Here is a 227,510-nt window from a genome sequence, read left to right on the forward strand (position 1 = left end):
GCGGCGTCTTCAAGAGCGCCGCCGCGCGGCCGGAACCTCACGTTGCACACTTCAGATCATGATCGTTCTCTATCCGTTCGCGCCTTGCGGGTCCGAATGCCTGATGGACATGGTGCGCTGCCTCGATCCGTCGGCATCCGACATGCATGCCGATCCGGCGCACGCGCTGGGCGTTGTGTGCGGCGCGCTGATTCACCTGACACGCTCGCGCGAGCATTCGTCATGGCGCGCGGCGATCTTCTTCGTCATCTCGCTGGTGGGCGGTTACTACCTGTCATGCCGCGCGCTGCTGGACTGGCCGCATGTCGAGCCGTGGTTCGCGGGTTTCGTGTGCAGCGCGATGCTCGTGTCCGTGGCCATGCTGTCGTTCGACTGGACCGAGCGCCGCATCGTGCCGACGCTCGACCGTATGTACAAATGGCTGGTGCGGCGCATCTGCGGATGAAATACGCGAGTGCGCCGCACGATGCCGCGCGCTTCAGATCAGGCCTTCCGCCTTCATCGCCGCCTGCACGGCGGCCCGCGCGCCGACCCGCTCCTGATACGCAACGAGCGCCGGCCACTTGCCGAGATCGAGATCCACATGCTTCGCCCAGCCGAGCACGGTGAAGAGATAGCCGTCGCCGATGCTGAAGTCGTCGCCGAGCAGGAACTGCTTGTCATCGATGTGCTGCGCGACATACGCGAGACGGCGCTCAAGCGTGGCCATGGCGATGGCCCGGGAATCGCTGCCCACGCCCGGCGTGAAGAACGGAGAGAAGTTCTTGTGCAGTTCGGTGCCGATGAACGTGAGCCAGCTCTGCAGGCGATAGCGCGCCATCGCGTCGGCAAGCGGGGCGAGATGTCTGGCCGGCGCCTGATCGGCGACGTATTGCATGATCGCCGGACCTTCGGTCAGCAGTTCGCCGCTGTCGAGCAACAGCGCGGGAACATAGCCCTTCGGGTTGATCTGGCTGAAGTCGGCGCCGCTCGCGGTGGTCTTGGTCTTGAGATCGACGGCTTCGGTGGTGTAGGCCACGCCGGACTCCTCGAGCGCGATATGCGAGGCGAGCGAGCACGCGCCCGCCTTGTAGAACAGTTTCAAAACGTTTCCTCCGGGTTGAGAGCGCACGATTATCGACGATGTCATGCGCACCCTGCACGGGAGGACGGAAGGTCAATCGAGAATGTAGTCGGGCGTGTTCGTCGCGCAGCGTGGCGCGCGCACGAAGCCGGGGTCGGCGGCCAGGTCATGCAGCGCGGTTTCGATCCCTTCGCAGATGGTGTTCAGCGCGAGATCGTTCTCTTCGTTGCCGAACGGGTCCTCGATTTGCGCCGCGATGGCTTCGAGCGCCATGAACGCATAGGCGAGCAGCAACGCGAACAAGGGCGTGAGCAGGCCGGCGCCGTCGACGAGACCGAACGGCAGGAACGCGCAGAACAGATAGATGGTGCGATGGATCATCACCGAGTACGAGAACGGCAACGGGGTCGAGGCGAGGCGTTCACAGCCGCCGATCACATCCGACAGCACGTTCAGGTTGTGCTGGAAGGCGAGCACCGCATAGCCGTCGATGCTGCCCTCGCGCTGACGCTCCGCGACCCATTCGCCGAGCCAGAGCATGATGAGCGCCGGGCGGAAGGTGGCTGCCGCGAGGCGCGCGTGCAGCTCGGGCGGCACGCGCGGGGCGAGATCGGCGAGGGCGTCGGTGCCGCGCAGCTGGTGACGCAGCGCATGCGCGAGGGCGCCGAGCGCGGCGAGGAACTGCCGTGACTGCACCGGCTCGCGCCGGGCAGCCAGCGACAGCGCCTGTTGCCCGAGCGCGCGCGAGGTGTTGAGCAGCGCGCCCCACAGCTTGCGGCCTTCCCACCAGCGCTCATAGGCCGCGCTGTTGCGGAAGCCGAGAAACACCGCGAGCGCGATGCCCACCAGCGCGAACGGCGGCGTGCCGAGTTCGACCGGATAGGTGCGCATGGTGTCGTGCATGACGATCGCCGTCACCGACAACGCGAAGATCAGCCCGAGCCGCGGCAGAAGCTGGGGCAGCACGGAGCCGCGCCAGACGAACAACAGCCGGAACCAGTTGAGCTTGGGGCGGATGATCATGGCGTGGAGCGTGTGATGGGTGTGGAGGGCGCGACACCCGATTATCGCGAATCAGCCAGGCATTGCGCAGGGACACTGCGTCGCGGCCGGGAACGAAAAAGGCCGTTCTTGCGAACGGCCTCGGAGGGTCTTCAGGGCGCTGTGAAACCTCGCGCGTTCAAAGCGCCGCGCGCGCGGCCCGTGCCGCCGCCCGCACCTGATCCGGCGCGGTGCCGCCCGCGTGGGCGCGGCTCGCGACCGAGCCTTCGAGCGTCAGATAATCGAACACGTCCTCGCCGATCAGATGCGCGACGTTCGGCAGTTCCTTGCGCATCTCGTCCAGCGACAGGTCCGCGATGTCGCATTCGCGGTCCACGCAGATGCGCACCGCATGCGCCACCGCCTCGTGCGCATCGCGGAACGGCAGGCCGCGCTTCACGAGATAGTCCGCGAGGTCGGTGGCGGTGGAGAAGCCCTGCAACGCGGCGGCGCGCATCGCCTGCGGCTTCACCGTGATGCCCGCGGCCATCTCCGCGAAAATGCGCAGCGTGTCGGCAACCGTATCGACGGTGTCGAACAGCGGCTCCTTGTCTTCCTGATTGTCCTTGTTGTAGGCGAGCGGCTGGCCTTTCATCAGCGTGAGCAGCGCCATCAGGTGGCCGTTCACGCGGCCGGTCTTGCCGCGCGCGAGTTCCGGCACGTCCGGGTTCTTCTTCTGCGGCATGATCGACGAACCGGTGCAGAAGCGGTCGGCCAGATCGATGAAGCCGACGCGCGGGCTCATCCACAGCACCAGTTCCTCGGAGAAGCGCGACACGTGCGTCATGACGAGCGCCGCGGCCGCCGTGAATTCGATCGCGAAGTCGCGGTCCGACACGGCGTCGAGCGAGTTCGCGCAGATGCCCTCGAAGTCGAGCGTCTTCGCAACCGCCTCGCGGTCGATCGGATAGCTCGTGCCGGCCAGCGCCGCCGCGCCCAGCGGCAGGCGGTTCACGCGCTTGCGGGCGTCGCGCATGCGTTCGGCGTCGCGCGAGAACATCTCGACGTAGGCGAGCAGATGGTGGCCGAAGGTCACCGGCTGCGCGACCTGCAGATGCGTGAAGCCGGGCATGATGGTGTCGGCGTGTTGCTCGGCCATGTCGATCAGCGCGCCGCGCAGATCCTTCAGCAGCTCGCCGATGCGGTCGATCTCGCCGCGCAGCCACAGGCGGATGTCGGTCGCCACCTGGTCGTTGCGCGAGCGGCCGGTGTGCAGGCGCTTGCCGGCGTCGCCGATCAGCGCGGTCAGGCGCGCCTCGATGTTCAGATGCACGTCTTCCAGGTCCAGCTTCCACTCGAACTCGCCGCGCTCGATCTCGCCCTTGATCTGCGCCATGCCGCGCTCGATGGCCGCGAGGTCGTCGGCGCCGATGATCTTCTGCGCCGCGAGCATCGAGGCATGCGCGAGCGAGCCCTGAATGTCGACGAGGGCGAGGCGCTTGTCGAAGAATACCGATGACGTATAGCGTTTGACGAGCTCCGACATCGGCTCGGAGAAGCGCGCGGACCAGGCCTCGCCTTTTTTGTGGAGTTGGGAACTCATGGTGATGTGCTGTGCTGTGGCGGTCGGAGGAAGCGGCGCGAGGAGCCGCCGGAAGACTGGGATTTTAACAAAAGGCGTCACGCTTCCCCGACGAGGATCACGAGCTTCAGATCTTCGCGATGCGCCGGCTTGAAGGTGATCTGGTTGAACACCACGCGGCCGCGCGCCGGATGATTGAACCCGCGTTCGCCGCCCTCGCGCTCGAACACGTCCTGCGACGCCCAGTAGCGCGCGAACGCGTCGCTCGCGGCGCTGAGGGTGTCGATCAGCGCGCGCGTGGGCGGATCGTTCAGATGGCGGATGGAATCCGCCCGGAACTCGGCCGCGAGCCGCCGCGCGCGCGTGTCCCAGTCGACGATCAGCTCGCGCGCCGCCGGCGACGTGAAGGTGTAGGTCAGCAGGTTGCGGTCGTGCGCGCCGTCGAGCCAGCCGACGAACAGCTCCGCCGCCGGCGCGTTCCAGCGCAGCGCGTTCCATTGCCGGTCCAGTACGTAAGCCGGCGCGCCGATCAGGCCGACCGTCTGCAGCAGCGCGGCGGGCGCGTCCTGGCTGGCGGGATCGGGCTCGGCGGGATCGCGCTGCGCGGCCAGCTCGAACAGATAGGCGCGTTCGGCGCGCGACAGCTGCAACGCGACGGCGATGCGCGCGAGCGCGTCGGCGGAGGCGGACACCGGGCGGCCCTGTTCGATCCAGGTGTACCAGGTGGGACTCACGCCGCACAGTTGCGCCACTTCCTCGCGGCGCAGGCCGGGCGTGCGGCGGCGCGGTCCGGGCGCCAGCCCGACGGCCTGCGGCGAGAGGCGTTCGCGATGCGCGCGGATGAACTCGCCGAGCGCGCGAGCGGGTGTTTCGGCGAGGATGTCGTGTTTCTCGATGGAGCTCATGCAAAGCGCTGAAAACAGGGTTCAGCGATGACAGGTGGTGGAGATACCAGAATAACTGCTTGACTTGTACCGGTACAGGGCGGGTTCTATTGTAGCGGCTTGTAGCGCCACACCTTCCCCACACCGAACCGGAGATTCGCCATGAAACACCACGATCAGGTCGCGGACGCCTTCGGCAGCACGGCTGCCGCCTATCTCACGAGCGCCGTCCACGCGAGCGGCGCGGATCTGCAGACGCTCGCCGCGACCTTCGCGGCCACCTGCGGCAACGCGACGGTGCTGGACATGGGCTGCGGCGCAGGCCACGCGAGCTTCGCAATCGCGCCGCACGTGCGCGAGGTGGTGGCGTACGACATCGCGCCGCAGATGCTGGCGACGGTCGAAGCCGCGGCGCGCGAGCGCGGGCTCACGACGATCCGCACGCAGCAGGGCGCGGCGGAAACGCTGCCGTTCGCGGATGCGTCGTTCAACTGGGCGGTGAGCCGCATGAGCGCGCATCACTGGCGCGACGTGCCGGCGGCGCTGCGGGAGGTGCATCGGGTGCTGAAGCCGGGCGGGCGGCTGCGCTTCATCGACATCGCGGGGATCGACGATCCGCTGTACGACACGCATATCCAGGCCATCGAAATACTGCGCGACGCCTCGCATATCCGCGACTATCGCGCGGACGAATGGCTCGCGATGCTGGATGCCGCCGGCTTCGAGGCGCGTGTCGGCGAACGCTGGCGCATTCCGCTCGGATTCGATGCGTGGGTAACGCGGATGCGCACGCCGCCCGAGCGCGTGACGGCCATTCGCTCGATGTGGAACAGCGCGCCCGACGAAGTGCGCCAGTATTTCAGCGTGACGGAGGATGGCTCGTTTGAACTCGATGCGATGCTGATCGAGGCGCAGAGGCGCGACTGAGGTCAGCGGCGCCGTGGTGCTGCCCGCACACGGCGCCGCCACGCATCAGCCGGTGTTGCGCAGGCCGGCCGCGATGCCGTTGATGGTCAGGTGAATGCCGCGCCGCAGCCGCACGTTTTGATCGCCCGCGCGATGCCGCTTGAGCAGCTCGACCTGAAGGTGATTGAGCGGATCGAGATACGGGAAGCGGTTCTTGATCGAACGCGCGAGCAGCGGGTTGTCGGAGAGACGTTCGCCGCGGCCGGTGATCTCCGCGAGCACGGCGCACGTGCGCTCATGCTCCGCGACGATGCGCTCGAACACGTGCTTGCGCAGCTTCTTGTCGCTGACGAGCTGCGCGTAGCGCGACGCGACCGCGAGATCGGTCTTGGCGAGCACCATGTCCATGTTCGACAGCAGGTTCTTGAAGAACGGCCAGGTCTTGCACATCTTGCGCAGCAGGGCGAGCCGCTTGCCGCGTTCTTCCTCGGAGCCGGTCTTGTCCAGATACGCGCTCACCGCGCTGCCGAACCCGTACCAGCCGGTCAGCAGCAGGCGGCACTGTCCCCACGAGAAACCCCAGGGAATTGCGCGCAGGTCCTCGATCTTGCGCTGCTTCGGATCTTGCATCTTGCGCGAGGCCGGCCGGCTGCCGATGTTCAGCTCGGCGATCTCGGCAATCGGCGTCGAGGAGAAGAAGTAGTCGGTGAAGCCCGGCGTCTCGTAGACGAGCGCGCGGTACGCGGCCATCGCCGCATCCGAGAGCGTCTGCATCACTTCTTCGAATTGCGGCAGCTGCGCGGGCGCGTTTTCATGCGGCAGCAGCGAGGCTTCCAGTGTCGCGGCGACCACCGTCTCCAGATTGCGCCGGCCGATTTCGGGATTGCCGAACTTGCTCGAAATCACTTCGCCCTGTTCGGTCAGGCGGATCTGCCCATCGACGGTGCCGGGCGGCTGCGACAGGATGGCCTGGTAGGTCGGGCCGCCGCCGCGTCCCACTGTGCCGCCCCGGCCGTGGAACAGGCGCAGCGTCGTGCCGCGTTCCTTGAACAAGGTGACCAGCGCCAGTTCCGCGCGATACAGCTCCCAGTTCGACGTGAGAAAGCCGCCGTCCTTGTTGCTGTCGGAATAGCCGAGCATCACTTCCTGCTCGTTGCCCTGGTTGCGCACCAGCGCGTCGATGCCCGGCAGCGCGAAGAACTCGCCCATGATGACCGGCGCATTGCGCAAGTCGGCGATGGTTTCGAACAGCGGAATCACCATCAGGCCGTCGCGCGCGGAATCTTCCCGGTTGCCAAGGCAGCCTTGCAGCACGCCGGTTTCCTTCTGCAGCAGCATCACTTCCAGCAGGTCGCTGACGGTTTCCGTATGCGAAATGATGTAGTTGCGCACGGCGCGCGCGCCGAACTTGCGACGGGTTTCGCGCGCCGCTTCCAGCACGCCGAGCTCGCTTTTTGCGAGATCGGAATAGTCGGCGTACGGCAGGCGCAGCGGACGCGGCTGGGCCAGTTCCTTCAGCAGCACCGCGCGCTTTTCTTCCTCGGAGAGCGCCGCGTAGTCGGCATTCACGCCGGCCCGCGCGAGCAGTTCGGCGATGACCGCCTCGTGGATGTCCGAGCTCTGCCGCAAGTCGATGCTCGCCAGATGGAAGCCGAACACTTCGGATGCGCGTACGAGCGGCGAGAGCCGCAGGATCGACATCGACGCGCCATGGTGCTCGGCGAGCGAATCGACCAGCACGTGCAGGTCGCGGGTGAATTCGGTGGCATCCGCGTAGGGCGTCGCGCGGATCTGCGGCGCGCCCGGCCCGGCGCTGCGCAGCGCCACGACGCCTTCGCCCAGCCGCACGCGCGCGCTGGCCGCGAGTCGCGTGTACATGCCGATCAGCGCGCGCCGGTACGGCTCGTCCGTGCGATGCACCGACTGGTCCGGCGAGGCGTCGGCGAGCGCCTGCAAGGCCTCGCTCGACCCGGCCAGCAGGTTCGACACCGACAGTTCCGCGCCCAGCAGATGCACCTGCTCCAGATAGTGTTCGAAGATCACCGTCGCCTGGCGGGTGATCGCGGTGTCGAGCGTTTCGCCGGTGACGAACGGATTGCCGTCGCGGTCGCCGCCGATCCAGCTGCCCATCTGGAAGAACGGCGGCAGGCGCACGGGCAGGCCGTGTTCGCCGAGCGCGGTCTCGATGTCCGCGTAGAGCGCCGGAATCTCGGCCAGGAAGGTGGCGCGGTAGTAGGACAGCGCGTTGTCGATTTCATCGGCGACCGTGAGGCGCGCGTCGCGCAGCATGCGCGTCTGCCACAGCGACGTCACGCGCGCGCGCAGCACCGCTTCGTTGCGGGCGCGTTCGCGCGCGGTCAGTTCCTGGTCGCGTTCGGCAAGCAGGCGGGCGATGTCGTGCTGCGCATCGAGGATGCTCTTGCGCGACACTTCGGTCGGATGCGCGGTGAGGACCGGCACGATCAGCGCGTCGCCGAAGAACTTGTCGAGCTGCTTGCGCGTGGCGCTGACGGTCTGCTGTTCGCGCATGCGTTCGATCGCGTAGGCAATCGTGCCGGGCTGAGAGCCGGAGCCGGCCAGCGCGTGAATGCGGCGGCGACGGTTGTGGTGACGGTCTTCGGCGATGTTGGCGAGGTGCGAAAAGTAGCTGAACGCGCGCACGACCGAGACGGTCTGTTCCGGCGACAGCGCGCGCAGCTTCTTTTCCAGCGTCTGCGAGGCCTCGACGTCGTCTTCGCGGCGGAACTTCACGGCCGTCTGGCGAATGGCTTCGACCACATCGAACACGGCGTCGCCTTCCTGCTCGCGCAGCACTTCGCCGAGCAGGCGGCCCAGGAAACGGATGTCTTCGAAGAGCGGCCGGTCCTTGTCGTCGCGCGCGCGGGTGGAGGGCTTCGACGTGGATTTCGACGCCGCGGGCGTCTTCGGCGCGGGTCTGGGGACGGACTTCAGCGCCGACTTCGAAGCGGCCTTGATGCCGGGCCGGGGTTTCGGCGCGATGGCGGCCTTCGACGCCTTGGCGACGGTGGCGGGCTGGCTGGCGCTGGCGGGTGCGGGCGTGCCAGCGGGGGAAGACTTGGGCGATGCGGCGTTGCGGCGCGCGGAGCGAGCCGATGCAGAAGACGTCACGTTGAGTTCCTCTCAGAAGCGGCAAAGCCAGGGCACATCGACTCGAAACGCCGGACCGGCGCGTTGGCCCGGCGAGAAAGCGCCGGCCGCCGAACGGCCGTGCTTCAAACTTGCGACAGCATGCCGCGCGATTCACCGCGTCGCGGCCCGCGAACCGCGGGAAGGCGGCGCGGAGCCGCCTTCCCGCTGCATCCCGACGTTCTGCGAATGCCCCGAAAGGCGCATCGGACAAGGCTTTCGCGCAATGCCGGCGGGTCGGTGAGCCGTGGCGTGCGTGCTACCATTGTTCGCTAATGTCCATTCATCAATCCCGTCATTCACTCAAGCATCAATGAATTCCGAGACGCATTCGGCGACACCGCCCGCAACCCTGACCATCGCTTCGCGGGAAAGCCGCCTTGCCCTGTGGCAAGCCGAACATGTGCGGTGTGCGCTGCACAAATTATATCCACGTTGCGACGTGAAAATCCTCGGAATGACCACGCGCGGCGATCAGATCCTCGATCGCACGCTGTCGAAGGTCGGCGGCAAGGGCCTGTTCGTGAAGGAGCTCGAAGCCGCGCTTGCCGAAGGCCGCGCCGATCTCGCGGTGCATTCGCTCAAGGACGTGCCGATGGAACTGCCCGAAGGCTTCACGCTCGGCGCCATTCTCGAACGCGACGATCCGTGCGACGCGTTCGTCTCGCCGCACTTCGAGTCGCTCGAAGCGCTGCCGGCGGGCAGCGTCGTCGGCACCTCGAGCCTGCGTCGCGAAGCCATGATCCGCGCACGTTTTCCGCTCCTCGACGTGCGCCCGCTGCGCGGCAATCTCGATACGCGTCTCGGCAAGCTGGACCGCGGCGAATATGCGGCGATCATCCTCGCGGCCGCGGGTCTCAAGCGGCTCGGTCTTGAAGCACGCATCCGCGCGCGTCTCGAACCGTCGCAGAGCCTGCCGGCGGCGGGGCAGGGCGCGCTCGGCATCGAAATCGGCGCCGACCGCGCGGAACTCGCCGCGTGGCTCGCGCCGCTGCACGACGTGCGGACCGCGCTGGCCGTCGAAGCGGAACGGGCGGTATCGCGCGCGCTCGGCGGCAGTTGTGAAGTGCCGCTCGCCGCGTACGCCGAGTGGCAGGGCGACGCGCTGCATCTGCGCGGCGCGGTATCGATGCCGGATGGCCGGCGCGTGCTGCGCGCCGAGGAATCCGTGCGCGCGCCCGACTTGGCCGCCGCGCTCGCGCTGGGCCAGCGCGTGTCGACGGATCTCGAAGCGCAAGGCGCGCTGGAGATCGTCGCCGCGCTCGCCACCTCGCGTGCCGGCGACGGTCCGAACACGGCGCCCGCGGGGCCGCGTTCCTGATGCCGGGCCCGCGCCGCGCCACCGTCATCGTCACGCGTCCGGCGGGACAGTCGTCCACGCTGCTCGCGCGTCTCGCCAGCGCCGGATTCGACACGCTGGAATTCCCGCTGATTGACATCGCCCCCGTCGCCGACGACGCCCCGCTGCGCGCCGCGCTCGATCAGCTCTATCTGCCGCCGGATGCGCCGGAGCGTTACGCGCTGGTGGTGTTCGTGTCGCCGAACGCGATCGATCACGCGTTCAGCCGGCTCGCTGCGCCGTGGCCTGCGGATCTGCCGGTGGCGGTGGTAGGACCCGGCTCGGTGGCCGCGCTCGCGCGCCAGGGCGTGCATGCGCCCGCGCAGCGGGTGATTACACCATCGGCGGAGAAAGCCGATCCCCGTTTTGATTCCGAAGCGCTGTACGCGGCTATCGAAGCCGAGTTCGGCGCCACCGGTCTCAAAGGCCGGCGCGTGCTGATCGTGCGCGGCGACGGCGGCCGCGAGTGGCTCGCCGAACGCCTGGTGGCCGCGGGCGCGCGGGTGGAGAAGGCCGCGGCGTACCGGCGCGTGCTGCCGGAGCCGTCGATGCAGAAGTGGGAGCGCGTGCACGCGCTGCTCACCGGCGAGCCGCCCATGCAGGACGTGCTGCACGCCTGGCTGCTGACCAGCTCTGAAGGCGTGCGCAATCTCAACGAACTCGCGTACGAGCATCTCACTGCCGATGAAATCGCGCGCCTGAAACGCGCGCCGCTGGTCTGCCCCCATCCGCGCATCGCCGAGGCCGCGCGGGGGGCGGGTTTTGATAGGATGACGGTGTCCGGCGCGGGTGACGACCGCATCGTCCACGCGCTGGGAACCTTGTTTCCGTCCGGCATGAGCGGCGCGGAGGCATCGGCCCAGACTCACCAGTCGCATCAAACGGCCCAGACCCACCGGCATCCGGAGGCTGACGCAGCCGCCGGTCCGGCTTCCGAATCGGCCCCGGCCCAGCAACCGGCCCCGCAACCGGCCCACCAACCGGCTCCATCACGCATGACTGATCCGAACGATTCCAAGAAAGACTCACCTCAGCCGAACGTGACACCGCCCCTGCCGCCCAACACGCCGTTCACGCCATTCGAGCAGCAGAAGCGGCGCAGCGGCGCGGGCCTCGTCCTGTTGTGGGTCGTCGTCGTCATTCTGGCGGTGGCGGCGGGCGCGGGTGCGTTCGTCCTGAACCGCAAGTTCGACCGCGCCGGCACGCAACTGTCGCAGCGGCTCGCGCAGGCGGACCAGCAGAACGCCGAGCTGCGCGCCAAGGCCGATCAGGCCGCGAGCGCCACGACCGCGCTCAACACCCAGCTCATCCAGCTGCAAGGCAAGCTCGCGGACGCCGAAGCGCACAGCCAGGCGTTGCAGCAGCAATATCAGGATCTCGCGAGCAATCGCGACGACTGGACCGTCGCCGAAGTCGAGCAGATCCTGTCGAGCGCAAGCCAGCAGCTGCAACTGACCGGCAACGTGCAACTGGCGCTGTTCGCGCTGCAAAGCGCCGACACCCGCCTCGCGGCAACCAATGGCCCACAGGTCGTGGCGATCCGCAAAGCCATCGCGCAGGACATGGACAAGCTCAAGTCCGCGCCGACCACCGACCTCACCGGTCTGGCCATCAAGCTCGATACCGCCATCGGCCAGATCGACCAGCTGCCGCTCGCCGGCGAAGCGCCGCTCGCCCGTGCGCGCGCCCAGGCCGCCGCGCCCGCCGACAGCGCCTCCATCGCCGCGGCCACCGGCGAGCCGCGCTGGAAGGTGCTGTGGCGGCAGATCACGAGCGGCATCGGCCAGCAGTTGTCGAGCCTCGTGTCGGTGCGCCGCATCGATAACGCCGACGCCATGCTCACGTCGCCGGATCAAGGCTACTTCGTGCGCGAGAACGTCAAGCTGCGGCTGCTGTCGGCGCGTTTGTCGCTGCTTTCGCGCAGTGAACCCACGCTGAAGTCGGACCTGAGCGCCGCCGATGCCGCGCTGGCCCGCTATTTCGATCCGTCGTCGAAGAAGGTGGAAGCGGTGCGCGAACTGGTGAAGCAGGTCGACCAGGCATCGCTCGCGGTATCCGTGCCCAACCTCAACGACAGCCTCGCCGCCGTCCACCAGTTCAAGCGAGGCGGATGATGACGACTCGTGGACTCATCTGGCTTGCGCTGCTGTTCGCCGTCGCGGTGATCGTCGCGACGGTCGGCGGCTTCAACGGCGGACAGATCCTGCTGGTGATGCCGCCGTATCGCGTGGACATGTCGCTGAACCTGTTCGTGGTCGCGCTGGTGGTGTTGTTCCTGGTGCTGTACGCGCTGATCCGCGCGGCGCGCGGCGTCTGGAAGATGCCGTCGCGGGTGGCGGCGTATCGCGCGCGCAGCAAGCTGGCGAAGGCGAATGCCGCGCTGCGCGACGCGGTCGGACATCTGTATGCCGGGCGTTTTTCGAAGGCCGAGAAGGCCGCGCGCGACGCGCTCGCCGTGACCGACAACAAGGGCGCGGCCGGGCTGATCGGCGCGAGTGCGGCGCACCGGCTGCATGAATATGCCCGGCGCGACGAATGGCTTGCGCAGGTGGGCGGCCCCGAATGGCAGGACGCGCGCCTGATGGCGACCGCCGACATGCGCGCCGACGGCCGCGACGCCGATGGCGCCCTTGTCGCGTTGACCGAGATGCAGGCGCAGGGCGGCCGGCGCATCCATGCGCAGCAGATCGCGTTGCGGGCGCAGCAGCAGTTGAAGAACTGGGGTGAAGTGCTGAAGCTCGTGCGCATGCTGGAGAAGCGCGAGGCGCTCCATCCGGCGGTGGCCGTGCGGCTGCGTCAGGTCGCGGCGGAAAACCTGCTGCGCGACCGGCGGCACAATCCCGATGCGCTCATCGAGTTCTGGCAGTCGCTCTCGGCTACCGAGCGTCAGTCGCCGCGTCTCGCCGATCTCGCTGCTGAATTGCTGATCGCGCTCGACCGTCGCGCGGAGGCGAAGAAGATCGTCGAGGACGCGCTCGCGCACAACTGGGATGCGCGGCTGTTGCGGCGTTATCCGGACTGTATCGTCGGCGGGGACGCCTTCCCGCTGATCCAGCGCGCCGAAGCCTGGCAGAAGGAGCGCAGCGAAGACGCCGATCTGCTCTTCACACTCGGCCGGCTGTGCCTGCACCAGCAGTTGTGGGGCAAGGCGCAGGCGTTCCTCGAATCGGCATTGAAGCTCGCCGACAACGAGCCGCTCAAGATCCGCACGCATCGCGCGCTTGCCCGTTTGCATGAGCAGCTCGGCGACACGCAGCAGGCCGCGGAACACTATCGCGCGAGCGCCATGGCGATGAACGTCGTGTGATCCGTGCCGCGCCGGGAAGCAAGGAAGCCGCATGAACGAACGTTCATGCGGCTTTTTTCTTGGTGGAGTGCCATGCCCACGCGCGCCGCGGGTACGACGAATGCACGATTGCCCTGCGGAAAACCGCATTGATCCGGCGTCCGGCCGGAAACGGAGGCGGATATGAAGCCGGTTCTGCGCAGGTTCGTGGCCGGGTGGCTGGCGATGGCCGCTCTTGGGTCCGTCGCGCCGAGGGTCTACGCCCAGGCGCAATGGACCGGCACGTGGTCCATCGCGCCCACCGTCGCGTCCGACGAGGGCTTCGACAACCAGACAATCCGGCACATCGTGCATACGAGCATCGGCGGCACGGCGGCGCGGGTGACGCTCTCGAACCTGTACGGCACGCAGCCCGTGACGATCGGCGACGTGCATCTTGCGCGGCGCGCGCGCGGAGCGGGTACGGTCGCGGGCACCGATCGCCCGGTCACGTTTGGCGGCCAGGCCTACGTCACGATTCCGGCGGGCAGTTCGGTGCAGAGCGATGCCGTCGCCTTCGACGTGCCCGCGCTCGCCGATCTCGCCGTAAGCCTGCATGTGCCCTCGAGGACGCCGCCGCACTCCACCGGCCACGATCTCGGCCTGCAGGACGTCTATATCGCGCCCGGCGACGTGAGCGGCGATGCGGCGTTTTCTGGCGGCGTCGCGAATGCGGCGGGCGGGCAATCGGTCTATTTCCTGACCGGCATCGACGTGATGAATGCCGCCGCAACGGGCGCGGTGGTCGCGTTCGGCGCGTCGATCACGGACGGGTTCGGGACCACGCCGAACACCAACCGGCGCTGGCCCAACCGGCTGGCGGTGCGGCTGGCGCGCGCGGGCATGGCGGTGGGCGTGCTGAGTGAGGCCATCAGCGGTAACGATTTCTTCACGGATCGGGCGGGTCAGGCCGGACTCACGCGCTTTGCCCGCGACGTGCTGGAGCAGGCGAACGTCAAATGGGTGATCGTCTCGGACGAAGCCGTGAACAGTCTCATTCACGCCGATCCGCCGACGGCGCAGCAACTCGAAGACGCGTACCGGCGCGTGATCGGACAAGCGCACGCCGCGCAGCTCGGCGTCATCTGCTCGACGCTGACGCCATTCCAGGGCGTCGCGGAGTGGACGCCGGCCATCGAGACCACCCGCGAGCAGATCAACGCGTTCCTGCGCGATCGCGCCGGCAGCGGCTGTGACGCCGTGCTCGATCAGGCGGGGGCAACCGGCGACGCCGGCAATCAGGCCGCGTATGCCCCGGCGTTCGACAGCGGCGACCATCTGCATCCGAACGACGCAGGCGCGCAGGCCATTGCGAACGCAGCCGATCCGGACTGGTTCGCGGCGCTGCCGCAAGTCAATGCACCGGGCGCCTGCGGCCGTCTGGCGGCAGGCGAAGGATTCGGCGTGGGTGGATCGCTGGCGGCGTGCAGCGGCGGCGTCACGCTGACGGTGCGGGACGACGGCTATCTCGTCGCGATGCAGAACGGCGCGGTCGTGTGGTCGTCGCAGAGCGCGGGCGCGCCCGGCGCCGAAGTCCGCATGCAGGACGACGGCAATCTGGCGTTATACGACAGGAACGGGACGCGGGTGTGGCAGACCGGTACGTCGGGTCATCCGGGAGCGGTGGCGCTGATCCAGAAGGACGGCCATCTGGTCATCTATGCCGCGAACGGCACGGCGCTGTGGTCGAGCGCCGGATGACGCAGGATCAGTACGTGGGCACCGCCGGATCGACCTGACGCGACCACGCGTCGATGCCGCCGTACAGGTTGAACATCTGCGTGAAGCCGCGCGATTCCAGGAACATCGCGACCTGTGCGCTGCGCGCGCCGTGATGGCAGATGCAGACGATCTGCGCGTCGTCGTCGAGTTCTTCGCTGCGGGCGGGAATGTCGCGCATCGGAATCGACACGATGTTGTCCAGCTTCGCGGTCTGGACCTCCCAGGGCTCGCGCACGTCGAGCAGGACGGGCGCGGGGCGCGAGGTATCGGCCAGCCACGCGGCAAGTTCGGGTGCGGTGAGATTTTGCATGGAGATCTTCGAAAGACGACAGCAAGGACAGCGAGGAACGGGAGCGTGCCGCCGTGACTTCACGGCGGCACGAAGCGCAATCAGAAGCGGAACAGCGACGGATGCACCGCGTTCTTGAGCGGCGCAACCAGCGTTTCGAACACGTCCGAGACGCGGAACTGCTTTTCATCGACGCGGGTGACGATCTGCGCCTTCATGACCGGCGCCACGCCGACGAACGCCGCAATGCGCCCGCCAATCTTCAACTGTTCGAGGAATTCCTGCGGCATGACCGGCAGGCCGCCGGACACGCAGATCACGTCGTAGGGCGCGCCGTCGGTCCAGCCGCGCGCGCCGTCGCCGGTGATCACTTCGGCGTTCGTCACGCCGTTCGCCGCGAGGTTCTGGCGCGCGAGGTCGGCCAGCTCCGGCGAAATCTCGACGCTCGTCACGCTGCGTCCGCGATGCGCGAGCAGGGCGGCCATGTAGCCGGAACCCGTGCCGATTTCCAGCACCGTCTCGCCCTTGTGAACCGCGAGTTCCTGCAGAATGCGCGCCTCGACGCGCGGCGCCAGCATGCGTTCGCCGCCGGGCAGCGGCACTTCGAGGTCTGCGAAGGCAATGTTGCGGTACGCGGCGGGAACGAAGTTCTCACGCTTGACGATCGAAAGCAGATTGAGGACGTCCTGGTCCAGCACTTCCCACGGACGAATCTGTTGCTCGATCATGTTGAAACGCGCTTGCTCGATGTTCATGTTCTGTGTGCGTAGTGGCGACCTAGGGCGGATACGCGCCGTGGCCGCGCTGTGGCCGGATAAGGGGCGGGAAACGAAGCGATTGTAGCAAAACGAGGGGTTTTCCCGCCTGCTTCGCGGTACGTGCCCCAAGGCGTCTAGTGCGGCAGCCGGATGTCGAGCTTGAAGGTGACGAGGCGCGCGAGCAGGATGAACGCCGTCGAGAGCAGCACGTTGTAGATCGTGTCGACGTCGAGCCGCTCCAGTCCGAGATAGATCCAGCAGCCCGCGAACGCGCACACCGCATAGGGACGCGAATCGCGCAGGATCAGCGGGACTTCGTTGCACAGCACGTCGCGCATGACGCCGCCGAACACGCCGGTGACGACGCCCATCATCGTCGCCGTGAAGGCGGGCATTTGCGCGTCCAGCGCGACGGACGTGCCCGACACGCTGAAGAGACCGAGGCCGATCGCGTCGGTCACCAGCAGCGCGCGCTGGTCGAACAGGCGCGAGGTCACGCGCAGGAACAGCGGCGCGAAGATCGCCATCGCGAAGATGAAGAGCACGTAGTCCTGATGCTCGACCCAGTAGAACGGCCGGCGCGACAGCAATACGTCGCGGACCGTGCCGCCGCCGAACGCCGTGACGAGCGCGACGAGAAACGCGCCGACCGCGTCCAGCCGGCGCTTGCGCGCCTCGATGAGCCCGGAGAAGGCGTAGGCGAAGATCGCGAGCGCCTCCATGATGCTGATGGCGAGCGTCAGTCTAGGATGCACGTTCGGACCCCGGCCTCGACTTGTCTTCGCCGCCGCGATCCTGCGGATGATGGTGCTGGCGCGACGTACCGCCCGGCTGCAGCAGCACGAGCACGGCGCCCGCGCCGCCGTCGTGCGGACGCGCCTGGCAGAACGCGATCACCTCCGACTTCTGCACCAGCCACGCGCGCACCTTGCCTTTCAGCACCGGTTCGCGGCCGATCGAGCCGAGTCCCTTGCCGTGGATCACGCGCAGGCAGCGCAGCCCGCGCTTCACGGATTCGCGGATGAACTCCGCCAGCGCCTCGCGCGCTTCTTCGCGCCGCATGCCGTGCAGGTCGAGTTGCGCCTGCACGATCCACGCGCCGCGCCGCAGTTTGCGCACCACTTCCTGACTGATGCCCGGGCGGCTGAAGGACAGCGTGTCGTCGATATCGAGCAGGCTTTCGGGATCGTATTCGTCCGACAGCGCCTCCTGCAGCACCGCTTCTTCGTCGCGACGGCTCTGCAGCGGCAGCGGCGGGGGCGGCACGCGGGTCAGCGTCGTGCGGGGCGGGGTCTTCAGCGGTTCGACGGCGCCGATCGAGTCGATGGCGCGGCGGAATTCATCGGCATCCGCGACGCTCTCGCGCTCGGCGCGCGCTGCCGCGACGCGCTGGATCTCGCGCTGCTCGGCGTCGGCCTTGAGCGCGCGCTTGAGCGTCGACAGGCCTGCGAGTCCGTCGCGCCTTACCGCGGCGGCGACATCGGCGGGCCTGGCCGGCTCGCGCGCTGGCGGTTCGGCCGATGGCGGCGCAGGCTTGCGCCGGGCTTTCGGTTCGTTTGGATGGGGGTGATTCTTCGGCATCGTTCGGCCAGTTGGAAACGTCTGGAAACTGAGTCGAGGATGGGGTGCGCGGGCGAATGCCGGAAAGCAAGCCGCCCGCCGCGCGCCTGCCGCAAAGAAAACGGGCCGGCGGCGTGAACCGTGGCCCGTTCTGCAAGCTTCCAAAGCGATGCACGAAGCGCACCGTGCGGGCTGATCACATTCTAGCGGCTCGCCGCGCGCGCGGTCCGGCGGATCAGCGATCCGCTTCGTGGCTCATCGAATGCGGCGTGGCCGTTTCATGGATGCTTTCGAGGTAGCGCTGCGCATCGAGCGCGGCCATGCAGCCCGTGCCCGCGCTGGTGATGGCCTGGCGATACACGTGATCCTGCACGTCGCCCGCCGCGAACACGCCGGGAAGGCTCGTGGAGGTGGCGTCGCCGGTCGTGCCGCCCTTCGTGATGATGTAGCCGTTCTTCATCTCGAGCTGGTTGATGAAGAGATCGGTGTTGGGCTTGTGGCCGATCGCGACGAACACGCCCTGCAGCGCGATGTCGGTCGTCTCGCCGGTCTGCGTGTGCTTGACGCGCAGACCCGTGACGCCGGACTGGTCGCCGGTGACTTCGTCGAGCACGTGGTTCCACTTGATCTCGACCACGCCTTCCTTTTCCTTCGCGAGCAGGCGGTCGATCAGGATCGGCTCGGCGCGGAACTTGTCGCGGCGATGAATCACCGTCACCTTCTTCGCGATGCCCGCCAGATACAGCGCTTCCTCGACCGCCGTGTTGCCGCCGCCGATGACCGCGACTTCACCGTTGCGATAGAAGAAACCATCGCAGGTGGCGCAGGCGGACACGCCCTTGCCCATGAACGCTTCCTCCGACGGCATGCCGAGATACTGCGCCGACGCGCCGGTCGCGATGATCAGCGAATCGCAGGTGTATTCGCCCGAGTCGCCGATGAGGCGCATCGGCTTTTCATTGAGCTTGGCGGTGTGGATGTGATCGAACACGATGTCCGTGTTGAAGGCGCGCGCGTGTTCTTCGAGACGCTGCATCAGTTCCGGGCCCTGCACGCCCGAGGGGTCGCCCGGCCAGTTTTCGACATCCGTGGTGGTCATCAGCTGGCCGCCCTGGGCGAGGCCGGTGATGAGCAGCGGCGACAGATTCGCGCGCGCCGCATAGACCGCGGCGGAGTAGCCGGCGGGGCCGGAACCGAGGATCAGCACTTTGGCGTGTTTGGGCGAAGACATGATAGTGGTCCGTTTTTGATGGTCGGCTCGAAAGCGCGCCGGATGAGCTTGCGGCAGCGTGGCCAGCGCGGCTGGGCGCTGGTGGCCATGCGCGAACCACAGCAATATCGACACCCGCCGCGCGGCTCGTGGCCGCGTGGAGGCGCCGGAGCGCTTCCGATGAACCGTATTTGAGTGCAAAACGGGGATTATAAAGGTGCCTCGAAAAGCCTTCCGAGTGAACCTTTCAATTGCGCCGATAGGCGCGGCGCGCGAGGTTTGCGCCCATGACGCCCGCGTGACGAGTGTTACAGGTTGCAAGCGCCGGGGCGTTTTTACGCCGTTCCCCGCAATGCAGCGTTTACAATAGGCCACCGTTCCAGGCGGTCCCGGCGCACCGGCCGGCGAGGCCGCAAGCAGGCGACACCAAGCATCGAATCAATGGCCAAAGCACCTTATTCCGCGAGCCCGCAGGCACTGCCGCACCGCATGTCGCGGCTCTTCACCGAGATTCGCTGGATCCTCCAGGTCGCGCTCGGACTGTTCCTCGTGATGGCGCTGCTCTCGTACAGCCGCAGGGACCCGAGCTGGACCCACGCCGTCAGCGTCGAACGCATCGCGAACTGGGCGGGCCGCGTCGGCGCTTATACGTCGGACATCCTGCTGCTCGTGTTCGGGCTGTCCTCTTACTGGCTGATCGTGCTGCTCGCGCGGCGCATCATCGCGAACTATCGCCGTATCACGCAGCCGCCGGTCGTCGATGAAGACGCGCCGAAGGACCGCACCTGGCTCGCCGAAGCCTTCGCCTTCGTGCTCGTGCTGCTTGCCTCCGACGGCATCGAGGCCTTGCGCATGTGGTCGCTCAAGGTGCAGCTGCCGCGCGCGCCCGGCGGCGTGATCGGCGACATGGTCGCGCGCCATGTGTCGCACGCGCTGGGCTTCACCGGCGCCACGCTGTTCCTGCTGATCGCGCTCGCCATCGGGCTGTCGCTGTATTTCCGCTTCTCGTGGCTCTCGGTGTGCGAGAAGGTCGGCGACGGCATTCTCAACGCGATCACCGGCGCGCAACTGCGCCGTGAGGCCGGCCGCGACCGCAAGCTCGGCGAGGCCGCAGCGGTCAAGCGCGAGGGCAAGGTCGTGCGTTCGCGCGAGAAGAACGAAGATCACGAACCGGTGATGATCGTGCCCGCCGTGCCCACGCCGGCGCGCTCGGAGCGCGCGGAAAAAGAAAAGCAGGTGCCGCTCTTCAAGGACCTGCCGGGCGACTCCACGCTGCCGCCGCTGGCGCTGCTCGACCCGCCGCCGAAGACCCAGGAAACCATCGCCGCCGATACCCTCGAATACACCTCGCGTCTCATCGAGAAGAAGCTGAAGGACTTCGGTGTGGAAGTGAGCGTGGTCGCGGCGTATCCGGGTCCGGTCGTCACGCGCTATGAAATCGAGCCCGCAACGGGCGTGAAGGGCAGCCAGATCGTCGGTCTCGCGAAGGATCTGGCGCGCTCGCTGTCGCTGGTGTCGATCCGCGTCGTCGAAACCATTCCGGGCAAGAACTACATGGCGCTCGAGCTGCCGAACCAGCGCCGCCAGACCGTCAAGCTCTCCGAGATCCTCGGCTCCGAAGTCTATGCGAACGGCGCGTCGCCGCTGACCATGGGTCTCGGCAAGGACATCGGCGGCAATCCGGTCTGCGCCGATCTCGCCAAGATGCCGCACTTGCTGGTCGCGGGTACGACGGGCTCGGGCAAGTCGGTCGGCATCAACGCGATGATCCTCTCGCTGCTTTACAAGGCGAGCGCGGATCAGGTGCGGCTGATCCTGATCGACCCGAAGATGCTCGAAATGAGCGTCTACGAAGGCATTCCGCATCTGCTGTGTCCGGTCGTCACCGACATGCGCCAGGCCGGTCACGCGCTCAACTGGGCGGTCGCCGAAATGGAGCGCCGCTACAAGCTGATGAGCAAGATGGGCGTGCGCAATCTCGCGAGCTTCAACAGCAAGATCGACGACGCGAAGAAGCGCGACGAAAAGATTCCGAATCCGTTCAGCCTGACGCCGGATGAACCGGAACCGCTCACGCGCTTGCCGAACATCGTGGTCGTGATCGACGAACTCGCCGACCTGATGATGGTGGTCGGCAAGAAGGTCGAGGAACTGATCGCGCGTATCGCGCAGAAGGCGCGCGCGGCGGGCATCCACCTGATTCTCGCGACGCAGCGGCCTTCGGTGGACGTGATCACCGGCCTCATCAAGGCCAATGTGCCGACGCGGATGGCGTTCCAGGTTTCGTCGAAGATCGACTCGCGCACGATCCTGGACCAGCAGGGCGCGGAGTCGCTGCTCGGCATGGGCGACATGCTCTATCTGCCGCCGGGCTCGGGCCTGCCGGTGCGCGTGCACGGCGCGTTCGTGTCGGACGAGGAAGTGCATCGCGTGGTGGACAAGCTGAAGGAGCAGGGCGAGCCGAATTACATCGAAGGCCTGCTCGAAGGCGGGCTTGCCGGCGAGGGCGACGAAGGCTCGGCCGGCGCGAACGGAACCGGCGGCGCGGACGGCGAGTCCGATCCGTTGTACGACCAGGCGGTCGAGGTCGTCATCAAGAATCGCCGCGCATCCATTTCACTGGTGCAGCGGCACTTGCGCATCGGCTACAACCGCGCGGCGCGGCTGCTGGAGCAGATGGAGAATTCGGGGCTGGTGTCGGCGATGTCGTCGAACGGCAACCGCGAGATCCTGACGCCGGCGCGCGACGCCGAATGACGCGCGGCGCGAATCAAAGGGAGAACATCACGATGCAACACCATACGGGGAGCCGCACGCTCAAGGTCCTGAGCGCCGCATTGTTTTCAGCGTCGATGCTGCTGGCGTCGCACGCCTTCGCGAGCGGCACCGAACAGCTGAAGGCGTTCGTGTCGCAGGTCAAGGCCGCGCGCGGCGACTTCACGCAACAGGAAATCAAGGCGCCGGGCAAGGCCAACAACGGCGCTACGTCCACGCCCGTGCCGACCAAGGGCACGACATCGAGCGGCACGTTCATGTTCGCGCGGCCGGGCAAGTTCATCTGGTCTTATCAGAAGCCGTATGCGCAGGTCCTGCAGGCGGATGGCGACAAGCTCTACGTGTACGACAAGGATCTGAACCAGGTCACCGTGCGCACGCTCGGCGGCGCGCTGGGTGCGAGCCCGGCGGCCATCCTGTTCGGCAGCAACGACCTGGACAAGAACTTCAACTTGCGCGATGCGGGCGAGAAGGGCGGCATCGACTGGCTCGAACTCACGCCGAAAGCGAAGGACACGCAGTTCGAGACGGTCGGCATCGGCTTCAAGGACGGCAACCTGCAAGCGATGGAACTGCACGACGTGTTCGGCAATGTCACGCTGCTCACGTTCTCGAACATCCAGAAGAACCCGCCCATCAAGAGCGATGCGTTCAAGTTCACCGTGCCGAAGGGCGCGGACGTGATCAACGGCTGATCATCGGCTGATCTACACGGCCCGGCGCCCGCCGGGACGCGCTTTCATCGCGGCTCAGTTGTAGCTCGTCGTCAGCAGGACGCGGGTCACGGACGCGGGCGTCTCGTCGAGCGCGCGCATCGACAGCGTGCCGCCGAGTTTGCCTACGTGGTAAGTGCCGCCTGCATCGGACGGCGTGGTGTTGCCCCGGCTGTCGGTGAAGCGGGTCGCGAGCAAACGCGCGCCGGATGCCGGGCTGTGTCCGATCACCGACATCGACACGCCAGCGCTCGGCGCATCGCTTGGCTCGGCGGAGAACATCACGTGCGCGGTGCGCCCGCTCGTCTGGTCGATCCGTATCGGGGAGGCGGTCGCAGAGGCATTCCCCGATCCAACCGATACGCCGAATGGCGAGGCCACGATCGATCCCGTGAAGTAGATGACGCCGCCGTTCGTGCCTGCGCTCGCCATCGCGCAGTAACTCATCGCGCTGGCCAGAACGAGTTGTCCGGCCCGTCGTGCCCTACCCAGCTTTGCGTCGATCATGGTTCCCTCGTCCTAAGAGAAGGTGCTGCCCGTCCGCGATGGTCAGTCAGCGCTGCAACCGAGCACGCTTCCGGTCCTTCGGACCCGTTTGTCGCGCTCAATTTTGAGATGTTCATGAATTGATATTAGGAGAAGTCGTATTGCCTGATCAATAAGATTCCGGTATTGGATTTGTAGAAAATTGTCATGCTTGTGGATGGGCCAATAACGGCTGAAAACGCCTGCCTAAAAGCAATCTCAGCCGTGCGCAGCCTGCATGTCTTCGATGAACGCTTCGACGATCTCGCGTTTCGCACCGCCCGCACGCCGCGCACGCGTGACCATCTGGAACGCGACGCGATAGCGCATCGCTTTTGGATTCAGCGGCGCGAGCAGTCCTTCCTTCACATACGGCGCGGCGAAATGCTCGGGCAGATAGCCGAGATGCTGTCCCGAGAGCACGAGCATCGCGACGGCCTCCATGTTGTCGGCGACCGCGCCGACGAGTCGCGGCGCAAGCGTCCCGGCCTCCGGCAGCGGATAGCTGCGCCATGCCCAGTCGTGCTCATTGGCCTCGCTCATGCGCACACGTCCCGCACGTGCGTACAGCGGATGCCCGCGGCCGCAATAGGCGAGCTGTTCCTCGGCAAAGATCTCGACGTAATCGAGCGACGGCACGCGATGCCAGAAATAGCCGATCGCCATCTGGATGCGTCCTGCGAGCAGCATTTCCTCGAGTTCGCCCGGCGAGCGCACGAGCACCGCGAAGCGCACGGATTCGTCGCGCTGGCGAAAGCGCGCGATGGCTTCGCTGACGCGTGCGTTCGCGCTGACCGGTGTATTGCCGATCATCCCGAGCGTGAGCGTGCCGACCAGCGTCTTGCCGACGTTGCGGGCGGTGGAGTCGAAGGTGTCGATGGCCGCGAGCAGCGTGCGGCACGCCTCGACGAACTGTTCGCCGCGCGAAGTCAGCGCAAAGCCGCCGCGCCCGCGCTCGCACAGGCGATAGCCGAGCCGGGTTTCGAGCGTCGCGAGCTGCGTGCTGATGGTGGATTGCCCGACGTTGAGCGTGGCCTGCGCCGACGACACGCCGCCCGCGTCGGCGATGGCGAGAAACACGCGGATCAGCCGGAGATCCAGGTCGGACAAGTGAGAGAACATGCGCGCCGCCGATACATCGATAAAAATCGATGTGAAGTTGTTTTTGTCGTCATTTTAACGCCGGAGCAAAGCGGCTATGAATGGCAGCATACCCATCCTGATTCATCCGACGCCATGAATACTTCCGCGCTGTTTGCCCCCGCAGAACACTTCGATTCCCACTTTCTCGACGCCCGCGCCGAACGTCCGCAGCCACTTTCCGGCAACCAGATGCCGCGCTGCGGCGGCATCACGACGATGATGCGTCTGCCGCATGTCCCGTCCGCCGCCGGGCTGAATGCTTGCTTTGTCGGCGTGCCGTTCGATCTCGGCACGTCCAACCGCACCGGCGCGCGCTTCGGCCCGCGTCAGGTGCGCAGCGAATCCGTGCTGCTGCGCCCGTACAACATGGCGACGCGCGCCGCGCCGTTCGATTCGCTGCGCGTCGCGGATATCGGCGACGTCGCGATCAATCCCTACAACCTGCTCGATTCCATCGACCGCATCGAGCGTGCGTATCGCGAGATCCTGCAGCACGACTGCACGCCGCTCACGCTCGGCGGCGATCACACCATCGCGTTGCCGATCCTGCGCGCGATCCACGCGAAGCACGGCAAGGTCGGGCTGATTCACATCGACGCCCACGCGGACGTCAACGACACCATGTTCGGCGAGAAGATCGCGCACGGCACGCCGTTTCGCCGCGCGGTGGAGGAGGGCTTGCTGGACTGCTCGCGCGTCGTGCAGATCGGCCTGCGCGGCACCGGCTACGAGGCCGGCGATTTCGACTGGTGCCGCGAGCAGGGCTTTCGCGTCGTGCAGACCGAGGAATGCTGGAACAAGTCGCTCGCGCCGCTGATGGACGAAGTGCGCGCGCAGATGGGCGACGGTCCCGTCTACATCACGTTCGATATCGATGGCATCGATCCGGCTTTCGCGCCCGGCACGGGCACGCCGGAAATCGCCGGCCTGACGGTGCCGCAGGCGCTGGAGATCGTGCGTGGCGCGCGCGGGCTGAACATCGTCGGCGCGGATCTGGTGGAAGTCGCGCCGCCCTACGATCCGTTCGGCACCACGGCGCTGCTCGGCGCCAATCTCGCCTTCGAACTGCTGTGCGTGCTGCCGGGCGTCGAATATCGCGCGGCGCGTTGAGCGACCGGCTTGCTCGCGGCCTTACGCGTACGCGCGCCGCCGTCCCGCCACGAGCAGCAGATAGCACACCGCGCCGAGCGCGAGCGCGGGCAACGTCGCGCCGAGGTTCGGCAGCCACTGGTTGATCGCGTGATAGGCGGCAATGCCGACGCCCCACGCAATGAACGCGCTCACATGCCAGCCGCCGGAATAGCCATAGCGGCCGGTGGGATCGGCGAGCACGGCGGTGTCGATGCGGCGTTTGCGCACGATGAAGTGATCCGCCAGCACCACGCCGAAGAGCGGCGCGAACACCGAACCGATCAGCAGCAGGAAGTTCTGGTACTTGCCCATCTCGACCACCAGCGCGACCAGCGTACACAGCGCCCCGAACGCGCACGACAGCAGCGGCACGCTGGCGCGCGCCCACAACGTGCCGGTTGAAACGGCGGCGGAGTGGATGTCGGCGAAGGCGTTGTCGGTTTCATCGATCAGGATCAGGAACAGCGCGAGACCGCCGCCCGCCTGCGCGAACGCGGTGGTCAGCAGCGCATCTCCGCCGCCGGCCGCGAGACCGTAGATCGCGCCGAGCGCGTAGAACCAGAGATTCGCGATGCCGTAGCCGAGCAGCGTGCCGCGGAACGTGCCGCCCGCGCTGCGGCCGAAGCGCGTGTAGTCGGCGATCAGCGGCAGCCACGACAGCGGCATCGCGACGACCAGGTCGATGCCCGCGCCGAACGCCATCTCGCCGGTGCCGGGCCGCGCCATCAGCGCGGCGAGATCGTGCTTCGCGAGCAGGTTCCAGGTCAGCCAGCCTGCGCCGCCGAGCAGCAGCCAGATGCCCCAGGTGCGCAGGAAGCGCCGCACGAAGGACAGCGGGCCGCTCACCGCGAGCAGCGTGGCGAGCACGCCGAAGATCAGCGTCCAGACGATCGGCATCGAGAAGTGGAAGGATTGCTTCGCGAGGGCATCGGCGGAATCGCGCATCACGATGATCTCGAACGAGCCCCATCCGACCAGCTGGACCGCGTTGAGCACCGCCGGCACGGAGGCGCCGCGCACGCCGAGCGTCGGCCGCAGCGAGGACATGGCGGCGAGCCCGGTGTCCGTGCCGATCACGCCCGCGAGCGCCAGCAGCACGACGCCGACCACCGTGCCGATGCCGATCGCCGCGAGCGCATGCGGCAGCGACAGTCCCGGCACCAGCAGCGCGCCCGCCTGCGCGACCAGCAGGCCGATGCCGAGCGAGAACCACAGCGCGAAGGCGTCGCTCGTCGCGAAGGCGCGCCGTTCGGGTGGCACCGGGGTGAGCGGCGCGTAGGTGGAAGTTTCGCCGTGCGCCGCAGCGTTCGTGGTGTGCTCTTGCCCCATCGGATTGCGTCCTCATATGGTCGATGCGTTGTCCGAGACGGTCACGCGCAGGCGGGTCCGATGCCCTCGCGGCCCGGCTGTCATAATGACCCGTTCCGCCACCGGCCGGCGCCTCTCTCGGGAAGCGCGAGATTATCGCCGCGATCCACCCAACCGCGTCAACCTGCATCGCACAGCACATGTTCGAAGAAAACCGTGGCACCGTTCCGCTCGCGGAGCGTCTGCGCCCCCGCACCATCGACGACGTGATCGGCCAGAAACACCTGCTTGGCCCGAGCAAACCGCTGCGCGTCGCGTTCGAATCGGGCGAAGCGCATTCGATGATCCTGTGGGGCCCGCCCGGCGTCGGCAAGACCACGCTCGCGCGCCTCATGGCCGACGCGTTCCACGCGCAGTTCATCTCGCTTTCGGCGGTGCTGTCCGGTGTCAAGGATATCCGCGAGGCGGTGGAGATGGCGCAGATTCATCGCGCGAACGGGCATCAGACGCTCGTGTTCGTGGATGAAGTGCATCGCTTCAACAAGAGCCAGCAGGACGCCTTCCTGCCGCACGTGGAGTCCGGCCTGTTCGTGTTCGTCGGCGCGACGACCGAGAATCCGTCGTTCGAGGTGAACAGCGCGCTCTTGTCGCGCGCGGCCGTCTACGTGCTGAAGAGCCTCGACGCCGACGAACTGAAGGAATTGCTCGAGCGCGCGAGCCGGGAACTGGGCGGCCTCACGTTCACGGACGAGGCCCGCGATGCGCTGGTCGGTTCGGCCGACGGCGACGGCCGCAAGCTGCTGAACAATCTCGAAATCGTCGCGCGCGCGGCGGCGCAGCAGAAGCAGGGCGAAGTCGACGGCGCCTTGCTCGGCAGCGCGCTCGCCGAGAACCTGCGCCGTTTCGACAAGGGCGGCGATGCGTTCTACGACCAGATCAGCGCGCTGCACAAGTCGGTGCGCGGCAGCAATCCGGACGGCGCGCTGTACTGGTTCTGCCGCATGCTCGACGGCGGCGCGGACCCGCGCTATCTGGCGCGGCGCATCGTGCGGATGGCGTGGGAGGACATCGGACTCGCCGATCCGCGGGGTGCGCGCATTGCGCTCGACGCCGCCGAGACCTACGAGCGCCTCGGCACGCCGGAAGGCGAACTGGCGCTCGCACAGGCGTTGATCTATCTGGCGGTCGCGCCGAAATCGAATGCCGGCTACAACGCGTACAACGAGGCGCGCCGCTTCGTCGGCCGCGATCAGTCGCGCGGCGTGCCGGTGCATCTGCGCAATGCGCCGACCAAGCTGATGAAGGAACTCGGCTACGGCCACGAATATCGCTACGCGCACGACGAACCCGACGCCTACGCCGCCGGCGAGACCTATCTGCCCGACGGCATGCGCGAGCCTTCGTGGTATCAGCCGACGCCGCGTGGGCTCGAAGGCAAGATCGGCGAGAAGCTCGCGCGCCTTAGCGATCTCGACGACGCGTGGCGGCGCGAACACCGCGACGACAAGAAGCGCTGAGGGCTGATGCCTGTCCGGCCGGCGCTGGCCGTGCGCTAGAATCGACGTTTCACGAATACTCAACCAGCAGCCCCCGCCATGCTCGATATCCAAACCCTCCGCAAAGACCTGGACGGCGTCGCGAAGCGCCTCGCCGACCGGGGCTTCACGCTCGATGCCGCCGCGTTTGCCGCGCTCGAAGCCGAGCGCCGCGAGATCCAGACGCGCACCGAAGAACTGCAGGCGCGCCGCAACAGCCTCTCGAAGCAGATCGGCGCGATGAAGGGCCGCGGCGAGGACACCTCGGCGGTGATGGCGGAAGTGGGCGGGATCGGCGACACCATGAAGGAGTCGGCGGCGAAGCTGGACGACGTGCAGAAGCGCCTGTCGGACCTGATGCTCACCGTGCCGAACCTGGCGCACGAGAGCGTGCCGGTGGGCCGCGACGAGACGCAGAACGTCGAGGTGCGGCGCTGGGGCACGCCCCGCGCGTTCGACTTCGAGATCAAGGACCATGTGGATGTCGGCGCGCCGCTCGGCCTCGACTTCGAAACCGGCGCGAAGCTGTCGGGCGCGCGGTTCACGCTGTTGCGCGGACAGATTGCGCGGCTGCATCGCGCGCTCGCGCAGTTCATGATCGACACGCACACGGAGCAGCACGGCTATACCGAGGCGTACACGCCGTACATCGTGAATCCGGAGATTCTCTACGGCACGGGCCAGTTGCCGAAGTTCGCGGACGACATGTTCCGCGTGGAGAAGGGCGGCGAGGAGAACACGGTCACGCAGTACCTCATTTCGACGTCCGAGATCTCGCTGACCAACACCGTGCGCGAGAGCATTCTCGACGCAGCCGCGCTGCCCGTGAAGCTCACCGCGCATTCGCCGTGTTTTCGGTCCGAGGCGGGCTCGTATGGACGCGACACGCGCGGCCTGATCCGGCAGCATCAGTTCGACAAGGTGGAGATGGTGCAGGTCGTGGCGCCCGAGCATTCGTACGCCGCGCTCGACGAGATGGTCGGCCAGGCCGAAGCCATCCTGCAGAAGCTGGAATTGCCGTATCGACTGATCACGCTGTGCACGGGCGACATGGGTTTTTCAGCGGCGAAGACCTTCGACCTCGAAGTCTGGCTGCCGGCGCAGAACACGTATCGCGAGATTTCGAGCTGCTCGAACACCGAGGCTTTCCAGGCGCGCCGCATGCAGGCGCGCTTCCGCAATGCCCAGGGCAAGCCGGAGTTCGTGCACACGCTGAACGGCTCGGGACTGGCGGTGGGCCGCACGCTCGTCGCGGTGCTGGAGAACTTCCAGAACGCGGATGGCTCGGTGACGATTCCCGCCGTGTTGCGGCCTTATATGCGTGGTCAGGAGCGCATCGAAGCCGCCGTGGGCGCATGACACTGGCCTCGCGCTTATTTTGCTGAAGGTTGGCAAAAGGGGCTTGGCAAGGTTCCGAGAGTTCGATATAGTTTCGTTCTTCGCCGAGCAACGACCGGCTTGACGAAGGCCCGAGAGGGTAGACGGAGAGGTGGCAGAGTGGTCGAATGTACCTGACTCGAAATCAGGCGTACGGTTTTCCCGTACCGTGGGTTCGAATCCCACCCTCTCCGCCAAGAACATAGAAAGCATCAAACAGAAAGGCCGCCCATTGGGCGGCCTTTCGTCATTTTGGCGTATGCAAGGCAATGCCGCCTATGTGGCGAACATCTCGATTTGATTTTCCTTGTTGACGGCTTCCATCAGTCATTTGGAATCACTCTCCAATATGTCCCTCACCTCTGAGCCCGATCGAAAGATTGGTGTCCCATGTGGGGGATTTCCATTTGTGGCGACCGATCCTTGCCTGACGGCAACCGACAAGCCGGAATTCTCTCCGTTAAAACTGCACCGCCCTTACGCAGACCAACTGGACCTCCTGAAATCGCGAAACTTGGCTGTTGGTGACGATGCTGCGGCTTTAGCAACGCTGCAAGGAATCGGCTATTACCGTCTGGTTGGCTACGGGTTCCCGCTTCGCGTCCCGACTCCGGGCAGCGATGTCCGCCGTAGCGACGATTCTCTCGACGGAGCGTCGTTCGAATTGGCCGAGGCAGTCTACGAGTTCGACAGGAAATTGAGATTGCTCGTCCTCGACGCCATCGAGAGAGTCGCGGTCGCGGTGCGCGTCGATATCGCGCATTTGCTTGGGCGGCGGCATCGTCGCGCCCACGAACCAACAGCTCAGTTGGACGCGAATTTCTGCCAGAAACGACAGGGCCCAAGGAGGCTCACGCGACATCAAGAGTGGCTGGAAAAATACAAAGAGGCACTGAGAAAAAGTCGCAAGGAAGATTTCGTCGCTCATCATGAGCAGAAATACGGCGCAGCGCTTCCGATCCGGGTCGCCACAGAGATTTGGGACTTCGGCTTACTGTCGAAATTTTTCGCCGGGATGAAGTGCGGCGATCAGAACAAGATCGCGAGCCGATATGGAATCAGCGGACAGCATCTGGCGTCATGGCTACGCACGATCGACTTCGTGCGAAACGTCGCTGCGCATCATTCACGGCTGTGGAATCGCAACCACCCCGAACCACCGAAACTTCCCGACACTCAACCGCATCAATACCTGCACCATTTGGCGAGAGATGAATTTGCGCGGCGGCGGACGTACGGCACGCCGTGCATCCTCGAAACCATGTTGCGAGTCATTCGCCCGGAAAGCGGATGGTCTGGCGCAGTGAAAGCGCATTGGCTTCCTTTCCCGCAGTCGGAGCTCGTGAACATTCGCGCCGCAGGTTTCCCGCCGGGCTGGGAAAGTGAGCGAATATTGATCCGCTAGCCCGTCGCACTCAGGTCGTACACCGCGCAATATCGAACCGCAGCTCCGGCTCCGGCACACCGCCATCGTCGCTGGATGACTGTTGCACCTTCACCTCCGACCCGTACACCGAAGGCGTCAAGGTCACGAGCCACGCATTCGACCCGACCATCAGCTCGGTCGAACCCTGCGCGCGCCTGGTCTGCGCGGACGGAATCATGCGTTGCAGGCAGCTGGAAATATCCGACGCGGGCCGCGCCGATGAAACATGGATCACGGGCTTCGACGCGCGCAACTCGGGACCGCTCGTCGAACTGCAGGCGGCGAGGGCAGCGGCGCTCGCGGCCATGGCAAACAAATGGGCAAATCGAGGCAAGGTAGTCACGCTCCGGCAAGTCTGAACCGGGGCCACTAAAACACAAACCCGCGTGCATCACAAGCGTGCATGTCCGCAACCGCGTCCTCACCCCTCCGGCCAAGGACCGGCGGCGCCGGAATGCTATCATCGGCCCCATTGTCCTCGTGCGCCGTCCGCCTGAAATCCGGTCGAAGGCCGCGCACGCAGGCCGCTGAACCCATCTGCATCGCCCCATGGCCATCACGCTCAAGACTCCCGCAGACATCGACAAGTTGCGCATTTCCGGCCGCCTGGCCGCCGAAGTTCTCGCGATGATCGGCGAACACGTCCGTCCCGGCGTCACCACCGACGAACTCGACGCCCTCTGCAACCGCTTTATCGTCGACGAACTGAAAGCCATTCCCGCCAACGTCGGCTACATGGGCTTTCCGAAAACCGTCTGCACCTCGGTGAATCACGTCGTCTGCCACGGCATTCCCGGGCCGAAGGAGCTGAAGGACGGCGACATCATCAACATCGATGTCGCGATCATCAAGGACGGCTACTACGGCGACACGAGCCGCATGTACTTTGCCGGCACGCCGAACGCGGAGGCGCGCCGCCTCACTGAAACCACGTACGAGGCGATGGTGGCCGGCATCCGCGAAGTGCGCCCGGGCGCGACGCTCGGCGACATCGGCGCGGCGATCCAGGGCGTCGCGCACCGGGAAGGCTTTTCCGTGGTGCGCGAATACTGCGGCCATGGCATCGGCCGCGTGTATCACGAAGATCCGCAAGTGCTGCACTACGGTCAGCGCGGCGCCGGACTGCGCCTCAAGCCGGGCCTCGTGTTCACGATCGAGCCGATGATCAACGCAGGCCGCGCCGCCACGCAGCAGTCGCGCGACGGCTGGACCGTGACGACCAAGGACCGCTCGCTGTCTGCGCAATGGGAGCACATGGTGGCCGTGACCGAGGACGGTTTCGAGTTGCTCACGCCCTGGCCGGACGGCACCGGCGCGTACGCGGCGCCCTGAATGAGCGAAGCGACCATGAGCACGGCTACGCATTGCCATGTGCGCTGTAAAGCACTTTCCCGGATTTAGGAATTGACGGGTCCGCCCGATCGGTTGAAGCTACGCCCATGGCTGAACATGCCGGACCGGCCGCACGAGCCGCACGCATGGAGCCTGAAGTCAGAGAGAAATTGCCCGCATGAGTCCCTCATTGACCGTCAGCCGCATCGCCGCGCAACAAGGTCCGGTCCTGCGCGAACTTCGCACGGCATCGCTGCGCGAGGCGCCTTACGCATTCGGCGAGACGCTTGAAGATGCGCTGCTGCTCGAACCCGCCCAATTCGACGATACCGCCGCGCTGCACGCCAGCGCCGACAAGCTCGCAACTTTCCTGCTGTACACCGAAGGCCATCCCTGCGGGCTCGTGCATGCGTACATCGAGGACGCACCGGGCGGGCGCGCCTTCGTGAACGCGCTGTGGGTCGCGCCGGCGGTGCGTCATCTGCGCGGCGGCGAACTGCTCGTGAACGTCGCATCGCAATGGCTCGCGGAGCAGGGCGCGGCCGACGTGCACGCGTGGATCGCCGATGAGAACCGCACCGCGATGCGCTTCTACGAACGTCTGGGCTTCGGCCCGACCGGCGATCGTCGCGCCATGCCCTTGCATGAGCAGGAAGCCGAATCCCTCTTTGTGCATCGGCTGCATTCCGGGCAGCCTGTCTAAGCGCGCATCGCGGTCACGTCGAGCGTGCGCGCGGCACGCATCTCTCGTCGCACTTCGCGTTTCCGATAGCTGAATTCGAGCCAAAAATTATGGCCGTGTGCGACAACGCCTGTAAAATACGCAAAATTTTTGGCCGTTCCTATGTCGCTCAACAAAACGCCCTATTTCGAACTGCGCAGCGGCTCCGTCGACACGCTTCTCTTCGTCGTCAAGACTCCCGACCTCGATGCCTTGCGCACCGAACTCACGCGGCGTTTCGAAGCGACTCCCGAATTCTTCGCAGGCGATGTCGTCGCCATCGACGTTCGACGTCTCGCTGAAGGCGAGCGCATCTCCCTCGCGGAACTCGAGAAGCTGCTTGCCGGCGTGCGCATGCGTCCCATCGGCGTGGTCGCGCTGCCCGCGCAGACGTGGGCCATCCAGTGGGCCAACGAAGGCGGCCTGCCGATCCTCGAAGCACGCGATCGCCGGGGCGCGCCGAAGCCTTCCGTCGACGAAGCCAAGCCCAACACCGAGGCCGCCGCCGTGATCGAGGCGGCCGTCGCCAACACGCCGCCGCCCGCGACGCTGCCGCAACCGGCGACCATCATCGACCGGCCGTTGCGCTCGGGCCAGCAGGTCTACGCGAAGGGCGACCTGATCGTGCTCGGGCTCGTGTCCTACGGGGCCGAGGTCATCGCGGAAGGAAACATCCATATCTATGCGCCGTTGCGGGGCCGCGCGCTCGCGGGCGTGCACGGCAACCTCGACGCGCGGATCTTCTGCACCTGTCTCGAACCGGAACTGATCTCCATCGCGGGAATCTACCGGACCACCGAGAACCCGCTGCCGGCCGACGTGCTGAGCAAGCCGGTGCAGATCTGGCTGAACGAAGAAAAACTGATGATCGAACCGCTGCGGCTGACCTGACGAGTCGCCTCCACCCGCGCGCCACCGATGCCCAGCGCGCGCTCCAGGCAACGCGAGCGGACCTATTGACGAACACAAGGTACTTGTATGGCAAAAATCATTGTGGTGACTTCGGGAAAGGGCGGCGTCGGCAAGACGACCACCAGCGCGAGCTTCGCATCGGCGCTCGCCTTGCGCGGCCACAAGACGGCCGTGATCGACTTTGACGTCGGTCTGCGCAATCTCGACCTCATCATGGGTTGCGAACGCCGCGTGGTGTACGACCTGATCAACGTCATCCAGGGCGAAGCCAATCTGAACCAGGCGCTCATCAAGGACAAGAAGTGCGAGAACCTGTTCATCCTGCCGGCTTCGCAGACCCGCGACAAGGACGCGCTCACGCTCGAAGGCGTCGAGAAGGTGATCGACGAGCTGGTCAAGATGGACTTCGAATACATCATCTGCGATTCGCCGGCGGGCATCGAATCCGGCGCGCTGATGGCCATGCACTTCGCCGATGAAGCGCTCATCGTGACGAATCCGGAAGTCTCGTCGGTGCGCGACTCGGACCGCATCCTCGGCATTCTCTCGTCGAAGACCAAGCGCGCGATGGAAGGCAAGGAGCCGATCAAGGAACACCTGCTCATCACGCGCTACAACCCGAAGCGCGTCTCCGAAGGCGAGATGCTGTCGCTGAGCGACATCCAGGAGATCTTGCGCATCGATCTGATCGGCGTGATTCCGGAGTCGGAAGCGGTGCTGCACGCATCGAACCAGGGCTTGCCCGCCGTGCATCTCGACGGCACGGATGTCGCCGAATCGTACAAGGACGTGGTGTCGCGCTTTCTCGGCGAGCAGAAGCCGCTGCGCTTCACCGATTATCAAAAGCCCGGCCTGCTGCAACGCATCTTCGGCACCAAGTAAGGGGACGCAATGTCGATTCTTTCGTTTTTGCTGGGCGAGAAGAAAAAGTCCGCTTCGGTCGCGAAGGAACGCTTGCAGTTGATCATTGCGCACGAGCGCGCAGGTGGCAAAGCCGCCGCCGATTACCTGCCGGCGTTGCAACGGGAACTCGTTGCGGTGATTTCGAAGTACGTGAAGATTTCCAACGACGACATTCGGGTCAGCCTCGAACGTCAGGACGATCTCGAAGTGCTGGAAGTGAAGATCGAAATTCCGCAGGCGTGACGTCGTGCGGCGCGTCTGCGTGCCGCACCGTTTGCTTTACAGGAAGAGCCGGAATCGCGAGATTCCGGCTCTTTTCGTTTGCGGCGCTATCGTTTGCGTGATTCTCTTGTCGTTCTTCGAGGTGGCGCGAGCAGGCGCATCGACAGTCGCTGACACTTGTCCACACATCGTTTCGAATTCGGGCCTCTGGCACGCCTGCGCCTGTCATCGCATCGGCCGGTCTACACATTGAACTGTTTCGCGGAGGTTCCTGCGCCGCGAGCTTTGCCCGCGCGCCCTGCGCGCGCGTTCGATGTTTTTCGACAAGAGGTCGTTCATGAAAGTGTCCCTTCGCCGCCTGCTCGTTCAGATCGCGATCATCGCCGCCGGCGCCGTCACGCTGTCCGGGGCGTACGCCGCCGCGGTGATCATCGCGCCGAGCGCGCCGCCCGCGCCGCGCTACGAGCGCATTCCGCCGCCGCGTGCGGGCTTCGTCTGGGAAGCCGGACACTGGGTCTGGCAGGGCCGTTACGTCTGGGCCGCCGGACGATGGGTCGAAGTGCGCGCGGGCCGGCGCTGGATCGCGGGCGTGTGGTCGCCGTATCGCGGGCAGTATCGCTATGTGCCGGGACACTGGATCTGAGTCGGGTCATTCCGCGATGCCGGGCACGCTCCGAGCGTGGGAAATCCTGAACCGACGAAGCGGGCCAGGCATGTTCGCTGCGAGTGAGCGAAGCATTGCTTGAACTACGGCATGCGCAGGGCGGAAAAAAGAACAGGCGCGAGGCTTTCGCCTGGCGCCCTTGAACGTTCCCGCGTTAGCAGGAACGGAGAGGAGAAGGGAGTCGTTCGAGCAACCCGAAAAGAACCGGTCGCCTGAACGCCATTGCCCGATGTGACAGCCTCCTGGCAACAGAGTTCAAACGGTTTGAAATTTCTTGCGAGCGGACGAGCAGGTCAGGCGGTGAGCACCTCGAACGCGACGACCGCGAGAATGGCGCCGACATTCGCAATGACCGCTTCGACGACCACGCCGCGCCAGGTTGCAGGCCGGAACTTCACGGCGAGCAGCAGGGCGCTCAGCAGCGCGATGGCGATCATTGCAACCAGATGCGAGCCTTGAAGATGAAAACGCATGGTGGCCTCCCGATTGAAGCGCGAATGAAGAATCCGCGATTGACGCTGCCGAACCGTTTTGGTTTTGTCGAGCTTGTTTCGATGCCGCTTCGAGTATAAGCACAGCAAAAATGACTGAATAGCGGGCCAAAAAGTCATTTTGCCGCCAGCTTGCCGACTGACATCGGGTGTTACTTTAAATACCGGTCGATAAAGGGAATTTCCTCTCGGGAGTCAGTACAAACCCCGTATGCGCGCGCGACGTTCCTGTCGCCGTGGAACCGCAGCCCGTGGAGCATTCACCAGATGACTTCCCCGACAACACGTTCTCTCGAAGTCGATTTCTTTCGAGGAATCGTGCTGCTGATTATCGCGGTAGACCATATAACGGGAAGTGTGCTGTCGCGCTTCACGCTGCATCAATATGCCTTTTGCGATTCCGCCGAAGTGTTCGTCTTCCTGGGCGGTTACGCGTCGGCGGCGGCTTATACGGCGCTTGCGACTCGCCGTAGCATCAAGGCCGCGCGCCGGCGTTTTTTCCGCCGCAGCTGGGAAATCTATCGCGCTTATCTGTTCACGGCCTTCCTGATGCTGATCGGCGGCGGCCTGATGATGGCGCTGAAGATCGACACGCCGATGCTCCAGTACACCGAATGGCCCAATTTCCTCGCGCGGCCACTGGGTCTGATCGGAGAAATCGTGACGCTCAGGCAGCAGCCGTATTTGTCGGCGGTATTGCCGATGTACGCCGTCTTCGCCCTCGCCGTGCCCGTGATCGTGCCGCTCGCGCAGAAGAAGCCGGTGGTCGCGATCTTCGCAAGCCTGCTGGTCTGGCTCGCGGCCGCGCCGCTCGCACGCGCGCTGCCCGGCACCTATGCGGAAGCGTGGTCGTTCAATCCCTTCGCGTGGCAGCTGATGTTCGTGACCGGCATGCTCGCGCGCGTCCAGCCGATCAGCGAAGGATTCCATGCGAGCCGCATCGCGCGCGGGCTGACCGCCGTGGCGATTGCGGTCGCGCTGGTCTTCGCGTTCTACAAGCTGTTCTTCGAAATGCAGCCGCCGCCGGGATTCATGAAACAGAATCTTGCGACCCTGCGCATCGTGAGCTTCGCCGCCATCGCGTGGATCGTCGCGCGCGCGGTGTATGCCGGTTGGATCGGACGGCTCGCGCGCAGGCTGCCGGGCATCGTGACGATCGGGCAGCAAGGGCTCGTGTGCTTCATCGCGGGGGCGTGCGTGTCGCTCGTGCTGGATTCGGCGCTGCGGGCCATGGGCGTGCTCGGACTCGGACGCTATCCGTCGCACTGGATCCTGGGATTGATCGCGGATGGCATCGCCATCGTCACGCTGCTGGCGCTCGCGCGTTTCTGGGCCGATCGCAAGGCGGCGAAGGCCGCGCGCGACAAGGAGGTCAGGCAGGCGCAGCGGCCGGCGCCGCCGCGCGTCGCGCTCGTCAACGGCCGGCCGGTGCCCGCGCAGGCAGGCAACCGGCACGACCGCTGAGCGGCGCCAAGTTTATTCGAGCGTGCTCATTCCAACGTGATATCGCGGGTCTCGCGCATGCACAGCACGGCGATGAGGCTGACCGCCGCCGCCGCCGATACATACCCACCCACCCACGTCAGGCCGCCCCGGTTCGCGAGCAATTGCGCGATATAAGGCGCCACCGACGCCCCCAGAATCCCGCCCAGGTTGTACGCGACGCCCGCGCCGGTGTAGCGCACGTTGGTCGGGAACAGCTCGGGCAACAGCGCGCCCATCGGCGCGAAGGTCACGCCCATCAGGAACAGTTCGATCGTCAGGAACAGCGCCACCTGGATCGTGTTGCCGCTGCCGAGCAGCGGCGCCATCGTGAATCCCGACAGGATCGCGAGCAGGCAGCCGACTGCCAGCACCGGCTTGCGTCCGAAGCGGTCGCTGGCGATTGCGGAAATGGGCGTGGCGAGCGCCATGAACAGCACCGCGAAGCACAGCAGGCCGAGGAAGGTCTCGCGCGCGAAATGCAGCTTGCCGACGCCGAACGACAGCGAAAACACCGTCGAGATGTAGAACAGCGTGTAGCAGACGACCATCGCGAACGCGCCGAGCAGCGTGGGCATGAGGTGACTGCCGAGCAGCGTCGCGACCGGCACCTTGACGCGCTCCTCGCGCTCGACGGCCGCGCGGAACGCAGGCGTCTCCGCGATTTTCAGGCGCACGTACAGGCCGAGCGCGACCAGTACCGCGCTGACGATGAACGGGACGCGCCAGCCCCAGCTGCGGAACTGTTCGTCGGTGAGTGACAGCGCCAGACCGAAAAACAGGCCGTTGGAGGCGAGGAAGCCGATCGACGGCCCGAGCTGCGGGAACATCCCGAACAGCCCGCGCTTACCTTTGGGCGCGTACTCGGTGGCCAGCAGCGCCGCGCCGCCCCATTCCCCGCCGAGACCGATGCCCTGGCCGAAGCGCAGCACGCACAGCAGGATCGGCGCGAGGCTGCCGATGGAATCGTAGCCGGGGACGAAACCGATCAGCGTCGTGGAGAGGCCCATGACCAGCAGCGAGGCGACGAGGGTCGACTTGCGGCCGATGCGGTCGCCGAAATGTCCGAACAGGAACGAGCCGATCGGCCGCGCGACGAACGCGATGCCGAAGGTGACGAACGCCGACAGTGCCTGCGCGGCGGGCGAGTCGTGCGGAAAGAACACGGGTCCGATGACGAGCGCGGCGGCGGTCGCATAGACATAGAAATCGTAGAACTCGATCGCGGTGCCGATGAAGCTCGCGAAAATCACGCGGGAAGCGCTTTGGGATCCGTCGCCGGGCTTGGCGGCGGAGAGCGAGGGTGAGGACATGCTGTCTCCGTTGTCTTGGCGTTGATGCGTGTTGCGTTGATTCGTGCTGCGTCGGGGCGTGGCGCCGTCGACTGTCGCCGTCGACTGTCGCGTCAGCTTCTTGTAGGGATGGTCATGCGATGACAGCGGTGACGCTGGGAGCCAGCGCCGGGCGGCATGCGCGAGTACCGCGCGTGGTCGCGGCGCAGATGGGCTGCGCCTGAGGCGCTTCGCAGGGCGCGCGGGGTGGGCGCGGGGCGAAGGCCACGCCGGAAGCAGGTCCGGCCGGGGTGCGAAAAATTATAACGAGCGTGCGTGGCGACCGCCACCGGTCGATGCTAGTCGATGGTCGTCGCCTGCGGCGAGTGCGAGGTTTGCAGCTGGAACTGGCCGTTGTCGTTGAACATCCAGCCTTCGAACAACTCCAACTGGCCATTGCCGTTCAGCAGCCGCGCCGGCGGTGCGGGCAACGGCGCCGCGCGACGCAGCGAGGCGAGCGCGGTGGCTTCGGCTTCGTCGTCGCCGTTGGTGCGGTACACGGACGAATCGACCAGCCGGCCGCCGCGATCCACCGTGAACGCGACGAGCACGAAGGAACGCAGCATCGCTTGCGGCGTGCCCTTGAGCACCAGCGACGGATTGCGCTCGAAGATGCGTTGCGCGATGCGCTGCTTGTAGTCGTCGAGGGTCGAGCCTTGCGCCGCGGGCGGCGCGGTTGTGCGCGCCGCGACGACACCGGGCGGCGGCGTGAAGGTGCATGAAGTCAGCGCGAGCACGGCGCATGCGCCGAGCAGGGCGGCTACGGCGGAACGGAGAGAGGCGGACATGGGAGGGCACCGTGGAAGACTCTGCTTCCATGGTAGTGCCTGCGGGCCGGATGGGCGACGTCGACACGATCGTGCGGGCGCGCGACTTGCTGCCTTGGCTTTCACAAGGAAAGCTTCCAAGGAGCCGATCATGAACGCAGACAATCAAGCGCCGGACAATGCCCAGCCGGCCGAGCATAGCGACAACGAAAAGAGCAAGCTGCCGGAGCGGAGCGACGAGAACCGCAAGCAAGGACCGAATGACCGGCCCGGCAAGGAATCGGGTGAGGGCGAGACGCCGGTGGGCTAAAGTACGGCGCCTTCAGCGGACAGCGGGCGTGAGTCAGTCGACGTAGGGTTTGACCAGTTCGGCGCAGCGCAGCGGCGCTGATGCTCTTACCGCGCCCGTTTCCGCCGCGCGGGTTTCGACGCAGCGGAACACGCTGTTGGTCTTCTGCAGGATGTAGGTGTCTTCAGGCAGACCGGTGCTGCGGGCGGCCACGCTCGTCACCGAGACGATGCCGTAGCCGTTCTGGATGAGTTCGAAGAAGGTGGTTTCCGAATGCCGCCATTGCGCATTCGGGTTGGGCTGGGCTTGCGCCTGCATCGGCAGGCTTGCAGCCAGCAACGCGCCGAAGAGAAAGGGCAGGATGCGGCCTGATTTCATAAGCGTCTCCGCGTAGTGATCGATGTGGGCGGTTAGATGGGCCTATGGCCTGTCTGTTCACTGCGATTGTCACGCATGACCGACAAAGCCCTGCTGATTCCTGATTTCCTTCGCATAGCGACATGCACGCGTTGGCGTGCTTTCGCGCGGAATGACTGTTTTCAAAGAATCGTCCCTTGACCCTGGAGTTCCTCCAGGGTGTTTACTCGCCCCATGGCGTTAAGGGATAGCGAAAATGAAACAGTGCTGCGCAGGACATGATTCGATCATCGAGCTTCGAAAGGAGCAGGACGTGCGTGCCGTCGGACACGCACATTGTGGCGGGCATGAACATGGTCACGATCACGACCACGGCCATGAACACGACCATGCACACGCCCACGACCACCCCGCGCTGACCCCGTCCGTTACCTTGGGTGGCTTCGTCCGCACGCAGATGCGCATCGCGCAGATGGACTGCCCAACCGAGGAAGCGCTGATCCGCAAAAAACTCGGCGCGCTGCCGGAGGTCAGCGAGATGCAGTTCAACCTGATGCAGCGCGTGCTGACGGTCGTGCATCGGCCCGATGGACTCGATGCGGTGCTCAAGGCGCTCACGTCGCTCGGCTTCGCAGCGGAACTCGCGGATCACGCACAAACCGGCGCCCGCGCCGCCTCTTCCGCGCCGTCCCGCAAGCCCATGTGGCTGCTCGGTGCGGCCTGCGTCACCGCCTTGAGCGCCGAAGCCGCGAACTGGCTGGGCGCGCCCGAATGGCTCGTCGCGGCGCTCGCGGTGCTGGCGATCGCGGGTTCGGGCGTCGGCACCTACAAGAAAGGCTGGGTCGCCATACGCAACCTGAACCTCAATATCAACGCGCTGATGAGCATCGCGGTGACCGGCGCGCTCGCGCTGCGCCAATGGCCCGAGGCCGCGATGGTGATGGTGCTGTTCACGATCGCCGAACTGATCGAGGCACGCTCGCTTGATCGCGCGCGCAATGCCATCGAAGGATTGATGAAGCTGGCGCCCGACACCGCGACCGTCAGGCAGCCGGACGGTCCGTGGCGCGACGTCGAGGCTACGGCAGTCAAACTTGGCGCCATCGCGCGCGTGCGGCCGGGCGAGCGCATCGCGCTGGACGGCAGGATCAGCGCGGGCCGCTCGACGATCGATCAGTCGCCCATCACCGGCGAGAGCCTGCCCGTCGAGAAAGGGCCCGGCGATGACGTCTTCGCCGGCACGATCAACCAGTCCGGGTCGTTCGAGTACGAGGTGACGGCTGTGGCCGGCCAGTCGACGCTCGCCCGCATCATCCATGCAGTGGAGAACGCGCAAGGCACGCGCGCGCCGACGCAGCGCTTCGTCGATCAATTCGCCCGCATCTACACGCCGAGCGTGTTCCTGGTCGCGGTGGGCGTCGCCGTGCTGCCGCCGCTGCTGTTCGCGGGCGCGTGGCTCGCGTGGCTGTACAAGGCGCTGGTGTTGCTCGTGATCGCGTGCCCGTGCGCGCTGGTGATCTCGACGCCGGTGTCCATCGTCAGCGGGCTTGCCGCGGCGGCCCGCAAGGGCATGCTCGTGAAGGGCGGGACCTTTCTGGAACAAGGCCGGAAACTGCGCTGGCTCGCCCTCGACAAGACCGGCACGCTGACTCACGGCAAGCCGGTGCAGGTGGCGTTCGAACAGATGACGAACGATCTCCCGGACGCGGAAGTGCGCGCGATCGCCGTCAGCTTGTCGAGCCGCTCCGATCATCCGGTATCGACGGCCATCGCACGCGCCGGCGCGGCGGATGCGGTCGGTTTGTTGCCCGTCGACGAGTTCGAAGCGTTGCCGGGACAAGGTATCGCGGGCCGGGTGAACGGGCGTCGCCATACGCTCGGCAATCACCGGATGGTGGAAGCGCTCGGCCTGTGTTCGACGGAGCTCGAAGCGCAACTGCAACGCCATGAGAAAAACGGCAGGACCGTCGTAATGCTCGCCGATGAAGAGCGCGTGCTGGCGCTGTTCGCCGTCGCGGACACGGTGAAGGACACGAGCCGCGCGGCCGTCGCCGAGCTGCATGCGCTGGGTGTGCGCACCGTCATGCTCACCGGCGACAACGCGCATACCGCGGCGGCGATTGCCCGCGAAGTGGGCGTCGATCGCGTCGAGGGCGATCAGTTGCCCGAGGACAAGCTGCGGGCTGTGGAGCAGCTTTCGGCGGGGGGCACGACGGTGGGCATGGTCGGCGACGGCATCAACGATGCGCCGGCGCTGGCGCGCGCGGACGTCGGCTTCGCGATGGGCGCGATGGGCACGGACACGGCCATCGAAACCGCCGATGTCGCGCTGATGGACGATGACCTCAGAAAGATTCCCGCGTTCATCCGCTTGTCGAAGGCGACGCATCGCGTGCTGGTGCAGAACATCGTGCTGGCGCTGGGGATCAAGGCGGTGTTCCTGGGGCTGACCATCGGGGGCATCGGGACCATGTGGATGGCCGTGTTCGCCGACGTCGGCGCGAGTCTGCTCGTGGTTGGGAATGGTTTGCGTCTGCTGCGCAAGTGACTTGGGAGAGATGGCATGAACTGGTTCGAGCGCGCGTTTGGCGGGCATCGTGGAGATGCGGTGCAGGGCGGGCATGGCCGTCGGCATGAAGGGAGTCATGGACATCATGGCGGACAAGGGAACGAGGGCTGGGGACGGGCGCCCGCTCCGGCGGCGCCGACGCGTCCGCCCGGCGGTGTGAGCTGCCCGCGATGCAATACGAGCCAGCAGGAAGGCGCGCGCTTCTGCTCGCAGTGCGCGACGCCGCTCGTGCCGCAGTCGTGTGGGCAATGTCGTCAGGCACTCGTGCTAGGCGCGAAGTTTTGCAGCCAGTGCGGGACGGCAGTGGGGGCTTGAAAGATGGGTTGTGCGGGAGCGGCGAGGTTCGCCTCGGCGCTCTTCGATGTCGGGCGCGGCGCAAAAAAATGTCCGGGCGGGAGTGCCCGGACCAAAGCACGACGGGCCACCAGTTCCGTCGTGCGCGTGGCCTGACGACGACCTGGACGCGGCTGGCTCGTGCAGCGCGGGGTCGTCGAGGTGAGGTGCGTCGGCGCCGTCCTGAATGTCCTGAAAGACGGCGGCGCTGCTGCGTCCGGTGGTATTCGCTAGTCCCGCGAGCGGGTGGTCCGAATCGGATCGGGCCGGTGCGGCAGCGTCAGGGATAGAGTACGAAACGGCCGCGTCGCCACGATGAGCGGGAGATGAGAAAGTGATCATGTGAAGTGGCGAGAGAACTGCGCGGAAACGACAAAGCCCCATGAGTCGGCGACTCATGGGGCTTTTGATTGGGTGCTGGCGGAGGCGGTGAGATTCGAACTCACGGAAGGATCGCTCCTTCGCCGGTTTTCAAGACCGGTGCCTTAAACCGCTCGGCCACACCTCCAGCAAGGCGCGTATTGTAGCGCAACTCTCCGGCAGGAAGCCGCATCGCTTCAAACCTTCACCCTTCCAGCGATTTCGTCGCCCGCAGTGCCGGAAACAGCCGCATCCACAGCAGCGCGACCGCGATCGTCCCGATCCCGCCGATCAGCACCGCCGGCATCGCGCCGAACAGCCCCGCCGTCATGCCCGACTCGAACTCCCCGAGCTGATTCGACGTTCCGATGAACAGCGAGTTGATCGCGCCGACTCTTCCGCGCATGTCATCGGGCGTCTGCAACTGCACGAGCGATGTGCGCACCACCACGCTGATCACATCCGATGCGCCGAGCACGGCAAGCGCGATCAGCGAGAGCACGATGTCGTGCGACAGCCCGAACAAGATCGTCGCGATGCCGAACACGATCACGCCGCCGAACAGCGCCGTGCCCGCGCGCTGCCGCAGCGGAAAGTGCGCGAGCACGATCGAGCCCGTCAGCGCGCCCACCGCCGGCGCCGCGCGCAGCACGCCGAGTCCCCACGGACCGGTATGCAGGATGTCGCGCGCATAGACGGGCAGCAGCGCCGTCGCGCCGCCGAGCAGCACGGCGAACAGATCGAGCGACAGCGCGCCGAGAATCACCGGCTTGCTGCGAATGAAGCCGATGCCCGAGAACAGCGCCTCGAACGACAAGGGCGCGCGCATTCGGACCGGTTCGTCGATGCGGATCGCCGCCACGGCCCACGCCGCCGCCAGGAACGCGATAGCCACCGCGCCATACACCGTCAACGCGCCGAAGCCATACAGCAGGCCGCCCAGCGCCGGGCCGAGAATCATCGCGGTCTGGTTCGCCGAAGTGGACCATGCGGTCGCCTGCTGCAACTGCGTGCGTGCGACGAGGTTGGGCAAGAGCGCCGCCATCGACGGCGATTCGAACGCACGCGCCGCGCCCGTGATCGTGGCGATGGCATAGATCGGGCCGACGTGATTCCAGCCGTGCCACGCGCCGAGACACAGGGCGAGCGCGCCGATCCCCTCGATTCCCTGGCAGACGTACGCGATGGTGCGCCTGTCGTAGCGGTCCGCCACGTGCCCGACGACCAGCGTCAGCACGAACATCGGCAGGAACTGCGCGAGTCCGACGAAGCCGAGCGCATAGGCGCTATGGGTGATCGAATAGACTTGCCAGCCGATCGCCACGGACATCATCTGGAACGCCACCGACGACATCACCCGCGCGCTCCAGAACAGCGCGAACGGACGATGCCGCATCACCGAGCCGGACGCCGCCGTCGACGCGCTCAATTGTGCGGATCCTTCAAGAACATCTCCTGGAGATCGTTGAGGAAGCGCTGGCCGAGCTCGGTCGGCGCGATGCGCTCCGGCGTGCGCGTGATGAGTCCGCGCTGTTCCGCGCGCTGGAGCGCCGGTTCGATCGCCGATAGCGACAAGCCGGTGCGCTCCACGAAGGCATGCACCGGGAAACCTTCCACGAGCCGCAGCGTGTTCAGCATGAACTCGAAGGGCAGATCGCGCGGACCCACTTCGCGTTCTTCCTGCACCGGGGTTTCGGTCGGCGAAAGCGCGTGATCCATGTAGCTCGCCGGATGCTTGAAACGCGCCTGCCGCAGGATCCGCGACGGAAACGACAGCTTCGTATGCGCTCCCGCGCCAATCCCCAGGTAATCGCCGAAGCGCCAGTAGTTCAGGTTGTGCCGGCTCTGCCGATGCGGCTTCGCATACGCCGATACCTCATAGCGTCCGTAGCCCGCCTCGCGCGTGCGCTCGTGAATCCACTCCTGCATGTCGGCGGAAGCATCGTCGTCGGGGAGCGCGGGCGGATACTTCGCGAAGACCGTGTTCGGCTCCATCGTCAGGTGATACAGCGAGAGATGCGGCGGCGCGAACGCCAGCGCCGTCTCGATGTCGTGCCGGCATTCGTCGAGCGACTGCTGCGGCAGCGCGAACATCAGGTCGAGGTTGAAGTTGTCGAAGTGCCGCGCCGCGATCTCCACGGCCTGGCGCGCCTGGCCTGCATCGTGGATGCGGCCGAGCGCCTTCAGATGCGCCTCGTTGAAGCTCTGGATGCCGATCGACAGCCGGTTCACGCCGCTCGCGCGGAACGACGCGAACTTCGCCGCTTCGAACGTGCCGGGGTTGGCTTCGAGCGTGATCTCGGCGTCGGCGTCGACGGGCAGCAGCGCGCGCACGTCCGAAAGCAGCCGGTCGAGACCGGGCGCCGAGAGCAGCGAAGGCGTGCCCCCGCCGATGAAGATCGTATGCACCTGCCGTCCCCACACGAGCGGCAGCGCGCTTTCGAGATCGGCGCGCAGTGCGTCGAGATAACGGTCTTCGGGAAAGCTGTCGCCCTTCCACTCGTGCGAGTTGAAATCGCAGTACGGGCACTTGCGCACGCACCACGGAAAATGCACATACAGCGCGAGCGGCGGCAACGACGTCAGGCGGATGCTGCCCGGCGACGTAAAGGTCTGCACCACGTTGATGGTCTTCGGTCCCGCGCTCACGCCAGTTCCTTCAGTCGTTGCAGCAGGTCGCGCAGCGCCAGCGCGCGGTGGCTCAGCGCGTTCTTGCGGGCGGGATCGAGTTCGGCGGCGCTGGCGTGCAGCGCGGGCAGGAAGAAGTGCGGGTCGTAGCCGAAGCCGTGCGTGCCGCGCGGTTCGTCGAGCACTTCGCCGTGCCAGCGGCCTTCCGCGATCAGCGGTTCGGGGTCTTCCGCGTGACGCACCAGCACCAGCACGCAGAAGTAATACGCGCGACGGTCCGCCACGCCGGCGAGATCCGCGACCAGCCGCGCGTTGTTCGCCGCGTCGCTTTTCTCCCCGCCGGCAAGCGACGCGTAGCGCGCCGAATACACGCCCGGCGCGCCCTGCAACGCGCGCACGCACAGGCCGGAGTCGTCGGCGAGCGCGGGCAGGCCCGTCAGCGCCGACGCATGGCGTGCCTTCGCCAGCGCATTCTCGACGAAGGTGACATGCGGCTCGGGCGCCTCGGGCACGCCGAGTTCGCCCTGCGCGATCAGTTCGATGCCCGCCGCCTCCAGCAGCGCCGCGAACTCGCGCAGCTTGCCCGCATTGTTCGAGGCGAGCACGACACGGCCCGGCGCCGCCCCGGATGCAAACGAATCAGACACTGCGAATCCCCAATGCTTCCTTCTGCTTCAGCACGAGCGCCTTGATGCCGCTGTCGGCGAGCGCGATCAGCTCGTTCATCTCTTCGCGCGAGAACGGCGCGCCTTCCGCCGTGCCCTGGACTTCGACAAATCCGCCCGAGCCCGTCATCACGACGTTCATGTCGGTATCGCACTGCGAGTCTTCGTCGTAGTCGAGATCGAGCACCGGCGAGCCTTCGAAGATGCCCACCGAGATCGCCGCGACGAAGTCCTTCACCGGCGACTTCGCGATCTTGCCCGCGGCCAGCAGCTTGCTGGTGGCGTCATAGGCCGCGACGAACGCGCCGGTGATCGACGCCGTGCGCGTGCCGCCGTCGGCCTGGATCACGTCGCAATCGAGATGCAGCGTGCGCGCGCCGAGCGCGTTCAGGTCGAACACCGAACGCAGCGCCCGGCCGATCAGACGCTGGATTTCCTGTGTGCGGCCGGTCTGCTTGCCGCGTGCGGCTTCGCGGTCGCTGCGGGTGTGCGTGGCGCGCGGCAGCATGCCGTATTCCGCGGTGAGCCAGCCCTGTTCGCGGCCGCGCAGGAATTCGGGCACGCGCTCGGCGATGCTGGCCGTGCAGATCACCTTGGTATCGCCGAATTCGACGAGCACCGAGCCTTCCGCGTGCTTCGTGTAGTTCCGCGTGATGCGCACGTCGCGCAGCTGGTTTGCGCGGCGGCCGCTCGGACGCGGGGGAGAGGGCTTCAGCAGGGGAGAGTCGGTCATGAGGATCGAGTGGTGAGAGTGAAAGCGCGCGCGTCCGGCACAGAACGCTTGCAGGACAGCCGTGGGACGCCGCGCAGCAAGGCTGGATTTTATCGCCAAACCCCGCAGGGCGTCGGGCGGGCCCGGTCCGGCCGACCCTTGGTATCGGCGGTCCGCATGGCAAAAATGGGATAATGCCGGTTCCTCGCCCGGCGGTCACACACGCGCCACTCCAAGGGGCTTTCGAAAGCGCCGGGCGCTTCGTATCGAAACGGCCTTCGCAACGAAGGTCTCAATCGCGAGACGTACCATGATCTACAGCATGACTGGCTATGCCAGCGCGACGCGCGAAGTCGTCGCGGATGGCGCGGGACCCAATGGCGCGGGCGGTTCGGGCGTCGGGGTTTCGGTGGAACTGCGCACGGTGAATTCGCGCTTTCTCGACCTCAATTTCCGCATGCCTGAAGACGTGCGCGCCACCGAGCCGCAATTGCGCGAAATGCTGATGAACAAGCTCTCGCGCGGCAAGGTCGATATCCGCATCAACCTGAATCGTGTCGAACAGACGGCCAATGCCGGCGCGCTCAACCGCGACGCGCTCAGCCAGCTCGCCACGCTCGAGCGCGCCGTGCTCGACATCTTCCCCGGCGCCGAGCGCATGCGCACCGGCGAAATCCTGCGCTGGCCCGGCGTGCTCGCGGAAAGCTCGGTGTCGCAGGACACGCTGCGCGAAGCCGTGCTCGCGTGCGGCAGGCAGGCCATCGCCGATCTCATCGAAGTGCGCGGCCGCGAAGGCGCCGCGCTCGGCAACGTGCTGCTCAACAGCGTGACGGAGATGGAAGCCATCGTCGCGCGCATCACGCCGCTCGTGCCCGAACTGATCGCGCGGCATCAGCACAAGATCGTCGAGCGCCTGCAGGATGCGCTCGGCATCGCCACCGCCGACGGCGCCTCCGCCGCCAGCGTGCCGCGCGAGGAAGTCGCCGAACGCATCCGCCAGGAAGTGACCATCTATGGCATCCGCATCGACATCGCCGAGGAATTGCAGCGTCTCAGCGCGCATCTGACCGAGACGCGCCATGTGCTGCAAAAGGGCGGCAAGGTCGGCAAGCGTCTCGACTTCATGATGCAGGAACTCAACCGCGAAGCGAACACGCTCGGCTCGAAGGCCGCCGCGAAGGAACTCGCCGACGCCTCGATGACGCTCAAGCTGCTCATCGAACAAATGCGCGAGCAAGTACAGAATCTGGAGTAACGCACCATCATGTCGAACCCCACACCGCATCGCTCGCACAGCCACTACACCGGCATCTATCCCGGCAACCTGTTCATGGTCGTCGCGCCGTCGGGCGCCGGCAAGTCCACGCTCGTGAACGCGCTGCTCGCCGAAGATCCGGCCATCCTGCTGTCGGTTTCCTACACGACGCGTGAAGCGCGTTCGAAGGAAACCAACGGCGTGCAGTATCACTTCGTGTCCGTCGATGAGTTCATGGAGCGGCGCGAGCGCGGCGAGTTTCTCGAAAGCGCCGAAGTGCATGGCAACTACTACGCCACGTCCAAGCTGTGGATTGCCGACCAGATGAAGATGGGCCACGACGTGCTGCTCGAGATCGACTGGCAGGGCGCGCAGCAGGTGAAGAAGCAGTTCCGCAATGCGGTGGAGATTTTCATCCTGCCGCCGTCGCTGGATGCGCTCGAAGACCGCCTCAAGAAACGCGGCCAGGATTCCGACAAGGTAATCGTGCGCCGTCTGCTTGCAGCCGGCAGCGAGATGGCGCATGCATCGGAAGCGGAGTACGTGGTCATCAACGAGAATTTCGATCGCGCGCTCACTGAGTTGCGCTGCCTCGTCGCCGCGACGCGCCTGCGCTTCACGTCGCAATACGCCCGCAATACGCAGCTCTTCGTGGATCTCGGCATCCATTCCACGCCGCAATCATGAGCACCGCGGTGGCCGGGTCATATCGGTCACATAAGGTAGAATAAAGTTCATATCGAGAAGGAAACCAACATGGCCCGCATCACTGTCGAAGACTGCCTGAAACAAATCCCTAACCGCTTCGAGCTCGCACTCGCTGCAACCTATCGCGCTCGCCAGCTGGCGCAAGGCCATACGCCGAAGATCGAAAGCCGCGACAAGCCCACCGTCGTCGCACTGCGTGAAATCGCATCGGGGCAAGTGGGCATCGAAATGCTGAAGAAGGTGCCCGTCTGAGGGCTTGAATCAAGCAGGGAACCGGCGCCGGTTCCCTGATCCGTTTGTAGGCTGCAACCTGCAACCCGCCGCATCACATCACCACGGAGGAGGCGATCATGAGTCAGACACCGTTGCCCGTCTCCGCCGCCGTGGATCCCGATCTCGACACCGACGCCGACTCCTTGCTCGACGCCGACAAGCCGCACGCGGCGCGCAAGTACATCGACGCCGTTCTCGAACAGTCCTTCCGCCATCTGTTCGGTCCGACCGCCACGCCCGAGCAGCCGCGCAAGCATGACGTCGTTTCCATCGCGAAACTGACGAATGCGCTCTCCGGCTACATCACGGCCGAAGAGATCAAGGAAGTCAAGGCAGCTTTCCATTTCAGCGACGAAGCGCATCTCGGGCAGTATCGCCAGAGCGGCGAGCCGTACATCACGCATCCGGTGGCGGTCGCGGAAATCTGCGCGGGATGGAAGCTGGACGCGCAATCGATCATGGCGGCGCTGCTGCACGACGTGATCGAAGATCAGGGCGTGACCAAGACGGAGATTGCGGAGCGCTTCGGCGCGAAGGTCGCGGAACTGGTGGACGGCTTGTCCAAGCTGGACAAGATGGAATTCCGCAATCGCGAAGAGGCGCAGGCGGAGAACTTCCGCAAGATGCTGCTCGCGATGGCGCGCGACGTGCGCGTGATCCTCGTGAAGCTGGCCGACCGCCTGCACAACATGCGCACGCTGGGCGCGGTGCCGCCGGAGAAACGCCGGCGCGTGGCGCGCGAGACGCTGGACATCTACGCACCGATTGCGCATCGGCTCGGTCTGAACAATACCTATCGCGAGCTGCAGGATCTCTCGTTCGCGAACTTCAATCCGACCCGTTACGCCACGCTCGAAAAAGCGGTGAAGGCGGCGCGCGGCAACCGGCGCGAAGTGGTCGGCAAGATTCTCGAAGCGGTGCAGCGCACCATCGCGGACGCCAAGATCAACGCGGAAGTCACCGGCCGCGAGAAGACGATCTACAGCATCTACAAGAAGATGCGCGACAAGCAGTTGTCGTTCTCGCAGGTGCTCGACGTGTACGGCTTTCGCGTGGTCGTCGAGAGCGCGCTCGAATGCTATACGTGCATCGGCGCGCTGCATGCGCTCTACAAGCCGGTGCCGGGCAAGTTCAAGGACTACATCGCGATTCCGAAGGTCAACGGCTATCAGTCCTTGCATACCACGCTGGTCGGTCCGTTCGGCGCGCCCATCGAGTTCCAGATCCGCACGCGCAAGATGCATGAGATCGCCGAAGCCGGCGTCGCGGCGCACTGGCTGTACAAGAACGGCGGCGCCGACCTGAACGATGTGCAAAAGCGCGCGCATCAATGGCTCAAGTCGCTGCTGGACATCCAGAGCGAAGCGGGCGATTCGAGCGAATTCCTCGAACACGTCAAGATCGACCTGTTCCCGGACGCCGTCTACGTCTTCACGCCGAAGTCGCGCATCATGCCGCTGCCGCGCGGCGCCACCGCGCTCGACTTCGCGTATTCCATTCACAGCGACCTCGGCAATCAATGCGTCGCGGTGAAGATCAACAACGAGCTCCTGCCGCTGCGCACGGAGCTGAAGAGCGGCGATATCGTCGAGGTGATCACCGCGCCTTATTCGAAGCCGAATCCGGCGTGGCTCGGCTTCGTGCGCACCGGCAAGGCGCGCTCGGCCATTCGCCACTATCTGAAGACAATGCGCCTGAACGAGTCCGTCCAGCTGGGCGAGCGTCTCGTCGATCAAAGTCTCAAGGGTTACGGCCTCGCACTGTCCGACGTCACGCCGGAAGTCTGGGAAAAGCTCGTGCTCTGGACCGGGAACAAGACGCGTCAGGAAATCTTCGCGGATATCGGCCTCGGACGCCGTGTGGCCGCGGTGATGGCGAAGCGCATCGAGGTGCTGATGAACGGTCTGGATGACGACGAGCATCCGCATCGCGACCATCACAACACCAATACCGCGCCGCCGGTGGTCATCACGGGCACGGAAGGCATGTCGGTGCAGTTGTCGCCGTGCTGCCGCCCGATTCCCGGCGACGACATCATGGGCTATATCGGCATCGGCCTCGGCATGGCGATCCACACCACCGATTGCCGTGTCGCGCAGCGCATTCACCGGCGCGATCCGGGCCGCTGGATCGACGTGGCCTGGGCGCCGCAACCGGGCCGCCTGTTCGACGTCGCCGTGAAGGTGCTGGTGAAGAATACCAAGGGCGTATTCGCGCGCGTCGCGGCGGACATTACCTCGGCGGACGCGAATATCGTGCACATCGCAATGGACGAGGACGTGTCGCAGGAAGCCAAGCTGCTGCGCTTCGTGATCCAGGTCAGCGACCGCGTGCATCTGGCGAACGTGATGCGCCGCGTGAGAACCAATCACGACGTCATGCGGATCGCGCGCGAACGTCCGAGCGACGAACCGCATCATCGCAATCAGGACGGCGGCATGCGCATCGACCGGGAACGCGCGGACTACTGATCCCGGCTCGATCCCGGCGCGGGAACGCGGCGTGCATGCTCCGTCCTCCATCGACAGGAGAGAGCGCCGCAATGAACACATCCGATCTCGAAGGCGCCACGCTCGACTACTGGGTCGCGCGCGGGCTGCACGAATTCGTTCGGGAAATCCACTTTACCGATAGCGGCGAGACGCTTTCCATCCGCGGCAACGATCGCGGACGGCCGTGGGACGGGCGCTTCCTGCCGTCTACCTCGTGGGAAGCCGCCTCCGTCGTGCTGGAGCGCGCCTGCAGGCTCGAGATGCACGATCACGGCCGCGGCGAAGTGGTCTGCAGCGTGAGCTTCGGCAAGGACGGGGAGAGCGTGGAGGGGCGCGGAGTGTCGTTGCGCATCGCGTTGCTGCGCGCGTTCGTGCGGCAGGCATTCGGCGATACCGTGGAAGACGAATTCATGCGTCGGCCGCAATCGTTGATGGGGACGCGGGCGGAGGCGATCGGGGAATCGAGCGCGGTGGTGTCGGTGGAAGACGTGCCGGCGCCGGAGAAGCATATCGGCGATATCGGTTCGATTCCGCGCGTCTGATTGCACGATTGCACGGTCCCGATGCGGCCCGGTTCGAGCGACGAAAACAAAAAGGGCCTTCCGACTGGAAGGCCCTCCTAAAATGGCGCGGCTGGCAGGATTCGAACCCACGACCCCTTGGTTCGTAGCCAAGTACTCTATCCAACTGAGCTACAGCCGCACGCAAAACGGTACTGCTTCATGTGACGTCAATGCGCTTATGGTCAAGCGCGTGATGTTTTCCTTAATTGGCGCGACCGCCAATAACGAGAACATCAGAAAAAAGTGGCGCGGCTGGCAGGATTCGAACCCACGACCCCTTGGTTCGTAGCCAAGTACTCTATCCAACTGAGCTACAGCCGCACGCAGAAGCGGAATTATAGCCAAGCTAATCCGAAAATGGAAGGCTTTTAGGGCAAATTCCCGGTTTCCTTCGTAGGAGATGCATGTTCCGCATGGTAACTTGATGTTTTGAAAGCGCGTGTCATCTCGAAACTGGATCTGGATTCGCATCATGAACAAAGCATTTGTCAAAGAGTCGGACGACAGCGACGACGATCTCGAAACCGCACACCCGGATGTCCCGGCAGGCACGAAGAACTACATCACGCCGCAAGGACATCAGCGCCTTCGTGACGAGCTCCTGCAACTGCTCGACAACGAGCGTCCCGAGGTGGTCAAGCTGGTGTCGTGGGCGGCGTCGAACGGCGATCGTTCAGAGAACGGCGACTATATCTACGGCAAGCGGCGCCTGCGCGAGATCGACCGGCGCATCCGTTTCCTGACCAAACGGCTGGACGCAGCGGAAGTGGTGGACAGCAGCAAGCAGGAGAACGTCGACCAGGTGTTCTTCGGCGCGACCGTCGATTACGCCGGCGACGACGGCGAAGTGAAGACGGTGACGATTGCCGGCGTGGACGAGGTGGATCTCGAGCGCGGCTGGGTGAGTTGGATCTCGCCAATGGCGCGTGCGCTGCTGAAGGCGAAGATCGGCGACACGGTGGCGCTGCATACGCCCGCGGGCGTGCGACAGATCGATATTCTCGACGTGCGCTATCCGCGCTGAGGCGCGTGTGCCGTCCGGTTCAGGACCGCTTGCCTGAACCCAGAACGAAAAAAAGCCGCTCCGAAGAGCGGCTTTTCTACAGCAGTATTGCCGGTGACGCTTAGAAGCGGTGACGCACGCCAACCGTTGCCGAAACCTGGTTCGACGACGACGACATACCCACGCCGTTGATCGTCGCGCCGATGGGCAGGCCATCGTCGTCGGTCATGTGCTGGTATTCGCCTTGCAGGTACACGTCCGTACGCTTCGACAGCGCGTAGGCCGTTTGCAGGCTGAACTGATGGAACTTCGGCTTTTCGCCGGCGATACGGCTGTCCGTGTACGTGTACGCGCCTGCAACCGACAGAGCCGGCGTCAGGTTGTAACGGCCGTTGACTTCGTAGTTCGTGAAGCGAACGTGGCTGTCGCCGAGGTTGATGTTGCCTGCGTTCGTTGCGACGTTGTTCAGCGACGTTGCGTTGTCCAGCATCGTCTGCGTGAACACGAAGCCGACCGTTGCCGGGCCGAACGCGTAGTTGATGCCGCCGCCGAAGATGCGTTGACGGCCAGCCGTGAACGGCGAGTTGTCGCTGCCGACTGCGCCGGCGATGTTGTTCGTCGCCGAACCGACGTTGTTCAGTTGCATGTACGCGCCAGCAACGTTCAACGGACCGTAGTTGTACGATGCGCCGACGCTGTAAGCACGGTTATCCGAGAAACCGCCCGCTTCGTTCGAGAAGCCGTACATCGCGCCCAGCTTGAAGCCGGCGTAGTTCGCGCTCGTGTACTTGATCGAGTTGTTGACGCGGAACGTGTTGTCCAGGTTGTCGTTGTCGAACGGGTGGGCGAACTGCGTGCCGCCGTATTGCGTGCCGGTCAATGCCAGCGGGCCGACGAAGTCGACGACGGAGTCATACTGACGGCCGAGCGTCACGGCGCCGAATTGCGTGCTCGACAGACCGACGAATGCCTGACGGCCGAACTCGCGACCACCTTGGCCGTTCGTGCCGTTCATGATGTTGAAGCCGTTTTCCAACGTGAAGATTGCCTTCAGGCCGCCGCCGAGGTCTTCAGCACCGCGCAGGCCCCAACGGCTGCCGTTGACCGAACCGCTCGTCGCCTTGAAGTTGCTGTGGCCCGTGCCGCCGGCCGTCGTCACATTGTTGTTCGTGTAGGTGATGCCGGCATCGATCAGGCCATACAGCGTGACGCTGCTTTGCGCATGGGCGGCAGTAGCAAAAACGCCCGTCAGGGCGGCGACCATGAGAGTCTTTTTCATCTTTGTAACTCCGAGAGCAGATTGGGCCCAGGACCCAGGCTTTGAGGAAACCTCGTACCGGCGCGCTGCGAGAGGGCGCGGCCAGAAGAGCTATGCATCGGCAGCCGACACATTTGTTTCCGGACCAGACGAAGTGTAAAGAACGGTGTCACATTGAGCATTGTTCGATTTTCGCAATAAACCATTCTCGCTCGCGCAATGATCGAAAATTCGCTTATTCCTGTTTATTTACAATGGTTTAAGGGCAAATGAAGTCGTAAGGGCTAAGGTGTCAACCGATTAGCGTTGCGCATGAACGACACAAATTGACGCGCAAAAGCAACAAGTAATTCCCGGAATGGGATTGTTGAGAAATCTGAAAGAGAAGTTTGTGATTTATGCAGGTAATTTGTGCGGGGCGCATCGCTATACTGAGTGCTCTGCTTTCCGAAGCAGACTTTTTCGTTGACGGAAAAAGATCTCCAAACTTTGTCGGCGCGACTTCCCAGTCGCGCTTTTTTTTGCGCCGGGTTTCGGTGAAGTGGTGACGCGAGGCGCCTTTGCGGAAGGCGCGGAGCCTTGCGCCGTATGGCTTGGCGGGTGTCAAGGTTGGGCACATTCAGCATTGCCCATTGCAATCGAGACAAAATTCCCTGGCTGTTCTTTTAATCCGGTCAAAGCTTCCTGTCGGCAAGGTGGTGAAAGCCGCTCGTTATCGATGCGCGTTTTTGTTGACGGCGGGCAAAACGCAGATGAAATCCTCGCGGAGAATCCGGCAAGGATTATGGTCGGTTACTCTTGAAATGTCCTTAATTGATTTTCTTGGATACGCTTAAAATTCTTTGGCATGGTTAATACTGAATAATTGAATTGGGATAACCAATGCAACTTGCGAGTGACGGATAAGGCGCTGCTCAAAGGGTATTGCTTTAGTGCTTTGGTCTGATTGAAAACTGAGCGTCGCAAAAGCAATCGAATCACGCCAGCTTGGTTCCGCGTTACCTCGCTCAAGCCAGCCGTATGAGGGCCGGCCCCTGCCGGCAGGGGCGTGCGCGCTTCGGCTTCTCCGGGCTCCCGCAGCGCTGCTCCAGCTTGAAAATACACTCGCTTGATTTCGGGTTTGCCACTATTGCAAGTTTATTTATGGAATGCTGACAGATGCCCTTTTGAGTTCTACCGCAGTATTCATCACGCACCCATTGCGTTATGGCAAAGCGTAGCAAATGCTTAATTGTCGAATGCGATCCTTGCGTGGTCAGGGCCCGCCGATCCCCTGCGTTAGAATGGGCAATTCATCCTTTACTGCGCGCCTGTCTATCTCGTCAGGCGCACCGCTTTCCGCCGTCCATGATGCACTTCGATTCATCCCGCTTCACGCTTCCGGCCGAACCCATCGTTTTCGTCGATCTCGAGACAACAGGCGGTACCTTCGGCGTCGACCGGATCACGGAGATCGGTATCGTCGAAGTCGGTCCGCAGGGCGTTTCGCAGTGGACGTCGCTGGTCAATCCGCAGCGCTCCATTCCCGCGTTCGTCCAGCAGCTGACCGGCATCAACGACGCCATGGTGCGAAACGCACCCACCTTCGACCAGCTCGCCACAAACCTGCTCGAACGGATGAGCGGGCGACTCTTCATCGCCCACAACGCCCATTTCGATCACGGTTTCCTCAAAGGCGAGTTCAAGCGCGTCGGGCTTCGGTTCGTGCCGGACGTGCTCTGCACGGTACAGCTCTCGCGGGCGGTGTACCCGTCGGAAACCCGTCACGGTCTCGACGCACTTGTGCAACGCCATGCGCTCGTGCCGTCGGCGCGCCATCGCGCACTCGCCGACGCCGATCTGCTCTGGCAATTCTGGCAACACCTGCATCGTGCGCACGCGCCGGAGGTCATGCAGGCACATCTCGAACGGGTGACGCGCCGCTTCCAGCTTGCGGCGCATATCGACGAGGACACGATCGAGCGCATTCCCGCCGGCTGCGGCGCCTATGTGTTCCATGGCGATGACGACGCACCGCTGTACGTCGGCCGAAGCGTACGGTTGCGGCAACGCGTCCGCTCGCATCTGGTCGGACCGAAGCGCTCGGCGAAGGACTTGCGGCTGGCGTCGCTCGTGCGCCGTGTCGAATACCAGGCGACGGGCGGCGAAATTGGCGCAATGCTTGCCGAAGCGCAGTTGATTGCGGCTTTGCGGCCGGCCTACAACCGGGTGCCAAAGCCGCGTTCCGGCGAAGCGCGCGGCGCACCCTGGCCGTATGCGGGCGCGATTGCCGTCGAGGAGCGCGACGCCGAGTCGGGACGACGCGTATGGCACGTCGTGAATCAATGGCAATACCTTGGCTCGGCTGACTCGCTGGACGGGGCGGCTGCGCTGTCGGCGGGTGTCACGGCGCCTGGCTTCGAATTGACGACTTACCGGATCCTGAGCGAACGCCTCGCACGCGGTCTGCCCGTGACGCCGCTCGACATCCGTCCGCTCGCCGCCGCGTTCTAGTCTTCAGTCGACCCGGCGGTCAACCCACCGCGCCCAGCCCGCCGCTTGCGCAGACATGCGACAGCGCGCGCTCGAGCGGCGCATCCATCGCGGCGTCGTAGCGCGTCAGATGCTTCCATCGCGCGACGCTCTCCGCGAGCCGAACAGGGCAATCGTCCGTGTGCCGAAGCGGTTCGATGTGCGCAAGCGCCGCAATCAGCGAGCGCGTGAGCTGATCGAGTTTCGGGCGCGTGTCCTTCGCGAGATCCGGCGGCGTGCCTTCCGGCGCGGCCTTCAGCTTGCGCCAGTTGGCGAACAGGGCGTTCTGGACGTCCTTGCTCGCCTCGATCTGATCGCGAAAGAAGGCGCGCGCGAATTCAGGATCGACTTGCGCGGCACGCGCTTTCTCTTCGACTTGCTTGAGCAGCGCTTCCTCGCGCGGCGCGTCGGTGATCGCATCGTGATGTGCCCACTTCCAGCGCGCGACCGGTTCCGCCAGCGCGAGACGCTGCGAAACCAGTGCGATGACATTGGTGAAGGCGGATTCATCGCCATCGGCGTGGGCGGATCCGGGTGCGGCAAGCGCAAGCGCGTAAGCGAAAGCGGCGGGAACGAGAAGGGAGAGGGTCGGGCGACGGCGCATCGGCATGAACGAACAAAAGCGCCAGAATAACGTACCGCCGGCCGGGATCAACAGAGAGGAAGAGGAGAAGCGTCCTGAAAGGCGAGCCGGCATGTGCGGCTCGCCCAAACATCAGCGACGTGGGGGAACCTCACGCGAGCCGCATCCGGACGCGAACGCCCGCCTGCACCGCGCGCGGCGGTCTGTCATTCCCACGACGACTGCGTGATCCAGTGCATCTGCCTATTTCGACTGCGCAGCGTTACGCTGTTCGTCGAAGAAAGCCCTGACGTGCTCAGGCAATTCGGTCGCGAGAAATTCGACGGCCACCGGATCCTGATCCGGACAAAACACCGTGTCGGGCGTCGGGATTTTCGTCGGTTTTGCGTCCATGATCTCTCTCCTCTATGACTACACTCAAATGCGCCAACCTGATTGATGCGGCTGTTGCGCCGCCGCACACAAGCAGCAGTTCAAACTCGAAATCCTCTCAAAATGCGTTATCGGATGGCTGCCGATTCAACTTGAATCCAATCGATACGGCTGAAGCACAACGCATGATCGTTCGTGTTGCAAAGGGCAATGTACCGGTAATGCATACTCGCCCTTAACATCCGGTGTCGCAAAAACTGCATTTTTCGGGATTCGTGCGAATCGGCCGTCAGCCGCATGGCGCCTTGCTTGCCGATCCTGCCCGCGTAACTCATGTCCAACTGTAGCGTTTCCTCTATGGATATAACGATACCGGGAAACCTGCGTTGACGCTCGATGGTGCAGAGCGGAAAATAGCGTGTTGTTGTACGAAGCCGCACATAAAAAGCGAATCAGACGCGCACTCGGACTGAACGTGAAATCGCAAAGGAAGATTCAGCGAAAGACGCGCACGGGCTGAAGTCGGTCGAGAGCACTCGCGAACAACTTCAGGCAATCGTGGCATAGACGTGCTGCACTTGCATCCACCCACCTGTGGGGGTGAAAAGGTGTGGAGATGCAGAAACACCGGATAAAGCAAAAAACCCGCGTCACTTGCGTGAACGCGGGTTTTTGTACTGCTGAATCTTTTTGGTGCCGGAAAGAGGAATCGAACCCCCGACCTTCGCATTACGAATGCGCTGCTCTACCGTCTGAGCTATTCCGGCATCAGAGAAACAAGATTATAGCGACCGTTTTCTCGATTTGGCAATAGCTCGAATCAAATTTTCTTTTCGTGATGGTAGCGGGTGACGCGATCCACTTCGCCCTTCGAACCGAGGAACACCGCGACACGCTGATGCAGGCTCGTCGGGACGATATCAAGAATGCGCTGTTCGCCGTTGGTCGCCGCGCCGCCGGCCTGCTCGACGATGAACGCCATCGGATTGGCTTCGTACATCAGGCGCAGCTTGCCGGGCTTGGACGGGTCGCGCTTGTCGGCGGGGTACATGAAGATGCCGCCGCGGCTCAGGATGCGATGCACGTCCGCGACCATCGAAGCGATCCAGCGCATGTTGAAATCTTCCTTGCGCGCGCCTTCCTTGCCCTCGGTCAGTTCGCCGACATAGCGCTGCACCGGCTCATACCAATGCCGGCTGTTTGACGCATTGATCGCATACTCGCGCGTCTCGACCGGAATCGTCATGTCGCGCTGCGTGAGCACCCACGAGCCGAGTTCGCGATCGAGCGTGAAGCAGTTCACGCCATGGCCGGTGGTCAGCACGAGCACGGTTTGCGGACCGTACACCGCATAGCCGGCCGCCACCTGTTGCGAGCCCGGCTGCATGAACGCCTGTTCGCTCGGTTCGACGCCGTCCGGGCAGCGCAGCACCGAAAAGATCGTGCCGATCGACACGTTCACGTCGATGTTGGACGAGCCGTCGAGCGGATCGAAGGTCAGCAGATAGTTGCCCTTCGGATAGCGATTGGGGATCGGGAAGATCTTTTCCATTTCTTCCGATGCCATCGCGGCCAGATTGCCGCCCCATTCGTTGGCTTCGAGCAGGATTTCGTTCGACAGCACGTCGAGCTTCTTCTGCACTTCGCCTTGGACGTTCTCGCTGCCGGCGGAGCCGAGCGCTTCGCCGAGGGCGCCCTTGCTCACGTGATAGCCGATCTGCTTGCAGGCCCGCGCCACGACTTCGAGCAGCAGGCGCAGGTCGGCGGGCAGATTCTGGTGTTCGCGCTGCTGCTCGATCAGATACTTTGTGAGCGTGGTACGGCTGAAATTGGAGGACATGCGAGGCTCCGTGAGCGTTAGACGAATATTTGCGATTCTAACCGCTCGACCCCGTCCCACCGTATGACAACGCCGGCGGGCGTCGGCCAGAAACAAGCAAGGCCGCCGCGCGCCAGGCGGCGCACGACGGCCTCCAGTCAGTCACCGCCCATCACCCAGCGGAAAAAAACCGTGCCGAAACAACGCTCAAGCGGCGAGCGCCTTCTCCACGACCTCGCGCACATCGCGCGATTTCGCCTGCGCCGCCACTTCGCTCAGCGCCGCATGCATCTTCTCGCGCAATTGCGGCGTGAAGCGGCGCCACAATTCCAGCCCGCGCGCCAGACGCGCGGCGACCTGCGGATTGAGCGCGTCGAGGGCGATCACCTGTTCGGCCCAGAAGGCGTAGCCGGAGCCGTCGGCGGCATGGAACTGCGCCGGATTGCCGCTGCAGAAGCTGAAGATCAGCGAACGCGCGCGGTTCGGGTTCTTGAGCGTGAACGCCTGGTGCTGCATCAGCTTGCGCACGATCTCGATCACGTTGCGGTCCGGTCCGCCACGCTGCGTCGCCTGGAGCGCGAACCACTTGTCGATGACGAGCGCCTCCTTCTCGAAGCGGCGATAGAAGTCGGCCAGCGCGGCGTCGGCGACAGTCGCGTCCGCGCCCTGCGTCGCGCTCGCGAGCAGCAGGGCGGCGAGGGCGGCGGAGCGGTCGGTCATGTTGTTGGCGCTGTCGTACTGCGCCTGTGCGAGGCGGACGGCGTCGGCGGGGTCGTCGAGCTGGCTCAGGTAGGCGAGGGCGAGGTTCCGGAGCCCGCGCTTGCCCGCGTCTTCCGGCACCGGACGATACTCGCCGGGCGTGCGGTTCGCTTCATACGTCGCGAGCCACTTGTCGCGCAGCTGCGTGGCCAGCCGCCGGCTCATGAAGACGCGCGCCGCGTGCACGGCGGCCGGATCCGACACCGCCATCTGTTCGGCCAGATAGCTTTCCGACGGCAGCATCAGCGCGAGTTCGCGGAAGGCCGGCGTGAGGGTCGTGTCGTCGAGCAGCTGGGCGAACGCTGCGATCACCGCATCGTCGATGGTCAGCGCCTCGCCCTGCGCCGCGCGCCCCGCGAGCGCCAGCAGTTCGCGCGTCGCGAGCCGCTGGCCGGCTTCCCAGCGGTTGAACGGATCGCTGTCATGCGCGAGCAGGAAGGCGAGTTCCTCGTTCGAATAGTCGTATTCCACGATCACCGGCGCCGAGAAATTGCGCAGCAACGACGGCAGCGGGGCCTCGTTCACATCGACGAACGTAAAGGACTGCTCGCGCTGGGTGAACTCGAGCACGCGCGTCGTGCCGTTCGGCTCCTTTTCGCCTTCCAGACGCAGCGGCAGATCGGCGCCGTTGCGGCCGATCAGGCCCACCGAGAACGGAATCAGCAGCGGACCCTTCTGGGTTTCGCGCGCGGCTTCGGACGCCTCGCCATAGCCTTGCTTGAGCGAAAGCGTATAGCGCTTGCCGGCGGCATCGTAATGCGCGCGCACCGAGACGCGTGGCGTGCCCGCCTGGCTGTACCAGCGCTCGAACTGGGCGAGATCGCGATGATTCGCGTCGGCCAGCGCCTGGCGGAAGTCGTCGCAGGTCACGGCCTGGCCGTCGAAACGCTTGAAATACAGGTCCATGCCGCGGCGGAAGCCGTCGCGCCCGAACAGCGTCTGGTACATCCGCACGACTTCCGAGCCTTTCTCGTAGACGGTCATCGTGTAGAAGTTGTTGATCTCGACGTAGCTCTCCGGACGCACCGGGTGGGCCATCGGGCCCGCGTCCTCGGCGAACTGCATCTGGCGCAGCACGCGCACGTCCTCGATGCGCTTGGTCGCGCGCGCCGCGGCGCTGGCTGCGCCGTCGGCGTCGCCGGCGGCCATGTCGGCGGAGAATTCCTGGTCGCGGAACACCGTCAGGCCTTCCTTCAGGCTCAACTGGAACCAGTCGCGGCAGGTCACGCGGTTGCCCGTCCAGTTGTGGAAGTATTCATGGCCGACGACGGCCTCGATGTTCGAGAAGTCGGTGTCGGTGGCGGTTTCCGGGTTGGCCAGCACGTACTTCGTGTTGAAGATGTTGAGGCCTTTGTTCTCCATCGCGCCCATGTTGAAGTCGCTCACCGCGACGATCATGAAGCGGTCCAGATCCAGTTCCAGCCCGAAGCGCTTTTCGTCCCAGCGGATCGAGTGAATCAGCGAGTCCATCGCGTGGCGGGTCTTGTCGAGATCCTGCGGTTCGACCCAGACCTGCAGCAACTTGTCCTTCCCGGAACCCGACTGGATGCGCTCCTCGATGCACACCAGCTTGCCGGCCACCAGCGCGAACAGGTAGCTTGGTTTCTTGAACGGATCTTCCCATTGCGCGAAATGGCGGCCATCCGGCAGATCGCCCTCGGCGATCAGGTTGCCGTTCGACAGCAGCACCGGATACGCGGTCTTGTCGGCGCGCAGCGTGACGGTGTAGGTGGCCATCACGTCCGGACGGTCGAGGAAGTAGGTGATGCGGCGAAAGCCCTCGGCTTCGCACTGCGTGAAGAAGTTGCCGCTGGAGACATAAAGTCCGGAGAGCGTCGTGTTCTCAGCCGGATTGCAGATGCTCTCGATGCCAAGCTCGAAAGCATCGGACGGCAGACCGCCGAGCGACAGTCCCGCCGCGTGAACGCGGGCATCCGAATGCGCCGCGCCGTTGACCGTCGCGCTGACGAATTCCAGTTGCTCGCCCATGAGTTCGAGCCGCGCGCCAGGTCCGGCGGCGGCTGCGTCAGGATTGCGACGCAGCTTCATCGTGTTCCTGACCACGGTGTGCGACGGCGCGAGATCAAACTCGAGGGCGACGGATTCGATCAGGAAGGCGGGTGGCGTATAGTCCTCGCGGCGGATCACTGCGGAAGCGGTCGTGGTAGACATGGCAGGGTCTTCATGTTTGGATTGAACGGCGGCGCCGGCGTCCCGAGTGCGAACGCTATGCGAACGCAGAACGCGGAACGCACGAAGGTCGAACGCACCAACGCGCGCGCGGCTGGTCGAACCATTGTACAAGCCGCCCGAGGATCGTGAACCGGGCGGCATGACGCGTCGCAAACCCCCACAAAACAAGGGAGGCTTCCGGGCTGGCCGGAGGCTGTAAATAAACTGGAACGGGTGCTGGAACCCAGTGAGGACGACCATGAACGCGTTTTTCAGATGGACGCTGATACTCGCGGCAACCTGGCTCGCGGGCTGCACGACCTACGTGCAGACCCAGGTGACCGCCTTCTCCGACTGGAGCGGCAACGATACGACCCGCACCTACGCGTTCGCCCGCAAGGACGAGCAGCGCAACAGCATCGAACAGACGACGTACGAGACGCTCGTTGCGATGGAGCTCTCCAAGTACAACTTCCGCCAGGTGCCCGAGGCGAGTGCGAACTATCAGGTGGCGATTGCCTACTCGGTCCGCGGCGACACGATGACCGTGCGCCAGCCGGTCTTCTACGATCCGTGGATGTACGGCGGCCCGTGGGGCGGTCCATGGGGTGGCCCGTGGGGCGGCTGGGGGCCGGGCTGGGGCGGCTATGGCCCGTGGGGTCCGACGGGCTATGTCGATCAGACCTATCCGGTGTACATCCACGCGCTGCAGATCCGCATGACCGACCGGCAGACTGGCCGCGAAGCCTACAAGGTCACGGCCGTCAACTCGACGGGCGACCCCTCGCTCTACCAGGCCATGCCTTATCTCGTGCGCAGCGCACTCGCCGATTTCCCGCTCGGCAACGGCACGGTGCGTACCGTCACGCTGCCGATGGGCAAGGACGGCATGCCGAACGAGACGGCGTCCTCGACGAGTTCGAACGAGCGCACGGTCGCGCCGCCTGCGCCCGCGCCGGCGCAGAAGACGGTCGAATGATCGCGGGTCCGAAGCAGCAGCCCGGCTGCACGGGCTGCTTTTCTGGAGCCGGAAAATTTTGCCGCATGCAACAATGCCCGGCATTGTCGAAAGTGAAAGTCGAACTTTCAGAATCGCCCGCTGGCCTTGACTAAACAGGGAGTTATCGCTGGAAACGACCCCCCGCAATATATGCAGGTTCGCCGAATTAGCGATATATTCCCGGGATGACAAAATCGTGTCCGCCCAATCCCAAAGCCGTTCCTGAGCCCGCCACCTGGGACGCACGGCTTGCCCGACGCCTCGTCACGCCGCTCGTCGGCACACCTGTCACGCCCAACCATCTGACCACGCTGCGCCTCGCGATCGGCCTGGCCGGTGCGTGGTATCTGTCGCTCGGCGAGTTCTGGTTGTGTTCGCTCGGCGCCGCGCTGATCGCGCTGTCGAATCTCGTCGATCACACCGACGGCGAACTCGCCCGCATCAGCGGACAGTCGAGCAAGATCGGCCACCTGTACGACCTCGCGTGCGACGCGCTCGTCACCGTGCTGCTGTTTCTCGGCATCGGCTTCTATGTGGCCGTGCATCATCCGTCCATGCTCGTGCCGGCCCAGTGGCTCGGCGGCCTCGCGGGCGTGGCCGTCGCGCTGATCTTCTATCTGCGCATGCGGATCGAGTCGATGATCGGCAAGGCCGGCACCAAACAGGCCTCCATGGCCGGCTTCGAGACCGAAGACGTGCTTTATCTGCTGCCCGTCATCACCCTTCTGAATGGCATGACGCCTTTCCTGATTGCCGCGGCCATCGGCGCGCCGCTGTTTGCCGTGTATGTGGCGGTGGACTATCAGCGCGTCGCCGCGAAACAGCGGCGCGCGCAGGCGTCGCCCGCCAAGGACGGCAACGACTTTCAGGCGGTGAGATGAGCGCAACGGCTTTTCCGGACAACACGGCGGCGCAGCCCGCCGCGGCGGCGACGGTGTCGCGGCGCGACATCGACGCGACGATGAAAACGCGCCTCGCCGCGCTGCCCACGCCTGCGCTGCGCGACGAGTATGGCCAGCAAGGGTCGTTTCTGTACATCGAAGACTTCCTGCCGCGCGACTTCACCGAGCGTCTGATTGCCGCCGTGCATGCGGTGACGCCGGCCGTGAACCGCAACTACCTGCCGGGGCACAAGGCGGGCGGCAGCGTGAGCCGCCATACGCTGGACCAGCTCGCGCCGTTCATCGCGGAGCTGTATCGCTCGGAAGCGCTGATCGGGTGGCTGGAGTCGATCACCGGCGACAAGCTGCAGGTCTCGCCGCCCGACGACGCCCACGCCTACGCGCTGTATTTCTACACGCGTCCGGGCGATCACATCGGCTGGCATTACGACACGTCGTATTACGAAGGCCGGCGCTACACCTTGCTGCTCGGCGTGATCGACGACTCCACCTGCGCGCTCGAATACGAACTGCACACGAAAACGCCCGGCGTGCCGGACCAGCCGGGTGCGGTGCGCTATCCGCCGGGCGCGTTCGTGTTCTTCGACGGCGACAAGCTGCGCCACCGCGTCACGCCGCTCGGCGAGAACCAGATGCGCGTGTCGCTGACCTTCGAATACGTGACGAACCCGTCGATGCGGCCGTTCCAGCGCTTCATCTCGAACATGAAGGATTCGATCGCGTACTTCGGATTCCGCCAGGTCTTCCGCCGCAAGGGCGGCAAGAACGGATCCGCATGAGTCGCGCCGGTACCTTCCTGCTGTCGGCCGGCGTGGTGTTGTTCATCGCGCTGCTCGGCTGGCAAGGCTTCGGTTCCGTGGCGGCGACGCTCGCCGCGGCCGGTTGGGGCCTGGTGGCCGTGGCCGCGTTTCACTTCATTCCGTTGTTCATCGACGCAGGCGCGATCAGCGTGCTGTTCCCGGCGCACGAGCGCAGCGTGGCGCTGCGTGAAGCGCTGCTGGCGCGCTGGGCCGGCGAATCGGTCAACAGCCTGATGCCGGCGGGCCAGATCGGCGGCCCGATGCTGATGGTCCGCTACCTCGCACAGCGCGGCATGCGCGCGCGCGACGCCGCCGCCGTCATCACCGTCAGCACGACCATGCAGACGGTCGCGCAACTGCTGTTCGCGCTGGTCGGCGTCGTGCTGCTGACCGGCTATGCGACGGGCGGATCGTCGTCGAGCGTGACGATTGCCGTGCTCGCGGTCATCGGCGTGATCGGCCTGATGATCTTCGGCTTCTATCTGGCGCAGCGGCGCGGGCTGTTCGGCCGCGCGATGCGCTTCGCCTCCGGCATCGCCGCGAAGTTCTCCGCCAAGCGCGACTGGTCGTCGCTCGTCACGCGCGCCGAAGCTGTCGATGCCGCCGTCCACGAGCTCTATCGCGAGCGCCGCAAGGTGGCGTCGAGCTTCGGGCTGAGCCTGCTCGGCTGGTTCGCCGGCACGGGCGAAGTGTGGTTCGCGCTGCATTTGCTCGGCCATCCGGTCGGCTGGGCCGAGGCGCTGATGCTCGAAAGTCTCGGCCAGGCGATCCGCGGCGCGGCCTTCGCCATTCCTGGTTCGCTCGGCGTGCAGGAGGGCGGCTATCTGCTGCTCGCGCGCCTGGTCGGCCTGCCGCCCGAGGCGGCGCTCGCGCTGTCGCTCGTCAAGCGCGCGCGGGAGTTGCTGCTCGGCGTGCCGGGCATCGTCTACTTGCATTTCGTTGAAAAAGGCTGGCAGCGCCGCCGACTCGCGCGCGTGCCGGATATCGACTGAACACCCTCGAAGGGAACAACAACCATGCGCGCAATTATTCTTGCGGCCGGGATGGGTCTGCGCCTCGTGCAGCCCGAAGGCCAGCAGAAGCCCAAGTGCTTGCTGCGTTTCGGCGACGCCTCGCTGCTCGAACGCCATCTGCATTTCCTGAAAGCCGCCGGCGTGACCGAAGTGGTCTTCGTGACCGGCTTCAAGAGCGAGCAGATCGAGGCGGAACTCGCGTCGATCGACTGGAAGCCGGCGAGCGAAGTCGTCGTCAACGATGAATTCACGCTCGGCAGCGTGCTGTCCGTGCATACCGCGCGCGAAGCCATGACGCGCGGCGGCGACGTCCTGCTGATGGACGCCGACGTGCTCTACGACGAGCGTATCTTCGCGCCGCTGGTGGCGGGCGCGAGCGTGAACCGCCTGCTGATCGACCGCGACTTCGAAGCCGGCGACGAGCCGGTGAAGCTGTGCGTCGAGAACGGCGTGCCGGTGGAATTGCGCAAGCAGGTGGCGGCGGGCTTGCAGTACGACACGATCGGCGAATCGGTCGGCTTCTTCCGCTTCGACCACGCGACGGCCACGCGCCTCGCCGAGATCTGCGCCGATTACGTCGCGACCGGCCGCGCGAAGCTGCCGCACGAGGAAGCGGTGCGCGACCTGCTGCTGGAACAGTCCCACGTGTTCGACATCGCCGACGTGACCGGCGCACCGTGGATCGAAATCGATTTTCAGAATGACGTGAAGCGCGCGGCCGACGAAGTCCTGCCGCAACTCAACGCGCTGCATCAGTTTGCCGGAGCCTCCCAACAATGAACGCACCTACCCAAATTCCCGTCGGCTATTCGCGCACGCTGCGCCTGCGCGAAATGCTGCAAAGCAACCGCCTCGAATTCCTGATGGAAGCGCACAACGGCATTTCGGCGCGCATCGCGAAGGAAGCCGGCTTCAAGGCGATCTGGGGCTCGGGCCTGTCGATCTCCGCGCAATTCGGCGTGCGCGACAACAACGAAGCGAGCTGGACCCAGGTGGTCGACAACCTCGAATTCATGGCGGACGCGAGCGATCTGCCCATCCTGCTCGACGGCGACACCGGCTACGGCAACTTCAATAACGTGCGGCGCCTGGTGAAGAAGCTGGAACAGCGCGGCATCGCGGGCGTGTGCATCGAGGACAAGCAGTTTCCGAAGACCAACAGCTTCATCAACGGCGAAGCGCAGCCGCTCGCCGACATCGATGAATTCTGCGGCAAGATCAAGGCTGGCAAGGATTCGCAAAGCGATCCGAACTTCTCGATCGTAGCGCGCGTGGAAGCGCTGATCGCGGGCTGGGGCATGGAAGAAGCGCTGAAGCGCGCCGAGGCATATCGCCAGGCGGGCGCGGATGCCATCCTGATCCACAGCAAGCTCTCGAAGCCGGACGAAATCCTCACGTTCGCGCGCGAATGGGCGGGACGCGGTCCGCTCGTCATCGTGCCGACGAAGTACTACAGCACGCCGACCGACGCGTTCCGCCAGGCTGGCATCAGCTGCGTGATCTGGGCGAACCATCTGATCCGCGGCGCCGTCTCGGCGATGCAGGCGATCGCGAAGGAAATCCACGACAGCGAGACGCTCGTCAACGTGGAAGACCGCATCGCGGCGGTCAATGAGATTTTCCGTTTGCAGGACGCGGACGAATACTCGGCTGCCGAGAACATCTACCTGAGCGCGGCGAACGAAAAGCGCAGCGCGGTGGTGCTGGCCGCAAGCCGCGGCGCAGGCCTCGAAGCGCTCACCGAAGAACGTCCCAAGGTAATGCTGCCGGTGGCGGGCAAACCGCTGCTGCGCCATCTGGTCGAAGCGTTCAAGAAGGAGCGCATCAACGACATCACCGTGGTGGGCGGTTATCGCGCCGACGCCATCGAGAAGGGCGGCGTGCGTCTGGTCGTCAACGAGCGGCATGCGTCGACGGGCGAACTCGCGTCGCTGGCGTGCGCCGCTGAGCACTTGAACGGCGACACCGTCATTTCCTACGGCGACCTGCTGTTCCGCAGCTACATCCTGCGCGATCTGGTGGAGTCGGACAGCGACTTCTGCGTGGTCGTCGATTCGTCGCAGGCGCCGCAGGCCGGTGAATCCGCCACGGACTTCGTGTATTGCTCGACCGGCGACGACCGCGCGCTGTTCGGCCAGAAGGTGTGGCTCGAAAGCGTGGTCGGCGCGGGGCAAAGCGCGCAGCCGGGCCGCGCGCCGCAAGGCCGCTGGATGGGTCTCATCAACGTGCGCGCGGGCGCACGTGAGCGCCTGCTCGCCGCGCTCGGCGAACTGCAGCAGCGTCCGGACTTCGACACCCTCGACATGGCCGCGCTGCTCAACGCGCTGCTGGCGGCGGGCCAGAAGATCGAAGTGCAATACGTGCACGGCCACTGGCGCGGCGTGAACGATCTCGACGACTTCCGTCGCGCGGGCGATTTCGCGCACGGCCAGACGCCGATCGGCACGGACGGTCTGGACAGCACGGAGCGCGCGCGTGATTGAGGCCGCCCAGTTCGTCGAGGCCGCGCGCGCACGTGGTTTCGACTGGTATGCGGGCGTGCCGTGCTCGTATCTCACGCCCTTCATCAACTACGTGCTGCAGGACGAGTCGCTGCATTACGTGTCGGCGGCGAACGAAGGCGATGCGGTCGCGCTGATCGCGGGTGTCGCGCTCGGCGGCGGCTCCGGTGAAACGAAGCGCCGCGGCATCGCGATGATGCAGAACTCCGGTCTCGGCAATGCGGTCAGCCCGCTGACGTCGCTCACCTGGACCTTCCGTCTGCCGCAGTTGCTGATCGTCACGTGGCGCGGCCAGCCCGGCGTGCACGACGAGCCGCAGCACGCGCTGATGGGCCCGATCACGCCGCAGATGCTCGACACCATGGAAATCCCATGGGAACTGTTCCCGACGGAAGCAGAGCAGATCGGCCCGGCGCTCGACCGCGCCACCGAGTACATGGACCGTACCGGCCGTCCCTATGCGCTCGTGATGCAGAAGGGCAGCGTCGCGCCTTATGAACTGAAGACGAGCGGCCTTTCAGGCCTGCGCGCCCATGACGCGCAGGCGCAGGTCGCGCGTTTCGCCGGCGAGCGCGTCACGCGCCACGCCGCGCTGCAACGGGTGATCGCGCATACGCCGAAGGACTCGACCGTCGTGCTGGCCTCGACCGGCTTCTGCGGCCGCGAACTCTACGCGATCGACGACCGCGAGAACCAACTGTATCTGGTCGGCTCGATGGGCTGTGTCACGCCGATGGCGCTCGGTCTCGCGCTGTCGCGGCCAGACCTGACCGTCGTAGCCATCGACGGCGACGGCGCCGCGCTGATGCGCATGGGCGTCTTCGCGACGCTCGGCGCCTATGGACCGAAGAACCTCGTGCACCTGCTGCTCGACAACGGCGCGCACGAATCGACCGGCGGGCAGGCTACCGTGTCGCGCGGCGTCGATTTCGCGTCGGTGGCGTGGGCATGCGGCTATGCGCTCGCGCTCGACGGCGACGACATCGGCGTGATCGACCGCCTGTTCGACGCGCAGAATGTAGACGGCGCCCGCTTCGCGCGCCTGTCGATCACCACCGGAACGCCCGCCGACCTGCCGCGTCCGAAGGTCACGCCCGAGGACGTGCGCGCCCGCTTGCAACACCACATTGGAGGCCGTTGATGCTTTTGCTGAACCCGGGTCCTGTCACGCTGAGCGAACGCGTGCGCAAGAGCCTGCTGCAAACCGACCTGTGCCATCGCGAGCCGGAATTCTTCGATCTGCAGGATGAGGCGCGCCGCCGTCTCGTCGCTGCCTACGAACTGGATCCGGCCGTATGGAGCGCCGTGCTGATGACGGGCTCGGGCACCGCGGCCGTCGAAAGCATGATCGCGGGGCTCGTGCCGGAAGGCGGGCGTCTGCTGATCGTGGAGAACGGCGTCTATGGCGAGCGCATCGCGCAGATCGCGCAGCAATACGGCATCGAGCATGAAGTCGTGAAGCACGAGTGGATGCATGCGCCGGACATCGACGCGATCATCCGCCTGCTCGACAGCAAGACCTTCACGAATCTCGCCATCATCCATCACGAGACCACGACCGGCCGTCTCAACGCGCTCGACCAGTTGTCGCGCGCATGTGCCGAGCGCGGTGTCGGCCTGTTGCTGGATGCGGTGAGCAGCTTCGGCGCCGAGGCGATCGATTTCGACGGCGGCGGCATCGCCGCGATCGCCGCGACGGCCAACAAGTGCCTGCACGGCGTGCCGGGCGCGGCGTTCGTCATCGCGCGCCGGACCGCGCTGGCGCAGGCCGCGAGCCGCACGTACTACCTCGGCATCGCGCGGCTCGCCAAGCTCCAGGATCAGCGCAACACGCCGTTCACGCCGTCGGTTCACGCGTACTACGCGTTGGTCGAGGCGCTGCGCGAGTTCGAGGAAGAGGGCGGCTGGCGCGCGCGGCATCAGCGTTACGCGAGGCTCGCGGAGCAGGTGCGCGCGGGGCTGGCGGCGCTCGGCATCGAGAGCGCGCTGGCGCCGGAAGAGTCGTCGGTGGTGTTGCGGGCGTATCGGCTGCCGCAGGGCGTCACGTACGAAACGCTGCACGACGCGCTGAAGGCCAAGGGTTTCGTGATCTATGCGGGGCAGGGCGGTTTGTCGAAGGAGCTGTTCCGCATCTCGACCATGGGCGCGCTCGATACGGCCGACATGGACCGGCTGATCTCGTCGTTCGTGGAACTGTTGCGCTGAGCGCTGCGTTCCCGGTGATTATTGCTTGCGGTTATTGCTTGCAGAAGATCGCCGTGATGAAAGGCGCGACGTGGTGCACCACTGCGTCGCTGCCTGCTTCGCGCACCTTTTGCGCGACTTCCTCGTCGCCGCCCCAGACGACCGCGCCATACGCCGCGTCGCCGATCGGCTCGCCCTTGCCCTGCTTGAAGAGCGGATCGTCCTTCTGATACGCGACCAGCGCGTAGACCTTGAAGCCATAGGCCGTCAGCGTCGCGCCCTTCACGGCGCGGAAGGCGTTGATCGAGTTCGACTCGATCCGCATCGGCTTCTTCTCCAGCAGATTGTCTTCCTGCAGCGGCGCGATGAAATCATGCGGCGTCGACTTGCAGTCGAGCTGTGCTTCGAGGGCACGCGCATGGGCGAATGCGCTGAACGAAGCCAGCGCCAGCGATAGCGCAAACGAGGTGATGCGGGCGGCGAGCTTCTTCATGGCGGCGCGGGATCGTGACAGGCTGCACTTTAACGAGAATGCAATAAAAGTGCTTGGACTGTCGAGCGCGCGCGTGACCACACGCTTTGTTCAAACGCGCAACTATTGATACGACATGGTGAACGTCGCCAGGCCGGCGACCTTTGTCATCGGATTCGCGGTGCGGATGTATCGCACGTTCAGCGGGATCGTCATCGGACCGCCGCTTGCCGTTCCGGCCGACCAGTGATTGGTGTTGCCGGCCGCACTGGAATCGGGCCCGTAGGCGATCGGCGTGGTGCCGTTGAGAATCTGCAGGCCGACACCCGATGCCGTCGATCCGCTTCCCAGGGTCAGCACATTCGAGGTGTTGGATGGCGTGGTGGCATCGGTCAGCGTGAGGTTCACCGACGTGCCGGCGGCGCAGTTCAGGCCGAGAGAGAACAAGGTGTTGCCCGCCACGGCGCCGGTGCTCGAAAGACTGGATGGCGAGACGGATGGCAGGGTGATGCCCACGGCCGGCGTGGTGACGTTGCAGCCGCGGGCGGTAATGGATGTCGCGCCGCTCGGGGAGAGGACGCGGAACGCGTAGCGTCCAGCCATGCCGACGTAAAAGTATCCGACTACGTTCTGGCTTCCGGGCCCGGTCGGATTCAACGTGAGCACGCCGCCCTTGACGGGTCCCGTCACGACGAGCTTGACGGTAACCATGACCTGCGAAGAAAAATAATTGGCGCCCGAATTATTCGGTAGCGACGCGCCGTCGATGGCGGTGTCCATCGTGGCTGTTCCGCTGAGGCCGCCGCCGGATATCGACGAGGTGTAGCCGATGCCCGGAACCGAGGTCGCGCCTATCCGATTCGGCTGAACGGGGCCGGCCGTGAGTGCCCAGAAGACGCTGCCGCCGCCATTGCCGCAGTTATCGCTGTAGGTCGCGCCGGCGGTGTTCGGGATGGGCCCGCTCACCGTGGCGATGACCGTTCCGACCGGTGCGTTGGCGGGCACGCTGATGGTGGCCGGGAAAGAGACGGATGCGTCTGGAAAGGTCGCCGTCGGCGCGCAAGCATGCGCGTATTCGGCACCGGTGAGCATGCCGGACAGCGAGATAACCGCCGCGACGACCTTGCGCGCTGTCAGTGTGTTCGATCGGGAACCGCGGGGGCGAGGCAGGATCGTCCGCACATGCAGCGTGAGCCCGGAACGGCAATGGTCGAGCCTGAGAAACAGCCTGTATAACTTTTCGGTCTCGGTAACTGAAAACATCGTGGGTCTTTCGGTGAAGCAACGCCTCGTTGTGTTCGATCAGGAAGGCGCTGCCAGGCAAGCTCGATACAGCCACCGCCCTCGATGCTTTCTGTCAGGCTTCCACGCAGCCCGAATGTTAAGAAACCGAAACGTCGTCCGCCATCGTACTAATCTGAATGATGCGGACATTGCCAGGAATGCGCGTCGTTGGCCGCCGGACGCGTGAATCGTCCGGTGGCTGCCGTTGCGGGAACGATCTGCCTGAAGCCGCTCTACGCTGCCTTGTCGAGGATGACCGTCTTGCGCCCGTCGCGCGCATGCACGCGCTTGCCGGCGGCATGCGTCTCGAACACCGCGCGGTCGTCGCCGAGCAGCGCGAACGCGAACAGCAGTTCTTCCAGCGACTCCGTGCGCGACGTGCGACGCGCGAGAAGCGGCGTCGCGTTCGGATCGAGCACGACGAAGTCCGCTTCGCTGTCGGGCGCGAGCGTGCCGATCCGGTCGTCGAGTTCCAGCGCCTGCGCCGCGCCGGTCGTCGCGAGCCAGAACATGCGCGTCGCCGTCAGATGATGGCCGGTCAGGCGCGCGATCTTGTGCGCGGCGCCCATCGTCTGGAGCATCGAGAACGACGTACCGCCGCCCACGTCCGTCGCCATCGCCACCGGCATGTTGGCCGCACCGGCTTTCTCGAAGTCGAACAGGCCGCTGCCGAGGAACAGGTTCGATGTCGGGCAGTGCGACGCCACCGCGCCGGTTTCCGCCATGCGTTCGCGGTCGCGGTCGTCGAGATGAATGCAGTGGCCATAGACCGAACGGCGGCGCAGCAGACCGTAGTGATCGTAGATGTCGAGATAGCTCCGATGCCCCGGGAACAGGCTCTCGACCCACTTGATCTCGTCGGTGTTCTCCGCCACGTGCGTCTGGATGAACACGTCCTGATGCTGCTGCGCCAGGGCGCCGCACGCTTCGAGCTGCGCTTCCGTCGAGGTCGGCGCGAAACGCGGCGTCAGCGCGTACTGCTGACGGCCGCGTCCGTGCCAGCGCGCGATCAGTTCGGCGCTGTCGTCATAGCCGGATTGCGCGGTGTCGCGCAGGAACTCGGGACAGTTGCGGTCCATCAGCACCTTGCCCGCGACCATGCGCAGGTCGCGCGACTCGCTTTCCGTGAAGAAGGCCTCGGCGGATTGCTTGTGCACCGTGCAGTACACCAGCGCCGTGGTCGTGCCGCAGGCGAGCAGTTCGTCGAGGAAGAAACTCGCCGTCTCGCGCGCGAGCGCCGGATTCTCGAAGCCGCGTTCGGTCGGGAACGTGTAGGTGTTGAGCCAGGGCAACAGGCCCGGCGCCGGCGACGCGATCATGTCCGTCTGCGGATAGTGAATGTGCGAGTCGATGAAACCCGGCACGATCAGCTTGTCGCGCATCGTGTGGACGATCGCGTCAGCGGCCAGCTGATCGCGCACCGACGCATACGCGCCTGCCGCGACCACCTTGCCGTCTTCGACGATCAACAGGCCGTCGGCCTCATACACCGCGCCGTCGGCGGCATGCGCGGGATCTTCCCGGAAAGTCAGCAACTGGGCGCGCCAGGCGGTCTGAGTCATGATGCAACGTCTCCGTTTCTGTAAAGGGACTACAACTGCGAAAGCAGGACCAAAGCAAAGGCCGCGATGATCCACATCGCCGGCTTGACCTCCCGCGCGCGGCCCGTCGCCGTCTTCAGCACGACGAACGCGAGGAAGCCGTACGCGACGCCATCCGTGATCGAATAGGTCAGCGGGATCAGGATCATCGCGAGGAACGCCGGAATGGCTTCGTCGAAACGCTGCCATTCGATCTTCGTGATCGCATCCATCATGAACACGCCGACGAGCACGAGCGCGGGCGCGGTGGCGATCGCCGGAATCAGCGACAGCAGCGGCGAGAGGAACAGGAACGGCAGGAAGCACAGCCCGGCCACGACCGCCACCAGCCCGGTGCGCCCGCCCGCCGAAATGCCCGCCGCCGATTCGATATACGCGTTCGCCGGACTGGTGCCGAGCGGCGCGGACACGAGCGCCGAGAACGAATCGACCATCATCGACTGGCGGATGTTGCGCGGATTGCCGTCCTGGTCGTAGAGCTTGCCGGCTTCGGAGATCGCCATGAAGGTGGAGAGCGCGTCGAAGAACGACGTGAACAGCATCACGAAGATGAACGGCCAGTAGATGAGCTTGAGCGATCCCATCAGGTCGAGCTGGCCGATGGCCGAGAAATCCGGCGCGGCGAACAGGCCGTTCCAGTTGACGAGCGTTTTCGTCGCGATGGCGGCGGGCCAGTAGGCGGTGCCGTCGCCCCACCAGCGGCCGATCGGCAGCGCGATGAGCGTCGTGAACACGATGCCCAGCATCAGCGCGCCCGTGACCTTGCGCGCCACCAGGATCGTGGTGGCCGCGAGCCCGATCAGGAAGGTGATGACCACCGGATTCAGCGATGCCGAATGCACGATCGTGACCGGATCGCTCACCACGAACTTGGCGTTGACGAGCCCGATCAGGCTGATGAACAGCCCGATGCCGCACGACACCGCATGCCGCAGGTTGGCCGGAATGGCATCGACGACGAGTTTGCGCGCGTTGAAGGCCGCGAGCACCGCGAAGATCACGCCGGACCAGAACACGCAGCCGAGCGCGGTCTGCCACGGCATCTTGCCGCCGTGGACCATGACGAAGGCGAACAGCGCGTTCATGCCCATGCCGGGCGCGACGAGCACCGGATTGCGCGCATACAGGCCCATCGCGCAGCTGCCGAGGAAGCTGACGATGACGGTCGCCGTGAGCGCCGCCGGAAACGGAACGCCCGCCTGCGACAGGATGCCCGGATTGACGACGATGATGTACATCGCCGTGAGGAAGGTCGTGATGCCCGCGACGACTTCGGTCTTCACGCGCGAACCCGCCGCGCGCACGCCGAAGAAGCGTTCGATGGCGGTCATGTCCCGGTTGGACGCAGCGGTCGTGTCCATGGGCTCACTGCTTCCAGTAGGCATCCAGGCGCGCGATCATGTCCGCGCGCTCCGCGTCGGTCACGAACGACGCTTCCAGGCTGTTGCGCAGCAGCGTGTAGACCTCGTGATCGTCGAGCTTCAGCGCATCGACGATCGCGAAGTAGTTCGCGTTGACGTAGCCGCCGAAGTACGCGGGATCGTCGGAATTGATCATCACGGCGACGCCCTGATCGAGCAGGTCTTTCAGCGTGTGCTTGGTCATGTCGTCGAACACGCACAGCTTGAGGTTCGACAGCGGACACACGGTCAGCGCGATGCGCGCATCCGCGAGTCGCGCAACGAGAGCCGCGTCCTCGATGCTGCGCACGCCGTGATCGACGCGATCCACCTTCAGCAGATCGAGTGCCTCGTAGACGTAGGACGGCGGACCTTCCTCGCCCGCATGCGCGACGAGTTTCAGGCCGCGCTCGCGCGCCTTCGCGAACACGCGTTCGAACTTCGACGGCGGATGGCCGCGTTCCGATGAATCGAGCCCCACGCCGATCAGCCGGTGCGCGTACCGGTCGAACAGCGGCAGCGCGCTTTCAAACGTGGCGAGCGCGTCTTCTTCGGACAGATGGCGCAGGAAACACAGGATCAGCTTCGACGTAAGGCCGCGCTTTTCGGCATCGGCGAGCGCGCGCTCGATGCCGGCCACGACCGTTTCGATCGGCACGCCGCGTTCGGTGTGCGTCTGCGGATCGAAGAAGATTTCGGTGTGCGTGACGTGATCGGCCAGCGCGCGTTCGACATAGGCGGCCGTCATGTCGTAGAAGTCCTGCTCGTGCAGCAGCACGCTCGCGCCGGCGTAGTAGATGTCGAGGAACGATTGCAGGTCGGTGAATGCGTAGGCGGCGCGCAGTGCGTCGATGGAGTCGTACGCGAGCGGCACGCCGTTGCGCTGCGCGAGCGCGAAGATCAGCTCGGGTTCGAGCGAGCCTTCGATGTGGATATGCAGCTCGGCCTTGGGCGCGTGCGCGATCTTGTCGGCGAATGTGGGATTCATGGGCTGTTATGGGTTGGGGCTTGTTTCGCGTCCGGGCTCAGACGCTCTGTTGCGACGACGCACGCGCCTGCGTGTTGGCTTCGACCGCTTGCAGCAGCTGGGCGGCTGCCGCGACCGCGATCACCTCGGGCGCCTTGTCGACGATGCCGTCGATGCCGATCGGACACACCATCCGCGCAATGCGCGCCGGGTCGATGCCGCGCGCCACGAGCCGGTGCTCGAACTGCTTCTTCTTCGTGAACGAGCCGATCATGCCGAAGAACGCGAAATCGCCGCGCCGGAGGATGCACTCCGCCAGCGCCAGATCCACCGTGTGGTTGTGCGTCATCACGAGGTAGTAGGCGTTGGGCGGCGCGCGGTCGATGGCTTCGTCGGGGGCGTCGTTCGGCTCGATCGTCACGTTGTCCGGCACGAACTGCGGCGCGGGAAACGCGGCGTCGCGCTCGTCGACCCAGGTGACGTGGCAGGGCAGCGTCGCGAGCACGCGCACGAGCGCCGCGCCCACATGCCCCGCGCCGAACAAGACGACCTGGAAGTCGCGCGGCGCGATGGTCTCGGTCAGCAGCGGTCCGCTTTCGGCGAAACCGGCGCCGTCCCATAGCAGGCAGTCGGCGTCGGCGGCGGCGGATTCGGGATCGGACAGCATGACGGCGTCGGGCTGGGGCGCGAACGAAATGCTGCGCACGGTCGACAGACCTTGCGCGGTGCGCTTCGCGAGCGTGGTCACCCAGTTCAGGTCGGCGACGTCGAGCCGCTCGAAAGCCAGCACCACGGCGCCGCCGCAGCACTGGCCGAGACTCGGGCCGAGCGCGAAGCGTTCGAGCCTGCGCATGTGCGGACGGCGCATGCCTTCCTTCAGGACTTGCCGGGCGGTCTCGATAGCCTTCCATTCGAGATGGCCGCCGCCGATGGTGTAGCGCGCATCCTCGCGCGTGACGATCATCTTCGTGCCTGGCTCGCGCGGCGCGGAGCCTTCGACACGCGCGACCGTCACGAGCACGACGGCATCGCCGTGCGCGAGCAGGTGTTGCAGGTCGTTCAGCCAAACTTGCATCGATGGAGCTCCGGGAAAGGTATCAGGGTGGCGTGAGGGTGGATCGTCGCAATCCGTAGTTTATCGGGATGGCTCGATGCGCCCACGCGCACGCGGAGACTGCCGGGTGCCGGACGTGCAAGGGCCGGGCGGATGCCGTGCGTGAGGAGACGTGACAGGGGATGCGGATGGTGTGCTTTGTCATGATCAGGAAGACATTGCGGACCCGGCGCGCGTTACGCGGGTGTCGTTCGTTTCGGGGCTGACCGAAAAAAACACGGCTTGCCTGGGCAGAACGGACTGCGCGCACGTAGATCGCCATCCAGACATGACCTTAGCATTGCAATATCAAAAAAATATTGCCGGCTCCGTATCAAGGGTATGCGGTCGGACTGATGCGTGGCGGGAAAGATGGGTGGAGCGGGGAGACGGGCGGCGCGAACGCCCCGCCCGGGACAACGAACGGCCCGGACGGCCCGGGCGGCAGGAATTACCGCGCGGTCGCGCGCAGCTTGCGCTTGAACCGCAGGCTCGCCAGCACCAGCACGAAGATGATCGCGAAGGCGATCAGCGACCATTGCGGCAGCGAGAGGCCGAGGATCGGCGGATACGGGGTCTCGCACAGGCCCGCGACCTTGAACACCTGCGGCAGCCAGCGCGCGGGCGGCAGGCTGTCGACGACCGGTTGCAGCGCGTCGAACCCGCAGCTGAAGCCCGGATGCGACTGCACATACACATGCCGCGCGGCCGTGGCGAGCCCGCCGAGCGCCGACAGCGCGACCAGCGTCTCCAGCAGCGCGATGCCGCGCCAGTTGTTGAAGCCCGCGCCGAGGAACGCGAACACCGCGATCAGCACGAAGAAATAGCGCTGGATGATGCACAGCGGGCAAGGGTCCTCGCCGTGATAGAACTGCAGATACAGCGCGCCACCGACCAGTCCGAGACAGACGAGCCCCAACAGCACCAGCAGGCGCCGCTCGCGCCGCATGACGCGGTCGCCCTGATGCATCGAGAAGTGATGTAAAGAGTTGTTCATTGTTCCGCAACGATTCGAGAAGGAAGTGCCTGAGTTGCGCCGCTTGACGGTGAATTCTAGCGCGAACGCCGCACCCGCGACGCCGCGCCGCCGCTTCAGCGCGTCGTGGCGAGTACGGCTTCGACCGCGCGCCCGATGGACAGCAACGCGTCGTCGGCGTTCGGCGCGCCGGCCAGCATCAGGCCGACGGGCGCGTCGCCGCGCGGGTGACACGGCAGCGACAGGCCGCAGGCATCGAGGAAATTGAAGGTGGTCGGATTGCGCAGGATGAGCGCGTTGGTCCGCGTGAAGAGGTCGTCGTCGGCGTCGAGGTCGGCGATGCGCGGCGGCAGCACCGGCACGGTCGGGCAGACGATCGCGTCGAAGCGCTGCCAGAGCGTCGTGCGTGCTTCCTCGATCATCGCGGCGCGGGCCTCGCACAGGTCGATGTAGTCGGCGGCGCTCGCCGCTTCGGCGCGCATCAGCCGGGCCAGCACGCGCGGATCGTAATCCGCGCCGCGTTCGGCCATCAGCTTCCGGTGCCAGGCAAAGGCTTCGATCGCGACCAGCGGATAGCGGTTGATCTCCGGCAGCCGGTCGAGCGGCGCGAAACGCACGTCTTCGACCACCGCGCCCGCCGCCGCCAGATGATCGATGGCCGCGGCGACCGCGCCGGCGACCGGCGCCTCGACGCCGTCCGTCACGTAGTTCGTCAGCACGCCGAGGCGCACGCCATCGAGCGGACGGGCGGCGGGCACGCCGGGCTCGCGGCCCGCGAGAATGCGGTCCACCAGCGCGCAGCAGGCCACCGAGACGCCGATCGGTCCGAACGAATCGAGTGTGCGGGAGAGCGGAATGCCGCCTTGCTTCGGGATGCGGCTGGCGGTGGGCTTGAAGCCGGTGATGCCGCACAGCGCCGACGGAATGCGGATCGAGCCGCCGGTGTCGGTGCCGAGCGCGACGGCGGCCATGCCGTCCGCGACCGAGGCCGCCGCCCCCGACGACGAACCGCCCGCGATGCGCGCGTCGCCCGGCACGTCGGCGCGCCACGGCGAATGCGGCGTGCCGTAGTGCGGATTGAGCCCGAGGCCCGAGAACGCGAACTCGCTCATGTTGGTGCGGCCGATCAGCACCGCGCCCGCGCGGCGCAGGCGGACGACCGCCACGGCGTCGGCGCGGGCGGGCGCGTGGTCGCTCAGCGCGGTCGAGCCGGCGCGCGTCACCTGGCCTTCGATATCGAAGAGATCCTTGATGGACACCGGAATGCCGGCCAGCGGCGACAGCACGGTGCCGGCGCGGCGCAGCGCGTCGTGGGCGTCGGCGGCGGCACGGGCCTGATCGGCATCGACGTGCAGGAAGACGGTCGAGCCCTGGCCCGCGGGATCGGCGATCCGTTCCAAGGCCGTCTCGACCAGCGCGCGGCTGGTCGTGCGGCCGGCGTGGAGATCGGCGGCGAGTTGGGCGAGCGGAGCGAACTGCGGCGAGGGGCTGGGCATGAGGTGGCGGCGGCAGGGCCGTTCGCGATGCGCCTTCGACCGTCCCGGCGCTTCGCATCGGCGTGAATGGACGGGCGCGGAGTCTTGCTTGCAGTGCCTGCGGCTCCGGCGCCCGGAGTGGCTGTCATTCTAAGCCAGCAAGGTAAGAAATACGCTTCCTGGAGCCTCGCCGATGCCCGACTTTCCTTCAGAGCGTGCGCGAGAAGCGCTGCGTGCCGGTCTGTCCCAGATAACGGTCGAACACCGACGCGACATTGCGCACCAGCATGCGTCCCGCGGGCAGTACCCGAAGCGCGTCGCGCGAGAGTTCGATGAGGCCGTCGTCGGCCATCGGCGCGAGGCGTTCGAGTTCGTCCGCGAAGACCGCCGGAAACTCGATGCCGTGCGCCTGCGCGACTTCGTCGAAACGCAGCTCGCCGCCGCACATGACGCGCATGATCAGGTCGCGGCGCAATTGATCGTCGGGCGAGAGGCGCACGCCGCGCGCGATCGCGAGCGTGCCCGCATCGATCGCTGCCGCGTAGTCGGCGAGCATGCGCGCGTTCTGCGCGTAGACGTCGCCGACCTTGCCGATCGACGAAGCGCCGATGCCGATCAGATCGCAATCCGCCTGCGTGCTGTAGCCCTGGAAGTTGCGCTGGAGCGTGCCCGCCGCGTGCGCGCGGGCGAGTTCGTCGTCCGGCAGCGCGAAGTGATCCATGCCGATGTACACATAGCCCGCCTCGCTCATACGCGCGATCACGCGTTCGAGGATCGCGAGGCGCACGGCCGGCGACGGCAGCGCGGTGGCGTCGATGCGCCGCTGCATCTTGAAGAGTTCCGGCAGGTGCGCGTAGCCGAACACGCTGACGCGATCCGGCCGCATCGCGATGAGTGCGTCGAGCGTGCGCGAAAAGCTCTCGACGCTCTGATGCGGCAGGCCGTAGATGAGATCGGCGCTGACCGAGCGGAAGCCGTGCCGGCGGGCGGCATCGAGCACGCGCTCGGTCAGCGCGCGCGGCTGGATGCGGTTGACGGCGCGCTGCACGCGTTCGTCGAAGTCCTGCACGCCGAGGCTCAGGCGGTTGAAGCCGAGTTCGCGCAGCAGCGCGACCGTATCCGCCGAGGCCTCGCGAGGATCGATTTCGATCGAAAATTCCGCGTGCTCGTCGGGCACGAGATTGAAGTGCTCGCGCGTGGCCGCCATCAGTTCAGCCATCTCGTCGTGCGCGAGGAAAGTCGGCGTGCCGCCGCCCCAGTGCAGCTGCGTGACGGGGCGCGCGGGATCGAACAATGTGGCCTGCAGCGCCAGTTCGCGCTTCAGGCGTTCGAGGTAGGGCCGGGCATGCGCGCGATTTTTCGTCGCGACCTTGTTGCAGCCGCAATAGAAACAGACGGTGTCGCAGAACGGGATGTGCAGGTACAGCGACAGCGCTTCGTGCGGCTGGCCGCGGCGGGCGGCCGCGCGATAGTGAGCGGGATCGAAGGTGTCGGTGAACTGCACGGCGGTTGGATACGACGTGTAGCGCGGCCCGCGAGCGTCGTAGCGGGCGAGCAGATCGGGGCGGAAGAACGGAGCGGCGGATGTCATGGCGGGCCTCTGGAATTCGTTCGAGTGTAGGGCGGCGTCGGGCGCCGGACGTGCGCGCCAGGGTCGCAGAACGGCATGCCCGGTTTGACGGATCGCAAGACGAGGCGTGGGACAATGCGGCTTTCGTCTTTTTGTGTTCGCGGGTTTCCTTATCGCCATGTCGATCGACTCTTCGCCTCACGCCTGCCGCGAGGGCTGCGGTGCGTGCTGCATCGCGCCTTCCATCTCCAGCCCGATTCCGGGCATGCCGCACGGCAAGCGTGCGGGCGAACGCTGCGTGCAGCTCGGCGATGATCTGCGCTGCGCGATCTTCGGCGATCCGCGCAGGCCGGCGTGCTGCAGCGGCTTGCAGCCTTCGGCGGAGATGTGCGGCGAGTCGCGCGAATTTGCGCTTCGGTGGATCGAAACGCTCGAACGGGTTACGCAGCCCCACGCGACGCAACTGTCCCGCTGATCGATGGTCCAAAAGCCGAACCGCATCGAACCGCGCCATCCGGCGCAACGCATCGAAGAACCCAGCACTGGAGGAATACGCATGACGCACACCGTCGCGCCGCTGCGGCGCCGGTTCGTGCTGGCAGCGCTGTCGCTGCCCACGCTCGCTCTCACATCGACCGCCCGCGCGGCGTCGAACTCCATCTTCCCGTTCATTCCGGATCACTACACATTTTCGACGCAGCAGGTCCAGGAAGCCGTAGCCCGCAAGTTCCCGCTGCAACGCACGGCCTCGCAGATTTTCGATGTCGTGCTGAGCAATCCGGTCGTCGGCATGGCGCCGGATCGCAATCGCGTGACGGTGCGCGTCGATGCCCGACTCGCGACGCCCTTCATGCCCAATCCCGTGGCCGGCACGTTCACGCTCTCCACGCAACTGGCCTACGATGCCCCCAGCCGTTCGGTGATTCTCGTCGCGCCATCTGTTGACGACGCGCAGTTCACCGGTGACGCCGGGCAGTACAACCAACAGATTGCATCGGTCGGTGCGCAACTCGCGGCCCAGCTGCTCGACCGCTATCCGATCCACACCTTCAAGCCCGAAGAACTCCAGTTCGCCGGGGTGTCTTACGAACCCGGTACAATCACAGTCCTTACAAACGGCATACGTGCGCAGATCGTCGAGAAGTAAGCCGACATCCGCCTGTACGGTGCTTGACAAACAACAGCTGTATCGGCGAACAAGGGTTGCGGATGGACTGGATACTGATGGTGAAGGCGCTCGTTCTGGGCGTCGTGGAAGGCTTGACCGAATTCCTGCCGGTTTCAAGCACGGGGCATCTGATCGTTGCTGGCAGTCTGCTGAATTTCACCGACGCGCAATCGAAAACCTTTGACGTCGTCATCCAGTTCGGCGCGATTCTCGCCATCTGCTGGGAATATCGCGCGAAGATCGGCTCGGTCGTGACCGGGCTGCCGAGTCGTCCCGATGCGCGGCGCTTCACGCTCAACGTCATCATCGCGACCATTCCGGCCATCGTGCTGGGCTTACTGCTGGAAAAGCACATCAAGGCGGTGCTGTTCTCGCCGGTGCCGGTGTCGGTGGCGCTGATCGTCGGCGGCATCGTGATTCTCTGGGCCGAATCGCGCCAGCGGGAACGCGCCGTGGCGCCGCGCGTGATCTCGGTCGACGAACTCGCCTATGCCGATGCCTTCAAGGTCGGTCTCGCCCAATGCTTCGCGTTGATCCCCGGCACGTCGCGTTCGGGGGCGACGATCATCGGCGGCATGCTGTTCGGGCTCGAGCGGCGCGTTGCCACGGAGTTCTCGTTCTTCCTCGCCATCCCGATCATCTTCGGCGCGACGCTCTACGAAATGGCCAAGTACTGGCGCACGCTGACCGTCGGCGATATTGGCTTGTTCGCGATCGGGCTCGTGGCGGCGTTCATCAGCGCGTTCGTGTGCGTGCGCTGGCTGCTGCGCTATGTCGCCTCGCACGACTTCACGGCGTTCGCGTGGTACCGCATCGGCTTCGGGCTGCTGATCCTGATCGTGGGCTACAGCGGCGGGCTGAGCTGGGCCGATTGAATCCCTTTGCGCGATAAAAAAGCCACGGCATGCCGTGGCTTTTTTGCGTTCAGCGACGCCGGAACATCAGGTCCCACACGCCGTGTCCGAGGCGCAGTCCGCGCCGCTCGAACTTCGTGACCGGCCGGAAGTCGGGACGCGGCGCGTAGCCGTCGGCGGTGTTCTCAAGCGCGGGTTCTGCCGAAAGGACTTCGAGCATCTGTTCCGCGTAGTTCTGCCAGTCGGTCGCGAGATGCAGATAGCCGCCCGGCTTCATGCGCGAGACGAGCAGCGCGACGAACTTCGGCTGGATCAGGCGACGCTTGTGGTGACGCGCCTTGTGCCACGGATCGGGGAAATAGATGTGCACGCCGTCGAGGCTGTCCGGCGCGATCATGTGCTCGAGCACTTCCACCGCGTCGTGCTGCAGGATGCGGATGTTGCCGAGTCCTTGCTCGCCGATCAGCTTGAGCAGCGCGCCGACGCCCGGCTCGTGCACTTCCACGCCGATGAAGTCATCGCCGGGACGCACGGTTGCGATCTCCGCTGTCGTCGCGCCCATGCCGAAGCCGATCTCCAGCACGCGCGGCGCCTCGCGGCCGAAGAGGGCATTCCAGTCCGCCGCTTGCGGCGCGTAGGGCACGACGTAGCGCGGACCGAGTTCGTCGAGCGCGCGCTGCTGTCCTATCGATACGCGGCCCGCCCGCGTGACGAAACTGCGGATGCGCCGGTGCCGCAGCGTCGAGGGATCGTCGGCGGAGGCGGGAAGGTCGGGGGCGCCGTCGGCGGCTTCGTTCTCGGGATCTTGATTCATGGCGAGGCAATGCTGGAAATCAAAAAGCCGCCCGAGTGTGACACTGGAGGCGGCTTTGCCGGGTGTTCTGATGTGGTTGGTGCTGAGAAACCTGGAGCGGGCGATGGGAATCGAACCCACGTCTGTAGCTTGGGAAGCTACGGTAATGGCCATTATACGACGCCCGCTTTGAGCCGAAGCTCGAGCACGCAATTGTAAGCGCAACGCCTTCGCAGGCGCAATTGCGTGCGCCGCTCAGATGCCGAACAGCGTCATCGATACCGCCACGCGCGTCACCACCATCAGCAGCACCTGCACGATGACGAACAGCAGGATCGGCGAGAGGTCGATGCCGCCGAGCCGTGGCAGGATGCGTCGCAGCGGGTCGAGGAACGGCGCGGTGATCTGAAAGAGCAGCGGCATGGCCGGCGACTGCGGGTTGAGCCACGACAGCAGCGCCATCAGGATCGTCATCCAGATGATGAGGTTCAGCGCCCACTTGATGACAGTCAGCACGGCGACGAGCGCGAGCATCGGCAGCATGAGCGTCGGGTCGACGCCGGCGAGCACGACCATCAGCGTGACGTAGACAGCTGCGGCGATCAGCGCCGCGAGAATGCTGGCCCAGTCGATCTTGCCGCCTGGCAGGATCTTGCGCAGCGGCAGCACGATCCAGTTGGTGGCCTGCATCACGGCATTGGAAACCGGGTTGTAGGGCGGCATGCGCACGACCTGCATCCATGCGCGCAGCAGCAGGGCCGCGCCGAACAGGGTGAAAACGGTGCTGAGCAGAAAACGGGCGATCTCGCCGAACATCTCGGGTCCTCTTGTTTGCGTGTGCAGCGTGGCGGCTGCGTCGGGTCGACTGAAAGAAGCTTGAAACGAACGATGCCAGGGACTAGCGATGGAGTCCGCATCTCCGTGCGCGGCGGGCACGGGCGCCGTCTGCGGCAGCGGGGCGCACGCTCGCGCGGCGCGATTCGGGATGCTTGACCTTGATCATTGTTCATTCTCGGGACGGGAGTGTTTTACCAGGCTGTCGCGAACCGTCACCGGCCGAAGCGGCGCGCGACGAGTCTTAATACTCGCCAGCTCTCGCGGGGCGGACCCTGAAACATCGCGACTTCCTGTTCATGGCGACTTGACTTCCCCGCCCACCGGGCCTTCTCGGTGGGGCGCCGGTCGTCACCTTAACACGGCTGCCGTCCCGATTGGGGGCGGCAAGGCGCTTGCGCCAACGACGACATTTTCATTTCCCTGGCAGTCAAATGAAAGCAAGTCGTAAATTTCAGAATCCCGGCCGATTGGAAGCCGATTTGCGGCGCATGTTGCGATTTCGACACGCGGGTCGACAGCGCGCGTCACGCAATGCTGGCAGGATAGACTGCATAAAGTGAAACGGACGCGGAGCGGTGCGTCCGATATTCGACGGCCCATCGTGCGACGCGCATTTGCGGGCCAGAACGGCATGGATTCTGCTGAATGTGGTCAAGCCCACGTGGATGCCAAGTGTTGAGTTCCCTGGCGTACGAAGTGAGCGAGGACAGCGCGAAATACTAAAGAAAAGAAGGATTCGATCGAAGAGGCAGGCGCAACCGGCCTTCAACCTCTTCCTCAGGTTTCATTCGCTACGTTCGGAGGTTGCCATGAGCATTTTTTCGTACCGGAAGCATCTGCGTTTCTTGAGCCAGACCCAGCGCCGCTGCTGGTGGGATCAGAAGAAGCGCCTGACGCCCCGTGTCGTCATCAGCGGCGCCTACGTGCCGCCCAATGTCACGCGCGAGTTTGCTTATGTGAAGGTGGGTTGAGGGCGCAACGCACGACGCTCTCACGACCGCACATCGAAGCCCCGTCGAAGACGTTCGACGGGGCTTTTTCGTTCATTTGTAATCAGACGTTACGCATTCTTTCCTTTCCATCCATGCATGTATTCACGCTGACGGCGAGAACCGCTTCGGCGGGCGATTCCACCTGATCAGCCGAATCGCGCGCGGCTTTCACTGCTGGATCAGCGTTAAGGAACTTGCAATTTGCAACAAATGGTCTCAGCGATAGATGTGCATTTTCGTTAAATTCGTTTTCGTACCGTCGCTCACGTTCCGCGCAAGCCGGAAACGATGCGAAGCGGCGAGGAGAACGAAAGTGAAAAAGCTCGGTAGTGTGTTGGTGGCCGGCGCGCTCGGCGTCGGGTTCATGAGTCCGGCTCAGGCGCATGTGTCGATTGGCGTCGGCATCGGGGTGCCGGCCTATCCGGTCTATGCTGCGCCGCCCGCGCCGGTATATGTGGCGCCGCCGCCGCCTGTCTACGTCGCGCCGCCGCCGGTGGTGTATGCGCCGCCGCCCCCGGTGGTCTATGGCGGTTACGGCTATTACGGCCGGCCGTATTACCGGCACCACGGATACTATCGGCACGGTCCGGGTTACTACCGTTATTGAGCCCAACCGACCACCAGCCTGAAAACAGGGCGATGCGTTTTAACGCGCATCGCCCTTGCTGTTTCCGGCACCCGGAGCAGGGCGGCATAAACTGGGACAATGCCACTTCCTTCCCGCTTCCTCCCAGCACAGGTTGCCGCCGATGACCTCCCTTCCCGCCCCCACCTACGATGACGTCGCCGATGCCGCCCGGCGCCTCGAAGGCTTCGCGCATCGCACGCCGGTCCTGACGTCGCGCACCGCTGACGACATCGCCGGCGCCTCGCTCTTCTTCAAGTGCGAAAACTTCCAGCGCATGGGCGCGTTCAAGTTCCGTGGCGCATGGAACGCCCTGTCGCACTTCGACGCCCGCCAGCGCGCGGCCGGCGTCATCACTTACTCATCAGGCAATCATGCGCAGGCTGTTGCGCTGTCGGCGCGGCTCGCGGGCATACGCGCGGCCATCGTCATGCCCGAGGACGCGCCGGCCGCAAAAATGGAAGCCACACGCGGCTATGGCGGCGAGGTCATCACCTACGACCGCTATACGCAGAACCGCGAGGAGATCGGCCGGCAACTCGCCGACGAGCGCGGCATGACGCTCATTCCGCCCTATGACCATCCGCACGTGATCGCGGGCCAGGGCACGGCGGCGAAAGAGCTGATCGAGGAAACCGGACCGCTCGACTATCTGTTCGTGTGTCTCGGCGGCGGCGGGCTGATCGGCGGATGCGCGCTCGCGGCGGCCGCGCTGGCGCCGGACTGCAAGGTGATAGGCGTCGAGCCGGAAGCGGGCAATGACGCGCAACAGTCGCTGGCGCGCGGCGAGATCGTGACTATCGACGTGCCGCGCACCATCGCCGATGGCGCCGCGGCCACGCATGTCGGCGCTTATAACTTTCCGATCATCCGCGAGCACGTGGAGCGCATCGTCACGGTGAGCGATGCGCAACTGATCGAGACGCTGCGCTTCTTCGCCCAGCGCATGAAGATGGTGGTCGAGCCAACGGGTTGTCTCGCGGCGGCGGCGGTCCTGCAGAAGATCGTGCCGGTCGAGGGCAAGCGCGTGGGCGTGATCGTCTCGGGCGGCAATGTCGATCTCGCGAAGCTCTCGCAGTACCTTGCCTGAAGGCGCCGAGGAAGGCAGGGTCAGCTTGCCGCGTGCACGATCAGGTCGCGGTATCCATTGACGATCACGCTATACGCGAAGTACGCGAAAAGCACCGCCGACATCACATGACACGCGCGCAGCAGCCGCGTGCCGGCGCGTTTGCGGCCGTGGCTGGCCAGCGTGCAGATGAAGAGTGTCCAGGCGAGGCCGCCGCAAAAGAAGCCCGTCAGGAACAGGGACGCGCTGACGGCGCTGGTCGCGCCCGCCTTGGCGATGAGCGCGCCGCCGACGGCCGCGAACCACAGGATCGCGCTCGGCGACGACACCGCCAGCAGGCAGCCGCGCACGAAGCTCTTCCAGTGCCGGGGACGTGGCACGGCGAGATCCGCCTCGCCTTCGACGGGCGGCGCGGAGGCCGGATCGAGCGCCTCGCGCGCCATCTTCCACGTGAGGAACAACAGCACGACGGCGCCGCCGATCCACACCACCCAGCGCACGGCAGGGAACTGCAGCAGCGCCGCCATGCCGAGCAGCGCGAGCGCCGCATAGAACAGGTCGCCGAAACAGGTGCCGAGGCCGAGCACGAACCCCGGCCTGAAGCCATGCGACAACGCCAGCGAGATGATCGCGACGTTGGCGATGCCGATATCGAGGCAGAGCGACAGCGACAGAAAAAATCCGTCCGACAACAACGACCACGCATGCATGTTCAAGCCTGATGGGAATGCAGCGTGAAGCGCACGTCGAGCTGGCCGGTCGGCACGCCCATGGTGTTGCGCACGACCGGTTGACGGAAGGCGGCGAGGGCGTCGCGCTGCTGCTGAGTGCCGATGCCGAGCTGTTCGAGCACGTGCACGACGACGGCGTTCAGCACCGCCGTATTGCCGTCCTCGACCTTGATCGCGATGCCGAGCGTGCCGTGCTCGCGCCGCACGCCGATCGCATAGCACGCATCCGCGCCGGTCTTGCCGACCAGGGTGCCGTCGAAGGCCTGCATCAGCAGCGTGCAGAAACGCCCTTCGCCCGCGACGAGTTCGGGATGCGCCGTCATCGCCCGGTGGATGCGTGCGAGCGGCGTGTCCTGCGGGGCGTCGGCGATCGTCATGAAGAGCCGCGCGAGATGCGCGAGCGGGAAGGCGGGCGTCGGCAGGTTGCAGCCGTCGATGGCCCATTGCACTGCATCGTCGGGCAAGCCGGCCGCGCGCGCCATCGTGCGTCTCACGTGCGCCTGCAGCGGATGGCCGGGCAGGTGATAGTCGGCGAGCGCGAGGCCCAGCGCGCGGGCGCCCGCGAGCATGCCGGCGTGCTTGCCCGAGCAGTTGCTGCACACGGCGGTCGGCGTGAAGCCGCGTTTGATCCAGTCGCGCTGCACGGCGTCCGAGATCGGCGGATGGCCGCCGCAGCGCAAGTCGCTCTCGCTGGACTGCGCCTTTGCGAGCATCGCACGCACGCGTTCGATATGGCGCGGCTCGCTGCTGTGCGAGGCGCACATCAGCGCGAGATCCTCCTCCGTGAAGCCGAAGCGTTCGAGCGCGCCGGTCTCGATCACGGCAAGCGCCTGCGCCGGCTTCGCCGCCGAGCGCGGCAAGGTGATGCGCTGCGGATCGCCGAACGAATGCACGAGCCGGCCATGCGTATCGACGACGGCGACGTGCGCCGCATGCGTGTTCTCGACGATCTCGCCCCGAAAGAGCATCGCTGCAAGCGCGCTCATGCGTCGAGCCCGAGTTCGGCCCACAGCCCGTCGACGCGGCGTTTCACCGCCTCGTCCATCACGATGGGACGGCCCCATTCGCGGTTCGTCTCGCCGGCCCACTTGTTGGTGGCGTCGAGGCCCATTTTCGAGCCGAGGCCCGCCACCGGCGACGCGAAATCGAGGTAGTCGATCGGCGTGTTGTCGACCATGACGGTGTCGCGCGTGGGATCGACGCGCGTCGTGATCGCCCAGATCACTTCCTTCCAGTCGCGCACGTTGACGTCCTCGTCCACCACGACGATGAACTTCGTGTACATGAACTGGCGCAGGAAGCTCCACACGCCGAACATCACGCGCTTGGCGTGTCCCGGATAGCTCTTCTTCATCTGCACGATCGCCATGCGATAGCTGCAGCCCTCAGGCGGCAGATAGAAGTCGGTGATCTCGGTGAACTGCTTCTGCAGCAGCGGCACGAAGACTTCGTTCAGCGCGACGCCGAGCACCGCCGGTTCGTCGGGCGGCTTGCCGGTATAGGTGGAATGGAACAGCGCGTCGCGCCGCATCGTGATCTTCTCGACCGTGAAGACCGGGAACCACTCCTGTTCGTTGTAGTACCCGGTGTGATCGCCGTACGGACCTTCGAGCGCGTGTTCGTAGCGGGCGGCGGCGCCTGTCGAGGGACGCGGCGGCGCGCCGGCGGGCGCGGCCGGCAGGTTGCCGTCGTGTGGATAGATGAAGCCTTCGAGCACGATCTCCGCGCGCGCCGGCACCTGCAACGAGTCGACGCCTGGCGTCAGGCACTTCGCCAGCTCGGTGCGCGAGCCGCGCAGGAGCCCCGCGAACTGATATTCGGACAACGAGTCCGGCACCGGCGTGACGGCGCCGAGAATGGTTGCCGGATCCGCGCCGAGCACGACGGCGACCGGATACGGCTTGCCCGGGTTCGCCAGCGCGAACTCACGGAAATCGAGCGCGCCGCCGCGATGCGCGAGCCAGCGCATGATGAGCTTGTTGCGCCCGAGCAGTTGCTGCCGGTAGATGCCGAGATTCTGGCGCGGCTTGTTCGGTCCGCGCGTGACCGTGAGGCCCCAGGTGAGCAGCGGTCCGGCGTCGCCGGGCCAGCAGGTCTGGATCGGCAGGCGATAGAGGTCCACGTCCTGGCCTTCCCACACGACTTCCTGGCACGGCGGCGCGCTCACCGATTTCGGCGCCATGTCCCATACCGCCTTGGCAAGCGACAGCAATTTGCCGGCGTCCTTCAAGCCCTTCGGCGGCTCGGGTTCCTTCAGCGCCGACAACAGCCGGCCGACGTCGCGCAGCGAACCCAGCGCGGCGACGTCGCCGCCGAGGCTCGTGTCCGCACTGCCGGGCGCGTCCGTTTCGATGCCCATGCCCAGCGCGACTCGCCGCGTGGTGCCGAACAGGTTGGCCAGCACGGGCATGGTGTGGCCGGTGGGCGCTTCGAACAGCAGCGCGGGACCGCCTGCGCGCAGCACGCGATCCGAGATTTCGGTGATTTCGAGAACGGGGGAGACAGACTGCCGGATGCGGCGCAATTCACCGAGCGCTTCGAGGCGGGCGGTGAAGTCGCGCAAGTCTTTATATTTCATCGATGCTCGCAGGTGAACTCGGGACGCCCGCGGGGCAGCTCTGCACAGGGCGGGACGGCTGCGCGCCACGGCGATTGTCGATTTTACCTGTGCTCGCGTCGGTGCGTTGGGGGACATTCAGCGAAAAGCAGTGCCGACGGAAGCGAAAACGTACCTTTCGGGCGCTGAACACTGTTCAATATAACCGTAAGTAATTGAAACCGAAGTCTATAGCATTGACGGATCATTAAACCCTGCTAGAATCGCTTGGCATCCAAAGCAGGTTTTGAAACTTTTTACCGCTGCCTCAGGTCTTTACAGACGCACATGCGTCGCCTGCGCCGAACCTGCCCGGCGACTCATGGCTGTTGGTTGTCACTGCCGGCGTTTCTCACGCCGGTTTTTCGCGTCGAAGGTCACCTGCGCACTCAGGGCATGCAGTACGTGCCGCGCAACCCGGTGTTCATGCCGGATCGGCCTTCCAGACGGCGCATGCCGTATCCCCGATGCCGCTTACGCTTGCCAAGAGCGAGCGGTGTCTGATTTGCGCTTTTGATATGGGCTTTATTCGTATTCATCTGCGCTAATCATGCAACATTGGGAGTATCGATGAACGCTTGGTTATCGTGGGGTTCCGACACCCGCGCCGCGCAACTGGTGCGCATCGCGCTGCGTCGTGGACGCCGTTTGAGTCACCATCTCTTCAGCCTGGTCGGCGGCGTTGCCGTGATCACGGCGTTGTCGCTGTGGCTGCTGCCTTCGTGGCGCACCACGCTCGCCGCAAAGGTCATGCCTTTCGTGTCCGCCGCCGTGCAGGCCGGTCCGGCTCGCCTGCTCGCGGGGCAGCCGCTGCCGCCGTTCTCGGCGGTGCATCGCCCGGCGAACGACGCCATGCTGCCGGTGAACCTGGCCGTGAACCACGCCAGCGCCGCTGACGCGCCCGCCGCGAACGGCAACGCGCCCGCCGCGGTCACGCCCTCGCTCGGTGCGGCTGCCAGCGACGACGACAGCACCCGCCAGCTGACCGGCGGCATCAGTCTCGCCGTTTCGCCGAACGGTCTCGATCCGCGCACGATGCCGTCCGTCGGCATGCTGGCGAGTCTGATCCCGGCGCAACGCGTCGTCGCCGATGCGCGCGACGACCGCGTGCTGGTTTCCACGCGTGAGCAGAAACTGGTCGCGAACTTCATCGCGCGGCGCTATCGCGTGGCGGAAGAGCCGGTCACCGAGCTCGTGCGCGCAGCGTTCGACACGGGCCGCGAAGTCGGGCTCGATCCGCTGTTGCTGCTCTCCGTAATGGCGATCGAATCGGGCTTCAATCCGTATGCCGAAAGCGGCGTCGGCGCGCAGGGTCTGATGCAGGTGATGTCGAAGGTGCACTCGGACAAGTTCCAGTACTTCGGCGGCTCGCACGCGGCGCTTGATCCGCTCGCGAACATCAAGGTCGGCGCGCTCGTGCTGAAGGATTGCATCGCGCGCGGAGGCTCGGTAGCGGGCGGCCTGCGCTTCTACGTCGGCTCGACGACGCAGGACGACGGCGGCTACGGCGCCAAGGTGCTGGCCGAGCGTTCCCGTCTGCGCGACGTCGCACGCGGCCGCAATGTGCCGATCAATGCCCCGCAGGCGCCGGTTCAACCCGCGCCCAAGCAGGTGCTGGCGTCCGCCACGCCCGAAAAGCGCGTTCACGTGACGATCGATACGTCGAAGAAGCAGGGCGCGCAGGACGATGGCGACACGGAAACGAAGCACGTTGCTTCGGCGGAATTCGGCGCCTGAATACTGTCGCAAGCGTCTGACCAATGAAAAATGGGCACCCGAGGGTGCCCATTTTTCATTCGGCCAAGCTGGAGTGTTCAGCGGCTGAACAAGGACCCCAGCCGAGCCACCGCCTCTTCGAGCTTCGCATGAGCGGTCGCATATGAAAGACGCAAATAGCGCTGCGGCGCATGAAACCCGAAGTCCGTGCCCGGCACGAGCACCACGCCCGCGTCATGCAGCATCGCGTGCGTGAGCGCGTCGCTGTTGCCGGCGGCGGGATGGTGCACCGTGGCGGTATCCGCGTAGACATAGAAGGCGCCGTCCGGCACCACCGGCACGCCGAAACCGAGCGAACGCAGCGCGGGCACGATGTAGTCGCGCCGCCGTTTGAATTCGCCCCGGCGAGCCTCGTAGATCGCGAGCGTCTCGGGCTCGAAGCAGGCGAGCGCCGCATGTTGCGCAAGCGCCGACGCGCAGATGAACAGGTTCTGGGACAGTTTTTCGAGCGCGCCGACCATCGCGTGCGGCACGACGAGCCAGCCGAGCCGCCAGCCGGTCATGTTGAAGTACTTCGAGAAGCTGTTGACCGTGACGACGTCGTCGCCGAAGGAGAGGGCGGACACGGGTTTCGCGTCGTAGCTCAGCCCCTGGTAGATCTCGTCGACGATGGTGAAGCCGCCGCGCGCACGCACCGCGCCGATGATCCGCCGCAGTTCATCCGGCTCGATCGACGTGCCCGTCGGGTTCGACGGCGACGCGAGCAGCACGCCGCGTGTCTTGTCGGTCCAGTATTCCTCGACATGCCCGGCTGTCAGCTGGAAGCGTTCCGCCGGACCGCTCGGAATCAGCACCGGCTTGCCGTCCGCGGCCGACACGAAGTGCCGGTTGCACGGATAGCAGGGGTCGGGCATCAGGACTTCGTCGCCGTGATCGACCAGCGCCATGCACGCGAGCAGCAGCGCCGCCGACGCGCCCGCCGTCACGACGATGCGCGCCGGATCGATGTCGAGGCCGAACGTATCGCGGTAATGCTGCGCAATCGCTTCGCGCAGCGCGTGGATGCCGAGCGCGTTGGTGTACTGCGTGACGCCGCGCGTGAGGGCGTTGGCGGCGGCGCGGGTGACGGGCTCGGGCGCGGTGAAATCCGGTTCGCCGATGCTCATGTGGATGATGTCGCGGCCGGCGCGTTCGAGCACCTGGGCCTGCTTCATCAGTTCCATCACGTAGAACGGCTCGATGGCGCCAACCCGCGACGCCAGTCTCACCAGCGGCTCCGCTGCGTGGTTCATCTACTACGCTCCGCGTCCACGCGCCTGCGCCTCGGTGGGACGCAGGGCGACAGCGAGCTTGTCGAGCACGCCATTGACGTACTTGTAGCCGTCCGAGCCGCCGAAGGTCTTCGTCAGTTCCACCGCTTCATTGATGACGACGCGATACGGCACGTCGATGTGATGCTTGAACTCGAAGGCCGCAACCAGCAGCACCGCGCGTTCGACCGGCGACAACTGATCGATCGGCCGGTCCAGACACGGCTGCAGCTGCTCGGACAACGTGTCCGCTTCCTTGATCACGCCGTGCAGGATGGCGTCCAGGTGTTCCTGGTCGGCCTTGTCGAAACCTTGCGTGGAACGCAGCTGCGCGTCGATTTCACCGGCGGGCGCACCGGACAGCAGCCATTGATAAAGCCCTTGCGTCGCGAGCTCGCGCGAACGGCGTCGTGCGCTCTTCATGCGCGGTCCTCGTCTTCTTCGTCTTCGTCTTCTTCATCGCCGCCGAGCTGCTCGAGCGCGACGGACAGATTCGCCATTTCAACCGCGACGCGCGCGGCATCGCGGCCCTTTTCGGTCATGCGCGCGACGGCCTGCTCGTCGTTCTCGGTCGTGAGCACGGCGTTCGCCACCGGAATGCCGAAGTCGAGCGCAATGCGCGAAATGCCCGCGCCGTTCTCGTTCGACACCAGTTCGAAGTGATAGGTCTCGCCGCGCACGACGCAGCCGACCGCGATCAGCGCGTCGAACTGGCCGGACTCAGCCAGCTTTTGCAGCGCGAGCGGAATTTCCAGCGCGCCGGGGACGGTGACGAGCAACACGTCTTCGCCGATCACGCCGAGACGCTCCAGTTCCTCGATGCACGCGTCGGCGAGGCCGTTGCACACCGGTTCGTTGAAGCGCGACTGTACGATGCCGATGCGCAGGCCGTCGCCGTCGAGGTTCGGCTGATATTGTCCGATTTCCATGAATTGAATCCGTTGGTTCTGTTGGAGAGGGGCGTCGGGTCCGGTCCGGTGTCAGGCCGAGCGCAGCTGGGCGACGGACGGCTCGACGGGCGCGGCGGTCGCGGGGCAGCCGGGCATCGGGATGAAGCCGGTGACTTCGAGCCCATAGCCCGACATGCTGCCGAGCTTGCGCGGATTCGAGAGCACCTGCATCTTGCCGACGCCGATGTCGCGCAGGATTTGCGCGCCGATGCCATAAGTCTTGAAGTCGATCGGCCGGCGTTGCAGTTCCTTGGCCTTTTCCTGCTGGTCGAACGCTTCGAACACGGCCACGAGGTGTTCCTTCGTGTCGCCGCAATTGAGCATGACGATGGCGCCGAGGTCGCGCGCGGCGATTTCCTTCATCGCGGCGTCGATGGTCCACGAGTGCATGGAGGCATCGATTTCGAGCAGGTCGAGCACCGAAAGCGGTTCGTGCACGCGCACCGGCGTTTCCTGCTCGGGACGCGGCGTGCCGCGCACCAGCGCGATGTGCGGCGAATGCGTGGGTTCGTCGCGGTACAGGATGGCGCGGAACGAGCCGTGCGCGGTCTGCATGGTGCGCTCGGAGACCTTCTCGATGATCGATTCGGTGCGGCTGCGATAGTGGATCAGGTCGGCGATCGAGCCGATCTTGATGCCGTGCTGCTCGCCGAACTCGATGAGATCCGGCAGGCGAGCCATTTCGCCGTCGTCCTTGATGACTTCGCAGATCACGGCGGCGGGTGTGAGGCCGGCGAGCGCGGTGAGGTCGCAGCCTGCTTCCGTGTGGCCGGCGCGGACCAGCACGCCGCCGGGCTGCGCCATGATCGGAAACACGTGGCCGGGCTGAACGATGTGTTCGGCGCGCGCGTCCGGCGCGACCGCCGCCTGGATGGTCCGGGCGCGGTCCGAGGCCGAAATGCCGGTGGTGACGCCCTCGGCGGCCTCGATGCTGACCGTGAACGCGGTGCCGTACTGCGTGCCGTTGCGCTGCGTCATCAGGGGCAGGTTGAGCTGCTGGCAGCGCTCCTGGGTGAGCGTCAGGCAGATCAGGCCGCGGCCGTATTTCGCCATGAAGTTGATGGCTTCAGGGGTGACGAATTCGGCGGCGAGAATCAGATCGCCTTCATTCTCGCGATCTTCTTCGTCGACGAGGATCACCATCCGGCCGGCTTTCAGTTCAGCGATGATCTCAGGAGTGGAGGCGAGCGACATGATGACGTCCCGTAAGGGTCCGGTTCGGGGAAAGGGCGTATTTTACGCCACGGCCGCCACGCGGGCGGCGAAATCCACGGAACGGCGGACGGGAAATTTCCTAGGCCATTCGGACGAATGGTGCGCGCGCGCCGGGCCTGAGAGACTGGCTGGACCTCAACTCTCACGGCGTGACAACCATGATCAGCATGAAGCACAGAAACGGATCACAGGCGCTGACCGCTGCGGATCCGGCACTTTCCCCGGATCGCGCGGCGGTGCGCATCACGGACTATTTCGAGGCGCGGCTGCTCGAAATCGAGCGGCAGTGGATCGAGGCGGGTAATGCAGAGGCGTTCGACCTTCTGATCGAACGCCTGGATACGGAAGTGCTTCCCCAGCTCAGGACGGCGCCGCGCATGGGGCGCGATGTTTCCGGGCAGATTCCGGAGCAGTTCGAAGCGGCGCTCTGTGTGGGCTATCTCGTCGAGATGCTGGAGCGGGCGAGGGCGGCGGGCGGCGAACTGTACGTGCACGAGTTCGGCGACGCGCCGTCCGGAGAATATGCGCTGCTCTACCTGCTCGCGCAGGAGACGCTGTACCTGGTGTCGATCCGCGAGACCGGCGCCGGCGCCGTCACGACGCGCTCATCATCCGTTCCACATAGCGCGCAATCAGATCGATCTCCAGATTCACCCGGCTGCCCGCCTTGAGCGCGCTCAGCGTCGTGACTTCGACGGTATGCGGGATCAGGTTGATCGAAAACTCGCTGCCATCGGGGCGGTCGGTGACGGCGTTGACGGTGAGGCTCACGCCGTTCACCGTGACCGAACCCTTGTAGGCGAGATACTTGCCGATCTCCTTCGGCGCGACGATGCGCAGTTCGTGCGACTCGCCCACCGGCTCGAATTTCGATACGACGCCGAGGCCGTCCACATGTCCTGAAACGAGATGGCCGCCCAGGCGGTCGTGCGCGCGCAAGGCCTTTTCCAGATTCACGCCGGTGCCGGCCTCGCCGAGGCCCACCGTCTTGTTCAGGCTTTCGCGCGACACATCGACATCGAAGGACTCGGGCGTCTTCTGGATCACCGTCATGCAGGCGCCCTGAATGGCAATGCTGTCGCCGAGTTCCACGTCGCTCAGGTCGAGCCCGCCGGCCGTGATGGTCAGGCGAACGCCCGCGTCCTGGGCGCCAAGCGGCGTGACTTTTTCGATGCGGCCCATCGCCGCGACAATACCTGTGAACATCTGGAGCGTTCCTTTTGAATCAGAAAATGACGGATCGAAATGCCGTCAGCTAGCCACGTTGGCTTCGGCGAAGCGCGCCAGAATGCGCAAATCGTCGCCCAAGCGGTCGATGCGATGAAATTTCAGATGCGGGCGCGCGTCGAGCGTGGCCGGCGGCGCGAAGTCGAACATGCCGGGCGCGCTGCCGAGCAGGCTCGGCGCCAGATAGACCAGCAATTCGTCGACGCAGCCTTCGCGCAGCAGCGAGCCGTTCAGCTTGTGGCCCGCTTCCACGTGCAGTTCGTTGATGCCGCGATCCGCGAGCGCCGTGAGCATGGCGGGCAGATCCACCTTGCCCTGCTCGTTCGAGATCTCGATCAGGTCCACGCCCTTGTCGCGCAGCGCGGCGGCGCGCGCGGGCTCGGCGTCGGCGGCATGGAAGATCCATGGCGGCGCGCCTTCGAGAATGCGGGCGGCAGGCGGCACGTCCAGACGGCTGTCGATCAGCACGCGCTGCGGCTGGCGCGGTGTATCCACCGCGCGCACCGTCAGTTGCGGATCATCCTCGCGCACGGTGCCGATGCCGGTGAGGATGGCGCAGGCGCGGGCGCGCCACGCGTGGCCGTCGGCGCGGGCGTCCTCGCCGGTGATCCACTGGCTGTCGCCGGACGGCAGCGCGGTGCGGCCGTCGAGCGTGGCCGCAACCTTCATGCGCACCCAAGGCCGGCGCCGCGTCATGCGCGACACGAAGCCGATGTTCAGCTCATGCGCTTCGTTCGCGAGCAGTCCGCAGCGCACGTCGATGCCCGCATCGCGCAACATGGTGAGACCTCGTCCGGACACCGCCGGATTCGGATCTTCCATCGCCGCGATCACCTTCTCGACGCGCGCGTCGATGAGCGCGTGCGCGCACGGCGGCGTGCGCCCGAAATGACTGCACGGTTCGAGCGTCACATAGGCCGTGGCGCCGCGCGGATCCTTGCCGCGCGAGCGCGCGTCCTTCAGCGCGCGAACCTCGGCGTGATCCTGACCGGCCGGCTGCGTGAAACCCATGCCGATCACTTCGCCGTTCTTGACGAGCACGCAGCCCACACGCGGGTTCGGCGTCGTCGTGTACATGCCTTTCGAAGCGAGCGCGAGCGCGCGCTCCATGTGCGTGAAATCGGTTTGCGAGAACATCGGCGCGGCCCGGCAGCGTCAGGCCGACAGCGACGCGAACACGCCGCGCGCCGCGTCGAGCGTCGCGCCGATCACGGCGTCGTCGTGCGCGCTCGACACGAAGCCCGCTTCGAACGCCGACGGCGCGAAGTACACGCCCGCGTCGAGCATCGCATGGAAGAAGGCGTTGAAGCGCAGCGTGTTGCCTTGCTGGATCTGCGCAAAACTCGCCGGCACCTGTTCGGAGAAATACAGGCCGAACATGCCGCCGATCGAGTCGGCGCAGAACGGAATCCGGGCCTCGCGCGCGGCGGCCGTCAAGCCGTCGACGAGCTTGCGGGTCTGTTTCGCGAGGTCGTCGTAGAAGCCGGGGCGCTGGATCAGGCGCAGGGTCGCGAGACCGGCGGCCACCGCAATCGGATTGCCGGAGAGCGTGCCCGCCTGATAGACGCCGCCCAGCGGCGCCAGGTGGGCCATGATGTCGCGCCGCCCGCCGAAGGCCGCCGCCGGCATGCCGCCGCCGATCACCTTGCCGAGACACGTGAGGTCGGGCTTGATGCCGTAGACCTCCTGCGCGCCGCCGAGCGCCACGCGGAAGCCGCACATGACTTCGTCGAAGATCAGGACCGTGCCGTATTCGGTGCAGCGCTCGCGCAGCGCGTTCAGGAATTCAGGCGTCGCGCGCACGAGATTCATGTTGCCGGCCACCGGCTCGACGATCACCGACGCCACTTCCGCGCCGAAGGCCTTGAACGCCTCGTTCAATTGCTCGACGTTGTTGTATTCGAGCACCGTGGTGTGCTTTGCGATGTCGGCCGGCACGCCCGCCGAAGTCGGATTGCCGAACGTGAGCAGGCCGGAACCGGCCTTGACGAGCAGGCTGTCGGCGTGGCCGTGATAGCAGCCTTCGAACTTGATGATGCGGCTGCGGCCCGTGAAACCGCGCGCCAGACGCAGCGCGCTCATGGTGGCTTCCGTGCCGGACGACACCATGCGCACCTGTTCGATCGACGGCACGAGCTTGCAGATTTCCTCGGCAATCTCGATCTCGGCTTCGGTCGGCGCGCCGAACGAGAAACCCTGCGCCAGCACGCGCTGGACGGCGGCCAGCACGTCCGGGTGGACGTGGCCGAGAATCATGGGACCCCACGAGCCGATGTAGTCGATATAGCGCTTGCCGTCCGCATCCCAGAAATACGGGCCTTGTGCGCGCTCGATGAAACGCGGCGTGCCGCCTACCGAGCGGAACGCCCGCACCGGCGAGTTCACGCCGCCCGGAATGGTTCGCTGTGCGCGTTCGAAGAGTGCTTGATTCTTGGACATGGATGGAAGCCTGCGCTGAAGGTGAATGCGGGAGCCGCGCCGGAGCGGCCGCGCGCCGGGTGGGCGCTGGCCCGCGGAACGCGCGATCCGACGCGAAAAACGGTGCTGAAATTGTACCGGAGTCGTTGCGACCAGGCCGGGTCGGGGCCTGGCCGTTGACGGGCGTCAAGCGGGCTTGCGGGGCGTGCGGGCGCGTGTCCGGCGCGCGGTGGGCGCAGGTTCGGGAGCAGGAGCGGGAGCGGCTTGCGTCATGGGCGGCGGTACAGGAGGCCGCGAGCGCCGCCCGGTGCGCTCGGTCCAGCGCTTCTCCAGCGCGCCTTCGGCCATTGGCTTGATGAGCGTGCCGGACATCTGCGCGTCCCAGGTCTGCACCGAGAAGGGATGGGCCCGCAGTTCGTCGCGCGTGACAACTACCTGCTCGTGCGCATCGACAAGCCAGTCATAGACGAAGTCGATGCACAGCCGGTAGCCCCGCTTGCTGCCGGCGTCCGGCACCTCGTAGGGCGCGCGCGTCACGTATCCCGACGCGAACACGCCCTTTGGCTCCTGCGCCACCCGGTGCACGAACACGCGGTCGCCCGGCAGCAGGCCGCGTGCCGTGCCGCAGCCCCAGACATCGGCGACGGCTTCCCCCGCGCTCACCCGGCGCGCCAGGTCAGGCAGTTCGGGCCATGGCCACTTCTTGGGGCTCCAGATCAGCAGGAAGGCGGTCATCGGGGCGGTGCGTCGAGTGAATGAAAGAAGCGTCGAGCTTAGCGCACGGCGCGGTTCAGGGCCGGATCATGACAAAGCGTCGCGTACAATGACCGTTCTCTCGCGCGGCCGAACGCCGCACCGCCTCCACCTTTCCCGTCCTGCGAACCTCATGTCCGACACCTCCCGGCGCCGGCCCGACGGCCGTTTGATTCTGCTGCTCGGCGCGCTCGCCGCCTGCGGCCCGCTGTCGATCGACATGTATCTGCCGAGCCTGCCCGCGCTGGCGGCGTCCTTCGGCACGAGCCCGGCCGCCGCGCAAAGCACGCTGACCAGCTTCATGTTCGGCTTCTCGTTCGGCATGCTGCTCTATGGCCCGATGTCCGACGCCTACGGCCGCCGGCCCGTCCTGCTCGGCGGGATTGCGCTGTATGCGCTGGCGAGCATCGCGTGCGCGGCGGCGTTTTCCATCGACGCCCTCGTGCTCGTGCGCTTCCTGCAGGCGCTGGGCGCGGGCGCGGCCTCGGTGCTGGCGCGCGCCATCGCCCGCGACGCGCACGCACCGGCCGACGCCGCCCGCGTGCTGTCGATGCTGTCCATCGTCACGTCGATGGGCCCGCTGCTCGCGCCGCTGATCGGCGGGCAGTTGATCCTGCTGGGCGGCTGGCGCGTCGTGTTCATCGCGCTGACGCTGTTCGGGCTGACCTGCGCCGTCACCGCGTTCCTGCGCGTGCCGGAAACCTGGCCGAAGGAGAAGCGCGCGAGTTCGGCGTTGGCCAAGTCGTTCGCCGCCTACCGGCACCTGCTCACCGATCCGGTCACCTGGGGCCACATGATCTGCGGCGGCATGGCCTTCGCGTCGATGTTCGCATACATCACGGCAACGCCGTTCGTCTACATCGACTACTTCCATGTGAAGCCGCAGTTCTACGGCTTCCTGTTCGGGCTCAATATCGTGGGCATCATCGCGGGCAATGTGCTCAACACGAAGTGGGTCGGCCGGGTGGGCGCGATGAAGATGATCTCGGCGGCGTCATTCGTGAGCGTGGCCGCGGCGCTCGCGGTCGCGCTGGTGTCGCTGACGGGGTGGGGCGGCCTGTGGTCGATCGTCGTGTGCCTGTTCTTCGTGGTCGGCGTGGTCGGGCTGCTCTCGGCCAATTGCACGACCGAACTGATGCACCGCTATCCGCACAACGCAGGCGCGGCCGCCGCCGTGTTCGGCGCGATGCAACTCGCGCTCGGCGCGCTGTCGAGTCTCGCGGTGGGTCTGTTTCACGATGTCTCGCCGCACGGCATGGGCATCGTGATTGGCGTGAGCGGGGTGCTGACCTTCGCCGGGCGCACGCTGGTGCTGCGTTCGCACGCTGCGCCGGTGAAGGTGTGAGCCGCGAACTCCCGTTCAGGTCAACAGACCCACTCGCGCCGCGAGAAACGTGAAAGCGGCGGCTTCCGTCCGCGCCACGGCGTCCGGCTCCACGCCCGCGCCGTGACCGCCTTCGCCGGTTTCCGCGTACCACACGTCCGGATGTCCTTGCGCCTGCATCTTCGCCACCATCTTGCGGCCGTGCGACGGATGCACGCGGTCGTCCATCGTCGATGAAGTGAACAGCGCCGGCGGATAGGCAGTCTGCGCCGCCACCTTCTGATAAGGCGAATAGGTCATCAGGAAGCGCAGGTCGTCGGGGTTGTCGGGATCGCCGTATTCGTCGATCCACGACGCGCCTTGCAACAACTGATGAAAGCGCGCCATGTCGAGCAGCGGCACTTCCGACAGCACGGCGCCGAACAGATCCGGCCGCTGCACCATGCATGCGCCCACGAGCAGGCCGCCATTGCTGCCGCCGCGGATGGCCAGTTGCCGGCTGGACGTGACGCCCGAATCGATGAGCGCCTGTGCGACCGCAATGAAATCGTCGAAGGCGATCTGCCGTTTCTCGCGCAACGCCGCCTGATGCCACGCCGGTCCGAATTCACCGCCGCCGCGAATGTTCGCCATCGCATACAGCCCGCCGCGTTCGAGCCAGGCGATGCCGGTCGTCGCGTCGTAAGCCGGATCCAGCGCGACTTCGAAACCGCCATAGCCGTACAGCACGCAAGGGCGCGCAGCGGTGTTCGTCTCGACGTCACGCCCGATCAGCCAATACGGAATGCGCTCCCCGTCCGGCGCGATGGCGTGCCGGCGCACGGCGGACATGCCGCCGGCGTCGAACTGCGCGGGCAGGCGGGCGAGCAACTGCCAGGGCGCGTCGCTTGCGAGATCCGCGTAATACAGCGACGGCGGCACCAGGAAATGTTCGGCATCGATGAGCACGGTGTCGTCGTGTTCGCTGTCGATCGCGGACACGTACGCATGACTTGCCTTCGGCAACTCGAATGCACGGGTCTGCCAGGCTTGCGCGTCGTCCGCGGGCGGTCGCATCAGCGTGACGCGCGGCTCACCATCGTCCATTGCCGAGACGATCAGCCAATTTTTCGTGAAGTCGATTCCGGCGAGCACCCGACGCTCGGCCGGCGTGTACAGCACGGTGAATTGCCGCGAACCCGCGAGGAATGCGTCGCGGCGGATGACGGTGAGCGTGCCGGGCGCATGGCGGCGGCCACCCGCGTTCCAGTACTTGCGCGGCGTGACGAAGAGCCAGCCGTGCCAGTGGGTCATCTCCGCGTGCGCGGGCAACTCGTACTGGCGCCACTCGCCGGAGGTTTCGTCCAGCCAGTAGTTCAGCGTGTCGAAGAAACTGGTCGAGCGGGATGCAACATGCAGCTTTTCGATCGGGAGATAGTCCACGCCCGCCGAAACGTCACGCCGTTCGCCTTCGAACACGACGGGCGCATCGGCGAGCGGCGTGCCGCGTGACCAGCGCCGCGCCTGGCGCGGAAATCCCGACGTGGTGAGCGCGGGGCGCGGGTTGGTCCGGCTGTCGTCCCAGCCGACATAGACCGTATCGCGGTCGATCCACGAGATGTCGTGCTTGCCGACTTCGGGCAGGCAGAAGCCGTCCGTGACGAAGGTCTTTGTCTCGATATCGAACTCGCGCACCACGAGCGCGTCCGAGCCGCCGGGCGAAAGGCTCACCAGCGCGCGGTCGTAGGTCGGGTAGAGCAGGTCGAAGCCGGCGAGCGCCCAGCGCGTGTCGTCGTCCTCGCGCGTGTTGACGTCGAGGGCGTCGATATCGAGCACGGTTTCCCATTCGGGCGTGCCGGCGAGCCACGCGCTCCACGGCGTGCGCCGCGTGATGCCGAGCGGATGCGCGTCGTCCTGCCAGGTGTTGTAGCCCCAGTCGTTATAACGCGTGCACACGACGATGCGGTCCTGCGACGTATACACAGCTTCCAGTCGCGCGGCGAGCGCATGCGCGTCGGGCGTGGCGCCGAAGGCGGTCTCCGTGCGGCGGTTCTGGGCTTCGACCCAGGCTTGCGCGCGCGGATCTTCGAGGGCCTCGAGGCCGATGAAGGGATCGGCGCCTTCGGACGCCGGCCAGGCGAGTTCGGGACGCGAGGAGAGAAAGGGCATGCGGGGTGCGAAGGTTCGGGTGACGAAAAAGGGATTGTGCCAGCCACGCTAGCCAGATGATGCTTCGACGAGGCGAGCGCGGGGCATGGCCGTTCTCGCTTGCTGCGACGCGGATATGTCCCGGCCGGCGCCGATGATCGCAAAGCTTCAACGCGTCGAGCATGAAAGGCAATCCGAAATATCCGGAAAATTGTTTCGACAATCGGCCGCCATTCCAGCGTCCAACCCTCAGCAGCCATTCAATCCCGAGCATCAAAAAAAACGCCACGGCGAACCGTGGCGTCCAGACTGCCTTCGAGCGCTGACTTCAAGCCAGCCGCTCCTCCGTCTGCGGATCGAACAGCACGGCCTTCGAGACATCGAACAGCAGCGTCATGTTCGACAGCGGCTGCGGATTCGACGCCGGGTGCACGCGCGACACGATGCGCTTGCTATTCACCTGGGCGAACACCAGCGTGTCCGGCCCGGTCGGTTCGATCACGTCGACGCGCACGTCCACCGGCTGCAAGCTCGTGTCGGAGACATCGTGCGCGCTGCGCGAGTCGGTGATGCGTTCCGGACGCAAGCCGAGGATCACGTCCTGACCCAGCTTGCCGCGCAGGCGGCCCGCATCGAAGGGCAGGTTCAGCACCTTCTGCGCGACGCCCGTATCCAGCTGCAAGCCGACGCCCGCGCCCGCTTCCACCAGCTTGCCGGTGATGAAGTTCATCGGCGGCGCGCCGATGAAACCCGCCACGAACAGATTCGACGGCGCGTCGTAGATTTCCTGCGGCGCGCCGAACTGCTGCACGACGCCATCCTTCATCACGGCGATGCGATCGCCCAGCGTCATCGCCTCGATCTGGTCGTGCGTCACGTACACGATCGTCGTGCCCAGGCGCTGATGCAGCAGCTTGATCTCCGAACGCATTTCGATGCGCAGCTTCGCATCGAGGTTGGAGAGCGGTTCGTCGAACAGGAACATCACGGGGTCGCGGGCCAGCGCGCGGCCCATCGCGACGCGCTGTCGCTGGCCGCCCGACAGCTGGCCCGGCTTGCGGTCCAGCAGATGACCGATCTGCAGCGTTTCCGACACGCGATCGACGATCTTCTTCTGCTCGTCCTTCGGCACCTTGCGGATGTTGAGGCCGAACGAGATGTTGTCGCGCACGCTCATCGACGGGTAGAGCGCGTAGGACTGGAACACCATCGCGATATCGCGGTCCTTCGGCGAGAGGTCGTTGACCGTCTTGCCGTCGATCATGATGTCGCCCTTGGTGACCGTCTCGAGCCCCGCGATCATGTTCAGCAAGGTCGATTTGCCGCAGCCCGAGCCGCCCACGAGAATCAGGAACTGACCGTCCTCGATGTCGATGTTGACGCCCTTGAGAACCGGCACCCCGTTCGGGTAGGTCTTGTACACGTCACGGATGGAAAGGCTTGCCATGTGAATCCTCTATGTAGTCTCTTCAACAGGGGATCGCGCGATTGCGGCGATCAACCCTTCACCGCGCCGGCCGTCAGCCCGCGCACGAAATAACGTCCTGCGATCATGTAGACCAGGATGGTCGGCAGCGCGGCGATGATCGCGCCCGCCATGTCGACGTTGTATTCCTTGACGCCCGTCGACGTGTTCACCAGGTTGTTCAGCGCCACCGTGATCGGCATGGAGTCCACACCCGAGAACACGATCCCGAACAGGAAGTCATTCCAGATCTGCGTGAACTGCCAGATCAGGCACACCATGAAGATCGGCAGCGACACCGGCAGCAGGATCTTCGTGAAGATCGTGAAGAAGCCCGCGCCGTCGATGCGCGCCGCCTTCACCAGCTCGGCCGGAATGCTCACGTAGAAGTTGCGGAAGAACATCGTCGTGAACGCGATGCCGTAGATCACGTGAACCAGCACCAGGCCCGTGGTCGTGTTCGACAGGCCGAGGAAGCCTTGCAGTCGCGCCATCGGCAGGAGAATGGCCTGGAACGGGATGAAGCAGCCGACCAGCAGCATCGTGAAGAGGCCATCCGCGCCGCGAAAGCGCCAGTGCGTGAGCACATAGCCGTTGAACGCACCGATGAACGATGAGATCAGCACGGCCGGAATCACCATGCGCACCGAGTTCATGAAGAACGGCTGCATGCCGTCGCAGCGCACGCCGGTACAGGCTTCCTGCCAGGCCTTGACCCACGGCGCGAAGGTAAAGTGCGTCGGCGGCGTCAGCAGGTTGCCCGTGCGCAACTGGTCGAGATCCTTGAAGGAGGTCGACAGCATCACGTAGATCGGGAACAGGAAGTAGAGCGCGAAGAGAATCAGCACCGCATAGATGACGGCGCGGCTCAAGGTCATCTTAGGCTGCATTGCGGGTGCTCCTCGATTCGAGATACATGAGCGGTACGAGCACCGCGACGACCGTGGCGAGCATCATCATCGACGACGCCGCGCCGACGCCGAGCTGCCCCCGGTTGAACGAGAACGTGTACATGAAGATGGCCGGCAGCGAGGACGACGTGCCCGGACCGCCCGCCGTCAGCGCGACCACCAGGTCGAAGGTCTTGATCGTGATGTGGCAGAGGATCAGCAGCACCGAGAAGAACACCGGGCGCATGCTCGGAATCACGATCTTGCGATAGATGGTGGGCAGCGTCGCGCCGTCCACTTGCGCGGCCTTGAAGATCTCGGCATCGACGCCGCGCAATCCCGCGAGGAACAGCGCCATCACGAAGCCGGTGGATTGCCACACCGCCGCGATCACGACGCAGAAGATGGCCTTGTCCGGGTCGCCCAGCCAGTTGAACGAGAAGCTCGTCCAGCCCCAGTCGTGGAACACCTTTTCGAGGCCGAGACCCGGGTTCAGGATCCACTGCCACGCGGTGCCGGTCACGATGAACGAGAGCGCCATCGGGTAGAGAAAGATGGCGCGCAGCGCGCCTTCGTTGCGGATCTTCTGGTCGAGCAGGATGGCGAGGAACAGCCCGAGGATCACGCAGATCGCGATGAACGGAATGCCGAACCAGCCGAGATTGGCGGCGGAGGTCCACCAGACATCGTTGGCGAAGAGCTGCTTGTAGCGGTCGAAGCCCGCGAAGGTATAGCGCGGCATCAGCCGCGACTCCGACAGCGAGAGATAACCCGTGATGCCGATGAAGCCGTACACGAATACGAGGGCGATCGCGACGCTGGGCGCGAGCACCAGCTTCGGGATCCAGCGATCGGCGAGCGCCGACGTGGGCGGCGCGCGACGCGGCGGGTTTTGCGGTTTCTTGTCCGCGGTAAGGGAGGCAGTCACGACTCGACTCCTGGAAAATGCGCCGACGCTCGGTGCGCTCTGTCGCACTTTTCTTCTGGCGCCTGTGGCGGAATGGCTATGCTTCGGCGGAAGCAAACGGCGCTGCTTGCAGCTGGCGTGATGCGGGTGAGGCAGATGCTTGTTCGTGGAAGCGGCGCGCCCGAATGAGCGCGCCGCTTCGGAGTGCAGCTGACTTACTTCGTCTTGGCGGCGTTCGCGAGCGCAGCCACCGCGCTCTTCGAATCCTGCGACGAATTCATGAACTTCGTCACGACGTCCGTCATGGCGCCGGCGACGGCGTCGCCCTGAGCCATGCCGTGCGCGAGCGACGGAACATAGCCGCCCGATTTGATCGCCGTCTGTTCATCAGCGTAGGACTTCTTCGCGCAGTCGTCGAATTTAGCCATCGACACGCCGAGACGGACCGGGATCGAGCCCTTGTTCAGGCTGAACTGCTCCTGGAACTCCGGCGTCATGATGGTCTTCGCGAGCGCGAGCTGGCCCGGCGTCGCGGCCTTCTGGTCCTTCTGCTGGAAGAACACGAAGGAATCGACGTTGAAGGTGTAGGCCTTGTCCGTGCCCGGCACCGGCGCGCAGATGTAGTCCGTGCCCGCCTTCTTGTTCGCGCCGGCGAATTCACCCTTCGCCCAGTCGCCCATGAACTGCATGCCCGCCTTGCCCTGGATGACCATGGCCGTCGCGAGGTTCCAGTCACGGCCGGTGCGGCCGCTGTCGAAATAGCCCTGGATCTTGCGGACGGTGTCGAACACCTGAATCATCTGCGGCGACGTCAGCGTCTTCTGGTCGAGATCGACGATCGCCTTCTTGTAGAAGTCCGCGCCCTGCGAGAGCACCACGTCTTCCCACAGCGTCAGGTCTTGCCACGGCTGGCCGCCCATCGCGATCGGCATGATGCCCGCGGCCTTCATCTTGTCGGCCACCTGGAAGAACTCGTTCCAGTTGGTCGGCACCTTGCCGCCGGCCTTGTCGAGCGCCGCCTTGTTGATGTACAGCCAGTTCACGCGGTGCACCGAGAAGGGCGCGGCGACGTAATGGCCGTCTGCGTGGATGATCTTGTCGATTTCCGGCGGCAGGTTCTTCTTCCAGTCACCCGCGACGGAGTCGATCGGCACGAGCACGCCTTGCTCGGCCCATTCCTGGATCAGCGGACCCTTGATCTGCGCGGCCGAAGGCGCATTGCCCGAGATCACCTGGGTCTTCAGCGCGGTCATCGCCGCCGCGCCCGCGCCGCCCGCCACCGCGAAGTCCTTCCACTGATAGCCCTGCTTGGTCATGTCGTCCTTGAGCACGCCGACCGCCTTCGATTCGCCGCCGGACGTCCACCAGTGCAGCACCGAGACCGCCTCGGCTGCCTGCACCGCCGACGCCGTCGCACCGCACAGAAGACCTGCGGCGCACAGTGCGCCCATGAGCTTACGGACTTTCATTGTTTATCTCCTCGACACCTGAACAAGAAACGATTGGCTCCCGAAGCCGCCAGAAGCATTGTTGGAAAAACAGTGGTCAAAAACGGCACAACGTGGGCGGCCGGGAATCGGCGGTGTCGGCGGGATGCGGCAGGCGCGGGCGCATGAAACGCCGCGTGCGTGCAGGGCCGGCAGACCGATAGCGGCCGCACGGCTCTCAAGAGATGAGTGGGTGGAATCGCAACTGCTGTCTCCTCTTTTGATTTTTGCCGGCCAAGGCGCGCGGAGTTGCGGAGCGCGCCGGGTACGGCGGCGAGGCTGAGCGCACTGGAACACTGGAGCTGAAAGGCACGCCTTGCGTGAAAAGCAAGGGTTCCGGGGCTCCGATAACATGCGCTCAGAAGGTCGGCGGGGAAACTGCGCGCTGTCCGATGACTCTCTTTGACAGTGGGTTTGCCCTGCGATGACATTTCCTCTTGATTTGAATTGTAGTTAAACTACAATTCAGTGTCAAAAAAAATTTTATCGGACTACGGCCGGTTTAGAGGAATTCTTCAGCGCATGCTTCAAAATAGCGCTGAAATCGTCCCGTAATGGCCTTGAAAGTTCGATAACGCAGCGCCACCGTTTCGACTCATCCAGCGTCAGGAACCCACGTTCAGACCCATGCAAAGCGATTCGAACTTCATCTTCGTCCTCTTCGGCGGCACCGGCGACCTCTCCATGCGCAAGATTCTTCCCGCGCTGTTCGAGGCCCATCGCGCGGGCATGCTCAACCCGGCAGGCAGGATCGTCTGTGTCGCGCGCGAATCGCTGGACCAGGCCGCGTACCGCGCATGGGTGGAAGAGCACGTGAAGCCGCATGTGTCGAAGAGCGGCGTGGACGAACCGGCCTGGCGCAGCTTTCTCGAACGCTTTGAGTACGTCGGCATCGATCTCGGGCGCGCCGAAGACTTCGTCACGTTACGTGACGTGCTCGCGCAGTACGACGGCACGCGCGTGTTCTACCTGGCAACCGGCCCGTCGCTGTTCGTGCCCATCTGCCGCGCGCTGGCGGACGTCGGCCTGAACAAGAATGCGCGCATCGTGCTGGAGAAGCCGCTCGGCTACGACCTGAAGTCGTCGAACGCGATCAATGACGCCGTCGGCGAGATCTTCGAGGAAGAGCAGATCTACCGGATCGATCACTACCTCGGCAAGGAGCCGGTGCAGAACCTGCTGGCACTGCGGTTTTCCAACGTGCTGTTCGAGCCGCTGTGGCGGCGCGAGTGGGTCGAGAGCATCCAGATCACGATCGCGGAAGAACTGGGCGTGGAAGCGCGCGGCGACTTCTACGACAATACAGGCGCGTTGCGCGACATGGTGCAGAACCACTTGTTGCAGCTGCTCTCCATCGTGACCATGGAGCCGCCGCATTCCATCGATTCAGACTCCGTGCGCGACGAAAAGCTGCGCGTGCTGCGCGCGTTGAAGCCGGTGGACGAGCGCGACATCAGCCGGGTCGCGGTGCGCGGTCAGTATCATGCGGGCGTGATCCGCGGCGCGGCGGTGCCGGCCTATGCCACCGAAAAGGGCGTGCGCCCCGACAGCAACACGGAAACCTTTGTCGCGCTGAAGGTGGAAATCGAGAACTGGCGCTGGGCGGGCGTGCCGTTCTTCCTGCGCACGGGCAAGCGGCTGGCGGACCGGGTCGCGGAGATCGTGGTGAATTTCCGCGCCGTGCCGCATTCGGCGCTGGGGGCAAATGCGTCGCGCGTGGGCGTGAACCGGCTGGTGATCCGCCTGCAGCCGAACGAGTCCATTCGGCTGTACTGCCTCGCGAAGCAGCCAGGCGAAGGCATGAATCTGGCAAGCGTGCATCTCGACCTCGCGTTCGACCAGTTCTTCAAGGAAGGACAGATGGAGGCGTATCAGCGCCTGCTGCTCGACGTGATCCATGGCCGGCTCGCGCTGTTCGTGCGGCGCGACGAGCAGGAAGCGGCGTGGCGCTGGGTCGAGCCGATCCTGAACGCGTGGGCGTCGTCGGCCAACAAGCCGAAGCCGTATGCATCGGGCACGTGGGGGCCGGCGGCATCGAGCGCGATGCTTGCGCAGCACGGCACCTGCTGGCTCGAGGAAGAAAACTGAAGACGTCACGCCGACGCCGCCCGTCAGAGGCACGCGGCGACCCCAGACCGCTTCGCCCATCATTGCGATGGCGCAGGCAGAAAGCGGATCGATAAACCAAAACAAGCAGGAGGAGCAGTGATCGAGCTTCACACTTTCGATGACCCTCGCGCCCATTCGGACGCGCTGGCGAAAGCCGTGGCGGACGCACTGAGCGCGACGCTCGCGGCGCGGGGCGCAGCCTCGGCCGACGCCGACGCCGCCGGACAGGGCGCGCACGCCACGCTCGCGGTATCGGGCGGCAGCAGCCCGAAGCCGTTCTTGCAGGCGCTCTCGCACGAGCCGCTCGACTGGGCGCATATCGACGTCACCCTGGTCGACGACCGCTGGGTGCCCGAAACCGATCCGGCGAGCAACGCGGAATTCGCGCGCAACACCGTGCTGCAGAACGCGGCGGCGGCGGCCTATTTCCTGCCGCTCGTGGACACGACGAAGCCGCTCGAAAGCCATGTCGCGGAACTGAACGCCGACCCGCGCCGCCGTCTGCCCGATGTCGCCGTGCTCGGCATGGGCGAGGACGGCCACACGGCGTCCATCTTCGCCGATGCGCCCGAGTGGGACTTCGCCATCAGCACGCCGGACCGCTTCGTCGCCGTGCATCCGGGCGCGGCGCCCCATGCGCGCGTAAGCCTGTCGATGTCGGCGCTGACGCAGGTCGGGCAACTGTATTTGTTCATCGCCGGGCAGAAGAAACTCGACGTCCTGAATGCCGCGCTCGCCGCGCCGCAGAAGAACGCCATCTCGACGCTGGCCCATGCTGAAGGAGTGAAGCTCGATGTCTACTGGTGTGCATAAGGGCGTGCATAAGGCAGCGGCTCAGCACGCCGACGGACCGAGACTCCTGGCCGATGTCGGCGGCACCAATGCGCGCTTCGCGCTGGAGACGGCGCCGGGCGAGATCGGCCAGATCCGCGTCTATCCGGGCGCGGATTATCCCGGCATCGCCGAGGTGATGCAGCAGTATCTGAAGGACACGCAGGTCAGCCGCGTGAATCACGCGGCGATCGCCATTGCCAATCCGGTCGACGGCGATCACGTCAAGATGACCAATCACGACTGGAGCTTTTCGATCGAGGCGACGCGCCGCGCGCTCGGCTTCGACACGCTCCTGGTCGTGAACGACTTCACCGCGCTGGCCATGGCCGTGCCCGGCCTGACCGACGCGCAGCGCGTCCAGGTGGGCGGCGGCGCGCGCCGGCAGAACAGCGTGATCGGGCTGCTCGGGCCGGGTACGGGTCTGGGCGTGTCGGGCCTGATTCCCGCCGATGACCGCTGGATCGCGCTCGGCAGCGAAGGCGGTCACGCCACCTTCTCGCCGTTCGACGAACGCGAAGATCTCGTCATGCGCTTCGCGCGCCGCAAGTTTCCGCACGTGTCGTTCGAGCGGGTCTGCGCGGGGCAGGGGCTGGAGCTGATCTACCGGGCGCTGGCTGAACGGGATGCCGTGAACGTCGCGGACTCCTTCAGCGCCGCCGACGTCACGCATCGCGCGCTGGACGGCGAAGCGCTCGCGCTGGAAACGGTCAACTGCTTCTGCGCCATTCTCGGCACCTTCGCGGGCAATATCGCGGTGACGCTCGGCGCGCTGGGCGGGATTTTCATCGGCGGCGGCATCGTGCTGAAGCTCGGCGAACTGTTCCACAAGTCGCCGTTCCGCGAGCGCTTCGAGGCCAAGGGACGCTTCCAGCAATATCTCGCCGGGATTCCCACCTTCATCATCACGGCCGAGTATCCGGCGTTCCTCGGCGTCTCGGCGATCCTGTCCGAGCAGTTGTCGAATCGCGCGAACAGCGGGTCATCGGCGGTGTTCGAGCGCATCCGCCAGATGCGCGATGCGCTGACGCCCGCCGAGCGGCGCGTGGCCGACCTCGCGCTGAACCATCCGCGCTCGATCATCAACGATCCGATCATCGACATCGCGCGCAAGGCCGACGTGAGCCAGCCCACCGTGATCCGCTTCTGCCGCTCGCTCGGCTGCCAGGGTCTGTCCGACTTCAAGCTGAAGCTCGCGACCGGGCTGACCGGCACGATTCCGGTGAGTCACAGCCAGGTGCATCTCGGCGACACGGCCACCGACTTCGGCGCGAAGGTGCTCGACAACACGGTGTCGGCCATCCTGCAGCTGCGCGAGCATCTGAACTTCGACAACGTCGAGCGCGCGATCGACATCCTCAACGGTGCGCGGCGCATCGAGTTCTACGGGCTGGGGAATTCGAACATCGTCGCGCAGGACGCGCACTACAAGTTCTTCCGCTTCGGCATTCCGACCATCGCGTACGGCGACCTGTACATGCAGGCCGCGTCCGCCGCGCTGCTGGGCAAGGGCGATGTGATCGTCGCGGTATCGAAGTCGGGCAGGGCGCCGGAACTGCTGCGCGTGCTGGAAGTGGCGATGCAGCAGGGCGCGACGGTCATCGCCATCACGTCGAGCAACACGCCGCTCGCCAAGCGGGCCACGGTCGCGCTGGAAACCGATCACATCGAGATCCGCGAGTCGCAGTTGTCGATGATTTCGCGCATCCTGCACCTGCTGATCATCGACATCCTTGCGGTCGGCGTGGCGATCCGTCGCGCGGCGCCGCAGCCGGGCGCCAAGCTCACCGAGACGGTCGAGAAGGCGCGCGCATCCGGCGACGATGACGCGGCCGCGGTGCTCGACTGGTTGAGTCATGGCGCGTCGGGGTCGGCGCGGGAATAACGCCGACTTTGTTTCTGACGCGAAAGCCGCCGGCCTACACCGGCGGCTTTTTCACATGAGCCGAATGGCCGTTCAGAACGAGTGCTGGATGCCGGCGTATACGCCGGTCTGGCTTTGGCCGGGCAGCGGGTTGTCCGTCGCGGCCGTGTTGCCCACGTTGTTCGCATTCAGGCCGTAGTTCGCGCTGCCGCTGTTCTGCACTGTCGCCACCTGAAAATCCAGCAGGGTGCGCTTGGACAGCTTGTAGGTGCCGCCGACGGAATACAGGGTGGCGTTGCCCGCGCCGTTGTTGCCGTTGACGTGGTACACCGCGGCGATCAGCGCGGCGGCGGGTGTTGCCTGCCAGGTCACGCCGCCCCATTCCTGATCGAGCGCGGAAGGCTGGCCGGGTTGCAAACCGGTCATGCCCGAACTGCGGATGGCCTGGTAGCCGCCCTGAAGCTTGAACGCACCCAGGAACACGTTGAGCAGCGCCGTGTATTCGCGCGAATAAGCGTAGACGCCATTGCCGCCGTTGGCGTAAGCGCCGCCGAGCGAGCCGTTAGCCGGGTTGCGGATCTCGTCGTAGATGCCGCGCACCTGGAAGAGCGGTGCGGTGTAGGTGATCTGCGCGCCGGCTTCACGGCCTTGCGGGCTCGTGCCGTTGCCATTCCAGCTGCTGGCGTTCGAGAAGGCGTACTGGCCGTAGAAGTCGAAGCCCGCGACGTTCGGCGATTGCCAGGAGACGTTGTTGCTCGACTGCGGCCAGTTGCGCCCGCGCACCAGCGACGCCGACGACCATGCCGACTGGCCGAACGGATCGAAGTCCCACAGGCCGTTCGAGATGAACAGCTCGCGCCCGATCCGCAGCGTGCCGTAGCGGTCGTTGCTCAGGCCGACCGTGGCCCAGCGGTTGAAGATGCCGTTGTTGCCCGGGCCCTGGCCGTTCATCGTGTTGAAGCTGCCTTCCAGCTGGAACACGACGTGGTTGCCGTTGCCGACATCCTCGACGCCCTTCAATCCCCACAGGCTCGTGCCCCAGTCACCGCTCTCGGCGCGAAAGCGGTGCGAGCTGCCGGTGGCCGCGCCGTTCGGCGCGACGCCGGTGGGCACGCCCGTCATGTACTCGAGGCCGGCGTCCAGGCGTCCATACAACGTGATGCTGCCTTGAGCCTGCGCGAGCGCGCTGAACGTCCATAGCGCCGCCGACGCGAGCAAAGCCTTCTTCATGGTCTCCTCCACTATCCTTGATCGACGGCGATTCGATCGGACGCGACGCGCGCCCGGATGAACCGCCGACTCGAATTTTGGAGGAGAAAAGATGCTAGTCGGCAGGATGCTTTTGTCGAATTTTGTCCGGCGGCATGGGACTGTCATGCCGGATGATGCAGACGCGGCGCTCCAATAAAAAACGGTGCGATACCCTTTCGGGCACCGCACCGATACGCGCCTCTCGCAGCAGCGTGAAAACCTGTTGAAGCTCTGCTCTTGTCCGCCTCGTGTTTTAGAACGAGTGCTGGATGCCTGCGTACACGCCGGTCTGGCTGTGGCCCGGGAACGGGTTGTCCGTCGAGGCCGCCGAACCGTAGTTGTTGGCGTTCAGACCGTAGTTGGCGGTCTTGCTGTTCTGCACGGTCGCAACCTGCAGATCGAGCAACGTGCGCTTGGACAGGTTGTACGAACCGCCGACCGTGTAGATGGTCGCGTTGCCCGCGCCGTTGTTGCCGTTCACGTGATACACCGCCGCGATCAGCGCCGCTGCCGGGGTGGCTTGCCACGTCACGCCGCCCCACTCGTGATCGAGTGCGGTCGGCTGGCCGGGCAACTGGCCGGTCATGCCGGAACTGCGGATCGCCTGATAGGCGCCCTGGACCTTGAACTGGCCGAGGAACACGTTGAACATCGCCGTGTACTCACGCGAATAGCCGTACACGCCGTTGCCGCCGGAGCCGCCGTCGATCGGGTTGTACACGCCGCCGAGCGTACCGTTGGCCGGGTTGCGCATTTCATCGTACATGCCGCGAATCTGGAACAGCGGCGAGGTGTACGTGACATACGCGCCCGCTTCGCGGCCTTGCGGCGTCGTGCCGTTACCGTTCCAGTTGGTGGCGTTCGAGAGCGAGTACTGACCGTAGAAGTCGAAGCCCGCGATTTTCGGCGACTGGTACGAAATGTTGTTGCTCGATTGCGGCCAGTTGCGGCCACGCACCAGCGAAGCGGACGACCAGTTCGACTGGCCGAACGGATCGAAGTCCCACACGCCGTTGGCGATGAAGAGCTCACGACCCAGCAACAGGGTACCGAACTGGTTGTTCGCCATACCGACCGTCGCCCAGCGATTGAAGAGACCGCCGCCGCCCGGGCCCGCGCCCGTCATGGTGTTGAAGCTGCCTTCCAACTGGAACACGGCGCGATAGCCGCCGCCCAGATCTTCGACACCCTTCATGCCCCACAAGCTCGTGCCCCAGTCGCCGCTTTCCGCCTTGAAGCGGTGCGAGCTGCCGGTGGCGGGTGCGCCGGCCGGACCGGTCGGGACACCGTTCATATATTCGAGCCCCGCGTCCAGGCGGCCATACAACGTCACGCTGCTCTGAGCGTGCGCCACCGCGCTGAACGTCAGCAGTGCTGCCGACGCGAGCAAAGCTTTCTTCATCATCTCCTCCAACCCTGTCAAGAAATAGAACCCAAGTGCTGCGGTGTGGTTCGATGCAGGCGCACCCAACCGAAAATTGTTTTTCAGAGGAAGGACACGCGGGCTTGTAGTGCTTGCAGCGATTCGCGCGGGGTGGGCGCGAATCTGACGCCGATTCGTTGATCGGTGTCGTTCCTCAGTTTCTTTTGGACTTTTTGAAGTAAAACTACTTTTTGGGTACTTCGTTTTGGTACTTTCGTTACCAATTTAACAAATTACGTTATGCGCGCCAAAGAAAAATGATGAAGGCCGTTCGTTTGTGTCAAAAACGCAATGGTGATGTGTTATGGCGATGACCCACAGCATGGGAAACACCCCGCAAAGCCTTATGCCGTCAAGGCTTCAGCGCAATGTAAGTTTCGGGGTCAGGTTTGTCTCCTATTGACGCGGGCTTGGCGTGGCGCTAGTTCGAATTGCGACGCGAAACGGTCGGACGCGACGGCGCGAAGACGCAAAAAAAGCGCCTCGCGGGCGCTCTTTCTGGAGTGGGTGGTTGCTGCCACGCAGCCGGACAAGCCGCTTACTTGAGGCTGCCCGACAGGAACTGCTTCAGGCGCTCGCTCTTCGGGTTGCCGAAGACGGCATCGGGATGACCTTCTTCCTCGATGCGCCCCTGATGCAGAAACACCACGTGGTTCGAGACATTGCGGGCGAACGCCATCTCATGGGTCACGACGATCATCGTCCGGCCTTCCTCGGCGAGCGTCTGCATCACCTTCAGGACTTCGCCGACCAGTTCCGGATCGAGTGCGGAGGTCGGTTCGTCGAACAGCATGACGTCCGGATGCATCGCGAGCGCGCGGGCGATCGCCACCCGTTGCTGCTGTCCGCCCGACAGATGCGACGGATACTGCTTCTCCAGCCGCGGTGCGAGGCCTACCTTCTCCAGATACATGCGCGCGCGGTCCTCGGCTTCCTTCTTCGGCAGCCCGAGCACGTTGATGGGCGCCTCGGTCACGTTTTCCAGCACGTTCATGTGCGACCACAGGTTGAAGTGCTGGAACACCATCGACAGCTTCGAGCGCATCTGGCGCAGCTGCTTCGGGTCGGCGACCTTGAGCGCGCCGGCCTTGTCCTTCATCGTGCGGACTTCGTCGCCATCGACGAAGATGCGCCCCTGGTTCGGCTGCTCGAGGAAGTTGATACAGCGCAGCATCGTGCTCTTGCCCGAACCCGACGAGCCGATGACGCTGATCACATCGCCGGCCTTCGCCTTGAGGGAGACGCCCTTGAGGACCTCGTTGCTGCCGTACTGCTTGTGGATGTCGTCGACGAAAAGCTTGTGCATCTGGGAGTTCATGAACGGTCCTTGACTGACTCGACTACTTATTTGCCTTGCGGCCGCAAATAAGCGAGCCAGCGATGCTCGGCACGGCGGAACAGCCACACGAGCGCGAACGAAATGCAGAGATAGAGCAGGGCAGCGATGCCGAACGCCTCGAACGACTGATAGGTCGCCGAGTTCACGTCGCGCGCGATCTTGAGGATGTCGGGCACGGTGGCGGTGAACGCCACCGTGGTGGCGTGCAGCATCAGGATCACTTCGTTGCTGTAGTAGGGCAGCGCGCGGCGCAGCGCCGACGGCAGGATCACCCGCCGATACAGCGTGAAGCCCGACATGCCGTAGGCGCGCGCCGCCTCGATCTCGCCGTAGGGCGTCGCCTTGATCGCGCCGGCGAAGATTTCGGTGGTGTACGCGCAAGTATTCAGCGTGAACGCGAGCAGTGTGCAGTTCATGCCGCTGCGGAAGAATTCGGCGAGCAGCATGTGATCGCGCACGACCTGCAGGCTGTACAGGCCTGTGTAGCACAGCAGTAGCTGCACATACAGCGGCGTGCCGCGGAACACGTAGGTGTAGAGCCAGACGGCGCGCGACAGCAGCTTGTTCTTCGAGACCCGCGCCACCGCGAGCGGCACCGAGAGACAGAAGCCCAGGCCGATGGAAATGACCAGCAGCCACATCGTGATCGCGAGACCGGTGATGCGGTAGCCGTCGGTGAAGAGGTAGTTCTTCCAGTATTCCTGGATGATTTCGATCATGATCCCAGACGCTCGTGATTAGACCAGTACCAGTATTAGAGGTCGGCGCGGCGCACGCCGATGGAATAGCGCCGCTCGAGCCAGATCAGCACCAGATTCGAGATCGTGGTGATCGCGAGATAGATCGCGCCCGCGAGAAGCGTGAAGAAGAAGAACCGCAGCGTGCCCTTGCCCGCGTCCTGCGAGGCCTTGACGACGTCGGCGAGACCGATGATCGACACCAGCGCCGTCGCCTTGACCATCACCTGCCAGTTGTTGCCGATGCCCGGCAGCGCGAAGCGCATCATCTGCGGAAACATGATGCGCGAGAAGGTCTGCCAGGGCGTCATGCCGTAGGCCGCGCCGGCTTCGAGCTGGCCGCGCGGCACCGAGAGGAACGCGCCGCGGAAGGTTTCGGTGAAGTACGCCCCGTAGATGAAGCCGAGCACGAGAATGCCGGCGAGGAACGGGTCGATGTCGATCTGGTCCCAGCCGACCAGGTCGGTCAGCTGGTTCAGCCAGATCTGGATGCTGTAGAACAGCAGGAGCATCAGCACGAGGTCGGGCACGCCGCGGATCAGCGTCGTATAGATCGTGCCGACCCCGGACGCCAGGCGGTTCTTCGACAGTTTCGCCGCCGCGCCGATGAGACCGATCACGAAGGCGAACGCTAGCGACAGCACCGCCAGCTTGACGGTTTGCCAGGTGCCCGCGAGGATCAGCGGACCGTAGCCTTGCAACATGGTGATTCCTTGGTAAGGTGCGTGACGTGCATGCAGTGGGACGAGTCCGCCGCACGACGGTTCGCGCGAGGGCTTCGGACGGCGGCGGCCGTGGATGACGGCGCCGCGCGCATGGCGAATGGTCTCATCTTTCTCCCCGGCCGCCCGCGCCTTGTCCCGCGCGTTGCAGCTGTATTTCCCTGGCCCGCCTTGTTCCGCGCTTTTCGTCTCTCAACGAACAGGCCAGCGGTCGGTATTCTAGATGGTCAAAAATGCGCATTGCCTCGGGTTGCCCTTCTCGCTAACCCTTGCCGGCCAGCAACTCTTGAGCCGCCATCGTTTATCGTTGCGTGAAACGCCCGGGCGCGGTGTCCGGTTCACCTGTCAATTCGCGCCAGAGATGTCCCGCGCCGGGTTGCAAACCCTCGCCACCCCGGAAAAGCGCGGTATTTTACCCGAACCCGGCCCGCGCGCGGCCACGAAGCCGGAAGCGTCCGATTACCTGCATCAGCGGAACGATGTAGTGCCGTTGCACGCGTTGTTCGGCGGGGGCGGCGCCCTTACATTCTCTCCATCGCAAATCAACGCCTTGGGCGGGAGCAAACATCATGTTCGAGATTCGCCGCAGCAACGAACGGGGTCACGCCAACCACGGCTGGCTCGACTCGTATCACAGCTTCTCCTTCGCCGACTACTACGACACGCAGCACATGCACTTCGGCGCACTGCGCGTGATCAACGAAGACCGCGTGGCCGGCGGCCAGGGATTCGGCGCGCATGGTCATCGCGACATGGAGATCATCAGCTATGTGCTGGACGGCGCGCTGGCGCACAAGGACAGCATGGGCAACGGTTCGACCATCCGTCCCGGCGACGTCCAGCGCATGAGCGCCGGGACCGGCGTGCGGCACAGCGAGTTCAACGGCTCGCCGACCGAGACCGCGCACTTCCTGCAGATCTGGATCATTCCGGATGCGCCGGGCGGCGCGCCGGGCTACGAGGAAAAGCGTTTCGCCGATGAGGACAAGCGCGGCCGGCTGCGCGTGATCGCGTCGCCGGAAGGCGAGGACGGCTCGGTGCGCCTCGGGGCGGACGCGCGTATCTTCGCGGGGCTGTTCGACGGCGCCGAGCGCGCGGACTTCGACGTGCCGGCGGGCCGCCGTGTCTACGTGCACGTGGCGCGCGGCGCGGTGACGGTGAACGGCGAGGCGCTCGGCGCAGGCGATGCCGCGATGATCGAGGATATCGAGAAGGTCTCGGTGGAGCAGGGCGAGAACGCGGAAGTGCTGCTGTTCGATCTCGCGTAAGTCGGGGTCCGTTCATCTCGAAAAAAAGGCCGCGGAGCGTGATGCTCCGCGGCCTTTCTGCTTCAGTGCTTCAGGACTTCAGCACTTCGGGAACACGCTTACTGCGCCGCAGGAGCCGATGCGCCGGCCGCCGCGCCCGGCGTGGGACGTGCGCCGTCCGCGCGTTCGCGGTTCTTGTTCCAGCGCTCATGCATGCGCTGCTCGTGCGCGTGCATCCGGGCGAAATGCTTCTTGAGCGCCGTGCTGACGGTGGTCTTCTGCTGGTCGTTCAGCGCGTTGTAGAAGTTCAGCCACGTGGCGGCGGTCTGCTCGCGCAGCTGCGCATTCTGTTCATCCACCTTCTGATGCGCGGCGTGCATGGCGTTCAGGTCGAGGATCGGCTGGTTTTCCATCGACTTGAACTGCTCGCCCATCTGCTTGAAGTTCGCACGCATCGCCTGATGGTTCTGCTTCATCGTGGTGAGCGCCGTTTGCCAGAGCTTCTCCTGGTCCGCGTTCAGCTTCAGCTGGCCGTGCAGTTCATCCAACTGCTTCTGCATGCGCTGTTCCATGTGATGCCCGCCATGACCGCCGGGGCCGCCAGGGCCACCCATCATCGCCGCGCCGGCCGGAGGCGGCGGGGGCGCGTCAGTCGTGGCGGCATGCGCGGCGCCGAACGTCAGCGCGATGGCTGCTGCTGCTGCGGTCAGAATGCGATATTGCTTGCTCATCTCGATACTCCCTGGATTGTTTTGAAGCCGAGGCAGCAATGCCTGCATGACACGTCGGTCAGCGGTTGCGGCGTTGCCCTTGTCGGTGAGACACAGCGTAGGGGTTGATGGCGCGGGCCGTGTTACGGCAAGGTTCAGGCTTGTTACGCAGGTTTACGCCCTGCTTTCGTGGTAACACCCCGTAACCCTTATGGCGTGCCTGTCATCGATGGCCGCCTGACTCACGCGCTAAACTTCGAGCCATGACTACGCAAATACTTGTCGTCGACGACGACGCCGAACTGCGCGACCTTCTGCGCGACTATCTGGTCCGGCAGGGCATCGAGGTATCGGTGCTGCATGATGCCGGTGGCCTCGAACGCCGTATCGAACGCGAGCGGCCCGACCTGATCGTGCTCGACCTGATGATGCCGGGCGTCGACGGCCTGACCGCGCTCAAGTCACTGCGCGCGTCCGGCGACGACATCCCGGTCATCATGCTGACCGCGCGCGCCGACGACGTGGACCGCATCGTCGGTCTGGAACTCGGCGCGGACGATTACCTCGGCAAACCGTTCAATCCGCGCGAACTGCTCGCGCGCGTGCAGGCGGTGCTGCGCCGCCGCCGCACGGTGCCCTCCGCGGCGCCGGAGCAGCGCGAGCCGTATTCGTTCGGCCGCTTCAAACTGGACTTCCAGTCGCGTACGCTGCAGCAGGACGACAAGCCGCTCACGCTGTCCGGCAGCGAATACGCGCTGCTCAAGATCTTCGTCAACAACCCGATGCGCACGCTCACCCGCGAGCGCCTGCTCGAACTGCTGCACGGACCGGAATACGACGGCACCGACCGCGGCATCGACGTGCAGGTGTGGCGCCTGCGGCGCATTCTCGAAACCGATCCGTCGGCGCCGCGCTTCATCCAGACGGTGCGCGGACGCGGCTACGTGTTCGTGCCCGACGGCGAGCAAAATGCGCCGGGCAATTGACACGCTGTTCGGACGGCTGGTCGTCATCGTCATCGGCATGCTGGTGTTGTCGCATGTCGCGTGGTTCGCGATCATCCGCTTCGAGCGCGACAACGTGCAGACGCGCTTCGCGGTCGAGGAAGCCGTGTTTCTCGTCGAGGCGGTGCGTCAGCACATCACCAACACGCCGGACCAGCCGCTGCCGCCGCGCGTGCGCGTGGTCCCGCTGGGCAATGCCGAAGTGCCGAGGCCGCCCGATGAAAACCTGCCGCCGCCTTTGCAGCGCTTCATCGAGGATCTGAGAGACCGTCTGCCGGAGGGCACCGAAGTGCGCCTGAACGAGCCCGGCGGGCCGCCGAGCGTCTGGGTACACGGCGCCAAGGATGCGGGCTGGATCGTCGTGCCGGTGCAGCCGCTGCGGCCGCCGCGCTCGCGCGACCGCATGGTCGTGTGGCTCCTGATCATTTTCTCGGCGGCGGTGCTCGCGGCCTTGTTCGGCGCATGGCAGCTGCAGCATCCGCTGCGTGGACTGGCGCAGGCCGTGCAGCGTTTCGGCCGGGGCCAGCCGACGCCGGTCGTGCCCGAGCGCGGGCCGCGTGAACTGCGCCAGCTGACGCACGGCTTCAACCAGATGGTGCGCGAGGTGTCGCAGGCCGAAAACGACCGCGCGGTGATGCTGGCAGGCGTCGCGCACGATCTCAAGACGCCGCTTGCGCGCCTGCGTCTGCGTGCCGAGATGATGGACGACGAGAAGATGCGCGACGGCGTGGTGCGCGACGTGGATTCCATGGCGCATATCGTCGACCAGTTCCTGGTGTTCGCGCACGACCGTCCGGACGGCAGCGAGCCGGTTCCGGTGGACCAGCAGTGCGAGCGCATCGTGCGGGCGTACCGCGCGGTCTCCCCGGGCGCCGAGCCGGTGCAACTGAGTCTGGTGGCGGGTCCGACCTTCGCGCTGCCGGCGGCCACGCTCGACCGGCTGCTGTCGAACCTGCTCGACAACGCTCATGCCTACGGCGCGCCGCCGGTCGTCATCGGGACGCAGCGCGGCGCGCGCGGCTGGATTCTGCAGGTCAAGGATCACGGCAAGGGCATTGCGCCCGACGATCTCATCAATGCCAGCCGGCCGTTCGTGCGGCTCGATCCGGCGCGCGGCGGCAGCGGCCATAGCGGGCTGGGATTGGCGATCGTCGAGCGGCTGGTGCGGCGCGCGGGCGGCGATTGTGAAGTCGCCAATTGCGCGGAAGGCGGCTTGCAAGTCCGGATGACGTTCCCGTTCGATCTTGCGACCCTGCCGGCCGACGAGCGCCGCACGGGTTCGCAACCGGAAGAGCGCGTGCTGTAGAAAGCGGCGGGTGCGGCGTGAGGGTCGCGCCGGCGGCGCTCAGTCGAACAGCGTTTCGAGCGCCGAGGCCGCCTCGCTGTCCACCGTGTTATAGGTCACCGTGGACGCCTCGAAGATGTAGTGCGTCGTGTACTTGCCGAGCCGCGACAGGATCTCGTCCTGGATCGCTTCCGGGGCGAGGTCGATCTTCAGGAACCAGGCCGTCGACGAGAGCCGCGTCTGATACGAACCGTATTCGGCGAGCAGGTGGTCGAACGTTTCCGCGTCCTGATCCCGGCACACGATCACCAGATTTCCCTTCATGCAATCCTCCGATTGAGGCCAGCGTCATTCGATATCGAATGTCGATGATACCTGCGCGCTGCCCGGGCGTCGCGCCGGGCGCATGACCGTGCCATGACCGGACATTACCGCGGCGCGCGGCTCACTTGCCCGCGAGCGAGTCTTCGGGATGGCGGGCGGGCGGCGCGGCGTCGGCGGGCCGCACTTCACTGCGGTCGCGGCCACGCGACTTGGCCTCGTAGAGCGCCAGGTCGGCGCGGGAGAGAATCCATTCGAGCGCGTCGTCGGGCGCCAGTTCGGTGATGCCGATGGACACCGACAGCACCGCGTCGTCCGGCAAGTGCGCGCAATGCTCGTGATGGAAGCGCTTGCGCAGCCGTTCGAGCACGGCCTGGGCGTCGGCCAGCGCGGTCTGCGGCAGCAGGATGCCGAATTCCTCGCCGCCCAGCCGTCCGATTGCGTCGCTCGGCCGCAGCTGGGTCCGGCATACCTCGACGAAATGCTCGAGCGCCCGGTCGCCGGACGCATGGCCGAAGCGGTCGTTGATCTGCTTGAAGTGATCCAGATCCGCGATCGCCACCGAGAGCGGCGTGCCGACCGAACGCGCCAGTTCCACTTCGTGCCGCAGCGTGTCGAGGAAGTAGCGCCGCGACAGCGCGCCGGTGAGCGCGTCGTGCCGCGCTTCAGCGGAGAGCAGGGTATTGGCGGCCTGCAACTGCTCGGCGAGATCGCGCGTGGCGCGGTGCAGGCGGCGCTCGCGCGAGTACGACGTGGCGATCACGATGGCGAGCGTCACCACGCCGAGCATCGTCAGGAAGACGAGAAAGCGGTCGCGGCTGTGATTGCGGCTGATTTCCGGCCAGCTCGTCAGCGGATGCACGATATGCGCCGAAAGTCCGGAGTTCAGGCCGGTGCGCTCGTCGTACAGCGAGGGCACGTTGCTGCCGTTGGCGGCATAGAAGGTCTCTGCGAGCGCGGGCGCGAGCCAGTGTTCGGAGGTGCGCATCTGCTCGCCGACGTGTGTCAGGCGCAGTTCGGCAAAGGCGTCGCGCCGGTAATGCTCGATCCGCTCGCGCGCGGTCATGCGGCTGACGGGCGCCTGGGGCATGGCTTCGTATTCGAGCCGGCCGTCGTGCGCCATCACGATGACGCCGTTTTCGTCGGTGACGAAGGTGCCCGCCCGCGACACCCAGTGGCGCAACCGGTCGATGCTCACCTTCGCGATCACCGCGCCGACCAGGATGCCGTCCTGATAGGACGGCGCCGCGATGAAGATGCCCGGCTCGCCGGACAGCCGGCCCACGCCGTACATCTCGACGAAGCCGCCGAGCAGCGCCCGCGCGACATAGCCGCGCGCGCTCATGTCGAAGCCGATGAAGCTGTTCTCGTCGCCGGCATTGCTGGAGGCGATGCAGTAGCCGTGTTCGTTGACGAGCCAGATCGTATCGAGTCCGGAGAAGCCCTGGGCGTCGTGCAGGAACAGATTGACCTTCTCGAGCCCGGGACGCGCGGCCCATTTGTTGCGCCGCTCGAGTTCCGTCTCGCCCGGGTTCGAGGCATAATTCCGCGACTCCGCCAGGGCGCGCTGGGTCAGGTCCATTTGGGCAAGGGTTGCGGGAATGGCGCGCGACAGCGCGAGATCGCTCGCGATGATCTGCGCCATGTTGTCGACGATCGACGCCGCCATGTTGCGCTCGGTGCGCACTGTCGACGTCATCTCCTGCTGTACCATGCGGTCCGACAGCAAGCCCGCGGCAATCCAGCATGCGAACGCCAGCACGGCCAGGCCGAGCGTCGCGATCACACGGTGCAGGATGAGCTTGTTCATCGAAGTGGTGCGCAAGGGTGGTTCACGCGGCCTGCATGCGTGGCGCGCCGCCCGGCCGATGCGTATCCGCCAGCCTGGAGTGCGTGCGTCCTGCAAACCGGGCGCGCGGCTTGCAAGGCGCCTCGTTCGCAGCAGCGTGAATCAGGCTCACGCCGTGACGGCGGGCAGGGGACAGGCGGGCTTCCGGCTCGGATCGGGCGTCTCGCATCGCATCGGCGCTCATTTTATTGTTTGTAACCAGCCCAGATTGGACGATGTTTTTTGCCGCCTATCAAGCGCCTCGTGACGGTCTGCGACGTGCGCCCAACACAGGCATCGCGCAGGGGTTCGCCCACTTGACCACGCCGCTCTCCGCGTGGTCCGGCGCGCCGCTCGCCGCACTGCCCGGCCGGGACGGATTGCAGCCCGTCTGAAAGGAAGCAAAAGCACGCGGGAGGCGTTCACGGAACGCCCGCCGACCCATCATTGTGCCCTTGCCGCGCCGAAGAGCAACAGAAACATCGCATGAATGACGGGTGCGGGCGTGGTTACGGTTGTGTGTGTCATGTTGCTTGGTGTAGTGTCGCTCGGTTCGGCTCGGGCGATCCTTGCAACGATGGGCAGCGCGCAGGGCGTTGATGTCGTCCATATCGCCGCGGTGTGCGTTGAGCATGGGACTGCCGGCAACCGCTTCGCCCGCCGAACGATCGATGGGCCGTCTCAAGTACTATCCCGCGCCTCGCGCGGTCGCATCACAGCCTTACGGGGAGGGCCTTGCATGGAATTTGGTTTCAATCTGAAGCGCACGGCGAATGCATCGGCCTGGCGGATCCTGCCCAACCGCTGGGATTTCGTCGCCTTCCCGATGATCATCTGCCTGATCGCGCTGGCCGCCGTCGGCTTTCACGAAACCCTGGCGCCGATCTCGACGCTGCAATCGCAGGCCATTTCGCTCGATCCCGCGAATCTCCCCGAATACGCGCTGCGCACGACCCTGCGCATGCTGATCGCGATGGTCGCCTCGCTCATCTTCACGCTGGTCTACGGCACGCTCGCGGCCAAGAGCCGGCGCGCGTCCATCGTGCTGGTGCCGATCCTCGACATTCTCCAGTCGGTGCCCGTGCTGGGCTACATCTCGTTTACGGTCACCTTCTTTCTCGCGCTGTTCCCCGGGCGCGTGATCGGCGCCGAATGCGCGGCGATCTTCGCCATCTTCACGAGCCAGGCGTGGAACATGACCTTCAGCTTCTACCAGTCGCTGCGCACGGTGCCGCGCGATCTGGACGAAGTCTCGCGCGGCTTCCATCTCACCAACTGGCAGCGCTTCTGGAAGCTCGAAGTGCCGTTCTCGATGCCCGGCCTCATCTGGAACATGATGATGTCGATGTCGGGCGGCTGGTTCTTCGTGGTGGCGTCGGAGGCGATTACCGTCGGCAACCGGACGATCGTGCTGCCGGGCATCGGCGCCTATCTGGCGGCGGCCATCGGTGAGCGCAATCTCGCCGCCATCGGCTGGGTCATCCTCGCGATGACGGTCGTGATCCTTGCCTATGATCAGCTGATGTTCCGCCCGCTTGTTGCATGGGCCGACAAGTTCCGCATGGAGAACACCAGTTCCGGCGACGAGCCCAGTTCCTGGCTGCTCGACCTGATCCGCCGCACGCGCCTGATCCACCGTCTGCTCGTGCCGGCAGGCTGGATTCTCGCCAAGGTCGCCCGGGTGCCGATCAAGCTGCCGTCGCTGCAGGGCGCGCTCGAGAACGTCGGGCTGCCGCTGCGCGCGAAGGTGCCGTCCACGCGCACGGGCGACATCGCATGGGGCGCGGCGGTGCTGCTGATCACCGTGTTCGTCGTGTGGAAGGTGGTGTCGTTCGTCTCGACGGGCGTCACCTGGGGCGAAGTGGGCCACGTGTTCGTGCTCGGCTTCATCACGCTGCTGCGTGTGGTCGTGCTGATCGCGCTGGCGTCGGTGGTGTGGGTGCCTATCGGCGTATTGATCGGCCTGCGTCCAGCGCTCGCCGAAAAGGTCCAGCCGCTCGCGCAGTTCCTCGCGGCGTTCCCGGCCAACCTGCTGTTCCCGGTGTTCGTCGTCGTGATCGTGCGCTGGCACCTGAACCCGGACATCTGGCTGTCGCCGCTGATCGTGCTCGGCACGCAGTGGTATATCCTCTTCAACGTGGTCGCGGGGGCGTCGTCCTATCCGAACGACTATCGCGAAGCCGCGACCAACTTCCAGATTCGCGGCTGGCAGTGGTGGAAGAAGTGCATGCTGCCGGGCATCTTCCCGTACTACATCACCGGCGCGATCACCGCGTCGGGCGGCGCGTGGAACGCGAGCATCGTCGCGGAAGCGGTGTCGTGGGGCAAGACCGAGGTTGTCGCGCACGGCCTGGGTGCCTATATCGCGCAGACCACCGCCGCCGGCGACTACCCGAAGATCATTCTCGGCATCGCCGTGATGTCGCTGTTCGTCACGCTGTTCAACCGCCTGTTGTGGCGCCCGCTATACGCCTACGCCGAAGCACGGCTCCGGCTGGATTAAGGACGACTTCCGATGCAGAACCCAAAAAACCCGCAGACGTCCGCTGCACCGGGCTTCCAGCGCCCGCAAGGCACGCCGCCGCGGCTCGGCGCGGAAATCATGCGCGTGCAGAACGTCAGCCGCGGCTTCAACAAGACCCAGGGCGAGCTCCTGGTGCTCGACGATGCGAACCTCGCGCTGCGGGAGGGCGAGATCGTCGGGCTGCTCGGGCGCTCGGGCTCCGGCAAGTCCACGCTGTTGCGCATCATCGCCGGGCTGATCGAGCCGACGGCCGGCGAAGTCACCTATCTGAACGAGCCGTTGCGCGGTCCGGCGAAGGGCGTTGCGATGGTGTTCCAGACCTTCGCGCTGTTCCCGTGGCTGACCGTGCTGCAGAACGTGGAAGCGGGGCTGGAGGCGCAGGGCGTCGGCGCGCGCGAGCGGCGCGAGCGCGCACTGGCCGCGATCGATCTGATCGGTCTCGACGGCTTCGAGAACGCTTATCCGCGCGAGTTGTCGGGCGGCATGCGGCAGCGGGTCGGCTTCGCGCGGGCACTGGTCGTCGACCCGACCTTGCTGCTGATGGACGAGCCGTTCTCCGCGCTCGACGTGCTCACCGCCGAGAACCTGCGTACCGACCTGCTGGACCTGTGGACGCAGGGCCGCATGCCGATCAAGTCGGTGCTGATCGTCACGCACAACATCGAGGAAGCGGTGTTCATGTGCGACCGGATCCTGGTGCTGTCCTCGAATCCGGGGCGCGTGATGGCCGAGATCAAGGTGCCGTTCAAGCATCCGCGTAACCGGCTGGATCCGGCGTTCCGGCGGCTCGTCGACGACATCTACGCGAAGATGACCGCGCGGCCGATGGACGAGGCGAAGAAGAAGGGGCTGGAGCTGGGCACCTGGCTGCCGTCGGTGTCGACCAACCTGATGGCGGGTCTCATCGAAACGCTCGCGGCCGCGCCGTATCACGGCCGCGCGGACATGCCGGAGATCGCGCGTACGCTGCATCTGGAAGTGGACGACCTGTTCCCGGTCGCGGAAGTGCTGCAGCATCTGGGGTTCGCGGACGTCCGCGAGGGCGATATTTTCCTGACGCCGCAGGCGCGCGTGTTCGCGGAATTCGGCACGCAGGAGCGCAAGATGATGTTTGCCGAGCATCTGCTGCGGCACGTGCCGCTGGCGGCGCGGATCAAGAAGGTGCTGAATGAGCGGCCGGGGCACCGGGCGCCGCGCGTGCGCTTCGAGCAGGAACTGGAGGACTTCCTCTCCGACAAGGCCGCGCAGGAATCGCTCGACGCGGTGATCGACTGGGGACGTTACGGCGAAATCTTCTCGTACAACGACCAGACCGAGATGCTGAGTCTGGAAGACGTGGAAGCCTGAACGTCTTGCTGCGCAGCGCGCGCGGCTCAGGATAAGAAAGCGCGGCGCGCCGGTGACGGCGGCCGCGCTTTTGCATGAAAAGGCCTTATTGCAGGTTGCCCCAGCGTTCCACCGCCGGTTCCGCCGACGCCCACTTCCAGCCGCTCGACTGCTGGCAGGCGGTAGCGACGAACCACTCGGCGGGCGCTTTGGCATCGTCGCCGTCGACGACCGAGAAGGCGAACTCCTTGCAGGTCGCGAGCGCGCTGCCGAATTCGCGCAGCACGCGCACTTCGCCGTGGCCGTTCTCGACCGGCAGCGTGTGCTTGACCTTCCACGGCCGCGTCTCGCCGACCGACGCCGTGCCCGCGGTCACCGCGATCATGACCTGCTGATCCTGATGCAGCGACTTCATCGTGCGCTTGACGAGCTCGTCGGTGGCGCTCTGCACCGCGACGCCCACGCCGAAGCCAATCGCCGGATTGGTCGTGAAGGCGCCCGTCGCAATGCCGGCCGCGGCGCCGGTGGCCGCGCCGATCGACGCACAGCCGTTCAGGCTCAGGCAGGCCGCGGCGCCGGCGGCGAGCAGGCCGACGCGCAAGGCAATCGGCAAGCTGATGGGACGCGTCATTGCAGCGAGCCCCAGCGCGGCGTCGCCGGTTCGGCGGACGCCCATTTCCACTTGTTGCCGTCGCGGCAGACCGAGGCGACGTAGAAGGCGCTGTCGGCGGGACGGTCTTGCGTGGCGTCGCGATCGACGGAGAACACCACTTCCTTGCACTCCAGCGCACCGCTGCTGATGATGCGGCTCACGGTGACGCGGCCTTTTTCGTCGTCCTCGATCGGCACCGAATGCACGATCTTCCACGGCGCCACCGCGCCGACGTCGAGCGGCCCGGCTACCGACGCGATCTGATCCTGGGTGTTCGTGTGCACCACGCGCTGGGTGTACTGCACGCCCGTCTTGGCCGCGGCGACCGCGCCCAGGCCAATGCCGGTGGCCACGGCCGCGTTGTTGGTCACGCTGCTGGCGATGGCCGCACCGCCGATGCCGGCGCCGGCCGTCGCGCCTTCGCTGTAGAGGGAATTGCATCCTGTCAGGCTCGCGCAGGCCATGACCCCCGTGATGAGCGCAGCCAGTGCGGCCGCGTGCCGGCTATGCCGGTCTACCCTGTTTTGCATGTTGCTTTCCTTCTTTCTCCGATGTCCGGCAAGGCTGACCGGGTGCTCGAATCAACTTGAACTTTCGCCGCCGGAGCGAGGTCCGGCAAAGCGGGGCGGCTCTCGTGAAAAGCACGACGCTAAGGTTTCACGAGCTTCGCGCATTCTGAAGCAAGCCTCTAATTACCGGGCTGTGAAAATTGCAAGCAAATGCAAACGGGCGGAACACGGTCCGCGAGGCTTCCTGCTTGCGGGCAAAAAAAAGCGAACGCTGGAGGGCATTCGCTTCGTGTCGATTGCGTCCCGGCAAGGAGGCCAAGCGCGCGTCAACCTTCGTGCTTCGAGGCGGACTCGCTGGAATCGGAGTCTTCGTTCTCGTAAGCGCCGAGCCGGTTGTACAAGGTCTTCAGGCTGACCCCGAGCGCCTTGGCCGCACGCCGCTTGTCGCCGCCGCAGTGCTTGAGCGTGCCGAGGATGATCTGCTTCTGCGCGTCGGCGAGCGGCGTTCCGACCCAGACGTTCATCGCATCGCCCTGCGTCACCGGCTTCTTCACCCGCGACGCAAGATGCGGATGCGAGATTTCCACCGTCTTCTCGGCAAGGATGAACGCGCGATATACCGTGTTCTTCAGCTCCCGCACGTTGCCGGGCCAGGAATAGGTGCGCAGGACATCGAGCGCGCGCTTGCTGAAGGCCTTGCTGGTGCCTTCCTGGGCGTTCATTTCGGCCAGGAAATGCTGGGCGAGCAATTCGCGGTCGGCGTCGCGTTCGCGCAGCGGCGGCGCGCGCAGCGGAAACACGGCGAGGCGATACATCAGGTCTTCGCGCAAGCCGTTTTCCTTGACAGCCGCGACGGGATCGCGGTTGGTCGCCGCGATTACGCGCACGTCCGAACTGATCAGGTCGTTGCCGCCGACCCGAAAGAACGTGCCGGTCTCGAGCGCACGCAACAGCTTGACTTGCCGCACGGGCGACATCTCGGTGACTTCGTCGAGGAACAGCGTGCCGCCGTTGGCGTGCTCGAAGTAACCGATGCGACCCTGAACCGCGCCGGTGAAACTGCCCTTCTCGTGACCGAACAGCTCGGCTTCGATGAGATTGTCGGGAATCGCGCCGCAGTTCACCGCGATGAACGGCGCATCCTTGCGGGCGCTGTGGTCGTGGATGGTTCGCGCGACGAGCTCCTTGCCGGTGCCCGACTCGCCGATGATGAGCGCGGTCGCGTCGGTGGCGGCGACGCGCTCGATCTGCGCATACAGCTCCTGCATCACGGGCGACGAGCCGAACATCAGTCCATAGGACTTCAGGCCGGGCACTTCTCCCGCGCTGCGCTTCTTTTGCGCTGGTGTATCGCCGACTGCAAGGGGCGGCTGATCGAGATCGGTTGACGCCATGTGTCCTGATGTGTCCTGAGTGCGTGCGAATAGGGTTGTCCGGGCGGCGTCCGGCGGCGCGCCTGCGCTGGGTCCGGAGCGGCCGGCGCGCGAGCAACGCGGGAGTGGAGTGCCGCGCGCGTCGGAAGGCGACGCGCGACGTCCGTTGCCAGATACGTCCCCGCGCTGCGCGGGCGTCGATTCTGGCCGTGCGTCGGTCGAGGAGCGTCTGTACAGCGAAGAGGCCTGGATTGCTCCAAGGCCGCCTGAACGCGGACGTTCCTGTCTCATAAACGCTATTTAACCATTCGCGACGACATTGCGGCAATGCGCGCTCGGGCCGATGCGGTGTTTTGTCCGAAGGCTTGGAGCGCGGACGCTCAATTCCGGAAAGGTTCGCCGGACGCGTCGCGAATTTACAAAGCCATGGCGTAATTGTTACCCGCTGTTGTCGCTTGCCTGTTCATGACAGCGTGGCCTGCGTACGCACGGCCTTTTGCTTTTGACGAAAACCGCTGCTGGCACGAAAGCTGCAACATCGCTATCGAACTTATTCGAAAGTGCCGCGATGACTCGATTCGGCGGCACAGATACGAGGATGGGCGAGAGAGGCAACCGCATCATGGACAACATTCAGCATTTCGACAGCATCGCGCACGAGCCCGTCCGGCCCGTGAAGATGCGCGGCACGCGCGGCAGCCGGCCGGAACTCGCGGCAAGCGAACCGATCGACATTTATCACTGGGCCGCGGTTGCGCTGGTTACCGCGCTCATGTGCGCGGTGTTAGGGTATGCGGCAGGAACGCCGGCGCTGGCGCGGGCGGCTAACGTGACGAGTTTCGTGTTCGGCACGATGGGCGGCGCGCTGGTGGCGAGCGGCCTGGTGCGGAGCCTGCGCGCGCGCGGCGCCGCCGGTCAGCGTCTCGGCGTTACCGTCGCCGAGACCCATTAGACGCCGCATCGATAAACGCAAGCACGCCCGCCCGCAGCAACGGCGATGCGTGCATGACCCCACTTGGGCCCCACTTGGGCAAGGACTTCATTCCATGAGTCAGACGACTGTCCAGCTTGCGTTGGGCAAGCAAAAGATCATCGAAGACATCAAGGTGCTGCTCAACGACTCGGAAGAGTTGTTGCGCCTTTCGGCGACGCTGCCGGGAGAAGGCGTGGACGCGCTGCGCTCGCGCTTGCGCGAGCATGTCGATTCGGCCCGCAGCGCCCTCGAGGACGCGCAGGCGAGCGCTCAGACGCGTTATCGCGCAGGCGTGGACTGCACGGAGAAATACGTGAAGGACAACCCCTGGCAGTCGCTCGGCATCGCGGCCGGCGTCGGCTTCCTGGTGGGGCTGCTCGTCTCGCGCTGACCGCTTGCGTCGAACGCCGGACGCGTGATCCCGTCAACCGTGATCCCGTCCACGATTCGGCGAATTTTCATGACATTGGGAGAGAACACTCATGGCACGTCCTTCGATCGGAATCTTCGGCGCGTTGTTCGCAGTGGGCAGCGTGCTCGCATGGAAATGGGTGCAATCGCAAGACGCCAGCAGGCGCACCGCGCGCGACGTCAGCCGCTGGGAAGACGAAGGCGGCAAGGTGCTGACGCCGGCTTCGGGCGGTGCGGTGAATGGCCACGGCGTGGTCGGCGGTACCGCTGACGCGTGGCATTTCCCGCGCAGCTAAGCCCGCGCGGACGAAGCGCGCCGCGCCCGGCGGGTTCGGCGGCGCGGAACGCACAGCCGCCTCGGTCGATGAAACGCACGTCTGATCAGCGTGCGTTTTTGACTTGATAAACGCTTATAATCAGTGAAACTCTTTCATAAGTTGCGTAAATGGAAAAACTTACGATGAGTTGATTCCAAGCGTGCTGAATATCGGAAATTATTCTACTTTTGCGGGATCACACGGAGCGCGAATCGCTTGCAGATTCGGCGCCTTTGCTCCCCGCACCGGCCCGCGCGGCGCTGTCCGCACGGAGAAGACCACGCCGCATCGAGGCGTGTGACCTGAAAACGCTTTGGAAACATTCGAGACGCAATGCCACACGTATTGATTGTCGATGACGATCCCAGTACCCGCGAGGCGCTAGCCGCGATCATCGGCGAAGACGGACTGACAACGGCCGTTGCCAGCGATTTGCGCGAGGCGCGCATCCAGCTCGTGCGTCAGACACCGGACGTCGTCTTTACGGATTTGAAGCTGCCCGACGGCACCGGTGTCGATCTCTTCGAAGATCTGGACCCGCGCTCGGGTGTCGAGGTGATCGTGATCACCGGGCATGCCACGGTCGAGTCCGCCGTCAGCGCGCTGAAGATGGGCGCCGCAGACTACCTCGTCAAGCCGATCAACATGCAGCGCGTGAAGGCGATCCTCGCGCGCCTGCCGCGTGCCGGTGACCTCAAGGCGGAAATCGGCACTTTGCGCGGCGAATTGCGCCGCATGGGCCGCTTCGGCCTGATGCTCGGCAATTCCCCGGCCATGCAGACCGTGTACGACCAGATTGGCCGCGTCGCGCCTACGGCCGCCTCGGTGCTGCTGATCGGCGAATCGGGCACGGGCAAGGAAGTGGCCGCGCAGACGCTGCACGAACTCTCGCTGCGGCGCAAGCATGCGTTCATCGCGGTGAACTGCGGCGCGATCTCGCCGAACCTGATCGAATCGGAGATGTTCGGCCACGAACGCGGCTCGTTCACCGGCGCGGACCGTCAGCACAAGGGCTATTTCGAGCGCGCGAACGGTGGCACGCTGTTCCTCGACGAAATCACCGAAATGCCCATCGAGCTCCAGGTCAAACTGCTGCGCGTGCTCGAAACCGGCATGTTCATGCGCGTGGGAACGACCAAGGAAATCGAGACGGACGTGCGCCTGATCGCCGCGACCAACCGCGATCCGGAACAGGCAGTGCTCGAAGGCAAGCTGCGCCTCGACCTCTATCACCGGCTGAACGTGTTCCCGATCAACCTGCCGCCGTTGCGCGAGCGCGGCAAGGACGTCGAGTTGCTCGGACAGGCATTCCTCGACGAGCTCAACAACCGCTACAGCACGAAGAAGGATTTCCCGGTTGCCGTGCGCGAGATGCTGGACTCGTACAACTGGCCAGGCAACGTGCGCGAGCTGAAGAACTACGTGCAGCGCGCGTACATCATGTCCTCGTCGGATTCCGACAGCACCGCCACCGTGCCGCTGCAGATTTCGCTGTCGAAGCCCTCGGCGGGGACGTCGGTGACGATTCCGTTCGGCACGTCGCTGGCGCAGGCGGACCGGCAGCTGATTCTCGCCACGCTCGAACAGTGCGGCGGCGTGAAGACCCGGGCCGCGGAGATCCTCGGCATCAGCCTCAAGACGCTCTATAACCGGCTGGTCGAGTACGGCGAGGATGCCAGCAAGGCCACGGTCGGCGAGGGTGGCGAAACCGGCGAGTCGGATAGCGAAAATCCTTGAACGTCGGCTATCTTTAGACGAATCAGACGCCTGCTGCTGTTAAAAGCGCAGGCGTTTTTCATTGGCAGGCGGCTTTTCTACGCCGATAATGAGTCACTGGAGTGCGTGAAAACAGTATCTCGAAGGGCATGGCCCTTGCTGTCTTCTGATTGACATCCGCGCGCTGCGCAAAGGCGTCGGCGCCTGGATAGGGAAGTACGATCACAAGACCGCAAGGAGCCCGTCATGTCACAGAGCGTTGCAACTCACGTCTTCCACGCTGTGGGTATCGAGGCGCAGACCCCGCAGCCGCCGGATCCGCCGGTGACGCCGCCCGATCAGCCGCCCCCGACTCCGATGCCGCCCGACACCAATCCGGATCCGACGCGCGAGCCGCCCGAGCCGCCGTCGCAGCCGATCGGCGACCCGCCGCCCGGGCCGAATGAAACGCCGCACGTGTATTGATAGCTTGAAAAGGCGGTTGGACAGTTCGCAGGACCGCCGACGTTGGACCATGCCCAGACTTCGTGCACGGTTTGAATAAGTTTCCATCCCGTACGTAGGGATTACAAGCAAAGACGCAATAATGACCGGCGATCCGCTTTTCGCCGGTCGTTTTTTCTGAAGCTGCGCTCGTCCAAGGGCGCATCGGTCCGACGCCGCCGAGGTCCTATCGCGACGGCCTTCTACTCTGGAGGCATCATGAGGCATCCCGCACTTCGACGCTCCGCGCGTCATTCATCCAAGCGCGAAGCGCGCGCCGAAGCCGCCAAGGCGGCCGGCACGCAAGCCGGCCCGGCGTCCGCGACCGAGCACGATCCCGCCAGCCAGAACCGCGCCGCGCCTGGCGTTCCGCCCGATGGCGAGCACAATCAGGGTGGCGTCCGGCGCGAGGGAATAGACTATCAACGCGACCTTGGTTCCGAGCAGGATTCGTGATTCCAGGCGAGCCGCCCCGCTCGTTCCAAGAACAAAAATTTCTACGCGGCGCGTCGTCGCCGCGTGTTTTTGTTCGTCCGTAACATCTGCCTACAAATATTTGTTCACCAATAGCAACAAAAAGGCACAGTTTTTGCATCTTCATTGATCGCCAATTCGAGCATGCAACGACAACTGAGAGGTGAAGCTGTAATGAGCAGATTGATCGTGGTATCGAATCGCGTCGCCCCGATTCAGGAAGGCAAGCCCAGCGCGGGCGGCCTCGCTATCGGCGTGCTGGATGCGCTCAAGGAGACAGGGGGCGTGTGGTTCGGCTGGAGTGGCGAGATCGTCGGAGAAGCGGCGGCGCCGGTGGTCGAGAAGGGCGGCAAGGTGACCTATGCGACCGTCGGGCTCACGCGCCGTGACTATGACCAGTACTACCGTGGCTTCTCGAACGCCACGCTGTGGCCGACGTTCCACTATCGCAATGACCTGTCGCGCTTCGACCGCGAGGAATTTGCCGGCTACATGCGCGTCAATGCAAGCCTCGCGGCCAAGCTGAAGACGATGCTGAAGCCCGACGACATCATCTGGGTGCATGACTATCACATGCTTCCCTTCGCGCAGGAGCTGCGCAAGCTGGGCGTCAACAACCCGATCGGCTTCTTCCTGCATATCCCGTTTCCGGTGCCGGAAGTGATGCGCACCATTCCGCCGCACGAGGAACTGATGGCGGCGATGTGCCAGTACGACGTCGTCGGTTTCCAGACGGATAACGACAAGCAGTCGTTCATCGATTACATCGAGCGCACCGGGCGCGGTCACTACAGCGACGACGGCATGCTGCAGGCGTTCGGCCGGATGATGAAGGTCGGCGCCTATCCGATCGGCATCTATCCGGATGCCATCGCCAAGTCTGCCGAGCAATTCGCCAATCGCAAGCAGGTGAACAGCCTGCGCGACAGCATGCGCGGCCGCAAGCTCATCATGAGCGTGGACCGGCTCGATTATTCGAAAGGGCTGGTGGAACGCTTCCAGGCCTTCGAGCGCCTGCTGCTCAATGCGCCGGGCTGGCATGGCCGCGTGTCGCTGGTGCAGATCGCGCCGCCGACCCGCTCCGACGTGCAGACCTATCAGCGCATTCGCCAGAACCTGGAAGGCGAGGCGGGCCGCATCAACGGTCGCTTTGCGCAGCTCGACTGGACGCCCATTCAGTACCTGAACCGCAAGTACGAACGCAATCTGCTGATGGCCTTGTTCCGCCTCTCGCAGGTCGGCTATGTGACGCCGTTGCGCGACGGCATGAACCTGGTCGCGAAGGAATATGTCGCGTCGCAGGATCCGGCGGATCCGGGCGCGCTGGTGCTGTCGCAATTCGCGGGCGCGGCGGATCAGTTGCCGGGCGCACTGGTCGTCAATCCGTTCGATCTGTCGCAGATGTCGGAAGCGCTTGAGCGTGCATTGTCGATGCCGCTCGCCGAACGTCAGGCGCGCCACGCCGACATGATGGCGCCGTTGCGCGAGAACAATCTGTCGGTCTGGCGCGACTCGTTCCTGTCGGACCTGCGCAGTGTGGCGACCGCCGCCTCGGTGACGGAGAAGACCGTCAAGACGGTCAAGCAGAGCGCGACGTCCGCCGCCGGTTCCGCCGGCGCGGCCGCGAAGCCCTCGGCGGCGGCGAAGGCCTGAAGCCTGAACCCTTGCCGCAGCCGTGTTGCACACAGCCCCGCGTTTCGCAAGAAGCGCGGGGTTCTTATATGGGCGCGCGGAACGGCTTTTGCGGATCTCCATGGAACACGAACAGGAACCGACCATGGAGGTCACGATGAGTGGAAGCACATTGAACCCGCCTGAAGACGACGGCGCGGAATACGGCAAGGGTCACGGCACGGGCGCGCTGGGTCCCAGCGATTCATCGGACAGCGGCTCGGATGTGCAGGGCGAAAAGCGCTATCCGGGCGAGATCGAGGACGAGCTCGATGCCCACGCGCTCGGCCAGTCCGAAGCCGAGTTGAACAGCGATACGGATCGTTACGGCACAGGAGAAGCGGCATCCGCGGACGGCGACAATCATCTGACGCCGGACGGCGACATCCTGCCCGATGAGGTAGAGGACGAAACGCGTGGCATCGCCGAGGACGAAGCCGATCCGGACGCGGAACGCCCCTGAGCGCACCCAGGCGTGCATGTAGGCAAGCGGCACATTCCAGCCGGAACGTGCCGCTTTTCCTTTGCGCCCCCGCTGTGCGCTTCGTCCGGCCGGGCTAACATCAGCGCTGGCAACCTTCGCCGCGCTCCGCTTCCTCTCGATGGATCAGAACCTTCGCCCGACCACCTCGCAAGCTCCAACCGTCGCAGCCGGCCGCACGTCGCGGGTCGGCTGGCTGTCGTGGCTGGTCGATCCGGTCTCGCAATGGGTGCAGGACCACTGCCTGATGTTCTCGGCATCAATCGCCTTCTTCGCGGCGTTCTCGATCGCGCCGACGCTGGTCATTGTCATCGCGGTAGCGAGCGTCTTCTTCGGCGCCGACGCCGTGCAGGGCCGTCTGTTCGACGAGATCAGCGGCGTCGTCGGCGCCGACGCGGCTCACGCGCTGGAGGCGATCGTCGCCAATGCGTGGCACGCGGATATCGCACGCAGCACGGCGCTGCTGTCGCTTGCGGGCGTGCTGGTCGGGGCGTCGGCCACGTTTTCGACCTTGCACAGCGCGCTCAACGTGATCTGGCCGACGCCCGCGGTCAGCGCGCGCGAGAGCATCGTCTCGCTGCTGCGCGTGCGGCTGATGTCGTTCGGGCTCGTGATCGGCGCGGGCCTGCTCGTCGCGGCGCTGCTGGTGCTGGATGCGCTCGTCGAGATTCTCGGGCACTGGGTGCTCGGCGACGGCAGTCCATTCATCGTGCTGTCAGGGCTCACCCAGCGAGCGATATCGCTGTGCGTGCTGATGCTGGCCTTCACCGTGCTGCTGAAATTCCTGCCGACGACCCGCATGCTCTGGCGCGACGCGGCGCTGGGCGCGGCTGCAGCGGCGCTCCTGTTCGAGGGCGGCAAGCGGCTGTTCGCGTTCTATCTCGCGCACGCCGGCACGGCGAACATGTTCGGCGCGGCCGGGTCGCTGGCGATCATCCTGATGTGGCTGTATTACTCGGCGGCGGTCTTCCTGCTGGGCGCCGAACTCGCGGCCACGGCGGCACGCAAGCGCACGCACCGGGCTTCCGGATGGCGCTGAACGGCCGGCGCTTAACCACGGTGCGATGACAAAAAAAGGCCGTCCGCGAACGGACGGCCTGTCGGCTACGCTCCCTGTCGCTCAGGCGCCTCGCTTGACCGGGTCGTCGCCGAGCGCTTGAGAGCGTGACAAGCAGTGTGTCCGCGCGCGTTGCCTCTATGCGCGGACGATGCACTTCACGCCTGACGGCGCAATTCTGCGGGCGGCACCTTCATCAGATGGCGATACTTCGCCACCGTGCGGCGCGCCACGATCACGCCCTGGTCCGCCAGCATCTTCGCGAGACTGACATCGGACAGCGGATCGCGCGTGTTCTCCTGCGAGATCATTTCCTTCAGCAACGCCCGCACGGCCGCGGCCGAGCAGGTGCCGCCGCTTTCCGTCGACAGCTCGCGCGGGAAGAAATGCTTGAACTCGAAAATGCCGCGCGGCGTGGACATGTACTTGTTGCCCGTGGCGCGCGAGATGGTGGACTCATGCAGGCCGAGTTCGTCGGCGACGTCGCGCAGCACCAGCGGCTTCAGTGCGATTTCGCCATAGTCGAAGAACGCCTTCTGATGCGACACGATGCATTCCGCCACGCGCTGGATGGTCGTGAAGCGCTGCTGGGCATTGCGGATCAGCCAGCGTGCTTCCTGCAACTGCTGCGCGAGCGGCGAACGGCTGGCGCCGGCCGACTGCGCGAACAGTTCGGCATACATGCGGTGGATGCGCGCGCGCGGCAACACGGCGGGATTGATCGTCACGAGCCACTGCTTTTTGACCTGACGCACGATCACGTCCGGCACGACGTAGTTGTCCTCGCTCTGGCCGTAGTTCTCGCCCGGTTTCGGATCGAGGCGGCGGATGAGCGCACAGGCGATGCGCAGTTCATCGGCGCTGCAGCCGATCTTCTTCTGCAGTTCGGCTTGCTCACGGCGTGCGAGACGTTCGAGGTGATGCGCGACGATTTCGAGCGCGACCGCGCGGCCCGGCGTCTCTTCGTCGAGTGCTTGGAGCTGCAGGGTCAGGCATTCGGACAGATTGCGCGCGCCCACGCCCGGCTTGTCGAGCGACTGGACCAGCTTGAGAGCGATCGTGAGTTCGTCTTCGCCGAGCGCCGGTTCGATCTCGACCACGTTGGCCAGATCGCTCAGTTCCTGCCGCAGGTAACCGTCGTCGTCCAGGGCTTCGATGATGAGCTGGGCAATGGCGCGATCGCGCTCGTTCAGCTGATACAGACGAAGCGAATCGTGCAGGGTTTCGTGCAGCGACGGCTCGATGCGGACCCAGTCCGCAGGGTCGGAGCCTTCGCCGTCGCCGTTATTGCGCGACGCGCTGCGCCCGAACGGGTCCGAGGAAAATTCGTTCATGGAGTCGTCGCGGCTGCCTGAATCCATGCTGGATTCGCCTTCGTTCGACGCCTCGGTGCTGCTGGGTACTTCGCTTGCGCTGTCGGTGGTGGGGGAGAGCGTCGAATCGCTCATCGAGCTGCCGTTGTCGGCACCGAGCGCGTTGTCTTCGGTCTGCGTTTCGTCGTACTCGAGAAACGGGTTGGTGTCGAGCGCATTGCGCAGTTCCTGCTGGAACTCGAGCGATGACAATTGCAAAAGGCGAACGGACTGCTGGAGACGCGGTGTAAGCGCGAGACTTTGCTTCGCGCGGAGTTCGAGTATGGGCGGCATTGCGTGCTGATCCTCGATTGTTCTAGACGTGACGGGCTGATGTGCAAGTGGATAAAAGCACAGACCGTGCCAGCGATCGTCAAGCTCGTGCTGCGACTAGCTTTTTTGCGTCAGCAGCGATTATTCGATGGGTGGCCGAGGCCACATTCACGCACTTTTTTACACGCACTCAGACAAAAGCGCCGCGCGTTTCGCCGATTCGCACGGACTCGCCGTCATGTCCGCCGGACGCGCCCGGAGAGATTCTCGTAGGGGCAACAAGCCTTTGATTCTTCACAGGGATCCCGTGTCGCGCGACGACTTGAACACGCCGGACACAAGGCTTCGGCACGCAAGTTGCGATAGGGATGGCACGTTTCGCGTGCTACGGCGCGACGTAAATCGAAGAGCGCGGCCCCTCGCCTGAAGAAGCGAGTCGGCGCGCCAGACCAAAATCGACAAAATGGGAGTATTGCCATGAAGACGACTCAAATCCTGAAGGCTGCCGGTGGTATCGCTTGTGTGATGTTCGCGCTGAACGCCAGCGCCCAGAACGCGACTGTGACGCCGGCATCGTCCACCACCGGTTCCGGCACGACGATGGGCCAGAAGGTCGATGACAGCGCGGTCACGACCAAGGTCAAGGCCGAACTGCTCGGCGCGAAGAACGTCAAGTCCACGCACATCCACGTGAAGACGCGCTCGGGCGTGGTGTCGCTGACCGGTACGGTGCCGTCGGCGGAAGACAAGACCGCCGCCGAGGAAGTCGTCTCGAACGTGTCCGGTGTTGCATCGGTGAAGAACCACCTTAAAATTGCGGCCAAGTAATGGCATAGTGCGTATGCCCGGCTTCGCCACGGCGGGCCGCGGTTGAGTGCCAGCAGCAAGGAACCCGCGCAGGGTCCGATGGTTCGCCGGAAGGCGGACGGCCGGATCGGGCGCGGGTTCTCGCATCAGGGCGTCGTGATTCGTGTCGCAACGGATCCGGCGCCGCAGTCGCAACATGGTTCCGCTTCAGCAGTGCGCATTACCTCGCAGCACTTCGAAACCTATAAACGAAGTACGGCCGTTCAGGACGTTACTTACACAGGCGGTTGACGGGCGTGCAGAACAGCGCCGTTCCGAAACCCCGGCAAAAGGAGCTCTTCATGAAGACGAAAAAGATGGCATTGATCGGCGCGCTGGCACTGGCGTTCTCCACGGGCGCCTTCGCACAGGCTGCATCGGATGCGGCGGCAACCGGCTCGCACGCTAAGAAGTCGAAGGGCACCTATCTGCATCAGCAGGACAAGGCGCACAAGCTGAAGGGCGCTTCGGCAGCCGCAGCGGCATCGTCGCTGGGCACCAACGACAAGGGCCAGCCGCAGTAAGCTGCGCTTCCTTGATCGCCATGAAAAACGGCCGCGCGAGCGGCCGTTTTTTTCGTCAGCGGACCTGACGCGTATCAGGACTTCGCAGCCGCATACTGATCGCGCAAGTCGCGAATGCGGTCGTGATTCTCCAGCACGCCTTGATATTGACGCTCGACGATCGCGCGGATATCGGCGGGCAGTTCCTTGTCCAGCGCCTCGCGATAATTCTTCTTGGCGGCATCTTCGCCACGCTCGCATTCGGCGAGGATCGCATGGTCGCTGTGACCGCTCACGGCCGACTTCACGTCCACCCAACCACGATGCAAGGCGCCGGCCACCGAGCCGCCGGTTTCCGGCTTGCCGCCGAGTCGCTGAACCACGTCCTGCAATTCGCGCGCGCCTTCGGCGCACTTCTGCGCGCGATTCTGGAACAGCAGCTTGAGGCTGGGATCGCGCGTGTCCTCGGCAGCCTTGAGGAAGCCCTTCTCACCATCCTTCGAGGTTTCGACCAGATCGTTGAGTACCGATACGACGTTCGTGCTCATGAGAGTCCTCCGTTATTGAGTTGAGACCTTGCTACGCCGCGGCCTCCCTGCGAGTTGCGGCTTGCCAGTTCATAGCGCATGCGGCGTGCCCGCAAGGCGCGGGGTTCGGGCGGGTCTCAAAGCTCGACGACGGGGAAGGGCGGCACACGCTTTGCTAACTCCACGCCACTACAAGCGCGAATCCTTCGGAGAGTCGCGCACGACGGCAACTGGAGAGAACACCATGAATTTCCTGCACCGGCTCGCCAAGCGCGAGTCCCTCGTACTTGTGGCCATCGTGGCTTCGGCGGTCACCATTCAAGTGCGACAGCATGTCAACGCTACTCAGGAAGCGGCTGCACAGGTTCAACCGTCGCAGGCCGCACCGGTTTGCGAGCCTTCGTCGATGCAGACGGATGCGCCACGCATGCAGCCGGCCGATTGCAGCATCCGCGGGCATGTGCGTCCCACACATCCAACGGGTCTCTGGGTCTGACAACGCGCAGTGACGCATGCGCGCAAACGCCCGCGTTCGCGGGCGTTTTTGCATGAGAAGCGGAGCAAACCCTCAGGCACGCGTCTCCGCGAATTCGCCTACCGGATGCGGCGGTTGCAGCGGGTCGAAGTCGCTCCAGCGGCCTTGCTTCCAGCGTCCCGACGCCCGTTCGATATCCACGCCGCCGGCCGCGCGCAACGCATCGGCGGCCTTGCCCTGGGTCTCGGGAGAGACATGCACGGCCACCACGACGCCCGCATGACGCATCGGCTCCTCGGCCTGCGCGGACGTCTTCGGCTTGCGCGTATGCGACATCGCGCCGACCAGCGATCCCACATACGCACCGACGCCCGCCGCGATCACCGACACCAGCAGCGGCGCGTGGAACACGGCGAAGATCGCCGCGCCGACCACCGCGCCCGCCACCGCGCCGATCGTCACACCCTTGCCGGCGCCCTTGGGCGCGGCGCTCGCACCGGCATCGGTGCCGACGTCGCCGCCGATCGGATGGCGCGCATGCTGCCCGCTCGGATTGACGAAGAACAGCGTCACGTCCTCTTCGACGAAACCGTTATTGAACAAGCGCTGGGCCGCCGCTTCGGCCGCGGGAAAAGTTTGAAATCGGCCCGCAATGATCAGGGACATGTTCCCTCCTTATCGACTGGGTGAATGGATTCGACGCGCGGCATGCCGGCCCGGGTCATTCCGGTTCCAGGCCCGCGACGCGGAACAGCCCGCTTCTCAGCACGACGGGCTGGCCGCCGTTGTCATCGAGTGCTTCGGCGCAGACCGCGCGGATGCGTGCGGCGCCGTTTTCAAAAGCGGCAAGCAGATCTTCTTCGCGCGGCGATGGCGCGCCGAAGTGATCTTCGAGCGCCTCTGCGGAGATCGAACAGACGACCGGCTCGCCATCCACGAGCGCCGCGAAGTGGATGGCAAGGTCGTCGCCGTCATAGACAGGGGATTCGTCGGCAAAGGTGATGTGCATGGTCGAGTCCTCATAAGCGGGACGAGGGTGGGCGACGCGCCGCATGTCGTGCGCGAGGATCATGACGCCGTGTCTCCAATATAGGCCGCGCCGAAAGCACAGCTGCGCGGATTTTCCACGGCGCTCGCCGGGAGGCGAAAGCCGCGCCCTTGCGCATGCATATGCTCGTGACGGCTGAACGGTTTCGACATCGGCATGACTCCGTGACGAGGCTTGCCGCTCAGGCCGCGCGCGACTTGCCGAGCGCGTCGATGAGCGCACGGTTGAAAGCGGGCAGGTCGTCCGGCTTGCGGCTCGTGATGAGATTGCCGTCCACCTGCACTTCCTGATCCACCCACGTGCCGCCGGCGTTGCGCACGTCGTCCTGCAAGCTCGGCCAGCTGGTCATCGTGCGGCCCGCGACGATGCCCGCCGAAATCGGCAGCCAGCCGCCGTGGCAGATCACCGCAATCGGCTTCTTCGCGCGATCGGCTTCCTTGACGAAGCTTTGCGCCTTCGCATCCAGCCGGATGGCGTCGCCGTTGACCACGCCGCCCGGCAACACCACGGCGTCGTAATCGCCGGCGTTGGCGGCATCGAGGGTGACATCGACGTCGACCTTGTCGCCCTTGTCGACATGCTTGAAACCCTGGATCTGTCCGGCCTTCTGCGAGATGACGTGCACCTGCGCACCGGCTTCCTCGAGCGCACGTTGCGGCTCGACGAGCTCGGCCTGCTCGAAGCCGTCGACGGCGAGAATGGCAACCTTGCAACCGTTGAGCGATGAGCCCATGAACACACTCCTGTTAGCGATTTTGGGGTGATTCGCATGTGCGGAATCCATGCCCGACGTTCAGCAAGGGGTGTGCCCAAAGGGCGGAGACAGACGGTGCGGGGCGCGTCCCTCAGGCCGTCTCGACGCGGCGTCCGCCGGTCAGCCGCAGCAGGCTGACGACGGCAGCCACGGCCGCGAATGCCGCGCCGAGGCCGAGCGCGAGCGTGGGGCCGTTTCTGGACGCGATGCCGAAGCACAGCGCGACGAGCGCCGCGCCGAGGGTCTGGCCGGTGAGCCGGGCGGTGCCGAGCATGCCGCTCGCGCCGCCGCTGCGATGACGCGGCGCCGCGGAGATGATCTGGCGATTGTTGGGCGACTGGAACAGGCCGAAGCCGAGGCCGCAGACGGCCAAGCGCCACGCGATGTCGAACGCATCCGGATGCGCGCCGAGCGTGGCGAGCGCGACCAGTCCGAGCGACAGGATCGCGAGTCCGATGCCGCCCAGCAAGCCTGCCGAATAACGGTCCGCGAGAATGCCCGAGAGCGGCGCGACGAACACGATGACGAGCGGCCAGGGTGTCATCAGGAAGCCGGTTTCGACCTGGCTCATGCCGAACGTGTCCTGCAGCAGGAATGGCAGCGACACGAAGGCCAGCATCTGCGCGCAGAACGAACAGACCGAGGTGCCGATCGACAGCGCGAAGACCGGAATGCGCAGCAGGTCGACCGGCAGGAGCGGCTGACTGCGGGTCAGTTGCCGCCTGACGAAGAAGTAGCCGATCACCACCACTGCCGCCAACTCGGCGATGACCCACGGCCGGTGCGCGCCGTGTCCGAAGCCGTCCACCGCGACGATCGCGAGGCCGAAGAACAGCGCGTTCATGATCGCGCTGATGTAGTCGTAGGGCTGGCGATGCCCCGGCGTGCGCGGCAGCGCGCGGATGCCGATGGCGAAGGCGGCGAGGCCGATCGGCACGTTGATCGCGAAGAGCCACGGCCAGGTGGCGACCGCGAGCACGCCCGAGGCGACGGTCGGGCCGACGACCGAGGACACGGCGACGACGGTCGTGTTGATCGCGACGCCGCGTCCGAGTTGCTGGTGCGGATAGATCATGCGCACCAGCGCCGTGTTGACGCTCATGATGCCGGCCGCGCCGAAGCCCTGCACGATGCGCGCGGCGGTCAGCCCGACGAGCGAGCCCGACAGCGCGCAGGCCAGCGACGACACCGTGAACAGCGCCAGTCCGCCGACATACACGTGCCGATAGCCGATACGGTCGCCGAGCGAGGCGAGCGGCAGCAGCGAGATGGTGATGGTCAGCTGGTAGGCGTTGACGACCCAGATGGAATCGGCGGGCGACGCGTTCAGATTGCGCGCGATGGTCGGCAGCGCGACGTTGGCGATGGCGCCGTCGAGCACGGCGAGCGTGACGCCCAGCGCAACGACGAGAATGGCCCAGTAACGTTGGGGGAGCGGCAGACCTTGATCGGAGTCCATCGATGGGCAGGGAGTGGCGGCGGCGCATTGTATGTCACGCCGTTTTCAAATGGATTGTGCGCGGGCGCTGCAAGGCGGGACGCGGACCTCGAAGGCCGCGCCCCGGTCATGCCTTCTTCACTTCAGTTCGTACAGGCCGGTGTAGGTCGCCGAATCGATTTCGTTCAGGTGCGTCATGAAACGCGCCACGGCGTTGGTGGCGTTGATGTCGAGCGGCAGGCTCTCGGCGGACAGCGCGTGGATGCGGAAGATGTAGCGATGCGGCTGGTCGCCGCGCGGCGGCGCCGCGCCGCCGAAGCCCACGGTGCCGTAGTCGTTGCGCAGTTGCAGCGCGCCGGCGGGCAGCAGGCTGCCGTCGGCCTTGCCGGCGTTGCGCGGCAGGGAGCGCGTGTCGGGCGGAATGTTGACGACGATCCAGTGCCAAAAGCCGCTGCCGGTCGGCGCATCCGGATCGTAGACGGTGAGCGCGAGACTGCGCGTCTCGGCGGGCGGGGCGTCCCACTGCAGCGCCGGGGAAACATTCTCACCCGCGCCGCCGAAGGCTTGCTGGTCGAATTCGTGGGCGCGCGCCATGAAGCCATTCGCCGGAAATTCATCCGACCAGATACGGAAGTCAGCCATGAGAGTCATGCCTCCTGGTGGTTGCGTGTCGATGAAGGCGGCATCGCGCCGTGTATCGTGCCGCGTTGTTGCGCGCGGATCAGGCGGCGTGCCGTTGACCTGCCGGAAGTGCAGCAAACGTGCCCGAGCCTGTGCCAGGAACGCGACGCCCGGGTCCATGCCTGTCAATCGAGTTTAGCATCTGCCCCCGATACACATCGGCGCCTCCTTCAAGGCAGAGCGCCGTCAGGTTCCCGCAAAATATGGCGCGCTACAATAATGAGATGATTCGGGAGCGATCCCGCATGCATCAGCCATGACCGAGAGCCGGCGCAAGCCGAAAGGAACACCATGCCAAACGACCCGCGCCGCGCTGCCGGTCAATTTACGCCGGCGAGCATGCCGGAGGACGATGCCGACATGTTCGACCTCGCGCCGGTCTCGCTCTGGCTCGAGGACTTCAGCGCGGTGCGCGATCAGTTCGAGCGCTGGCGGGCGGCGGGCGTCACGGACCTGCGGGCGTTTCTCGCCGACGAGCCCCAGCGCGTGGCGGAATGCTCGTCGCGCATCCGGGTGGTGAAGGTCAATCAGCGCACGCTGTCCCTGTTCCAGGCGAAGGACGCCGATCATCTGGTGCAGAACCTCGACCGCGTGTTCCGCGACGACATGCTGAAGACGCACGTCGACGAACTCGAGCAGCTCTGGTCCGGCAAGGCGCGTTTCGTGAGCCAGACGGTCAACTACACGCTCGACGGCAAGCGTCTCGACGTGCTGCTCAAGGCAGTCGTCCTGCCGGGACACGAGGACACGTGGAGCCGCGTGCTCGTGACGATCGAGGACATCACCGAACTCGAAGCGATGCGGCGCAGCGCCGCCGCCAGCGAACTCTATGCGCGCGGCCTGTTCGAGCATTCGCCGGTGTCGCTGTGGGTGGAGGATTTCAGCTCCGTGAAGGCGTTGCTGGACGATGTGCGCGAGCGCGGCATCGTCGATTTCCGCACCTTCACCAATGTGCATCCGGAGTTCGTCGAGCGCTGCATGCAGGAGATCCATGTCCTCGACGTGAACCAGCACACGCTGCGCATGTTCGCCGCACCCGACAAGGCGACGCTGCTGTCGCGCCTGCCCGACGTGTTTCGCGACGACATGCATGCGCACTTCCAGGAGCAGCTGGTCGAGCTGTGGGAGCACAAGCTCTTTCATCAGCGCGAGGTGGTCAACTATTCGCTGGAAGGCAACGAGGTGCATGTGCATCTGCAGTTCTCGGTGTTTCCGGGGCACGAGGCGCGCTGGGATCTGGTGCTCGTCGCGCTGACGGACATCACCGCGCGCAAGAAGGCCGAGGCCTACCTCGAATTCCTCGGCAAGCACGACGTGCTGACGAAGCTCAAGAACCGCTCGTTCTACGTCGATGAAATCAACCGGCTCGAACGCAAGGGGCCGTTCCCGGTGACGGCCATCGCGATCGACGTCAACGGCCTGAAGGCGGTGAACGATCAGCTCGGCCACGCCGCCGGCGATGCGCTGCTGCGGCGCGCGGGCGAAGTGCTCGGCAAGGCGGTGGAGAAGCCGTTCCAGGCGGCGCGCATCGGCGGCGACGAATTCATGGTGCTGCTGCCCGGCACCGACGAACGCGGCGGCGAGGCGGTGATCGACAGCATCCGGCAGTTGCTCGAAGTGAACAACCAGTTCTATTCGGGCATGCCGCTGTCGTTTGCGATGGGCGCCGCCACCGCCCAGGACGGCGAACGGCTCGAGTCGATGCTGCAGCGCGCGGATGCCGTCATGTACACGGAAAAGCGCGCGCACTACGAGGAAAGCCAGCGCAGGGACGACTGAGCGCCGTCCCGCTGCTTACTGCGGCGGCTGGGCCGTGACTTCGTCGATGCCGCGCGCAAGCGCCGGACACGCCTCGCCAATCTCTTTCTTGTATTCCGCGGGCTGACTCGCCTTGAGCCGCGCGAAACGATCGACGGTGGACTGCGCCTGAGCCAGCCCGAGCTTCCATTCGCCGTCGAAGTCGGGCGCGTCGGGATAGCTGGTATGGACCACGTCCTTGAAGCGCGCGATTTTCGCGGCATCGATATGACAGACGTCGGCGGCGCCGCGCGCGAGACTCGCGCTGGTCATCACGCCTTCGGCGGCCATCAGTTGCTTGGCATCGGGATGACCCGGCGGCAGGGCGGTCTGGGCGAAAAGATGCGTGCTTCCCATCAGGCTGCATGCGGCCAGCGCGCACGCTGTCAGCGTTTTAGAGTGCTTCATGCGTAATGATTTTCTTGATTGCATGCGGGGAAGAAAATTATAGGCGAAGCACCCGGAATGGATGGGCCCGTAAGGCAAGGATGCCTATATAGCCCGTGCTAGAATCGATTTTCCATGCCGTTCTCAGACAGAAAAATGAAAAAAGGAAGCAAGGCCGCCAGTACTGCGCCCTCGTCGACCACAGCAGAAGGACGGCGCAAGTACGACCCTGAGGAGACCAAGCGGAACATTCTCGACATCGCCACGCAGGAGTTCTCGGCGATGGGCCTCACCGGCGCACGCGTGGACGCCATCGCGGAACGCACCAACACCACCAAGCGCATGCTGTACTACTACTTCGGCAGCAAGGAAGGGCTGTATGAAGCGGTGCTGGAGCAGGTCTACGGCGACATCCGGGAGCTCGAGCAGGAACTGCAGCTCGCGGAGATGGAACCGGAAGAAGCGCTGCGGGAATTCGTCGGCTTTACCTTCGACTATCACGACAAGCATCGCGATTTCGTGCGGCTCGTGACCATCGAAAACATTCACTCGGCCAAGTACATCGAGCAGTCGAAGACCTTCAAGGCGCGCAATTCGAGCGTCGTGAAAACCATCGAGGATCTGATCGCGCGCGGAGTGGCGGCGGGCAAGTTCCGTGGCGACGTCGATCCCATCGACCTGCATCTGATGATCAGCTCGTTCTGTTTTCACCGCGTGGGCAATCGCCATACGTGGAGCGCCGCGTTCGGACGCGATCCGTCGGGCGTGCGTTCGCGGGCACGGCATCGCGAGATGATCGTCGACGCCGTGCTGTGTTTCATGCGGCGCGACGAATGACCTCAACGCATGCAACGCTGAAACGCCGAACGGCGGCTCTCTCGCGAGGCCGCCGTTTTGTTTGATGCCGGATAAACGTTCAGCCTTCCAGCAGACTCTGGAAGTGCGCGAACATGCGTTCGGCATCCGGCTCGCGGCCGGTGAAGATGCGCAGCGCATCGACTGCCTGGCACACCGCCATGCCGCCGCCGCTGACCGTGCGGCAGCCGAGCGCGCGCGCCGCCTTCAACAGTTCCGTTTGCAGCGGGAAGTACACGATCTCCGCGACCCACAGTTCCTTGTGCAGATAGTCCGCCGGCAACGGCAGGCCGGGCAGCTTGGCCATGCCGGTCGGCGTCGCGTGGATGAGCCCGCTTGCGGCGCCCAGCGTCTCGCGCAGATCGCCGCCGCTCGTGACCGTACGGTCCGCAAAACGCGCGCCGAGATCGGCCGCGAGGGCGGCGGCGCGGGTGGCATCGGAGTCGAACAGCGTCAGCGTGCGCGCACCCATCGCCAGGGCCGCGTGCGCGACGGCCGCGCCCGCGCCGCCGGCGCCAAGCTGCACGACGCGTTCGAGCGGCGCGCCCGGCAGGCCGCGCTGGAACGCGCGCGTGAAGCCGGATCCGTCCGTGTTGTAACCGATGCGCCGGCCGTCCTTCAGCACCACCGTATTGACCGCGCCCAATGCGCGGGCGTCGGGATGGAGTTCGTCGAGCAGGGGGATCACGGCCTGCTTGCACGGATAGGTGATGTTCAGGCCGTCATAGCCCATGCGCTCGGCCGCGACCAGCAAGTCCGGAAGGGCAGCCGGTTCGAGTTGCAGCGCCTGCAGATCGATGCGCCGGTATACGTAGTTGAGGCCGAGCGTGCGGCCTTCCTGTTCGTGCATGGCGGGCGTGAGCGAGCCGCCGATGCCCGAGCCGATCAGGCCGATGAGATACGAAGTCTTCTGAGTCATGCATGCGCTCCAACAAGGTGTGGCACTGCGCGAGGTTTCGATGCTGCAGTGCGAAATCGGGTACGGCGCAGTGTGAACTGCCGCACGGGACCTGTCGTTCGGTGTTTTCACGTATTTGTACGGTCTAGTTAGTTTGCTATCATGCCGCAGACTGACATGGATTGCGCATGGCGTTCTGCCGCCTTCAGCGCGAACGGGCACGAACGGCCTACACTGACACGAGACGCGCCCAGTCGATTCCGCATCCACCGAATGCATCAAGGAGGCAGCGATGCTGCGTTCAATCCGGACATCCATCGCGACCGTTTCCATCAGCGGCACGCTCGCCGAGAAACTGCAGGCCATCAAGGCGGCCGGTTTCGACGGCGTCGAGATCTTCGAGAACGATCTTCTCTACTTCGACGGCACGCCCGCCGACGTGCGCCGCATGTGCGAAGACCTGGGCCTCGCCATCTATCTGTTCCAGCCTTTCCGTGATTTCGAGGGCGTGAGCGCGGAGCGTCTCGCACGCAATGCCGAGCGCGCGAAACGCAAGTTCGAACTGATGCATGAGCTCGGCACGGATCGCATGCTGGCGTGTTCCAACGTGTCGCCCGACATGATTCGCGACGATGCGTTGATCGTCGATCAGCTTGGCGTGCTCGCGCGTCTGGCGGAGGAAGCGGGCGTGGTCGTCGCGTATGAGGCGCTGGCGTGGGGCCGGCACGTGAATTCGTACAAGCACGCGTGGCGGCTCGTCGATGCCGTGAACATCCCGAACCTCGGACTGGCGCTCGACACATTCCATACGCTGTCCATCGGCGACTCGGTGGACGAGATCGCGTCGATTCCCGGCGAGCGCATCGCGTTCGTGCAGATCGCCGATGCGCCCGTCCTCGCCATGGACGTGCTCGAATGGAGCCGCCACTATCGCTGTTTCCCGGGGCAGGGCGCATTCGATGTCGCGGGCTTCACGGCGCGCGTGCTCGAGGCGGGCTACACGGGCCCGCTGTCGCTGGAAATCTTCAACGATGGCTTCCGCGCCGCGCCCACCGCGATCACGGCGGCGGACGGCTATCGCTCGCTGCGCTTTCTCGAGGAACAGACGCGCGCGCTGATGGGCGAGAAGGCGCCGCCGGAACTGTTCGATCCGCCCGCGCCGCCGGAGCATATCGGCTTCCAGTTTCTGGAATTCGCCGTGGATCAGGCGACGCGCGAGCACCTCGCGCAATGGCTCGGCAGACTCGGTTTCAGGCTTGCGGGCCAGCATCGCTCGAAGGACGTGCAGCTGTACCGGCACGGCGCGGGTTCGATCGTGCTCAACGCCGAGGCCGATTCGTTCGCCAGCGCGTTCTTCCAGCAGCATGGCCTGTCGCTGTGCGCGTCGGCATTTCATGTCGACGATGCCCGGCTCGCGTTCGAGCGCGCCGCCGCCTATGGCTCGAAGCCGTTTTCGGGACGTATCGGGCCGAACGAACGGCATGTGCCGGGCGTGCAGTCGCCCGATGGCAGCCTCGACTACTTCGTCGACGAAGCGCCCGGCGGCCCGACGCTCTGGGAATCGGACTTCGTGCTCACGGACATCGACGGGCCGTACGAGGTGGGACCGTTGTCGCGTATCGATCACGTGTGCCTGTCGCTGCCCGCCGACGCGCTCGACACCTGGGTGCTGTTCTTCCGCAGCGCGTTCGGCTTCGAGACGGAAGCGGCCGTGCTCGTGCCCGATCCCTACGGCCTGGTGCGCAGCCGGGCCGTGCGCAGCCGCGACGGGTCGGTGCGCATTGCGTTGAATGCGTCGGTGGACCGTTATACGGCGGTATCGGAATCGCTCTCGGCGTACCGCGGCTCGGGCCTGAATCACGTGGCCTTCAGCACCCCCGACATCTTCGACGCGATTCCCCGTCTGGAGGCGGACGGCGTCAAGTTCCTGCGCATTCCGCGCAACTACTACGACGATCTGGTGGCGCGCTTCGGCTTGCCCGACGAGCAGATCGAGACGATGCACGAGCACAACATCCTCTACGATCGCGACGAACGCGGCGGCGAGTTCTTTCACGCTTATACGGAGCAGCTCGACCAGCGCTTCTTCCTGGAAGTGATCGAGCGGCGCGGCGGCTACGACGGGTATGGCGCGGCCAACGCGGCGGTGCGGCTCGCGGCGCATGCGCAGCAGCGGGCGCGCAAGGCGGGTCAGGCGGGTTAGGCGGGGATCAGCGAGGGGGCTGCTCAGGCGCTGCGCGGCTTGGCGCTGGCGGCGAGGACGGAAGCATCGGCTTCGGCGGCGCGCTCGCTTTCACGCTTGCGGACGTCGGCCTCGAAGGCGTCGATGTGCAGATACAGCCGATGCACGGTCTGAATCTGGGTATGAGAGAGATGCGACTGTCGCGTGATCGATGCGAGCCGTTCGCGCCAGTAGGCGGGCGGCAGCAACGGACCGCCGAGATCGCATGACAATGAGCGCCGCAACACCTTCTCGAGGTGCGTCAGGTCTTGGTCTGCCAGCAACGCCGAAAACGCGCCCTGCGGCTTGGAATCGGGAATGGGGTCCATTAAAGCGATGGCGGCGCGGCCTGGCGATTCTTGATAGGCATAAACCCTGATTCATCAGAATATTTCGCATCCTGGGTCGCCGCCGGATTTTTCCCGCAGTGCGCCCGATGACCGCCAATCCCGTTTGCTATACTCTGCGCTCGCTCGCCGATGCCCTCGGCGCGCGGCGGTCCGCTCCCCGTAGTTCAATGGATAGAACGAGTGCCTCCTAAGCGCTAGATGCAGGTTCGATTCCTGCCGGGGGGACCACGCCCTCTGACGCATGCCGGATGAATTCGCCATCCGCGTCGCCCATCTCCCGCCGTTCGAGCGGGACGACATTTGCCGCACTCTCCCGCGTTGTTCTCCCTTCGTTGTTGCAACGATCTCCACGCTCGTGCTCCGCGCCTGAATGATGCGAGCGTTTAAGAATCGTCCTAGGTTCATCTCAAGAAAATTCTTATAAAGTCCTACAAATTCCTGACGAACGCTGTCAGATGAATTTCAAAAACACACGTTGATCCCGGTGCCCAACGCTGGCGATCGCTTAGTCAAGATCAATCAGGACAAAGAATGAAAAAGAATGTGCTAACACTCGTCGTCATGCTGAGCGGTGCCGCTTGCGGTGCGGCTCATGCCTCCGGCGGCACGTTGACGATCAACGGCCAGCTCACGGCGAGCACCTGCCAGATCAGCGGCAACGGCGGAGCCGGTGACTTCACCGTCACACTGCCGACCATCGCGGCATCGGACTTCACCGAGGCCGGGCGTTCCGGCGGCAACACCTCGTTCAACCTCGCGTTGACCAATTGCACGCCCGACACAGGCAGCGTGCATGCCTTCTGGGAGAGCGGCGTCAACACGCTGCCCAACGGCAATCTCAAGAACACCGGAACGGCGACCAACGTCGAAGTCCAGCTGGTCGACGTCAACAACGGCACACAGGTGATCGACGTGAGCAAGACCGACGGCGCGCAGAACGCCCAGAACGTCGCGATTGCAGGCGGGCGGGCCACGCTCCGGTACGCCGCCCAGTACGTCACGCCCGCGGGCGGTGCGACGGCCGGCACGGTGAGCACGGTCGTGACGTACTCGATGTCGTATCAGTGACCGGCTCCAGCCGGGCGTCACGGAGACAAGCCAGATGACATTCCGACGACGAGCCCGCGAGCCCGCGCTCATCGGCCTGCTTCTCACGGTCGGGCTGGTGCTGACACTGGCGGCGTTTCCGGCCTGCGCGTCCGTCGTCATCGCGGGAACGCGGGTGATCTATCCGGCCGCGGAGCAGGAAGTGACGCTCAGGCTGTCGAATGTCGGCAAGTCACCGGCGCTTGCCCAGGTGTGGCTCGACGAGGGCGATCCCAAAGTCGATCCGAGCCTGCTCAATCTGCCATTCATGCTGACGCCGGCGCTTGCGCGCCTCGATCCGGGCAAGGCGCAGACGGTCCGCATCGTCTACACCGGTGAGCCGATGCCGCCGGATCGCGAGAGCCTGCTGTGGTTCAACCTGCTCGAAGTGCCGCCCAGTCCGGCCGAAGCCGTGACCGGCCCCAACTACGTGCAGCTCGCCTTCCGCACCCGGCTCAAGTTCTTCTTCCGCCCGGCCGGCCTGGCGGGCCGGGTCGAGGACGCGCCGGACACGCTCGAGTGGCGCATCGTCACGGAAGGCGGCAAGGCTGCGCTACGGGTTTCGAATCCGTCGAGCTACTACGTGACGATCATTTCGGCCCGCGTCGGCGGGAGCGATCCGGCCGCGCGCTTCGATGCCGGCGACATGGTCGCACCGGGCGGCGCGGTCTCGCTGCCGCTCTCGGCCACGCCCGCGCGGGCCGGCAACGTGTCCTTCACCACGCTCGATGACTACGGCGCGCCGGTGAAGCACGAAGCGTCGCTCAAGTAGCACGCGGCCGGCGGCGCCGCATGGCCTCCCGTCCGCCGTCGCGCCGGTCTTCGCATTACCGCATCCGGTTCCATCAACCCTCGCACCCCGATGCCGACGCGTCCCCGCGCCGGCAGGGGGCGCTTTCGCCTGTTCGCCGGGCATCCATGAAGAAGAATCGCTGCTCGAGGCCGCGTGCGTCCAACCCCGACTTCCTGTCGCTGAACCCGGCCGGCGTCGCGGTGTTGCTGGCGGTCGTCGCCACGCATGCCGATGCGGACAGCACGGCCCTCCCGTCTGCGCATCCGCGGCCGGACGCCGCTGCGCCGACCGATGCCGCCGCCACGCTCGCGCCGCCCCCTGCGACGGTGCGCTTCAACGCACGCTTTCTGAGCGGCAGCGCGGCGGCGCAACTCGATATCAGCCGCTTCGATCGCGGCAATCTCGTCGCGGCGGGCACGTATCGCGCGGAACTGAACGTGAACCAGACCTGGATCGGCACGACCGATGTCACCTTGCGCGAAGTGAACGGCCCCGGCACGGCCGCGCAGCCGCTCTTCGACCGCGCGCTGTTGACGCGTATCGGCGTGGATCTGACGAAGCTGGGCGAGGCCGCGCACGCGACGCTCGACACCGCGCAGGCCGCCGTGCTGCCCGAACTGATACCCGGCGCGAGCGCCGTGTTCGACATGGGCGAACAGCGCCTCGACGTCAGCGTTCCGCAGGCGTGGATGAGTCGCACCGCGCGCGGCTGGATCGATCCGAAGTTCTGGGACGACGGCGTCCCGGCCGCGCTCGTGCAGTACAGCGGCAATGTGTATCGCTCGAACGGCAACGGCGTGTCGAACACGCAGAGCTATCTCGGCGTGAACGCCGGTGTGAATCTGGGTGCGTGGCGCTTTCGCTATGGCGGCAACCTCACCAGTGCGACCGGCGCGGGCGTGCGCGGCCAGAGCATCCAGAGCAACGCGCAGCGCTCCATCGTGCGGCTGAAGAGTCAGTTCACGCTCGGCGACACCTACACCGACGGCTCGGTCTTCGATTCGTTCGGCCTGCGCGGCGTGCAGATCGGCACCGACGATCGCATGTATCCCGAGTCGCAGCGCGGCTATGCGCCGACCGTTCGCGGCATCGCCAACACGAACGCCCGGGTGCAGGTCACGCAGCGCGGCAACCTGATCTACGAGACCACGGTGGCGCCAGGTCCGTTCGAGATCGACGATCTCTATGCGACGGGCTACGGCGGCGATCTGCAAGTCACGGTGACCGAAGCGGACGGCAGCCGGCACACGTCGCTGCTGCCCTATGCCGCGCCCGTCAACGCGCTGCGCGAAGGACGCTGGCGCTACAGCGTTGCTGCGGGCCAGTACCGCAACCCCAGCGGGAGCAATGCGCCGTTCGTGCTGCAGGGCAATGTCCAGCACGGCCTGAATCGTTTCATGACGCTCTACGGCGGGACGATCATGTCTTCGGGCTACTGGTCGGCGGCGGCGGGCGTGGCGCTCGACACGCCGGTCGGCGCGTTCGGCTTCGACGTGACCCAGGCGAACACGTCTCTGCCGAATGTGCCGCCGCGCGGCGGCCAGAGCCTGCGCGTGTCCTATTCGCGCAGCTTCACACCGCTGCAAACCGATGTGACGCTCGCCGCGTACCGCTATTCGACGCAAGGCTTCCTGAGTTTCGCGGACGCGATGACCCTGCGCGATGCCGCGGCGTCGGGCAATGCGTCCGCGCTGACGGGCAGGCAGAAGGGACGTCTGCTGCTGACCGTGAACCAGAGCCTGTGGGACTACGGTTCGATGTACCTGTCGGGCTCGACGCAGATCTACTGGAACCGTTCCAGCCGCGACACCTCGTTCCAGGCCGGCTACAACACGTCGATCCGTCGCGTGGGGGTGAACGTCTCGGTGTCGCGGGAACTGGATTCGAACACGGCCCGCTGGGGCACGCGCTTCATGGTCAGTCTCTCCGTGCCGCTGAGTCTCGGCGCGAGCCACGCTCACTCGGTGACGAGTTTCACGCGCGATTCCCGCGACGGCAGCAGCCAGCTCCAGGCTTCGTTCACGGGCGCGGCGGGCACGAATCATCGCCTGAACTATGGCGTCACGACGGGGCGGCAGTGGCGCGGCGCGCAGACGGACGACAGCATCAACGCGAATCTCGGCTTCCTGTCGCCGGCTGCGCAGATGCAGCTGAATGCCGGTCGCGCCAACGGCTATACGCAGATGGGCGGCGGGCTGTCGGGTTCGATCGTCGCGTATGGCGACGGCGTCGTGTTTTCGCCGCAGAGCGGCGACACCTTCGCCGTGATCGAGGCTGACGACGCCACGGGCGCGAACCTGTCGGGCTCTCCGGGCGTGCGCATCGACGGAAGCGGTCATGCGCTGATCGCGGGCTTGCAGCCGTACGCGCTCAATCAGGTCGGCATCGACGTGAAGGGCCTGCCGATCGGCCTGCGCCTGAAGACCACGGAACAGCGCTTTGCGCCGACCGCAGGCTCGGTCGTGCGCGTGCAATTCGACACGGAAGATCGCGGACCGGCGCTGGTCGTGCGCCTCAGGCGCCCGGACGGGCAGCCGCTGCCGTTCGGCGCGGAAGTGCTGAATCCGCAGGGCGACGTCGTCGGCACGGTGGGTCAGGGCAGCCGCGCGCTGGTCTACGGCGGAACGGACGGCGACGAATGGACGGTGAAGTGGGGTGAGGGCGCCGGGGGACAGTGCCGGGTGCGCGTCGCATGGCCGGCTGCATCGAACGCACCGGCCCGGGCGATCGGGGCGTTTACGGAAGCGAGTTGCCGATGAGGTTGGCAGTCCCCACACGAGCAAGCAACAGGGAGATGGACATGAACACGAAGCGTTTCAGCTTCAGACCGGCTGCATGGTTACGGCTCATCGCACTGATGGCGGCGGGGATCGCCCGGACCGCGTCCGCGTGCGACCAGGACCCTTCCGCGACCTGCTACACCTGCTGGCCCCCGCAGACGCTCACGCTGCCCTCGAGCGTTTCAGTGGCGGCCGACCTGGCGCCCGGCACGCTCCTGACGCAATGGGTGACAAGCGGGCTGGTGGAGTTCGACTGCAGGCCGAAAAACAGCACGGTCGGAATCGGCATGTATCTGCGCGGCGATGCGACCACCCGCACCGGCGTCTTAGTCTTTTACAACGGCGCGAACATTCCCGTGCTGGCCACCGGCGTGCCGGGCGTGGGTATCGCCATAGCCATGCAGTTCGAATCGGCCGATGGCTCCAGGACCGCATGGCAGGGTGTACAGAGAGGCGGGCCGATGAATTACGACGCGTGGAGCCCGATGCTCGCCGGCCAGTCCGGGTCGAAGACGGTTGGCGCCCAGACGGCGATCGCCCTGGTCAAGACCGGCCCCCTCATGAGCAGCGCCTGGCTGAGGGGCAACCGGATCATGCTGTTGCAGCCGTACGTGGACGCCGTGGTCCCGCCGACCGTCGACATCTCGACGACCTCCAGCATGTTCATACCGATGACCTGCACGACGCCGGACCAGAGTGTCGACGTCGGCACGTTCATGGCCTCGGATTTCCCGGCGGTCGGCTCGCTGTCGCCGCCGCAGCCGGGCAAGGGCATGTTGAACGTGCAATTCCTCAACTGTCCCGGAGGGTCCGACGACCCGGGCACGGTGACGGGCTTGATTCACGCTGTCTCCTACACGATTTCTCCGCAATACGGCGAGGCGGCGCACAACGTCGCCGCCTTGCAACCCAACGCCGGCTCGGCGGGCGGGATCGGCGTGCAGTTGTTTGACTCGGCGGGCAAGGTCGTACGGTTGAACACGTCTCAGCGCCTTTACGGGTACAGCAGTCTCTTCGGCGGCAGCTATCAAGTGCCGCTGACTGCGCGCTTCTACCGGACAGGCCCGGTCACGCCGGGCAATGCGAGCACGATCATGACGATGACCGTGCTCTATCAATGACGGGCTCGGGCCCATAACCTTTGCGAGAAGAAGAGCGTACCGAATGCGCGGCATCCGCCTCATGACGGCAGTCTCGATGCTGCTCGGCGCCCAAGCGGCGCTCGCCAGCTCGCAGGCCACGTTCAGTTTCTACGGCACGATCCTCCCGCCGTCCTGCATCCCCAACCCTGCAACGCTGCCGCAGGTCGTCACGCTTTCCACCGTGGCTGTCACGGATTTCACGGGCGCCACGAGCGGCGCGAAGGCGTTCGTCATCGAACTGTCCGGTTGTCAGCCGCAAACGTCGTTGGCCATGTCCGTGAGCGGCACGACCGATACGCTTCCAACCGTGCTCAAGAACCTCAACGGCAGCGCCGCGCAAGTTGGCGTGCAGCTGCTGCTTGCAAGCAGGCCGGGCGCGACCACCGGCACACCCATCCCGATCAACGGCGACGCCGTAGCGCTGGGCACCAGCGGCCCGACCGGCACGATGATCATCCCGCTGGTCGCGCAGTACTACCGGCTCGGGGCGTTATCGGCGGGGACGGTCGGCGTGACCGCAACCGTGACCTTCACTTACGACTGAAGCCGCCCGACTTTTTGCGGAATCGAAACGAACGGCGCCATTTCGACCCATAATGCGCATGTTCCGGCCACGCCCATCCGGCTCAACCGCTCATGACGGAAATCCAGACCGCGGTGCTCGTCTTCGTGCTTCTGCTGGCCAGCACGGGGCTGGGCGCCATCGTGCGGCCGCTGTTGCCCGAGGAACACAAGGCGCAGGAAACGGTGCAGCTGCTCCAGTTGCTGGTCGGCATGCTGGTGACGTTCGCGGCGCTCGTGCTCGGCTTGCTGACTGCCTCGGCGAAGACCGGCTTCGACACCACCAACAACGACATGCGCACCTACGCCACCGTGCTCATCGAGCTCGACCGCACGATGCGCGACTACGGTCAGGATCTCGACGAAGCCCGCGCGCTGCTGCGCGCCTACACGGCGGCGGCGATCGCCAGCACCTGGCCCGACGAGCCGCATCCGCCGGGCGACTATCCGGCCATTGCGCCGACCCCCAAGAACGGCGATCTCGCGAGCCCCGAACTCGGCACGCTGCTGGGCCAGTCTCAGCACCGCGTGCGTCTGCTGCAGCCCGCCGACGCCTACCACCACGCGCTCGCCAACGAAAGCGCCGATCGTTTCGAGCAGCTCATTGCGCTGCGCTGGAAGCTGATCGAGGAGGCGCACGGCACGCTGTCCTATCCGTTCGACCGCATCCTGGTGGGGTGGCTGCTCATCATCTTCCTGTGCTTCGGCCTGATCGCGCCGCGCAACGCGCTTTCGCTGGTGACGATCATGCTCGGCGCGCTGTCGATCGCGTCCGCCGTGCTCGTGATCGTCGACCTCGACACGCCCTTCACCGGTCCGATCATGATCGCCAGCCAACCGTTGCGCGACGCACTCGCGTATCAAAGCACCAAGCAAAGCCACTGATGCTCTACACCGATCCGCGCCTGGTCGCGCTCTACGACATCCTCAATCCGTTCGCCGCCGATACGGCGTTCTACCTGTCACTGGCCGATGGAGCCGCGCATGTCGTGGACCTCGGCTGCGGCACCGGGCTGCTCGCCTGCGAAATGGCGAAGCGCGGTGTGCGCGTGACCGGCATCGATCCGTCGCCGGAGATGCTGCGCTTGGCGCGGGCGCGTCCGGAAGGCGACCAGGTGACGTGGATCGAAGGCGATGCCGGGGCGCTGCCGTTCGTCGGCGGGCGGGCGGACTTGCTGGTGATGACGGGGCACGTCGTGCAGGCGCTGCTCGATGACGCTGCGTTGCTCACTGCGCTGCAGGCCGCGCGGCGCGCGCTGCGTCCCGGCGGGCGCATCGCGTTCGAGAGCCGCCATCCGGCGGCGCGGGCATGGGAGGACTGGACGCCTGCGCGTTCGATGAAACGCATCGAGGCGCCCGGCGGCGGCACAGTTGAAGTCTGGCAGGAGCGGCATGCGCAACCCGATCCCGCGACGACGGGCCGCGTCGCGTTCACGACGCATTACCGGTTCCCATCGACAACGGGTGGGGCGGATGGCGCGGAAACGCTCAGCGCCGAAAGCGAGTTGCGCTTCCGGACGGCTGACGCGTTGACGGACTTGCTGAAGCGCGCGGGTTTTGCGCACGTCGACTGGTATGGCGACTGGACGCGCGCGCCGCTGGACGAGACGAGCCGCGAGTTGATCGCGGTGGCGCGCTGACGGAAAGTTCGCCGCGCAGGGTGCGCGGCGGCATCGATCAGAATTCGACGGCGACGAAATCCGCCTTGCCGACGTCGCACAGCGGGCAGCGCCAGTCGTCGGGAATGTCTTCGAAACGGGTTCCGGCCACGATGCCTTCGTCGGGCAGGCCTTCTTCCTCGTTGTAGACCCAGCCACAGATCAGGCAGACCCAGCTCTTGAATTCGATGACTTCGCTCACGGCAGACTCTTGATTCCAGAAAGAATGAACGGGCTGTGCTGTACACGCCCGGCCGCCCGGACGCTCGACTGCACACCCGTGCGGCGAGCCGCATCTTACAGGAATCCGCGCTTCGCCCGTGCGGGCGCGGCGGCTTGCCGCGGCGCTCAAGCTTTACAGCGGTGCTTCGCAGTGGTCCCGATGTGAGGCCCGGAACGCCCGGTGTATGCTGCTGCGAGTTCCGGGCGCCGAGGGCGCGCCATCGACCGGTTTACCTTGCATGGAGAAAACGATGTTGAAGAAGACACTGTTGGGTGCGGTGCTGTCGGGCGCGATGCTGATGTCCTTCACGAGCGCCGCGCAGGCGCAGGCGCGGGTCTATTTCGTCCAGCCGAAGGACGGCGCGACGGTCACGAGCCCGGTACATGTGCAATTCGGCGTCGACGGCATGTCGATCGCGCCCGCCGGCACGATGACCGAGGGCACCGGCCACCACCACGTGCTGGTCGACGGCAAGCCGCTGCCGAAAGGCACCGTGATTCCGGCGAACGATACCTCGCTGCATTACGGCAAGGGCCAGACCGAGGCCGACATCAAGCTGCCTCCCGGCGATCACACGCTGACGCTGCAGTTCGGCGACGGTGCGCATCGCTCGTACGGACCGGAAATGAGCCAGACCATCAAGATCCACGTGCAGTAACTTGCTCAACGGCCGGCCGCACCGTTGCGGTCGGCCGTTCGGCCAGCAGGAAGGCGCGCGGCCCTTGCGCCCGGCACGCCCGGTACAATGGACGCTTCCCTTGATTGTCGGGCACGCCGGCAATCCTTCGCCATTCATCCGGTTTTCCCATGTCGCTCTATTCCATTTCGGACGCGCAGCTCGCGTTCGGCCACGTTGCATTGCTGGACCACGCCGACTTCTCGCTCGAAGCGGGCGAGCGCGTCGGGCTGATCGGCCGCAATGGCGCGGGCAAGTCGTCGCTGCTCAAGATCGTCGCGGGCCTCGCCGCGCCCGATGACGGGCTCATCACGCGTCAGGGAGAGCTTTCCACGGTCTACGTGCCGCAGGAGCCCGAATTCGATCTCGAGGCCACCGTGTTCGACGTGGTGGCCTCGGGTCTCACCGAGGCGCGCGCGCTGCTGGACAAGTTCGACGCCGTCACGCACGCGCTCGCCGACACGCCCGAAGGCGCGGAGCACGACACGCTGCTGTCGCGCATGAACGTGCTGCAGGCGGCGCTCGACACGCGCGACGCCTGGAACTGGCGCACTCGCGTGGCCACCACGCTGGCGCAGATCGGCCTGGATGGCGAGGCCCGCACCGGCGCGCTGTCCGGCGGCATGAAGAAGCGCGTGGCGCTGGCGCGCGCGCTGGTGGTCCAGCCGGACGTGCTGCTGCTCGACGAACCCACCAACCACCTCGACTTCGAAGGCATCCGCTGGCTGGAGGAACTGCTCGTCACGCTGCGCTCGGGCCTGTTGTTCATCACCCACGACCGCGCGTTCCTTGACCGCGTGGCCACGCGCATCGTCGAGCTGGATCGCGGGCGCCTGCTGTCGTATCCGGGCAATTTCAGCGCGTACCAGACGCGCAAGGCGCAACAGCTCGAAGTCGAGCAGGTCGAACAGGCAAAGTTCGACAAGCTGCTCGCGCAGGAAGAAGTGTGGATCCGCAAGGGCGTCGAGGCGCGCCGCACGCGCAGCGTCGGGCGCATTGCGCGGCTGGTCGAGATGCGCAACGAGCGCGCCGAGCGCCGCAACGTGCAGGGCAACGTCAGGCTGGACGTCGGCCAGGGCGAGAAGTCAGGCAAGATCGTGGCCGAACTGACCGAGGTGACCAAGCGCTATGGCGCGCGCACCATCGTCGATCAGTTCACGGCTACCGTCATGCGTGGCGACAAGATCGGCTTCGTCGGTCCGAACGGCGCGGGCAAGACCACGCTGCTCAAGCTGATCCTGGGCGAACTGCAGCCCGACGAAGGCCGCGTGCGCACCGGCACCAACATCCAGGCGGCGTACTTCGACCAGATGCGCGCGCAGCTCGACCTCGACAAGTCGCTCGCCGACACGATCAGTCCGGGCAGCGAATGGGTCGAGGTGAACGGCGTGAAGAAGCACGTGATGAGCTATCTCGGCGACTTCCTGTTCGCGCCGGAGCGCGCGCGTTCGCCGGTGCGTTCGCTGTCGGGCGGCGAGCGCAACCGCCTGCTGCTGGCGCGGCTGTTCGCGCGGCCCGCCAACGTGCTGGTGCTCGACGAACCCACCAACGACCTCGACATCCCCACGCTCGAACTGCTCGAGGAACTGCTCGCCGACTACGACGGCACCGTCCTGCTCGTGAGCCATGACCGCGCGTTCCTCGACAACGTCGTGACCTCGGTGTTCGCGGCGGAGGGCGGCGGTTTGTGGCGCGAATACGTCGGCGGTTTTTCCGATTGGCAGGTTCAGCGCGAACGTTCGGAGCGCATCGCGGAAGAGGCGGCGCGTCAGACCGCGAAGGAAGCGCCGAAGGACGAAGCGCCGAAAGACAGCGCGGCAGGCCGCAATGCGCAGCGCACCGTGAAGCTGTCGTTCAAGGAGCAACGCGAGCTGGAAGGGCTGCCGGCGCGCATCGCCGCACTGGAAGAGGAGCAGAAGTCGATCGGCGCGCAGCTCGAGGACGGCTCGATCTTCGCGCGCGACGCGAAGGAAGGCGCGCGTTTGTCGGAGCGGCACGCGGCGATCGAAGACGAATTGCTGGTGGCGCTGGAGCGTTGGGAGGAACTGGAAGCAAAACGGAAGTAACGCGCGTGCCGGGCGTCCGCATCAGGCCTGAGCCCGTTTCACAGACCGCTTGACTGCCCCGCCAGCCGGGTGTTTTACGCTCCCGAGGTGGGCGCGGCGAGCGAAAACCGCTATTCTCCTAGCGCGGCACGGAGCGCCGGGCGGGTCGATACCCTGCCGCAGGCCGTTCCGGCCAGGCAATTTCATCAGCATTCGCCGGCATGCCGGGCGTCACGTTGCAGCAATTCCGCGCGCGCCCGAGTGCCGGATCAACGTTCAACTATGTCCACGAAAAAATCCAGCGCAATGGCGACAGGAACCGACCGAGGCAAGCGGCCTGTCATGCATGCCAAGGCAGCCGGTTACAGCGAAGCATCGATCAAGGTGCTCAAGGGCCTGGAACCGGTCAAGCAGCGGCCCGGCATGTACACGCGGACCGAGAATCCGCTGCACATCATTCAGGAAGTGATCGACAACGCCTCCGACGAGGCCTTGGGCGGCTACGGCAAGCAGATCACCGTCACCGTGCACAATGACAATTCCGTGTCCGTCGAAGACGATGGCCGCGGCATTCCATTTGGCCTGCATCCGGAAGAAGGCGTGCCGGTCGTCGAGATCGTGTTCACGCGGCTGCACGCGGGCGGCAAGTTCGACAAGGCCGCGGGAGGCGCCTATACGTTCTCGGGCGGTCTGCACGGCGTTGGCGTGTCGGTGACGAATGCGCTCGCCACGCGTCTCGAAGTCACCGTCTGGCGCGACAACAAGATCGCGCAACTGGCGTTTTCGAACGGCGACGTCGTCGAGGAACTCACGACGCGGCCGGGCGAACGCGGCGCGAAGAAGAACGGCACACGCGTGCGCGCGTGGCCGAACCCGAAATATTTCGATTCTGCGAACCTGCCGCTCGGCGAACTGCAACGTCTGCTGCGCTCGAAGGCCGTGTTGTTGCCGGGCGTCGAAGTCGTGCTCGTCATCGAGAAGACCGGCGAGCGCCAGACCTGGAAGTACGAAGACGGCCTGCGCGGCTATCTGCTCGAAGGCATGGGCGGCAGCGAACTGCTGATTCCGCTTTTTGAAGGCGAACGCTTCGCCGAAAGCTCGAAGAACACCGAGGAAACCTTCGCGGAAGGCGAGGGCGCGTCGTGGGTCGTCGCGTGGAGCGAGGAAGGGCCGCTGCTGCGCGAATCCTATGTGAATCTGATTCCGACGCCCGCCGGCGGCACGCACGAATCCGGCCTGCGCGACGGTCTCTTTCAGGCCGTGAAGAACTTCGTCGAGATCCACAACCTCCAGCCGAAGGGCGTCAAGCTGCTCGCCGAAGACGTGTTCGCGCGTGTGTCCTTCGTGCTGTCGGCCAAGGTGCTCGACCCGCAGTTTCAAGGCCAGATCAAGGAACGGCTCAACAGCCGCGATGCCGTCAAGCTCGTGTCGTCGTTCTCGCGGCCCGCGCTCGAGTTGTGGCTCAACCAGCACGTCGAATTCGGCAAGAAGCTCGCGGAACTCGTGATCCGCCAGGCGCAGGCGCGCACCCGCGCCGGCCAGAAGGTCGAGAAGAAGAAGAGCTCGGGCGTCGCGGTGCTGCCCGGCAAGCTGACCGACTGCGAGTCCACGGATATCAGCCGCAACGAGATCTTCCTGGTCGAGGGCGATTCGGCGGGCGGCTCCGCGAAGATGGGCCGCGACAAGGAATTCCAGGCCATCCTGCCGTTGCGCGGCAAGGTGCTGAACACCTGGGAAACCGAGCGCGACCGGCTCTTCGCGAACAACGAAGTGCATGACATCGCGGTGGCCATCGGCGTGGATCCGCACGGTCCGGACGAACAGGTCGACTTGTCGAATCTGCGCTACGGCAAGATCTGCATTCTGTCGGACGCGGATGTGGACGGCGCGCACATTCAGGTGCTCCTGCTCACGCTGTTCTTCAAGCATTTTCCGCAGCTGATCGAACGCGGCAATGTGTGCGTCGCGCGTCCGCCGCTGTTCCGTGTCGACGCCCCCGCGCGCGGCAAGAAGCCGGCGCAGAAGCTCTACGCGCTCGATGAAGGCGAACTCGAAGCGATTCTCGACAAGCTGCGCAAGGACGGCGTGCGCGAGACGGCGTGGACCATCAGCCGCTTCAAGGGCCTGGGCGAGATGAGCGCCGAGCAGCTCTGGGACACGACCATGAACCCCGACACGCGCCGCCTGCTGCCGATCGCGCTGGGCGATCTCGGCTTCGACCTCACGGTATCGCGCATGACGATGCTGATGGGCAAGGGCGAAGCGGCATCGCGGCGCAGCTGGCTCGAAGAGAAGGGCAACGAGGTCGAAGCGGACATCTGACTTCGACCTGAGCCTGACCTGAGCAGGACCTGAGATACGCACAACGGAAATTCGATGGGAACCACAGACGATCTCTTCGCCGCCCAGACCGCACCGGACGGCGAACAACTGATGCTCGGCGAGTACGCCGAACGCGCTTACCTCTCCTACGCGGTGAGCGTGGTGAAGGGCCGCGCGCTGCCGGACGTGTGCGACGGCCAGAAGCCCGTGCAGCGCCGCATCCTGTTCGCGATGAACGAGATGGGCTTGTCGAACAACGCGAAGCCGGTGAAGTCGGCGCGCGTGGTCGGCGACGTGCTGGGCAAGTATCATCCGCACGGCGACCAGTCGGCATACGACGCGCTGGTGCGGCTCGCGCAGGACTTCTCGATGCGCTATCCGCTCATCGACGGGCAGGGCAACTTCGGCTCGCGCGACGGCGACGGCGCCGCGGCCATGCGCTATACGGAAGCGCGCCTGACGCCCATCGCGCATTTGCTGCTCGATGAAATCGACCAGGGCACGGTCGACTTCATGCCGAACTACGACGGCTCCTTTGAAGAGCCGAAGCTGCTGCCCGCACGCCTGCCGTTCCTGTTGCTGAACGGCGCGTCGGGCATTGCGGTGGGTCTCGCGACGGAAGTGCCGTCGCACAATCTGCGCGAAGTCGCGCAGGCGGCCGTCGCGATGATCCGCGATCCGAAGATCGGTCACGCCGGCCTGATGGAAAAGCTCCCCGGACCGGACTTTCCGGGCGGCGGGCAGATCATCTCGTCGCAGGCCGAGATTTCGGCGGCCTACGAAAGCGGACGCGGCAGCCTCAAGGTGCGCGCGCGCTGGAAGATCGAGGACCTCGCGCGCGGACAGTGGCAGGTGGTGATCACCGAACTGCCGCCGGGCGTGTCGAGCCAGAAGGTGCTCGAGGAAATCGAGGAACTCACCAATCCGAAGATCAAGCTCGGCAAGAAGACCCTCACGCCCGAGCAGGCGCAGACCAAGCAGACCCTGCTCGGCCTGCTGGACGCCGTGCGCGACGAGTCCGGCAAGGACGCGCCGGTGCGGCTCGTGTTCGAACCGAAGTCGAGCCGCCTCGACCAGACCGAGTTCGTCAATTCGCTGCTCGCGCATACGAGCCTCGAATCGAATGCGTCGATCAACCTGGTGATGATCGGCGCGGACGGCCGTCCGCGGCAGAAGGGCATCGTCGAGATCCTGCACGAGTGGATCGGCTTCCGCTTCGTCACCGTGACGCGGCGCACGCAGCATCGGCTCGGCAGGGTCAATGACCGCATCCATATTCTCGAAGGACGGATGATCGTCTTCCTGAATATCGATGAAGTCATCCGCATCATTCGCGAATCCGACGAACCGAAGCAGGCGCTGATCGCGCGTTTCAATCTCTCGGAGCGCCAGGCCGAGGACATTCTCGACATCCGCCTGCGCCAGCTGGCAAGGCTGGAAGCGATCAAGATCGAACAGGAATTGAAGGACCTGGGCGAAGAGAAGGCGAAGCTCGAAGAACTGCTCAACAGCGATGCCGCGATGAAGCGTCTGCTCATCAAGGAAATCGAAGCCGACGCGAAGCAGTACGGCGACGACCGCCGCACGCTGATCCAGCAGGCCACGCGCGCGACCTTCGAGGCGCGCGTCGTCGATGAACCGGTGACGGTCGTCGTGTCGCAGAAGGGCTGGGTGCGGGCGCTGAAGGGCCATGGACTCGACCCGGCCGGCTTCACCTTCAAGCAGGGCGATGGCCTCTACGCGGCCTTCCAGGCGCGCACGCCGGATGCGCTCATAGCGTGGGGCAGCAAGGGCCGGGTGTATTCGGTGTCGGTTGCGGCGCTGCCGGGCGGACGGGGCGACGGCGTGCCGGTCACGTCGCTGATCGAACTCGAATCGGGCACGCATCTGCTGCATTACTTCGCGGCGAATGCGGAGCAGCAACTGCTGCTGGCGTCGAGCAACGGCTTCGGCTTCATCGCGAAGTTGGGCGATCTCGTGAGCCGCCAGAAGGCGGGCAAGGCGTTCATGACCATCGACGAAGGCGCCGCGCCGCTCGCGCCGATGCCGGTCATTCCGGGCGCGGCCTATGTGGCGTGTCTGTCGAGCGCGGGGCGTCTGCTGGTGTTCGGCATGGACGAGATGAAGACGCTATCCGGCGGCGGGCGCGGGGTTACGCTGATGGCGCTCGATCCGAAGGAAACGCTGCGCCAGGCGCTCGCCATCGACGCGCGCGGCGTGGTGATGATCGGCACCGGACGCGGCGGCAAGATCAGGGACGAGAAGCTGGCCGGCTCGCAACTGCAACTGCATCTCGGCAAGCGGGCGCGCAAGGGAAGGGCGCCGGATTCGTCACTGAAGGTGGCGGAATTGAGGCCGGTGTTCGAGGGATAAGCTTCAAGACCGCATCGGCATCGTCTGGAACGCCTCGTCGCGAGCTTGCGGCGAGGCGTTTTTATTTGGCCTCTTGCCGAATACACAGGAACTGGTAGGCAGCGTCCTAGTCGAACGGCCAAACTTGAATCCCCAAGCCCACGACGTCAGCCCAAAACCAAAACCACAATGAACAAAGCCATCGAAGCCGCGCTCTTCCTGCATCTCCTCGGCGTTGCCGTATGGATTGGCGGCATGATCTTCGCGCATTTCTGCCTGCGTCCCGCGCTCGGCGACCTCACGCCGCAACTGCGCCTGCCGCTGTGGGAAGCCGTATTCACGCGCTTCTTCAACTGGGTCGCGGCGTCGGTGCTTGTCATCCTGCTCTCGGGCGGCTTCCTTCTGGCCGAGTTCGGCGGCACGCACGCCGCGTTGCCGCTGCACGTGATGGCTGGGCTCGGCGTCGTGATGATGCTGATCTTCGGGCACATCCGCTTTGCGGTGTTTCCGCGCATCCGGCGCGCGGTGCAGGCGCAGAACTGGCCCGACGGCGCACGCGCCGTCGGAACCGTGCGCAGGCTCGTCGTGATCAATCTGGTGTTGGGTATCGTGACGATTGGTGCAGCGGTGTTGTCACGCGGTCTGTGAAGTGTGCTTGCGGTTGCGGCTGGGCTTGCGGTTCCAGTTGCGGACCGTCCTTCAGATAGCCTTCCTTTGAAGGATCGCGCATGCACAGCGACACCAGCCCGGCCACGGCGCACAGGGCAGTCACGTACCAATAGAACATGCTTTCGATGCCCGCCTGCTTGAGCCAGAGCGCCACGTATTCCGCGGAGCCGCCGAAGATCGCGTTCGCCAGCGCATAGGACAGGCCCACGCCGAGCGCGCGCACATGCACCGGGAACATCTCCGCCTTGATCAGGCCGCTGATCGACGTATAGAAGCTGACGATGCAAAGCGCCGTGACGATCAGCGCAAACGCCGCCAGAGGGTTGCTGACATCCTTGAGCGTGTGCATGAGCGGCACCGTGCACAGCGTGGCGAGCGAGCCGAAGCAGATCATCGACTTGCGCCGCCCGATGCGGTCGGACAGCGCGCCGAACAGCGGTTGCAGCAGCATGAACACGAACAGCGCGGCCGTCATCACGTGGCTGGCGGTCTTTGCGTCCATGCCGGCCGTGTTGACGAGATACTTCTGCATGTAGGTCGTGAAGGTGTAGAACACCAGCGACCCGCCGGCCGTGAAGCCGAGCACGGTCACGAAGGCGCCCTTGTGCCGCCAGAGCCCGCTGAACGACCCGGCCTCGCTGCTGCGGCGGGATTCGGCCGTGGTGGTTTCATCGAGCGAGCGTCGCAGCAGGAGCGCGATGACCGCCGCCGCCGCGCCCACCAGGAAGGGAATGCGCCAGCCCCAGGCCTTGAGGCTTTCGGTGCTGAGCGTCTGCTGCAGGATGACCAGCACGAGCAGTGCGCAGAGTTGCCCGCCGATCAGCGTGACATATTGAAACGACGCATAGAAGCCCCTGCGGCCCTCGACCGCGACCTCGCTCATGTAGGTGGCGCTCGTGCCGTATTCGCCGCCCACCGAGAGTCCCTGGAACAGACGCGCGATCAGCAGCAACGCGGGCGCGAGCGCGCCTATTTCGGCATAGCCGGGCAGCAGCGCGATGACGAGCGAGCCGCCGCACATCATCAATACCGACACCATCATCGACGCGCGTCGTCCGTGCTTGTCCGCGAGACGGCCGAAGAACCAGCCGCCGATGGGACGCATCAGGAAGCCCGCTGCAAACACGCCTGCGGTGTTGAGCAATTGCGTGGTGGTATTGCCTGCGGGAAAGAAGGTTGACGCGAAGTAAATGGCGCAGAACGAGTAGACATAGAAGTCGAACCATTCCACAAGGTTGCCTGACGACGCCCCGACAATCGCGACGATGCGGCGCCGTGTATCCCGTTTATCTCTCGTATTATCCGGGCCAGTCATTTGCGGTTCAGTTGATTCCTTCATTGCTGATTATCTCCATGTTTGTCATCAAGCAGGTGGATTGAAAATCGCTCTTGGAAAAGTCTTAATTGTTATGGGCCGCATTTAGGAATTGTTCTTGTATTTTTCTTAAGCCACGCTAAATAAAAGCAAAAAAATCAGTCATCCTTTATACAGGATATTAAAAAGCGATTTGTATAAAAATTCATCGCACGAGCCAAGGAAATAAGGTCGAGCATGGCATTTCGTCTTTTCCAAAAAAGACGGCCGCTCTCATCCCTCTCGATCAATTTCCTTTGCGGAGCTCGTATGATTTCAGTGTCCAGCGACTATTCGAGAAGCACTCAGACGGCGGGCGGATCCAGCGACACCTCGGATGATCCGCCGCCGGCGCAACAGCCTTCACAGGACGCGCAAGCGTCGTCTTCGCAAGGTTCGGACGGCACGTCGGCGTCGGGATCGGCGCAGACGGATTCGGCCTCCGAGACCCCGCAGAAGGCGCCGGGTTCCACGAGCCCGGAGAACACTCAGGATGGCCAGACCACTCAGAATTCGCAGGCGCCGTTGCCCACGTCGACCGGGCAAGACACCACGGGACAGCGCACATCGGGAGTAGGAACCCAGCAGCAGCTGTCGCTGGAACAGCCGTTGCCGGATGCGCAGCCCGGTGCGAACAGCGGCTCGTCGACGACGACGTCAGGCACACAGCAAACCACGACCGACAAACCGGCTGACGCGATGAATTCGCGGGATCTCGCGGGCTCGCTCATCTGGCAAAACGACCTGGCGGCGGCCGGCGATCGCTTCGATTCTGCGGTCGATGACTCCATGAAAGACGTGAAGGACGGCAAGGACACGACCGATCACGTCATCGCGGCGGGCAAGGCGCTCGATGACGTTCAGGACATCATGGGGCAAGACAAGCTGAACAGCGAGCAGCAAGACAAGTCCGACCGCCTCGCCAAAGCATTGGACAACCGGAAGGACAATGACACGCTCGAATCCCTCGGCAAGAACGCCAACGTCGATCTGAAGCCGCTGGCGAAAGACCACAATCTCGACAATTTCAACAAGTATGGGAAATACCCGAGCATCATCGCGCGTTCGACGCTCTTCGATGAAGGCCGTTTCAACAACTCCCAAGTGTTGAAAAACTGGTCCTGGCTATCGAAGTATCAGACGCCCGGGCAGAGCCGCTTCGACTGGATGGGTCCCAAGGGCCGGCTCGCGGTGCTGCTGGGTTCGCGGATGCTGGCGGCGACCAACAACTTCACGAAGGCAGGCTCGATGTTCATGTCGGGCATTCAGAAACTGAAGGACGGCAAGGATCCCACCGATGACTTCATCGGCGGCGGCGCGTCCATGGGGCAGGGCCTGAACGAGGTCACAGTGGGCGCGGGCACGGATCTCGGGAATCACGCGGCCAAGCAGTGGCAACTGAAGCAAGCGCAAGCAGCCAGGACGGAAGCCGCCTCGAACCCCAATGGCACGTCGCCCGCACAAGATGGCTCGAACAACGGCACCTCGACACAGCAGAGTGGCCCCTCAACGAGCGCGGACGATACCCGCTCGATCCAGTCGCTGAACGAGCAAGTCGACACGGATCTCGGCCGTGTGAGTGGCGATATCGACGGGCAAGTCACGGGTCGTCAGAACGAACTCCAGAAAAGTGTTTTTGACAGGCTCGAAAGCACGCATCCCGATAATCGGCGTCTGATCCTGCAGCGCGGGGTTTCGGAAGTCTTCCCCGAATACAACGGCATGGCGCAGTTGGGAGACCAGCTCAAGAAAGCCGCGAAGGAGGACGCGCAAAACGCTCACGAGAATCTCAAGAAAATAGAATCCGATTCGCAAGCCGAGATGCAGAAGCTCCACGATCTGGGCTTCGAGACCGTCGATGCAGCGCGCAAGTCGGAGAACGCCGCTGCACTGGAGTTGGTCAGCCGTCTGGACAATCTGGGCCAGCTCAAACATGACGCCTACGACCAGTTCGATCGTGCGATGAACGAGCGGGAGGCGCTGATGAAGGACGCCCCGGCCTCTTACAGGGAGCTGGGACAGGCGTTGAACAATCTGGACCCGGAGGTCCGGCAGTCCAAGCTCTCGGAGTGGATGGATAGTTACGGCAAGAAGTTCACCAACTACCAGGATACCTTTCTCGCTCATACCGATGCGTTTCCCGACTGGTTCAAGATCTCCAAGCCCTTGCGCACGCAGCTTGTGCCGTCGCTGATCGGCACCGCGTTCGGCGCGCTCGGTTTTGGCGCCTCACTCGACTCCTACCTGAAGAAACAGCAAGCGGGCACCTTGACCACCCAGGACAAGATCAATCTGGGGGCGCAGGTGTTCAATCTGGTGGGCGGCATCGTGGGCTTCGTGCCCTTCGTCGGGCCGGTTGCAAGCATCATCGCCACGGTGATCGGCGGCGTCATGGGCGGTATCGCCGATGGTTATCAGGGCTACCAGCTGAGCGAAGCTCAAAACGATCTGCTGAACAAGTACCGCGACCAATGGAACAATACCCACTCCCAGGCGGACCAGATCTGGGATGGCTTCGATGGAGGTTGATCGCTCTCGGCAACGCCGCGTTCGACGGCAGCATGGCCGCCGGCCCGTCGTTCGTGCGGGCGGCCGCCCCTAGCGTCCGCCGGGCTCGTCGGTGAGGGCGGGGCTCGACGGCTCCCGGCCGGCATCATTGCGTGAACGCGGCGCCTGTCCGCGCGGCCAGCCGCATACGCCGAAGCGGTCGAGCAGCGCCTGCACGCCGTCCGCCGGCACGGGCCGCGAGAACAGGAAGCCTTGCGCTTCCACCGGACCCAGCGCCGCGAGCCACGCGATCTGCTCGTCGCGTTCGGTGCCTTCCACCACGACCGTCAACCCAAGCGAACGCGCGAGATTGACGATGGCCGACACCATCACGCACACGCTGCGATCCTCGGGAATCGCCTGGATGAAGGAGCGGTCGACCTTGAGCGTATCGACGGAAAAGCGGTTCAGATACGACAGCGACGAATAGCCGGTGCCAAAGTCGTCCAGCGCGATGCGCACGCCCAGGCGCTTCAGCGCGACGATCTTCTCCTGAACGAGCTCCGGATATTCGACCATCACGGTTTCGGTAATTTCGAGTTCGAGCTTGTCCGGCGGAATGCCGCTCGCCTCGATCGCGCGCGCGACCGTCTCCAGCAGATCGCCGCGCCAGAACTGCACCGCCGAGATGTTCACGGCCAGCGACAGTCCCGTATAACCCTCCTGCTGCCAATGCGCGAGCTGCCTGCACGCGGTGTGGATCACGAAATCGCCGACCGCGACGATCAAGCCCGTGGATTCCGCCACCGGAATGAATTCGTTCGCCGGAATGAGCCCGTGCTGCGGATGGTTCCAGCGCACCAGCGCCTCGAAGCCGGTGATGCAGCGGCGCGTCAGGTCGATCTTCGGCTGGTAGACGAGGAACAGCTGCTCCTCGGTGAGCGCGACGCGCAGCTGCTGTTCCCACTTCATCAAATGATCCGCGCGATGCGACAACTGCGGCGAGTAGAACTGATAGCAGTTGCGGCCCGCGTCCTTGGCGCTGTACATCGCGAGGTCGGCCTTTTTCAGCAAGTCGATCTCGCTCTCGTTCGACACCGAGAACAGCGCAATGCCGATGCTCGCATGCAGCACGAACGCGCTGCCGCGTACGTCGAAAGGCGTGGCGAACATGGTGGAGATGTCGTCGGCGAGCGTGACGGCGCGCTGCTCGACTTCGTCGCCCTTCACGACCACCACGAACTCGTCGCCGCCGATGCGCGACAGCGTGCCGCTCTGACCCACCGTCTCCGCGAGCCGCGACGCCGTCATCTGCAGGACGATGTCGCCGGCATTGTGGCCGAGCGTGTCGTTGACGGTCTTGAAGTTGTCGAGGTCGATGAAGAGCAGCGCCAGTCGCCCGATGTTCTCCTGCTGCGCGACGTCCTGGCGCAGCGCGCGCAACGTGGAGTAGCGGTTGCGCAGGCCGGTGAGCAGGTCGTACTCGACCAGGTGCGTCATCTCGCGCTCGCGCCCGAGCAGCTTGCCGATCAGGCCGGTCGCGACCGCGAAGAAGCCGAGCATGGCGAGCGAGATGAAGCTCGCCATCAGCAGATAGACGTTGCGCGTGTGGTTGTAGTCGATCATCTCCTCGCGTTCGGAGAGACCGACGAGCACGCCGAGCGGATAACCGTCGATATGCCGGTACGACACGATGCGCTTCACGTGATCGATGGGATCCACGTAGATGCCCGACGCATGATCCAGCGTGGGATACACGCCGCTCGCGGTGAAGTCCGCGCGGGCGCGGCTGCTGGCGGCAGCGCTTGCATCGCCGCCGTTGCCTTGCGCGGCGGCCGTGGCGGCCGCCGCGCCATCGGCCAGGCCGCCGCCCGTGCTGCGCGCGAGCACCGAGCCGCTGTCCGACACCACGGCAATCACGCCCTCGCGGCCGATCGACGCGACGTTGTAGAAGTCGCTCGTGAAATAGGCCGGGTCTTCCGACACCACCACGACGCCGGCGAACGAGCCGTCCGGATGATTGAGCCGCCGCGTGAACTGCAGCGTCCACAGGCCGGACACGCGGCCGCGCACCGGGCGGCTGACGTAGAGGAGGTCGTCGTTGGAATGCGCGTGGACCTTGAAGTGCTCGCGGTCCGACAGGTCGATGGGTTTCGGATGCGGATCCGAGGTGTTGGCGACCAGCGTGCCGTATTCGTCGATCAGCGAGACCTGCACCAGCGTGTCGCTCTGCACGACGCCTTTCTCGACGGTGGCGATCAGGTCGAAGTTGTCAGGCGATTTCTCGTATTCGTATTTGACGAAACGGGTGATCTGGTCGACCTGATGAATGGCCTTGATGGTGTGCTGCTCGAGCGCCGCCGACAGGATGGCGGCCGAAGACATGGATTCGTGCGTGGTGGCTTCGCGCTCCACCGAAAGCCGGGCGAAGATGACCGCCCACAGCAGCACCAGCACGAAGGTGCCCAGTACCGGAATGGCCAGCAACGCCCGCCGCCGCCGCGCCGCCGGGGCGCTTGTGAGGGTGTCCGGGACGGCATGCGTGCGCGCCCGCTTCATGGCGCTCCCTGCAACGCTGGATCGCGTAGCGCCTGACGTGCTGCGAACTGCGCGAAGTGGATGAAGCGATGCATGTGCGGAGGCGTTCGGCCGAAACGAGTGACTATACCGCGCGCAGTACGCCGCGGCTGGGGGATGGACATTCTTTGGCAGATCCTGTCAGCGGCGTCATCCTTGCGGGTGGCTTTCGCTGCGCTCACTGTGCCCGGCAGCGCCGGCCGTTGCCCTGGCGCGGCGGCTTGGCGCCGCTGAAGGATTATTCGAGTCCGGATACAAACCGCGCCCCTGCCGGGTCCGTCGCATTGCCGCCGCCACGTCCGACGCTTCTTTTTATCCCCATTGGTCAGATAGTAGCGAAGGCTCCTGCTTTAAGAAAGAGCCCGCCCTTGGGGGTAAACGCGCGCCGCAGGGGATATGCGCAGGTCATTGTTTCAGCTACGGAAATTACCGTCGATCACAGTTACCGAATGGCCGCCGATCCACACGGGCGCGCCATCCGCCTGGTCGTCATAAGTGACGCTCACGCGGCCGTCGCGGCCCAACGCGGTGCCCTGACGAACCGTGTAGTGCGCGCCCGGACGCTTGCCTTGCTGCGTCAGCAGCATGGCGAGGGCGGCGTTTGCGCTGCCCGTGACCGGATCCTCGATGTTCTCCGCGCCCAGCAGAAGCGCGCGCAGTTCGAAGGTCGCGGGTCCGCCGGGCGCGTGCGGACCGTAGACCACGATGCCGTGTGTGCCCGTTTCCGCGACGATCTGCCGGACCGCTTCGCGCGACTCGCCCGCCAGCGTCAGCGCAAGACACTGCGCCGCGTCGCGCACGCGCACCACGAGCCAGGGCGCGCCGTTGTCCACCGCGGCGGGCGGCGCTTCCGGATCGAGTGTGGCGGGGGCAAGCGCCGCCGCGAGACGCGTGCTCTGCGCAGCGCTCAACGGCGTGATGCGAGCCGGCGGCGCGGCGAAGGCCCACTCGCCGCCCGCGCGTTCGGCGAGCGTCACCAGGCCGACGCCGCATTCCTGCACCAGCCGTCCGGGCGTCTTCGGCGTATAGCCGGCGTCGATGAGCGCGTGCGCGCTGCCGAGCGTCGGATGCCCGGCGAACGGCAATTCCACCGCGGTCGTGAAGATGCGCACGCGATAGTCGGCGCGTGCATCGGTCGGCGGCAGCAGGAAAGCGGTTTCGGACAGGTTGGTCCAGCGCGCGATCTCCTGCATGCGTTCGGTGGAGAGGCCGTCGGCATCGAAGATCACGGCGAGCGGGTTGCCCTTGAACGGCACGGAGGTGAAGACATCGACCTGCTTGAACTGGACGACCCGTTGGTCGGCGTGTGAGGACATGAGCGTGTGTCTCGCTGGAGCAGGGCATAAAAAAACCCGACGCGTCGCTGCGTCGGGTTTCGCGGATGAACGGCGAACGGGACGCGCGTTTCAGGCGACTTCCGCGACTTCCGCGATCAGTTCGATCTCGACGCACGCGCCGAGCGGAATCTGCGCCACGCCGAAGGCCGAGCGCGCGTGCTTGCCGGCATCGCCGAACACTTCCGCGATGAGTTCGGACGCGCCGTTCGTCACGATGTGCTGCTCCGTGAACTCGAAGGTCGAGTTGACGAGGCTCATGACCTTGACGATGCGCTTGACGCGGTTCAGGTCGCCGACGTGCGCGTGCAGCGTCGCGATCAGGTCGATGGCCACATTGCGCGCGGCCGCCTTGCCTTCTTCCGTGGAGATGTCGGCGCCGAGCTTGCCGGCGTGCACCTTGCCATCCTTCTTCGCGATATGCCCGGACAGATAGACCGTGTTGCCGCTCTGCGCGCTCATCACGTAGGCGGCGGCCGGCGCGCCCGCGGTGGGCAGGTCGATGCCGAGTTCCTTCAGCTTGTCGTACACATTCGATGCCATCGGTTGCTCCTTGACTTCAAGCGGGTGAAGGGGCGCGCGGCGCCCCGGAAATTCAGAGGCTCGCGCGGATCAGCGCGCCGAGCCGGCCGACGCCTTCGTCGATCGTCGCCGGCGGCACCGTCACGAACGACAGGCGCAGCGTGTTGTGCGCAGCTGTGTTGGCGTAGAACGGACCGCCCGGCACGAAGGCCACGTTCTGCGCGACGGACTGCTCGAGCAGCTTCATCGTGTCGATGTGCTTCGGCAGCGTCAGCCACACGAACATGCCGCCTTCAGGACGGTTCCATTCGACGCCGGCGGGCATGTGGCGTTGCAGCGCGTCGAGCATCGCCTCGCACTGGTCGCGATACAGTGTGCGGATCTTCGGCACGTGCTGGTCGAGGAAGCCGTCCTTCACCACTTCGTAGACGATGCGCTGCGTGAGGCTCGGCGTGTGCAGATCGGTGGCCTGCTTGGCCTGCACGAGTTTGTAGTGCAGCTCCTCGGGCGCGATGATGTAGCCCACGCGCAGGCCCGGCGCCAGCACCTTCGAGAACGAGCCGAGATGCACGATGTGATCCGGCGCCATCGAAAGCAGCGTGGGCAGCGGGGCGCCGGCGTAGTCGAGCGCGCCGTAGGGGTCGTCTTCGATCACCGGGAAGGCGGCGGTCTTCGCGAGGGCGGCGAGCGCCTGGCGGCGCGCGAGCGGCAGGCGGCGGCCGGTCGGGTTCTGGAAATTGGGCTGGGCGTAAAGCAGGCGCGCGCCGGCGGTGAGCGCGGCGTCGAGGCCTTCGGGAACCAGGCCGGATTCGTCGGTGGGCACCTGCACGTAGTCAGGCTCGAACAGCGAGAACGACTGGAGCGCGCCGAGGTAGGTCGGCGTTTCGACCAGTACGCGGCTGTCCGGATCCACCAGCGTCTTGCCGAGCAGGTCGAGCGCCTGTTGCGAACCGGTAGTGATGAGCACCTGCGACGGACGGATCGACGCGCCGTTCACCGAATAGCGCGCCGCCACCCATTCGCGCAGCGGCAGGTAGCCTTCGGTCGCGCTGTACTGGAGCGCCGCGGACGGCTGGTCGCGCAGGATGCGTTCCGACGCGTGCCGCATTTCCTCGACCGGAAAGGTCGCGGGCGAGGGCAGGCCGCCCGCGAAGGAAATGACCTCCGGCCGCTCCGTGACTTTCAGGATTTCGCGAATCGCCGAGCTCGTGAGCTTGCGGGCGCGTTCGGAGAGTTGCCACGGGGTGGCGCGGAGATCGGCTTGATTCATGGGGTGCCTCGGTTGGCTTTGGAGTGGTCCCGCGTTGGGTCAGAAATCGGGGTGCGCGGGCGAGCGGCGCACGCGCAATCCAGCATTATCGCGCGTGCGCGTCATCTTGCGTGCGTCGGACGGGCGGCGGGTGCCGGCACTGCCTGAGTCTGCAGCGGCGCGGGACGCACGGCGGCCCGGCGGCCCAGCACGACGGTCACGATCACGGCGGCCGCGTACAGCCACGTCGAGCCGCTCACGTGCTCGCCGAAGAACAGCGCGGAGAAGGCCATCGTGAAGAAGATCTGCAGCAGTTGCACCTGGCCCACGCGCGCGATGCCGCCCATCGCCAGTCCGGCGTACCACGCGAAGAAGCCGATGAACTGCGAGAACAGCGTGACATAGCCGAAAGCCAGCCACACCTTGAGCGAGAGCGGCCCGGGATGCGCCGTGTGATGCGCCCACGCGAGGCCGCCGACCGGCAAGAGCAGGAACGGCGCCGACAGCACGAGCGCCCAGCAGATCACCTGCCAGCCGCCCATCTGGCGGGCGAGCCGCGCGCCTTCCGCATAGCCGAGCGCGCCGATGCCGACCGCGACCAGCATCAGCAGGTCGCCCGCCTGCAGGCCGCCGCCGCCCGTCTGCACCGCGAAGGCGACGACGATCGCGCTGCCCGCGAGCGCGCTGACCCAGAACAGCTTCGACGGCCGTTCGTGCGAGAGCCACGCGGCATAAATCGCGACGCACAGCGGCTGGAGCCCGTTGACCACCGCGCCGTGCGACGCCGGCACGTATTTCATCGACCACGCCGAAAACACCGGAAACGCGATGATCACGCCCAGCGACACAACCGCCAGGCTCTTGACCTGCGGCCAGGTGGGCCACTTTTCGCGCCGCCAGGCGAGCAGCGCGGCGGCGGGCAGGGCCGCGACGAGCGCGCGGCCGAGGCCGTTGAGCAGCGGATGCACCTCCGCGACGACGATGCGCGTCATCGGCAGCGTCAGGCTGAAAATGACCACGCCGATCAGGCCGAGCAGCATGCCTTCGGTTTCGCGGGTTCTCATCGTGGGGTGTCTCCTCGGATCGGATATCAGATGTCCTGTCGGGGTGTGCCGGGCAGGTCGAGTTGCTGCGGTGCCTGCGGCTCGGTCTTTTTCGCGCGGCGGCGTCTGGCTGCCTGAAGCGCCTCTTCCTCGCGCGCCTGGGCATGTTCCGCGGATTCGCCAAGGGTGAGCGTCGAGCCGTCCGGAAGGTCGAATTCTGCCACCAGCACCGGGGCGCCGGAGGTGGCCTCGATGTGGATCAGGTGCGCCGCGCCGAGCCACGCGAGCTGTTCGGCGATGCGCGCGGCATCGGCGTGAAAGCCGCGCAAGGCGCGCAGCGCGATGCCGCTGGGCGGCAGTACGTCGCTCGGCAGCAGCGGCGTGTCCCACTGGATCAGCGACGGCAGCACGCCTTGTCCGGCGCCTTGCCACGCGGGGAACGCGCCGTCGTCGGGGACAGTCAGGCCCCACGTATTGGCGCCGCGCGACATCGCCGCGACCGGCGCGATGCGTTCGGGATACTGCTCGCGCCAGCGCGTCAGCGACTTCGGCCGCTCCACGCGCGCCACCCAGTGCACGAGCTGCGGACCGTGTTCCGCGATGCGCTGCTGCTGCGCCGGATCATCCAGCGCGAAGAGACGTGGCCGCGGCGTCTCCACGGCGGGCGCGGCGGGATCGATCGCGATCACTTCCAGGTAGGCTCCGCCCCACAGATTCAGCAGGCGATTGTGGGTGCGCATTGACGGATGCGTGCCGCCGGGCGCCGTGTCCACGCCGAACTTCGCGGCGACGAATTGCGCGCCTTCCTCGAGCGTGCGCGCGGCGATGACGAGGTGGTCGAGTTTGAGTCGGGAATCGGTCATGACAGGCGCGGTTGGACTGGATGGGCCGCCTGGCTTGACGCAACGCCCAGCATTCTCGCGACCCGAAAGGAGAATGTAGCGTCTCTCACCATAACAGTAACGGTACAATCGACCCAGCCGTGTTCGGTACAGTTTTTGACTCTTCCCGACAATTCAGCAAAAGCACCGGCAACGCATCGCCATCCGCCCGGAGGTCCGCATGTCCGTCCCGCTCGACCAGATTCCCGCCCCGCACGACGCCGCGCAACTTACCCTCGTGGACCAGCTCGTGCAATGGGGCCGCCGCCGCATCGACGAACGGGTGTTCCGGCCCGGCATGCGCATGCCGTCCATCCGCAAGCTCGCGCTCGACAAGGGCGTGTCCCGCTTCACCGTGGTCGAGGCCTATGAGCGGCTCGTCGCGCATGGCTATCTCGATTCGCGCCGCGGTTCCGGGTTCTATGTACGCGAGCGGGCCGCGCCGTCGCTCGTCGCCCGGGGCGAGGCGCCCGCCGCCGCTTCGGAGCGCGAGCCGCTGCAGAACACCATCGACGTGGTCTGGCTGCTGCGCAACATGCTGCACACGTCGAGTCCCGAAAAAGGGCCGGGCCTGGGCTATCTGCCGGGCCGCTGGCTCGACGGCGAACTGATCACCAACGCCTTGCGCGCGCTGTCCCGCCTGAGCGGCGCCCAGATGCTCGGCTTCGGCACGCCGCAAGGCTTCCTGCCGCTGCGCCAGCAATTGCAGACGCGGCTGGAGGAACTGGAAATCGGTGCGTCGGCGGCGCGGCAGATCGTGCTGACTTCCGGCATCACGCAGGCCATCGACCTGATCGCGCGGCTCTATGTGAAGCCGGGCGATGCGGTGATCGTCGGCGATCCGGCGTGGTTCCAGATGTTCGGGCGCTTCGCCTCGCAGGGCGCGCGGCTCGTCGGCATGCCGTACACGCCGGACGGCCCCGACCTCGACGCGCTCGAAACGCTCGTCGCCACCTGGCGGCCGAAGATGCTGATCATCAACTCCGTGCTGCAGAACCCGACCGGCACCTCGCTGACGGCCGCGCAGGCGTACCGGATCCTGCAACTGGCGCAGGAATACGACTTCATCGTCGTCGAGGACGATGTCTACGGCGACCTGTGCCCGACCAACTTCCCGGCCACGCGCCTGGCCTCGCTCGATCAGTTGAAGCGCGTGATCTTCCTCGGCAGCTTTTCGAAGACGCTCGCGGCGAACCTGCGGGTCGGCTATATCGCGGCCGCGCCGGACGTCGCGAAGGCGCTGGCCGATCAGAAGATGCTCGTCGGCATGACCAGTCCGGAGCTGAACGAGCGGGTCGTCTACAAGATCCTGACCGAAGGACACTACCGGCGGCACGTCGAGCGCCTGCGCACGCGGCTCGACGGCGTGCGCGACAAGACCGCGCGCATGCTCGAGAAAACCGGACTGCGGCTGTTCTCGACGCCGTCGGCGGGCATGTTCCTGTGGGCTGACGCGGGCGTCGATTCCGACGGTCTCGCCGCCGCCGGCCACGAAGCCGCCTTCCTGCTGACGCCGGGCAGCCTGTTCTCGCCGCAGCAGTCGCCGACCACCTGGATGCGCTTCAATGTCGCCAATTGCGGCGATCCGGCGTTGCCGGAACTGCTGTCGAATTATCTGGACCGTGCGTCGCGGCGCAGCGCCTGAAGTCTGAAGCGGGCGCTAACGCCTTCGTCCGGGCAGATTGCGCCGCGCCGACGGCGTCCGGATGAATTCCGCCAGCACGGTCTCGAACAGCGCGAGCGCGCCGGGCATTTGCCGGTAGCGCTGCTCGTAGAGCCGGTGCTGGCCGTCGCAGAAGCGCAGCGCGAAATAATCCGCGAGCAGGTTGCCTTGCGCTTCCATGTTGAAGTCGGCGAGACGCTTGCCGGCGGCCAGCCGGTACGCGTAGGACAGCCCGACGCGCAGCGCGCCGCGCCATCGGACCGGATAGCCGAGCTGGAATTGCCATACGTGCGTCATCTCGTGAATGAACCACATGCGATTGCCGAGGTCGCAGCACGAGAAATCATCCTGACAACAGGCGCTCGGAAAATACAGCTGGCCGTTGGGCGCCATCGCGGTGCGCGGCGGCTGCAGGCCGAACGGCAGATAGGCGCGGGCATGGACGCGGACCGCCGGATAGTCGATGGCGTCGCCGAACACGAGCCGCGCCATGCCGGTTTCGCCCGGCGTGAGCGGACGGCCTGGCGGTGCGCGGCGGAACAGGAGCGGCATGACGGTACGGGCGATGCGGCGAGGTCAAAGACGCATCATAAGACCTGGCCCCGGACGGCCCTTGAAAAACGCCGAACCGCCCCGATATCGCTCGAATTGCCGGCCCAGGCGGCGCGCAGTACCCCGCCCGGGCCGTCAGCATCACTTCAACACAGATAAATCAACACAGAGGACCCGGACATGGCGCAAGAAACCATGAGCTTTCAGGCAGAAGTGAAACAGCTTCTGCACCTGATGATTCATTCGCTGTACAGCAACAAGGAAATCTTCCTTCGCGAACTCATTTCCAATGCCTCCGACGCCGCCGACAAACTGCGTTTCGAGGCGATCGAGAACAGCGCGCTGTACGAGAACGATCCGGACCTGCGCATCCGCGTATCGTTCGACAAGGCCGCGCGCACCGTGACCATCGACGACAACGGCATCGGCATGAGCCGCGACGAAGCCATTTCGCATCTCGGCACGATCGCGCGTTCGGGCACCAAGGAATTCTTCTCGAAGCTCTCGGGCGACCAGCAGAAGGATGCGGCGCTGATCGGCCAGTTCGGTGTGGGTTTCTATTCAGGCTTCATCGTTGCGGACAAGATCACGGTCGAGACGCGCCGCGCCGGGCTGCCGGCGGAGCAGGGCGTGCGCTGGACCAGCGCGGGCGAGGGCGATTTCGAAGTCGAGGACATCGAGCGCGCGCAACGCGGCACCACCATCACGCTGCATCTGCGTGCTGACGAAGACGACCTGCTGTCGTCGCACAAGCTCAAGTCGATCATCCAGAAGTATTCGGATCACGTCGCGCTGCCCATCCTGATGAAGAAGGAAGAGTGGGACGCGGAAAAGAGCGAGATGGTCACGAAGGACGAAGACGAGACCGTCAACCAGGCGAGCGCGCTGTGGACGCGTCCGAAGAGCGACATCAGCGACGAGCAGTACACGCAGTTCTACCAGCACATCTCGCACGACCACGACGAGCCGCTCGCGTGGACGCACAACCGTGTCGAGGGGCGCAGCGAGTACACGCAACTGCTGTACGTGCCGAAACACGCACCGTTCGACCTGTGGAACCGTGAGCATCGCGGCGGCCTCAAGCTGTACGTGAAGCGCGTCTTCATCATGGACGATGCCGAGCAACTGCTGCCCGCGTATCTGCGTTTCGTGAAGGGCGTGGTGGATTCGGCGGACCTGCCGCTCAACGTCTCGCGTGAAATCCTGCAGGAAAGCCGCGATGTGAAGGCGATCCGCGAAGGCGTGACCAAGCGCGTGCTGTCGATGCTGGAAGACATCGCGAGCGCGTCGGCCGAAGCCACCGACGACGCCGGCAAGCAGAAGTACGCGAGCTTCTGGAGCGAGTTCGGCCAGGTGCTGAAGGAAGGCGTCGGCGAAGACTTCAGCAACCGGGAACGCATCGCGAAACTGGTGCGCTTTGCCTCGACGCACAGCGACAGCAGCGAGCAGACCGTTTCGCTCGCGGAGTATGTCGCGCGCATGAAGCCCGAGCAGACGAAGATCTACTACGTGACCGCCGACAGCTGGCAGGCCGCGAAGAACAGCCCGCACCTTGAGGTGTTCCGCAAGAAGGGCGTGGAAGTGCTGCTGCTGACGGATCGCGTCGACGAATGGATGCTGTCGTTCCTCAATGAGTTCGACGGCAAGCCGCTCGCAAGCGTCGCACGCGGCGACCTCGATCTCGGTGCGCTCAACGACGAAGAGAAGCAGCAGCAGGAGAAGGTCGGCGAGGACATGAAGCCGCTCGTCGAGAAGATGAAGGAAGCGCTGGAAGGCAAGGCGAAGGATGTGCGGCTCACGTTCCGTCTCACTGATTCGCCCACCTGCCTGGTGGCCGACGAAGGCGACATGAGCGGCTATCTGCAACGCATGCTGAAAGCCGCGGGCCAGCAGGCGCCGCAGATGCAGCCGATTCTGGAAGTGAATCCGGAACATCCGCTCGTGAAGGCGCTCAACGCCGACAACGCCAACTTCGCGGACTGGTGCCATCTGCTCTTCGACCAGGCCATGCTGGCCGAAGGCGGCACGCTGGAAGATCCGGCGAGCTTCGTCAAGCGGACCAACGCGCTGCTGCTCGCGCGCTGAACAGTCTGAAAGCAGTGTGATGCAGGCGCCGCCGGGAAAACCGGCGGCGCCTGTTTTCATTTGCGCTTGCGCTCCTTGTTCGACTGCGCGAGCACGGACGCGGCGAGCTTTTTGGTGTCCGGCGCGTATTTGCTGCTATGGAGCACTTCGCTGGCTTTATGCTCCATCCCGGCACCGGTTTGCTTGCGCGTATGCGACTGAGCCAAGGCGGATGCGGCAAGGCTCTTGGCCGTTGCCGACGCCTTCGGGTCATGCAGTGTTTCCGACGCCAGATGCGCAACCGGTCTGGACGTTTGTTTCTTGTTTACCGACATTCTGTTTGCCTCTCAGGATGAAACCGGCGCGGCGCGCGACCGGCATTTCAGTCTCCGCTTCTGACATGCCGCGCACCATACGAATCGTCCTAAGCTGCGGTTGTGGTAGGCACGGGTGTAAGGCGGGCGTTGGCAGGCGGCCCTTATAATCGCCGCCATGTCCATGCCGACCGATCCCACCGATGCGCACTGGCGCGTCGTCCCCTGTGCCGCTCTCTCCGATGCTCAACAAGACTGGCTGACGCGCGGCGGCTCGCTGACCGCGCATCTGCGCACGCTGGGCGCCGTGACCGTCGATGTCACGCGCGAAGCCGTCAGTCTTCCCTGGCGGGACGAAGCCCGCGCGCTCGGCATCACGCCGCGTACGCCGGTGTGGCTGCGCGAAGTGGCGTTGAAGGTCGACGGCACGCCCTTCGTCGTCGCGCACAGCATCGTTCCGCTGGCGTACAGCACGGGCATATGGCAGTCGATGCGCCGCTTGCGCACGCGTCCACTCGCGGAACTGCTATACAGCGACAGCAGCGTGTCGCGTTCGGCGCTCGCAAGCCGCCGGCTGACGGCGCGTCATCCGCTCTATCGGCTGGCCTTGCGGCAATCGCACGATGTCTCACCCACGCTCGTCGCGCGCCGTTCGGTGTTCGAGCGGCACGGCGCGCCGCTGATGGTCACCGAATGCATGCTCGATACGCTATGGACCAGGCTCGCCACGCTCCACGGTCCGCATCGGCGCGAACATGCGCGGGCGTATGGGCATCTGAGTTCGCATGCGAAGCGCGTCGTGCGCGGCGAAGCGAAATGACGCTCGCCGGATTCGAGCCGATCGGCGATCACGCCACTCACACGCTGATTCTCGGCAGCTTTCCGGGCGTCGCTTCGCTGGCGGCGGCCCAGTATTACGCGCATCCGCGCAACCAGTTCTGGCGCCTGGTGGGCGCGGCGATCGGCGAGCCGCTGCACGAGCTCGCCTACGACGACCGGCTCACGCGGCTCCTGGCGCATGGCATCGGCCTGTGGGACGTGCTGGCGGCGTGCGAGCGTGAGGGCAGTCTCGACAGCGCGATCCGCCACGCGTCGCCGAATGACTTCGCCGTGTTCCACACGCGCTTTCCGGCGTTGCGCCGCGTCTGCTTCAACGGCAAGACCTCGGGCCGGTTCGCACCGGTGATCGGCGCCGCGGGCTATGCGACGCGGGTGCTGCCGTCGTCGAGTGCGGCCAATGCTATGCTCTCGTTCGACCAAAAACTGCGTCTCTGGCGCGACCTCCTCACCCATGACGACCCTGATCAAACGCGCGTCCGCTGAAGCCCGCGCGTTCGGACGCAAGCAGGACTCGAAGCACGCCGGCAAGCAGAAGCAAAAGCAGAAGCGCGCCGCGCGCGAGCACGATGACGACGATCTCGCCCATGCGCCGCGCATCGAGGCGCCGCGCAAGCCGCGCTTCGCGCCGGTGACGTTCTCGGAAGAGGGCGGCGTGCGCTATCTGCACTTCGGCACGGAATGGGTGCAGGGCGCGATGCGTCTCCGTAAGCCCGATCACATCGAACTCGAATACGTGCAGCAGATGATGGCCTGGCTGCTGTTCATCGAGACGCCGGAGCGGATCGTGCAGCTCGGACTGGGCGCGGCCGCGCTGACCAAGTTCTGCTACCGCTTCCTGAAGCGTGCGAAGGTCGAGGCGGTGGAAGTGAATCCGGCGGTCGTGATCGCAGCCCGCGCGATGTTCGACCTGCCTTATGACGACGCGCGTCTCACCGTCACCGAGCGCGACGCGTGGGAGTTCGTCAACGATCGCGCGAATCACGGCACGACCGGCGCCATGCAGATCGACGTGTATGACGCCGCGGCACAGCGTCCGGTGCTCGACAGCGTGTCGTTCTATCGCGCCTGCCGCGCGTGCCTCACGCAGGCGGCGGGCGTCGTCACGGTGAACCTGTTCGGCGACCATCCGAGCTTCGTGCGCAACATGCGGCATCTGAACGAGGCGTTCGATCACCGCGTGATCGCGCTGCCGGAAGTGCACGACGGCAATCGCGTCGCGCTGGCCTTCGCGGGGCCCGCGCTCGACGTGCCGCTCAGTGCGCTCGAGGCGCGTGCGAAGCTGATCGAGGATCAGCTGGGATTGCCTACGCGCAAGTGGGTGAAGGGTCTTGCCGAAAGCGCGGGCCTCAAGCCGGGCGAAGCCTTTCGGATCTGACGCCCCAACGTGCGGCACCGTGCTGGGCGTGCGTTCCAGCATGGTTACAAAGTTCTTTCAAATCAGGGGAATAGTCGGGATTCCCCTTGCTTGACCGGGTTTTAAGGGTCCATATACTCCTCCTGTTATTTCGGGGCGCTTTCAACGGCCGCCAGGCCAGTCACGTGGCGTGAAAACCGATACGACAACCGGCACGTCATCCGTCCGGACCGTAGACCAAAATCAAACAAGAGGAGAGGACCGTTCATGGCTCAAGAAGCTGCGACCGGCACTGGACAACCGCGCAACAAGCACTGGCTGTGGCTTTTGATCCTTCCGTGGATCGGTGTGGTATGGGTGCCGTTTTATAACAAGATCGAGCCCGTGTTGTGGGGCTTCCCGTATTTCTACTGGTACCAGTTGTTGTGGGTGCTGATCAGCGCGGTGATTACCGCGGTCGTCTACAAGAAGACCAGGGCGCTGCCCTCGAATCGCAAGAGCGGAGGCGCGCGATGATGAATTCCACCGCAACCTTCGTCTTCGTCCTCTTCTTCGTCGGCGTCACGATTCTCGGCTTCATCGCCGCGCACTGGCGCAAGGGCGATCTCGCCCAGCTCGACGAATGGGGTCTCGGCGGCCGTCGCTTCGGCACCATCGTCACCTGGTTCCTGCTCGGCGGCGACCTCTATACGGCCTACACCTTCGTCGCGGTTCCGGCGCTCGTGTTCGGCGCGGGCGCAACCGGCTTCTTCGCGCTGCCGTACACCATCCTCATCTATCCGTTCGCGTTCGTCGTGTTTCCGAAGCTGTGGAGCATCGCGAAGCGTCACGGCTATGTGACCGCCGCCGACTTCGTGCATGCCCGCTACAACAGCCGCATGCTGGCGCTGGCCGTCGCGCTGACCGGCATCGTCGCGACCATGCCGTACATCGCGCTGCAACTGGTCGGCATCGAAGTGGTGATCGGTGCGCTCGGCTTCTCGACCCAAGGCCTCGTCGGCGATCTGCCGCTGATCATCGCCTTCGCGATTCTCGCCGCGTACACCTACACCTCGGGTCTGCGCGCACCGGCGATGATCGCCGTGGTGAAGGACGTGCTGATCTACATCACGATCATCGCCGCGATGATCGTGATTCCGGCGCAGCTCGGCGGCTTCGGCCACATCTTCGGCATCGTGCCGCCCGAGAAGATCCTGCTGAAAGCGCCCGACGCCGCGAGCCTCAACGGCTACAGCGCCTATGCGACGCTGGCGGTGGGTTCCGCGCTCGCGCTGTTCCTGTATCCGCACTCGGTCACGGCCATCCTGTCGTCCAATTCGGGCAACACGATCCGCCGCAACATGTCGCTGCTGCCCGCTTATTCGCTGGTGCTCGGCCTGCTGGCGCTGCTCGGCTACATGGCGCTCGCTTCGGGCGTGAAGGACATGCCGGAATACGCGCCGTACTTCAAGGCCTACGGCGCGAACTTCGCCGTGCCGGCGCTGTTCCTGCACTACTTCCCGTCGTGGTTCGTGGGCGTGGCGTTCGCGGCAATCGGCATCGGCGCGCTGGTGCCGGCGGCGATCATGTCGATCGCGGCCGCCAACCTGTACACGCGCAACGTGCACCGCGAATTCGTCAATACGTCGATGACGCCGGAGCAGGAGACCAACGTCGCCAAGCTGGTGTCGCTGATCGTGAAGGTGGGCGCGGTGGTGTTCATTCTCGCGCTGCCGCTGACCTATGCGATCCAGCTGCAACTGCTCGGCGGCATCTGGATCATCCAGACGCTGCCCGCGCTGGTGCTCGGCCTCTACACGCGCGTGCTCGACCATCGCGGCCTGCTGATCGGCTGGGCGGTGGGGATCGGCGTCGGTACCTGGATGGCCGTGTCGCTGCAACTGAAGGGCTCGATCTATCCGCTGCATCTGTTCGGCTATGTCGTGCCGGGCTACGCCGCCGTGTGGGCGCTGATCGCCAACCTGATCGTGTCGGTCGCCGTCAGCCTGCTCGTGCGCGTCCTGGGCCTCAAGCGCTCGGACGACCGCACGCGTCCGGAAGACTATCTGGACATCGTGGAAAGCTGATCCAGCCGCTTGTGCCGCGCCGGGCGCTGACCCGGCGCGGCTCACGAAAAGCTGGTAAAACGCCCGTAGCAGCCGCCGGCCGCTACGGGCGTCTTGTTTGTGCGACGCGCGAGCCGGCCGGACGAACGATCATGTTCATCGACGCGAGCGAACCATGTTTTCTCCGACATCGACGTCAGTCAGACACGGCCGTCTGTCGCGTCTGTTCAGCTGGATTGCATCGCCGTACTTCCGCTATCGCCACGCCAACCTGATTCACGGCGTGCGGGTCGCACTGGCCGTGGCGATGTCGATTGCCGTGACCACCGGCATCGACGTGCCGCACGGCGTCTGGGCGACGGTCTCGGTGCTGGTGGTCGTAGGCGGCTTGCAGCACTACGGCAACATCCGCAAGAAGGCCGCCGAACGCGCGATCGGCACGATGCTCGGCGCGGCGTTCGGGCTCGTGCTGATCGCGGCGCAGGCGCTGACCGGCTCGCTGATGCTGTTCTTCGTGCTGATGTGCGCGATCGCGGGCGGCTGCGCCTACTACGCGATCGGCAAGGCGGGCTACGTCGCGCTGCTCACGGCGATCACCATGGTCATTGTCTCGGGCCACGGCGACCTGCCGTTCACGACGGGCCTGTGGCGCACGGCGAACGTGATGATCGGCGTGGTGATCGCGCTCGGCTTCTCGTTTGTGCTGCCGCAATACGCGACTTATTCATGGCGCTACCGGCTCGCCGACAATCTGCGCGAAGGCGCGAAGATCTACGGCGCACTGCTCGAAGGCGTGCCGCTGCTGCCGGAAGACATGGCGAAGCGCTTCTTTCGCATGAGCCAGCGGCTGGTGCAGTCGCGCGGCCTGCTGGAATCGGTATCGAAGGAAACGAACCTGCCGATGGCGCGGCTCGAGGAAATCCAGCGGCTGCATCGCGCGATGCTCGCGGCGCTCGAAATGCTGGTCACGTCGATGCCGGAAGTGACCTCCGTAGGCGGACATCGTTTTGCGCTCGGCTGCTCGCCGGGTGAAGTCGCCGTGCGCCGTCAGTTGCTGCAGATGGCGCGCGCGCTGCGCTTCGGCCGCGTGAGCCTGCTGCATCATGCGCTGGAGACCACGGCCGTTGAATCCACGGTGTGCGCCGAGTCGCCCGGCGATCACGCCACGGAAGGCATGCACTGGCTCGCGATGCGCTTCGTCGAACAGGCGGAGCGCTTGCGGCTGCGACTCTCGGAAGTGGAACGGCAATGGAACATTGAGGGCGCTCGGCCGTTCGGCGCGTGAACCTCTCCAGGCGCATCCGCAAATAAAAAGGACCGCGCACCGGATCGGTGCCGCGGTCCTTCTTGTTCCAGGCGAGACCGGCGTTACTGCAGCGCGGCGATCAGCTTCTCGAGCTTGATGGCGTCGGCGGCGAAGGCGCGGATGCCTTCCGCGAGCTTCTCGGTGGCCATGGCGTCGTCGTTGACGGCGAAACGGAAGGTCGGCTCATCGACCGCGATTTTCTCGACGTTCTCGTTCTTGCTCGCTTCCGGAGACAGCTTGCGCTCGACGGTGTCGTTGCTGTCGGCGAGTTTCTTGAGCAGGTCGGGGCTGATGGTCAGCAGATCGCAGCCGGCGAGTTCCGTGATCTGGCTCAAGGTGCGGAAGCTCGCGCCCATCACCTCGGTCTTGTAGCCGAACTTCTTGTAGTACGCGTAGATGCGGCGCACCGACTGCACGCCCGGATCGTTCGCGCCGCCGTTCTTGACTTCGTCCCATTCGGCGCCGGCCGACTTCTTGTACCAGTCGTAGATGCGGCCGACGAACGGCGAGATCAGTTGCGCGCCCGCGTCGGCGGCGGCGACGGCCTGCGCGAGCGAGAACAGCAGCGTCATGTTGCAGTGGATGCCTTCCTTCTGCAGGACTTCGGCGGCGCGGATGCCTTCCCACGTCGAGGCCAGCTTGATGAGCACGCGCTTGCGGTCGATGCCGGCATTCTCATACAGCTTGATGATCTCGCGGCCCTTGGCGATGGAGGCCTGGGTATCGAACGACAGGCGCGCATCGACTTCGGTCGAGACGCGGCCCGGGACGATCTTGAGGATTTCGGTGCCGAAGGCGACGAGCAGATTGTCGATGATCTGCGGCATCGGCTTCTTCGCGTGCTCCTTGACGGTCTTTTCGAGCAGCGGCTTGTAGTCGTCCTTCTGGACGGCCTTCAGGATCAGCGACGGATTGGTGGTCGCATCCTGCGGCTTGAATGCGATGAATTGCTGGAAATCGCCCGTGTCGGCGACGACGGTCGTGTACTGCTTGAGCTGGTCGAGAGCGGATGTCATGTCGAGTCTGAGACGCGTGGCGCCTTGTCAAAATGCGGTAACAAACCCGCGGATTGCCCATGATTGCGACGCCGCGCGGCGATTTCGATGGCGATTGCCATCGAAATCACGATCGCGCGGCGCGCCCCTGAAAACCATTCCGTCATTCTAGTCCCGCGCGCGGGAAACGCGCTGATCGCGTGCGCGTCCGGTTCGACCGGGCGCGGGCTTTAGCGTTCCGTCTTGTTCCTTGCGCATGTCCCGTGCCGGTGCGCGGCATGTGCCAATTAGCGGACGAAAGCGGCGGACGAAAGCGGCGGACGAATCACGCGCGCCGGGCATTGAGCACCAGATGCGTCGCCAGGCCCGCCATCAGCCCCCAGAACGCCGGTCCGATCGACAGCAGTGTGAGTCCTGACGCCGTCGTCATGAACGTGACGAGCGCCGGTTCTCGCTGCCGCGGATCCTGCATCGCGTTCGTGAGACCGCTCATGATCGAGCCGAAGAGCGCCAGCGCGGCCACCGAAACGACCAGCGCCTTCGGAAACGACGCGAACAGCGCGGCGATGGTCGCACCGAACACGCCGGCGACGAGATAGAACACGCCGCACCACACCGCCGCCGTATAGCGCCGGTTGCGGTCCTCGTGGGCTTCGCGGCCGGTGCAGATGGCGGCGGTAATCGCGGCGAGATTCACGCCGTGCGAGCCGAACGGCGCGAGCAGCAGCGAAGCGAAGCCGGTGGCCGAGATGAGCGGGGCGGACGGCGTGGTGTAGCCGTCGGCGCGCAGGACGGCGATGCCGGGCACGTTCTGCGAGGCCATCGCGACGACGAACAGCGGGATGCCGATGCTGATCGCAGCCGACACGGAAAACGCGGGCATCGTGAAGACAGGATGCGCGAGCGCGACGTGAAAGCGCGAGAAATCGAGCAGCCCGAGCGCGCCTGCCATGGCGATGCCCGCGGCGAGCGTCGCGGGAATCGCATAGCGCGGCGCGAGGCGCTTGCCGGCAAGATAGGTGAAGAACATGACGAGCACGAGCGGCGTCTGCGCCTGCGCGGCGTGAAAGATCTCGATGCCGATTTCGAACAGGATGCCCGCCAGCAGTGCCGCCGCGATGCCGCTGGGAATGCGCTTCATCAGCGTGTCGAACCAGCCGGTCAGGCCGACGGCGGTCAGCAGCGCCGCGCACACGACGAACGCGCCGATCGCTTCCGCGTACGGGACGTTCGGCAGCGAGGAGACGAGCAGCGCGGCGCCCGGCGTGGACCAGGCGATGACGATCGGCGCGCGGTAACGCAGCGACAGTCCGATGGTGCACACCGCCATGCCAATGGAAAGCGCCCAGATCCACGACGAGATCTGCGCATCGCTGAGATGCGCGGCCTGGCCGGCCTGGAACATCAGCACGAGCGAACTGGTGTAGCCCGTCATCATCGCAACGAAGCCGGCGACGACAGTGGACAGGGACGAGTCGAACAACGGGCGCAGCGCGACGGGCGCCGCAGACGGGACTTTCATGGTGGTTCTGCTTCTTGGCTTGTATGGATTTATTTCGACAGCGCGCGCATCGCGCTTTCGAGGCCGGACATCGTGAGGCCATACATGCGGTTGCCGAGGATCTGGCGGATCGCACCGATCGACTGGCGGTATTCCCACAGACGCTCCGGCTCCGGGTTGAGCCACGCGTGATGCGGGAACTGGTCGGCGAGCCTGCGCAGCCACACGGCGCCCGCTTCGGCGTTGTTGTATTCGACCGAGCCGCCCGGCTGCAACACCTCGTAGGGGCTCATGGTGGCATCGCCGACGAAGATCAGCTTGTAGTCCGGCGTGAACTTGTGCATGACGTCGAGCGTCGGCGTGCGTTCCTGATGACGGCGCCGGTTGTGCTTCCACAGATAGTCATACACGCAGTTGTGGAAGTAATAGAACTCGAGATGCTTGAACTCGGCCTTGGCGGCGGAGAACAGCTCCTCGACGCGCTTGATGTGGTCGTCCATCGAGCCGCCGACATCGAGCAGCATCAGCACCTTCACGTTGTTGTGGCGCTCGGGCACCATCTTGATGTCGAGCCAGCCGGCGTTGGCGGCGGTGCTGCGGATGGTGTCGGGGAGATCCAGTTCTTCGGCCGCGCCTTCGCGCGCGAAGCGCCGCAGCCGCCGCAGCGCGACCTTGATGTTGCGCGTGCCGATCTCGACCTGGTCGTCGTAGTCCTGATAGGCGCGCTGGTCCCACACCTTCACCGCAGTGCGGTTCCCCGACGATTCCCCGCCGATGCGGATGCCTTCCGGGTTGTAGCCGCCATGTCCGAACGGCGACGTGCCGCCGGTGCCGATCCACTTGCTGCCGCCTTCGTGACGTTCCTTCTGTTCGTCGAGCAGCGCCTTGAGGCGCTCCATCAGCTTGTCGAGACCGCCGAGCGCCTCGATGCGCTTCTTTTCCTCGGCGGTGAACTCGCGATCGAGACGCTTCTTGAGCCAGTCGAGCGGAATGTCGAAGGCTTCGTCGGGCAGTTGCGCGAGCCCGTGGAAGTAGGCGCCGAACGCGCGATCGAACTTGTCGAAGTACTTTTCGTCCTTCACGAGCGTCATGCGCGCGAGGAAGTAGAACTCGTCGAGCGACGGCGCGATCACCTGCGCCTTCAGCGCCTCGAGCAGCGTCAGGTATTCCTTCACCGAGACGGGCAGCTTCGCGTCGCGCAGCGAGTAGAAGAAGTCGATCAGCATGGCGCGCTCACCATCGGCTCAACGATGATTGCGGTTCATGAACAGGAGCCGCTCGAACAGCGCGACATCCTGCTCGTTCTTGAGCAAGGCGCCGTGCAGCGGCGGCACGATTTGCTTGTCGTCGGCCGAGCGCAGCGCCTCGGGCGCGATGTCTTCGGCGAGCAGGAGACGCAGCCAGTCGAGCAGTTCGGACGTGGACGGCTTCTTCTTCAAGCCGGACACCTGGCGCAGTTCGAAGAAGCTCTGCATCGCCGCGGCGAGCAGGTCCTGGCGGATGTTCGGAAAGTGCACCTCGACGATGGCCTTCATCGTTTCGGCATCGGGGAAGCGGATGTAGTGGAAGAAGCAGCGGCGCAGGAACGCGTCGGGCAGTTCCTTCTCGTTGTTCGACGTGATGATGACGAGCGGGCGCTGCTTTGCCTTGATCAGCTCGCGCGTCTCGTAGACGTAGAACTCCATGCGGTCGAGTTCGCGCAGCAGATCGTTCGGGAATTCGATGTCGGCCTTGTCGATTTCATCGATCAGCAACACGCTCGGCTGGTCGGATTCGAAGGCCTGCCACAGCACGCCCTTGACGATGTAGTTGCGGATGTCCTTCACGCGTTCGTCGCCGAGTTGCGAGTCGCGCAGGCGCGAGACGGCGTCGTATTCGTACAGACCTTGCTGGGCCTTCGTCGTGGACTTGATGTGCCATTGCAGGAGCGGCATGCCGAGCGCGCCGGCCACTTCCTCGGCAAGCATGGTCTTGCCGGTGCCGGGTTCGCCCTTGATCAGCAGCGGCCGTTGCAGCGTCATCGCGGCGTTCACCGCGAGCTTGAGATCGTCGGTTGCGACGTACTGCGATGAGCCCTCGAAACGCATGACGAAGATCCGGTCAGAGAAAAAAATCCCAGTATAAGTCAGAAGCCCTTTCGGCATCGGGGGCCGCCGGGTATCGTGTGAGCCGCTTCACGCGCAGCTTCGGCGCTTCGTCGCGGTGGGGCGGGAGCGAGCGCGCAGGCGGGCTCGTTGCTTGTACAGGGACGAATTGTCGCAGCGAAGCGCAGTCCTTTTCAGGCGATTCCCCTTGCCAGCAAGGCTGCGAGAGGGTGCGCGTGTGGACGGAGGGTAGGTCGCGCGGTACAATTAGCGCGATTTTTTTGGCCTGCGTGGCGCCAGACCCTGCAGCAGCAAACAGTCCCGAGAAGGTTGTATGCGCTCGGCGCGGGCCGCGGCCTTGTGAGCGCCGGATTTCCCCTCAAGCCAGGTTAGAAGAGCTATGAACAATTTTGTCGGCAAATGTGCCGTGATTGCAGCGCTGTCCGGTCTCGCCGGCTTCGCGACCCAGGCGTCGGCCGACGTCGTCGGTAACGCGAAGGCCGCAGAGGGCAAGGTTGCGATGTGCATCGGCTGCCACGGCATCCCCGGCTATCGCACCGCGTATCCCGAAGTCTACGAAGTGCCGATGCTGGGCGGCCAGAACGCGCAGTACATTGCCAACGCGCTGCATGCCTACAAGAAGGGCGACCGTCATTTCGACACGATGCGCGCCATCGCGACCACGCTGTCGGATCAGGATATCGCCGATATCGCCGCGTACTATGCCGCGCAGACTCCCCAATCAAAGAACAATCCCGACAAGTAATCCGCGCGTGACACCGCAAAGCGACAACGGGAAGGAGAATTCATGAAGCCCTCGAAGGCACTTCGCAGCATCAAGGCAGCATGCGCGGCGGCGCTGATCGGCATGACGGCGTTCGGCACGGCGCACGCGGCCGACATCGGCAACGGCAAGGCGCTGTCCGACAGCCACAACTGCGCGGCCTGCCACGGCCCCGGTCTCAACAAGCCGGTGAGCGGAGAGTATCCGCGTCTCGCGGGCCAGCACGCCACGTATATCTACTGGGCGCTGCGTCAGTATCAGATCGGCGGCAACAATCCGAACTTCGGCCGCAACAACGCCATCATGTCGGCGCAGGTGCAGAGCCTTTCGCCGAGCGATTTGAAGGATCTCGCGGCTTACATCGAGTCCCTCGACGGCAATCTCGTGCTGAAGAAGTAAGGGCCGAAGCCCTGGCAGTTCGATCGACACCCCGCGCATGCGGGGTGTTTCATTTGGTGCGGCTGCGTTGCCGGATCACGTGTCAGTCGCGCGAGGCGCGCCGTTCGATCAGCGCGAGATAGGCGTCGGTATCGGGCGGCGTGTTCGAGCGCTGCGCTTCCCAGATGACCTGGCCGAGACACTCCATGATCGCGTGCTGCGCGTCATGCGGCGAACCGAGGCGTGCGACCAGTTTGTCGTGTGCGCGCCGGATGCCCGGCGGCTGGTCGATGGACAACTGTTCGCTGATGGCGAGGTGCATCGACAGATGCAGGAACGGATTGGTCTGGCCGCGATCGGGCGAATAATCGGCTTCACGCGCTTCGGGATGGGCCAGTGCGTCCTGATATTCCGGATGCTCGCTGATCCAGTCGGCGGCCATGCTTTCGAGCGGCGTCAGAATCTCGCCGGCGCGCTCCTTGCGCCAGGCGTCGGTGAAGAACTGGCGAACTTCGTCGCGGCTGGGATTGAACATAAGGTGTTGATTCGATTGCGGGATTGCGGGTTTTCGTAGCCCGGTATTGTACGCCCGCATGGCTTTTCGCCGCTCAAACCCGGCTTACTCCACCGGCGCGGGCGTCTTCGGCCGGTACTCGCACAGCGGCTCGATGACGCAATGCCAGCACTCGGGCACGCGCGCCTTGCAGACGTAGCGGCCGTGCAGGATCAGCCAGTGATGCGCGTCGTGCAGGAATTCCTTCGGCGTGAACTTTTCGAGCGCGCTTTCCACTGCGCGCACGTCCTTGCCGGGCGCAAGACCGGTGCGATTGGCGACGCGGAAGATATGGGTATCGACGGCGATGGTCGGTTGCCCGAACGCGATGTTCAGCACGACATTGGCCGTCTTCCTGCCGACGCCCGGCAGCGCTTCGAGCGCCTCGCGGTTGTCGGGCACCTCGCCGCCGTATTGGTCGATCAGAATGCGGCACGTCGCGATCACGTTCTTCGCTTTGGTGCGATAAAGCCCGATCGTGCGGATATGCTCGGTCACGCCTTCCTCGCCGAGCGCCAGCACGGCCGCCGGCGTGTTCGCGAGCGGAAACATCTTGCGCATCGCCTTGTTGACGGAGACATCGGTGGCCTGCGCGGAGAGCATCACGGCGATCAGCAGCTCGAAGGGCGTCGTGTATTCCAGTTCGGTGACCGGATGCGGGTTCAGGCTCTGCAGCGTTTCGAAGATCGCGTGGCGTTTCCTGGCGTTCATGGGTCGAGGTCCGTGTTCACGCGGGTTTATCGGGATCCTGCGGCGCGGGGTTGTCTTCTTTCAGGCCGAGACGGCGGCGGCGCGCGTCGGCTGCGTCGATCTGCGCCTGCACCGCGGGGCTCACGTGCTCCGTATTCTTCGGTCCCGCCCCCAGCTTCGCCATCTCTTCCTTCTTCTTGCGCGCGCGGTCCAGCGCGGCCTGGATGATCGCGCGTTTCTTCGCTTCGGGATCGTCTGCCGGGGCGGGCTGCGCGAGCGACGGAGACTGTGGCGCGGAGGTCGCCGCGCTTGTCTCCGCCGCCTGCGCGGTGCGCGATGCCTGGCGCGCGTTCGCCTTCGCTTCGGCGGCCGCGCGCTCGCGCTCGAGACGCGCCGTGCGGCGGTCGTGACGCGTGCGGGCGGCGTCGGCTTCGGGCTGACTCCAGGCATCCCATCCGGTGCGCGTGCCGGTGACGGGAATCATCGCGATGCAATCCACCGGGCAGGGCGGCACGCACAGGTCGCAGCCCGTACACAGTTCCGTGATGACCGTATGCATCTGTTTCGCCGCGCCGACGATGGCATCGACCGGACAGGCCTGCATGCACAACGTGCAGCCGATGCACACGCTTTCGTCGATGACGGCTACCGGCCGCGGCCGTTCGATGCCATGCGTCGTGTCGAGCGGGATCACCGGCTTGCCGAGCAGCGCCGCAATGCGCGCGATGCCTTCGGCGCCGCCCGGCGGGCACTGATTATGGTTGGCCTCGCCGGCGGCGATGGCTTCGGCATAAGGCCGGCACGCCGGGTAGCCGCACTTGGTGCATTGTGTCTGCGGCAGCAGGTCTTCGATGCGCTCGGCGAGCGTCCTGGAAACGGTTGCGGTCACGGGGAAGTGCTTTGATGCCGGGAAATTGACGCAGCGTGGATGCGGGCGTTGCCGCGTTGGCCGGACGCTTCGAAGGCGCCGGAAGCGCTGCGGGTTCGAAGCAGCTCTCACACTGCCTGGTCCAGGCCTGTTGCATGTGGGGCAGGTCACGCGTTCCGTCAGCGGGCGCGTGCCCGGTTTGTCCGTCATTATCGCCGAAGTCGGCAGGGGCGTGACGGCCAGCTTTCAATCCCAATTGCCAACGTTCTTCGATATGCGCATAATCAAATCGCTTTCGTTGGACTGCAGGACGGTGTTCCCCAATCACCTTGGCGCGCCCGTTCACGTCATGTCTCCCGTCCCGGGCTGCGTGGCGCTCATCCGGCAACGCGGCTCTCGAATCATGCCACCATGAATCAGCCGAAAATCAAAAGAGATCCTGAAGGCACCCGGCGTCGTATCCTGCTTGCCGCCGCGGAGGAGTTTGCAGCCGGTGGCCTGTTCGGCGCCCGCGTCGACCAGATCGCGCGCCGGGCCGAAACCAATGAACGCATGCTCTATTACTACTTCGGCAGCAAGGAGCAGCTGTTCACGGCGGTACTGGAGCATGCGCTGTCCGCGCTCGTCGAAGCGGAGCGCACGCTCGAACTGGATGGCGTCGCGCCCATCGAAGCCATGACGCGTCTCGCGCATTTCGTCTGGGATTACTACCGCGATCATCCGGAACTGCTGCGTCTCATCAACAACGAGAACCTGCATGAGGCGCGCTACATCAAGGGATCGAACCGGATCCGCGAGTTGATCTCGCCCATCGTCACAACGCTGACCGCCATTCTCGAGCGCGGCCAGAAAGCCGGCTTGTTCCGCAATGACGTCGAACCGCTCAGGTTCTACGTCACGCTCTCGGGTCTCGGTTATTACATCGTGTCAAACCGCTTCACGCTGGAAGCGACCTTCGGGCTCGACTTCAACGAAGCCCATCAGCGCGAGCAGATCGTGCGCATGAATACCGAACTGTTATTGGCCTATCTGACGCGGCGCTGAAGGCCGTGTGGGTCGCAGAAAACAAAACGTCGCGCCTGGAAGCAGGCGCGACGTTTTTGTTGATGCTGCGCTGAAAGCGGACCTCAGGCGGGCACGGCCTCGCTCTTCGGCTGCTTGTCGTGTTCGAGGATGAACTCGCGCAGTTGCGGATACACCATCGTGCGCCAGCGGCGGCCCGAGAAGATGCCATAGTGGCCGGCCTTCTCTGCCGTGAAGTGGCGCTTGTTCTTCGCAGGCAGGCCGGTGCACAGGTCATGCGCGGCGCGCGTCTGGCCGCTGCCGGAGATGTCGTCCAGCTCGCCTTCGATCGTGAACAGCGCCGTGTGCTTGATGTCCTGCGGACGCACCATCTCGCCATTCACTTCCCACGTGCCTTCCGCGAGCCGGAACTCCTGGAACACGATGCGGATGGTCTCGAGGTAATACTCGGCGGCCATGTCCAGCACGGCGTTGTATTCATCGTAGAAGCGGCGATGTTGCTCGGCGTCGTCGTCGTCGCCGCGCAGCAGGTTCTGATAGAAGTCCCAATGCGCGGTCAGATGGCGCTCCGGATTCATCGCGACGAAGCCCGCGTGCTGCAGGAAGCCCGGATAGACCTTGCGGCCGACGCCCGGATAGTTCGCCGGCACCGTGTAGATGACGTTGTTCTCGAACCATTCGTAGGAATGCTCGTTCGCCAGCGAGTTGACCGATGTGGGGCTGCGGCGCGCGTCGATCGGGCCGCCCATCATGGTCATCGTGCGCGGCGTGTCTTCGCCGCGGCTCGCCATCAGCGAAATGGCGGCGAGCACGGGCACGGTCGGCTGGCACACCGAGATCACGTGCAGGTCCTTCGCGCCGATGTGACGGATGAACTCCTGGATGTACTCGACGTAGTCGTCCAGATGGAACGGACCGTTTTCGATCGGCACCATGCGGGCGTCGAGCCAGTCGGTGATGTAGACCTTGTGATCCTGCAGAAGGGTTTTCACCGTGTCGCGCAGCAACGTGGAGTGATGGCCGGACAGCGGCGCGCATACCAGCACGATGGGTTCGTTCTTCAGCTTGGTGACGGTGGCGCTGTCATCGGCGAAGCGCTTGAAGCGGAGCAGCCGGCAGAAGGGCTTCTCGATGACCGTCTGCTCGACGATAGGAATGTTGTGACCGTCCTTGACGATCTGATGCAGTTCGAACTCCGGCTTTTCGTAATCCTTGCCCAGCCGGTAGAGCAGTTCGTAGGCCGCGGCGAAGCGCGTGGAGCCGGGCACGTAGGCGAGGGGGCTGGCCGGGTTGACGAAGGACTTCGATGCGGCCTGAGCCCATGCTGTGAGGGGAGACAGCACCGCTCGCTGGAATTCGTGGATTTGATAGAGCATGGTTGCCCCGGTAACTCCGGTCGGAACCGGTACCCCGTTGATGCCTGCGACCCGAAAAAAGACGGCCCGGCGACGACGTTCAACGGTACTGGATGATCCCCGGCTGCGCGGCGGGCTGACGCCGCACGGCCGAGGCACTGTCTTTCTGCGATCACTGCCGCTTCACAGGAAGCGATGCTCTTTGAACACAAACGGAACTTGACGACCGCAGCTTCTTCGATCTTGAGTGCAATATTTTCCGGGTAATGTGCGTTCGATTCAATTGGTCGGTCGAAACTGCCGGTTTTTACACAACACTTCAGATGCTACTTAAAAACAGGATAATTTTTGTGCGTTGCACCAATATTACCGTCCGAGCATTATTCCCGCCAGCAAAAACAAGCATTTAGGACTGTCCCGAGGCCGCGTCGATCTCCGCCTGCGCCGCGTCTTCCGCGTGCCCTTCGGCGCCGGAGGGCTGCCCGGTCGCCTTCGCCATCTCTTCTTCGTGACGCATCAGGTTCATCCCGGTGTGCACCAGCGCCACGTGCGTGAAGGCTTGCGGGAAATTCCCCACCATGCGCTTCGCCACCGTGTCGTACTCCTCTGCCAGCAGGCCGACATCGTTCGCCAGGCCCACGAGCCGCTCGAACATCGCGTGCGCCTCGTCGATCCGGCCCTGCAACGCCAGGTTGTCCACCAGCCAGAAACTGCAAGCCAGAAATGTGCCTTCCCCCGGCGGCAAGCCATCCTCGACTTCGGTCGTGTGATAGCGCTTGACGAGACCATCGTGCGTCAAAGTGGTCTCGATCGCATGTACGGTGCCGATTACTCGCGGATCTTTTGGCGGCAGGAAACCCAGCAACGGGATCAGCAGCAGGTTCGCATCGAGCGCTTCGCTGCCGTAGGCCTGCGTGAACGAGTTGAGCTTCGGGTTCCAGCTCTTCTTCAGCACCTCGGTGCGGATGCGCGAGCGCATGTCGCGCCAGTGGTCGATCGGGCCCGGCAGTTCGAAGGTCTCCGCCGACTTGATCGCGCGATCGTACGCTACCCACGCCATCACCTTCGAAAAGGTGAAGTGCTGTCGGCCGCCGCGCACTTCCCAGATGCCTTCGTCGGGTTCCTGCCAGACGGTGTCGAGATGCTGGAGCATCGCGCACTGGATCGACCAGGCGGTTTCGTCGCTCTGCAGGCCGCCCACGCGCGCAAGGTGCAGCGCGTTCATCACTTCGCCGTAGACATCGAGCTGCAACTGGTTGACCGCCCCGTTGCCGATGCGCACCGGCGCCGCGCCCTCGTAGCCCGGCAGCCAGGGGACCTCCCATTCGGGCAGGCGGCGCTCGCCCGCGATGCCGTACATGATCTGGATCTGCGCCGGCGAGCCGGCCATCACGCGGCCCAGCCAGGCGCGCCAGGCGCGGGCTTCGTCGTAGTAGCCGCCGCGCATCATCGCGAGCAGGGTGATGGTCGCGTCGCGCAACCAGCAGTAGCGATAGTCCCAGTTGCGCGTGCCGCCCAGCTGTTCCGGCAGCGAGGTCGTCGGCGCGGCGACGATGCCGCCCGTCGGCTCGTAGGCCAGCGCCTTGAGCGTGATGAGCGAGCGGCGGATGGCCGGCGCCCACTGGCCGGTGAGTTCGCTCTGGCTGGACCATTCGCTCCAGTGGTTTTCGGTGCGGGCGAGCTGGGTGTGAGGATCGTGTGCGGGCGGCAGGCGCAAATGCGATTGCGAATAGCACAGCGAGAAAGGCACGCGTTCGCCCGGGCTGATATCGAAGCAGGCGGTCGTGCGCATGTTCTCGCCGACGAGATCCACCGGCGTGCGCAGCACGGCGAGATCCGGACCGGCGATCGCGCGGATGCCACTGTCGTCGGGAAGACGGCTGACCCATGGCACGGCCGAGCCATAGTCGAAGCGCAACACCAGCTCCATCTTCATGCGCACCGTGCCGCGTCGTCCGACGACGATGCGCACGAGTTCCGAATGGCCGTTGCGCAAGGGCATGAAGTCGATGATCGTCACCGCGCCCTGGGGCGTCTCGAAGTCGGTTTCGAGCACGAGCGTGTCGCCGCGATAGCGCCGCGTGATGACGGGCGCTTCCCCATCGGGCATCTCGGGGGCGAGCAGCCAGCGGCCATGCTCGGGCGTGCCGAGCAGCGCGGCGAAACAGGCGGCGGAGTCGAAGCGCGGCCAGCAGAGCCAGTCGACCGAACCGTTGCGGGAAATCAGGGCGGCCGTGTGGCCGTCGCCGACCATGGCGTAGTCTTCAATCAAAGCGGGCATAAGCGAACATCTTCCTGCTTGCGGCGTGCGTCATGCGTCGACACGCGCCGTGGGTTAAGCAAAGGATCCGGGACGCTGCGCACATCCTGGGCGAAGCGCGACGCCATCGGACGAAGGGTTCTGGATCGCGCCGCGTGCATGCCTTCTGGCCGCATTCTGCCGCAATCGTTCGATATGGGCAGGGAATCGCGCCATCTGGCAGCACATAGCACCACCTCGGGCATGCGACTGCATGCCACGCCGGTATGGCGGAAAAAGACGGATCTTGCGCCGTTCCAGCCATTGATCCGCCATTCGGCTGATGTTTAGAATGAAGCTTCGTGAAAGGTAGTAGCGCTAATTCAGAGGCGCGGCGCGTCAGCCTGCTTTCACCGGTCTTTCTGTTTTGTTTCATCCGTCCTGTTTGGTCGTCCTGTTTGGTCGTCCTGTTTGGTCGTCCTGCTCATTGTCGCCAAGCCTGCGCAGTGGGTCCCGCCTTCAACGTAGCGTTTTCGAGGAACGGAATTCCATGCTCTATCCGTCGAAAGCCGATTGCATCGCCATCCTTTCCGCCGCCAGCGACATGCCGGACACGCAAGCGCTGCTCACGCTCGATCATCGGCATCTGGGCCTGTCGCGTAATGCCATGGAAACCGCCGCCGCCTTTCTCACCGAGCGCGGCTGCTTCAGCCGCTACACCTTCGGCGTGAGCGGTGTGGCGGTGGGTGCGCTGTCGCTGCAAGGGCGGCTGCGGCTGGACCGGCTCGCCAACGGCTGAGCCGCCGTTCCTGGCACGTTTGCGCCGGGCTTTTCCCACTGCGAACACCTCTGACGCGGATGCGCGGCGCGAGCCGTGCATTCGCGTTCGCGCGTTCGTCGCAGGGGGAAAGGCGTGCGCGCCGCGGTGCTCAGAAATGCATCGAGCCCATGCCGAACAGGCCGATCAGCCCGATGACGATCAGATAAATCGCGACAATGAAATTCAGCAGTCGCGGCATGATGAGAATCAGGATCCCGGCGATCAGCGAAACCAGCGGTCCCAGTGCGAGATGAACGGTCATGGCGGCAACTCCTGTTGTTGGTTCGAATCGGTTGGCCCGTCGTGCGTGGTGTATCTTGGACTCGACACTGTCTTCATGAAGTCCCGAACCCGTCATGCGCCTTGCGTGCCTTCGGTGCCTTCGGCGAGCTTTGGAGCAGAACTTGCTCCCGCACGTCGTCGGCCACGCGAGGCCCGCGCAGGCGACGGTCGCGCATCGCCCCTGAACAACACGCAGCAAAAAGACGATGAGGAGGTTTCATGCATTCGAGCCCATTCGGCGGCGTCACCACGTTCCCCCGCACCTTGCAAGACGCGCGCCTGACGCGCCGGAAGCCGGTGGCCTGGGTGCGCGGGATCGCGCTGATGCTGTCGCTGGCGGCAGCGCAGAGCTTCGCGCAAACGTCCGCCGCGCCGGCCTCGACGAGCAGTGCGGCGGACGGCGCCGCGGGCAATGCGGCCGGCTCGCAGGTCTTCGATCTGCTCATCGGCACCTATACGGCCGGCGGCAAGAGCGAGGGCATCTACGTCTACCGTTTCGACACGGCCAACGGCGAGCTGTCGCGCATTGCGTCGGCGCAGACGGTAAATCCGTCGTATCTCGTCGTGAGCCGCGACCGGAATTACGTGTACGCCGTGAACGAATTGCCCGGCGACAACGGCCCCGCCTCGCAGCGCGGCGGCATCAGCGCGTTTCGCTTCGATCGCGCGAGCGGACAGTTGAGCTTTCTCAACCGGGTCTCGTCGGAAGGCAACGATCCCTGCTATCTCGCGATCTCGCCCGACGGCAAGTATCTGCTGACCGCCAACTACTCGGTCGCGTCGAATCCGGGCGGCAGCTTCGCGGTGTTCCCGCTGGCCGCCGACGGCCGCGTCGGCACGTCCGTCCTGACCGTGCATCACGAGGGCGCCGGTCCGGTGAAGGGTCGTCAGGACAACTCGCACGTCCACTCGACGGTGTTCTCGCCTGACGGCAAGTATCTGTTCACGCAGGATCTGGGCGTCGACAAGGTGTTTTCCTACCGCTACACGCCGGACCCGGCCGCGAGCAGCCGCGGCCTGTTCGGCCCGACCGAGGCGCGCTACACGCCGATCACGCCAGGCTCCGGCCCGCGCCATCTGGTGTTCGACGCCAGCGGCCGGCACGGCTATCTGACGACGGAGCTGAGCGCGTCCGTGCTGGTGTTCGATTACCGCGACGGCAAGCTCACGCAGACGCAAAGCGTGCCGATGTTCGCGTCGGGCTTCCGGGGCAAGATTGGCGGCGGGGCGCTGCATCTCTCGCCGGACGGACGCTTCCTGTACGCGACCAACCGCGGCGACGCGAACGAACTGGTCGCATTCTCGGTCGATCCGTCGAACGGCCAGCTGAAGCTGCTGCACCGTTATCCGACGCTCGGCAAGACGCCGCGCGAATTCGCGATCGATCCGACCGGGCGCTGGCTCGTCGTCGGCAATCAGGAAAGCGACAGCGTCTACTTTTACCGGCGCGATCCGCAGACGGGTGAGCTTGCATCGGATCCGAAGCAGCTGTCGATCGGCTCACCGGTCGACTTCAAGTTCGTTTCGCCTTCCTGAACGCGGGTGGTCAACGGGCCGCCGTTGCTACGACGATGAAGCGAAGCCTCCTCATGCTGTTCACGGCGCTTGCGCTGAGCGCGCCGCTCGGGGCGCATGCGGCCGATGGCCAGTGCGACTACCAGCGCGACTGGATGGCGTCGGCGTGCGAGCGGGTGACGCGCGTCGCGCGCGACGGCACCTGGGATCTCTACGTGACGGGCTATGGCTGGCACATCGACGGCTTCGACAACCGCAAGGAACTGAATCCGTGGTCGTACGGCGGCGGCCTGGGCAAGCACTGGACCGGCGCCGACGGCAACGAGGACATCCTGTTCGCCTTCGCGTTCTCGGATTCGCATCACAACGTCGAGCCTATCGGCGGTTACGCGCGCCAGTGGTACACGAAGCCGGTGCTGGGCGGTCTGCAGGCGGGCGGGGGATTCTTCGTCGGCGTGACGGCGCGCAGCGACGTGGCGCACTACGCGCCACTGCCGCTCGCCTTGCCGGTGGGTTCGGTGCGTTACCGGCGCGCGTCCGTCATGGCGACGATCATCCCGCGCATCCCGGGCCTCAACGACGGCGACGTCGCGTTCTTCTGGGGACGCTACGAGTTCTAGTACGATGCGACGCACCGCCGTTCTTCGGCTCTTATGCAGCGAAAGCCTCGGTTGATGCAGACGCAAGGCAACAGCAGGGAAAGCACTTTGAATACGACCAGACCGATCGAAGCGCGCGAACGCGCGACGGACTCTCACCACCCCGGCGATAAACGCGACGTCTCGGCGCCGCCGGGTTTCATCACGGCATTTCGCTTTACCGGCGGCCAGGCGCTGCGGCTGACCTGGGACGAGGCGCGTGCGTCGATCGTCGGCGAGAACATGACGTGGCTGCATCTGTCCGCCAACGACGACACGGTCGAAGGCTGGCTCGAAGGCGTCGCGTCGATGCCGGATGTGGCGCGGGAATTCCTGAACGGCGAGGACAAGCGTCCGCGCGTGCATATCGGCACGAACTTCATGTATGGGGTCGTGGCGGATCTCGAACTCGTCGCGAAGACGGCCAATGCAGCCGCGCCCGACGCGCGCGAAGCGAACCGCGCGACCGGCGCGCTGCGTTTCTATGTCGACCGGCACCGGATGATCACGGTGCGCGCGCGGCCGCTGCAATCCACCGACCGCCTGCGTCACGCGCTGCTCGAAGGCACGACCTTCCGCGATCCGGTGGATCTCTTCGCGGGCCTGATTCGCGCGCTGAACGACACCTTCGCGGATCGCATCGACGAACTCGGCGACTGTCTCGACGATGTCGAGGAAACCGTGCTCGAAGGCGGGCATTCACGCTGCCGCGCGCTGCTGGGCGATGTACGGCGCCGCATCGTGGAGGTGAAGCGCTTCATCGATCCGGAGCGCAATGCGCTGACCCAGCTCGTGCTGCGCCGGCTCGAATGGGCCGAGCCGCGTTCGATGGAAGCGCTGGTGCAGGCAATCCAGGTGCTCAATGGTCTGGGCGGCGGGCTCGAAGGACTTTACGAGCGCGCCAAGCTGCTGCAGGACGAGATCGCGGCGGCGCTCTCCGAGGACATCAACCGCAAGCTGCTGTGGCTGGCGATCATGTCGGCCTTGCTGTTGCCGGCGACGCTCGTGACCGGCATCTTCGGCATGAACGTGGCGGGGCTGCCGGGCACGAAGGACCCGGCGTCGTTCTGGGTGGTCGTGGGCGTGATGACGGCGTGCGCCGCCGTCACGATCTTCCTGCTGCGCCGCCTGCGGCTCTGGTGAGGTCCGGGCTTGCGCCCGGACGCCGGCCTTACTCGCCCGGTCCGGGCGGCGCGAGCACTTCGCGGTTGCCGTTGCTGCCCATCGGCGAGACCAGGCCGGCGCTTTCCATCTGCTCGACCAGCCGCGCCGCGCGGTTATAGCCGATGCGCAACTGCCGCTGCACCGACGAGATCGACGCGCGCCGCGTCCGCACGACGAAAGCCACGGCTTCGTCGTAGAGCGGATCGGCTTCGGCGTCCGGCGTGTCGCCGAACAGGTCCTGGGTGCCGCCTTCCGCTGCCGGACCCGACAGGATGCCTTCCTCGTATTCCGGCTCGCCGAACTGCTTCAGATGCTCGACCACGCGATGCACCTCGTCGTCGGCGACGAACGCGCCGTGCACGCGCTGCGGATAGCCGGTGCCGGGCGGCAGGAACAGCATGTCGCCGGCGCCCAGCAGCGATTCCGCGCCCATCTGGTCGAGAATCGTGCGCGAATCGATCTTCGATGACACCTGGAACGCCACGCGCGTCGGGATGTTTGCCTTGATGAGGCCCGTGATGACGTCGACGGACGGACGCTGGGTGGCGAGAATCAGGTGGATGCCGGCCGCGCGCGCCTTCTGCGCGAGCCGCGCGATCAGCTGCTCGATCTGCTTGCCGGCGACCATCATCAGGTCGGCCAGCTCGTCGATGATGACGACGATGAGCGGCAGCGTCGAGAGCGGCTCGGGCGCGTCGGGCGTGAGCGAGAACGGGTTCGAGAGCTTCTTGCCGGCAGCTTCGGTGTTGCGGATCTTCTGGTTGAAGCCCTGCAAATTGCGCACGCCGACCGCCGACATCAGGCGATAGCGCTTCTCCATCTCGCCGACACACCAGTTGAGCGCGTTCGACGCGAGCTTCATGTCGGTCACGACAGGCGCGAGCAGATGCGGAATGCCTTCGTAGACCGAGAGCTCGAGCATCTTCGGGTCGATCATGATGAGGCGCACGTCCTCGGGCTTCGCCTTGTAGAGCAGCGAGAGGATCATCGCGTTGACCGCGACCGACTTGCCCGAGCCGGTCGTGCCCGCGACCAGCATGTGCGGCGCCTTCGCGAGATCCGTGACCACCGGATTGCCGACGATGTCCTTGCCCATCGCGATGGTCAGATTCGACTTCGACGTGCGATAGACGTCGTCGCGCAGGATCTCCGAGAGGCGGATCATCTGGCGCTTCGGATTGGGCAATTCGAGGCCCATGCAGGTCTTGCCCGGAATCGTCTCGACGACGCGGATCGACGTGAGGCCGAGGCCGCGCGACAGATCCTTCATCAGGCCGACGATCTGGCTGCCGCGCACGCCGAGCGCCGGCTCGACCTCGAAGCGCGTGATCACCGGTCCGGCCGATGCGCCGACCACCGTCACCGGCACCTTGAACTCCTGCAGGCGTTGCTCGATCAACTGGCCGGTGTCGAGCAGACGCTCCTCGGACACGGGCTCGCTTTCGTCGGCGGCGGGCTCGAGCAGGTCGAGACCGGGCAATTCGACGGGCGACGCATGAGGTGCGTGGAATTCGAACTCGGTCGAGGTGAAGCCGCGCACGGGCGCGCGGGGTTCGGCGGGGGAGGGCGGTACAGCCGGCGTCGGGGCCGGTGTGGCTGTTGTCGTGATCGGAAAGCGCACGACGTTCGAGCGCGACGCCCATTCGTCGCCGGCCACCTGGCGTCGATCCGCGTCTTGCTCGTCTTCCAGCGCTTCCTCAGCGGGTGCTTCGAGCATGTGCAAGCGCGGCGGCGCGGGCGGCTCGACGCTGTCGGCCACGGTTTCGGGCAGGTCCAGCCACGGCGGCGTCTGGTCGGCGTCGCGCAGGGCTTCGTCGAGCGGCGTCACGGCAGGAGACGGCTCGCTGATTTCAGGCAGCGGCGGTTCAGGCGGGAGGGCGGCTTCCGGCGCGGGCTCCATGGCAGGTGCGTCGATTTCGGGGTCGGGCGGCGCGGGCGGCATGACGGGCAGCGCCGACGCCAACGGCTCAGGCACGCGCATCTCGAACCAGGGCGCAGGCTCGACGAGCGCGGGGGCGATCAGGTGCGCGTCGATCAGCGGCGTGTCGGCGAAATCGTGGCTTTCGCGATGGATGTGCGGCTCGGCGATCGCTGTCTGCTCGACATCAGGCTTGCTCGACTCGTGCGGCGCCGGCTCGGTCTGCGCGGGCAAGGTTTCTTCACTCGCCGGCTGGCTCGATCTCGCCATGGCCACGTGTCCGCGCGCGAGGCTCGCGCCGGCCAGCGAGGTCCACAAGGCCGTTTTCTCCTCGATGGAACGCAGCGTCGCCTGAATCGATTCGGGCGCGGGCGGAGGACCGGCCGGTGCGGGTGGCGTCGGCGGGCGGGAAAAGGCGGGCGCGGCCAGCGGGGCAGGTGTGAATTCGCGCGCGACGGGTGCCGCGCCTGGATTCAACGGAGCGCGTCTGACGCCGGGGGATGCAGGCTGCGAACCCGTGACCGGGCCGCGTGCAGCGATGCGCGAGCCTGCAGCGGCGGGCGCGTGCGCTGTGGCGAATGCGCTCACCGAACTCACCGAGCTCGCCGCAGCCGAAGTGCGCGGTGCAGGCATCGACGTGGGGGCTCCGCGCGGGCGGTTCAGGCCCGGATTCACGCCCGGGTTGATGGGAGCGGGCTTCGGGCTGGCGGGCGCGTCGGCGGCGATGGATGCCCGCAGGCCCGAACCCGATGCCGCGAACGCCGAAGCCTGCCGCGCCGGATAAGGCGAATGGCCGTCGCGGGCGGCGACGGACGACGGCGCACCGGGCTTCAGCCAGCCCGCGGGCGCGACAGGTTCGCTCGGTTGCGGACGGAGCGCGGCGTCGGCGGTGTCGAGGCCTGCGCGCGGCGTGCGGGCTTCCGCTGCGCCGTTCGGGTGCCGCGTGGCGCTTTTGCCCACGGCGGGCGGGCGCCATGGCGTCGGCCGCTGGTAGCGGCTGCCGCGTCTGGCCGTAGGCAGGCCGAGCGTCGGTTCGTCGGGCGCGACGCGCGAGGTGGGCGCGTCGGAGCGCTCGGCACGGACGCTGCGCTCCTGGACCTCGCGCGGGGCGCGCGCGGCGCGGGCCTGTGCACGGCGCTCGAACCAGCCGGCCGACTTGTCGCGGGCCGATTGCGTCGATTGACCGCGACTTTCCCGGAGCCGCGCCTCGGCCGGACGCTCGCGGGGCGTGAGCCAGCTTTGCGGCAGGCCGAAGCCGAAGGCCTCGTCGGCCCAGGCGAGCACGCTACGCCAGTTGAACTCGACCAGCCACGGCAGGAAGATGGCGAGGACCAGCGCGGCCAGCGCGCCCGTGCCGGACGGATGCGCCAGGTCGCTCAGGGCCGATGCGAGCGCGCGCCCGCATCGATTGATGTTCAACTGCGTCTCGAGCGAACGAGCCAGCGTTCCTTCGAGGATGCTGCTTGAAAGCAGTACGGCGATGAAGCCGAGCCAGAGGCGGATCGTGCCGGGGCCGCGGCGCGCGGCGCCGCCTGGCAACGCCAGCCTGACGAGGCGCCAGAGCAGGAAGCCGAACCAGATGACCGATGCACCGAACCAGCCGAGAACTACCATGTGCATGCCTGAGATTGAACCGATGTTGAATGAGACAGGGGGTGCTGCCCGGCCGGGTGTGTTGCACGAGGAGGCCGGGCGGTTGGAGCGAGCAGTTTAACGGGTGGCGCGTCTGTCCATGTGCCTGCAAGTGCGCCTGCCGCGAGCACGCAACACATGCGCTCATGGGCTCGCCATGTTCGCTGTGCGCATGCCGGATTCATTTGGCGCGCGGCGCGAAGACGAGCACCTGTCCGTCCTCCAGCGTGAGTTGCAGCGACTGCGGCGGATTCATCTGCACGCCGCTTTTCGCGACATGCGCGAGGCCGTCCAGATAGGGCTGCTCGAGCGCGGCGCCCGTGCCGCCCGGGCAGGCCATGCGTGTGCCCGCCAGCGGACCGAAGCTGAGCTTGCCGTCCTTCAGATCGTACGTGCCGGCAAAGCGGTTGCAGCCCGCGAAGCCGCTCGCGCGCCTGCGGCCGCTGGCGGTCGAGAAGTCGAGCGTGAGGGGCTGGCCGGAACTGGCACTGGCGGCATCCGTTTGGGCGGTTCCCTGGGCCTCGCCCGGGACCGCGCGGGTCTGGCCGTTCGCATCGGTCCAGCGGGTCAGTTGCCATTGGGTGTCATCGAGCAACTGCGTTGCGGCGGGATTGTACGGGTCCGTGGGCGGTGCGCTCGCGTCCGAATGTTTCGGGATCGCGCAGCCGGCAACCAGGCTCGCGACGACCAACGCGGCGCCCGCTCCGGCGGCCGTGCGCGTGATCCGCGAGAGAAAACGGGACGATGGGCGCGCAGTGGACGCGCGAAAGAGGGACGTGGGCATCGATGATCCTGGAGCGGGCGAAACCGTAAGCGTATCGCACTCGTCCTACGATTTGTCCAGCGACAAAGCGCAACAAGCGGCAACAAGCAGCAAGTGAATTGTCGCCGCAATGATTGCGACGGTCAGGGAATTCAATCGTGCCGATGCAGGTCAACAGGCGAAATGCCGAGATCGCCGGCGAACTTTCGGTTCTGTCCGCTGGCCAAACGGACGAGTCTCGCGGCGCGGACGCTGCGTGTTAACATCGCGCCCAATCAGATCCGGCCCATTCCGCGGATCCCGCCGCCGCAGCACGTTCAGCATTCAACACTTCACGTTTCATTCCGGAGCACGTCATGTCCATCGTTTCACCCCGCACAGCCGCGAGCGGCCCGCAAGCAGCCAACACGGGCGCAGCGCGCATCGGCACGCCGCTTTCGGCGCATGCCACGCGCGTCATGCTGCTGGGCGCGGGCGAGCTCGGCAAGGAAGTGATCATTGCGTTGCAGCGGCTGGGCGTGGAGGTGATCGCCGTGGACCGTTATGCGAACGCGCCGGGTCATCAGGTCGCGCATCGCGCCCATGTGATCGACATGACCGATGCCGCCGCGCTGCAAGCGCTGATCGAGCAGGAACAGCCGCATCTGATCGTGCCGGAGATCGAGGCCATTGCCACGGACGCGCTCGCGGCCATCGAGGCGGCGGGCCAGGTCACGGTGATCCCGACCGCGCGCGCCACGCAGCTCACGATGAATCGCGAGGGGATTCGCCGGCTCGCCGCCGAAACGCTCGGCCTGCCCACTTCGCCCTACGCGTTCGCCAACTCGCTCGACGAACTGAAGGCCGCGATCGGCCGGATCGGTTTTCCGTGCGTGGTGAAGCCGGTGATGTCGTCGTCGGGCAAGGGGCAGTCGGTGCTCAGGAGCGAGGCCGACGTCCAGCCCGCATGGCAGTACGCGCTGGCGGGCGGGCGCGTGAATCACGGGCGCGTGATCGTCGAGGGTTTCGTCGATTTTGAATACGAGATCACGCTGCTGACGGTGCGCGCGGCGGACCCTGCCAGCGGCGCCACGCAGACGTATTTCTGCGAGCCGGTCGGTCACGTGCAGGTGGCGGGCGACTATGTCGAGTCCTGGCAGCCGCAGGCCATGAGCCCGGTCGCGCTGGAACGCGCGCGCGAGGTGGCGGCGCAGGTGACGACGGCGCTCGGCGGGCGCGGGCTGTTCGGCGTCGAGCTGTTCGTGCGCGGCGACGACGTGTGGTTCTCGGAAGTCAGCCCGCGGCCGCACGACACGGGGCTCGTGACGCTGGCCACGCAACGCTTTTCGGAGTTCGAACTGCACGCGCGGGCCATCCTCGGCTTGCCCGTCGATACGGCTCTGCGCACGCCCGGCGCGTCGGCTGTGATCTATGGCGGGCTGGACGAGGCGGGCATCGCGTTCGAGGGCGTCGCCGAGGCGCTCGCGGTGCCGGGTGCGGACCTGCGCCTGTTCGGCAAGCCGGAGAGCTTCGTGAAGCGCCGCATGGGCGTCGCGCTGGCGACGGGCGCTGACACCACCGAAGCGCGCGCACGCGCGCGCGAGGCGGCGTCGAAGGTGCGGCCGGTGAAGGTTGAATGAATGCGCGGCTGATCGGGCCGGCGGGAGCAGACAAGTGAAAGCAAGCATGCTGGCCGCGCTGATCGCGGCCACCCTGGGTCTCTCGGGATGCGGACTGGCGGCCGCGCCGTGCCGGATCGCCTCGGCGGGACTGAAGATCGTGCCGGTGGTGGGGCATGTCGCGGCGGCGCCCACCGACGCCTGCGCCGACGTCATCGATCCCTGACGGCGGGCATCTGCCGGATGCACACGGAAGCCACTGCGCCGACTTGAAAACGAACCCGAAACGAACCATGAAGACACTTCCCGCATTCGCCATTGCCATGGTGCTCGGAGCGCTGGGCGCCCAGGCCGCGCAGGCCATGCCGCTGACCGTGCCGCAGATTCAGACGGCAACGACGCAAAACGCGCGCTATGACTGCAAGGACGGCAAGACCGTTTCCGTGCAGTACACCAACGCGCGGAACCATCAGAGCTTCGCGGCGCTGACCGTCGACGGGCGCAAGCTGCTGTTCGTCGGTGTCGTCGCGGGATCGGGCGCGAAGTACGTCGCTGACCAGTATACGTGGTGGACCAAGGGTCCCCAGGCCAACCTCTACGACGAGCTGGCCGCGAAAGACTCGCCGCCGCTGCTGGCCGATTGCGTCGAGCGCAAGTAGTCAGGGCGGGAACCATCGCATCGGAACCTGCCCGGGCGCAAGGCAGGCTGCGCACCGCTGCGGGCGGCCCCGCCGATGCGGCCGGAGCGCTTGTGCAGGCGGTGCTACAATGTGCGGCTTTACGGCCTCGGTAAGCGCGCGGTCGGTTAGTCCCGGTGTGGCGGCGCCGCTTGCGGCCACGCCCTCGAAGGCAGGCGCCGGCAGCCAACCGAGCGTGGCCATAGTCCACCGCTGAAATGAAATGGCTGGCCGGCCTGCAGCGGAACGGCACATTCACCCGCTGCACGGCGTCCGGCAGGCCGGCAACGCTTCTCCGTCCGGCGGCGACGCTGCCATGGAAACGTCACGGAAAGCGTGTTCCATCGACGCAAGTCTGCAAGCCGCAGATTCGCAATTGAACAGGGCGACCCGGGCTCGCTCACGAACGCAGTGCCCGGCATCACGCGCCCGCGCGCGTCCGACGCGCCGCGAACGCACCGAAACACATCCGCGCAGGAAACCGACTGGACCGAATGCCACCGAAGCCAACGGTCGCGCCAGATCGACCGGTTCCTTGCGCCTTCCGCATCGAGCGGATTTTTAGCGATAGCCAATATAGTCACCATGTCCGATTCCGTCGCCACGAACCCGTCCACCGCCGAGGCCGCCGCGCCTTCGTTCGACCAGTTCGGTTTGTCCGCCGACATCCTGAAAGCGGTGCGCGAGTCCGGCTACACCACGCCGACGCCCATCCAGGCCCAGGCCATCCCGGTCGTGCTCGCCGGCCGCGACGTCATGGGCGCCGCCCAGACCGGCACCGGCAAGACCGCCAGCTTTTCGCTGCCCATCATTCAACGGCTGTTGCCGAACGCCAATACCAGCGCGTCGCCGGCGCGCCATCCCGTGCGCGCGCTGATGCTCACGCCGACGCGCGAACTCGCCGACCAGGTCGCCGCCAACGTGCAGACCTACTCGAAGCACACGCCGTTGCGCAGCACGGTGGTGTTCGGCGGCGTCGACATGAATCCGCAGTCGGACGCGCTGCGCCGCGGCGTCGAGATCCTGATCGCAACGCCGGGGCGTCTGCTCGATCACGTCCAGCAGAAGACGGTGAATCTCGGCCAGGTGCAGATGCTCGTGCTCGACGAAGCCGACCGCATGCTCGACATGGGCTTCCTGCCGGACCTGCAGCGCATCCTGAACCTGCTGCCGAAGGAGCGCCAGACCTTGCTGTTCTCGGCCACCTTCTCGGGTGAGATCAAGAAGCTGGCGTCGACCTATCTGCGCAACCCGCAGACCATCGAGGTCGCGCGCAGCAACTCGACGAACGCGAACGTGCGGCAGATCGTCTACGAGGTCCACGAGAGCGACAAGTCGAGCGCGGTCGCGCAACTGATCCGCGAACGGGAACTCAAGCAGGTCATCGTGTTCTGCAACAGCAAGATCGGCGCGAGCCGTCTGGCTCGCGTGCTGGAACGCGACGGCATTGTCGCCACGGCGATTCACGGCGACCGCTCGCAGAGCGAGCGCATGCAGGCGCTCGACGCGTTCAAGCGCGGCGAAGTCGAGGCGCTGGTCGCGACCGACGTGGCCGCGCGCGGGCTCGACATCGCCGAGCTGCCCGCCGTCATCAATTTCGACCTGCCGTTCAATGCGGAAGACTATGTGCACCGCATCGGCCGAACGGGGCGCGCGGGTGCATCGGGCGACGCGCTTTCGCTGTGCAGCGCCAACGAGCGCAAGCAACTGGCGGACATCGAGAAGCTGATCAAGCGTCCGCTCGAAGTCGAGCCGCTGGAAGTGAAGATGCCCGCACGTCGTGACGGGTCGGGTTCGTCTTCGCCGCGTCGTGAAGAGCGCTTCGGCCGTGCGGAACGGGGCGAGCGCAGCGAGCATCGGCACGCGCCGCGCGAAGAGGGTGCGCGCCGTCGCGGGCCGGCCGGGCATGATCGTCCGCGCGGCCGCCAGCAGCCGGTCGACGAGTTCTTCCTGAAGCCTTACGAGCCGTCGCCGTCGGCGATCAAACGTCAGGACGAAACGGTCGAGCCCGAGCGCAAGAGCGCACCGAAGCAGCCGCTCGCGGCCTTGCTCGGCGGGCTGGGGATGCCGCGCAAGACGTCGTGATGTCCTGATTGCATTGCTGACTGAATGAACAAGGCAGCCCGCGCGGCTGCCTTTTTCTATTGCGCGTCGGGCCCGTAGCGTTTCGCCCATGCGCTGGTCGCCGCGCTGTAGAAGGCGTCGAGCGTGTCCGCCGACACCTCGATGCCCAGATGCCGCGCGGCCTCGATCAGCGCGCCGAGCGGCGCATGGTGATCGAGCGGCGCCGCGCCCGTCTGCTTGCTGAGCTTTTCGCCGCTCGCGCTGTTGACCGCCGGCACATGCAGATAGTCCGGAGTCGGCACGCCGAGACACCGTTGCAGATAGATCTGCCGCGCGGTGGAGTCGAGCAGATCGGCGCCGCGCACGACATGCGTGATGCGGGCCTCGGCATCGTCGATGACGACCGCCAGCTGATACGCCCACAGTCCGTCCGCGCGCCGCAACGCGAAATCGCCGACTTCGGTCGCGAGATCCTGGGTCTGCGGACCCTGCCAGCGATCAACGAAACGGATGCGCGCCGCATCGCCGTCCGGCACGCGCAGGCGCCATGCGCGCGCGGGCTTGCCATGCAGACCGTCGCGGCACGTGCCGGGATAGGCGAGCGTCGCGTGGCGTTCATGAGCCTGCACGAGCGAATCCGCGATTTCGCGCCGCGTGCAGCCGCACGGATAGACGAGCCCGGTTGCCTGCAAGCGCTCGAAGGCAGCCTGATACGCGGCGTCGCGTGTGCTTTGCCAGACCGGCGGCGCGTCCGAATTCATGCCGAAATGCGCGAGCGTCGCGAGAATCTCGTCGGCGGCGCCGGCGACGGTGCGCGGGGCATCGACGTCCTCGATCCGCACGATCCAGCTGCCGCCGTGCGCGCGCGCATCCAGGAAGCTCGCAAGCGCGCTCACGAGCGAGCCGGCATGCAGCGGACCGGTCGGCGAAGGCGCGAAGCGGCCGCGGTAGGTCATCGGGCCGCTCAGGCTGCCTGACTGTTACCGGTCTTTGCGTCCGGATGACACGCGGGACAGGTCTTGCCCGGCGTGTAGTACGGCGACTTCTGCGCCTCCGCCGGCACCACCGCGCGGCAGCCGAAGCACTGCGCGGTGGCGGTCGGCTCGAGATCGGGATTGAGCGCGGTGCGGTAGTCGAACACGAAGCACTCGCCCGTGTAGTGCGCGCCGCCGACTTCCTCGAAGTATTTGAGAATGCCGCCTTCGAGCTGATACACGTGATCGATGCCCACTTCCTTCATGTGGATCGCGGCCTTCTCGCAGCGAATGCCGCCGGTGCAGAAGGACACGACCGTCTTGCCTTCGAGATCCGCGCGATTCTGCTCGATGACTTCCGGAAACTCGCTGAATTTCGTGATGCGGTAATCGAGCGCGTGCTCGAAGGTGCCGACATCGACCTCGAACGCATTGCGCGTGTCGAGCATCACGACCGGGCGGCCCGTGTCGTCGTGACCGCGGTCGAGCCAGACTTTCAGCGTGGGGGCATCGACGGAAGGCGCGCGGCCGAGTTCCGGCCTGATGGCGGGCTTCTTCATCGTGATGATTTCACGCTTGAGCTTGACCAGCATGCGGCGGAACGGCTGCTTTTCCGAGAGACTTTCCTTGAACTGCAGGTCGGCGAAACGGCCGCCGAAGAGCGCGTCGCCGCGCAGGTAATCGATGAAGGCGCGGACCTCGGCAACCGGCCCGGCAATGAAAAGATTGATGCCCTCCGGCGCCAGCAGGATCGTGCCCTTGAGCCCGAGCGCGTTGCAGCGTTCGGTGACGAGCGGCCGCCAGGCCGGGCCGTCTTCGATGGTGACGAATTTATAGGCGGAGAGGTTCAGGATGCTCATGATCAGACGACGCGCGAAACGGCTGTAACGGGTAAAAAGTGCGGCCGGAAGCAGCCGCGCAAAGGCCGTATTATCTCGCAAACGGCGCGCGTGTTCGTCGCGCGCCGAAAGGCCCGTCCGGCCGTTCCGCCAAGGCTTGCGATTGCGCAAGCTGGCCGCGTGGCCAGGGCCTTGTCCGTTCGGCCAGCGCGCCCGCCCGCCGGTTCGCGCGAACGACCCGCATGTACAATACCGCCATGTCAGATCCCCGCTTCGTTCATCTCCGCGTCCACTCCGAATTCTCGATTGCCGACGGCATCGTGCGGCTGGACGACGTCGTCAAAGCTGCCGCAAATGACGGTCAGGGCGCGCTCGCGCTGACCGACCTCGGCAACGCCTTCGGGCTCGTGCGTTTCTACAAGGAAGCGCGTGGCAAGGGTGTCAAGCCCATCGCCGGTTGCGACGTCTGGATCACCAATCCCGCCGACCGCGACAAGCCAGCGCGCCTGCTCCTGCTCGTGCGCGACAAGCAGGGCTATCTCAACCTGTGCGAGCTGTTGAGCCGCGCATGGCTGACGAACCAGTATCGCGGCCGCGCCGAGGTGCTGACCGAGTGGCTCGAAGAGGGGCTCGCCGAAGGTCTGCTGGCGCTGTCCGGCGCGCAGACGGGCGATATCGGCATGGCGTTCGCGGCCGGCAATGCGGCCAGCGCGCAACGTCACGCGGAACGCTGGGCGAAACTGTTCCCGGATGCGTTCTATATCGAATTGCAGCGCGCCGGCCAGCCGGGCGAGCAGGCGTATATCCAGGAAGCGGTCAGGCTCGCGGCCAAGCTGCGCCTGCCGGTGGTCGCCACGCATCCGATGCAGTTCATGACGCCCGACGACTTCACCGCGCACGAAGCGCGCGTGTGCATTTCGGAAGGCGACATCCTGGCCAATCCGCGCCGGCAAAAGCGCTTCACGCAGGACCAGTTTTTCCGCACGCAGGACGAGATGTGCGCGCTGTTCGCGGACATTCCTTCCGCGCTCGCGAATACGGTCGAGATCGCGCGGCGCTGCAATCTCACGCTCGAACTCGGCAAGCCGAAGCTGCCGCTGTTCCCGACGCCGGACGGCATGTCGCTGGACGACTACCTCGTGCAGTTGTCGAAGGAGGGGCTCGAAGTCCGTCTGGAACAGCTGTATCCGGATACCGCCGAACGCGACGCGCAGCGCGAGACCTATTACGCGCGGCTCGACTTCGAATGCGGCACGATCATCAAGATGGGCTTTCCGGGCTACTTCCTGATCGTCGCCGACTTCATCATGTGGGCCAAGAACAATGGCGTGCCGGTCGGTCCGGGCCGCGGTTCGGGCGCCGGCTCGCTGGTCGCGTATGCACTCGGCATCACGGACCTGGACCCGCTGCGCTACAACCTGCTGTTCGAGCGCTTCCTGAATCCGGAACGCGTGTCGATGCCCGACTTCGACATCGACTTCTGCCAGGAAGGCCGCGACCGCGTCATCCAGTACGTGAAGGGCAAGTACGGCGCGGATGCCGTCTCGCAGATCGCCACCTTCGGCACCATGGCCGCGAAGGCCGCGGTGCGCGACATCGGCCGGGTGCTCGATCTCGGCTACATGTTCACCGACGGCGTCGCGAAGCTGATCCCGTTCAAGCCGGGCAAGCACGTGACCATCGCAGACGCGATGAAGGAAGAGCCCACGCTCCAGGAACGCTTCGACGCCGAAGACGAAGTGCACCAGCTGCTCGAACTCGCGCAGCGCGTGGAAGGGCTGACGCGCAACGTCGGCATGCACGCGGGCGGCGTGCTGATCGCGCCGGGCAAGCTTACCGACTTCTGCCCGCTCTATACGCAGGGCGAGGACGGCGGCGTCGTCAGCCAGTATGACAAGGACGACGTGGAAGCAGTCGGCCTCGTCAAGTTCGACTTTCTGGGCCTGACCACGCTCACCATCCTGGACTGGGCCGAGCGCTACATCCGCCGTCTGGATCCTTCGAAGCAGGACTGGAATCTCGCGCAGGTGCCGCTCGACGATCCCGCTTCGTTCTCCGTCCTGAAGAAGGCCAACACGGTCGCCGTGTTCCAGCTGGAAAGCCGCGGCATGCAGGGCATGCTGAAGGACGCGCAGCCGGACCGCTTTGAGGACATCATCGCGCTGGTGGCGCTGTACCGTCCGGGCCCGATGGACCTGATCCCCAGCTTCTGCGCGCGCAAACACGGGCGCGAGATCGTCGAGTATCCGGACCCGCGCGTCGAGCCTGTCCTGAAAGAGACCTACGGCATCATGGTCTACCAGGAGCAGGTGATGCAGATGGCGCAGATCATCGGCGGCTACTCGCTCGGCGGCGCGGACTTGCTGCGTCGCGCGATGGGCAAGAAGAAGGCCGAGGAGATGGCGCAGCATCGCGAGATCTTCGCGGAAGGCGCGGCCAAGAACGGCCTCGCGCGCGCCAAGTCCGACGAGATCTTCGACCTGATGGAGAAGTTCGCGGGCTACGGCTTCAACAAGTCGCACGCGGCGGCCTATGCGCTGCTCGCCTATTACACGGCGTGGCTCAAGGCGCATCATCCGGCGGAATTCATGGCGGCCAACATGTCGCTCGCCATGGACGACACCGACAAGGTCAAGATCCTCTTCGAGGACTGCGCGACCAACGGCCTCAAGGTGCTGCCGCCGGACATCAACCAGTCGGCGTACCGCTTCGAGCCGGTCGCGGAAGCCAATGGCGCGCGCTCGAAGACCATCCGCTATGGTCTCGGCGCGATCAAGGGCAGCGGGCAGAACGCCATCGAGGAAATCCTGCGTGCGCGCGCGGACGGGCCGTTCACCGACCTGTTCGACTTCTGCGAGCGCGTCGACCGCCGCGTGGTGAACCGCCGCACGGTGGAAGCGCTGATCCGTTCGGGCGCGTTCGACACCATGCACGCGAACCGCGCGCAACTGCTCGCCTCCGTGCCGATGGCAATGGAAGCCGCGGATCAGGCGGCCGCCAATGCCATGCAAGCCGGACTCTTCGACATGGGCGACGCGCCGCTCGCGAAGCACGAGTATGTCGAGGAAGCGGAGTGGTCGGACAAGAAGCGCCTGCAGGAAGAAAAGACCGCGCTCGGCTTCTATCTGTCGGGTCACCTGTTCGACGCCTACAAGGGCGAAGTGCGGCGCTTCGTGCGCCAGAAGGTCGGCGAGTTGAAGGAAGGCCGCGACAAGCTGATCGCAGGCGTGATCTCGTCGATGCGCACGCAGATGACCCAGCGCGGCAAGATGCTGATCGTCAACCTCGACGACGGCAGCGGCCAGTGCGAAGTCACCGTCTTCAACGAACAGTTCGAGGCGAACAAGGCGCTGTTCAAGGAAGACGAGTTGCTCGTCGTGCAGGGCATGGCGCGCAACGACGCCTTTACGGGCGGCATCCGCTTCACCGTCGATACCGCGATGGATCTGGAGCGCGCGCGCAGCCGCTATGCGCAGTCCGTGAAGGTCGAGATGAACGGCAACGCGGATTCGTTGCGCCTGCGCCGCGTGCTCGAAGCGCATGCGGCGGGCGCGCAGAGCGAGGCGCCGCCTGTGCGCGAGAACGGCCGTGAGAATGGCCGCGACGGCGGGCGCTCGCGGCAGCCTGCACCGATACCGAACGGTCTGAACGTGAGCGTCGTGTATCGCAGCGAACATGCGGAAGGCGAAGTGCGTCTGGGCGACGCCTGGCGCGTCAAGCCTACCGACGAGCTGATCCTGGCGCTGCGCGGCGAGTTCGCGGGCAGCGCGATCGAGATCGTCTACTGATGCGGCTCGGCATTTCGGCGAATGCGCTGAAGCATTCAGGCGGTCTCGAACGCTACGCGATGGACCTCGTGCGCGGCCTCGCCGCCGCTGGCTTCGACGGCCGCGACAAGCCTGCCTTCTTCGCACGCAAGATCGACACTGCGCTGCCGGAGAGCAAGCTGGTCGAGGCGCATCGCATCAAGGTGTCGTTCCTGCCGGGCAAGCTGCGCGACGCGTATTTCTCGTGGGCATTGAAGCGCGCCCGCAAGAAAGCAAAGGTGGACGTGCTGATCGGCTGCAATCGCGTCGAGGGATCGGAGATCGCGATTTGCGGCGGCACGCATATCGGCTTCCTGCGCGCCACCGGGCGGCGCGAGAAAGCGTCGGACACGCGGCAGATCGCGCTGGAACGCCGGCAATACGCGCAGGCCGAGGTGATCGTGGCCCATTCGGACATGATGGCCGACGAACTGCGCACGCTCTATCACATCGATTCCGCGAAGATCCGCGTGCTGTATCCGCCGGTGGATCGCGCGCGTTTCGCACCGGTGGATGCCGCCACGCGCGCGCGTCTGCGCGAACAGTTCGGCTTCAAGGAAGGCGAGACGGTGCTGCTGTTTCCGTCGAGCAGTCACGAGCGCAAGGGCCTGCCGCTGATCGAACAGGCGCTGGCCGGCATGAACGTCGTGGTGGCCGTCGCGGGCCGCGCGCCGGACTCGCCCGCCGCGAATGTGCGCTATATCGGGTACGTGAAGAACATCGAGGATGCCTACCGCGCCGCGGATTTCACCATCCTCGCGTCGAGCTATGAGCCGTTCGGGCTGGTCGGCATCGAATCGGTCATGTGCGGGACGCCGGTGATCTTCCCGGCGTGCATCGGCTGCTGCGACGCCATCGCGGACCACGCCAGGCACGTGTTCCAGTCCGGCGACGCGGACGATCTGCGCCGCACGGTTCAAACCGCTCTCGCGTCACGCCGCCCCGGCGAACGCGTGGGCGTCGACGCCGTGCGCTACGACGCCGAAGTGGCCTCGCATGTCGGCGCGCTGGTCGAGCTGGCGCGCGGCATCGCCGGGAAACGGCGCTGAACCTGACGCCGGGCTTCAGCGGAACTCGTTCATGTGCGCGAGCTTCAGGAACCGGTAATACACCGTCTGCGCATTGAAGAGCGCGATCATGAAGCCCGTGCGGCCGTCGAGAAAACCGCGCCGCAGTACATAGGTCCGCACGAACGCCCACGCCCCGCGCGCCAGCGCAACGCCGAAGCTGCCGCGTTTGCCGGCCGCGTGGCGCTGCTCGGCGCCGGCGGTCGAATACGCGTCGAGCTTGCGCAGCACCGCTTCGAAATCTTCGTAGGAGTAGTGCATCAACCGGCCGGAGAGGCGCACCACGGGCTTGCTCGTCGAGAGCACGAGCCGTTCGTGGACCAGGTCCGGCGAAAAGCGCGCGGTGCCGCGCCGGAACAGCCGCGGGATCCAGTCCGGATACCAGCCACTGTGCTTCACCCACACGCCGCAGAAACTCGACAGCCGGTCCACCGCGTAGACATCCGCCTGCGGATCCGTGATGGCCGCGCGAACCGCGGCGGCGAGTTCGGGCGTCACGATCTCGTCGGCGTCGATGGACAGCACCCAGTCTGTTGCGAGGGCATCAAGCGCGCGGTTTTTCTGTGGGCCGAAGCCGGGCCAGTCGCGCGCGACGATCACGCGCGCCCGATGCGCCTCGGCGATGCCCACGGTGGCGTCGCTGCTGCCGCCGTCCACGACGACGATCTCGTCGGCGAAGGAGACGGCCTGCAGGCACTGAGCGAGCCGGGCGGCGGCATTGTGCGTGATGATGGCGATGCCGAGCGTCGGAGGGTTCATGGGGCTATAAAGGGGCGGCGCGCGCCGGGAGAAGCGGTTGAGAGGACCCGCGCGATTATCCGCGCAAGTGCCACTTCAGGAAGAAGAATGGCGAGAACAGCCACGGACAGGTCGCGTAGACGAACATCCTGACGCGAAAGCCGAAGCTGACCTCCGTGGCGCGCGCGAGCAGCGCCAGCTTGCTGCGCACCGAACCCGTGCCGAACATCGCGCTCACGTAGGACTCGCGCGCGGATTTGGTCGCGAGCAACGCGCGCATCTGGGCGCCGACGCCCACCTTGTCGGCGTCGCTCAGCAACTGGCGGGTCTCGCCCGAGCCGTTCAGGTTTGCCAGCCGGATGCGCGCGACGAAATCCGCCGGCGTCCGGAAGCGCCGCTTGCTGGAGAGCCCGCCGCGCCGGTACAGCACGAGCGGCTCGTGCAGCGTGTGCGCGCCCTGGCTCATGATGGCGCGGAACGCCATGATCTGATCTTCGCCGTAGATGCCGGGCGCGATCGGACCGAACGCGTCGAACAGCCGCCGCGCCCAGGCGTGCGCCGCGCCGACCAGATGCGGCCGCTTGCCCGACCACGCCTCGAAGCTGCGATAGCCGTCGAGGTCGGTGACGCGCAGCACGTCGTGGGTCTGGCCTGCGGCGTCGAGGTCCTGCAGGTCGGTGGCGATCAGGTCGTAGCGCCGGCCGCTGTCGAGCCATACGCGCATCACGCGTTCGACCCGTTCGGGCCGCGAGATGTCGTCGCCGGCCGCGATGAACAGCATCTCGCCCGAGGCGCGCGCAGCCAGTGCGCTCAAATGCGCGCTGATGCCGAGATTTTTCTCGTTGCGATACAGCCGCACGACGTGCGGGCCGCGATAATCGCGCACGCATTGCTCGGCGGCAGCGAAGGTGGCGTCGCTGGAGGCGTCGTCGGAGATGAGGATTTCGAGCGGCGACCAGGTCTGCGCGAGGGCGCCGCGGATCGCATCGGCGACGGTATTTTGCTGATTGAAGGTGATGAGCAGGAAACTTGCGAGCGGCGCGCCCGGAGTGTCTTGAGGTGTCGCTGGCATTTCAGTTTCACAACGCGTGGATGGCTGGAGCGCCTTGCCGGCTATGGCTTCAAAGTTCCTCGAGCAGCTTCTGAGCGAAGAGCGTGCCAGGCGCCAGCGGCTATAATAACGCGGGTTTTTGGGATGCGCGACCGCCGCCGGCCGGTCCACCCCTGTCAGGTTCACGATTTGGAAAAAAATCTTCGTTACGTCATTGCCAGCATGGTATTGCTGGCGCCCGCGAGCACGCTCGTCGTACGGGGTGGAACCGGTTATTGCTTTTTCGTGCTGCTTGCCATCGCGCTCTTCGCGGGCTTCAGCCGGGCCTTCCGGCTCAAGGGCAGCCTGCTCGTCAGGGCCTATCCCTGGTACACCGTGGCCATGCTGGGCTTCATGGTCTACCTGCCGCTGCAACAGGCGACAGACGGCTACTTCCTGCCGCGCGAATTCGACGGCATGTCGCGCTTCACGCTGAGCCTGCCCATCTTTCTCCTGCTCGTGAACCTGCCCATCCGGCATCTGAAGGCGTTCGGCTGGGGCTGCGCGCTCGGTGCGATCGGCGCGGGCGCGTGGGCCGTGGACAGCAGCATCCACATGACGGTCAACGACATCAACCGGCTCGGCAACACCTTCACCAATCCGATTCCCTACGGCAACACCGC

General features: G+C 65.4%; 205 protein-coding genes, 7 tRNA genes and 1 pseudogene (1 of these 213 cut by a window edge). 107 read left to right on the forward strand and 106 right to left on the reverse strand.

Annotated elements, in window-relative coordinates; all coding sequences use genetic code 11:
- Positions 1-445, forward strand: a 445-nt coding sequence (locus QCE62_RS03535; protein ID WP_309914375.1) for a hypothetical protein, incomplete at its 5' end; no start/stop codon positions are given.
- A gap of 33 nt (positions 446-478) precedes the next feature.
- Here QCE62_RS03535 and gstA read toward each other — a convergent pair.
- From gstA to QCE62_RS03555, 4 genes are all read right to left on the reverse strand, one after another.
- Positions 479-1,084: a glutathione transferase GstA gene (gene gstA, locus QCE62_RS03540; RefSeq protein WP_309914378.1), complete on the reverse strand. Its 606-nt coding sequence runs from the start codon at positions 1,082-1,084 to the stop codon at positions 479-481.
- Positions 1,085-1,156: 72 nt separating this feature from the next.
- Positions 1,157-2,086 carry a bestrophin family ion channel gene (locus QCE62_RS03545; RefSeq protein ID WP_309914381.1) on the reverse strand — a complete coding sequence of 310 codons (930 nt, stop codon included), beginning with the start codon at positions 2,084-2,086 and terminating at the stop codon, positions 1,157-1,159.
- Between the two features lie 157 nt (positions 2,087-2,243).
- The gene (gene argH / locus QCE62_RS03550; protein WP_309914384.1) at positions 2,244-3,647 is read right to left on the reverse strand and encodes an argininosuccinate lyase; all 1,404 of its coding nucleotides are present in this window, start codon (positions 3,645-3,647) and stop codon (positions 2,244-2,246) included.
- 77 nt (positions 3,648-3,724) lie between these two features.
- A complete protein-coding gene (locus QCE62_RS03555) occupies positions 3,725-4,531 on the reverse strand; it encodes a helix-turn-helix transcriptional regulator (protein ID WP_309914387.1) in 807 nt (268 codons plus the stop codon).
- A gap of 141 nt (positions 4,532-4,672) precedes the next feature.
- Here QCE62_RS03555 and QCE62_RS03560 point away from each other — a divergent pair, with 141 nt between their 5' ends.
- Entirely contained in the window at positions 4,673-5,437 is a 765-nt protein-coding gene (locus QCE62_RS03560) for a class I SAM-dependent methyltransferase (protein WP_309914390.1), read from the forward strand.
- 45 nt (positions 5,438-5,482) lie between these two features.
- Here QCE62_RS03560 and ppc read toward each other — a convergent pair whose 3' ends face one another.
- Positions 5,483-8,545, reverse strand: coding sequence for a phosphoenolpyruvate carboxylase (gene ppc, locus QCE62_RS03565; RefSeq protein ID WP_309914393.1), 3,063 nt, complete (start codon positions 8,543-8,545; stop codon positions 5,483-5,485).
- A gap of 331 nt (positions 8,546-8,876) precedes the next feature.
- Here ppc and hemC point away from each other — a divergent pair, with 331 nt between their 5' ends.
- The 4 genes from hemC to QCE62_RS03585 all read left to right on the forward strand — a co-directional run bounded on the left by hemC (position 8,877) and on the right by QCE62_RS03585 (position 14,928).
- The gene (hemC, locus tag QCE62_RS03570) at positions 8,877-9,884 is read left to right on the forward strand and encodes a hydroxymethylbilane synthase (protein ID WP_309914396.1); all 1,008 of its coding nucleotides are present in this window, start codon (positions 8,877-8,879) and stop codon (positions 9,882-9,884) included.
- Positions 9,884-12,016, forward strand: a complete 2,133-nt coding sequence (gene hemDX / locus QCE62_RS03575) for a fused uroporphyrinogen-III synthase HemD/membrane protein HemX (RefSeq protein WP_309914399.1) — start codon at positions 9,884-9,886, stop codon at positions 12,014-12,016. Before hemC ends, hemDX begins: the two co-directional genes overlap by 1 nt.
- A complete protein-coding gene (locus QCE62_RS03580; RefSeq protein ID WP_309811419.1) occupies positions 12,016-13,209 on the forward strand; it encodes a heme biosynthesis protein HemY in 1,194 nt (397 codons plus the stop codon). Before hemDX ends, QCE62_RS03580 begins: the two co-directional genes overlap by 1 nt.
- 162 nt (positions 13,210-13,371) lie before the next feature.
- Positions 13,372-14,928: a GDSL-type esterase/lipase family protein gene (locus QCE62_RS03585; protein WP_309914402.1), complete on the forward strand. Its 1,557-nt coding sequence runs from the start codon at positions 13,372-13,374 to the stop codon at positions 14,926-14,928.
- A 7-nt stretch (positions 14,929-14,935) separates the two neighbouring features.
- Here the strand turns inward: QCE62_RS03585 and QCE62_RS03590 are convergent, their stop codons facing one another.
- The 5 genes from QCE62_RS03590 to trxB all read right to left on the reverse strand — a co-directional run bounded on the left by QCE62_RS03590 (position 14,936) and on the right by trxB (position 18,787).
- On the reverse strand, positions 14,936-15,259 hold the full coding sequence (locus QCE62_RS03590; protein WP_309914404.1) for a rhodanese-like domain-containing protein: 324 nt from the start codon (positions 15,257-15,259) through the stop codon (positions 14,936-14,938).
- A gap of 80 nt (positions 15,260-15,339) precedes the next feature.
- Positions 15,340-15,993, reverse strand: coding sequence for a protein-L-isoaspartate O-methyltransferase (locus QCE62_RS03595; RefSeq protein WP_309807553.1), 654 nt, complete (start codon positions 15,991-15,993; stop codon positions 15,340-15,342).
- Positions 15,994-16,130: 137 nt separating this feature from the next.
- On the reverse strand, positions 16,131-16,751 hold the full coding sequence (locus QCE62_RS03600; protein WP_309914409.1) for a trimeric intracellular cation channel family protein: 621 nt from the start codon (positions 16,749-16,751) through the stop codon (positions 16,131-16,133).
- A complete protein-coding gene (locus QCE62_RS03605) occupies positions 16,741-17,577 on the reverse strand; it encodes a Smr/MutS family protein (protein WP_309914412.1) in 837 nt (278 codons plus the stop codon). The genes QCE62_RS03600 and QCE62_RS03605 overlap by 11 nt, the downstream gene beginning before the upstream one ends.
- A 214-nt stretch (positions 17,578-17,791) precedes the next feature.
- Complete coding sequence (gene trxB, locus QCE62_RS03610) at positions 17,792-18,787, reverse strand: thioredoxin-disulfide reductase (RefSeq protein ID WP_309914414.1); 996 nt, start codon at positions 18,785-18,787, stop codon at positions 17,792-17,794.
- Between the two features lie 420 nt (positions 18,788-19,207).
- Here trxB and QCE62_RS03615 point away from each other — a divergent pair, with 420 nt between their 5' ends.
- Both QCE62_RS03615 and lolA read left to right on the forward strand, forming a co-directional pair.
- A complete protein-coding gene (locus QCE62_RS03615; protein WP_309914417.1) occupies positions 19,208-21,523 on the forward strand; it encodes a DNA translocase FtsK 4TM domain-containing protein in 2,316 nt (771 codons plus the stop codon).
- A gap of 32 nt (positions 21,524-21,555) precedes the next feature.
- Positions 21,556-22,236: an outer membrane lipoprotein chaperone LolA gene (gene lolA / locus QCE62_RS03620; protein WP_309914419.1), complete on the forward strand. Its 681-nt coding sequence runs from the start codon at positions 21,556-21,558 to the stop codon at positions 22,234-22,236.
- Positions 22,237-22,290: 54 nt separating this feature from the next.
- Here lolA and QCE62_RS03625 read toward each other — a convergent pair whose 3' ends face one another.
- Together QCE62_RS03625 and QCE62_RS03630 are read right to left on the reverse strand one after the other, a co-directional pair.
- A complete protein-coding gene (locus QCE62_RS03625; protein WP_309914422.1) occupies positions 22,291-22,761 on the reverse strand; it encodes a hypothetical protein in 471 nt (156 codons plus the stop codon).
- Between the two features lie 237 nt (positions 22,762-22,998).
- Positions 22,999-23,901, reverse strand: coding sequence for a LysR family transcriptional regulator (locus QCE62_RS03630; protein ID WP_309914425.1), 903 nt, complete (start codon positions 23,899-23,901; stop codon positions 22,999-23,001).
- A gap of 114 nt (positions 23,902-24,015) precedes the next feature.
- Here QCE62_RS03630 and speB point away from each other — a divergent pair, with 114 nt between their 5' ends.
- On the forward strand, positions 24,016-25,032 hold the full coding sequence (speB, locus tag QCE62_RS03635; RefSeq protein WP_309914428.1) for an agmatinase: 1,017 nt from the start codon (positions 24,016-24,018) through the stop codon (positions 25,030-25,032).
- 21 nt (positions 25,033-25,053) lie between these two features.
- Here speB and cytX read toward each other — a convergent pair whose 3' ends face one another.
- Positions 25,054-26,382 (reverse strand): putative hydroxymethylpyrimidine transporter CytX, encoded by a 1,329-nt coding sequence (gene cytX, locus QCE62_RS03640; protein WP_309914430.1) that lies wholly within the window; start codon positions 26,380-26,382, stop codon positions 25,054-25,056.
- Positions 26,383-26,561: 179 nt separating this feature from the next.
- Here cytX and QCE62_RS03645 point away from each other — a divergent pair, with 179 nt between their 5' ends.
- The 4 genes from QCE62_RS03645 (at position 26,562) to QCE62_RS03660 (ending at position 30,678) form a co-directional block, all read left to right on the forward strand.
- Positions 26,562-27,878, forward strand: coding sequence for a replication-associated recombination protein A (locus QCE62_RS03645; protein ID WP_309914432.1), 1,317 nt, complete (start codon positions 26,562-26,564; stop codon positions 27,876-27,878).
- Positions 27,879-27,956: 78 nt separating this feature from the next.
- Complete coding sequence (gene serS / locus QCE62_RS03650; protein WP_309914435.1) at positions 27,957-29,255, forward strand: serine--tRNA ligase; 1,299 nt, start codon at positions 27,957-27,959, stop codon at positions 29,253-29,255.
- Between the two features lie 124 nt (positions 29,256-29,379).
- Positions 29,380-29,470: transfer RNA gene (locus tag QCE62_RS03655), tRNA-Ser, on the forward strand.
- Positions 29,471-29,682: 212 nt separating this feature from the next.
- Positions 29,683-30,678 carry an Abi family protein gene (locus QCE62_RS03660; protein ID WP_309914438.1) on the forward strand — a complete coding sequence of 332 codons (996 nt, stop codon included), beginning with the start codon at positions 29,683-29,685 and terminating at the stop codon, positions 30,676-30,678.
- Positions 30,679-30,688: 10 nt separating this feature from the next.
- Here the strand turns inward: QCE62_RS03660 and QCE62_RS03665 are convergent, their stop codons facing one another.
- A complete protein-coding gene (locus QCE62_RS03665) occupies positions 30,689-31,042 on the reverse strand; it encodes a hypothetical protein (protein WP_409017781.1) in 354 nt (117 codons plus the stop codon).
- Positions 31,043-31,248: 206 nt separating this feature from the next.
- On the opposite strand from QCE62_RS03665, the gene map reads away from it, so the two are divergent.
- The 6 genes from map (at position 31,249) to QCE62_RS03695 (ending at position 35,432) form a co-directional block, all read left to right on the forward strand.
- Positions 31,249-32,031 (forward strand): type I methionyl aminopeptidase, encoded by a 783-nt coding sequence (gene map / locus QCE62_RS03670; protein WP_309914444.1) that lies wholly within the window; start codon positions 31,249-31,251, stop codon positions 32,029-32,031.
- 178 nt (positions 32,032-32,209) lie between these two features.
- A complete protein-coding gene (locus QCE62_RS03675; RefSeq protein WP_309914448.1) occupies positions 32,210-32,734 on the forward strand; it encodes a GNAT family N-acetyltransferase in 525 nt (174 codons plus the stop codon).
- Positions 32,735-32,875: 141 nt separating this feature from the next.
- Positions 32,876-33,643, forward strand: coding sequence for a septum site-determining protein MinC (minC, locus tag QCE62_RS03680; protein WP_309831050.1), 768 nt, complete (start codon positions 32,876-32,878; stop codon positions 33,641-33,643).
- Positions 33,644-33,730: 87 nt separating this feature from the next.
- Positions 33,731-34,546, forward strand: coding sequence for a septum site-determining protein MinD (minD, locus tag QCE62_RS03685; protein ID WP_309914450.1), 816 nt, complete (start codon positions 33,731-33,733; stop codon positions 34,544-34,546).
- 9 nt (positions 34,547-34,555) lie between these two features.
- Complete coding sequence (gene minE, locus QCE62_RS03690; protein ID WP_035926261.1) at positions 34,556-34,810, forward strand: cell division topological specificity factor MinE; 255 nt, start codon at positions 34,556-34,558, stop codon at positions 34,808-34,810.
- 316 nt (positions 34,811-35,126) lie between these two features.
- Positions 35,127-35,432 (forward strand): hypothetical protein, encoded by a 306-nt coding sequence (locus QCE62_RS03695; protein WP_309914453.1) that lies wholly within the window; start codon positions 35,127-35,129, stop codon positions 35,430-35,432.
- A 314-nt stretch (positions 35,433-35,746) separates the two neighbouring features.
- Here QCE62_RS03695 and QCE62_RS03700 read toward each other — a convergent pair whose 3' ends face one another.
- Positions 35,747-35,926 carry a hypothetical protein gene (locus tag QCE62_RS03700; protein WP_309914456.1) on the reverse strand — a complete coding sequence of 60 codons (180 nt, stop codon included), beginning with the start codon at positions 35,924-35,926 and terminating at the stop codon, positions 35,747-35,749.
- 285 nt (positions 35,927-36,211) lie between these two features.
- On the opposite strand from QCE62_RS03700, the gene opgC reads away from it, so the two are divergent.
- On the forward strand, positions 36,212-37,408 hold the full coding sequence (gene opgC, locus QCE62_RS03705; RefSeq protein ID WP_309914459.1) for an OpgC domain-containing protein: 1,197 nt from the start codon (positions 36,212-36,214) through the stop codon (positions 37,406-37,408).
- A gap of 26 nt (positions 37,409-37,434) precedes the next feature.
- Here the strand turns inward: opgC and QCE62_RS03710 are convergent, their stop codons facing one another.
- Complete coding sequence (locus tag QCE62_RS03710) at positions 37,435-38,739, reverse strand: MFS transporter (protein ID WP_309914461.1); 1,305 nt, start codon at positions 38,737-38,739, stop codon at positions 37,435-37,437.
- 317 nt (positions 38,740-39,056) lie between these two features.
- Positions 39,057-39,545 (reverse strand): TonB family protein, encoded by a 489-nt coding sequence (locus tag QCE62_RS03715; protein ID WP_309914463.1) that lies wholly within the window; start codon positions 39,543-39,545, stop codon positions 39,057-39,059.
- Positions 39,546-39,675: 130 nt separating this feature from the next.
- Between QCE62_RS03715 and QCE62_RS03720 the strand changes: the two genes are divergently transcribed.
- Positions 39,676-39,834: a hypothetical protein gene (locus QCE62_RS03720; RefSeq protein WP_309807578.1), complete on the forward strand. Its 159-nt coding sequence runs from the start codon at positions 39,676-39,678 to the stop codon at positions 39,832-39,834.
- A gap of 33 nt (positions 39,835-39,867) precedes the next feature.
- Here the strand turns inward: QCE62_RS03720 and QCE62_RS03725 are convergent, their stop codons facing one another.
- The gene (locus QCE62_RS03725) at positions 39,868-40,191 is read right to left on the reverse strand and encodes a hypothetical protein (protein ID WP_309914467.1); all 324 of its coding nucleotides are present in this window, start codon (positions 40,189-40,191) and stop codon (positions 39,868-39,870) included.
- Positions 40,192-40,642: 451 nt separating this feature from the next.
- On the opposite strand from QCE62_RS03725, the gene QCE62_RS03730 reads away from it, so the two are divergent.
- On the forward strand, positions 40,643-42,718 hold the full coding sequence (locus tag QCE62_RS03730; protein WP_309914469.1) for a heavy metal translocating P-type ATPase: 2,076 nt from the start codon (positions 40,643-40,645) through the stop codon (positions 42,716-42,718).
- 15 nt (positions 42,719-42,733) lie between these two features.
- Positions 42,734-43,054, forward strand: a complete 321-nt coding sequence (locus tag QCE62_RS35245) for a zinc-ribbon domain-containing protein (RefSeq protein WP_404987271.1) — start codon at positions 42,734-42,736, stop codon at positions 43,052-43,054.
- A gap of 436 nt (positions 43,055-43,490) precedes the next feature.
- Here QCE62_RS35245 and QCE62_RS03735 read toward each other — a convergent pair.
- From QCE62_RS03735 to rph, 5 genes are all read right to left on the reverse strand, one after another.
- Positions 43,491-43,580, reverse strand: a tRNA-Ser gene (locus QCE62_RS03735).
- Positions 43,581-43,637: 57 nt separating this feature from the next.
- Positions 43,638-44,828 carry an MFS transporter gene (locus QCE62_RS03740; protein WP_309919590.1) on the reverse strand — a complete coding sequence of 397 codons (1,191 nt, stop codon included), beginning with the start codon at positions 44,826-44,828 and terminating at the stop codon, positions 43,638-43,640.
- Positions 44,829-44,857: 29 nt separating this feature from the next.
- On the reverse strand, positions 44,858-46,081 hold the full coding sequence (hemW, locus tag QCE62_RS03745) for a radical SAM family heme chaperone HemW (RefSeq protein ID WP_309914471.1): 1,224 nt from the start codon (positions 46,079-46,081) through the stop codon (positions 44,858-44,860).
- Positions 46,078-46,707: an RdgB/HAM1 family non-canonical purine NTP pyrophosphatase gene (gene rdgB / locus QCE62_RS03750; protein ID WP_309914474.1), complete on the reverse strand. Its 630-nt coding sequence runs from the start codon at positions 46,705-46,707 to the stop codon at positions 46,078-46,080. Before rdgB ends, hemW begins: the two co-directional genes overlap by 4 nt.
- Positions 46,700-47,458, reverse strand: coding sequence for a ribonuclease PH (gene rph, locus QCE62_RS03755; protein ID WP_404987274.1), 759 nt, complete (start codon positions 47,456-47,458; stop codon positions 46,700-46,702). The genes rdgB and rph overlap by 8 nt, the downstream gene beginning before the upstream one ends.
- Positions 47,459-47,747: 289 nt before the next feature.
- Between rph and QCE62_RS03760 the strand changes: the two genes are divergently transcribed.
- The 5 genes from QCE62_RS03760 to QCE62_RS03780 all read left to right on the forward strand — a co-directional run bounded on the left by QCE62_RS03760 (position 47,748) and on the right by QCE62_RS03780 (position 52,707).
- Positions 47,748-48,692 carry a YicC/YloC family endoribonuclease gene (locus QCE62_RS03760; RefSeq protein WP_309914477.1) on the forward strand — a complete coding sequence of 315 codons (945 nt, stop codon included), beginning with the start codon at positions 47,748-47,750 and terminating at the stop codon, positions 48,690-48,692.
- Positions 48,693-48,701: 9 nt separating this feature from the next.
- Complete coding sequence (gmk, locus tag QCE62_RS03765) at positions 48,702-49,379, forward strand: guanylate kinase (protein WP_309914479.1); 678 nt, start codon at positions 48,702-48,704, stop codon at positions 49,377-49,379.
- Between the two features lie 69 nt (positions 49,380-49,448).
- On the forward strand, positions 49,449-49,652 hold the full coding sequence (gene rpoZ, locus QCE62_RS03770) for a DNA-directed RNA polymerase subunit omega (RefSeq protein WP_050456014.1): 204 nt from the start codon (positions 49,449-49,451) through the stop codon (positions 49,650-49,652).
- Between the two features lie 98 nt (positions 49,653-49,750).
- A complete protein-coding gene (locus tag QCE62_RS03775) occupies positions 49,751-52,144 on the forward strand; it encodes a bifunctional (p)ppGpp synthetase/guanosine-3',5'-bis(diphosphate) 3'-pyrophosphohydrolase (RefSeq protein WP_309914483.1) in 2,394 nt (797 codons plus the stop codon).
- A gap of 71 nt (positions 52,145-52,215) precedes the next feature.
- Entirely contained in the window at positions 52,216-52,707 is a 492-nt protein-coding gene (locus QCE62_RS03780; RefSeq protein ID WP_309914486.1) for a phage protein NinX family protein, read from the forward strand.
- Positions 52,708-52,790: 83 nt separating this feature from the next.
- On the opposite strand, the gene QCE62_RS03785 is transcribed toward QCE62_RS03780, so the two are convergent.
- Both QCE62_RS03785 and QCE62_RS03790 read right to left on the reverse strand, forming a co-directional pair.
- Positions 52,791-52,867 (reverse strand) — tRNA-Arg (locus tag QCE62_RS03785).
- A 105-nt stretch (positions 52,868-52,972) separates the two neighbouring features.
- Positions 52,973-53,049 (reverse strand) — tRNA-Arg (locus QCE62_RS03790).
- 151 nt (positions 53,050-53,200) lie between these two features.
- Here QCE62_RS03790 and greB point away from each other — a divergent pair.
- A complete protein-coding gene (greB, locus tag QCE62_RS03795) occupies positions 53,201-53,752 on the forward strand; it encodes a transcription elongation factor GreB (protein ID WP_309914489.1) in 552 nt (183 codons plus the stop codon).
- 100 nt (positions 53,753-53,852) lie between these two features.
- Here greB and QCE62_RS03800 read toward each other — a convergent pair whose 3' ends face one another.
- Positions 53,853-55,010 (reverse strand): porin, encoded by a 1,158-nt coding sequence (locus tag QCE62_RS03800; RefSeq protein WP_309914492.1) that lies wholly within the window; start codon positions 55,008-55,010, stop codon positions 53,853-53,855.
- A gap of 1,329 nt (positions 55,011-56,339) precedes the next feature.
- On the opposite strand from QCE62_RS03800, the gene QCE62_RS03805 reads away from it, so the two are divergent.
- Positions 56,340-57,482, forward strand: a complete 1,143-nt coding sequence (locus tag QCE62_RS03805; RefSeq protein WP_404987278.1) for an exonuclease domain-containing protein — start codon at positions 56,340-56,342, stop codon at positions 57,480-57,482.
- 19 nt (positions 57,483-57,501) lie between these two features.
- On the opposite strand, the gene QCE62_RS03810 is transcribed toward QCE62_RS03805, so the two are convergent.
- The 5 genes from QCE62_RS03810 to pepN all read right to left on the reverse strand — a co-directional run bounded on the left by QCE62_RS03810 (position 57,502) and on the right by pepN (position 63,205).
- On the reverse strand, positions 57,502-58,104 hold the full coding sequence (locus QCE62_RS03810) for a chorismate mutase (RefSeq protein ID WP_309919598.1): 603 nt from the start codon (positions 58,102-58,104) through the stop codon (positions 57,502-57,504).
- 222 nt (positions 58,105-58,326) lie between these two features.
- A complete protein-coding gene (locus QCE62_RS03815; protein ID WP_309914495.1) occupies positions 58,327-58,476 on the reverse strand; it encodes a hypothetical protein in 150 nt (49 codons plus the stop codon).
- 670 nt (positions 58,477-59,146) lie between these two features.
- A tRNA-Thr gene (locus tag QCE62_RS03820) sits at positions 59,147-59,222 on the reverse strand.
- A 53-nt stretch (positions 59,223-59,275) separates the two neighbouring features.
- Positions 59,276-60,295, reverse strand: coding sequence for a class 1 fructose-bisphosphatase (locus tag QCE62_RS03825; protein ID WP_309914498.1), 1,020 nt, complete (start codon positions 60,293-60,295; stop codon positions 59,276-59,278).
- A gap of 186 nt (positions 60,296-60,481) precedes the next feature.
- Entirely contained in the window at positions 60,482-63,205 is a 2,724-nt protein-coding gene (gene pepN / locus QCE62_RS03830) for an aminopeptidase N (RefSeq protein ID WP_309914501.1), read from the reverse strand.
- Between the two features lie 259 nt (positions 63,206-63,464).
- Between pepN and QCE62_RS03835 the strand changes: the two genes are divergently transcribed.
- The 8 genes from QCE62_RS03835 to QCE62_RS03870 all read left to right on the forward strand — a co-directional run bounded on the left by QCE62_RS03835 (position 63,465) and on the right by QCE62_RS03870 (position 71,626).
- Positions 63,465-64,184: a DUF4136 domain-containing protein gene (locus QCE62_RS03835; RefSeq protein ID WP_309914505.1), complete on the forward strand. Its 720-nt coding sequence runs from the start codon at positions 63,465-63,467 to the stop codon at positions 64,182-64,184.
- A 206-nt stretch (positions 64,185-64,390) separates the two neighbouring features.
- Positions 64,391-65,086: a CDP-alcohol phosphatidyltransferase family protein gene (locus QCE62_RS03840; protein WP_309914508.1), complete on the forward strand. Its 696-nt coding sequence runs from the start codon at positions 64,391-64,393 to the stop codon at positions 65,084-65,086.
- Positions 65,083-65,886: a 2OG-Fe(II) oxygenase gene (locus tag QCE62_RS03845; RefSeq protein WP_309914511.1), complete on the forward strand. Its 804-nt coding sequence runs from the start codon at positions 65,083-65,085 to the stop codon at positions 65,884-65,886. The genes QCE62_RS03840 and QCE62_RS03845 overlap by 4 nt, the downstream gene beginning before the upstream one ends.
- Positions 65,883-66,899, forward strand: a complete 1,017-nt coding sequence (locus QCE62_RS03850) for a flippase-like domain-containing protein (protein ID WP_309914514.1) — start codon at positions 65,883-65,885, stop codon at positions 66,897-66,899. The genes QCE62_RS03845 and QCE62_RS03850 overlap by 4 nt, the downstream gene beginning before the upstream one ends.
- Before the next feature lie 24 nt (positions 66,900-66,923).
- A complete protein-coding gene (locus QCE62_RS03855) occupies positions 66,924-67,700 on the forward strand; it encodes a phosphocholine cytidylyltransferase family protein (RefSeq protein WP_309807604.1) in 777 nt (258 codons plus the stop codon).
- The gene (gene aepX, locus QCE62_RS03860; RefSeq protein WP_309914519.1) at positions 67,697-69,403 is read left to right on the forward strand and encodes a phosphoenolpyruvate mutase; all 1,707 of its coding nucleotides are present in this window, start codon (positions 67,697-67,699) and stop codon (positions 69,401-69,403) included. Before QCE62_RS03855 ends, aepX begins: the two co-directional genes overlap by 4 nt.
- Entirely contained in the window at positions 69,396-70,562 is a 1,167-nt protein-coding gene (gene aepY / locus QCE62_RS03865; protein WP_309914521.1) for a phosphonopyruvate decarboxylase, read from the forward strand. The genes aepX and aepY overlap by 8 nt, the downstream gene beginning before the upstream one ends.
- Complete coding sequence (locus QCE62_RS03870; RefSeq protein ID WP_309914524.1) at positions 70,562-71,626, forward strand: 2-aminoethylphosphonate aminotransferase; 1,065 nt, start codon at positions 70,562-70,564, stop codon at positions 71,624-71,626. Before aepY ends, QCE62_RS03870 begins: the two co-directional genes overlap by 1 nt.
- 31 nt (positions 71,627-71,657) lie before the next feature.
- On the opposite strand, the gene QCE62_RS03875 is transcribed toward QCE62_RS03870, so the two are convergent.
- From QCE62_RS03875 to hemN, 9 genes are all read right to left on the reverse strand, one after another.
- Complete coding sequence (locus tag QCE62_RS03875; protein WP_309914526.1) at positions 71,658-72,098, reverse strand: hypothetical protein; 441 nt, start codon at positions 72,096-72,098, stop codon at positions 71,658-71,660.
- Positions 72,099-72,200: 102 nt separating this feature from the next.
- A complete protein-coding gene (locus QCE62_RS03880) occupies positions 72,201-73,340 on the reverse strand; it encodes a fimbrial protein (protein WP_309914529.1) in 1,140 nt (379 codons plus the stop codon).
- Between the two features lie 254 nt (positions 73,341-73,594).
- Positions 73,595-74,923, reverse strand: coding sequence for a guanine deaminase (gene guaD, locus QCE62_RS03885; protein ID WP_309914532.1), 1,329 nt, complete (start codon positions 74,921-74,923; stop codon positions 73,595-73,597).
- A 29-nt stretch (positions 74,924-74,952) separates the two neighbouring features.
- Complete coding sequence (locus QCE62_RS03890) at positions 74,953-76,323, reverse strand: NCS2 family permease (RefSeq protein ID WP_309914535.1); 1,371 nt, start codon at positions 76,321-76,323, stop codon at positions 74,953-74,955.
- A 4-nt stretch (positions 76,324-76,327) separates the two neighbouring features.
- Entirely contained in the window at positions 76,328-77,350 is a 1,023-nt protein-coding gene (locus QCE62_RS03895) for an adenosine deaminase (protein ID WP_309914538.1), read from the reverse strand.
- A 37-nt stretch (positions 77,351-77,387) separates the two neighbouring features.
- Positions 77,388-78,404, reverse strand: coding sequence for a xanthine dehydrogenase accessory protein XdhC (gene xdhC, locus QCE62_RS03900; protein ID WP_309914541.1), 1,017 nt, complete (start codon positions 78,402-78,404; stop codon positions 77,388-77,390).
- A 469-nt stretch (positions 78,405-78,873) separates the two neighbouring features.
- A complete protein-coding gene (locus QCE62_RS03905; RefSeq protein ID WP_309919601.1) occupies positions 78,874-79,392 on the reverse strand; it encodes a disulfide bond formation protein B in 519 nt (172 codons plus the stop codon).
- A gap of 122 nt (positions 79,393-79,514) precedes the next feature.
- Entirely contained in the window at positions 79,515-80,894 is a 1,380-nt protein-coding gene (locus QCE62_RS03910; protein ID WP_309914544.1) for an amidase, read from the reverse strand.
- 187 nt (positions 80,895-81,081) lie between these two features.
- Positions 81,082-82,464, reverse strand: coding sequence for an oxygen-independent coproporphyrinogen III oxidase (hemN, locus tag QCE62_RS03915; RefSeq protein WP_309914547.1), 1,383 nt, complete (start codon positions 82,462-82,464; stop codon positions 81,082-81,084).
- Between the two features lie 157 nt (positions 82,465-82,621).
- Here hemN and QCE62_RS03920 point away from each other — a divergent pair, with 157 nt between their 5' ends.
- The 3 genes from QCE62_RS03920 to QCE62_RS03930 all read left to right on the forward strand — a co-directional run bounded on the left by QCE62_RS03920 (position 82,622) and on the right by QCE62_RS03930 (position 84,486).
- The gene (locus tag QCE62_RS03920; RefSeq protein ID WP_309914549.1) at positions 82,622-82,918 is read left to right on the forward strand and encodes a YkgJ family cysteine cluster protein; all 297 of its coding nucleotides are present in this window, start codon (positions 82,622-82,624) and stop codon (positions 82,916-82,918) included.
- An 81-nt stretch (positions 82,919-82,999) separates the two neighbouring features.
- Positions 83,000-83,590, forward strand: a complete 591-nt coding sequence (locus QCE62_RS03925; RefSeq protein WP_309807619.1) for a DUF1439 domain-containing protein — start codon at positions 83,000-83,002, stop codon at positions 83,588-83,590.
- A 62-nt stretch (positions 83,591-83,652) separates the two neighbouring features.
- Positions 83,653-84,486: an undecaprenyl-diphosphate phosphatase gene (locus tag QCE62_RS03930; protein WP_309914552.1), complete on the forward strand. Its 834-nt coding sequence runs from the start codon at positions 83,653-83,655 to the stop codon at positions 84,484-84,486.
- A gap of 49 nt (positions 84,487-84,535) precedes the next feature.
- Here the strand turns inward: QCE62_RS03930 and trmB are convergent, their stop codons facing one another.
- From trmB to QCE62_RS03945, 3 genes are all read right to left on the reverse strand, one after another.
- Positions 84,536-85,279, reverse strand: coding sequence for a tRNA (guanosine(46)-N7)-methyltransferase TrmB (gene trmB / locus QCE62_RS03935; protein ID WP_309914555.1), 744 nt, complete (start codon positions 85,277-85,279; stop codon positions 84,536-84,538).
- 92 nt (positions 85,280-85,371) lie between these two features.
- Positions 85,372-85,446: transfer RNA gene (locus tag QCE62_RS03940), tRNA-Gly, on the reverse strand.
- Positions 85,447-85,513: 67 nt separating this feature from the next.
- A complete protein-coding gene (locus tag QCE62_RS03945; protein WP_309914558.1) occupies positions 85,514-86,074 on the reverse strand; it encodes a YggT family protein in 561 nt (186 codons plus the stop codon).
- 830 nt (positions 86,075-86,904) lie between these two features.
- On the opposite strand from QCE62_RS03945, the gene QCE62_RS03950 reads away from it, so the two are divergent.
- The 3 genes from QCE62_RS03950 (at position 86,905) to QCE62_RS03960 (ending at position 88,802) form a co-directional block, all read left to right on the forward strand.
- Positions 86,905-87,066 (forward strand): hypothetical protein, encoded by a 162-nt coding sequence (locus tag QCE62_RS03950; RefSeq protein WP_309807623.1) that lies wholly within the window; start codon positions 86,905-86,907, stop codon positions 87,064-87,066.
- 334 nt (positions 87,067-87,400) lie between these two features.
- Complete coding sequence (locus QCE62_RS03955) at positions 87,401-87,694, forward strand: hypothetical protein (RefSeq protein WP_309914561.1); 294 nt, start codon at positions 87,401-87,403, stop codon at positions 87,692-87,694.
- A 142-nt stretch (positions 87,695-87,836) separates the two neighbouring features.
- Entirely contained in the window at positions 87,837-88,802 is a 966-nt protein-coding gene (locus QCE62_RS03960) for a threo-3-hydroxy-L-aspartate ammonia-lyase (RefSeq protein WP_309914563.1), read from the forward strand.
- A 20-nt stretch (positions 88,803-88,822) separates the two neighbouring features.
- Here the strand turns inward: QCE62_RS03960 and QCE62_RS03965 are convergent, their stop codons facing one another.
- Genes QCE62_RS03965 through QCE62_RS03975 form a run of 3 tightly spaced genes read right to left on the reverse strand, consistent with a single transcriptional unit; the run spans position 88,823 to position 92,090 of the window.
- Positions 88,823-89,491: a LysE family transporter gene (locus tag QCE62_RS03965; protein WP_309914565.1), complete on the reverse strand. Its 669-nt coding sequence runs from the start codon at positions 89,489-89,491 to the stop codon at positions 88,823-88,825.
- Between the two features lie 2 nt (positions 89,492-89,493).
- On the reverse strand, positions 89,494-90,498 hold the full coding sequence (locus QCE62_RS03970) for an asparaginase (RefSeq protein WP_309914568.1): 1,005 nt from the start codon (positions 90,496-90,498) through the stop codon (positions 89,494-89,496).
- Entirely contained in the window at positions 90,495-92,090 is a 1,596-nt protein-coding gene (locus tag QCE62_RS03975) for a UbiD family decarboxylase (RefSeq protein ID WP_309914571.1), read from the reverse strand. The genes QCE62_RS03970 and QCE62_RS03975 overlap by 4 nt, the downstream gene beginning before the upstream one ends.
- A gap of 588 nt (positions 92,091-92,678) precedes the next feature.
- On the opposite strand from QCE62_RS03975, the gene QCE62_RS03980 reads away from it, so the two are divergent.
- A complete protein-coding gene (locus QCE62_RS03980) occupies positions 92,679-93,845 on the forward strand; it encodes a transglycosylase SLT domain-containing protein (protein ID WP_309914573.1) in 1,167 nt (388 codons plus the stop codon).
- Positions 93,846-93,922: 77 nt separating this feature from the next.
- Here QCE62_RS03980 and QCE62_RS03985 read toward each other — a convergent pair whose 3' ends face one another.
- From QCE62_RS03985 to ribBA, 4 genes are read right to left on the reverse strand one after another with little or no spacing between them, the layout of a single operon-like run.
- A complete protein-coding gene (locus tag QCE62_RS03985; protein WP_309914577.1) occupies positions 93,923-95,116 on the reverse strand; it encodes a pyridoxal phosphate-dependent aminotransferase in 1,194 nt (397 codons plus the stop codon).
- A gap of 3 nt (positions 95,117-95,119) precedes the next feature.
- Positions 95,120-95,557: a transcription antitermination factor NusB gene (nusB, locus tag QCE62_RS03990; protein ID WP_309914580.1), complete on the reverse strand. Its 438-nt coding sequence runs from the start codon at positions 95,555-95,557 to the stop codon at positions 95,120-95,122.
- Positions 95,554-96,063 carry a 6,7-dimethyl-8-ribityllumazine synthase gene (gene ribH / locus QCE62_RS03995; RefSeq protein WP_309807635.1) on the reverse strand — a complete coding sequence of 170 codons (510 nt, stop codon included), beginning with the start codon at positions 96,061-96,063 and terminating at the stop codon, positions 95,554-95,556. Before ribH ends, nusB begins: the two co-directional genes overlap by 4 nt.
- 51 nt (positions 96,064-96,114) lie before the next feature.
- Positions 96,115-97,278, reverse strand: a complete 1,164-nt coding sequence (ribBA, locus tag QCE62_RS04000) for a bifunctional 3,4-dihydroxy-2-butanone-4-phosphate synthase/GTP cyclohydrolase II (RefSeq protein ID WP_309914583.1) — start codon at positions 97,276-97,278, stop codon at positions 96,115-96,117.
- 179 nt (positions 97,279-97,457) lie between these two features.
- Between ribBA and QCE62_RS04005 the strand changes: the two genes are divergently transcribed.
- The gene (locus QCE62_RS04005) at positions 97,458-97,970 is read left to right on the forward strand and encodes a hypothetical protein (protein ID WP_309914585.1); all 513 of its coding nucleotides are present in this window, start codon (positions 97,458-97,460) and stop codon (positions 97,968-97,970) included.
- Here the strand turns inward: QCE62_RS04005 and QCE62_RS04010 are convergent.
- The 4 genes from QCE62_RS04010 to QCE62_RS04025 all read right to left on the reverse strand — a co-directional run bounded on the left by QCE62_RS04010 (position 97,894) and on the right by QCE62_RS04025 (position 101,679).
- Entirely contained in the window at positions 97,894-98,505 is a 612-nt protein-coding gene (locus QCE62_RS04010) for a riboflavin synthase (RefSeq protein ID WP_309914589.1), read from the reverse strand. The genes QCE62_RS04005 and QCE62_RS04010 overlap by 77 nt on opposite strands.
- A gap of 45 nt (positions 98,506-98,550) precedes the next feature.
- Complete coding sequence (gene ribD / locus QCE62_RS04015; RefSeq protein ID WP_309914592.1) at positions 98,551-99,663, reverse strand: bifunctional diaminohydroxyphosphoribosylaminopyrimidine deaminase/5-amino-6-(5-phosphoribosylamino)uracil reductase RibD; 1,113 nt, start codon at positions 99,661-99,663, stop codon at positions 98,551-98,553.
- Between the two features lie 18 nt (positions 99,664-99,681).
- Positions 99,682-100,965, reverse strand: a complete 1,284-nt coding sequence (gene hemL, locus QCE62_RS04020) for a glutamate-1-semialdehyde 2,1-aminomutase (protein ID WP_309914595.1) — start codon at positions 100,963-100,965, stop codon at positions 99,682-99,684.
- 165 nt (positions 100,966-101,130) lie between these two features.
- Entirely contained in the window at positions 101,131-101,679 is a 549-nt protein-coding gene (locus QCE62_RS04025) for a hypothetical protein (protein ID WP_309914598.1), read from the reverse strand.
- Positions 101,680-101,830: 151 nt separating this feature from the next.
- Between QCE62_RS04025 and QCE62_RS04030 the strand changes: the two genes are divergently transcribed.
- Positions 101,831-103,042, forward strand: coding sequence for a Bcr/CflA family multidrug efflux MFS transporter (locus QCE62_RS04030; protein ID WP_309914600.1), 1,212 nt, complete (start codon positions 101,831-101,833; stop codon positions 103,040-103,042).
- A gap of 15 nt (positions 103,043-103,057) precedes the next feature.
- Here the strand turns inward: QCE62_RS04030 and QCE62_RS04035 are convergent, their stop codons facing one another.
- Complete coding sequence (locus QCE62_RS04035) at positions 103,058-105,169, reverse strand: prolyl oligopeptidase family serine peptidase (protein WP_309914605.1); 2,112 nt, start codon at positions 105,167-105,169, stop codon at positions 103,058-103,060.
- 161 nt (positions 105,170-105,330) lie between these two features.
- Here QCE62_RS04035 and QCE62_RS04040 point away from each other — a divergent pair, with 161 nt between their 5' ends.
- A complete protein-coding gene (locus QCE62_RS04040) occupies positions 105,331-105,474 on the forward strand; it encodes a hypothetical protein (protein WP_309914608.1) in 144 nt (47 codons plus the stop codon).
- A gap of 2 nt (positions 105,475-105,476) precedes the next feature.
- On the opposite strand, the gene QCE62_RS04045 is transcribed toward QCE62_RS04040, so the two are convergent.
- From QCE62_RS04045 to QCE62_RS04060, 4 genes are all read right to left on the reverse strand, one after another.
- On the reverse strand, positions 105,477-106,595 hold the full coding sequence (locus QCE62_RS04045) for a sn-glycerol-3-phosphate ABC transporter ATP-binding protein UgpC (protein ID WP_309914610.1): 1,119 nt from the start codon (positions 106,593-106,595) through the stop codon (positions 105,477-105,479).
- A gap of 50 nt (positions 106,596-106,645) precedes the next feature.
- Complete coding sequence (locus QCE62_RS04050) at positions 106,646-107,503, reverse strand: carbohydrate ABC transporter permease (protein ID WP_309807645.1); 858 nt, start codon at positions 107,501-107,503, stop codon at positions 106,646-106,648.
- Positions 107,493-108,431 carry a sugar ABC transporter permease gene (locus tag QCE62_RS04055; protein ID WP_309914612.1) on the reverse strand — a complete coding sequence of 313 codons (939 nt, stop codon included), beginning with the start codon at positions 108,429-108,431 and terminating at the stop codon, positions 107,493-107,495. Before QCE62_RS04055 ends, QCE62_RS04050 begins: the two co-directional genes overlap by 11 nt.
- A 194-nt stretch (positions 108,432-108,625) precedes the next feature.
- Positions 108,626-109,879, reverse strand: coding sequence for an ABC transporter substrate-binding protein (locus tag QCE62_RS04060; RefSeq protein WP_309807647.1), 1,254 nt, complete (start codon positions 109,877-109,879; stop codon positions 108,626-108,628).
- Positions 109,880-110,524: 645 nt separating this feature from the next.
- Here QCE62_RS04060 and zwf point away from each other — a divergent pair.
- The 3 genes from zwf (at position 110,525) to QCE62_RS04075 (ending at position 114,722) form a co-directional block, all read left to right on the forward strand.
- Complete coding sequence (gene zwf, locus QCE62_RS04065; RefSeq protein WP_309914615.1) at positions 110,525-111,985, forward strand: glucose-6-phosphate dehydrogenase; 1,461 nt, start codon at positions 110,525-110,527, stop codon at positions 111,983-111,985.
- A gap of 117 nt (positions 111,986-112,102) precedes the next feature.
- Positions 112,103-112,819, forward strand: coding sequence for a 6-phosphogluconolactonase (gene pgl, locus QCE62_RS04070; RefSeq protein WP_309914619.1), 717 nt, complete (start codon positions 112,103-112,105; stop codon positions 112,817-112,819).
- The gene (locus tag QCE62_RS04075) at positions 112,800-114,722 is read left to right on the forward strand and encodes a bifunctional transcriptional regulator/glucokinase (protein ID WP_309914622.1); all 1,923 of its coding nucleotides are present in this window, start codon (positions 112,800-112,802) and stop codon (positions 114,720-114,722) included. The genes pgl and QCE62_RS04075 overlap by 20 nt, the downstream gene beginning before the upstream one ends.
- 72 nt (positions 114,723-114,794) lie before the next feature.
- Here QCE62_RS04075 and QCE62_RS04080 read toward each other — a convergent pair whose 3' ends face one another.
- The 5 genes from QCE62_RS04080 to QCE62_RS04100 all read right to left on the reverse strand — a co-directional run bounded on the left by QCE62_RS04080 (position 114,795) and on the right by QCE62_RS04100 (position 120,155).
- Positions 114,795-115,931, reverse strand: a complete 1,137-nt coding sequence (locus QCE62_RS04080) for a porin (protein ID WP_309914625.1) — start codon at positions 115,929-115,931, stop codon at positions 114,795-114,797.
- A 274-nt stretch (positions 115,932-116,205) separates the two neighbouring features.
- Entirely contained in the window at positions 116,206-117,354 is a 1,149-nt protein-coding gene (locus QCE62_RS04085; RefSeq protein WP_309914628.1) for a porin, read from the reverse strand.
- 559 nt (positions 117,355-117,913) lie between these two features.
- Positions 117,914-118,693, reverse strand: a complete 780-nt coding sequence (locus tag QCE62_RS04090; protein WP_309914630.1) for an ABC transporter ATP-binding protein — start codon at positions 118,691-118,693, stop codon at positions 117,914-117,916.
- Between the two features lie 26 nt (positions 118,694-118,719).
- A complete protein-coding gene (locus QCE62_RS04095; protein ID WP_309807656.1) occupies positions 118,720-119,433 on the reverse strand; it encodes an ABC transporter permease in 714 nt (237 codons plus the stop codon).
- 35 nt (positions 119,434-119,468) lie between these two features.
- Positions 119,469-120,155: a histidine ABC transporter permease HisQ gene (locus QCE62_RS04100; protein ID WP_309914633.1), complete on the reverse strand. Its 687-nt coding sequence runs from the start codon at positions 120,153-120,155 to the stop codon at positions 119,469-119,471.
- A 587-nt stretch (positions 120,156-120,742) separates the two neighbouring features.
- On the opposite strand from QCE62_RS04100, the gene QCE62_RS04105 reads away from it, so the two are divergent.
- Positions 120,743-121,441: a pirin family protein gene (locus tag QCE62_RS04105; RefSeq protein WP_309914635.1), complete on the forward strand. Its 699-nt coding sequence runs from the start codon at positions 120,743-120,745 to the stop codon at positions 121,439-121,441.
- Positions 121,442-121,539: 98 nt separating this feature from the next.
- On the opposite strand, the gene QCE62_RS04110 is transcribed toward QCE62_RS04105, so the two are convergent.
- Positions 121,540-122,151: a periplasmic heavy metal sensor gene (locus tag QCE62_RS04110; RefSeq protein WP_309914637.1), complete on the reverse strand. Its 612-nt coding sequence runs from the start codon at positions 122,149-122,151 to the stop codon at positions 121,540-121,542.
- A 242-nt stretch (positions 122,152-122,393) separates the two neighbouring features.
- Here QCE62_RS04110 and QCE62_RS04115 point away from each other — a divergent pair, with 242 nt between their 5' ends.
- Positions 122,394-123,116 carry a response regulator gene (locus tag QCE62_RS04115; RefSeq protein ID WP_309914640.1) on the forward strand — a complete coding sequence of 241 codons (723 nt, stop codon included), beginning with the start codon at positions 122,394-122,396 and terminating at the stop codon, positions 123,114-123,116.
- Positions 123,100-124,440, forward strand: a complete 1,341-nt coding sequence (locus tag QCE62_RS04120) for an ATP-binding protein (RefSeq protein ID WP_309914644.1) — start codon at positions 123,100-123,102, stop codon at positions 124,438-124,440. Before QCE62_RS04115 ends, QCE62_RS04120 begins: the two co-directional genes overlap by 17 nt.
- A 39-nt stretch (positions 124,441-124,479) precedes the next feature.
- Here QCE62_RS04120 and QCE62_RS04125 read toward each other — a convergent pair whose 3' ends face one another.
- Together QCE62_RS04125 and QCE62_RS04130 are read right to left on the reverse strand one after the other, a co-directional pair.
- Positions 124,480-124,743 carry a hypothetical protein gene (locus tag QCE62_RS04125; RefSeq protein ID WP_309807664.1) on the reverse strand — a complete coding sequence of 88 codons (264 nt, stop codon included), beginning with the start codon at positions 124,741-124,743 and terminating at the stop codon, positions 124,480-124,482.
- Positions 124,744-124,864: 121 nt separating this feature from the next.
- Positions 124,865-126,550 (reverse strand): diguanylate cyclase, encoded by a 1,686-nt coding sequence (locus tag QCE62_RS04130; protein ID WP_309914646.1) that lies wholly within the window; start codon positions 126,548-126,550, stop codon positions 124,865-124,867.
- Positions 126,551-127,307: 757 nt separating this feature from the next.
- Between QCE62_RS04130 and QCE62_RS04135 the strand changes: the two genes are divergently transcribed.
- Together QCE62_RS04135 and QCE62_RS04140 are read left to right on the forward strand one after the other, a co-directional pair.
- The gene (locus QCE62_RS04135; protein WP_309914649.1) at positions 127,308-129,071 is read left to right on the forward strand and encodes an ABC transporter permease subunit; all 1,764 of its coding nucleotides are present in this window, start codon (positions 127,308-127,310) and stop codon (positions 129,069-129,071) included.
- A 12-nt stretch (positions 129,072-129,083) separates the two neighbouring features.
- Positions 129,084-130,439 (forward strand): AAA-associated domain-containing protein, encoded by a 1,356-nt coding sequence (locus QCE62_RS04140; RefSeq protein ID WP_404987289.1) that lies wholly within the window; start codon positions 129,084-129,086, stop codon positions 130,437-130,439.
- Positions 130,440-130,524: 85 nt separating this feature from the next.
- On the opposite strand, the gene QCE62_RS04145 is transcribed toward QCE62_RS04140, so the two are convergent.
- From QCE62_RS04145 to QCE62_RS04155, 3 genes are all read right to left on the reverse strand, one after another.
- Complete coding sequence (locus QCE62_RS04145) at positions 130,525-131,049, reverse strand: hypothetical protein (RefSeq protein ID WP_309914653.1); 525 nt, start codon at positions 131,047-131,049, stop codon at positions 130,525-130,527.
- Positions 131,046-131,600, reverse strand: a complete 555-nt coding sequence (locus tag QCE62_RS04150) for a hypothetical protein (protein WP_309914655.1) — start codon at positions 131,598-131,600, stop codon at positions 131,046-131,048. The genes QCE62_RS04145 and QCE62_RS04150 overlap by 4 nt, the downstream gene beginning before the upstream one ends.
- A gap of 305 nt (positions 131,601-131,905) precedes the next feature.
- Positions 131,906-132,973, reverse strand: a complete 1,068-nt coding sequence (locus QCE62_RS04155) for a sigma-54 dependent transcriptional regulator (RefSeq protein WP_309914658.1) — start codon at positions 132,971-132,973, stop codon at positions 131,906-131,908.
- 601 nt (positions 132,974-133,574) lie between these two features.
- Here QCE62_RS04155 and QCE62_RS04160 point away from each other — a divergent pair.
- From QCE62_RS04160 to QCE62_RS04200, 9 genes are all read left to right on the forward strand, one after another.
- Complete coding sequence (locus tag QCE62_RS04160; RefSeq protein WP_309914661.1) at positions 133,575-133,904, forward strand: hypothetical protein; 330 nt, start codon at positions 133,575-133,577, stop codon at positions 133,902-133,904.
- Positions 133,905-133,998: 94 nt separating this feature from the next.
- Positions 133,999-134,316: a DUF883 family protein gene (locus QCE62_RS04165; protein WP_309807673.1), complete on the forward strand. Its 318-nt coding sequence runs from the start codon at positions 133,999-134,001 to the stop codon at positions 134,314-134,316.
- 91 nt (positions 134,317-134,407) lie between these two features.
- The gene (locus QCE62_RS04170) at positions 134,408-134,632 is read left to right on the forward strand and encodes a hypothetical protein (protein WP_309831260.1); all 225 of its coding nucleotides are present in this window, start codon (positions 134,408-134,410) and stop codon (positions 134,630-134,632) included.
- 354 nt (positions 134,633-134,986) lie between these two features.
- Complete coding sequence (locus QCE62_RS04175) at positions 134,987-136,390, forward strand: sigma-54 dependent transcriptional regulator (protein WP_309914664.1); 1,404 nt, start codon at positions 134,987-134,989, stop codon at positions 136,388-136,390.
- A 225-nt stretch (positions 136,391-136,615) separates the two neighbouring features.
- A complete protein-coding gene (locus QCE62_RS04180) occupies positions 136,616-136,834 on the forward strand; it encodes a hypothetical protein (RefSeq protein WP_309914666.1) in 219 nt (72 codons plus the stop codon).
- Between the two features lie 237 nt (positions 136,835-137,071).
- Positions 137,072-137,308 carry a hypothetical protein gene (locus tag QCE62_RS04185; RefSeq protein WP_309811440.1) on the forward strand — a complete coding sequence of 79 codons (237 nt, stop codon included), beginning with the start codon at positions 137,072-137,074 and terminating at the stop codon, positions 137,306-137,308.
- Positions 137,309-137,500: 192 nt separating this feature from the next.
- On the forward strand, positions 137,501-138,979 hold the full coding sequence (otsA, locus tag QCE62_RS04190; RefSeq protein ID WP_309914669.1) for an alpha,alpha-trehalose-phosphate synthase (UDP-forming): 1,479 nt from the start codon (positions 137,501-137,503) through the stop codon (positions 138,977-138,979).
- 136 nt (positions 138,980-139,115) lie between these two features.
- Positions 139,116-139,460, forward strand: a complete 345-nt coding sequence (locus tag QCE62_RS04195; protein WP_309807681.1) for a chemotaxis protein — start codon at positions 139,116-139,118, stop codon at positions 139,458-139,460.
- 139 nt (positions 139,461-139,599) lie between these two features.
- Positions 139,600-140,517 carry a YihY/virulence factor BrkB family protein gene (locus QCE62_RS04200; protein WP_309914671.1) on the forward strand — a complete coding sequence of 306 codons (918 nt, stop codon included), beginning with the start codon at positions 139,600-139,602 and terminating at the stop codon, positions 140,515-140,517.
- A 176-nt stretch (positions 140,518-140,693) separates the two neighbouring features.
- Here the strand turns inward: QCE62_RS04200 and QCE62_RS04205 are convergent, their stop codons facing one another.
- Positions 140,694-142,181, reverse strand: a complete 1,488-nt coding sequence (locus tag QCE62_RS04205; protein WP_309914673.1) for an RNA polymerase factor sigma-54 — start codon at positions 142,179-142,181, stop codon at positions 140,694-140,696.
- A gap of 456 nt (positions 142,182-142,637) precedes the next feature.
- Here QCE62_RS04205 and QCE62_RS04210 point away from each other — a divergent pair, with 456 nt between their 5' ends.
- Positions 142,638-142,988, forward strand: coding sequence for a BON domain-containing protein (locus QCE62_RS04210; RefSeq protein ID WP_309914674.1), 351 nt, complete (start codon positions 142,638-142,640; stop codon positions 142,986-142,988).
- A gap of 320 nt (positions 142,989-143,308) precedes the next feature.
- Positions 143,309-143,530 (forward strand): hypothetical protein, encoded by a 222-nt coding sequence (locus QCE62_RS04215; RefSeq protein WP_309807685.1) that lies wholly within the window; start codon positions 143,309-143,311, stop codon positions 143,528-143,530.
- 74 nt (positions 143,531-143,604) lie between these two features.
- Here the strand turns inward: QCE62_RS04215 and QCE62_RS04220 are convergent, their stop codons facing one another.
- On the reverse strand, positions 143,605-144,057 hold the full coding sequence (locus QCE62_RS04220; protein ID WP_309914677.1) for a PA2169 family four-helix-bundle protein: 453 nt from the start codon (positions 144,055-144,057) through the stop codon (positions 143,605-143,607).
- A 223-nt stretch (positions 144,058-144,280) separates the two neighbouring features.
- On the opposite strand from QCE62_RS04220, the gene QCE62_RS04225 reads away from it, so the two are divergent.
- Positions 144,281-144,532, forward strand: a complete 252-nt coding sequence (locus QCE62_RS04225; protein WP_309914680.1) for a hypothetical protein — start codon at positions 144,281-144,283, stop codon at positions 144,530-144,532.
- Between the two features lie 72 nt (positions 144,533-144,604).
- Here the strand turns inward: QCE62_RS04225 and QCE62_RS04230 are convergent, their stop codons facing one another.
- From QCE62_RS04230 to QCE62_RS04250, 5 genes are all read right to left on the reverse strand, one after another.
- A complete protein-coding gene (locus QCE62_RS04230; protein WP_309914683.1) occupies positions 144,605-145,177 on the reverse strand; it encodes a glycine zipper domain-containing protein in 573 nt (190 codons plus the stop codon).
- Positions 145,178-145,232: 55 nt separating this feature from the next.
- A complete protein-coding gene (locus tag QCE62_RS04235) occupies positions 145,233-145,583 on the reverse strand; it encodes a DUF1488 domain-containing protein (RefSeq protein ID WP_309914686.1) in 351 nt (116 codons plus the stop codon).
- A gap of 157 nt (positions 145,584-145,740) precedes the next feature.
- The gene (locus QCE62_RS04240) at positions 145,741-146,292 is read right to left on the reverse strand and encodes a type 1 glutamine amidotransferase domain-containing protein (protein ID WP_309914689.1); all 552 of its coding nucleotides are present in this window, start codon (positions 146,290-146,292) and stop codon (positions 145,741-145,743) included.
- A gap of 112 nt (positions 146,293-146,404) precedes the next feature.
- Entirely contained in the window at positions 146,405-147,772 is a 1,368-nt protein-coding gene (locus tag QCE62_RS04245; RefSeq protein ID WP_309914691.1) for an MFS transporter, read from the reverse strand.
- Between the two features lie 117 nt (positions 147,773-147,889).
- The gene (locus QCE62_RS04250) at positions 147,890-148,393 is read right to left on the reverse strand and encodes a YbhB/YbcL family Raf kinase inhibitor-like protein (protein WP_309914692.1); all 504 of its coding nucleotides are present in this window, start codon (positions 148,391-148,393) and stop codon (positions 147,890-147,892) included.
- A 330-nt stretch (positions 148,394-148,723) separates the two neighbouring features.
- Here QCE62_RS04250 and QCE62_RS04255 point away from each other — a divergent pair, with 330 nt between their 5' ends.
- A complete protein-coding gene (locus QCE62_RS04255; RefSeq protein ID WP_309914694.1) occupies positions 148,724-150,211 on the forward strand; it encodes a sensor domain-containing diguanylate cyclase in 1,488 nt (495 codons plus the stop codon).
- A gap of 15 nt (positions 150,212-150,226) precedes the next feature.
- On the opposite strand, the gene QCE62_RS04260 is transcribed toward QCE62_RS04255, so the two are convergent.
- Positions 150,227-150,637 carry a hypothetical protein gene (locus QCE62_RS04260; protein ID WP_309914696.1) on the reverse strand — a complete coding sequence of 137 codons (411 nt, stop codon included), beginning with the start codon at positions 150,635-150,637 and terminating at the stop codon, positions 150,227-150,229.
- Positions 150,638-150,772: 135 nt separating this feature from the next.
- Between QCE62_RS04260 and QCE62_RS04265 the strand changes: the two genes are divergently transcribed.
- Positions 150,773-151,453, forward strand: coding sequence for a TetR/AcrR family transcriptional regulator (locus QCE62_RS04265; protein ID WP_309914698.1), 681 nt, complete (start codon positions 150,773-150,775; stop codon positions 151,451-151,453).
- Positions 151,454-151,532: 79 nt separating this feature from the next.
- Here QCE62_RS04265 and QCE62_RS04270 read toward each other — a convergent pair whose 3' ends face one another.
- The gene (locus QCE62_RS04270) at positions 151,533-152,390 is read right to left on the reverse strand and encodes a shikimate dehydrogenase (protein ID WP_309914700.1); all 858 of its coding nucleotides are present in this window, start codon (positions 152,388-152,390) and stop codon (positions 151,533-151,535) included.
- A 283-nt stretch (positions 152,391-152,673) separates the two neighbouring features.
- On the opposite strand from QCE62_RS04270, the gene QCE62_RS04275 reads away from it, so the two are divergent.
- On the forward strand, positions 152,674-154,572 hold the full coding sequence (locus QCE62_RS04275) for a TIM barrel protein (RefSeq protein ID WP_309919604.1): 1,899 nt from the start codon (positions 152,674-152,676) through the stop codon (positions 154,570-154,572).
- Positions 154,573-154,595: 23 nt separating this feature from the next.
- On the opposite strand, the gene QCE62_RS04280 is transcribed toward QCE62_RS04275, so the two are convergent.
- Entirely contained in the window at positions 154,596-154,919 is a 324-nt protein-coding gene (locus tag QCE62_RS04280) for a hypothetical protein (protein WP_309914702.1), read from the reverse strand.
- Positions 154,920-155,093: 174 nt separating this feature from the next.
- On the opposite strand from QCE62_RS04280, the gene QCE62_RS04285 reads away from it, so the two are divergent.
- The 8 genes from QCE62_RS04285 to QCE62_RS04320 all read left to right on the forward strand — a co-directional run bounded on the left by QCE62_RS04285 (position 155,094) and on the right by QCE62_RS04320 (position 162,942).
- Positions 155,094-155,168, forward strand: a tRNA-Arg gene (locus tag QCE62_RS04285).
- Between the two features lie 303 nt (positions 155,169-155,471).
- A complete protein-coding gene (locus QCE62_RS04290) occupies positions 155,472-156,008 on the forward strand; it encodes a fimbrial protein (protein ID WP_309914705.1) in 537 nt (178 codons plus the stop codon).
- Positions 156,009-156,042: 34 nt separating this feature from the next.
- Positions 156,043-156,798, forward strand: coding sequence for a fimbria/pilus periplasmic chaperone (locus tag QCE62_RS04295; protein WP_309914708.1), 756 nt, complete (start codon positions 156,043-156,045; stop codon positions 156,796-156,798).
- A gap of 146 nt (positions 156,799-156,944) precedes the next feature.
- Positions 156,945-159,578 carry a fimbria/pilus outer membrane usher protein gene (locus QCE62_RS04300; RefSeq protein ID WP_309914713.1) on the forward strand — a complete coding sequence of 878 codons (2,634 nt, stop codon included), beginning with the start codon at positions 156,945-156,947 and terminating at the stop codon, positions 159,576-159,578.
- A 41-nt stretch (positions 159,579-159,619) separates the two neighbouring features.
- Positions 159,620-160,720 (forward strand): fimbrial protein, encoded by a 1,101-nt coding sequence (locus tag QCE62_RS04305; RefSeq protein ID WP_309914716.1) that lies wholly within the window; start codon positions 159,620-159,622, stop codon positions 160,718-160,720.
- Positions 160,721-160,781: 61 nt separating this feature from the next.
- Positions 160,782-161,285: a fimbrial protein gene (locus tag QCE62_RS04310; protein WP_309914719.1), complete on the forward strand. Its 504-nt coding sequence runs from the start codon at positions 160,782-160,784 to the stop codon at positions 161,283-161,285.
- A 92-nt stretch (positions 161,286-161,377) separates the two neighbouring features.
- Positions 161,378-162,187: a hypothetical protein gene (locus QCE62_RS04315; protein WP_309914723.1), complete on the forward strand. Its 810-nt coding sequence runs from the start codon at positions 161,378-161,380 to the stop codon at positions 162,185-162,187.
- Complete coding sequence (locus tag QCE62_RS04320) at positions 162,187-162,942, forward strand: class I SAM-dependent methyltransferase (RefSeq protein ID WP_309914726.1); 756 nt, start codon at positions 162,187-162,189, stop codon at positions 162,940-162,942. The genes QCE62_RS04315 and QCE62_RS04320 overlap by 1 nt, the downstream gene beginning before the upstream one ends.
- A gap of 37 nt (positions 162,943-162,979) precedes the next feature.
- On the opposite strand, the gene QCE62_RS04325 is transcribed toward QCE62_RS04320, so the two are convergent.
- A complete protein-coding gene (locus QCE62_RS04325; RefSeq protein ID WP_309914728.1) occupies positions 162,980-163,162 on the reverse strand; it encodes a rubredoxin in 183 nt (60 codons plus the stop codon).
- 271 nt (positions 163,163-163,433) lie between these two features.
- Between QCE62_RS04325 and QCE62_RS04330 the strand changes: the two genes are divergently transcribed.
- The 5 genes from QCE62_RS04330 to QCE62_RS04350 all read left to right on the forward strand — a co-directional run bounded on the left by QCE62_RS04330 (position 163,434) and on the right by QCE62_RS04350 (position 171,226).
- Positions 163,434-163,841 carry a DUF4399 domain-containing protein gene (locus tag QCE62_RS04330; RefSeq protein ID WP_309807774.1) on the forward strand — a complete coding sequence of 136 codons (408 nt, stop codon included), beginning with the start codon at positions 163,434-163,436 and terminating at the stop codon, positions 163,839-163,841.
- A 149-nt stretch (positions 163,842-163,990) separates the two neighbouring features.
- Entirely contained in the window at positions 163,991-165,925 is a 1,935-nt protein-coding gene (locus tag QCE62_RS04335) for an ATP-binding cassette domain-containing protein (protein ID WP_309914731.1), read from the forward strand.
- A gap of 321 nt (positions 165,926-166,246) precedes the next feature.
- Positions 166,247-168,226, forward strand: coding sequence for a DNA topoisomerase IV subunit B (locus QCE62_RS04340; RefSeq protein ID WP_309914735.1), 1,980 nt, complete (start codon positions 166,247-166,249; stop codon positions 168,224-168,226).
- 54 nt (positions 168,227-168,280) lie between these two features.
- Positions 168,281-170,599: a DNA topoisomerase IV subunit A gene (gene parC / locus QCE62_RS04345; protein WP_309914737.1), complete on the forward strand. Its 2,319-nt coding sequence runs from the start codon at positions 168,281-168,283 to the stop codon at positions 170,597-170,599.
- 168 nt (positions 170,600-170,767) lie between these two features.
- Positions 170,768-171,226 carry a CopD family protein gene (locus tag QCE62_RS04350; RefSeq protein ID WP_309807778.1) on the forward strand — a complete coding sequence of 153 codons (459 nt, stop codon included), beginning with the start codon at positions 170,768-170,770 and terminating at the stop codon, positions 171,224-171,226.
- Between the two features lie 40 nt (positions 171,227-171,266).
- Here QCE62_RS04350 and QCE62_RS04355 read toward each other — a convergent pair.
- Positions 171,267-172,562, reverse strand: a pseudogene (locus QCE62_RS04355) (MFS family transporter); the annotation flags it as partial.
- 309 nt (positions 172,563-172,871) lie between these two features.
- Here QCE62_RS04355 and QCE62_RS04360 point away from each other — a divergent pair.
- The gene (locus QCE62_RS04360; RefSeq protein ID WP_309914740.1) at positions 172,872-175,130 is read left to right on the forward strand and encodes a hypothetical protein; all 2,259 of its coding nucleotides are present in this window, start codon (positions 172,872-172,874) and stop codon (positions 175,128-175,130) included.
- A gap of 69 nt (positions 175,131-175,199) precedes the next feature.
- Here QCE62_RS04360 and QCE62_RS04365 read toward each other — a convergent pair whose 3' ends face one another.
- The 6 genes from QCE62_RS04365 to QCE62_RS04390 all read right to left on the reverse strand — a co-directional run bounded on the left by QCE62_RS04365 (position 175,200) and on the right by QCE62_RS04390 (position 182,676).
- Positions 175,200-177,647, reverse strand: coding sequence for an EAL domain-containing protein (locus QCE62_RS04365; protein WP_309914742.1), 2,448 nt, complete (start codon positions 177,645-177,647; stop codon positions 175,200-175,202).
- A 431-nt stretch (positions 177,648-178,078) separates the two neighbouring features.
- A complete protein-coding gene (locus QCE62_RS04370; protein WP_309914745.1) occupies positions 178,079-178,981 on the reverse strand; it encodes a PhzF family phenazine biosynthesis protein in 903 nt (300 codons plus the stop codon).
- 90 nt (positions 178,982-179,071) lie between these two features.
- Complete coding sequence (locus tag QCE62_RS04375; RefSeq protein WP_309914748.1) at positions 179,072-179,542, reverse strand: RidA family protein; 471 nt, start codon at positions 179,540-179,542, stop codon at positions 179,072-179,074.
- A 52-nt stretch (positions 179,543-179,594) separates the two neighbouring features.
- Positions 179,595-180,791: a PLP-dependent aminotransferase family protein gene (locus tag QCE62_RS04380; RefSeq protein ID WP_309914750.1), complete on the reverse strand. Its 1,197-nt coding sequence runs from the start codon at positions 180,789-180,791 to the stop codon at positions 179,595-179,597.
- Positions 180,792-180,892: 101 nt separating this feature from the next.
- A complete protein-coding gene (locus QCE62_RS04385) occupies positions 180,893-181,834 on the reverse strand; it encodes a DMT family transporter (protein ID WP_309914753.1) in 942 nt (313 codons plus the stop codon).
- Between the two features lie 26 nt (positions 181,835-181,860).
- On the reverse strand, positions 181,861-182,676 hold the full coding sequence (locus tag QCE62_RS04390) for a VOC family protein (RefSeq protein WP_309914757.1): 816 nt from the start codon (positions 182,674-182,676) through the stop codon (positions 181,861-181,863).
- A 199-nt stretch (positions 182,677-182,875) separates the two neighbouring features.
- Here QCE62_RS04390 and QCE62_RS04395 point away from each other — a divergent pair, with 199 nt between their 5' ends.
- On the forward strand, positions 182,876-184,339 hold the full coding sequence (locus QCE62_RS04395; protein ID WP_309914759.1) for a PLP-dependent aminotransferase family protein: 1,464 nt from the start codon (positions 182,876-182,878) through the stop codon (positions 184,337-184,339).
- A gap of 15 nt (positions 184,340-184,354) precedes the next feature.
- Here QCE62_RS04395 and QCE62_RS04400 read toward each other — a convergent pair whose 3' ends face one another.
- A complete protein-coding gene (locus QCE62_RS04400) occupies positions 184,355-184,909 on the reverse strand; it encodes a Rhs element Vgr protein (protein ID WP_309914761.1) in 555 nt (184 codons plus the stop codon).
- A gap of 180 nt (positions 184,910-185,089) precedes the next feature.
- Between QCE62_RS04400 and htpG the strand changes: the two genes are divergently transcribed.
- The gene (gene htpG, locus QCE62_RS04405) at positions 185,090-186,994 is read left to right on the forward strand and encodes a molecular chaperone HtpG (RefSeq protein WP_309914764.1); all 1,905 of its coding nucleotides are present in this window, start codon (positions 185,090-185,092) and stop codon (positions 186,992-186,994) included.
- Positions 186,995-187,050: 56 nt separating this feature from the next.
- On the opposite strand, the gene QCE62_RS04410 is transcribed toward htpG, so the two are convergent.
- Entirely contained in the window at positions 187,051-187,308 is a 258-nt protein-coding gene (locus QCE62_RS04410; RefSeq protein WP_309914767.1) for a hypothetical protein, read from the reverse strand.
- A gap of 157 nt (positions 187,309-187,465) precedes the next feature.
- Here QCE62_RS04410 and QCE62_RS04415 point away from each other — a divergent pair, with 157 nt between their 5' ends.
- The 6 genes from QCE62_RS04415 (at position 187,466) to QCE62_RS04440 (ending at position 192,811) form a co-directional block, all read left to right on the forward strand.
- Positions 187,466-188,107 carry a chorismate lyase gene (locus QCE62_RS04415; protein ID WP_309914769.1) on the forward strand — a complete coding sequence of 214 codons (642 nt, stop codon included), beginning with the start codon at positions 187,466-187,468 and terminating at the stop codon, positions 188,105-188,107.
- On the forward strand, positions 188,104-188,610 hold the full coding sequence (locus QCE62_RS04420) for a DNA-deoxyinosine glycosylase (RefSeq protein ID WP_309914772.1): 507 nt from the start codon (positions 188,104-188,106) through the stop codon (positions 188,608-188,610). Before QCE62_RS04415 ends, QCE62_RS04420 begins: the two co-directional genes overlap by 4 nt.
- The gene (locus QCE62_RS04425) at positions 188,579-189,502 is read left to right on the forward strand and encodes a spermidine synthase (RefSeq protein WP_309914775.1); all 924 of its coding nucleotides are present in this window, start codon (positions 188,579-188,581) and stop codon (positions 189,500-189,502) included. Before QCE62_RS04420 ends, QCE62_RS04425 begins: the two co-directional genes overlap by 32 nt.
- Positions 189,503-189,748: 246 nt before the next feature.
- The gene (locus QCE62_RS04430; protein WP_309914778.1) at positions 189,749-189,997 is read left to right on the forward strand and encodes a DUF3311 domain-containing protein; all 249 of its coding nucleotides are present in this window, start codon (positions 189,749-189,751) and stop codon (positions 189,995-189,997) included.
- Positions 189,997-191,547, forward strand: coding sequence for a monocarboxylate uptake permease MctP (gene mctP, locus QCE62_RS04435; RefSeq protein WP_309919607.1), 1,551 nt, complete (start codon positions 189,997-189,999; stop codon positions 191,545-191,547). The genes QCE62_RS04430 and mctP overlap by 1 nt, the downstream gene beginning before the upstream one ends.
- 154 nt (positions 191,548-191,701) lie before the next feature.
- Positions 191,702-192,811, forward strand: a complete 1,110-nt coding sequence (locus tag QCE62_RS04440; protein WP_309914779.1) for an FUSC family protein — start codon at positions 191,702-191,704, stop codon at positions 192,809-192,811.
- A gap of 83 nt (positions 192,812-192,894) precedes the next feature.
- Here the strand turns inward: QCE62_RS04440 and tal are convergent, their stop codons facing one another.
- The 4 genes from tal to QCE62_RS04460 form a co-directional block, all read right to left on the reverse strand.
- The gene (tal, locus tag QCE62_RS04445) at positions 192,895-193,848 is read right to left on the reverse strand and encodes a transaldolase (RefSeq protein WP_309914782.1); all 954 of its coding nucleotides are present in this window, start codon (positions 193,846-193,848) and stop codon (positions 192,895-192,897) included.
- A 304-nt stretch (positions 193,849-194,152) separates the two neighbouring features.
- Entirely contained in the window at positions 194,153-195,349 is a 1,197-nt protein-coding gene (locus QCE62_RS04450) for a benzoate/H(+) symporter BenE family transporter (protein WP_309914785.1), read from the reverse strand.
- A gap of 29 nt (positions 195,350-195,378) precedes the next feature.
- Positions 195,379-196,554: a VWA domain-containing protein gene (locus tag QCE62_RS04455; RefSeq protein WP_309914789.1), complete on the reverse strand. Its 1,176-nt coding sequence runs from the start codon at positions 196,552-196,554 to the stop codon at positions 195,379-195,381.
- Positions 196,555-196,572: 18 nt separating this feature from the next.
- On the reverse strand, positions 196,573-197,415 hold the full coding sequence (locus QCE62_RS04460) for a MoxR family ATPase (protein WP_309807801.1): 843 nt from the start codon (positions 197,413-197,415) through the stop codon (positions 196,573-196,575).
- Between the two features lie 397 nt (positions 197,416-197,812).
- On the opposite strand from QCE62_RS04460, the gene QCE62_RS04465 reads away from it, so the two are divergent.
- Both QCE62_RS04465 and QCE62_RS04470 read left to right on the forward strand, forming a co-directional pair.
- On the forward strand, positions 197,813-198,178 hold the full coding sequence (locus tag QCE62_RS04465) for a c-type cytochrome (protein ID WP_061121774.1): 366 nt from the start codon (positions 197,813-197,815) through the stop codon (positions 198,176-198,178).
- Between the two features lie 42 nt (positions 198,179-198,220).
- The gene (locus QCE62_RS04470) at positions 198,221-198,595 is read left to right on the forward strand and encodes a c-type cytochrome (RefSeq protein ID WP_409017784.1); all 375 of its coding nucleotides are present in this window, start codon (positions 198,221-198,223) and stop codon (positions 198,593-198,595) included.
- 82 nt (positions 198,596-198,677) lie between these two features.
- Here QCE62_RS04470 and QCE62_RS04475 read toward each other — a convergent pair whose 3' ends face one another.
- The 3 genes from QCE62_RS04475 to rsxB all read right to left on the reverse strand — a co-directional run bounded on the left by QCE62_RS04475 (position 198,678) and on the right by rsxB (position 200,706).
- Positions 198,678-199,109 (reverse strand): DUF1841 family protein, encoded by a 432-nt coding sequence (locus tag QCE62_RS04475; RefSeq protein WP_309914792.1) that lies wholly within the window; start codon positions 199,107-199,109, stop codon positions 198,678-198,680.
- 84 nt (positions 199,110-199,193) lie between these two features.
- Entirely contained in the window at positions 199,194-199,838 is a 645-nt protein-coding gene (gene nth / locus QCE62_RS04480; protein ID WP_309807804.1) for an endonuclease III, read from the reverse strand.
- Between the two features lie 16 nt (positions 199,839-199,854).
- On the reverse strand, positions 199,855-200,706 hold the full coding sequence (gene rsxB, locus QCE62_RS04485) for an electron transport complex subunit RsxB (protein ID WP_309914795.1): 852 nt from the start codon (positions 200,704-200,706) through the stop codon (positions 199,855-199,857).
- Between the two features lie 390 nt (positions 200,707-201,096).
- Between rsxB and QCE62_RS04490 the strand changes: the two genes are divergently transcribed.
- On the forward strand, positions 201,097-201,729 hold the full coding sequence (locus tag QCE62_RS04490) for a TetR family transcriptional regulator (RefSeq protein WP_309914797.1): 633 nt from the start codon (positions 201,097-201,099) through the stop codon (positions 201,727-201,729).
- A gap of 83 nt (positions 201,730-201,812) precedes the next feature.
- Here the strand turns inward: QCE62_RS04490 and QCE62_RS04495 are convergent, their stop codons facing one another.
- Both QCE62_RS04495 and QCE62_RS04500 read right to left on the reverse strand, forming a co-directional pair.
- On the reverse strand, positions 201,813-203,084 hold the full coding sequence (locus QCE62_RS04495) for a polyhydroxyalkanoate depolymerase (protein ID WP_309807809.1): 1,272 nt from the start codon (positions 203,082-203,084) through the stop codon (positions 201,813-201,815).
- 385 nt (positions 203,085-203,469) lie between these two features.
- A complete protein-coding gene (locus QCE62_RS04500; protein ID WP_309914799.1) occupies positions 203,470-205,344 on the reverse strand; it encodes a glycoside hydrolase family 15 protein in 1,875 nt (624 codons plus the stop codon).
- Positions 205,345-205,852: 508 nt separating this feature from the next.
- On the opposite strand from QCE62_RS04500, the gene QCE62_RS04505 reads away from it, so the two are divergent.
- Positions 205,853-206,101, forward strand: coding sequence for a hypothetical protein (locus tag QCE62_RS04505; RefSeq protein ID WP_309914802.1), 249 nt, complete (start codon positions 205,853-205,855; stop codon positions 206,099-206,101).
- A gap of 130 nt (positions 206,102-206,231) precedes the next feature.
- On the opposite strand, the gene QCE62_RS04510 is transcribed toward QCE62_RS04505, so the two are convergent.
- Entirely contained in the window at positions 206,232-206,384 is a 153-nt protein-coding gene (locus QCE62_RS04510; protein WP_309914805.1) for a DUF3096 domain-containing protein, read from the reverse strand.
- A gap of 239 nt (positions 206,385-206,623) precedes the next feature.
- Between QCE62_RS04510 and QCE62_RS04515 the strand changes: the two genes are divergently transcribed.
- The 3 genes from QCE62_RS04515 (at position 206,624) to QCE62_RS04525 (ending at position 209,700) form a co-directional block, all read left to right on the forward strand.
- Positions 206,624-207,940 carry a lactonase family protein gene (locus QCE62_RS04515; RefSeq protein ID WP_309914807.1) on the forward strand — a complete coding sequence of 439 codons (1,317 nt, stop codon included), beginning with the start codon at positions 206,624-206,626 and terminating at the stop codon, positions 207,938-207,940.
- A 35-nt stretch (positions 207,941-207,975) separates the two neighbouring features.
- Positions 207,976-208,539: an antimicrobial peptide resistance and lipid A acylation PagP gene (locus tag QCE62_RS04520; protein WP_309914809.1), complete on the forward strand. Its 564-nt coding sequence runs from the start codon at positions 207,976-207,978 to the stop codon at positions 208,537-208,539.
- Between the two features lie 87 nt (positions 208,540-208,626).
- Entirely contained in the window at positions 208,627-209,700 is a 1,074-nt protein-coding gene (locus QCE62_RS04525; protein WP_309914812.1) for a transporter, read from the forward strand.
- Positions 209,701-209,728: 28 nt separating this feature from the next.
- Here QCE62_RS04525 and QCE62_RS04530 read toward each other — a convergent pair whose 3' ends face one another.
- Complete coding sequence (locus QCE62_RS04530; RefSeq protein WP_409017785.1) at positions 209,729-213,253, reverse strand: DNA translocase FtsK; 3,525 nt, start codon at positions 213,251-213,253, stop codon at positions 209,729-209,731.
- A gap of 199 nt (positions 213,254-213,452) precedes the next feature.
- Positions 213,453-214,055 carry an META domain-containing protein gene (locus tag QCE62_RS04535; RefSeq protein WP_309914817.1) on the reverse strand — a complete coding sequence of 201 codons (603 nt, stop codon included), beginning with the start codon at positions 214,053-214,055 and terminating at the stop codon, positions 213,453-213,455.
- Between the two features lie 335 nt (positions 214,056-214,390).
- Here QCE62_RS04535 and purT point away from each other — a divergent pair, with 335 nt between their 5' ends.
- From purT to QCE62_RS04555, 4 genes are all read left to right on the forward strand, one after another.
- The gene (gene purT / locus QCE62_RS04540; protein ID WP_309914820.1) at positions 214,391-215,653 is read left to right on the forward strand and encodes a formate-dependent phosphoribosylglycinamide formyltransferase; all 1,263 of its coding nucleotides are present in this window, start codon (positions 214,391-214,393) and stop codon (positions 215,651-215,653) included.
- A gap of 46 nt (positions 215,654-215,699) precedes the next feature.
- Positions 215,700-215,858 carry a DUF6726 family protein gene (locus QCE62_RS04545; protein WP_309919615.1) on the forward strand — a complete coding sequence of 53 codons (159 nt, stop codon included), beginning with the start codon at positions 215,700-215,702 and terminating at the stop codon, positions 215,856-215,858.
- Positions 215,859-215,925: 67 nt separating this feature from the next.
- The gene (locus QCE62_RS04550) at positions 215,926-216,291 is read left to right on the forward strand and encodes an MliC family protein (RefSeq protein WP_309914822.1); all 366 of its coding nucleotides are present in this window, start codon (positions 215,926-215,928) and stop codon (positions 216,289-216,291) included.
- Positions 216,292-216,894: 603 nt separating this feature from the next.
- Positions 216,895-218,394 carry a DEAD/DEAH box helicase gene (locus QCE62_RS04555; protein ID WP_309914825.1) on the forward strand — a complete coding sequence of 500 codons (1,500 nt, stop codon included), beginning with the start codon at positions 216,895-216,897 and terminating at the stop codon, positions 218,392-218,394.
- A 56-nt stretch (positions 218,395-218,450) separates the two neighbouring features.
- Here QCE62_RS04555 and gluQRS read toward each other — a convergent pair whose 3' ends face one another.
- Both gluQRS and QCE62_RS04565 read right to left on the reverse strand, forming a co-directional pair.
- The gene (gene gluQRS / locus QCE62_RS04560) at positions 218,451-219,329 is read right to left on the reverse strand and encodes a tRNA glutamyl-Q(34) synthetase GluQRS (RefSeq protein ID WP_309914828.1); all 879 of its coding nucleotides are present in this window, start codon (positions 219,327-219,329) and stop codon (positions 218,451-218,453) included.
- 8 nt (positions 219,330-219,337) lie between these two features.
- Positions 219,338-220,207: a sulfurtransferase gene (locus QCE62_RS04565; RefSeq protein ID WP_309914831.1), complete on the reverse strand. Its 870-nt coding sequence runs from the start codon at positions 220,205-220,207 to the stop codon at positions 219,338-219,340.
- A 236-nt stretch (positions 220,208-220,443) separates the two neighbouring features.
- Here QCE62_RS04565 and dnaE point away from each other — a divergent pair, with 236 nt between their 5' ends.
- Entirely contained in the window at positions 220,444-223,974 is a 3,531-nt protein-coding gene (gene dnaE / locus QCE62_RS04570) for a DNA polymerase III subunit alpha (RefSeq protein WP_309914833.1), read from the forward strand.
- Positions 223,974-225,041: a glycosyltransferase family 4 protein gene (locus tag QCE62_RS04575; protein ID WP_309914836.1), complete on the forward strand. Its 1,068-nt coding sequence runs from the start codon at positions 223,974-223,976 to the stop codon at positions 225,039-225,041. Before dnaE ends, QCE62_RS04575 begins: the two co-directional genes overlap by 1 nt.
- Positions 225,042-225,056: 15 nt before the next feature.
- Here the strand turns inward: QCE62_RS04575 and QCE62_RS04580 are convergent, their stop codons facing one another.
- Together QCE62_RS04580 and QCE62_RS04585 are read right to left on the reverse strand one after the other, a co-directional pair.
- A complete protein-coding gene (locus QCE62_RS04580) occupies positions 225,057-225,818 on the reverse strand; it encodes a glycosyltransferase family 2 protein (protein WP_309914839.1) in 762 nt (253 codons plus the stop codon).
- 55 nt (positions 225,819-225,873) lie between these two features.
- A complete protein-coding gene (locus QCE62_RS04585; protein WP_309914842.1) occupies positions 225,874-226,869 on the reverse strand; it encodes a glycosyltransferase in 996 nt (331 codons plus the stop codon).
- A gap of 168 nt (positions 226,870-227,037) precedes the next feature.
- On the opposite strand from QCE62_RS04585, the gene QCE62_RS04590 reads away from it, so the two are divergent.
- Positions 227,038-227,510, forward strand: partial view of an O-antigen ligase family protein gene (locus QCE62_RS04590; RefSeq protein WP_309914844.1) — the 5' portion only. 805 nt of this gene lie beyond the right edge of the window; 473 of the gene's 1,278 nt are visible here — the first part of the coding sequence; it begins with the start codon at positions 227,038-227,040; its stop codon lies off the right edge, out of view.

This window comes from Caballeronia sp. LZ033, assembly GCF_031451265.1.
Taxonomy (GTDB): domain Bacteria; phylum Pseudomonadota; class Gammaproteobacteria; order Burkholderiales; family Burkholderiaceae; genus Caballeronia.

Coding starts and splice junctions, on each gene's coding strand:
- QCE62_RS03545 (WP_309914381.1), bottom strand. CDS start 2,086: ATGATCATCCGCCCCAAGCTCAACTGGTTCCGGCTGTTGTTCGTCTGG.
- argH (WP_309914384.1), bottom strand. CDS start 3,647: ATGAGTTCCCAACTCCACAAAAAAGGCGAGGCCTGGTCCGCGCGCTTC.
- QCE62_RS03555 (WP_309914387.1), bottom strand. CDS start 4,531: ATGAGCTCCATCGAGAAACACGACATCCTCGCCGAAACACCCGCTCGC.
- QCE62_RS03560 (WP_309914390.1), top strand. CDS start 4,673: ATGAAACACCACGATCAGGTCGCGGACGCCTTCGGCAGCACGGCTGCC.
- hemC (WP_309914396.1), top strand. CDS start 8,877: ATGAATTCCGAGACGCATTCGGCGACACCGCCCGCAACCCTGACCATC.
- hemDX (WP_309914399.1), top strand. CDS start 9,884: ATGCCGGGCCCGCGCCGCGCCACCGTCATCGTCACGCGTCCGGCGGGA.
- QCE62_RS03580 (WP_309811419.1), top strand. CDS start 12,016: ATGACGACTCGTGGACTCATCTGGCTTGCGCTGCTGTTCGCCGTCGCG.
- QCE62_RS03585 (WP_309914402.1), top strand. CDS start 13,372: ATGAAGCCGGTTCTGCGCAGGTTCGTGGCCGGGTGGCTGGCGATGGCC.
- QCE62_RS03590 (WP_309914404.1), bottom strand. CDS start 15,259: ATGCAAAATCTCACCGCACCCGAACTTGCCGCGTGGCTGGCCGATACC.
- QCE62_RS03595 (WP_309807553.1), bottom strand. CDS start 15,993: ATGAACATCGAGCAAGCGCGTTTCAACATGATCGAGCAACAGATTCGT.
- QCE62_RS03605 (WP_309914412.1), bottom strand. CDS start 17,577: ATGCCGAAGAATCACCCCCATCCAAACGAACCGAAAGCCCGGCGCAAG.
- trxB (WP_309914414.1), bottom strand. CDS start 18,787: ATGTCTTCGCCCAAACACGCCAAAGTGCTGATCCTCGGTTCCGGCCCC.
- QCE62_RS03615 (WP_309914417.1), top strand. CDS start 19,208: ATGGCCAAAGCACCTTATTCCGCGAGCCCGCAGGCACTGCCGCACCGC.
- lolA (WP_309914419.1), top strand. CDS start 21,556: ATGCAACACCATACGGGGAGCCGCACGCTCAAGGTCCTGAGCGCCGCA.
- QCE62_RS03625 (WP_309914422.1), bottom strand. CDS start 22,761: ATGATCGACGCAAAGCTGGGTAGGGCACGACGGGCCGGACAACTCGTT.
- QCE62_RS03630 (WP_309914425.1), bottom strand. CDS start 23,901: ATGTTCTCTCACTTGTCCGACCTGGATCTCCGGCTGATCCGCGTGTTT.
- speB (WP_309914428.1), top strand. CDS start 24,016: ATGAATACTTCCGCGCTGTTTGCCCCCGCAGAACACTTCGATTCCCAC.
- cytX (WP_309914430.1), bottom strand. CDS start 26,382: ATGGGGCAAGAGCACACCACGAACGCTGCGGCGCACGGCGAAACTTCC.
- QCE62_RS03645 (WP_309914432.1), top strand. CDS start 26,562: ATGTTCGAAGAAAACCGTGGCACCGTTCCGCTCGCGGAGCGTCTGCGC.
- serS (WP_309914435.1), top strand. CDS start 27,957: ATGCTCGATATCCAAACCCTCCGCAAAGACCTGGACGGCGTCGCGAAG.
- map (WP_309914444.1), top strand. CDS start 31,249: ATGGCCATCACGCTCAAGACTCCCGCAGACATCGACAAGTTGCGCATT.
- QCE62_RS03675 (WP_309914448.1), top strand. CDS start 32,210: ATGAGTCCCTCATTGACCGTCAGCCGCATCGCCGCGCAACAAGGTCCG.
- minC (WP_309831050.1), top strand. CDS start 32,876: ATGTCGCTCAACAAAACGCCCTATTTCGAACTGCGCAGCGGCTCCGTC.
- minD (WP_309914450.1), top strand. CDS start 33,731: ATGGCAAAAATCATTGTGGTGACTTCGGGAAAGGGCGGCGTCGGCAAG.
- minE (WP_035926261.1), top strand. CDS start 34,556: ATGTCGATTCTTTCGTTTTTGCTGGGCGAGAAGAAAAAGTCCGCTTCG.
- QCE62_RS03695 (WP_309914453.1), top strand. CDS start 35,127: ATGAAAGTGTCCCTTCGCCGCCTGCTCGTTCAGATCGCGATCATCGCC.
- QCE62_RS03700 (WP_309914456.1), bottom strand. CDS start 35,926: ATGCGTTTTCATCTTCAAGGCTCGCATCTGGTTGCAATGATCGCCATC.
- opgC (WP_309914459.1), top strand. CDS start 36,212: ATGACTTCCCCGACAACACGTTCTCTCGAAGTCGATTTCTTTCGAGGA.
- QCE62_RS03710 (WP_309914461.1), bottom strand. CDS start 38,739: ATGTCCTCACCCTCGCTCTCCGCCGCCAAGCCCGGCGACGGATCCCAA.
- QCE62_RS03715 (WP_309914463.1), bottom strand. CDS start 39,545: ATGTCCGCCTCTCTCCGTTCCGCCGTAGCCGCCCTGCTCGGCGCATGC.
- QCE62_RS03720 (WP_309807578.1), top strand. CDS start 39,676: ATGAACGCAGACAATCAAGCGCCGGACAATGCCCAGCCGGCCGAGCAT.
- QCE62_RS03725 (WP_309914467.1), bottom strand. CDS start 40,191: ATGAAATCAGGCCGCATCCTGCCCTTTCTCTTCGGCGCGTTGCTGGCT.
- QCE62_RS03730 (WP_309914469.1), top strand. CDS start 40,643: ATGGACTGCCCAACCGAGGAAGCGCTGATCCGCAAAAAACTCGGCGCG.
- QCE62_RS35245 (WP_404987271.1), top strand. CDS start 42,734: ATGAACTGGTTCGAGCGCGCGTTTGGCGGGCATCGTGGAGATGCGGTG.
- QCE62_RS03740 (WP_309919590.1), bottom strand. CDS start 44,828: ATGCGGCATCGTCCGTTCGCGCTGTTCTGGAGCGCGCGGGTGATGTCG.
- rph (WP_404987274.1), bottom strand. CDS start 47,458: ATGACCGACTCTCCCCTGCTGAAGCCCTCTCCCCCGCGTCCGAGCGGC.
- QCE62_RS03760 (WP_309914477.1), top strand. CDS start 47,748: ATGATCTACAGCATGACTGGCTATGCCAGCGCGACGCGCGAAGTCGTC.
- gmk (WP_309914479.1), top strand. CDS start 48,702: ATGTCGAACCCCACACCGCATCGCTCGCACAGCCACTACACCGGCATC.
- rpoZ (WP_050456014.1), top strand. CDS start 49,449: ATGGCCCGCATCACTGTCGAAGACTGCCTGAAACAAATCCCTAACCGC.
- QCE62_RS03775 (WP_309914483.1), top strand. CDS start 49,751: ATGAGTCAGACACCGTTGCCCGTCTCCGCCGCCGTGGATCCCGATCTC.
- QCE62_RS03780 (WP_309914486.1), top strand. CDS start 52,216: ATGAACACATCCGATCTCGAAGGCGCCACGCTCGACTACTGGGTCGCG.
- greB (WP_309914489.1), top strand. CDS start 53,201: ATGAACAAAGCATTTGTCAAAGAGTCGGACGACAGCGACGACGATCTC.
- QCE62_RS03800 (WP_309914492.1), bottom strand. CDS start 55,010: ATGAAAAAGACTCTCATGGTCGCCGCCCTGACGGGCGTTTTTGCTACT.
- QCE62_RS03805 (WP_404987278.1), top strand. CDS start 56,340: ATGCACTTCGATTCATCCCGCTTCACGCTTCCGGCCGAACCCATCGTT.
- QCE62_RS03810 (WP_309919598.1), bottom strand. CDS start 58,104: ATGCGCCGTCGCCCGACCCTCTCCCTTCTCGTTCCCGCCGCTTTCGCT.
- QCE62_RS03815 (WP_309914495.1), bottom strand. CDS start 58,476: ATGGACGCAAAACCGACGAAAATCCCGACGCCCGACACGGTGTTTTGT.
- QCE62_RS03825 (WP_309914498.1), bottom strand. CDS start 60,295: ATGTCCTCCAATTTCAGCCGTACCACGCTCACAAAGTATCTGATCGAG.
- pepN (WP_309914501.1), bottom strand. CDS start 63,205: ATGTCTACCACGACCGCTTCCGCAGTGATCCGCCGCGAGGACTATACG.
- QCE62_RS03835 (WP_309914505.1), top strand. CDS start 63,465: ATGAACGCGTTTTTCAGATGGACGCTGATACTCGCGGCAACCTGGCTC.
- QCE62_RS03840 (WP_309914508.1), top strand. CDS start 64,391: ATGACAAAATCGTGTCCGCCCAATCCCAAAGCCGTTCCTGAGCCCGCC.
- QCE62_RS03845 (WP_309914511.1), top strand. CDS start 65,083: ATGAGCGCAACGGCTTTTCCGGACAACACGGCGGCGCAGCCCGCCGCG.
- QCE62_RS03850 (WP_309914514.1), top strand. CDS start 65,883: ATGAGTCGCGCCGGTACCTTCCTGCTGTCGGCCGGCGTGGTGTTGTTC.
- QCE62_RS03855 (WP_309807604.1), top strand. CDS start 66,924: ATGCGCGCAATTATTCTTGCGGCCGGGATGGGTCTGCGCCTCGTGCAG.
- aepX (WP_309914519.1), top strand. CDS start 67,697: ATGAACGCACCTACCCAAATTCCCGTCGGCTATTCGCGCACGCTGCGC.
- QCE62_RS03870 (WP_309914524.1), top strand. CDS start 70,562: ATGCTTTTGCTGAACCCGGGTCCTGTCACGCTGAGCGAACGCGTGCGC.
- QCE62_RS03875 (WP_309914526.1), bottom strand. CDS start 72,098: ATGAAGAAGCTCGCCGCCCGCATCACCTCGTTTGCGCTATCGCTGGCG.
- QCE62_RS03880 (WP_309914529.1), bottom strand. CDS start 73,340: ATGTTTTCAGTTACCGAGACCGAAAAGTTATACAGGCTGTTTCTCAGG.
- guaD (WP_309914532.1), bottom strand. CDS start 74,923: ATGACTCAGACCGCCTGGCGCGCCCAGTTGCTGACTTTCCGGGAAGAT.
- QCE62_RS03890 (WP_309914535.1), bottom strand. CDS start 76,323: ATGGACACGACCGCTGCGTCCAACCGGGACATGACCGCCATCGAACGC.
- QCE62_RS03895 (WP_309914538.1), bottom strand. CDS start 77,350: ATGAATCCCACATTCGCCGACAAGATCGCGCACGCGCCCAAGGCCGAG.
- xdhC (WP_309914541.1), bottom strand. CDS start 78,404: ATGCAAGTTTGGCTGAACGACCTGCAACACCTGCTCGCGCACGGCGAT.
- QCE62_RS03905 (WP_309919601.1), bottom strand. CDS start 79,392: ATGCATCAGGGCGACCGCGTCATGCGGCGCGAGCGGCGCCTGCTGGTG.
- QCE62_RS03910 (WP_309914544.1), bottom strand. CDS start 80,894: ATGCCCAGCCCCTCGCCGCAGTTCGCTCCGCTCGCCCAACTCGCCGCC.
- hemN (WP_309914547.1), bottom strand. CDS start 82,464: ATGACATCCGCCGCTCCGTTCTTCCGCCCCGATCTGCTCGCCCGCTAC.
- QCE62_RS03920 (WP_309914549.1), top strand. CDS start 82,622: ATGTCGATCGACTCTTCGCCTCACGCCTGCCGCGAGGGCTGCGGTGCG.
- QCE62_RS03925 (WP_309807619.1), top strand. CDS start 83,000: ATGACGCACACCGTCGCGCCGCTGCGGCGCCGGTTCGTGCTGGCAGCG.
- QCE62_RS03930 (WP_309914552.1), top strand. CDS start 83,653: ATGGACTGGATACTGATGGTGAAGGCGCTCGTTCTGGGCGTCGTGGAA.
- trmB (WP_309914555.1), bottom strand. CDS start 85,279: ATGAATCAAGATCCCGAGAACGAAGCCGCCGACGGCGCCCCCGACCTT.
- QCE62_RS03945 (WP_309914558.1), bottom strand. CDS start 86,074: ATGTTCGGCGAGATCGCCCGTTTTCTGCTCAGCACCGTTTTCACCCTG.
- QCE62_RS03950 (WP_309807623.1), top strand. CDS start 86,905: ATGAGCATTTTTTCGTACCGGAAGCATCTGCGTTTCTTGAGCCAGACC.
- QCE62_RS03960 (WP_309914563.1), top strand. CDS start 87,837: ATGACCTCCCTTCCCGCCCCCACCTACGATGACGTCGCCGATGCCGCC.
- QCE62_RS03965 (WP_309914565.1), bottom strand. CDS start 89,491: ATGCATGCGTGGTCGTTGTTGTCGGACGGATTTTTTCTGTCGCTGTCG.
- QCE62_RS03970 (WP_309914568.1), bottom strand. CDS start 90,498: ATGAGCGCGCTTGCAGCGATGCTCTTTCGGGGCGAGATCGTCGAGAAC.
- QCE62_RS03975 (WP_309914571.1), bottom strand. CDS start 92,090: ATGAAATATAAAGACTTGCGCGACTTCACCGCCCGCCTCGAAGCGCTC.
- QCE62_RS03980 (WP_309914573.1), top strand. CDS start 92,679: ATGAACGCTTGGTTATCGTGGGGTTCCGACACCCGCGCCGCGCAACTG.
- QCE62_RS03985 (WP_309914577.1), bottom strand. CDS start 95,116: ATGAACCACGCAGCGGAGCCGCTGGTGAGACTGGCGTCGCGGGTTGGC.
- nusB (WP_309914580.1), bottom strand. CDS start 95,557: ATGAAGAGCGCACGACGCCGTTCGCGCGAGCTCGCGACGCAAGGGCTT.
- ribH (WP_309807635.1), bottom strand. CDS start 96,063: ATGGAAATCGGACAATATCAGCCGAACCTCGACGGCGACGGCCTGCGC.
- ribBA (WP_309914583.1), bottom strand. CDS start 97,278: ATGTCGCTCGCCTCCACTCCTGAGATCATCGCTGAACTGAAAGCCGGC.
- QCE62_RS04005 (WP_309914585.1), top strand. CDS start 97,458: ATGATCAGCATGAAGCACAGAAACGGATCACAGGCGCTGACCGCTGCG.
- QCE62_RS04010 (WP_309914589.1), bottom strand. CDS start 98,505: ATGTTCACAGGTATTGTCGCGGCGATGGGCCGCATCGAAAAAGTCACG.
- ribD (WP_309914592.1), bottom strand. CDS start 99,663: ATGTTCTCGCAAACCGATTTCACGCACATGGAGCGCGCGCTCGCGCTC.
- hemL (WP_309914595.1), bottom strand. CDS start 100,965: ATGTCCAAGAATCAAGCACTCTTCGAACGCGCACAGCGAACCATTCCG.
- QCE62_RS04025 (WP_309914598.1), bottom strand. CDS start 101,679: ATGACCGCCTTCCTGCTGATCTGGAGCCCCAAGAAGTGGCCATGGCCC.
- QCE62_RS04030 (WP_309914600.1), top strand. CDS start 101,831: ATGTCCGACACCTCCCGGCGCCGGCCCGACGGCCGTTTGATTCTGCTG.
- QCE62_RS04035 (WP_309914605.1), bottom strand. CDS start 105,169: ATGCCCTTTCTCTCCTCGCGTCCCGAACTCGCCTGGCCGGCGTCCGAA.
- QCE62_RS04040 (WP_309914608.1), top strand. CDS start 105,331: ATGAAAGGCAATCCGAAATATCCGGAAAATTGTTTCGACAATCGGCCG.
- QCE62_RS04045 (WP_309914610.1), bottom strand. CDS start 106,595: ATGGCAAGCCTTTCCATCCGTGACGTGTACAAGACCTACCCGAACGGG.
- QCE62_RS04050 (WP_309807645.1), bottom strand. CDS start 107,503: ATGCAGCCTAAGATGACCTTGAGCCGCGCCGTCATCTATGCGGTGCTG.
- QCE62_RS04060 (WP_309807647.1), bottom strand. CDS start 109,879: ATGAAAGTCCGTAAGCTCATGGGCGCACTGTGCGCCGCAGGTCTTCTG.
- zwf (WP_309914615.1), top strand. CDS start 110,525: ATGCAAAGCGATTCGAACTTCATCTTCGTCCTCTTCGGCGGCACCGGC.
- QCE62_RS04075 (WP_309914622.1), top strand. CDS start 112,800: ATGTCTACTGGTGTGCATAAGGGCGTGCATAAGGCAGCGGCTCAGCAC.
- QCE62_RS04080 (WP_309914625.1), bottom strand. CDS start 115,931: ATGAAGAAGGCTTTGCTCGCGTCGGCGGCGCTATGGACGTTCAGCGCG.
- QCE62_RS04085 (WP_309914628.1), bottom strand. CDS start 117,354: ATGAAGAAAGCTTTGCTCGCGTCGGCAGCACTGCTGACGTTCAGCGCG.
- QCE62_RS04090 (WP_309914630.1), bottom strand. CDS start 118,693: ATGAACTCCCAGATGCACAAGCTTTTCGTCGACGACATCCACAAGCAG.
- QCE62_RS04095 (WP_309807656.1), bottom strand. CDS start 119,433: ATGATCGAAATCATCCAGGAATACTGGAAGAACTACCTCTTCACCGAC.
- QCE62_RS04100 (WP_309914633.1), bottom strand. CDS start 120,155: ATGTTGCAAGGCTACGGTCCGCTGATCCTCGCGGGCACCTGGCAAACC.
- QCE62_RS04105 (WP_309914635.1), top strand. CDS start 120,743: ATGTTCGAGATTCGCCGCAGCAACGAACGGGGTCACGCCAACCACGGC.
- QCE62_RS04110 (WP_309914637.1), bottom strand. CDS start 122,151: ATGAGCAAGCAATATCGCATTCTGACCGCAGCAGCAGCAGCCATCGCG.
- QCE62_RS04115 (WP_309914640.1), top strand. CDS start 122,394: ATGACTACGCAAATACTTGTCGTCGACGACGACGCCGAACTGCGCGAC.
- QCE62_RS04120 (WP_309914644.1), top strand. CDS start 123,100: ATGCGCCGGGCAATTGACACGCTGTTCGGACGGCTGGTCGTCATCGTC.
- QCE62_RS04125 (WP_309807664.1), bottom strand. CDS start 124,743: ATGAAGGGAAATCTGGTGATCGTGTGCCGGGATCAGGACGCGGAAACG.
- QCE62_RS04130 (WP_309914646.1), bottom strand. CDS start 126,550: ATGAACAAGCTCATCCTGCACCGTGTGATCGCGACGCTCGGCCTGGCC.
- QCE62_RS04135 (WP_309914649.1), top strand. CDS start 127,308: ATGGAATTTGGTTTCAATCTGAAGCGCACGGCGAATGCATCGGCCTGG.
- QCE62_RS04140 (WP_404987289.1), top strand. CDS start 129,084: ATGCAGAACCCAAAAAACCCGCAGACGTCCGCTGCACCGGGCTTCCAG.
- QCE62_RS04145 (WP_309914653.1), bottom strand. CDS start 131,049: ATGACGCGTCCCATCAGCTTGCCGATTGCCTTGCGCGTCGGCCTGCTC.
- QCE62_RS04150 (WP_309914655.1), bottom strand. CDS start 131,600: ATGCAAAACAGGGTAGACCGGCATAGCCGGCACGCGGCCGCACTGGCT.
- QCE62_RS04155 (WP_309914658.1), bottom strand. CDS start 132,973: ATGGCGTCAACCGATCTCGATCAGCCGCCCCTTGCAGTCGGCGATACA.
- QCE62_RS04160 (WP_309914661.1), top strand. CDS start 133,575: ATGGACAACATTCAGCATTTCGACAGCATCGCGCACGAGCCCGTCCGG.
- QCE62_RS04165 (WP_309807673.1), top strand. CDS start 133,999: ATGAGTCAGACGACTGTCCAGCTTGCGTTGGGCAAGCAAAAGATCATC.
- QCE62_RS04170 (WP_309831260.1), top strand. CDS start 134,408: ATGGCACGTCCTTCGATCGGAATCTTCGGCGCGTTGTTCGCAGTGGGC.
- QCE62_RS04175 (WP_309914664.1), top strand. CDS start 134,987: ATGCCACACGTATTGATTGTCGATGACGATCCCAGTACCCGCGAGGCG.
- QCE62_RS04180 (WP_309914666.1), top strand. CDS start 136,616: ATGTCACAGAGCGTTGCAACTCACGTCTTCCACGCTGTGGGTATCGAG.
- QCE62_RS04185 (WP_309811440.1), top strand. CDS start 137,072: ATGAGGCATCCCGCACTTCGACGCTCCGCGCGTCATTCATCCAAGCGC.
- otsA (WP_309914669.1), top strand. CDS start 137,501: ATGAGCAGATTGATCGTGGTATCGAATCGCGTCGCCCCGATTCAGGAA.
- QCE62_RS04195 (WP_309807681.1), top strand. CDS start 139,116: ATGAGTGGAAGCACATTGAACCCGCCTGAAGACGACGGCGCGGAATAC.
- QCE62_RS04200 (WP_309914671.1), top strand. CDS start 139,600: ATGGATCAGAACCTTCGCCCGACCACCTCGCAAGCTCCAACCGTCGCA.
- QCE62_RS04205 (WP_309914673.1), bottom strand. CDS start 142,181: ATGCCGCCCATACTCGAACTCCGCGCGAAGCAAAGTCTCGCGCTTACA.
- QCE62_RS04210 (WP_309914674.1), top strand. CDS start 142,638: ATGAAGACGACTCAAATCCTGAAGGCTGCCGGTGGTATCGCTTGTGTG.
- QCE62_RS04215 (WP_309807685.1), top strand. CDS start 143,309: ATGAAGACGAAAAAGATGGCATTGATCGGCGCGCTGGCACTGGCGTTC.
- QCE62_RS04220 (WP_309914677.1), bottom strand. CDS start 144,057: ATGAGCACGAACGTCGTATCGGTACTCAACGATCTGGTCGAAACCTCG.
- QCE62_RS04225 (WP_309914680.1), top strand. CDS start 144,281: ATGAATTTCCTGCACCGGCTCGCCAAGCGCGAGTCCCTCGTACTTGTG.
- QCE62_RS04230 (WP_309914683.1), bottom strand. CDS start 145,177: ATGTCCCTGATCATTGCGGGCCGATTTCAAACTTTTCCCGCGGCCGAA.
- QCE62_RS04235 (WP_309914686.1), bottom strand. CDS start 145,583: ATGATCCTCGCGCACGACATGCGGCGCGTCGCCCACCCTCGTCCCGCT.
- QCE62_RS04240 (WP_309914689.1), bottom strand. CDS start 146,292: ATGGGCTCATCGCTCAACGGTTGCAAGGTTGCCATTCTCGCCGTCGAC.
- QCE62_RS04245 (WP_309914691.1), bottom strand. CDS start 147,772: ATGGACTCCGATCAAGGTCTGCCGCTCCCCCAACGTTACTGGGCCATT.
- QCE62_RS04250 (WP_309914692.1), bottom strand. CDS start 148,393: ATGGCTGACTTCCGTATCTGGTCGGATGAATTTCCGGCGAATGGCTTC.
- QCE62_RS04255 (WP_309914694.1), top strand. CDS start 148,724: ATGCCAAACGACCCGCGCCGCGCTGCCGGTCAATTTACGCCGGCGAGC.
- QCE62_RS04260 (WP_309914696.1), bottom strand. CDS start 150,637: ATGAAGCACTCTAAAACGCTGACAGCGTGCGCGCTGGCCGCATGCAGC.
- QCE62_RS04265 (WP_309914698.1), top strand. CDS start 150,773: ATGAAAAAAGGAAGCAAGGCCGCCAGTACTGCGCCCTCGTCGACCACA.
- QCE62_RS04270 (WP_309914700.1), bottom strand. CDS start 152,390: ATGACTCAGAAGACTTCGTATCTCATCGGCCTGATCGGCTCGGGCATC.
- QCE62_RS04280 (WP_309914702.1), bottom strand. CDS start 154,919: ATGGACCCCATTCCCGATTCCAAGCCGCAGGGCGCGTTTTCGGCGTTG.
- QCE62_RS04290 (WP_309914705.1), top strand. CDS start 155,472: ATGAAAAAGAATGTGCTAACACTCGTCGTCATGCTGAGCGGTGCCGCT.
- QCE62_RS04295 (WP_309914708.1), top strand. CDS start 156,043: ATGACATTCCGACGACGAGCCCGCGAGCCCGCGCTCATCGGCCTGCTT.
- QCE62_RS04300 (WP_309914713.1), top strand. CDS start 156,945: ATGAAGAAGAATCGCTGCTCGAGGCCGCGTGCGTCCAACCCCGACTTC.
- QCE62_RS04305 (WP_309914716.1), top strand. CDS start 159,620: ATGAACACGAAGCGTTTCAGCTTCAGACCGGCTGCATGGTTACGGCTC.
- QCE62_RS04310 (WP_309914719.1), top strand. CDS start 160,782: ATGACGGCAGTCTCGATGCTGCTCGGCGCCCAAGCGGCGCTCGCCAGC.
- QCE62_RS04315 (WP_309914723.1), top strand. CDS start 161,378: ATGACGGAAATCCAGACCGCGGTGCTCGTCTTCGTGCTTCTGCTGGCC.
- QCE62_RS04320 (WP_309914726.1), top strand. CDS start 162,187: ATGCTCTACACCGATCCGCGCCTGGTCGCGCTCTACGACATCCTCAAT.
- QCE62_RS04330 (WP_309807774.1), top strand. CDS start 163,434: ATGTTGAAGAAGACACTGTTGGGTGCGGTGCTGTCGGGCGCGATGCTG.
- QCE62_RS04335 (WP_309914731.1), top strand. CDS start 163,991: ATGTCGCTCTATTCCATTTCGGACGCGCAGCTCGCGTTCGGCCACGTT.
- QCE62_RS04340 (WP_309914735.1), top strand. CDS start 166,247: ATGCATGCCAAGGCAGCCGGTTACAGCGAAGCATCGATCAAGGTGCTC.
- parC (WP_309914737.1), top strand. CDS start 168,281: ATGGGAACCACAGACGATCTCTTCGCCGCCCAGACCGCACCGGACGGC.
- QCE62_RS04350 (WP_309807778.1), top strand. CDS start 170,768: ATGAACAAAGCCATCGAAGCCGCGCTCTTCCTGCATCTCCTCGGCGTT.
- QCE62_RS04360 (WP_309914740.1), top strand. CDS start 172,872: ATGATTTCAGTGTCCAGCGACTATTCGAGAAGCACTCAGACGGCGGGC.
- QCE62_RS04365 (WP_309914742.1), bottom strand. CDS start 177,647: ATGAAGCGGGCGCGCACGCATGCCGTCCCGGACACCCTCACAAGCGCC.
- QCE62_RS04370 (WP_309914745.1), bottom strand. CDS start 178,981: ATGTCCTCACACGCCGACCAACGGGTCGTCCAGTTCAAGCAGGTCGAT.
- QCE62_RS04375 (WP_309914748.1), bottom strand. CDS start 179,542: ATGGCATCGAATGTGTACGACAAGCTGAAGGAACTCGGCATCGACCTG.
- QCE62_RS04380 (WP_309914750.1), bottom strand. CDS start 180,791: ATGAATCAAGCCGATCTCCGCGCCACCCCGTGGCAACTCTCCGAACGC.
- QCE62_RS04385 (WP_309914753.1), bottom strand. CDS start 181,834: ATGAGAACCCGCGAAACCGAAGGCATGCTGCTCGGCCTGATCGGCGTG.
- QCE62_RS04390 (WP_309914757.1), bottom strand. CDS start 182,676: ATGACCGATTCCCGACTCAAACTCGACCACCTCGTCATCGCCGCGCGC.
- QCE62_RS04395 (WP_309914759.1), top strand. CDS start 182,876: ATGTCCGTCCCGCTCGACCAGATTCCCGCCCCGCACGACGCCGCGCAA.
- QCE62_RS04400 (WP_309914761.1), bottom strand. CDS start 184,909: ATGCCGCTCCTGTTCCGCCGCGCACCGCCAGGCCGTCCGCTCACGCCG.
- htpG (WP_309914764.1), top strand. CDS start 185,090: ATGGCGCAAGAAACCATGAGCTTTCAGGCAGAAGTGAAACAGCTTCTG.
- QCE62_RS04410 (WP_309914767.1), bottom strand. CDS start 187,308: ATGTCGGTAAACAAGAAACAAACGTCCAGACCGGTTGCGCATCTGGCG.
- QCE62_RS04415 (WP_309914769.1), top strand. CDS start 187,466: ATGTCCATGCCGACCGATCCCACCGATGCGCACTGGCGCGTCGTCCCC.
- QCE62_RS04420 (WP_309914772.1), top strand. CDS start 188,104: ATGACGCTCGCCGGATTCGAGCCGATCGGCGATCACGCCACTCACACG.
- QCE62_RS04425 (WP_309914775.1), top strand. CDS start 188,579: ATGACGACCCTGATCAAACGCGCGTCCGCTGAAGCCCGCGCGTTCGGA.
- QCE62_RS04430 (WP_309914778.1), top strand. CDS start 189,749: ATGGCTCAAGAAGCTGCGACCGGCACTGGACAACCGCGCAACAAGCAC.
- mctP (WP_309919607.1), top strand. CDS start 189,997: ATGAATTCCACCGCAACCTTCGTCTTCGTCCTCTTCTTCGTCGGCGTC.
- QCE62_RS04440 (WP_309914779.1), top strand. CDS start 191,702: ATGTTTTCTCCGACATCGACGTCAGTCAGACACGGCCGTCTGTCGCGT.
- tal (WP_309914782.1), bottom strand. CDS start 193,848: ATGACATCCGCTCTCGACCAGCTCAAGCAGTACACGACCGTCGTCGCC.
- QCE62_RS04450 (WP_309914785.1), bottom strand. CDS start 195,349: ATGAAAGTCCCGTCTGCGGCGCCCGTCGCGCTGCGCCCGTTGTTCGAC.
- QCE62_RS04455 (WP_309914789.1), bottom strand. CDS start 196,554: ATGCTGATCGACTTCTTCTACTCGCTGCGCGACGCGAAGCTGCCCGTC.
- QCE62_RS04460 (WP_309807801.1), bottom strand. CDS start 197,415: ATGCGTTTCGAGGGCTCATCGCAGTACGTCGCAACCGACGATCTCAAG.
- QCE62_RS04465 (WP_061121774.1), top strand. CDS start 197,813: ATGAACAATTTTGTCGGCAAATGTGCCGTGATTGCAGCGCTGTCCGGT.
- QCE62_RS04470 (WP_409017784.1), top strand. CDS start 198,221: ATGAAGCCCTCGAAGGCACTTCGCAGCATCAAGGCAGCATGCGCGGCG.
- QCE62_RS04475 (WP_309914792.1), bottom strand. CDS start 199,109: ATGTTCAATCCCAGCCGCGACGAAGTTCGCCAGTTCTTCACCGACGCC.
- nth (WP_309807804.1), bottom strand. CDS start 199,838: ATGAACGCCAGGAAACGCCACGCGATCTTCGAAACGCTGCAGAGCCTG.
- QCE62_RS04490 (WP_309914797.1), top strand. CDS start 201,097: ATGAATCAGCCGAAAATCAAAAGAGATCCTGAAGGCACCCGGCGTCGT.
- QCE62_RS04495 (WP_309807809.1), bottom strand. CDS start 203,084: ATGCTCTATCAAATCCACGAATTCCAGCGAGCGGTGCTGTCTCCCCTC.
- QCE62_RS04500 (WP_309914799.1), bottom strand. CDS start 205,344: ATGCCCGCTTTGATTGAAGACTACGCCATGGTCGGCGACGGCCACACG.
- QCE62_RS04505 (WP_309914802.1), top strand. CDS start 205,853: ATGCTCTATCCGTCGAAAGCCGATTGCATCGCCATCCTTTCCGCCGCC.
- QCE62_RS04510 (WP_309914805.1), bottom strand. CDS start 206,384: ATGACCGTTCATCTCGCACTGGGACCGCTGGTTTCGCTGATCGCCGGG.
- QCE62_RS04515 (WP_309914807.1), top strand. CDS start 206,624: ATGCATTCGAGCCCATTCGGCGGCGTCACCACGTTCCCCCGCACCTTG.
- QCE62_RS04520 (WP_309914809.1), top strand. CDS start 207,976: ATGAAGCGAAGCCTCCTCATGCTGTTCACGGCGCTTGCGCTGAGCGCG.
- QCE62_RS04530 (WP_409017785.1), bottom strand. CDS start 213,253: ATGGTAGTTCTCGGCTGGTTCGGTGCATCGGTCATCTGGTTCGGCTTC.
- QCE62_RS04535 (WP_309914817.1), bottom strand. CDS start 214,055: ATGCCCACGTCCCTCTTTCGCGCGTCCACTGCGCGCCCATCGTCCCGT.
- purT (WP_309914820.1), top strand. CDS start 214,391: ATGTCCATCGTTTCACCCCGCACAGCCGCGAGCGGCCCGCAAGCAGCC.
- QCE62_RS04545 (WP_309919615.1), top strand. CDS start 215,700: ATGCTGGCCGCGCTGATCGCGGCCACCCTGGGTCTCTCGGGATGCGGA.
- QCE62_RS04550 (WP_309914822.1), top strand. CDS start 215,926: ATGAAGACACTTCCCGCATTCGCCATTGCCATGGTGCTCGGAGCGCTG.
- QCE62_RS04555 (WP_309914825.1), top strand. CDS start 216,895: ATGTCCGATTCCGTCGCCACGAACCCGTCCACCGCCGAGGCCGCCGCG.
- gluQRS (WP_309914828.1), bottom strand. CDS start 219,329: ATGACCTACCGCGGCCGCTTCGCGCCTTCGCCGACCGGTCCGCTGCAT.
- QCE62_RS04565 (WP_309914831.1), bottom strand. CDS start 220,207: ATGAGCATCCTGAACCTCTCCGCCTATAAATTCGTCACCATCGAAGAC.
- dnaE (WP_309914833.1), top strand. CDS start 220,444: ATGTCAGATCCCCGCTTCGTTCATCTCCGCGTCCACTCCGAATTCTCG.
- QCE62_RS04575 (WP_309914836.1), top strand. CDS start 223,974: ATGCGGCTCGGCATTTCGGCGAATGCGCTGAAGCATTCAGGCGGTCTC.
- QCE62_RS04580 (WP_309914839.1), bottom strand. CDS start 225,818: ATGAACCCTCCGACGCTCGGCATCGCCATCATCACGCACAATGCCGCC.
- QCE62_RS04585 (WP_309914842.1), bottom strand. CDS start 226,869: ATGCCAGCGACACCTCAAGACACTCCGGGCGCGCCGCTCGCAAGTTTC.